The organism is Streptomyces sp. NBC_01006, from assembly GCF_045162725.1.
Taxonomy (GTDB): domain Bacteria; phylum Actinomycetota; class Actinomycetes; order Streptomycetales; family Streptomycetaceae; genus Streptomyces.
The window spans coordinates 4,982,207-5,208,695 of the sequence record NZ_CP108700.1; the positions used below are offsets into that span (position 1 = coordinate 4,982,207).

Here is a 226,489-nt window from a genome sequence, read left to right on the forward strand (position 1 = left end):
TGACCCATTTCCGGGGCCGGGAGGACTGGAAGGGCTCCATGCCTGACATGATCCGTCATGTCATGAAGACCGTCACGGACAAGGGATACGCCGTGGCCCGCCTGGAGGACTACTTGTGAGGAACGCGCGCCGGTCGGTAGTCGGAACGCTGGCCGCCGGCGCGCTCGCGCTGTCCCTGACGGGGTGTGGGGGCAGCGCGGACCCGGTCGAGAGACTGGGCAGCAAGGCTCCCGAGACGACGCAGCCGCCGACGGCGGCTGCGTCGCCGTCACAGTCGCCCGGCGACGAGGCGTACAAGAAGTGGGGTTTGAAGTCCCCCCTCCAATTCGCCCCGAAGCCGGCCCAGAAGCCCACCCTCGCCCCGGCCGCCCCGGGCAAGGCCCAGGTGGTGGACCGAATACCCGTCCCGTCCAGCGACAAGGTCGTCTTCCTGACCTTCGACGACGGCGCGGAGAAGGACCCCGAGTTCCTGAAGATGGCGGCCGACCTCAAGCTGCCGATCAGCATGTTCCTGACGGACAACATCGCCTCGTCGGACTACGGGCACTTCGAGAAGCTCCGCGACAACGGCTCCGGCAGCACGATCAACAACCACACCCTGACGCACCCGAACCTCCGGACCCTGCCCTTCGCGGCGCAGAAGAAGGAGATATGCGGTCAGCAGGAACACCTGGAGAAACGTTTCGGAACCAAGCCGGTCCGCTTCCGGCCGCCGTACGGCAACTACAACGACGACACCCTCAAGGCCGCCTCCGAATGCGGCATATCGCAGGTGATCCTGTGGCGCGTGTCGATGCAGATCAACAATTTCCAGTACGCCGAGGGCTCCGCCCTCAAACCGGGCGACATCGTCCTGGCCCACTTCCGCGGCCCCTCCGAACTCAAGGGCTCGACGGAAATCCAGATGACCACCCGCATGCTCCAGCGCATCCAGGACCAGGGCTACCGCATAGGCCACCTGGAGGACTACCTCTGACCTCCGCCTGCTTCCGGGGGCGATGGCTCAAAGGACCGGAGGCCGGCCCAGCCGGGTCATGCGCCACACCGTGCGCCACTTCATCGGCTTGCGCAGTCCGCACGGCGAGCGCACACCCTCGGCGAAACCGCTCCACCACGCTTTCAGCCCCGTCGAAGACCGCATCCGCACCATGGCGAGAACGATCCACACGCCGAGATAGACCGGAACCAGAGCAGCCGGGAGCCGGCGGCGGGCCAGCCAGACACGGTTCCGGGCGGTGAACCGGTAATGGACCGCATGCCGAGCGGGAGACGTCTTCGGATGCTGGAGGACGATCTCGGGTTCGTAGAGGATCTTCCATCCCGCATCGAGCGCACGCCACGCCAAATCGGACTCTTCGTGCCCGAAGAAGAACTCCGCCGGCCACAGATCGATCTGCCGGAGCATGGGCATCGAGAACGCGTGGCCGCCGCCGAGGAAGGCGGTCACCAGGCCACGGCGCATCGGATCGTCAGCACGCAGCCGCGGAACCCAGCGCCGCTCCGTGTGCCCGTGCTCGTCGGCGACCCTGAAACCGATGACCCCCAGCGCCGGGTCCTCCGCGAACAGCTGCCGGACCCTCCCGAACACGCCTGCGTCGATGAGCAGCCCGTCGTCATCCAGCTCGATGACGACGTCCACCTCGCCCGACTTGCGCAGCTTCTCCAGGCCGACGTTGCGGCCTCCCGGGCAGCCCAGGTTCTGAGCAAGCGGGACTTTGACGACGTTGGCCGCCACGTCCACATCGGTGAGGGGCGTCGCATTGCCGACCAGCACCACCCTCGTCGCCGGCACGTCCTGCCCCTCCACGGAGGCGAGCAGAGCCGCCAACTCGCGCGGACGAGTGCCCATCGTCACGACGACGACTCCAAGGCGAGGCAACGGCATGGCGGCGAACTCCAGTTGTCGGCGAACAGGCCCCGATGCTAATGGCCAGGAGCCCGTCCAACCCCGGACGGCCGTCGGCCGCCGGGCCGATCGAAGCGCGTAGCGATCTGACGCGTCGAGCCCCCGCAGGGGCACCTGGTCGCTGTCCGGTACGGGTTGGGTGAGGGCGCCCGGGAAGGCCCCCGGCCCCGAGGGACCGGAACCCCGGCCTCAGTCCCGAGCGGCCGGGGGCGCGGTAGCCGGGACCAGCGGGGTGATCGTCGTTTCCGCCGGGCCCTGGGCGTCGGCTTCGCGTTGGCGTTCCGCGCTGTCGCTGATGCGCAGCAGCAGGGCGATCATGATCCAGTTGGCCAGGAGGGACGAGCCGCCCTTCGCCAGGAACGGCAGCGCCTTGCCGGTGAGCGGGATCAGGCCCGTCACACCGCCCGCCACCACGAAGACCTGGAGCGCCAGTGCCGCCGACAGGCCCACCGCCAGCAGCTTCCCGAACGGGTCACGAGCGCCCAGCGCCATCCGCAGCCCCCGCTGGACCAGCAGCGCGTACAGGATCAGCACCGCCATGACACCGGCCAGCCCGAGCTCCTCGCCCACCGTGGTCAGGATGAAGTCGCTGCGCCCCGCGAAGCCGATCAGCTCCGGGTGCCCCATCCCCAGCCCCGTCCCCGACATGCCGCCCGTACCGAAGCTGAACAGCGCCTGCGCGGACTGGTCCGAGATGACCCCCGGCGGCCGTTCCTTCCAGTAGTACGACAGCGGCTCCAGCCACGCCGCCACACGCCCCTTGACGTGCGGTTCCGTCGAGCCCACCACGAAGGCGCCCACTGCCGCCATGAGCAGGCCGGTCACGATCCAGCTGGTGCGCTCGGTGGCGACGTACAGCATCACCACGAACACGCCGAAGAAGATCAGCGACGTACCCAGGTCCCGCTCGAAGACCAGCACCAGCAGCGACACGATCCACACCGTGATGATCGGCCCGAGCTGGCGCATCGGGGGCAGCCGCATGCCCAGGAACTTCCGGCCCGTCAGGGCCAGCGAATCGCGGTGGATGACCAGATAGCCCGCGAAGAAGATCGAGATCATGATCTTCACGAACTCGCCCGGCTGGAGCGAGAACCCGAACAGGATGATCCAGCGCTTCGCGCCGTACGTGTCCGCGCCGAAGAACGCCGGCGCGATCAGCAGCACCAGCGCGACCGCCATCGTGATGTAGATGAACCGCTGCAGCAGCCGGTGGTCCCGCAGCAGCGCCACCACGGCCAGGCACGCGGCCACGCCGATGACCGTCCACTGCAGCTGCCCCGGCGCGTTCGCCTCGCCGCCGTACCGCGCGATGTACGACTGGTCCAGCCGGTGCAGCAGCACCAGCCCCAGCCCCGACAGCAGCATGGCGAGCGGGAAGATCAACGGATCCGCGTACGCCGCGAACCGGCGCACGCCCAGGTGCCCCACCAGCGCCAGCAGCGTCATGCTGATCGTGAAGCCGGTGAGGTTGGCGGGCAGCTCGCCGTTCATCGCCAGGCCGGCGCTCGCGTGCCCGAAGACGGTGAGGGCGACGACGAAGACGAGGAGCAGCGCCTCGGTACGGCGGCGCGCGCCGGCCGTCGTGAGCGGCCTCAGTCCACGCACGGTATGCCGCCACCGTCGATGGCGGGGCTGCCGCTCGCGGTCGGGGCCGGGGCCGCGGGACCCGCTCCCGGAGGCGCCTCCGGGGCGCCGCTCGGGCTCGGAGCGGCCGCAGATGCGGAAGACCCCGGTCCGATCTGCTCGGCAATGAGGCGCTTTATCTTCATATCGTCTACGACGTTTACGTCCTCCCCATGGTTCCTTCCGAACCGCTCGATGGGCAGTGTCGTGAACGCCACCTTGCCGCCGGACAGGTTCTTCGCCTGCTTCACGAACGACAGCAGGTCCCAGCCCTCGTCCGTCACCACGTCCTGTTTCGCGGCGTCGATCAGCTTCATCAGCTTGACCGGATCGGTGAAGGTTCCGGCCGAGTTCAGCTTCTGCGTGGCACCCGCCAGGAAGGCCTGCTGCCGCTTCGTCCGGTCCAGGTCGCCCATGTCCAGGCCGTGCCGCTGGCGTACGAAGGCCAGGGACTGCTGACCGTTCAGGGTCTGGCGGCCCGCCGGGAAGTCGGCGCCCGAGTACTTGTCCTGCACCGGCTTCTTCAGGCACACCGGTACGCCGCCCAGCGCGTCCGCCAGGTGGTAGAAACCGGCCAGGTTGAGTTCGGCGAAGTGATCGACCGGGACGCCCAGGAAGTTCCGTACCGTCTCGATCTGTGCCTTGCGGCCGGCCTCCCGCCCCTCGCGCTCCAGCCGCCGCAGGTCCTTGGCCCCCTGGGCCGAGAGCCGCTCCTCCTCCTTGGCCTTCGCCAGCCCGTACGCCTTCTTGATCTTGTCCTTGCCCTGCCCCTGCCCCGGTCCCGGTCCCGCTATGTCGACGAAGTCGTCGCGCGGGACCGAGAAGGCCTTCGCCTGGCTGCCGTCGCCGGGGACATGGAGCAGGATCAGCGTGTTCGCGTTGTAGCCGCCGATGTCTGAGCTGCCGGCGTGCAGTTTGTCGAGGACCTCTTCCGGCAGTTTCTCGCCGTTCTGGTCGCGGCGACTGTCCAGGCCCATCAGCAGGATGTTGGTGTCGCCGTACTTCGACTTCTCGGCGCCCTCCAGGGCCTTGGAGCTGCCGATGCTGCCGGCGAGGTCCCGGTACACGTACCAGGCGCCGGCGGCGGCCATGACGGCCAGCGCGCAGACGGCGACGAGCAGGGTGCGGGCGATGCGGAACCGGCGGGGCCGGGGGTGGCGGGGCCGGCGGGCGGGGTGGCTGGTCTTCCTCCGGTGCGCGCTCATGCCAGTCGATGCTGGGGGAGGGGTGCTGAAGGAGTCCTGAGGATCCTGAAGGGCGTTCAGCACTCCCAGGGCCGGCTCGGAGCCGGAACCGGAGCCGTAACCGGATCCGGAGCCGGAACTTTGCCCGCCCCGCCAGCCGGCACGCGCAGCACGAGCCGGATGCCGCCGCCCGCCCTCGACGGCAGCGCGCGGGCCTCGCCGCCGTGCGCGCGGGCGATCTCGCGGACGATGGCCAGGCCGAGGCCCGTACCGCCGCCCGCGCGGCCGCGGTCCGGGTCCAGCCGGACGAACCGCTCGAAGACCCGGTCGCGGTCCTCCGCCGGGATGCCGGGGCCGTCGTCCTCGACCTCCAGCACCGCCCAGCCCCTCCCGCCCGGCTCCGCCGACTCGGTGGCCGCCCGTACGACGACCCCCGTACGGGCGTGCCGCAGCGCGTTGTCCACCAGGTTGGCCAGCGCCCGCTCCAGCCGCGCCGGATCCCCGGCCGCCGGTACGGGCGCCTGCGCGTCCAGCCGGAGCGGAACCCGGGGGGCCGGCCGCCGGGCCAGGTCCTCCGCGGCCAGCAGCGCCAGGTCCACCGGCTCGGTCCGCGGTACGGGGCCGCCGTCGAGGCGGGCGAGCAGCAGCAGGTCCGCCGCGATGCGCTGGAGCCGCTCGGTATCGGCCAGTGCGGCCGCGACCGACTCCCGGTCGGGGCGGCCCTGGGCCAGCGCCACCTCCAGCCGGGAGCGGACCGCGGCCAGCGGATTGCGCAGCTCGTGCGAGGCGTCCGCGGTGAACTGCCGCTGCCGGGCGTCGGACCGCTCCAGCCGGTCGAGCGTGTCGTTGACGGTCCGGGCCAGCTGGGCGATCTCGTCCGCCCCGCCGGGATCCGGAACGCGGCGGTCCAGCTCGCTGGCGGTGACCGCCGCGAGCTCGGTGCGGATCGCGGTGACGGGGCGCAGGGCATGCCCCGTCACCCACCAGGCGAGGGCCGCCGCGAAGCCGATCAGCGGGGGTGCGCCGGCCAGCAGGCCGAGGGCGATGGCGCGGGTCGCGTCGTCCACGTCGCCGAGCACGGTGACGGCGTACACCTCGTGCCCGCCCGGCGCATCGACCGCGACCACCGCGCGCCGTTCCGCGCCGGGGCGCGCGGGCGGGAGCACGGCGGAGCGGGAGTCCTCGCCGGACGCACGGGATGCACCGGACGCGCCCGATGCACCGGACGCGCCCGATGCACCGGGCGCGGGCGGGCGCAGGCCGCCGAGGTCGGGGGCGTCCCCGAGGTCCCCGGTGGAGGCGACGGTCCGCCCCTGCGCGTCCCGTACGAGGACCAGGTCCACCCCGCTCTCCGGCGCGGGCAGCCGCCCGCCGGGGAAGTCGTGGCCGTCGAGCTGGGCGGCGACCTTGCGGGCGGCGAGCTCGGTGCGGTTGGTGGTGTTGTCGAGGAGGTTGGCCCGCAGCAGGCTGTAGAGCCACAGCCCGCCGGCGCCCAGTACGGCGGCCATGGCGAGCGCGGCGGCCAGCGCCGCCCGCCGCCGGAGCGGCCCCGGACGCCCCCTCGGGGGCGTCCCCCTAGCCACCGTCGGGAGCCATGCGGTAGCCGGTGCCGTGCACGGTGAGGATCGAGCGGCGGCCGAAGGGGGCGTCGATCTTCTTGCGCAGCGAGGACACGTACACCTCGACGATGTTCGGGTCGATGGCGTGCGGGGTGTCCCAGACCTGGTCCAGGATGTCCTGCTTGGCGACGGCCCGGCCGGGCTGCTCCATCAGGCAGGCGAGTACGCCGAGCTCGCGGGCGGTGAGCTCGATGTCGTGCGTACCGCGGCGGCAGCGGCGGCCGGCGGGTTCGAGTACGAGGTCGCCGGCCTGGAGGGTGTGGTGGGGGTCGGCGGCGCCGGCGGTGGCGCCGGCCGCCCGCCGGGCGAGGGCGCGGAGCCGGGCGGCCAGGACCACGAACGAGAACGGCTTGGTGAGGTAGTCGTCGGCGCCGGAGTCGAGGCCTTCGGCCTCGTCGTACTCGCCGTCCTTGGCGGTCAGCATGAGGACGGGCGTGGGGTCGCCGTCCGCCCGCAGACGGGCGCAGATCTCGTAGCCGCTGAGGCCGGGCAGCATCAGGTCGAGCAGGACGGCGTCGTACGAGCCGGTGCGGGCGAGGTCCAGCCCGCGGTGGCCGTCGTGGGCGAGGTCGACCCAGTGCCCGTCGGCGGAGAGGCCGCGCCGCAGGGACTCGGCGAGGCCTTCTTCGTCTTCGACCACGAGAATGCGCACGCCCCAAGCGTCACATACCGCCCACCTCGGCAGCCCGGCCCGGGCCCCGGGGGCACCCCCGATCCGGATCTCCCGGCGGAGCGTGTTGGCACTCCGCTTGACCGAGTGCTAATCGCCGGAATAGTCTCGCACCTGGCACTCGCCACCGGTGAGTGCCAACACAGCGACGGGCAGGTCCGGCACCCGCGACGACGGATCCACCTGGTCGCCACCCCAGACAGTTAGCCCCGTGAGATCTCCGAAGGGGGAGGTCGGATCGTGACGACCACCAGCTCCAAGGTTGCCATCAAGCCGCTCGAGGACCGCATCGTGGTCCAGCCGCTCGACGCCGAGCAGACCACGGCTTCCGGCCTGGTCATCCCGGACACCGCGAAGGAGAAGCCCCAGGAGGGCGTCGTCCTCGCGGTCGGTCCGGGCCGCTTCGAGGACGGCCAGCGTCTCCCGCTGGACGTCAGCGTCGGCGACATCGTGCTGTACAGCAAGTACGGCGGCACCGAAGTGAAGTACAGCGGCGAGGAGTACCTCGTCCTCTCGGCTCGCGACGTCCTCGCGATCATCGAGAAGTAATCCACTTCATCTGTATTGCTTGAGCTGCGCCCCTGGTCACCCCGCTGATTGCCGGGCGGCAAGGGGCGCAGTTCGTTAAACCCGAGTTTTCGAGAGGGCTGAACCGCTCCCATGGCGAAGATCCTGAAGTTCGACGAGGACGCCCGTCGCGCCCTCGAGCGCGGCGTCAACAAGCTGGCCGACACGGTGAAGGTGACGATCGGCCCCAAGGGCCGCAACGTCGTCATCGACAAGAAGTTCGGCGCCCCCACCATCACCAACGACGGTGTCACCATCGCCCGCGAGGTCGAGCTGGACGACCCGTACGAGAACCTGGGCGCGCAGCTCGTGAAGGAGGTGGCTACCAAGACCAACGACATCGCGGGTGACGGCACCACCACCGCCACCGTGCTGGCCCAGGCGCTGGTCCGCGAGGGCCTGCGCAACGTCGCCGCCGGCGCCTCCCCGGCCGCCCTGAAGAAGGGCATCGACGCCGCGGTCAAGGCCGTGTCCGAGGAGCTCCTCGCGACCGCCCGCCCGATCGAGGACAAGTCCGACATCGCCGCCGTGGCCGCGCTCTCCGCGCAGGACCAGCAGGTCGGCGAGCTCATCGCCGAGGCGATGGACAAGGTCGGCAAGGACGGTGTCATCACCGTCGAGGAGTCCAACGCCTTCGGCCTGGAGCTGGAGTTCACCGAGGGCATGGCCTTCGACAAGGGCTACCTCTCGCCGTACATGGTCACCGACCAGGAGCGTATGGAGGCCGTCCTCGACGACCCGTACATCCTGATCAACCAGGGCAAGATCTCCTCCATCCAGGACCTCCTGCCGCTGCTCGAGAAGGTCATCCAGGCCGGCGCCTCGAAGCCGCTGCTGATCATCGCCGAGGACGTCGAGGGCGAGGCGCTCTCCACCCTCGTCGTCAACAAGATCCGCGGCACCTTCAACGCGGTCGCCGTCAAGGCCCCCGGCTTCGGTGACCGTCGCAAGGCGATGCTCCAGGACATGGCCACCCTCACCGGTGCCACCGTCATCGCCGAGGAGGTCGGCCTCAAGCTCGACCAGGCCGGTCTGGACGTCCTCGGTTCCGCGCGCCGCGTGACCATCTCCAAGGACGACACGACCATCGTCGACGGTGGCGGCAGCCACGACGAGGTCGTCGGCCGCGTCAACCAGATCAAGGCCGAGATCGAGTCCACCGACTCGGACTGGGACCGCGAGAAGCTGCAGGAGCGCCTGGCGAAGCTCGCCGGCGGCGTCTGCGTCATCAAGGTCGGCGCCGCCACCGAGGTGGAGCTCAAGGAGAAGAAGCACCGCCTCGAGGACGCCATCTCGGCGACCCGCGCCGCGGTCGAGGAGGGCATCGTCTCCGGCGGTGGCTCCGCGCTCGTCCACGCCGTGAAGGTGCTGGAGGGCAACCTGGGTCTGTCCGGCGACGAGGCCACGGGTGTCGCGGTCGTCCGCCGCGCCGCCGTCGAGCCGCTGCGCTGGATCGCCGAGAACGCCGGCCTCGAGGGTTACGTCATCACCTCGAAGGTCGCCGAGCTCGAAAAGGGCCAGGGCTTCAACGCCGCCACCGGCGAGTACGGCGACCTGGTCAAGGCCGGCGTCATCGACCCGGTCAAGGTCACCCGCTCCGCGCTGGAGAACGCCGCTTCCATCGCCTCCCTGCTGCTCACGACCGAGACCCTGGTCGTCGAGAAGCCGGCCGAGGAAGAGGCCGACGCCGGTCACGGCCACGGTCACGGCCACAGCCACTGATCGCGCCCCACACCGGGAAGGCCCCGTTCCGCATCAGCGGAACGGGGCCTTCCCGTAGGCGGGGTGCCGTCACATCGCGCCCAGTTCCCTCATCAGGCGCATGGCGTCGTAGTGCCACCAGCCTTCCTTGATCATTCCGTCCTCGCACCGGAAGACCGTCGTGCCGGTCATCGTGCAGGTCTTGCCGGTCGGGGCGATCCCCATGAACGCACCCTTGTGCTTGCCGCTGAAGGTCCACATCGTGGTGACGTAGTCCTCCTGTGCCATCTGGGCGTCCAGGGTGAAGGTGAAGTCGAAGGCGGCGCGCCACATCTGCACGTCCTCGCGGATGCCGTCGCGGCCGGTCTTGACGTTCGGGCGGCTGATGTCGTGGTCCCGGTAGTCCGCCGCGAAGATCTCGTCCACGACGGACATGTCGCCCTTCATCGCGACCTCTTCGTACATGCGGGTGGCGAGCAGCGTGTTGAGGTGCTCGTCGCGGATGACGTCCAGGTTGGTGAACCGGGGCATCCCGTCGCAGAGGGCCATCATCTCCTGGAACATCTTGTCCGTCTCCGGGAGGTGAGAGTTCTTCATGGCCGCTTCGTACGACGGGAATTCGACGACGTCGAGGAAGTGTGTCTCCGATTCGCGGTCCTTGCCCACCATGGTGTGGGACACGGTGCGCTTGCCCTTCGTCTTCGCCAGGTACCGGTCGATGACCTCGTTGACGGCCTCGGGCCTGCTGGTCTCGTAATCGACTATTTGTACGAATGTCATGGCGTACTCCCGCGCTGGATGGGACACGTCCAGTCTAGGGAGATTTCACCCGGTCGGCCGGTTTGGAGACCGGCCTACCCGTAGGTCACTTGGGCTACTGCGGACCGTACTTGCGGCCCGTACGCGAGGACACCCCGCCCAGTAGCCCGCGCGGCGTCAGCTTCACCAGGCCCATCAGCGCCTTGTACCGCGGATCCGGGATCGAGACCGTCTTGCCGCGCGCCAGGTCGTCCAGGGCCGCCGCCACCAGCTTGTCCGCGTCCAGCCACATCCAGTTGGGGATGTTGTCCGTGCCCATGCCGGCGCGCTGGTGGAACTCGGTGCGGACGAAGCCGGGGCACAGGGCCATCAGCCGTACACCCGATCCGGACAGGTCCCGCGCCGCGCCCTGCGTGAACTGCACGACCCAGGCCTTGCTCGCCCCGTACGTGCCGCGCGGCACGAACGCCGCCACCGAGGCCACGTTGACGACGCCGCCGCGGCCGCGCGAGCGCATCGACTCGGTGGCTGCCGAGGTCAGCCGCAGGACGGCCTCGATGTGCACCTTCAGCATGGTCAGCTCGTCGGCCATGGAGACTTCGAGGTAGCGGCCCTTGTTGCCGAAGCCCGCGTTGTTGACCAGGAGGTCCACCGGGTGCGTACGGTCGCCGAGGCGGCGCTCGACGGCCGCGATGCCCTCGTCGGTGGACAGGTCGGCGGCCAGCACCTCGGCCTCGATGCCGTGCCGGTCGTGAAGCTCGGTGGCCTGCTCGCCGAGCCGCTTCGTGTCGCGGGCCACCAGCACGAGGTTGTGCCCCTGGGCGGCGAGCCGCCGGGCGAATGCGGCGCCGATGCCCGCCGTGGATCCCGTAATCAACGCAGTCGTCATAGGCGCAACCTAGCCGCCCTCGGCGACAGCTCAAGGGGAGCCCGCCGGGCGGTACCCCTTCGTGACGCACGGCGCCGCGCGTCGTCGCTTCCCGCTGCGGAACCGCTACTTCCGGCTACGAAAACCCGCTTTGAGCTCCTCTTTCGGCTCCCTGAGCCTGCGTCACCCCCAAGGCCCTGTCTTGTGCCGTACTACTGCCCGTACTTCTCGATGTGGGCGAGGGCCGCCTCGTGCCACTGCGGTGCCATCGCCGCGCCCGCCGCCCGCGTGCGCGCGAGCAGCGAACGGTCGGTGGTGAAGGCCCGGAACCACAGCTCCACCGTCACGTCGTGGTCCGGGCGGTGGAGGATCTCGACGGAGTCGCCGGGGGAGACCGGACCCTCCTGGATCACGCGCAGGTACGCACCCGGCCGCGCGGCCTGCGTGTACCGCTTGACCCAGCCCCGCTCGCCGAGGGCGCCCTGGAAGGTGCGGCACGGAATGCGGGCCGAGGCCACTTCGAGGACGAGGCCGCCCGCGCCGACCCGCCAGCGCTCGCCGAGCAGCGCGCCCGTCAGGTCCATGCCGGAGGTGGTGAGGTTCTCGCCGAAGAGCCCGGAGGGCAGTTCGCGGTCCAGCTCGCCCTCCCACCAGTCGAGGTCCTCGCGCGCGTAGGCGTAGACGGCCTGGTGGTCCCCGCCGTGGTGGCGCAGGTCGCAGACGGCGTCGCCCTTGAGGCCGCCGGCGCCGATGCCCTTGGGCCCGGGAGGGAACACGTGGACCGGGCCGGGGACGGGGCGCTTGCCGATGCCGGTCACCCCGCCCTGAGCGTCGGTGTAGTCGACGGCCGTCGCGCGGCCGAGGTTCACGGAGACGACGCGCGGAGGGGCCGCGGGGGCGCCGGGAGCGGTGAAGGCCATGAGAACCACGGTAGTCCAGCCTCCTCAAAGGGGCACGAGAATATTCGCATCGAGCCCAAAGCTGGGCTTATGCTCGAAGAATGATCGAGGCACGTCATCTCCGGGTGCTGCGCGCCGTCGCCGGCACCGGGTCCTTCTCCGCCGCCGCCCGCGAGCTCGGCTGCACCCAGCCCGCCGTCTCCCAGCAGATGAAGGCGCTGGAGCAGTCGGCCGGCACCCCGCTGCTCGTCCGGACCGGCCGCGAGATGCGGCTGACCCAGGCCGGTACGGCCCTGGTCCGGCACGCCGCCGGGATCCTCGCCGGGCTGACCGCCGCGGAGGAGGAGGTCGCGGCCATCGCCGGGCTGCGCGCGGGCCGGGTGCGGCTGGTCTCCTTCCCCAGCGGGAGCTCCACGCTGGTGCCGACGGCGCTGGCCGCGATGCGAGCCGAGCACCCCGGCACCCGGATCTCGCTGGTCGAGGCGGAGCCGCCGCGGTCGGTGGAGATGCTGCGCGAGGGCGACTGCGATCTGGCGCTGGCCTTCCGCTACGGCTCGGCCTCCCCCTCCGCCGGCGGCTCGGCCGCCGAGGGGGAGTGGGAGGACCTCGTGGTGCGGCCGCTGCTCACGGACCGGCTCGTCGGGCTGGTTCCGGAGGGGCACCGGCTGGCGGGGGCCGAGCGGGTGAGCATGGCGGAACTGGCCGACGAGCCCTGGATCGCGGGCTGCCCGCGCTGCCGCCGCCATCTGGTGGAGGTGTGCGAGGAGGTGGGCTTCACCCCCCGCATCGACTTCGCGACCGACGACTACCCGGCCGTGGTCGGCCTGGTCGGCGCCGGTCTGGGCGTCGCCGTACTGCCGGAGCTGGCGGTGGAGTCCGTACGGGCCAAGGGCGTGAGCACGGTGGCCGTGGAGCCGGCGGTGGAGCGGGAGGTCGTGGCGCTGACCCTGCCCGACCTGGCGCGCGTACCGGCCGTGGCGGCGACCCTGGCCGAACTGGAGCGGGCCGCCACGCGCTGACCGTACGGCGCCGGCGGGCGGCGTCGGCGTCGTACGGCCAATCGCGTGACGTTCCGGTCCGGGCGAAGGCTCGCGAAGGTCCGCGAAGGTTGCAGAAACGTTCCTTCGTGCGTTTCGGCGAACCGCGGATCAGTGCGGCGGAAGGGGTCCGATCGTGGTCGACGCGGGGATCAGGCGATGGCGCGCGCGTCCCATCAGCTCTTCGCGCTCATCCTCGGTGAGGCCGCCCCACACCCCGTAGGGCTCGCGGACGGCCAGTGCGTGCGCGGCGCATTCCGAGCGCACCGGGCATCTCATGCAGACCTCTTTAGCCGAGGCCTCGCGCGCACTCCTGGCCGCGCCCCGCTCGCCTTCCGGGTGGAAGAAGAGGGAGCTGTCGACCCCCCGGCAGGCGGCCAGCAGCTGCCAGTCCCAGAGGTCGGCGTTCGGTCCGGGGAGGCGGGAGAAATCTGCCATGGGTAGTCCTCTTGGTGCCGGTACTGAGACGGATACGGTCCAAGTCTCCACACCTACTGTCGTAGTAGATGTAAATATGACTCATTGGGAATCTAGCCTCAGACACGTGCCAAACGGAAGAAAAGCCGCCAAATAGGGCATAGCTCCAGATGGAGGACACGCCGAGAGTGGCACCCACGTCGTGTTCGCTTCCTCACGTAGAGTGCCGAAGGTGTCCGTCCGACCCGTAACTCTTTCGAGTGACCATCGTTGAGAGTGCGAAGGCGGTTGAACCAAGAAGTTCCCGGACAGGTGTCCGAGGGCATCGACCGCACAGGTGACGATACGTACCAGCCTGGAGGCTCAAGGTGACGCGCATCAGCAGCTGCGGAGGGCGGTCATGACTTCCGTCCTCGTCTGCGACGACTCCCCGCTTGCCCGAGAGGCGCTCCGTCGCGCGGTTGCCACCGTGCCCGGCGTCGAGCGTGTGACGACGGCTGCCAACGGCGAGGAAGTCCTCCGCCGCTGGGGTGCCGACCGCTCCGACCTGATTCTGATGGATGTACGGATGCCGGGGCTGGGCGGTGTGGAGACGGTGCGCCGACTGCTCTCGGCCGATCCGGGCGCCCGCATCATCATGCTGACGGTCGCCGAGGACCTGGACGGGGTGGCCCTCGCGGTCGCCGCCGGCGCCCGGGGCTATCTGCACAAGGACGCCTCGCGCGCCGAACTGCGGGCCACGGTCACCCAGGCCCTGGCCGACCCGACCTGGCGACTGGCCCCGCGCCGGCTCCGCTCGGCCGAGATGGGCGCCGCGCCCACGCTCACCGCGCGCGAGATCCAGGTGCTGGAGGGCATGAGCCACGGCCGGTCCAACGCGGAGATCGGGCGCGAGCTCTTCCTCTCCGAGGACACGGTCAAGACGCACGCCCGCCGGCTGTTCAAGAAGCTGGGCGCCTCGGACCGGGCGCACGCCGTGGCGCTCGGGTTCCGCTGGGGTCTGGTCCGCTGACCGCGGGACCGCAGGCCGGACGCTGAGAGCGGTCCCGTCCGCCACCGGCGGGCGGGGCGGCACGCCGAGCGCCCGGGCTGTGTGTCCGCCGGTGTGTCCGCCCGTGCGCCCGGCTGCCTTCGGCCGTCCGAGGCCGTCCGCGGCCGCCCCGGCCGTCCCTGCGCGTGCCCGTCGAGTGATCGTCGAGTGCCGGTCCGTTCCCGTCCCGCCGTACCCGGTGCGCACCCGGGGATGGGCGGGGCACAATCGGGGGACGTGTCGCTTCGCGCGCGATGCCGCATGCTTGAGGTGTGGCGCATTTTCTGGGATGGGGCCTCGGGGAGTATTCGGTCGAGCGGGAGGGGAGGGCGCAGTGACGAGTTCAGGCGCACCCGCTCATAACGCTTCGACGCACAACACGGGCCGTGGCGGCGCGAATGCTCCGGCGCCAAGGCACCATGGATTGATGCGCGACGACGAGGCCCCGGGGTCACCCACGGCCACAGGCTCCACCGGCGCCGCCAAAGGCGGCAGCGCCGGGGCCGTCAGCGCGCTCGTACGCCGAGCGGTCGAGGGTGACGAGCAGGCGACGCACGATCTGCTCGCCTTCGTGCACCCGCTGGCCATCCGCTACTGCAGAACCAGGCTCTCGCGGCTCCCGGGCGACGCCCGCCACTTCGTGGAGGACCTCGCGCAGGAGGTCTGCGTAGCCGTCCTGATGGCGCTGCCGCGGTACCGGGACACCGGCCGGCCCTTCGAGGCCTTCGTCTTCGCCATCGCCGCGCACAAGGTCGCCGACCTGCAGCGGGCTGCCATGCGGCACCCGGGCAGCACGGCCGTGCCCTCCGACGAGATGCCGGAGCGGCCCGACGACTCGCTGGGTCCGGAGGAGCGGGCGCTGCTGAGCAGCGACGCCGCCTGGGCCAAGAAGCTGCTGGCCAACCTTCCCGAGAACCAGCGCGAGCTCCTCGTACTGCGGGTGGCGGTCGGCCTGACGGCCGAGGAGACCGGACAGATGCTCGGGATGTCCCCCGGTGCGGTGCGGGTGGCCCAGCACCGTGCGCTCAGCCGGCTGCGCGCGCTCGCGGAGCAGTAGGCGGGGCGCGGGCCGGACCGGATCCCGGACCCCTGGATCCCCGGCTCCCTGCTTCCTCGTAGGAACAGACGAAACTTCTGCTTGACCTTGGTCGTGGAATGAGACGCGTCGGGATCCCGTTAGCATGGACATCCGCGCTGAGCAAGACCATTTGGGAAGGTGTCATGACCGCCGACGGAGTGCCCGACAAATTCGCCACGCTCGGACTGACCTACGACGACGTGCTGCTGCTGCCGGGCGCGTCGGACATGTCGCCTGATGCGATCGACACCTCTTCCCTGATCTCGCGCAACGTCCGCGTGAACGTGCCGCTGCTGTCCGCCGCCATGGACAAGGTCACCGAGGCCCGCATGGCCATCGCGATGGCCCGCCAGGGCGGCGTCGGCGTACTGCACCGCAACCTGTCGATCGCCGACCAGGCCAACCAGGTCGACCTGGTCAAGCGCTCCGAGTCCGGCATGGTCACCGACCCGATCACGGTGCACCCGGACGCGACGCTGCGCGAGGCCGACGAGCTGTGCGCGAAGTTCCGCATCTCCGGCGTGCCGGTGACCGACCCGGCGGGCAAGCTGCTCGGCATCGTCACCAACCGCGACATGGCCTTCGAGTCGGACCGCAGCCGCCAGGTGCGCGAGGTCATGACCCCGATGCCGCTGGTCACGGGCAAGGTCGGCATCTCCGGCGTGGACGCCATGGAGCTGCTGCGCCGCCACAAGATCGAGAAGCTTCCGCTGGTCGACGAGGCGGGCATCCTCAAGGGCCTCATCACGGTCAAGGACTTCGTCAAGGCCGAGAAGTACCCGAACGCCGCCAAGGACAAGGACGGCCGCCTCCTGGTCGGCGCCGCGGTCGGCGTCGCCGGCGACGCGTACGACCGCGCCCAGGCGCTGATCGAGGCGGGCGCCGACTTCATCGTCGTCGACACCGCCCACGGCCACTCCCGGCTCGTCGGCGACATGGTCGCCAAGATCAAGTCGAACTCCTCCGTCGACGTCATCGGCGGCAACATCGCCACCCGTGACGGCGCCCAGGCGCTGATCGACGCCGGCTGCGACGGCATCAAGGTCGGCGTCGGCCCCGGCTCCATCTGCACCACCCGCGTCGTCGCCGGCATCGGCGTCCCGCAGGTCACCGCGATCTACGAGGCCTCGCTCGCCGCGAAGGCGGCCGGCGTCCCGGTCATCGGCGACGGCGGCCTGCAGTACTCCGGCGACATCGCCAAGGCGCTCGTCGCGGGCGCCGACACGGTGATGCTCGGCTCGCTGCTCGCGGGCTGCGAGGAGTCCCCGGGCGAGCTGCTCTTCATCAACGGCAAGCAGTTCAAGTCGTACCGCGGCATGGGCTCGCTCGGCGCGATGCAGTCCCGCGGCGACCAGCGTTCCTTCTCCAAGGACCGCTACTTCCAGGAGGGCGTGGGCGGCGACGACAAGCTCATCCCCGAGGGCATCGAGGGCCAGGTCCCGTACCGCGGCCCGCTTTCCGCGGTCGTGCACCAGCTCGTCGGCGGCCTGCGCCAGTCGATGTTCTACGTCGGCGGCCGCACGGTGCCGGAGCTCCAGGACCGCGGCCGCTTCGTCCGCATCACGTCGGCGGGCCTCAAGGAGAGCCACCCGCACGACATCCAGATGACGGTCGAGGCACCGAACTACTCCCGTAAGGGGTAACCGGGCAGGCGGTGCCGAGCGCATGAGGGCGGGTCCGGAGCAGCCGGGCCCGCCCTTCGGCCGTCCGGCGCCCGGGGGACCGGCGCTGCGCGCCGTGCTGGGGCTCCGCCCCAGACCCCGCGCCTCAAACGCCGGCGGGGCTGAATACAGCGTCCGTACGGCGGCCACCGGAACGCGGGGCGCCGGGGTTCGGGGATACTGGACGGGCAGACCCAGAGGAAAGGCCACCACACGTGACTGAGATCGAGATCGGGCGCGGCAAGCGCGGCCGCAGGGCGTACGCGTTCGACGACATCGCCATCGTCCCGAGCCGGCGTACGCGGGACCCGAAGGAGGTCTCGATCGCCTGGCAGATCGACGCCTACCGCTTCGAGCTCCCGTTCCTGGCCGCCCCCATGGACTCGGTCGTCTCCCCGCAGACCGCCATCCGCATCGGCGAGCTCGGCGGCCTCGGCGTGCTGAACCTCGAAGGCCTGTGGACCCGGTACGAGGACCCGCAGCCGCTGCTCGACGAGATCACGGAGCTCGACGAGGACGCCGCCACCCGCCGTCTCCAGGAGATCTACTCCGCCCCGATCCAGGCGGACCTGATCCGGCAGCGCATCAAGGAGGTCCGCGACTCCGGTGTCGTCACCGCCGCCGCGCTCTCCCCGCAGCGCACCGCCGAGTTCTCCAAGGCCGTCGTGGACGCGGGCGTGGACATCTTCGTGATCCGCGGCACCACCGTGTCGGCGGAGCACGTCTCGGGCGCCGCCGAACCGCTGAACCTGAAGCAGTTCATCTACGAGCTCGACGTCCCGGTCATCGTCGGCGGCTGCGCCACGTACACCGCGGCCCTGCACCTGATGCGCACCGGCGCCGCGGGCGTCCTGGTCGGCTTCGGCGGCGGCGCCGCGCACACCACGCGCAACGTGCTCGGCATCCAGGTCCCGATGGCCACCGCCGTCGCGGACGTGGCCGCGGCCCGCCGCGACTACATGGACGAGTCCGGCGGCCGCTACGTGCACGTCATCGCCGACGGCGGCGTGGGCTGGTCCGGCGACATTCCGAAGGCCGTCGCCTGCGGCGCCGACGCCGTGATGATGGGCTCCCCGCTGGCCCGCGCCACCGACGCGCCCGGCAAGGGCCACCACTGGGGCATGGAGGCCGTCCACGAGGACGTGCCGCGCGGCAAGAAGGTCGACCTGGGTACGGTCGGCACCACCGAGGAGATCCTCACCGGACCGTCGCACACCCCGGACGGCTCGATGAACATCTTCGGCGCCCTGCGCCGCTCGATGGCCACCACGGGCTACAGCGAGCTCAAGGAGTTCCAGCGCGTGGAGGTCACGGTCGCGGACTCCCAGCACCGCCGCTGACCCGCTCCACCGCACGTACGAAGGGCCGGCTCCCCGGATCGGGAGCCGGCCCTTCGGCGTCACGGTGCACCAGGCGTGCCTGACCGGGCCGGCGGGCGCGCCGGCGGCGCCGGGCGGGCGGGTGGGCGGTCCGGCGTCGTGCTTCAGGCGCAGCCTCAGTCGCTGGCCTTCTTGGCCGCGCCGAAGGCCACGAAGCCGCCGATGACGAGGAAGACGTAGTCCATCGCGTCCACGGTCTCCTGCCGGATGTCGTTCAGGCCGCCGACGCCCGCCTTGTCGAGGACCTCGCCGAGGCTGACGTTGCCGTAGTCGGCCAAGGTCAGTGCGATGAAGAACAGCTGGCCGAGGTAGACGGCACCGAGGGAGAGGACCGCGCCGACCACGGGCAGCACCGGGTTCTTGCCGCCGAGCTTTCCGGCGGCGAAGCCGATCAGCAGGCCGACGCCGACCGCCGCGTAGCCGACCTGGCGGTCGATCGCGTTCATGATCCCGCCGTACGCGGCGGCCGCGACCAGGGCGGCGACCACGGCCGCGGCGATGCCCAGGCCGATGTTGCCGGTGCGGGCGGGCTCGGCGGGGTACGGGACGGCGGCGGCGTCGGACTCGGGTGCGGGCGGCTGGATGTGCTGGCTCATGGTGGAAATCCCCCCCAGGGATTCGGGCATACGGGTGTCCGCGGAGGTCGGCCGAGGACGTATGGATGAGATAAGTCGCCGCAGGCTAGCAGGCGGCTCCTATATCCGCTGACGCGTTTTCCGGGCTCTGACCGGGCTGGGTCCGGGGCTGTCCGGCCCGGTCAGAGTCGGTGCGCCGCCCCCGCCGGGCTGGCCCCGCGGGTGTCCAGCAGCAACTGCGCCTTCACCGCGAGGCCTTGGAGGTCGTACGTGCGGTGGTGCTGGAGCAGGATCGTCAGATCGGCGTTCGCGGCGGCCTCGTACAACGATTCGGCACGGGGGACGGGCCGGTCCCTGACGCGCCATCCGGCGACGTACGGGTCGTGGTAGCTGACCAGCGCCCCGAGGTCGAGCAGCCGGCTGGCGATCTCGCGGGCCGGTGCGCCCTCCTGGTCGCCGAGGTCGGGCTTGTACGTGACGCCGAGCAGCAGGACGCGCGCCCCGCGGGCCGATTTCCCGTGCTCGTTCAGCAGGGTGGCGGAGCGTTGGATGACGTACTGGGGCATCCGGCCGTTGATCTCCTGCGCCAGCCCGACCATGCGCAGGGGGTGGCCCGGGGTGCGGGTGGTGTGGGGGAGGTAGTTGGGGTCGAGGGGGACGCTGCGGCCGCCGACCCCCGGGCCGGGCCGGAAGGCCTGGAACCCGTACGGCTTGGTCTCGGCGCAGCGGATGACGTCCCAGAGGTCGACGCCGAGGTCGTGGCAGAGCACCGCCATCTCGTTCATGAGGGCGATGTTGACGTGCCGGTAGTTGGTCTCCAGGAGCTGTACGGTCTCGGCCTCGCGCAGGCCGCGCGCCCGGACGACCTTCTCGGTGAGGCGGGCGTAGAAGGCGTGCGCGGACTCGGTGCAGGCGGGGGTGAGGCCGCCGATCACCTTGGGCGTGTTGGCGATGCCGTGCGTCCGGTTGCCGGGGTCGAGGCGGCTGGGGGAGTACGCGAGGTGGAAGTCCCGGCCGGCGCGCAGTCCGGAGCCCTCTTCCAGGATGGGGCGCAGGTAGTCCTCGGTGACGCCCGGGTGGGCGGCGGATTCGAGGATGACGGTGGTGTGCGGGCGCAGCCGGGCGGCGAGCGTGCGGCCCGCCTCGCCGACGGCGGAGAGGTCGAGCGCGCGGTCGGCGCCGAGTTGGGTGGGGGCGCAGATGACGGCGGTGCGGACCCGGCCGAGTTCGGCGGGGTTGGTGGTGATCCGGAAGCCGGCGGCCGACATGCGGCGGATCTCGGCGGCGGTGAGGGTGGAGTCCGTGGCGGTGGCGGTGACCGCGGGCGTGGCCGTGGCCGGGTCCGCGGCCGTTGCCGGACCGCTGTCGTAGCCGACCGTCTCGATTCCGGCGGCGACGGCCGCCTGCGCCAGCGGGAGGCCGAGGTGGCCGAGTCCGATGACGGCGAGATCTGCGGGCATGGGGTGCCGTCCCTTCCCTGGCATGCATGAGGGGGCTGGGTGCGCAAGCCCTGTGGACCGTGCAGGTGGAGTGTGGAGCTGGCGCGATGTCAGACTAGGCGTATATATGACCGATGTGTCGTATTACGGGGCGATGGTCGCCGTTGTGTTGTCCACAGGCGGTGGCTGATGTCGGTACGGCGGGTCAGAATCGTGAGCGGGGGATGTGAGCGGGGTCACCCGCACCGAGCGGGAGAGCGATCCGCACCGACGGGAGGCAGCAGTGAGGACAGCGACACTGGGGCCGGTCCAGCGCGAAGAGGCGCTCGCCCGGATGGCCGAGCGGGAACTGGACGTGCTGGTGGTGGGCGCGGGCGTGGTCGGCGCGGGCACCGCGCTCGACGCCGCGACCAGAGGCCTCTCGACGGGGCTGGTGGAGGCCAGGGACTGGGCGTCCGGCACCTCCAGCCGGTCGAGCAAGCTGATCCACGGCGGCCTGCGGTATCTGGAGATGCTCGACTTCGCCCTCGTCCGGGAGGCCCTGAAGGAGCGCGGCCTGCTGCTGGAGCGGCTCGCTCCGCACCTGGTGAAGCCCGTCCCGTTCCTGTATCCGCTCCAGCACAAGGTCTGGGAGCGGTTCTACGCCGGATCGGGCGTCGCGCTGTACGACGCGATGTCGGTGTCCAGCGGGCACGGGCGGGGGCTGCCGGTGCACCGGCACCTGTCGCGGGGGCGAGCGCTGCGGGTGGCCCCGGCGCTGCGCAAGGACGCGCTGGTGGGCGCCCTGCAGTACTACGACGCCCAGATGGACGACGCGCGGTACGTGGCCACGCTGGTGCGGACGGCGTCGGCGTACGGGGCGCAGTGCGCCAACCGGGCGAGGGTGGTCGGCTTCCTGAGGGAGGGCGAGCGGGTCGTCGGGGCGCGCGTGCGGGACGTGGAGGGCGGCGGGGAGTACGAGATCCGCGCGCGGCAGGTCGTGAACGCGACGGGGGTGTGGACGGACGACACGCAGGCCCTGATCGGGGAGCGGGGGCAGTTCCACGTCCGGGCGTCGAAGGGCATCCACCTGGTCGTACCGAAGGACCGGATCCACTCCTCGACCGGGCTGATCCTGCGTACGGAGAAGTCGGTCCTCTTCGTCATCCCGTGGGGCCGGAGCTGGATCGTGGGCACGACGGACACGGACTGGGACCTGGACAAGGCGCATCCGGCGGCGTCCAGCGCGGACATCGACTACCTGCTGGAGCACGTGAACTCGGTGCTGGCCGTGCCGCTGACGCGGGACGACGTCCAGGGGGTGTACGCGGGCCTGCGGCCGCTGCTGGCCGGGGAGTCGGACGCGACGAGCAAGCTCTCGCGCGAGCACACGGTGGCGCATCCCGTGCCGGGGCTGGTGGTGGTGGCGGGCGGCAAGTACACGACGTACCGGGTCATGGCGAAGGACGCGGTCGACGAGGCGGTGCACGGGCTGGACCAGCGGGTCGCGGAGTGCGTGACGGAGGACGTGCCGCTGGTGGGGGCCGAGGGGTACCGGGCGCTGTGGAACGGGCGGGCCGGGATCGCGGCCCGGACGGGCCTTCATGTGGTGCGGGTGGAGCACCTGTTGAACCGGTACGGCTCGATGACGGACGAACTGCTGGACCTGATCGCGGCGGACCCGGGGCTGGGGCAGCCGCTGGGCGGGGCGGACGACTACCTGCGGGCGGAGGTGGTCTACGCGGCTTCGCACGAGGGGGCGCGGCATCTGGACGACGTGCTGACGCGGCGGACGCGGATCTCCATCGAGACCTTCGACCGGGGGACGCGGTCGGCGCGGGAGTGTGCGGAGCTGATGGCTCCGGTCCTGGGGTGGGACAAGCAGCAGATCGAGAAGGAAGTGGAACACTACGAGAAGCGCGTGCTGGCGGAACGGGAATCGCAGCGCCAGCCGGACGACCAGACGGCGGATGCCGCGCGGCTGGGGGCGCCCGACATCGTTCCGTTGTAACTCCGGGATGCGGAGGGGGGAACCGCGGACCCGGGGCGCCCGTCCGTTGCGGAGTGAGGAACAATGAGGGTTCTGCCGGGGCGGGTTACCGCACGGGTTTTCCCGGAGCGGCCCACCGGGGATCCCCGGGGCAGCAGGCGGCACGATCGCAGAGGGGACGCATGTCGAAGCCGGAGCACACCGAGTCGCCCGCCGAGTCGCCTGCGGCGAAGCAGGAGGCTGCGCGTGCGGCGAAGCCTGCCGCCTCGGCCGCGGCGGAGCGTGACGCCGGACAGGCGGCGAAGCCGGGGGCCGCGAAGCCTGCCGTCTCGCCCGCGGCCGAACCGGAGGGCACCGAGCCTGCCGCCTCGCCCGCGGCCAAGGCCGACCTGAGCAAGTCCACCGGTGCGTCTGCCGTGTCGGCGGAGGCGAAGGACAAGGAGCCGGCCGAGGTCGAGGCCGAGCCGGGCAAGCCCGCCGCAGGCGCCGCCGGGTCGGCGGCAGGCGCGGATGCGGACAGAGCCGGTGGCGGTGGGTCGCAGGACGCCAAGTCCGCGGGCTCGGCCGCGGTGGAGCCGGACCCGGGCAAGTCCGCCGGGGCAGCTACCGGCGCGAACCCCGTGGTCGAGAAGGCCGATGCCGTTGCCGCTGCCGTCAAGGCCGCAGCCGCAAAGGCCGCCGAGGGCGCGGGAGCCGAGGGGCGGTTGCTCGCACGCCGCTACCGGCTGCGCGAAGTGCTCGGCAAGGGCGGCATGGGCACCGTCTGGCGCGCCGAGGACGAGACCCTCGGCCGGACGGTCGCCGTCAAGGAACTCCGCTTCAGCACCGGCGTCGACGAGGACGAGAAGCGCCGCCTCATCACCCGTACGCTGCGCGAAGCCAAGGCCATTGCCCGGATCCGCAGCGGCGGCGCCGTCACCGTCTTCGACGTCGTGGACGAGGACGAGCGCCCGTGGATCGTCATGGAGCTCATCGAGGGCCCCTCGCTGGCCGAGTTCATCCGTGAACAGGGCCCGCTGACCCCCCACCGCGCCGCCGAGGTCGGCCTCGCCGTCCTCGACGTACTGCGCGCCGCGCACGGCCAGGGCATCCTGCACCGCGACGTGAAGCCGTCCAACGTGCTCATCGCCCGCACCGGCCGCGTCGTCCTGACCGACTTCGGCATCGCGCAGGTCGAGGGCGACCCCTCCGTCACCTCCACCGGCATGCTCGTCGGCGCCCCCTCGTACATCTCCCCCGAGCGCGCCCGCGGCCAGAAGCCCGGCCCGCCCGCCGACATGTGGTCCCTCGGCGGACTGCTGTACGCCGCCGTCGAGGGCGTGCCCCCGTACGACAAGGGCTCCGCACTCGCGACCCTCACCGCCGTGATGACCGAGCCGGTGGAGCCGCCCAAGAACGCGGGTCCGCTGACCGAGGTCATCTACGGACTGCTGGCCAAGGACCCGGCCCGCCGCCTCGACGACGAGCGCGCGCGGGCGATGCTCACCGCCGTCGTCAACGCGCCGGAGCCGGTGCCGGCTCCCGTCCTCGCCCCGGCCGTCGAGGAGACCCGGCAGATCTCGCTGGCCGACGCCAAGGAGGCCGCGGCCAAGGCCGCAGCCGAGAAGGCGGCCGAAAGGGCGGCCGAGAAGGCGGAGAAGGCGGAGAAGAAGGAGCGCGATCGGCTTGAGCGCGAGCAGCGCGATCGGGCCCGCGCGGCGCTGAAGGCGACCCGCAAGGCCGCGGCCGCCGCGGCGGCGGCCTCGGCGACCACGGCGGCCTCGGCGGCCGAATCCCCGGCCACCGCACCGGCGTCGGCCAGGCCCTCGCCGGTCGCGGCGCCGCTCACCGACGTCATGTCCCGCCGTACCATCGCCCTCGCGATAGCGGGTGTGGTCGTCGTGCTCGCCGTGATCGGTTCGCTCATCGCGTACGCGGTCAGCGGTGACGACGAGGCCGACAAGAAGAAGGAAGAGGGCAAGGGCGGCCCGGGTACGACGGTCTCCGGCAGCCCGAATCCCAGCTCGTCCGCGAAGACCGGCGAGACCGGCGCCACCTCAGGCAAGGGCGCCACCGCCAACGGCGGTGCCGGCAGCCAGCCGAGCCAGGGTCAGTCCCCGGGCGGGCAGCAGAGCCAGGGCACCAGCCAGGGGCAGAGCCAGGGCCAAGGACAGAGCCAGGGGCAGGGTTCGACTTCGGGCGGTCCGGGGGCCGGGCTCCCCGAGGGCTACGCGAAGGTGACGGACCCGGGGTTCCACTTCTCGATGGCGATGCCGTCGGGCTTCAAGGTGACGGGCATAGCCGGGGAGAACTCCGGCGCGATATACAGCCGTGACGGCGGCTTCCCGCGCATCCAGGTCGACTACACCGCCAGCCCCGGCAACGACGCCCGCGCCGCATGGGCCGAGGCGGTCGCCGGAACGGCGAGCAGCAGCACGAACTACCGCACGATCCGGATCGACCCGACGGAGTACAACGGCTACCCGACCGTCGCGGACTGGGAGTTCGAGCGGGAGCAGAAGGGCATCAAGGTCCGCGTGCTCAACCGCGGCTTCAAGGTGGACGCGAAGCACGGCTACGCCATCATGATCAGCTGCCCGGCGGACCAGTGGGACGCCCCGGAATGCACGACGATGCGCAACACGGCGTTCCAGACGTTCCAGCCCCTGGGCTGAACCGCTCCGCCGCGGCCGCAGAGCCGGCCGTCGCCGAGTGACGGGTACGGGTGCGGGTACGGGTGACGAGCCTTTGCAGGCTCGGGACGCGGGCGGCCTGCGCGACGTATCGTGGCAGTGGGGCCATGGGGGACGTGCGCCCCGGCACTCGGGGGAGGCGAAGTGGAGGACTACGCGGGCCGGATCCTGGCCGACCGCTACCGTCTGCCGCTGCCGCCGTCGGACGAGTACGAACTGGTCGAGACCCGCGCCTTCGACACGCGCAGCGGGCAGGAAGTCCTGGTACGGCAGGTGCCGTTGCCGGAGATCGTGGATGCCGAGCTGCTCGACGGGGAGACGCCGAGGCCTCCGGCGGCGGCCGGGGGAGAGCTCCCGGCCGTGCGCCGGGCGATCGCCGCGGCGCAGGCGGCCGCGTCCGTGCCGGACCATCCGCGGCTGGACCAGGTCTTCGACGTGTTTGCGGAGGGCGGGTCGCTGTGGATAGTGAGCGAGTTGGTGCCGGCGCGCCCGCTGGCCGCGCTGATCGCCGATGAACCGCTGAGCCCGTACAGGGCCGCCGAGGTCGCGGCGGACGTGCTGACGGCGCTGCGGGTGCTGCACGCGCACGGCTGGACGCACCGGAACATCACGGTGCGGACCGTGTTGATATGCGATGACGGCCGGGTCGTCCTGACGGGCCTGGCGGCGGGCGCCGCGGAGGACGCCCTGTGCGGCTACGACCCGGTCCCCCGGGAGTCCGTGCCCGCGCCCCATACCGAGTCCGAGCCATGGGACGACCGGCCGCCGCCTCCGCCTTCTCCGCCTTCTCCTGTCGGGACTGCGGGTTGGGGTCCGGGCTCGAACGGCAGGGCCGCCTTAGCCCGTGACCCTGGCAGGGGTGCGCCGCCCGGTGCGGCGCCCGGTGCGGGGTTGGACGTACTGGCTGTTCAGGGTGAGTCGGCGGGCGAACGGTCGGACGGTGGTCCGGGCGCGGCCGGTTATGCGCCTCTCGTGGCGCCCGGTTACGACACCGGCCCGCGGTACTCCGACCACATCACCCCCGGGGCGACGGGGGAGCGGCCCGACCTCAAGGCCGCCGCCCGGGCCGGGGCCATCGCCGCGTACCGGGCGGGGGCGCAGGCCGCCGCCGCGCGGGTCACCGAGCAGCGCAAGGGCGGGTCCGAGCCCGCGCCGGAGCCGAGGCCGCAGGGGTCGAACCTCCCGCAGGGGTACTCGTACCCGTACGGGGGGCCGGAGACCGGTACGAGTGCGCCCTGGCACGGGGCCACGCCGCGCCGGCAGGCCGCACTCCCGCCGGCCGAGCCGTCGGAGCAGGAGCCGGAGCAGGAGCCGGAGCCGTCGGAGCCGGAACCACAACAGGGGCCGGGGCCGGAGCAGGAGCCCGACTCGCGGCCCGACCCGGCGCCGGTCCGTCCCGCGCTGCCCGCGCAACTGGCCCTGCCCGAGGGCTACCGCCAGGCCGAAGCCCCGGATCCGACCGCCCACCTCCGCCCGGGCCAGCCCGGCCAGCCCCGCTCCCCGCACGGCACCGAGGGCCCGAGCATGGCCTCGTACCTGCCGTCCGGCGAGCCCGACCGGCTCCGGCCGAACGGGCCCGACGAGGCCTCGCCCGCAGCCGCGTACCCCCGCCCCGGCCGGGCCGGACCGCAGGGCGCCGAGCGCCGGGAAGCCGGGGGTTGGGGCGAGGGCGGGCTCCGGGGGCTGGGGGCCGAGCGGGCTCGGCTGACCCGGATGGCCGTGGTCGGCGCCGTCACCGAGCGGTGGGCTCCCGAGCAGGCCGGATCCGTCACCGGGCCCTGGCAGCTGGCCGCGCCCGTCGGGCCCGCCACCGACCTCTGGGGGCTCGGCGCGCTGCTGTACCGCGCCGTCCAGGGGCACGCCCCGTACCCCGAGGACAGCGTCACCGAGCTCGTCGACATGGTCTGCGCCGAGTCCCCGGCCTTCGCCGAGGAGTGCGGCCCGCTGCGCCCCATCGTGGAGTCGCTGCTGCGCCAGGACCCCACCGAGCGCCCCGACTTCGAGGAGCTCCGCGGCTGGCTGCGCTCGCTCGTACGGTCCGCCCCCGAGCCGGACGGCGACTTCGCCGCGCTCCCGATGCCGGAGCCGGATCCGGCGCGGCTGCCCGTCGTACGCCGACGGGGCGACCTGCACGGCCGCCACCGCAATCCCGCCGCCTCCCGCAAGCCCCGCTCCCTCGGGCGGACCCTCCTCCTCGGCGTCCTGGTCCTGCTCGCCGGGGCCGTGGCCTACGCCATCCTCTTCCTGCCGCGAAACGAGGAGCAGCAGCCGGCCGCCGTCGCCAAGCCCCCTGCGCAGTCCCAGTCTCAGTCCAGGTCCCCGTCCGCCTCGGCGCCGGCTTCTGCGTCGCCGAAGTCGACGCCCAGCCAGCCCGCCCCCGCTCCCCCCGGCTACACCACCCAACAGGACCCCGAGCACTTCGAGATCGCCGTCCCCAGCGGCTGGGAGCGGCGCGGGATGAACGAGGCCGGGCAGGTCCGGTACACCGACGGGGAGTACGTCCTGACCGTCGTCCCCGGCCGGGACAAGGTCGACGGAAATCCCGACCCGGCGACGTACCAGAAGGACAAGGAGCCGGAGCTGGCCCCGTACCGGTCCTCGACCTGGGCCAGCGGCGGCGACGTGAAGACGACGAAGGTCGGCAGCCAGCTCCGCGTCACCGGCCGGTACACGTGGATCGACGGCAACGGCCGCAGCGTCGTTGCCCGGAATTTCGTCGTGGCGCTCGGCGGCAGCTACCACGTCGTCATGGTGACCGGTCCGCAGGACGGCGAAGGCAAGGTCACCGAGGTCTTCGAAAAGGCCACGGGGAGTTACAAATCAGGCGGCTGAGGCCGACTGACGGTGACTCAGTACGGCGATTGCGTCACAGTGCTGCCGGAACCGCGCCTTCACGGTTCCGGGAGCCCCGGGCGCTCCGTAATCTGGCCCGAAGTGCACAGAGTGGCGGGGTTTCGTGGAACAGCAGACAGGTGCGGGCGCGGTGCTCGCTGGCCGGTACCGGCTCGTGGAGCCCATCGGCAGCGGCGGCATGGGCAAGGTGTGGCGCGCGCATGACGAGCTGCTGCACAGGACCGTCGCCGTCAAGGAACTGACGGCGGGTCTGTACGTGGCCCAGGCCGACCGGGAGGTGCTGCACGCCCGGACCCAGAAGGAGGCCCGGGCCGCGGCCCGGATCCAGCACCCGGCGGTCGTGGTCGTCCACGACGTACTGGAGCACGACGACCGGCCCTGGATCGTCATGGAGTACATCGACGGTCCCTCCCTCGCGGACGCGGCCAAGGCGGCCGGCCGGATCGAGCCCGCCGAGGCGGCCCGGATCGGTCTGCACGTACTGGGCGCGCTGCGCGCCGCGCACGCGGTCGGTGTCCTGCACCGGGACGTCAAGCCCGGCAACGTGCTGCTCGCCAAGGACGGCCGGGTCCTGCTCACGGACTTCGGCATCGCCGCGATCGAGGGCGACTCCTCCATCACGCGGACCGGCGAGATCGTCGGCTCCATCGACTACCTGGCTCCGGAGCGGGTCACCGGCGGGACCCCCGGCACCGCCTCCGACCTGTGGTCGCTGGGCGCGACCCTGTACACGGCGGTCGAGGCGCGCTCGCCCTTCCGCCGCACCTCGCCCATCTCCAGCCTCCAGGCCGTGGTCAACGACGAGCCGCCGGCGCTGCGCCAGTCGGGGGCCCTGGGCCCGGTCATCACGGCCCTGCTGCGCAAGGACCCCGACGAGCGGCCCTCGGCGCAGGAGACCGAGCGGATGCTGATCGAGGCGATGGAGGGCCGGCCGCCGAAGGCGGCGCAGGCGTACGTACCCACGCGCGCGGTGACTCCGGAGGAACTCGCCGACGCCGCCGAGGAAACGCGGCCGGAAGCGGAGCCCGCTCCCGCACCGGCCCCCGACCCGGCGCGTACCACCGCCCTGCCCGAACAGCCCGGCCCCGCGCCCGCACCGGCGGCCGCCGGCGGCCGGATCAAGCGGGCCGCCGCCGTCGCCCTCGTGGCGGCGCTGGTCGGCGGCGGGGCCGTCTTCGGCGTCCTGAAGTTCACCGGGGACGCGGAGGCGGGGAAGGACGGCGGCTCCGACAAGAACGCGAGCGCCCCCGACCAGCAGGACAGCGACGAAGAGGACGCCCCGCCCGCGGGCTACACCCAGGTCACCGACCCCACCGGCTTCACGCTCTTCGTCCCGGCGGGCTGGAAACGCCAGATGGACGGCGACCAGATCGACTACACCCCGGACAACGGGAAGCACTTCATCCGGATCGCCGCCGACCCGACCCCGGACTACGCGAACCCGTACGAGCACCTGCTCGACCTGGAGAAGCAGGTGGCGAAGCGGACGGACTACAAGAAGCAGCGGCTGAACCAGAACACCTTCCGGGACAGCACCCGGGCCGCGCTCTGGGACTTCAGCTGGACCGAGAAGGGCACGAACGCCGGACCGCGCCGGGCCATCGAGCAGATGTACGTCGCCCCGGACGGCACCGAGTACGCGATCTACATGTCGAGCCCCGTCGCCGACTGGAACACGACCCGCCAGCAGTTCGACGTCGTGCTCAGCGGCTGGGAGCCGCCCGCCGGGAAGCCCTGAGCTTTTCCGGGCCGATTCCGGCATCCTGCCAGCGATCGCTGGCAGAAATGGCAAAATCCGGTTACCGACGGGTACCCAAAGGCCCCCGGGCGGAATACGCTCACCGCCATGACGGACTCGCAGGCCCCGGCCCCCCTCCGCAGCGCACCGCAGCCCACCAACCCGGTCGCCCCCGCCCCGGCCGGTGCCCGTACCGCCGCCGACGTGGTGACCCCCGACCTGGTCACCCGGCTCACGCGCGGAGTGATCGGCTCCGGCCGGACCGCCAACCACACCCCCTTCACCGGGGCCAAGCTGGCGGACCTCCCCGAGGCCACCCCCGAGGACGTCGCCGAGGCCTTCGACCGGGCCCGCGCCGCCCAGGGCGCCTGGGCCGCCGTCCCCGTACGCAAGCGGGCCGCCGTACTGCTCCGCTTCCACGACCTGGTCCTGGCCCGCCAGGCCGAGGTGCTCGACCTCATCCAGCTGGAGACCGGCAAGGCCCGCCTGCACGCCCACGAGGAGGTCCAGGCCGTCGCCGTCGCGGCCCGCCACTACGGCCGCAAGGCCCCCTCGTACCTGCGCCCCAAGGGCCACACGGGCGCCATCCCCACCCTCACCAAGGTCACCGAACTGCGCCAGCCGCGCGGGGTCGTCGGCCAGATCGCCCCCTGGAACTACCCCCTCGAACTCTCCGTCGGCGACGCGCTGCCCGCCTTCGTCTCCGGCAACGCCGTCGTCATGAAGCCCGACACCGAGACCGCGCTCACCGCCCTGTGGGCCCGTGACCTGCTGATCGAGGCCGGACTGCCCGCCGAGGTCTTCCAGATCGTCCTCGGTGACGGACCCGTCGTCGGTCCCGAGGTGGTGCGGCACGCCGATTACGTCTCCTTCACCGGCTCCACCCGCACCGGCCGCGAGGTCGCCCAGGGCGCGGCCGCCCGCCTGGTCGGGGTCACCCTCGAACTCGGCGGCAAGAACGCCATGCTCGTCCTCGCCGACGCCGACATAGAGAAGGCCTCCGCGGGCGCCGTCCGCGCCTGCTTCTCCTCCGCCGGCCAGCTGTGCATCTCCATCGAGCGGCTGTACGTCCACGCCTCCATCGCCGACGCGTTCGTCGAGCGCTTCGCCGCCCGTACGAAGGCCATGCGGCTCGGCGCCTCCCTCGCGTACGGCGCGGACATGGGCTCGCTGGTCGGCGAGCGCCAGCTGGAGACCGTACAGCGGCACGTCGACGAGGCCGTCGCCAAGGGCGCCACCCTGGTCGCGGGCGGCGCCGCCCGCCCCGACATCGGCCCGCTCTTCTACGAGCCCACCATCCTCGACGGGGTCGAGGCGCCGATGGCGGTCTGCGGCGAGGAGACCTTCGGCCCGGTCGTCTCCATCTACCGGTTCACCGACGAGGACGAGGCGATCGCGCAGGCCAACTCCACCGCGTACGGGCTCAACTCCAGCGTCTGGACCAAGGACGCCCGCCGCGGCCACTCCGTCGCCGCCCGCCTGCGCACCGGCACCGTCAACATCAACGAGGGCTACGCCCCTGCCTACGGCAGCGCCCAGGCGCCCATGGGCGGCATGAAGGACTCCGGCCTCGGCCGCCGGCACGGCTCCGAGGGCATCCTCAAGTACACCGAGGCCCAGACCGTCGCCCACCAGCGGCTGCTGCCGATGGCGCCCTCGCTGGGCATGGACGACGAGAAGTACGCGGCGTTCATGACGCGCAGCCTCAAGGTCATGAAGACGCTCCGATTCCGTTAGGCACCACCGCTCGGGGAGGCACCGCAGTGTCGGACAACACCGACGAGAACGACAGCGACAGCGACAGCGAGAACGAGTACGACTACGACGTCATCGTCATCGGATCGGGCTTCGGAGGTTCGGTCTCGGCGCTGCGGCTGACCGAGAAGGGGTACCGGGTCGGCGTCCTGGAGGCGGGGCGCCGGTTCACCCGCGAGAGCCTGCCCCGCAACAGCTGGGACCTGCGGAACTACCTGTGGGCCCCGGCCCTCGGGCTGTACGGGATCCAGCGGATCCACCTGCTCGGCAACGTGATGGTGCTCGCGGGCGCCGGGGTGGGCGGGGGCTCGCTCAACTACGCCAACACCCTGTACGTGCCGCCCACCGCCTTCTTCGAGGACCGGCAGTGGGCGTCCATCACGGACTGGCGCGAGGAACTCGCCCCGTACTACGACCAGGCCAAGCGGATGCTCGGCGTACGCCTGAACCCCACGATGACCCCCTCCGACGTCCACCTGAAGGCCGCCGCCGAGAAGATGGGCGTCGGGGACTCCTTCCACATGGCCCCGGTCGGCGTCTACTTCGGCGACGGCGCGGACGCGGACGGCGTCGACGGCGATGGTGCCCGCACGGCCCGCCCCGGCGAGGAGGTCCCCGACCCGTACTTCGGCGGCGCCGGTCCCGCCCGCAAGGCCTGCACCGAATGCGGCGAGTGCATGACCGGCTGCCGCCACGGCGCGAAGAACACCCTGAACGAGAACTACCTCCACCTCGCCGAGCGCGCCGGAGCCGTCATCCACCCGATGACCACCGTCACCGCGCTCGCCGAGCACCCCGACGGCGGCCACCGCGTCCGCACTGTCCCGACCGACGCCCGCCGCCGGGGCAGCTCCAAGGAGCTGCGCGCCCGTTACGTGGTCGTCGCGGCGGGCACGTACGGCACCCAGACCCTGCTGCACACCATGAAGGACAACGGGCTGCTCCCGCGGATCTCGGACCGGCTCGGCGAGCTGACCCGGACCAACTCCGAGGGCCTGGTCGGCGCGCAGACCGACGACCGCCGATACCGCAGGCGCCACGGCCGAGGCCCCGGCAAGGAGCAGCGCGCCGACTTCACCCGGGGCGTCGCGATCACCTCGTCCGTGCACCCCGACGCCGACACCCACATCGAGCCCGTCCGCTACGGCAAGGGCTCCAACGCCATGGGGTTCATGACCGTCCTCCAGGTGCCGTACAGCAGGCACCGGGTGCGGGCCTGGTTCGCCCGGACCGCGAAGCACCCGGTGCAACTGGCGCGCTCGCTCTCCAACCGGCGCTGGTCGGAGCGGACGATCATCGGGCTCGTCATGCAGTCGCTGGACAACTCGCTGACGACGTACCGCAAGCCCGGCGGCCTCGGGAAGGGGCTGCTCACCGCCCGCCAGGGGCACGGCGCCCCGAACCCGGTGCAGATCAAGGAGGCCACCGAGGCGGCCACCCTGCTGGCCGAGGAGATCAACGGCTTCCCCGGCAGCAACATCGGCGAGCTGATGGGCACCCCGCTGACCGCGCACTTCCTCGGCGGCTGCCCGATCGGCGCCGGTGCCGAGGAGGGCGTGGTGGACCCGTACCACCGCCTGTACGGGCACCCGGGGATCTCGGTGGTGGACGGCTCGGCGGTCTCCGCGAACCTCGGCGTCAATCCGTCGCTGACGATCACGGCGCAGGCGGAGCGGGCGATGTCGTACTGGCCGAACAAGGGCGAGCAGGACCCGCGGCCGGAGCAGGGCGCGGCCTACACCCGCCTGGCGGCGGTGGAACCGGCTCGTCCGGCGGTCCCGAAGGAGGCCTTCGGGGCGCTGCGGCTGCCGCTGCTGCTGCCGGTACCGGAGGTTCCGAAGAAGGCCTGAGCCCGTGACACGTGTCGCGGCGGCGGGTTCTGCGCTCCCCCTCCGAGCGCAGACCCCGCCGCCGCGTACATAAGTGACAGGTGATCAGTCCGGATGGTTGCATGTGATGCCCGTCACGCTCCGAAGGGGGCAACCGAGACCCGTACTCGGCGGTCTCGATCTTCATGGACAAGCGCATCTCCCTTTTGGCCGCTACTGGCTTGGCGGCGCTGAGCCTCGGCGCGGCCGCCCCCGCGCTCGCCGCGGAACCGGTCTTTCCGCTCGGCGGCCCCTCCGCACTGGTGCTCCAGCCGTACCCGGACACGGGCGCCTCGAAGGAGCGCAGCCTGCACTACGAGCTGGCCTACGTGGGCCCCGGGAACAGCTTCCCGGGCGAGTTCACCGTCACCGTCGACCTGACCAAGGCCGCCGCGGTGGCGTCGGTCCGTCTCGACCCGGCCAAGCCCAGGCCGAACTGCACGACGAGCGCCACCGCGATCGTCTGCAAGCAGCAGGGCCTGTCGGCCGGGAACCCGGGCGGCAACACGTTCGACCTGCTCGTCTCGGCCGCGCAGGGCAGCAAGAACGGTGTGAGCGGTGAGATCGCCGTCACCGGCAAGGTGGCGGGCGCGAGCGTCACGCCGGTCACCACCAAGCTGACCGTCGGCGGCCCCGACCTGCACCTGGGCGAGCTGAAGCCCAAGGCCGAGGTGACGGCCGGTGAGCAGCAGGACCTGCCGCTGGCCTTCGCGAACCGGGGCACGCTGCCCGCCGGGTCGGTGGCGCTGGAGCTGGACACCTCGGCCGGCCTGGAGCCGGCGGAGACGTACGACAACTGCCGGCGGCAGGACCACGGCGGCATGGGCGCCACCACGGTGTGCCTCGTCGAGGGCGAGTTCCTGCCCGGCGAGTCCTACCAGCTCGCCCCCGACTCCCCGCTGCACCTCAAGACCACCGAGCGCGCCTACCAGGACCGGCTGCGGTACGGGGTCGTCCCCGACCCGGCGCCGGTCAAGGACGCGCCCGAGGGCAAGCCGGCGACCGGCAAGAAGCTGAAGCTGGTCAAGGCGTCGGCCGCGGTGCCGGTCACCGACTCCAACCTGGCCGCGCGGGACGCCAGGCGAGCCGAGGACACCGACCTGAACCCGCGCGACAACGAGCGCATCTTCGAGTTCACCGCCAAGGGCGCCCGGGCCGACTTCGAGGCGGTCACCGCCTCGCCCTCCGGAAAGGTGGGCGACACGGTCGTGGCCGAGCTCGGCTTCCGCAACAAGGGCCCGGCCGTGATCAGTCACCTGCGCTCGGGCGAGAGCGTGGCCCGTACCGACATCGTGATGCCGGCCGGAGTCCAGGTCACGGACGTGCCCCGGAACTGCCGCGCGGTCAACGCGGACGGCAGCGACCGCACGGAGCAGCAGGGCGCGCCGCGCTACTTCTGCGACGGCGGGACGTTCGCGGACGTCCCGGGTGCGTACACCGGCCGGTTCTCGATGAAGATCGAGAAGGCCGTGGCGGACGCCAAGGGCTCGGTCACCGTCGGCGAGCCGGTCGCGGGCGGCACCAAGCCGCTCGCCTTCGACCCGGTCGGGGGCAACTCCAAGGCCGTGTTCGTGGTCGAGGTCAAGGGCGGTACGAGCCCGAGCCCGTCCGGCTCGGCCTCCGCGTCGCCGTCCCCGTCGGCCTCCGCCTCGCCCTCGGCGTCGGTCTCGCCGAGCGCGTCCGCGTTCGCGTCCGCCGCCGGCGGTACGGGCGGCAACCTGGCCTCGACCGGCAGCTCCGTCGGCCCGATCGCGCTGGGCGCGCTGGGCGCGGTGGCCGTCGGCGGTGCGCTGTACGTGGGAGTCCGCCGCCGCTCGGGCGGGCACGCGTAGGCGCGTAGACGCAGAGAACGGCCGGCCGGGGGCGTCCCCCTGGCCGGCCGTCCTTTTTGGGGTGACCGGGCTGCTGTCCCCTGCCGTCCGGTCACGCGAAGGAGCGAGGTCCCACGACGCACGCCCCGAGGGGCCGTACGTCTCATCGCTCCCGAAGAGCCACGCGTGGTGCTGCGGTCCCGCGCCTGGCTGGCGCGGCCATCCACACCAACGAAGGGCGCCGGGGCCGGTCACGGTCCGGACGAGTGACGAACAGGCGTAAGACCCTGAACGGGCGCAAAGCCCGGTAACGGGCCTCAGACCCGGCCGCGGCACAGCTCCAGCAGCGTCATCGCGAGGGCGGTCCCCGGCTTGCCGAGGGCGTCGCTCCAGTGCGCGAGCACCTCCATCTCGCGCGAGAGGTGCACCCGGCGGCCGCCCGAGGCGATCCGGGCGTCCTGGATGACGGTCGAGACGGCCATCCGCTCCTGGATCAGCCCGATGATCCGGTCGTCGATGGCGTCGATCCGCTCGCGGGACTCGGCGATCAGCTGCGCGGGGGTGGTGGTCACGGTCATGTTCTTACTCCTGTGGGTCGTGCCGTCAGGAGCGGAAACGCCAGAGCGCCCCGGTCCTGTCGGACCGGGGCGCTCTGGGAAGTCAGCGGCTCAAGCGAGCATCACACGGACCCATGGCGACCGGACCGGCCGGTGCCATAGGTAAAGAGGAAGCTCAGCTGCTTGCGCATGAACCGGATTATGTCGGCCCACCCCCCTGCGGGCCAACCCGGCCCGGATCGTGAGACGGCCCGTGACGTGGACCTCGGATGGTGCGACAAAGTGGCGGGCGGCGCCACCGGTAGAATCGACAAAACAGCCACCCTCTTCCGCCGGAAGGCCGCCCCGTGCCAGAAGCACCCTCCGCCGCCCACGACAGCGCCCCGGACACGGTTCTCGTCGTCGACTTCGGCGCCCAGTACGCCCAGCTCATCGCCCGTCGCGTCCGCGAGGCACGGGTCTACAGCGAGATCGTCCCCAGCACGATGCCGGTGGCCGAGATGCTCGCCAAGGACCCGAAGGCGATCATCCTCTCCGGCGGCCCGTCCTCCGTGTACGAGGAGGGTGCTCCGCGCCTGGACGACGGCCGCGCCCTCTTCGAGTCCGGCGTCCCCGTCTTCGGCATGTGCTACGGCTTCCAGCTGATGGCGACCACCCTCGGCGGCACCGTCGACAACACCGGCGCCCGTGAGTACGGCCGGACGCCGCTCGCCGTCTCCAAGGCCGGCTCCACCCTCTTCGAGGGCACCCCCGAGAACCAGTCGGTGTGGATGTCCCACGGCGACGCCTGCTCCGCCGCCCCCGAGGGCTTCACCGTCACCGCGTCGACGAACGTCGTCCCGGTCGCGGCCTTCGAGAACGACGAGAAGAAGCTGTACGGCGTGCAGTACCACCCCGAGGTGATGCACTCCACGCACGGCCAGCAGGTGCTGGAGCACTTCCTCTACCGCGGCGCCGGCCTGGAGCCCACCTGGACCACCGGCAACATCGTCGAGGAGCAGATCGCGGCCATCCGCGAGCAGGTCGGCGACAAGCGCGCCATCTGCGGCCTCTCCGGCGGCGTGGACTCCGCGGTCGCCGCGGCCCTCGTCCAGAAGGCCATCGGCTCCCAGCTGACCTGCGTGTACGTCGACCACGGCCTGATGCGCAAGGGCGAGACCGAGCAGGTCGAGAAGGACTTCGTCGCCGCCACCGGCGTGCAGCTGAAGGTCGTCGACGCGCAGGAGCGCTTCCTGACCGCTCTGGCCGGGGTCTCCGACCCGGAGACCAAGCGGAAGATCATCGGTCGCGAGTTCATCCGCGTCTTCGAGCAGGCCCAGCTGGAGATCCTCCAGGAGGACGGCCCGGCGGTGGCCTTCCTGGTCCAGGGCACCCTGTACCCGGACGTCGTCGAGTCCGGCGGCGGCACCGGCACCGCGAACATCAAGTCCCACCACAACGTCGGCGGCCTGCCCGACGACATCGAGTTCGAGCTCGTCGAGCCGCTGCGCCAGCTGTTCAAGGACGAGGTCCGGATGGTCGGCCAGGAGCTCGGCCTGCCGGACGAGATCGTCCAGCGCCAGCCCTTCCCGGGCCCGGGCCTGGGCATCCGCATCGTCGGCGAGGTCACCAAGGAGCGCCTGGACCTGCTCCGCGAGGCCGACGCCATCGCCCGCCACGAGCTGACCGCGGCCGGCCTGGACCGTGAGATCTGGCAGTGCCCGGTCGTCCTGCTCGCGGACGTCCGCAGCGTCGGCGTCCAGGGCGACGGCCGCACGTACGGCCACCCGATCGTGCTGCGCCCCGTCTCCTCCGAGGACGCGATGACCGCGGACTGGACGCGCATGCCGTACGAGGTGCTCGCGCGGATCTCCACCCGCATCACCAACGAGGTGCCGGACGTGAACCGCGTCGTCCTCGACTGCACGAGCAAGCCCCCGGGCACCATCGAGTGGGAGTAGTCCCCGCCCGATGCCCGTGACGAAGCCGCCGTTCCCCCGGGAGCGGCGGCTTCGCCGCGTGTATGGCCACTTGGTGCGGCCGCCGGTACCTTGCGCGGCGAGCCGAAGGAGGGGGTCATGCCGGATCAGCCCGTACCCGCGCCGGTGCCCGTACCCGCACCCGTACCGGTGGACCGGCTGCGGTTCGCGCTGCCGCCCGTCCACGCAGACCCGGCCGAGGAGCGCGCGTACCGCAAGGAGCGGCTCGCCGGGGCGCTGCGGCTGTTCGGCCGCCTCGGGTACGAGGACGGGGTCGCCGGGCACATCACCGTGCGGGACCCGGAGTTCGCGGACTGCCACTGGGTGAACCCGTTCGGGCAGGCCCTGTCCGCACTCACCGCCGACGACCTGCTGCTCGTCGACGGGGACGGGCGCGTGCGCCGGGGCGGGCACCGGGTCAACGAGCTGGCCTTCGCCGTGCACGCGGCCGTGCACCGGGCCCGCCCCGACGCGGTGGCGGTGGTGCACGCGCACGGCCCGTACGGCAGGGCGCTGGCCGCGCTCGGGGAGCTCCTCGCCCCGATCAGCGAGGAGGCCTGCGCCTTCTACGAGGACCACGCGCTCCTGGACGGGTTCGCCGGGCCGCAGGACGGCGGGCGGATCGCCCGCGCCCTGGGCCCGTACAAGGCGCTCGTCCTGCGCAACCGCGGGCTGCTGACGGTCGGCGACTCCGTGGACGCGGCGGCCTGGTGGTTCATCGCGGCGGAGCGGGCGGCGCAGGTGCAGCTGATCGCGCGGGCCGCCGGGAAGCCGGTACCGATCGACCACCGCGCGGCGCTCGCCGCCCGGGAGCGTTTCGGCACGGATCTCGCCGCCTGGGTCAGCTACCAGCCCCTCTGGCAGACCGTCGCCCCTTGACACGACTGGGCCGGGCGGGTGACGTCAACATCATGAACGGTTAATCACCTGCTCTGACATCGTGCGCAATCCGGAGCACTGCCGCAGTGGTGCACAATTCGCTGGCATTGCACCGTAGTTCAGAGAGGCGGCACGCACGTGGCTGTCCAAGAGATGTCCCGAAGCACCCACGGCGGCGCCTGCACCTGCGACGACTGCCCGCACGGCGCCCAGGAGGGGCACCGGCGCGCCGTCGCCGCGTTCACCGAGAAGCGGGACGAGTTCGCGGCCGGCCAGGGGCTTCCGGCCGCGGTGGCCCGGTCCGCCGGGGCGTCCCGGCAGTGGGTCTCCGACGAGCTGACCCTGTCGGCCCGTACGGTCGCCGACCGGGGCCGGGAGGCCGGCAACTCCTGGCTGTACCTGTTCTCGCGGCGGGCCGTGCTCGCCGTGTGGATCGCCGCCGGGGTGCTGCTGCTGGTGCAGGTCGGCACCGCGCTCGGCACCGGCTGGTCCACGGCCCGCACCGCCGGGCTGCTCGCAGCGGTGGTCCTGGCCGGGCTGCTCACGGTCGCCGCCCGCGCCCAGTCGCTGCGCGGCGGGCTGCTCGCCCCGCTGGTCGGCGAGGACAACCGGCTGTCCACCTCGAAGGCGGTGCCGAGCGCCTGGGTGGTGCTGACGGCGTTCGCCGCGCTGTTGCCCGCGCTGCGGCTGGCGGCCTCGCCGCCCGGCCCGGGGCGCCAGGCCCTGTACGCGGGGCTGGCGCTCGGGCGGGCGCTGCCGCTGCTGGCGGTGGTCGCGCTGACCTCGGGCGTGGCGGTGCTGGTGCGCCGGGTGGTCACCGTACGGATCATGGGCCAGCGGATGCAGAAGCTGCCGGCGGACCGGCCGCGCGGGGTGGACCTGCTGACGGACGACGCGGGCCGGGGGAGCTTCCCGGACGCGCAGTACGTGCTGGTCTCCACGGTGGTTCTGGCCTTCGCGGCGGTGTCGATGGCCCGGTTCCCGGACCGGCTGCCGAGGCTGCCGTGGGCGCTGGCCATGCTGGTGGCCCTGTCGGCGGCGGTGTACCTGGCGGCGAAGTACGCCGAGGTGACGCGACCGCTGATCCTGTCGGTGGTCCGCAGACGGGAGCCCGGCGACCTCGACGCGGCCATCCGGCCGGGCGACGACATCGAGATCCGCGGTGTGGGCTTCGTGCCGCCCGGGGCGCAGACGCCGGAGATGCTGGCCCGGTTGGTCGTACGGGTCGGGGCGGTCCACGTGCACGTGCCGCTGGTGCCGGTCGCGGGCGGGTTCACCAACCCCTCGGACTCGACGCTGACGGTACCGGTCCCGGCGGAAGTGGAACCCGGACGCATCGAGGTGCAGGTGGTGACGGCCGCCGGAGTGGAATCCAACCGCTGCACCATCGACGTGGCCGAGTGAACCGGGGTACACATGGGACGTGACCCGAACTGATGTCCCTTCCACCGGTCCCTCCGGCTCGTCCGGGTCGACCGGCTCGCCGGGCCGTTCCGGACTGCGGGAACAGGCCGCCCGGTACGCCCTGCTGCCGCTGCGGATCTTCCTCGGCGTGACCTTCGTCTACGCGGGCCTGGACAAGCTGACCGACTCCGCGTTCCTGTCCGCCTCCGGCGCCGGCTCCATCGGCGAGCAGATGCACGGTGTGCGCGACACCTCAGCGATCCCGGCCCTGGTGGACTGGACGCTGCTCTCGCCCGTCGGATTCGGTGCGCTGCTGGCAGTCGGGGAGCTCCTGGTGGGCCTGGGCACCCTGGCCGGCCTGCTGACCCGGATCGCGGCCACCGGCGGAGCGCTGATCTCGCTCAGCCTGTGGCTCACGGTGTCCTGGCAGGTGACCCCGTACTACTACGGCAACGACCTGGTCTACCTGATGGCCTGGATCCCGATGATCATGGCGGGTGCGCCCTATCTCTCGCTGGACTCGCTGATCCGGTCGCGCCGGTCCCGGCGCACGGCGTAGGTCACCACCCCCACCAGCGCGGCCAGGCAGAGCCCGCCCATGGTCATCGGGATGACCAGGAACCAGGGCAGATCCGCCTCCCCGGTCGCGTCGAGCAGGTAGAGCACGCCCGCCGCCACCAGGATCAGGCCGGCCAGCAGCCGACCGGGCTGGAACTCATGACGCGGCACGGGCCACCTCCACCTGTCCGACACCTGCGTTCAGGTGCAGCTCGATCGTTCCCCCGGCCTCGGTGCCGGCGGACGGCTTCAGGGTCGCCTGCTGGGTTTCGCCGCCGCTCTTGATGCGTACGTCCTGGCTGGTCTCCCCGGGCATGTGGATGTCGCCCAGCTTCACCGAGACGTCGGCCTGCGCGGTGACCTCGCGGGGCACGATCACCTTCAGCCGGCCGGCCTCCACGGAGGCGCGGACGGACAGCGTGGTGCCCTTCGGTACGTCCAGCCGGCTCAGGTCCAGCGTGGCCAGCCCGGTGCCCGCCGTGTAGACGGGTCCGACGTCGGCCACCGCGGCCGGCCGCCATTCCACGGACTTCCAGTCGGTGCCGATCTCGCGGGGCAGCGCGGAGGCGCCGGCCAGCAGCCCGGCGGTGATCATCGCCAGCAGGACGGTGCCGAAGCCGGTACGGCCCTTGACGGAGCTGACCGCGAGGCCCAGCCCGAAGACGGCGAGCGACGAGGCCAGACCCATCTGCAGCGCGTGCGAGAGGGTGCTGCCCTGCCAGACCGCGGCGGTGGCGGCGCCCCCGGCCAGCAGCGCCAGGACGAACACCCGGCCGCCGATCCCGCCGCGCGGGACCTTCGGCGCGGCGGCCCGCTCGGGGGCCTGCGGGGCGCGGCCGCCCCCGATGTTCCGCGCGGCGTTGGCATCGGCGGAGTCGTCCGGCCCCCACAGGTACCCGGTGGATCCCACGGGGCCGGTCGTGCCGTCCTTGACCAGCGGGTCCCGCCACCAGGACGGGCTGCCGGGCACGGGCGGAGCCTGGGTCTCCGGCGGAGCCGGGCGGTGCGCCGCCTGCGGCTCGGCCTCGGGGGCGGCGGCCTTCCGGCGGCGCTGCGACCAGTACGAGGCCCCGCCGAGGGCCAGGATGACCAGGACGGAGAAGACGGCCAGCCCGCCGTTGTCCAGCATCGACAGGAACAGCGCGCAGCCGACCAGGGCCGCGAACACCGCGGCCAGGGTGGCGCCCTCGACCCGGCCGGTCAGCAGTTTCTTCGCCTCGCTGTCCTCCTCGCCCTCCACCGGGAGCAGCAGCCACGCGAAGCCGTAGAAGATCAGGCCGACCCCGCCGGTGACCGCGAGGACGCCGAGCACGATCCGGAAGATCACCGGGTCCAGGTCGAAGTACCGGCCGAGGCCGCCGCACACGCCCGCGAGGACCTTGTCGCGCTTGCTGCGGCGCAGCGGCAGCCGGTCGGCGGCGCGGTCTGCGGGCCGGTCTGCGGGCCGGTCGCCCGGCGGCGGGGCCGTACCTGTCGGCGGCGGGGAGTCGTGCTTGGTCATGGCTCCATGGTGGCAACCCGCCGCGCCCCGCGGCACCGGGCACGACCCTGGCACGACCCTGATATCCCCCTGACAGAACTGGGGGGCTGCCCTGATGTTCCGTACGCCGCCCGCGTGTGACCATCAATGGCATGCCCGTCTCCACCGCCCCCCGTCCCCCGCATGCGGCAGACGCCGACGAACCGCCTCAGCGCAAGCTCTACCGCAGCGCCGACGGCCGGATGCTCGGCGGTGTCGCGCGCGGTCTCGCCGGGCACCTCGGGCTGCCGGTCGTCTGGGTCCGGCTCGCGTTCCTCGGCCTGTTCATGTGGGGCGACGGGCTCGGCGTACTGCTGTACGCCGCGTTCTGGGTCTTCGTACCGCTGGGGGTCGGCGGCCGCACCGGGCACCGCTCCTTCTTCGAGACCCTCCCCGACGGCAGCCGCCGCCTGCGCAAACCCGACCGGGGGCAGATCACCGCCCTCATAGCCCTGTGCATCGGCGCCGGCATCTTCATCTCCAAGGTCCAGCTCGGCGGCACCTCCGGCCGGTACGTGTGGCCGACGCTGCTGGTCGGCGCCGGTGTGGTCCTCGTATGGCGCCAGGCCGACAATGCCCGCCGCGCCCACTGGGGCGCCGCCGCCGGTCGCAACGCGCGCCTGCTCCAGATGGCCCGCGGGTTCGCCGGGGTCGCCCTGGTCGGCGTCGGCCTGACCGTCTTCATCGTCGTACGCGGCTCGGCCGCACAGCTCGGCAACGTACTGACCGCCGCCCTCGCCGTCCTCGTCGGCACGGCCCTGCTCGCCGGCCCCTGGCTGATACGGATGACCCAGGACCTCTCCGAGGAGCGCCTCATGCGCATCCGGGCCCAGGAGCGCGCCGAGGTCGCCGCCCACGTGCACGACTCGGTGCTGCACACCCTGACCCTGATCCAGCGCAACGCGGAGGACGTCGGCGAGGTGCGCCGCCTCGCCCGCGCGCAGGAGCGGGAGCTGCGGAACTGGCTGTACAAGCCGGAGGGAACCGGCAAGGACGAGGCCGAGGAGCCCACCACCCTCGCGGAAGCGGTCAAGAAGACGGCCGCCGAGGTGGAGGACCACCACGGGGTCCCGATCGAGGTCGTCGTGGTCGGCGACTGCCCGCTCGACGAGAGGCTCGGTGCACAGATCCAGGCCGCGCGCGAAGCGATGGTCAATGCCGCCAAGTACGGTGGCGAGGGCGGGCCGGTGCAGGTGTACGCCGAGGTGGAGGGGCAGACGGTGTTCGTGTCCGTACGGGACCGGGGGCCGGGCTTCGACATCGACGCGGTACCGGACGACCGCATGGGCGTACGAGAATCGATCATCGGCCGGATGCAGCGCAACGGCGGGACCGCACGGCTGCGGTCCGCGCCCGACGGCGGCACGGAAGTCGAGCTGGAGATGGAGAGGGCGGCGAACGCAGCATGACCGAGGAGACGACCGGCAGCACGGTGGCGGACAGGCACGTCCGGGTGGTGCTCGTCGACGACCACCGGATGTTCCGCGCGGGCGTGCAGGCCGAGATCGGCGAGACCGCCCGGACCGGGGTCGAGGTCGTCGGCGAGGCGGCCGATGTGGACCAGGCCGTCACCGTCATCACCGCCACCCGCCCCGAGGTGGTCCTGCTCGACGTGCACCTGCCCGGCGGCGGCGGGGTCGAGGTGCTGCGGCGCTGCGCCCCGCTGATGGCGGCCGCCGAGAACCCGGTGCGGTTCCTGGCCCTGTCGGTGTCGGACGCCGCCGAGGACGTCATCGGGGTCATCCGAGGCGGCGCGCGCGGGTACGTCACCAAGACCATCACCGGGACCGACCTGGTGAACTCGGTCTTCCGGGTGCAGGAGGGGGACGCGGTGTTCTCGCCGCGGCTGGCGGGCTTCGTGCTCGACGCCTTCGCCTCGACGGACGCGCCGCCGGTCGACGAGGACCTGGACCGCCTCACGCAGCGTGAGCGCGAGGTGCTGCGGCTGATCGCCCGCGGGTACGCGTACAAGGAGATCGCCAAGCAGCTCTTCATCTCGGTGAAGACCGTGGAGTCCCACGTCTCGGCTGTGCTCAGGAAGCTCCAGCTCTCCAACCGGCACGAGCTGACCCGCTGGGCGACGGCCCGCCGCCTGGTGTGACGTCCGCGCTGGTCTGACGTCCGCGCGGGTGTGACCGACGCCGCAGGGTGCGGGGGCAACCGCGCGGTGCCGGGGCGCCCTCTTGGGTGGCGTGATGAGCTTGACGGGGTTTCCCCTGTTCGTGACGGCGATCGCCCTCACGGCGATCGCCGTTCTCCTGCCGCTGGCCGTGTGGAGCAAGGTGCGCGGCCCCGCCGTCGTACGCGTGTCGACCCGGGCCCTGATGGTGGTGTTCGCCCAGGTCACCGCCGTCGCGCTGGTGTTCATCTCGGTGAACCGCCAGGAGAACTTCTACGCTTCCTGGGGCGATCTGCTCGGCACCGGCAAGTACGTCACGGCCGCTCCCGACCTCGGCGCGGACGGGCTCGGCGGGAAGAAGGCCGCGGAGGTCAAGGCGGAGCCGAAGGTCCTCCAGAACTTCCAGCCGGTCGACGGCCTCGGCGGCCGGGTCAAGAAGACCGAGCTCGACGGCAAGATCTCCGGGGTCAAGGGCGACGTCATGGTGTGGCTCCCGCCGCAGTACGACGACCCGGCGTTCAAGAACAAGAAGTTCCCGGTGGTCGAGCTGATCCCGGGCATACCGGGGACGGGCAAGTCCTGGTTCCAGGGGCTCAAGGCGGCCGAGGTGCTGGAGCCGCTGATGAAGAACGGCAAGGTGCAGCCGTTCATCCTGGTCTCGCCGCGCGCGATGCTGCTGGGCAACGGCGACACCGGATGCGCCAACATCCCCGGCAAGGTCAACGCGGACAGCTGGTTCAGCGTCGACGTCCGCAAGATGGTCGTCGACAACTTCCGGGCCTCGGACGAGGCCCGCACCTGGGGCGTGGCCGGGTACTCGGCGGGTGCGTACTGCGCCGCCAAGCTGGCGATCCTGCACCCCGACCGCTACAGCGCGGCCGTCTCCCTGTCCGGCTACAACGACCCGGGCCAGGAGCCCACGTCGCTGGTCGCCCAGGACCCGGAGATGCGCCGCACCCACAACCTGAAGGCCCTGCTCAAGGCCGCGCCCACGCCGCCGGCGGTCTCGCTGTGGTTGTCGGGCGCCGAGCAGGACGGCTATCTGTCCGGCACGGACCTCAAGGCCATCGCGCAGACCCCGACCGCGGTGCACGCGGAGAAGGTCACCGGCGGGCACAACCTCGACTCGTGGTCGAAGCAGCTCCCGCAGGCCTTCGGCTGGCTGACCACGCAGGTCAAGGCGCCGTAGGATCCCTCCGCCGTCTCGGGCTCACGCCGGGCGGGAGGCACCCGCCCAGGGCATCGAGTCGATCGGCGCCACGCGGACCGTCGACCCGGGGCGCGGGGCGTGGATCATCTGGCCGTTGCCGATGTACATGCCGACGTGGGTGACCCCGGAGTAGAAGAACACCAGGTCACCGGGGGCCAGCTGGTCACGGGAGACCCGCTGCCCCGCGTTGATCTGGGTGTAGGTGGTGCGGGGCAGGGAGACCCCGGCCGAGCGCCAGGCCGCCTGGGTCAGGCCGGAGCAGTCGAACGAGCCCGGTCCCGTCGCGCCCCAGACGTACGGCTTGCCGATCGCCCCGTACGCGAAGGCCACCGCGCGGGCGGCGCGCGACCCTCCCCCAGCTACCGCTGGGAGGTGCCCCCATGCAGGCGGCGCCGGGGCCGTGGCACGGGGACCGGCCGTGGCCGCGCCGCCCGACTGGGCCTCGTACGCGGCCCGCTCCTCGGCGGTGAGCTTGGCCAGCAGCCGCTTGGCCGTGTCGAGCTTGCCCTCGACGGTGGCCTTGTACCCGGCGAGTTCGCCCTCGCGGGCGCGCAGGTCGGCGAGCCGGCCGGCGGCCTTGTCCTTGAGCTGCCCGACCTCGTCGAGCCCACGTCGTACGGAGGAGACCTCGGCGGCGCTGCGGTCGCCGGTCCGGGTGAGGAACGAGGCCTGGTCCAGGTAGTCCTGGGGGTTCTCGGCCAGCGCCAGCCGCATGGCGGGCCCCAGGCCGCCGGTGCGGTACTGGCCGGCGGCCAGGGAACCGAGCGCCCGGCGGGCGGTGTTGAGCCGGTCGGTCTTGCGGGCGGTCTCGTCGCGCAGTGCGTCGAGCGCGCGCTGGGCCTCGTCGGCCTTCTCCTTCGCCCCGTTGTACCGCTCGGCTGTCTCCTCGGCCTCCTCGTAGAGCTGGTCGACCTCGGCCTTCACCTGGGAGGGCGTCTGCCGGGGGTCGGCCTGAGAGGTGCCTTCGAAGGCGGTGGCGGTGGCAGCGCCCGCGAGGGCGAGCGTCGCGGCGGTCCGCACGGTGCCGCGGGAGAGCGGATGGAGCGGGCGCTGCCTGGGCTTTCGGTGACTGGCCACGAGGGCCTCACGTCCTTCCTCGCTCGGGAGCTCGGTGCTTTGGAGGAGGACGCTAGACCGGAAGGTAACGGTCGGATGACGAGATGATCGCAAGTGCCCCGACGTGATCTGACGTGACCGGATGTGGCCGTTGTGGTTCGGTGCCGGGATCAGTGCCAGAGGACGGCGATGAAGATATTGACCACGGTCAGCCCGCCGACCGCACCGAACAGCGCCTTCTCCACGTGCTCCTCGTCCCGCTTCACGTAGACGAGCGCGAGGATCACGAAGAGGATGGCGAGCTTCACGCCGATCTTGATGTTGTTGACGTGGCCGCCGTCCATCTCGCGGAAGCCGACCAGCAGGACGCCGGTGACGAGCATCGTCAGCGCGCCGTGCAGCATCGCGGGCACGAAGCGGGCGGTGCCCGCGCTCATCGCCTTCATCTGCGTGAGGAAGCCGCCCAGGAGTGAGGCGATGCCGATGATGTGCAGGCCCACGAAGACACTGATGAGTACGTCCATGGCGCCGAGCGTACGGGGGCTCCCGGTCAGCCCAGGAAGCGGGTCAGCTCCTCCACGACCACCTCCGGCCGCTCCTCCGGGAGGTAGTGCCCGCTGCTGTCGACGCGGACCACGCGGGTGTCGGTGCCGAGGGCGGGGACGGCCGTCACGAGGCTCTCGTAGTTGCTGTACTCGCCGCCCAGGGCCAGGATCGGCGCGGTCACCGGGGCGTAGGCCGCCAGGTCGGCGATGTCCTGGGTGAAGGTCCGGTACCAGTCGTTCGCGGCCCGCACCGCCTCCGGTGCCTCGTAGGCACGGGCGTACACCGCGCGGGCGTGCGCGTCGACGGAGCCGGGGTCGGCGGCCGCGTTCTCGAACAGCCAGTCCAGCAGGAGGTGGAAGCGGCCGGCGAGCAGCTGCTCGGGCAGGCCGTGGACCTGGTTGAAGGCGAACCACCACTTGTGGCGCTGACCCTGCCGGGGGAGCAGGGTCTGCCGGGCCCAGCTCTCCTCGGGGTGGGACACGTCCAGGAGGGCGATCCTCCGGGTGGCCTCGGGGTGGTTGGCGGCGAACGCGTAGGCCACCATCGCGCCGATGTCATGGCCAACGACGTGCGCGCTCGCGATGCCGAGCCGGCCGAGCAGCGCGTGGACGTCGCGGGCCAGGGTCTTCTTGTCGTACCCGGCGGCGGGCTTGGCGGAGCCGCCCATGCCGCGCAGGTCCACGGCGATCACGCGGTGGCGGGCGGCCAGGGCGGGCAGCACCTTGCGCCACTGCCACCAGGTCTGCGGCCAGCCGCCGAGCAGGACGAGCGGCTCGCCGGCGCCGCCCTCGACGTAGTGCAGCCGGGTGCCGTTGACGTCGGCGTGGTGGCTGGTGAAGCCGCCGTCGAGGGAGGCGGCGAGTGCGGCGTCGTCGAGCGGGGTCTCGGTGAGCGGGCTGGTGCTGCTGGGCATGGGAGGTCCCTCCTGCCGGTGCGTCGACCGACCGTTCGAAGAGTTCGTACGGTCGCGGTGTGGGCATGACTGTACGAGATCTTCGAATGGTCTGGCAATGTCCGTACGAGATCTGCGTACAGTGAGGGCATGCCTGCCGCCGCCGAGCTGACCCATCCCTCCGCCGAGGACCTCGATCTGGCCGAGGTGCTCGCGGCCCTGGGCCACCCCGTCCGCCTGGAGATCGTCCGCAAGCTCGCCTCCGGCGAGGAGACGTTCTGCGGCGAAGTGGTGCCCGACCTGCCCCGATCGAGCGTCACGCACCACCTCAAGACGCTCCGCGAGGGCGGGGTGATCTGCCAGCGCCCGCAGGGCCGCAAGCTCTACCTCGCGCTGCGCCGCGACGATCTGGAACTGCGCTTCCCCGGTCTCCTGGAACTCGTACTGGCGTGTCGGTCCCGACCCCTAGACTCGGAAAGCGATGAGCAGCCTCTTTGACGACAGTTTCCTGGCGGACCTCACCCCCTCCGACGAGGTCCCCCCGCCGCCCGAGGATCACCCCGCCCCCGACGAGGGCGCGGACGATCTCTTCGGGGGCCGGTTCGACACGCCCATGAGTGGCGACGCGTACTACCGGGACGGCGCCCCCAAGCCCGTCATCGACCCCGCGACGCTCCTGGACGGGCTGAACGAGCAGCAGGCCGCGGCCGTCGTGCACGCCGGCTCCCCGCTGCTCATCGTGGCCGGCGCCGGCTCCGGCAAGACCCGGGTCCTGACCCACCGCATCGGCCACCTGCTGGCCGCGCGCAACGTCCACCCCGGCCAGATCCTGGCGATCACCTTCACCAACAAGGCCGCCGGCGAGATGAAGGAGCGCGTCGAGAGCCTGGTCGGCCCGCGCGCCAACGCCATGTGGGTGTCCACCTTCCACAGCGCGTGCGTCCGGATCCTGCGCCGCGAGTCGAAGCGCCTCGGTTTCACCTCGTCCTTCTCGATCTACGACGCGGCCGACTCGAAGCGCCTGATGGCGCTCGTCTGCCGCGACCTGGACCTGGACCCGAAGAAGTTCCCGCCCAAGGCCTTCAACGCCAAGATCTCGAACCTCAAGAACGAGCTCATCGACGAGGACGCCTTCGCCGGGCAGGCCGCCGACGGCTTCGAGAAGACCCTCGCCCAGGCGTACGCGATGTACCAGGGGCGGCTGCGCGAGGCCAACGCGCTCGACTTCGACGACATCATCATGACGACCGTCCACCTGCTCCAGGCCTTCCCGGACGTCGCCGAGCACTACCGGCGGCGCTTCCGCCACGTCCTGGTGGACGAGTACCAGGACACCAACCACGCCCAGTACACGCTGGTGCGCGAGCTCGTCGGCACCGGCTACCCGGACCTGCCGCCGGCCGAGCTGTGCGTGGTGGGTGACGCCGACCAGTCGATCTACGCCTTCCGCGGCGCGACCATCCGCAACATCCTCCAGTTCGAGGAGGACTACAAGGACGCGACGACGATCCTGCTGGAGCAGAACTACCGCTCCACGCAGACGATCCTCTCCGCCGCCAACGCGGTCATCGAGCGCAACGAGAACCGCCGCGCCAAGAACCTGTGGACCCAGGCCGGCACCGGCGCCGTCATCACGGGCTACGTCGCGGACACCGAGCACGACGAGGCGCAGTTCGTCGCCGACGAGATCGACCGGCTGACGGACGCCGGGGACGCCAAGGCGGGCGACGTCGCGATCTTCTACCGGACGAACGCGCAGTCGCGCGTGTTCGAGGAGATCTTCATCCGCGTCGGACTCCCGTACAAGGTCGTCGGCGGCGTCCGTTTCTACGAGCGCAAGGAGGTCCGCGACGTCCTCGCGTACCTGCGCGTCCTCGCGAACCCGGAGGACAACGTCCCGCTCCGCCGGATCCTGAACGTACCCAAGCGTGGCATCGGCGAACGCGCGGAAGCGATGATCGACGCGCTCGCTATGCGCGAGAAGATCACCTTCCCGCAGGCGCTGCGGCGCGTGGACGAGGCGTTCGGCATGGCCGCGCGCTCGACCAACGCGGTGAAGCGGTTCAACGTTCTGATGGAGGAGCTCCGCACGATCGTCGACTCGGGCGCGGGCCCGGCGGTGGTGCTGGAGGCGGTCCTGGAGCGTACGGGCTACCTCGCCGAGCTCCAGGCCTCGACCGACCCGCAGGACGAGACGCGCATCGAGAACCTCCAGGAACTCGCGGCCGTGGCCCTGGAGTTCGAGCAGGCCCGGGGAGAGGAAAACCCCGGCACGCTCGCGGAGTTCCTGGAGCAGGTCGCGCTCGTCGCCGACTCCGACCAGATCCCGGACGAGGACGAGGACGAGGACGGCTCGGGCGTCATCACGCTGATGACCCTGCACACCGCCAAGGGCCTCGAATTCCCGGTGGTCTTCCTGACCGGCATGGAGGACGGGGTCTTCCCGCACATGCGGGCCCTGGGCCAGACCAAGGAGCTGGAGGAGGAGCGCCGCCTCGCCTACGTCGGCATCACGCGGGCGCGCGAGCGGCTGTACCTGACCCGCTCCAGCATGCGCAGCGCGTGGGGCACGCCCTCGTACAACCCGCCGTCGCGGTTCCTGGAGGAGATCCCGGCCGAGTACCTGCAGTGGAAGCGCACGGGCGCGGCGCAGAAGCCGGCGGGCCCGATGCGGAGTTCGGGCTCGGGGTACGGGTCCTCCGGCTCGGGCGGCGGCAAGGCCACGTTCGGGACCTCGCCGGAGGCGTTCCTGTCCTCGTCGCGCACGAAGTCGGGACCGTCCGGGTTCGCGACGCGCCGGGCCGCCGACAAGCCGGTCATCGCGCTGTCGGTCGGGGACCGGGTCACGCACGACCAGTTCGGGCTGGGCACGGTCATGGAGGTCAAGGGCGCCGGCGCGGACGCGCAGGCCACCGTGGACTTCGGGGACGACAAGCCGAAGCGCCTGCTGCTGCGCTACGCGCCGGTGCAGAAGCTGTAAGGGGGGCGGCGGGCCGGGCCCGGGGGATCGCTTCCCGGGCCCGCGTGCCGTACTTGGCTCAGGTCGGGTCCAGGCCGTGGCTGCGGAGCCAGGGCAGGGGGTCGATCGCCGCGCCGCCGCCGGGCCGGACCTCGAAGTGGAGGTGCGGGCCGGTGGAGTTGCCGGAGTTGCCGGAGTAGGCGATGACGTCGCCCGCCTTGACCTTGCCGGACCGGATCTTGGTGCTGCTGAGGTGGCAGTACCAGGTCTCGGTGCCGTCGGGCGAGGTCACTATGGCCATGTTGCCGTACGCGCTGTTCCACTGCGTGCGCACGGTGCCGTCGGTGGCGGACATGACCGGGGTGCCGTACGAGACCGGGAAGTCGATGCCGGTGTGCACGGACATCCACATGCCGCCGGCCTGGCCGAAGCTGGCGCTGAGGCCGTGCTGTTCGACCGGGATCGCGAACTTGGGGCGGGCCGCTTCCTTGGCCGCCTCCTCCTCCGCCTTCCGCTTCTTCTCGTCTTCCTGGCGCTGGCGCAGGTCGATGCGTTCCTGCGTGCGGCTCGCGCGGTCCGCGAAGTCGCCCGCGTCGGCGCTGAGCGCCGTCAGCTGGGTGTCGAGCTTGCTGTTCGCCGCGACGGGCTTCACCGATGCCGGGTCGGGCGCGGCCATCGTGGTGGTGTCCTCGGCGGGCTTGTCCGCGGCGGTGAGTCCGCCGACGGAGGCGGCCGCCACACCGGCGACGCCCATCACGCAGGCGGAGGGAACGGCCACGGTCAGCAGGGCGGAACGCTTCGCCGGGGTGCGGCGCCGGGAGGTGGCGGCAGCGGCGGGCGCCGACTTCGTCTTGGCACCGGCACGGCGCGAGGCGCGGGGCGCGGGCGCGGCGTCCGGGGTGACGGGCATGGCCTGGGTGGGCAGGTCGTGCACGGGATCGGCCGCGAGGTCGAGGTCGAGGTCCAGGTCGAAGTCGGGACCGAAGTCCGACTCGGGGCTTTCGGCGCTTTCGGGGCTCGCGGCGCCCTCGGTGTCGAGGACTTCGAAGACGGCGGTCTCGCTGTAGACGCCGGGGGCCGGGGCCTCGTAGGTGTAAGCCGCCTCTTGGTGGTGCTGCTGCTGCTCGTGCTGCTGCTGGTACTCGTACTGGTGGTGGTCGTACGAGAAGGTCTGGGTCTGCTGCTCGTGCTGCGGGACCGTGTTCCAGGCGGTGGCGTCGTACGCACCGGTCTCGGTGCCCGTGGTGCCGTAACCCGGCATCGCCCACTGCCCGGTCTGCTCGTAGCCGAGGGTGGTGGCGGCGGCCTGGTAGTCGGTGCCGGCGCTCTGCTGGTTCCAGGCGCTCGCGTCCCACTGCCCGGTCCCGGCGTCCTCGGGGACGCCACCCTGGGTGGGGATCGTCGACAGGTAGCCGCCGTCCTGCGCGTAACCGTCCTGCGCGGACCAGGCGGTGGAGTCGTACGCACCGGTCTCGTACGAGGGGTAGGCGGAGGCGTAGTCATACCCCTGGCCCTGCGTTTCGTAGGAAACGTAGGCCGAGTCACCAGCGAAAGTGGTGTTGGAAAGGCCGTCGTACCCGGAATCGGGGTACAGGCCCGACGAGGGGCGGTCGTTCACCAACTTCTCTTTCGCCTCGGCAGTGGGGGGCCTGGGTGGCCAGGGAACGGGAGGTTCCTTGGGGAGAGCAGTGGCGCGACTGTACCCGGCGGTTACTGGCAACGACAATCTTCCAGGGGTTTCGAGCTTTGCGGAACCGGGCATTCGGCCGTCTTTCGGTCGTGGCAAGGCCGAGCCTTGGCCTTGAGTTCGAAATCCGTTCGAGTTTCGGTGGGTTGGCGTTCACGCGACGGAAGCGGCGTCTCCGAGGCTCGTGAGGGCGGCCTGACCGGGCCCGTCGAGGGCGCGCCGGACCGCTGCCGTGACGGCGGGATGCGCGGGCAGGGCGAGGTGCCCGATGCCCGTGACCTGCACGTTCTCCGCGTGGAGGTCCGGGTGCTCGATACGGGCCGTCTCGGTCGGGTCCATCAGCTCGTCGAACTCGCTCCAGAACGCCACGCATCGGGTCCGGCAGCCGGGCGCTGGCGCCCGCAGCTCGGCGATCACCTCGGAGTCCGGGCGTATCTGCCGGATCAGCGGGTGGGCGTTCATGAAGGGAGCGACCCGCGTACCGGAATGCGGGGTGCCGAGCGTGACGAGCGTGCGGACGCGGGCCTCGCCGCCGAGGCGCTGGACGTAGTACCGCCCGACCAGCCCGCCCAGACTGTGCCCGACCAGGTCCACCCGCTCCTGCCCGGTGCGCTCGCACAGCTCCTCCACGCGCCGGGCGAGGTGGCGGGCGGTGACGCGCAGATCGAGCGTGAAGGGGGAGTAGTTGTACGTCTCCACGTGCCGCCGCCCGCCCGCGGCGAGGGTGCGGCGCAACAGGACGAAGACGGACCGGTTGTCGGTGAACCCGTGCAGCAGGAGCGCGGGCGGCCGCCCGAGCTCATTTCCCTGGGTCCCGGCGGGCTTCTCGGACCGTATCCCGGTCGGGTAGAGCAGCAGGTGGCCGCCGAGGACCACTGCCTCCAGCACGCCCGCCCGCAGTGCGGCCCCGGAAACGGGTACGGGTATGGACACCCCCATCGACGGCCCCCCTCAGCCCTCTGGGACGGCGCCTTCGGAATGGGCCTTTGGGCCGCGGCCGGCCGCGCCACCGTGCCGTGCGGCTGTCGGTACGGTGGCGCGGCGCCCCCGGTGCGGCTCCCCTGGCGGTGAATCAACGCCGTCCCACGTGTGATTTCCCCCTCCTGGTTGACCGTGAAACGGGGGTGTGCGCGATGCTGTACTTAACGTTCGTTCACTCGGGAGGCAGTGCGATGGGTGTGACCGGTCCGATCCGTGTGGTGGTGGCAAAGCCGGGTCTCGACGGCCACGACCGCGGGGCCAAGGTGATCGCGCGTGCGCTGCGGGACGCGGGTATGGAGGTCATCTACACGGGCCTCCACCAGACCCCCGAGCAGATCGTGGACACCGCCATCCAGGAAGACGCCGACGCGATCGGGCTCTCGATCCTCTCGGGCGCCCACAACACGCTGTTCGCGCGCGTCCTGGAACTCCTCAAGGAGCGTGAGGCGGAGGACATCAAGGTCTTCGGCGGCGGCATCATCCCGGAGGACGACATCGCCCCGCTGAAGGCCAAGGGCGTGGCCGAGATCTTCACCCCCGGCGCGACGACGACATCGATCGTCGACTGGGTCCGCACCCACGTCCGCACCGCGTAGCCCCCGACGCCCGGCCCGCCGACCCCGCCCGGGTCGCCGGGCCGTCGGGTCGTGGGCCGTTGTCGGCGGTCAGGCGGGAGCGAGTTCCGAGAGCATCGTGGCGCGCAGGCGCAGGGTGGCGACCAGGCGCTGGAAGGCCTCGGCCCAGTACGCGGCGGCGCCGGAAGAGGCCTCCGCCGGGTCGGCGAAGCCGGAGCCCCGCGCCACCACCGCCTCCAGGCGCTCCGCCTCCGCCGGATCCAGGCAGCGCTCGGCCAGTCCCATCACCCCGCTGAAGCTCCACGGGTAGCTGCCCGCCTCCCGCGCGGCGTCCAGCGCGTCCACCACCGCCCGCCCCAGCGTCCCCGCCCACGGCACCAGGCACACCCCGAGCAGCTGGAAGGCCTCCGAAAGGCCGTGGGCCCGTATGAACTCCGCGACCCACTCCGCCCGTTCTCCGTCCGGCAGGACCGACAGCAGCTTCGCCCGCTCCGCGAGCGACGCCGTGCCCGGGGCCGTCGCGGGCGGCGCCGAAGCCGAGCCGAGCAGCGCCTTCGACCACGCAGGATCACGCTGGCGCACCGCCGCCCGGCACCATGCCGCGTGCAGCTCCTCCCGCCAGCTCTCGCCCTCGGCCGCCGGCAGTGCCACGATCTGCGCCGGGCCGAGCCCCCCGAACCGCTCCCGCCAGCAGGACAGCGGCGCCGCCTCCACCAACTGGCCCAGCCACCAGGCCCGTTCCCCCCGCCCGGCGGGCGGCCGTTCGACCACTCCGTCACGGAGCATCCCCGCATCGCACTCGGCCGGCGGAGTCACCCCCTGCGGCCCCACGCAGGCCAGCGCCCGCTCCGCCATCCGCCCGGCCAGCGCCGACTCGGGCAGCGCGGACAGCAACTCGGCGGCCGTCGCCCGGACGTTGCGGCTCCGGTCGCCCAGGGCCGCCTCCAGGAACGGCTCGTCCTCTCCCGCCAGCCCCACCCGCAGCGAGTCGAGGAACATCAGCCGGTCCTCGGCCCGCTCGGTGGCCCAGGTCGTCGACAGCAGTCGCGTCGCGGCTGACGCCTCGTGTGCGCGTACGGCGCCCAGGAGGGCCACGCGCTCCGCGAACAGCCCCTCCTGCCAAAGCCGTTCCACCCCCGCCCGGTCCGCGGGATCGGGCAGTTCCCCGGCGCCGCCCGCCCCGCCGCGCAGGGCGAACCGCCAGTCCGGATTCAGCCGGGCCAGCCACAGCCCCCGCGCCCCGGTCAGGGCCAATGCCGGGGCGCGCAGGTCCGTACGGGCCCGCGCCGCGTCCAGCAGCGCCGGCACCAGCGCGTGCGGCGCCCGGTAGCCGTGCCGCCCGGCGGCGGCCAGCCACTGCGGCAGCAGCTCCATCAGGTCCGGGGCGGCCCCGCGGCGCCCGCCGCCGCTGCCCGCGCCGGTCCGGCCGGCCAGCAGCTGGGCGAGCCGCCGCCGGGCCGCGGCCGGGGGAGCCGGCCGCGGATCCCGCGGCGCGGGCTCCGGCCGCGGCCCCGCCTCGGCGGGCCGCAGCCCGGCCCGCCGCCGTAGGGTCTGCACCGCCGCCGCGTCGAGCAGCGCCGCCGGACTCCCCTTGCGCCGCGCGGTCCCCAGCACCGCGACCCCGACCAACTCCTCCCACTCCCCGTAACCGTCCCCCGCACCCGCGCCCGGTGTCGTCCCCGTCGTGGTCACCGTGCCCCTCCCTCTCGTCGTGCAGTGCTCCGGTCCCGCCCCCTCCGCGGGACCGGAGCGGATTTCGTGCCCCGTCGGTCGACCCTTCAGCTTGCGTGGTTGTCGTTCACAAAAGCCCCCCGGCTTCGTCGTTCGTGCACGTCAGCGCCCCCGCGCCAACGCTCCCTCCCCTACTGGGCCGTGTCTTTCGGCTCCGGCCCCCCGGCCCCGTCACTCCAGGGCGACCGGTTCCGGGCAGCCCGGATGCCACGCCGTCAACGGAGTGAATCCGCGGTGTCCGCATTCGCCGAACACCGTGACCGGGCCGCCGCCCGAGAGCGCGGCCAGCTGCCACAGCCCGGACCGCGACCCGCCGCCGGCCGGAGTGACCGGCAGTGCGGAGGTGCCCTCCGCATCCGCCAGCTGCCAGCCCAGTTCCCCCGGTATCGGGATCACCGGGCCCAGCACCACCGGCCACGCGTCGAGCCACGGGTCCTCCCGCAGCGCCGCCCCGTACGCCTCCAGTGCCGCCCCCGTACCGACCCCGGCCGGGGCCCGGCCCGGTGCGGCCGCCGCGGACCTCTCCCCGAGATCCGCCCGCAGCCCCGCCGTACCGGGCCGGAAGCGGGCTTCCGCCTCCACCGCCAGCCCCACGGGCAGCGCCAGAGCCGGAGGCCGCCCCGGCGGTCCGAAGTCCAGTACCAGGGCCGGGCGCCCGCTCCCCAGCCCGTGCAGCCACGTCCGGCGGGTGGTGAGCCTGCCGTCCGGTGACACCGAGTCGTACTGGGCCAGCACCAGCCAGCGGTCCCGTACGACCTCCCCCTCCGCGGCGGTACCCGGTAGCCCCACCCTGCTCCGGACCGTCGCGGCGAGCGGCTCCGGCAGGCCCGCCAAACCGAGCCAACCCCGGTTCAGCAGGTGCAGCAGCGCGCCCTCCTCCAGCATCCGGGCGGGCCATCCGGGACCGCAACTGGGTATCGTCCCCAACTCCCGTACCCGCGCCGCCAGTCCCGGTGCCTGGGCGTCGACCATCCGCGCCGCGGTCTCCTCCCAGGGCCCGTACCCGGCCTGCTGCTGGCCGGCCAGGCCGCTGCGCAGTACGTCCTCCAGCCGCTGCTCCAGCTCGGTGACCCCCGCGCCGATCCGGGCCGCCCTCCGTTCGGCCCGGCGCTTCGCCGCCTCCTCGTCCGCCGGTCTGCCCGGCGCCGCCGCCGGGCGCGCGGCCTTCGACGCCCGCCCCGCCTCCCGCCCCGCCGACCACTCGGCCGCCCATTCCGGCACCTCGCCGCTCTCGGCGACCCCCTCCGCCGCCCGGAGCAGCAGCAGCCCGAGCGCGTGCTTGCACGGGAACTTCCGGCTCGGGCAGGAGCACGTGTACGCGGGGCCCTTCAGGTCCACGACCGTCCGGTACGGCGTGCTGCCGCTGCCCTTGCACAGACCCCACACCAAACCGGAAGCGGAACCTCCGGTAAGCGACCACGGACCCGCCCTGCCCAGCTTGGCCCCCGCCTTGCGTGACGCATCGTCAGGAGCCAGAGCCAGTACCTGTTCCGCCGTCCGGCGGACCCCCTGCTCAGTCATGTGTTCCACCGTAGAGACCCCCACTGACAATCGCCCTGACCTGCAACGACGTTATGAGGAAGGGGCGTTGTCAGTGGCGTGGTGCACGGTTGTTCCAGCGGTCGGGAACGGCTGCCGAGCATTGGAGGGGGACCATGACCATGCCCGAGAACGACAAGGGCGCGGACGCGCTGCGACCGCACGCCGAAGACACCTTCGCGGAGGAACTGAAAGCCCTCGCGGCCGCCGACGAAAGGCCCCGCCCGACGCGCTGGAAGCTCTCCCCGTGGGCCGTCGCGACCTACCTCCTGGGCGGCACCCTCGAAGACGGCACCGTCATCACGCCCAAGTACGTCGGGCCGCGCCGCATCGTCGAGGTCGCCGTCACCACCCTCGCCACCGACCGCGCCCTGCTCCTGCTCGGCGTCCCCGGCACCGCCAAGACCTGGGTGTCCGAGCACCTGGCCGCCGCCGTCAGCGGAGACTCCACCCTCCTCGTCCAGGGCACCGCCGGCACCCCCGAGGAGGCCATCCGGTACGGCTGGAACTACGCCCGACTCCTCGCCCACGGGCCCGGCCGCGAGGCCCTCGTACCGAGCCCCGTCATGCGTGCCATGGCCGAGGGCTCGACCGCCCGCGTCGAGGAGCTCACCCGCATCCCGGCCGACGTCCAGGACAGCCTCATCACCGTCCTGTCCGAGAAGACGCTCCCGATACCGGAGCTCGGCCAGGAGGTGCAGGCCGTGCGCGGCTTCAACCTCATCGCCACCGCGAACGACCGCGACCGCGGGGTCAACGAGCTCTCCAGTGCGCTGCGCCGCCGCTTCAACACCGTCGTGCTGCCGCTGCCCGCCACCGCCGACGCCGAGGTCGACATCGTCGCCCGCCGCGTCGACCAGATGGGCCGCGCCCTCGACCTGCCGGCCGTGCCCGAGGGGCTGGAGGAGATCCGCCGCGTCGTCACCGTCTTCCGCGAGCTGCGCGACGGGGTCACCGCCGACGGGCGTACGAAGGTGAAGTCGCCGAGCGGCACGCTGTCCACCGCCGAGGCCATATCGGTCGTCACCGGAGGCCTGGCGCTGGCCGCCCACTTCGGGGACGGCGTCCTGCGCCCGTCCGACGTGGCCGCCGGGATCCTCGGCGCCGTGGTCCGGGATCCGGCCGCCGACCAGGTCGTCTGGCAGGAGTACCTGGAGGCCGTGGTGCGCGAGCGGGACGGCTGGAAGGACTTCTACCGCGCCTGCCGGGAGGTGACGGCATGAGCGGGCCGGCCGCCGGGCGGCGGGAGCCGCTGCTGCTGGGCGTACGGCACCACGGGCCGGGCTCGGCCCGTGCGGTGCGGGCCGCCCTGGACGCGGCCCGTCCGGCGGCCGTGCTGATCGAGGGTCCGCCGGAGGGGGACGCGCTGCTTCCGCTGGCCGCCGATCCCGGGATGCGGCCGCCCGTCGCCCTGCTCGCGCACGCCGCCGATGATCCGGGCAGGGCCGCGTTCTGGCCGCTGGCCGCGTTCTCGCCGGAGTGGGTCGCCATCCGCTGGGCGCAGGAGCAGGAGGTACCGGTTCCGGTCCGGTTCATCGACCTCCCGGCCGCCCACACGCTGGCCGCGCGGACCGGCACCGACCCGGACGGGGCCGACTCCGTACGGCTGGATCCGCTCGCGGCGCTGGCCGAGACCGCCGGGTACGACGACCCCGAGCGCTGGTGGGAGGACGTGGTCGAGCACCGCGGCCCGGGGGCGGCGGATCCGCTCGGCGCGTTCGAGGCGCTCGGGGAGGCCATGGGGGCCCTGCGCGAGGCGTACGGGGACGGCGGCCACGCCCGGGACCGGGTGCGCGAGGCGTACATGCGGCAGCGGATGCGGGCCGCCCGCCGGGAGTTCGGTGACGGGTACGCCGTGGTGTGCGGGGCCTGGCACGTGCCGGCGCTGGGCGCGAGGACCACGGCGGCCGCGGACAAGGCGCTGCTGACCGGGCTCCCCAAGGTCAAGGTGGAGACCGCCTGGGTCCCTTGGACCCACCGGCGGCTCGCCCGGGCCGGCGGGTACGGCGCGGGCATCACCTCGCCCGGCTGGTACGCGCACCTGTTCGCGGCCCGGGACCGGCCGGTGGAGCGGTGGCTGACCAAGGTCGCCGGGCTGCTCCGGGAGGAGGACCGGCAGGTCTCGCCGGCGCACGTCATCGAGGCGGTCCGGCTGGCCGGGACGCTGGCCGCGATGCGGGGAAGACCCCTGCCCGGTCTGACGGAGACGCTGGAGGCGGTCCGGGCGGTGATGTGCGACGGCTCCGACGTACCGCTCGCGCTGATCGAGGACCGCCTGGTCGTCGGGGACGTGCTCGGCGAGGTCCCCGACGGGGCGCCCGTGGTCCCGTTGCAGCGGGACCTGACCCGGCAGCAGCGCTCGCTGCGGCTCAAGGCCGAGGCGCGGGAGCGCGAGCTGGAGCTCGACCTGCGCAAGGACACCGACGCGGCGAAGTCCGTACTGCTGCACCGGCTGCGGCTGCTCGGCATCGACTGGGGCGCGCCGGCGGCCTCGCGGGGGAGCACGGGGACCTTCCGCGAGACGTGGCGGCTGCGGTGGGAGCCGGAGCTGTCGGTGCGGGTCGCCGAGGCCGGGATCTGGGGTACGACCGTCGTGGCGGCCGCCACCGCCAAGGCCGAGGCGGACGCGGCCGGGGCGGCCGAGCTCGGCGAGGTGACGGCGCTGGCCGAGCGGTGCCTGCTGGCCGGGCTGTCCGGGGCACTGCCCGCCGTACTGCGGGCCCTCGCGGACCGGGCCGCCCTGGACACCGACGTGGCGCGTCTCGCCAAGGCCCTGCCGGCGCTGGCCCGTTCGCTGCGGTACGGGGACGTACGGGGGACGGACGCGTCGGCGCTGGCCACCGTCGCGGGCGGACTCGCGGAGCGGATCTGCGTGGCGCTGCCGCCGGCCTGCGCGGCGGGTCTGGACGCGGAGGCGGCCGCGGAACTGCGGGGCCATGTGGACGCCGTGCACGGCGCGATCGGGCTGCTGGACGAGGAGGGCCTGCGGGAGCGCTGGTCGGCGGTGCTGCGACTGCTGGCCGGCCGGGACAGGGTGCCGGGACTGATCCGCGGCCGGGCGGCCCGGCTCCTCCTGGACGACGGACGCCTGCCGGCCGACGAGACGGCCCGCCTGATGGGCCTGGCCCTGTCCCCGGCGGCGCCGCCGCCCGACGCGGCGGGCTGGATAGAGGGCTTCGCGCAGGACGGCACGCTCCTCGTCCACGACGAGAGGCTGCTGGCGCTGATCGACAGCTGGCTGGCCGGGGTCCCGGAGCAGGCCTTCACGGACGTACTCCCGCTGTTGCGGCGGACGTTCGGGGCGTACGAGCCCGGGGTCAGGAGGAGCCTGGGGGAGCTGGTCCGCCGGGGCCGCTCGCCGAAGCCCGCACCGGGCGGTGCCCCCGCGGGCTTCGCCCCCGCCTTGGACCCGTCGCGCGCGGACGCGGTCCTCCCGGTCCTCGCCCTCCTCCTCTCCGGCCCACCGGCATGACCGCCGCCGGGCCGGGGGCGGGCAGTGGACGGGCAACCGGCGGTGGAGACGAACAGCGGAAGCGGAAGGGGACGGGGAGATGACCGGTACAGGGGACTCGGCAGTGGCACACGCCTCCGCAGACGACCGGCTGCGGAGGTGGCGGATGGTGCTCGGCGGGGAGGAGGACGGGACCGGGTGCGTGCTCGGTGGGCGGGATGCCGCGATGGACACCGCGCTCTCGGCGCTCTACGGCAGAGGTGGAGGCGGAAGCGGGCAGCGCAGCGGGGGGCTCGGCGGCTCCGCGCCGCACGTGGCCCGCTGGCTCGGCGACATCCGTACGTACTTCCCGAGCTCCGTCGTCCAGATCATGCAGCGGGACGCCATCGAGCGGCTCGGCCTCGCCTCCCTCCTCCTGGAGCCCGAGATGCTGGAGGCCGTCGAGCCCGACGTACACCTCGTCGGCACCCTCCTCTCCCTCAACAAGGCCATGCCCGAGACCACCCGCGAAACGGCCCGCGCCGTCGTCCGCAAGGTGGTCGAGCAGCTGGAGCAGCGGCTCGCGTCCCGCACCCGGGCCACCCTCACCGGCGCCCTCGACCGCTCCGCCCGCACCAGCCGCCCCCGGCACGCGGACATCGACTGGGCCCGGACCATCCGGGCGAATCTGAGGAACTACCTGCCCGAGCACCGCACCGTCGTTCCCGAGCGGCTCGTCGGATACGGGCGCGCCGCCCGGGCGGTGAAGAAGGAGGTGATCCTCTGCATCGACCAGTCCGGCTCGATGGCGGCCTCCGTCGTCCACGCCTCCGTCTTCGGCGCGGTGCTCGCCTCGATGCGTTCGATCGCGACCCGGCTCGTCGTGTTCGACACCGCCGTCGTGGACTTGACGGATCAGCTGGCGGATCCGGTCGACGTTCTCTTCGGCACGCAGCTCGGCGGCGGCACCGACATCAACCGCGCCCTCGCCTACTGCCAGTCCAAGATCACCCGTCCCGCCGACACCGTCGTCGTCCTGATCAGTGATCTCTACGAGGGCGGCATACGCAACGAGATGCTGGGCCGCGTCGCGGAGATGAAGGCGTCCGGCGTCGAGTTCGTGACCCTGCTCGCACTGTCCGACGAGGGGGCTCCCGCCTACGACCGCGAACACGCCGCAGCCCTTGCGGCACTAGGGGTTCCGGCCTTCGCCTGCACCCCCGACCTGTTCCCGGACGTGATGGCCGCGGCCCTGGAGAAGCGCCCCCTGCCCGTCCCCTGACCCTCCCCCGGCCGGCCTGTCGATCCCCTTCCGCCGGGCCCCGCGCCCCGCCCCGTCACGCGGCCCCGATCTCTCCCGCGGCGGGGTCGCGATCCGTCCCCGCCGTGTGCCACCGCACCTGGCGGATCGCACGAACAACCAGCTCAACCGTGAGGGGATCTGTGACAGGTATCACCGCTCAGGTGTGATCTGCGATTTAGGGACCCACGTCCCACGGGGATAACCTGCGGGACGGACATGCCGCGTCCACGGTCACCGTGTGCGCCTCCCTAGTGACAGCGCCGTCACGTTGCCCTCCGCGGCACGCCCACGCAGACAACCGCGAATCACTGCGAATCTTTGAAGACAAGGGACGGACGCGCGTGGACCTGTTCGAGTACCAGGCGAGGGACCTCTTCGCCAAGCACGGTGTACCGGTGCTGGCCGGTGAAGTCATCGACACGCCTGAGGCGGCTCGCGAGGCCACCGAGCGGCTGGGCGGCAAGTCGGTCGTCAAGGCGCAGGTGAAGGTCGGCGGCCGCGGCAAGGCCGGCGGCGTCAAGCTCGCCGCCACCCCGGACGAGGCCGTCGCCCGCGCGACGGACATCCTGGGCATGGACATCAAGGGCCACACGGTCCACAAGGTGATGATCGCCGAGACCGCTCCCGAGATCCTCGAGGAGTACTACGTCTCGTACCTGCTGGACCGCACCAACCGCACCTTCCTGGCCATGGCCTCGGTCGCGGGCGGCATGGACATCGAGCAGGTCGCCGAGGAGACCCCGGAGAAGCTCGCCAAGGTCCCGGTGAACGCCAACGAGGGCGTGACCATCGAGAAGGCCCGCGAGATCGTCGCCCTGGCGCAGTTCCCGGCCGAGGTCGCGGAGAAGGTCGCCGAGGTCCTCGTGACCCTGTGGGACACCTTCATCGCCGAGGACGCGCTCCTCGTCGAGGTCAACCCGCTCGCGAAGGTCGCCTCCGGCGACGTCATCGCCCTCGACGGCAAGGTCTCGCTCGACGAGAACGCCGAGTTCCGCCAGCCGGGCCACGAGGAGTTCGTGGACCACGCGGCCGCGAACCCCCTTGAGGCCGCCGCCAAGGCGAAGAACCTCAACTACGTGAAGCTCGACGGCGAGGTCGGCATCATCGGCAACGGCGCGGGTCTCGTCATGAGCACCCTCGACGTCGTCGCGTACGCCGGTGAGAACCACGGCGGCGTCAAGCCCGCCAACTTCCTGGACATCGGCGGTGGCGCCTCCGCCGCCGTCATGGCCAACGGTCTCGAGATCATCCTCGGCGACCCGGACGTCAAGTCCGTCTTCGTCAACGTCTTCGGTGGCATCACCGCCTGTGACGAGGTCGCCAACGGCATCGTCCAGGCGCTCCAGCTGCTGAAGGACAAGGGCGAAGAGGTCACCAAGCCCCTCGTCGTCCGTCTCGACGGCAACAACGCCGAGCTGGGTCGCAAGATCCTCTCGGACGCCAACCACCCGCTGGTCCAGCGCGTGGACACCATGGACGGCGCGGCCGACAAGGCCGCCGAGCTCGCGGCTGCGAAGTAAGGGCAGAGGTCACAGACTCACATGGCTATCTTCCTCAACAAGGACAGCAAGGTCATCGTCCAGGGCATGACCGGTGCCACGGGCATGAAGCACACCAAGCTGATGCTCGCCGACGGCACCAACATCGTCGGTGGCGTGAACCCGCGCAAGGCCGGCACGACCGTCGACTTCGACGGCACCGAGGTCCCGGTCTTCGGCTCCGTCGCCGAGGCGATGAAGGAGACGGGCGCCAACGTCTCCGTCCTCTTCGTCCCGCCGGCCTTCGCCAAGGCCGCCGTCGTCGAGGCCATCGACGCCGAGATCCCGCTGGCCGTCGTCATCACCGAGGGCATCGCGGTGCACGACTCCGCCGCCTTCTGGGCGTACGCGACCGCCAAGGGCAACAAGACCCGGATCATCGGCCCGAACTGCCCGGGTCTGATCACCCCCGGCCAGTCCAACGCCGGCATCATCCCGGGCGACATCACCAAGCCGGGCAAGATCGGTCTCGTGTCCAAGTCCGGCACGCTGACCTACCAGATGATGTACGAGCTGCGCGACATCGGCTTCACCTCCGCCGTCGGCATCGGTGGCGACCCGGTCATCGGCACCACGCACATCGACGCCCTGGAGGCCTTCGAGGCCGACCCGGACACCGAGCTCATCGTCATGATCGGCGAGATCGGCGGCGACGCCGAGGAGCGTGCGGCGGACTTCATCTCGAAGAACGTCACCAAGCCGGTCGTCGGCTACGTCGCGGGCTTCACCGCCCCCGAGGGCAAGACCATGGGCCACGCCGGCGCCATCGTCTCCGGCTCCTCCGGCACCGCGCAGGCCAAGAAGGAGGCCCTTGAGGCCGCCGGCGTCAAGGTCGGCAAGACGCCGACCGAGACGGCCAAGCTCGCGCGCGAGATCCTGAACGCCGCGAAGTAACGCTTGCCGCTGCCGTACGCGTGCGTACGGCTGTACGGGCGTGGCCCGCATCCCCGAGTGAGGGTGCGGGCCACGCCCGTTTCCGTCGGCTATTCGAGGCTGGGGGCGAGCCGCTCGGGCCGGTGGGCGGGGTGCGCGCGGAGCCTCTCGCGCAGCTGCCGGGTCTCGTCGGTGAGCCGCTGGGGGCCGGCGAGCGGGGGGACCCCGGAGACGCTCGCGCCGGGCGCGATGGGCGGCTCGTACTGGCGGGGCGCGGTCGCGGTGGTGTACGCGGTCGCGACGGCGATCACGGCGGTCAGGCCGAGGAACGCGCGGGTCAACCGCGTGGCGCGGTACTCGGCGGCGAAGCGTACGGCGGCTGCGGGGCGGGGTTCCAGCGGGACGGCCGGAGTGACCGCGCCGAGCCGCTCGCGCAGCATCGCGGACTGCTTCTCGGCAGGCGCGGCGGCCAGTTCCGGGATGCGGTCGGCGAGGGCGGCGTGCGCGTGCAGGAGCCGGTTGCCGGCGGTGGGGGTGCTGGCCTCGGTCTCGGCGGCGGTGTCGGGCAGGTCGAGGCCGACGCCGTCGTAGAGCAGGACGGTACGGCGGTGGGCCGGCGGGAGCGCCAGCATGGCGTCCATCAGGATCCGGTCGGCGGGGGCGGCGGGGGCCTTGTCGGGGTGCTTGTGGGCGCGGCGGAACCCGTGCCAGGGGGAGAGGGCGTACTCGTACGCGGCCGCGCGCACCCAGCCGACGGGGTCGGGATCGACGGCCACCTCCGGCCACCGCGCCCAGGCCTGCTGGAACGCCTGCTCGACGGCCTCTTGGGCGAGCCGGCGGCGGCCGGTGAGCAGGTACGCCTGCCGCGCGAGCGCGGGCGCGGCGTACTGGTACAGCGCATCGAACACGGCCCCGGGCCCCGGGGGTCCGGGCGCCACGGCCGCCTGCCCGGGCTCCTCGGGTACGGCCTCCCCGGAGGGGGCCTCCTCGGGTACGGCCTCCTCGGGTACGGCCTCCCCGGAGGCGGCCTCCTGCCCGGGCCCCTCCTGCCGGGGCCCCTCCGGGGCGGCCGTCGCGGTCCCGGCCGTGGTGGCTCCGGTGGGGGCCTGTCCGCAGGCCTCGCCGGGCGCGGGCCCGTGGCTCTCCGGGCCGGACGGCGGGGGCTGCTCGCACGCCTCCGCTTCGGCGGGGGTGGGGTACGGCGGCGGGGTGGATGGGCCGGAAGTGGCGGGACCGGGTGTGCCGATGGCCCTGGCGGTGGCTCTGACGGTGAACTTCGCCTCGTGGCGGGGCGTGGCCGTCGGCGGCATCGCGGCCCGCTTTGCCGCGACCGGCGGCCGGGTCCGCGGCCCGTGCCCGCTCATGCCGAAGGGCCGCATGGCCCCGGGCATGCGCACCGCGGCCCCGCCGGCCGAGGTCCCGCCGGGGACCGCCTCCGCGGGGTCCTGTGCTCCCGCCGCCTCCGTGACCGTCGCCTCGGCGGGGGCCGGAGCGAGGGTGTTCAGGAAAGCGGTGTACGCCTCGCGTTTGCGGCCTCGGGGGTGGGTGCGGCCCGATTCCCAGGAGCGGACCGTAGCGGCCCTGACGCCCACCGCCGTCGCGACGGCCTCGTGCGTCAGGCCGGCCGCCTCGCGCAGTCCGCGGCGTTCCTTGGGCGAGGGGAGCCTCGGCTCCTCGACGCTCTCTGTCATGCCACACTCCCCGTGACCTGCCGACAGACCTGGGCGAAAAAGTACATAAAACGTATATTGAGCGACACCACGGGCATTCGCCTGTTACCCGCCGATAGCGCGTGTCGTTGGCACCATGGCGGGGTGACCCAAGTGACCGAACGCGGGACCCCGTTGCCGGCGGCCCTCCGGGCCCCCGCCGGGCGGCGCCGTTCGCCTGCCGCCGCCGCCTGCGTGCTGGGCGGGGCCGTCGCCGCCGGGCTCGGGCTCGGCTTCCTCGCCGTGCTCGTCATCGTGCTCTGGATCAGCTCCCCGTACCCCGACAGCGGCCCCGGCGGCGCCCTGCACCTGGCCGCCGGGCTCTGGCTGCTCGCCCATGGGACCGAGCTCGTCCGGTACGACACCCTCTCCGGCGTGCCGGCCCCCGTCGGCGTGACCCCGCTGCTGCTCGTCGCGCTGCCCGCCCTGCTCATGCGCCGGGCGGCACGGCTCGGCAGCGCCCCCGGCGACGGCGGGGACGGGGAGGAAGTGCTGCCCGCCTCCGCCGTCTTCTCCGCCGTGACCTGCGGATACCTCTGCGTCGGCTCCCTCGCCACCGTGTACGCGGCCGCCGGGCCCATGCCCGCCGACCCCCTCAGCGCCGCCTGGCACGTCCCGCTCGTCGCGGTGCTCGCCGCCGCCGGTGGGGTCTGGGCGGCCAAGGGTCGTCCGGTCGGGCCGCTTCCGCACTGGGTTCCGGGAGCCGTGCGCCGGGCCGCCGCCCGCCCCCGCTACCCCCTGGCGCTGCGCGCCGGAGCTGCCGGGGCCCTCGTCCTGCTGGGCGGCGGCGCGCTGCTCGTCGGGGCTTCGCTCGCCTGGCACGCAGCCGAGGTCCAGGCGTCCTTCCTGGCGCTGACCGGGGTCTGGTCCGGCCGCTTCGCGGTCCTGCTCCTCGCCCTCGCGCTGCTCCCGAACGCCGCGGTCTGGAGCGCGGCCTACGCCCTCGGTCCCGGCTTCGCCCTCGGCGCCGGAGCGACCGCGACCCCGCTCGGCTTCGCCGGTTCGCCCGCTCTGCCCAGGTTCCCGCTGCTGGCGGCGCTGCCACCGGAGGGGCCCGGGACCCTGCTGACCTGCGCGACCGGCGGGGTGCCGCTGCTGGCCGGGCTGGCAGTCGGGTGGTTCGCCGTACGCCGGGCGCGTGAAGTCTCGTACAAGGAAACCGCCCTGACGGCGGCTCTGGGAGCCCTGGTGTGCGGGCTGCTGCTGGCCGGGCTCGCGGCGGCCTCCTCGGGGCCGCTCGGCTCGCGGGGGCTGGCGAGCTTCGGCCCCGTGTGGTGGGCGACCGGCGCGGCGGCCTTCGCCTGGACCCTGCTCCTGGCGGTGCCGGTCGCGGTGGCGGTGCACTCCTGGCGGACCCGGCCCGCCCGGCAGGCGGAGGCCCTCGCGCTGGACGTAGAGGACGAGTGGCACGACAGCGGCGTACGGGAACTGCGCTGGGAGGCCCTGCGCCGGGCGGCGGGTGCCCTGATCCCGGACCTGGCCCAGGAGCCGCCGCGGACCGGGGCCCCGGCGCCGCCGGTCGCCACCGCACCCAGACCGCCGCGCCGGCTCACCGTCGTGACGGGGCTTCACCTGGACCTGACGCCGAGGGACCTGACGCCGAGGGACCTGACGCCGAGGGACCTGACGCCGAGGGACCTGACACCGACGGACCTGACGCCGATTCCGATTCCGGCGAAACCGGCCGGGGCGCCGCCCCGGCCCCTCGTCCCGCCGGTGGCCGGCGCCCGCGTCATGGCCCGCCGCAAGCCCCCGGCCTGAAAGCCGCTCCTACTGCTGGACCTTGAGGATCTTGCCCAGCACGTTGTCCGGCAGCAGGTTGTTGCACTGCAGCTCCGCCGATTTCGTGAGGGCGTCCTCACGGCAGACGTAGAAGTCCTTGTAGGCCAGCTGCAAGCCGTACGAGCTCAGCGCCAGCAGGATCGCCAGCGAGGCCGTGACCAGTCCGCCGATCGCCGCCGTCCGCTGCGGGCGCGCCGCCGGCCCGAGGGCCGCCAGGCCCCCCTGAGGAGCGGGGGCGGGGGCGGAAGCGCGGCCCGTCAGGGCGTCCACGGCGGACGCGGACGTGGACGCGGCCACCGCGGGCTTCCCGCGCAGCCCGCTGATCCCCCAGTACAGGGCGAGCGCGCCGAGCAGCAGTCCCACCGACGGGATTCCGAAGATCCCGAAGAAGAAGCCCCACATGCCCGCCAGCAGCGCGTACCGGGCGCGCCGCTGGATCGGGTCCGTCGGGTCCCAGCGCGCCGGCCCGCCGGGGCCGGATCCGGGGTCCTCGCCCGGGCGGCCGCCGCCGTCGCCGTCGTCGCCACTGCTGCGCGGCTGCCACGGCTGGTCGGGCCGGCCCTCCGGGGGAGCCGCGAAGGGGTTGTCGTCGGTGGAGGAGTCGGGCTGGCGGCGATCCGGCATCGAGTGCGTTACTTCCCCTGTGTCGTGGGCGTCCGAAGACGTCCTGGGCCTCGCGAGCGGCGTGCGTCGAAGGGCTGTTGACGTGCGGCACGGTGCTGCGCACCGCGCCGTATGCGGCTTGTATGCCAGACGCTACCCCTCGCCCGTCCCCCCGTCCCTCGGGGGCCGTGCGGTGTGCCGGTATCGTTGCAGGCGTTCGGCGGCTTCGTAGGGTCACCCGTATTTCGGGGCGCCCTGCTTTCGTCTGATCACACAAGATGTACGGAAGTACGTGAAGTACGTATGGACGCATTCCCGCAGAAAGGGCCTCCCATGGCCGCCTCCCGCCTGGTCGTGCTGGTCTCCGGTTCCGGCACCAACCTCCAGGCCCTGCTCGACGCCATCGACGCCCACCCCGGCGGAGCCGAGGGCTTCGGCGCCGAAGTCGTCGCCGTGGGGGCCGACCGCGAGAACATCGCCGGCCTGGAGCGGGCCGAGAAGGCCGGGATCCCCACCTTCGTGTGCCCGGTGAAGGCGTACGCGACCCGCGAGGAGTGGGACGCCGCCCTCACCGAGGCGACCGCCGCCCACGCGCCGGACCTCGTCGTGTCCGCCGGGTTCATGAAGATCGTGGGCGCCTCGTTCATCGGCCGCTTCGGCGGCCGCTTCGTCAACACGCACCCCGCCCTCCTTCCGGCCTTCCCGGGGGCCCACGGCGTACGGGACGCCCTCGCCTACGGCGCGAAGGTCACGGGCTGCACGGTCCACTTCGTGGACGCCGGCGTGGACACCGGTCCGATCATCGCCCAGGGTGTGGTCGAGGTCCGGGACGGGGACGACGAAGACGCTCTGCACGAGCGCATCAAGGAAGTCGAGCGCCAGCTGCTCGTCGACGTCGTGGGGCGCCTGGCCCGGCACGGCTACCGCATTGAGGGACGAAAGGTAACGATCCAGTGACCGCCGTAGAGAGCAGCACCACCTCGTCGAGCTCGTCGAAGCGGCCGATCCGGCGCGCGCTCGTCAGCGTCTACGACAAGACGGGACTGGAGGAGCTGGCCCGCGGCCTGCACGAGGCGGGCGTCGCGCTCGTCTCCACCGGCTCCACCGCCTCCAAGATCGCCGCGGCCGGCGTGCCCGTCACCAAGGTCGAGGAGCTCACCGGCTTCCCCGAGTGCCTGGACGGCCGGGTCAAGACCCTGCACCCGCGCGTGCACGCCGGCATCCTCGCCGACCTGCGCCTGGAGGACCACCGCAGCCAGCTCGCCGAGCTCGGCATCGAGCCCTTCGACCTGGTGATCGTCAACCTCTACCCGTTCCGGGAGACCGTCGCCTCCGGCGCCACCCCCGACGAGTGCGTCGAGCAGATCGACATCGGCGGCCCGTCGATGGTCCGCGCCGCCGCCAAGAACCACCCCTCGGTCGCCGTCGTCACCAGCCCCGCCCGGTACGCCGACGTCCTCGCCGCGGCCCAGGGCGGCGGCTTCGACCTCACCGCGCGCAAGCGGCTGGCCGCCGAGGCCTTCCAGCACACCGCCGCGTACGACGTCGCCGTGGCCTCCTGGTTCACGAACGCGTACGCCCCGGAGCCGGAGGCCGTGCTCCCCGAGTTCCTGGCCGGCGCCTGGGACCGCAAGTCCACCCTCCGCTACGGCGAGAACCCGCACCAGGCCGCCGCCCTCTACACGGACGGCCGGCCGGGCGGGCTCGCCAACGCCGAGCAGCTGCACGGCAAGGAGATGTCCTTCAACAACTACGTGGACACCGAGGCCGCCCGCCGCGCCGCGTACGACCACGACGAGCCCTGCGTCGCGATCATCAAGCACGCCAACCCGTGCGGCATCGCCGTCGGCGCGGACGTCGCCGCCGCGCACCGCAAGGCGCACGCCTGCGACCCGCTGTCGGCCTTCGGCGGCGTCATCGCCGTCAACCGCCCGGTGACCGTCGAGCTCGCCGAGCAGGTCGCGGAGATCTTCACCGAGGTCATCGCCGCCCCCTCCTACGAGGACGGCGCGGTCGAGGTCCTGGCCAAGAAGAAGAACATCCGCGTCCTCAAGGTCGACGGCACCCCGCACCAGCCGGGCGACCTGAAGCCGATCTCCGGCGGCGCGCTGCTCCAGCAGAGCGATCTCTTCCAGGCCGAGGGCGACGACCCGGCGAACTGGACCCTCGCCACCGGCGACGCCCTCTCCCCGGAGGAGCTCGCCGAGCTCGCCTTCGCGTGGAAGGCCTGCCGGGCCGTCAAGTCCAACGCGATCCTGCTCGCCAAGGACGGCGCCTCGGTCGGCGTCGGCATGGGCCAGGTCAACCGCGTGGACTCGGCGAAGCTGGCCGTCGAGCGGGCGGGCGCCGAGCGCGCGCAGGGCTCGTACGCCGCCTCCGACGCCTTCTTCCCGTTCCCGGACGGGCTGGAGATCCTGACCGCCGCGGGCATCAAGGCCGTGGTCCAGCCGGGCGGTTCGGTCCGTGACGAGCAGGTCGTCGAGGCCGCGAAGGCGGCCGGCGTGACCATGTACTTCACCGGGACCCGGCACTTCTTCCACTGAGCCGGACCCCGAGCACGGCGAAGGCCGCCACCCACTGCGGGTGGCGGCCTTCGCCGTGCTGCCGAGGTCCGTACGAGGTCCGTACGAGGACGGTACGGGGATCAGTAGCGCGGACGGTTGAACCAGGCCACCGAGTCCTTGTTGACCGCGGCGATCAGGATGACCACGCCGATGGCGAGGCCGATCACGCCGCCCGCCATCGAGGGGCCCGCGGCACCGTTGTTGCTCATGGTCGCGAAGTTGGAGACGCTGCTGAGCAGGAAGAGGACGGAGTACACGATCGTCGTGATCCGCGTGGCGTTGCCGCCCTTGCCGAACTTCACGCCGAGGACGATCGCCCACACGGCGAAGGCGATGGCGACCAGGGCGATGGCGGCGATCACGCCGGCGGCCATCTGGCCCGAGCTGCTGCTGCCGTAGCCGCTGGAGTCGGCGCTGGAGATGAAGACCGCCCCGAGCAGGGCGAACGCGCCGACGATCAGCTGAATGGCCGCGATGATGAAGAGGAGCACGCGCGCGGTCTTCAGCAGACCCGGCATCTGCATGGGCATGCCCGGGTAGCCGCCGGGGCCGGCCGGGTAGCCCTGGTTCGGGTAGCCGTAGCCGGGCTGGCCCTGCGGGGCCTGCTGAGGGTAGGCGTAGCCGCCCTGGGGCGGGATGCCCTGCGGGGCCTGGTTCGGGTAGCCGTAACCGCGCTGGCCCTGCGGGGCCGGCGGCTGCTGCTGCCCGTACGGGTTGTTCGGGTCGCCGAAGCTCATCTTGGGGTGTTCCTCCGTGGAAGTGCGGGGACGCACGGCACGCACGGAGGAATCACTGCGATGTGCGGTCCGCCCCCCGGCACTGCCCGCGGCACTCTTTCCGTCATCGTGGGCCGATCGGGGCGGAGTTGTCCAGCCACGGCGCGCCGGACCGGTCACTTGTTGTGCAAGTGCAATGAACGGGTCAAGCCCGGTACGGAGTGCCCGACCGGGCCCCGCGACTGGAAGCGAAGCCGGTCCATCCGGGAGGATGGGGCCATGACCGCCCAGATTCTCGATGGCAAGGCCACCGCCGCCGCGATCAAGTCCGAACTGACCGCCCGCGTGGCGGCGCTCAAGGCCCGGGGCATCACCCCCGGCCTCGGCACCCTGCTGGTCGGCGACGACCCGGGCAGCCGCTGGTACGTCAACGGCAAGCACAAGGACTGTGCCGAGGTCGGCATCGCGTCCATCCAGCGCGAACTGCCCGCGACGGCTTCTCAGGAAGACATCGAGGCGGTCGTACGGGAACTCAACGCGAACCCGGAGTGCACCGGCTACATCGTCCAACTCCCCCTCCCCAAGGGCATCGACACCAACCGGGTCCTGGAGCTGATGGACCCGGCGAAGGACGCCGACGGCCTGCACCCGATGTCGCTGGGCCGGCTGGTGCTGAACGAGCCGGGCCCGCTGCCCTGCACCCCGTACGGGATCGTGCAGCTGCTGCGCCACCACGGCATCGAGATCAACGGGGCGCACGTGGTGCTCCTCGGCCGCGGCATCACCGTCGGGCGCTCCATGGGCCTGCTGCTGACCCGCAAGTCGGAGAACGCCACCGTCACCCTGTGCCACACCGGCACCCGCGACCTGGCGGCCCAGCTGCGCCAGGCGGACATCATCGTGGCGGCCGCGGGCGTCCCGCACCTGGTCAAGCCGGAGGACGTGAAGCCCGGCGCGGCCGTGCTGGACGTGGGCGTCAGCCGCGACGAGAACGGCAAGATCGTCGGCGACGTGCACCCGGGCGTCGCCGAGGTGGCCGGCTGGATCTCCCCGAACCCGGGCGGTGTCGGCCCGATGACGCGGGCGCAGCTGCTCGTGAACGTCGTCGAGGCGGCGGAACGGACGTCGAACAGTGCGGGCTGAGAACGAAGCGGAGGCGGGGACCGGCGCCGAGTCCGAGTCCGGCGCCGGGACCGCGGCCGGAGCCGCTGAAGCCGGGGCCGGAGCCGCTGCGGCCGGAGCCGCCGGAGCCCGGGCCGCCGGGACCGCCGCCGGCGCCGGCGGCGCGGCCGAAGCGGCCGCCCCCGACGCCGCGAAGTCGCGCCGCTTCCCCTCCATCACCAAGGACACCGCCCGCCCCGAGGGCCACGGCCGGGCCGCGCCCGGCGACGCCCTCGCGGCCCGCCAGTGGCCGATGCTCAGCGTGCTCGCCGCCACCGCGGTCGGGCTGCTCCTGACGGCGCTGGGCCACCCCCGCATCGGCTGCCTGGTGATGGGCGTGGCCCTGATCGCGGCCTCCGTGCTGCGGCGCGTACTGCCGCAGGTGGGCATGCTCGCGGTGCGCTCGCGCTTCACGGACATGGTCACGTACGGGCTGCTGGGCGTGGCGATCACCCTGCTCGCGCTGGTGATGGAGCCCAAGCCGGTGCTGCACCTGCCGTTCCTGGAGAGCGCGGTCCGCTTCACCGTCCGCTGAGCCGACCTGACCCGACCCGAGGACCTGACGTACTCGTACCCGCTCGTACACCCGTCCGGCGGTGTCCGACGGTCGAAAAGAGCGGGGAAATCCCCCTCCACACCTTCGAACTCCCGGTCCGTGTGCCCTGCACCACACGGACCGGGGGATTGGGTCGCCGGAAGGTCGGATAGCCTGACGCCGGATGTCTCTTCACGTCAAGATTCGCAGGGGAGCGGCGTCCGCCAGCACATGGGGCAGCGACGCCCCACCGCCAGCTGTCTAACGGAGAAGGCCATGACCCGCACTCCCGTGAATGTCACCGTCACCGGCGCCGCCGGCCAGATCGGCTACGCGCTGCTCTTCCGCATCGCGTCCGGCCACCTGCTCGGCGCGGACGTGCCGGTCAAGCTCCGCCTCCTGGAGATCCCCCAGGGCATGAAGGCCGCCGAAGGCACCGCCATGGAGCTCGACGACTGCGCCTTCCCGCTGCTCAAGGGCATCGACATCTTCGACGACCCGAACGCGGGCTTCGAGGGTGCGAACGTCGCCCTGCTCGTGGGCGCCCGCCCGCGCACCAAGGGCATGGAGCGCGGCGACCTGCTCTCCGCCAACGGCGGCATCTTCAAGCCGCAGGGCAAGGCCATCAACGACCACGCCGCGGACGACATCAAGGTCCTCGTCGTCGGCAACCCGGCCAACACCAACGCGCTCATCGCGCAGGCCGCCGCCCCGGACGTACCGGCCGAGCGCTTCACCGCGATGACCCGCCTCGACCACAACCGCGCGATCTCGCAGCTGGCCGCCAAGACCGGTGCCGCCGTCTCCGACATCAAGCGCCTCACCATCTGGGGCAACCACTCGGCGACCCAGTACCCGGACATCTTCCACGCGGAGATCGCCGGCAAGAACGCCGCCGAGCTCGTCAGCGACGAGCTGTGGCTCGCCGACACCTTCATCCCGACCGTCGCCAAGCGCGGCGCCGCGATCATCGAGGCCCGTGGCGCGTCCTCGGCCGCCTCCGCCGCGAACGCCGCCATCGACCACGTCCACACGTGGGTCAACGGCACCGCCGCGGGCGACTGGACCTCGATGGGCATCCCGTCGGACGGCTCCTACGGCGTCCCGGAGGGCATCATCTCCTCCTTCCCCGTCACCACCAAGGACGGCAAGTACGAGATCGTCCAGGGCCTGGACATCAACGAGTTCTCCCGTGCGCGCATCGACGCGTCCGTGGCGGAGCTCGTCGAGGAGCGCGACGCGGTCCGCGAGCTCGGCCTGATCTGAGCGGCCTGATCCGACCGGCCCGACGGGCCCCGGCCGACGACCCGGCCGCCCCGTCGACCCGGTGGATCCGACCCCGCACCACCTGAAAGGCCCCGGCGTGCGCGCCGGGGCTTTTTGGCGTGAAGTGCCCTGTCCCGCGTACCCCGCGCGCCGTACGGTTGCCCTCCTCCCGAGCGAGGAGAACACGTGAGTGGCACACCCGACGGCAGGGCCCCCGTGGACCCGGTGGCGACAGAGGCGGGACGTCTGCTGTGCGCCGGCGCCTATCTCGACCCCGCCTACCGCGACCGGGTGATCGAGGAGCTGTACGTCCACGAGGAACGGTTCCCGGCGCCCTCCTACGGGTTCGACGCCGCCCGCGTCCTCGCCCACGCCCTGCGCGCCCTGCGCACCGAAGTGGCCTGGTCGGCGGCCATCGTCGCGGTGTGGGGCCTCGGTCTCCTCCTCACCCGCGCGTTCTTCCTCTTCCTGCTCGTCCCCGCGCTGCTGCTGAGCGGGGCCGGCCGGATCAAGAAGCGCCGCGAGCGGACCGGCCGCGGCGCCCGGGGCTTCGAATGGATCCTGCGCGGCTGCGCCGCCTTCCTCCTCGGCCGGATCCTGTGGGGCGTGCTCCGCGGGTTCTTCACGGACGACGCGGGCGGCGGAGGGAGCCCGGACCTGAGCTACCTCGGCGAGTACCTCGGGCACGTCCTCCAGGCCGACCCGCTCGGCATCTTCATGGAGGTGCCCAGGATCGGCCAGTACTACGGGGAGGCCTACGCCTGGACGGTCGTCCTGATCGCGGTGCTGGTCACGGTGCTCGTCTACTTCCAGCGCGGGCACTTCGCGCAGACCATCAACTCCTCCCTCAGCCGCGCGCACTACGCGGACTGGGAGGCCGATCCGGTCGGGGGCCCGCGCTTCCACCGGGCCCAGGACCGGATCCTGCGCATGCAGCACGCGCAGGTGGTCCTGTACGACATCGACAACCCCTTCTGCGGGGCCGGCCAGGCCCGTCTGCCGTGGCAGCTGACGGTGGAACTGCGCCCGCGCGCCGGAGCGGGAGCCCGCCGCCTCGACAACGCGGGGATCATCGAGCGGATCCGGCCCAAGCTGGAGGCCCTGCGGGTCCCCTCGCCGGGCGGCCCCGACGGGGCGGGGGCGAGCGTGCTGGACCGGCTGCGCGAGCTGGTCATCGACGAGTGCGTGTTCCTGCCGGCCGCCGGACTGCCCGACGTGGACGCGGTCGACGTGTCCGAGGAGGCGTTCGCCGAACACCGCGCCGCGGCGGTCGAGGAAGGCGGCGAGCGGCGCCGGCACTTCCTGCGCGTCCGGATCGGCGGCTGGGACGAGAACCTCGTCATCACCGTCTTCATCCGGGTCCACACGCAGGGCGGCATGCTGATGCTGGAGGTCGCCCCGCACGTGCTGCTGCCGGTGCGCCCCGATTTCCAGCGCGCCGACGACATCGCCCGCCGCCACCGCCGCAACACCCCCCTCGCCAAGGTGCTGCTGGCCGTCAGCAACGCCCCCGGCTCGCTGGGCGTGGCCCTCGCCACCCTCGGCGGGGCCTGCCGGGTCCCGTGGCGGCTGGCGACCGCCGGGCACGGCGTCGCGTACGCCGCGGGGCCGGCCGCGTCCGTACGCGAACTCGCCTCGCAGCGGGAGCTGTCGCTGTTCCAGCTGATGGACCTGGACCGGTACGTGAAGACCATCCAGGAGCGCATCGTCGGCGGGGTGACGCAGGCGCTGCACGACGCCGGCTGGCACACCGAGGAGTTCGCGGAGCGCGCGGTCAACGTCGCGGAAGGCGGGGTGTTCATCCAGTCGGTGAGCAACAGCGCCTTCGGCATCAACGGAGTGAGCCACAACAGCACGGTGAACCAGGGCACGGACAAGTCGGACCGGAAGGACGGGCGCGTGCGCACGGGCAAGGAGAGCAGAAGTGGCCAATAGCGGAGGCGGAGGCGAAGGCGCCGGACTGCCCTCGGTGCGGATCGGCGACGTACGGGGCAGTGCCTTCAGCATCGGCGGCACGGACGTCAGCAACAGCACGGTCAACCACGGCGGTACGGGGACCGAAGCCGGTGCGGCCGGGCCGACCGCGCAGGAGCTGCTGGAGGCCGTACGAGACCTCCGCGCGGCCCTCGTACGGCTGCCCCGGAGCGACGGGAGGGCCGCCCTCGACGCCGAACTGGACGAGGCCGCAGAGGAGTTGGAGTCGGCGACGGGCGGCGAGGAGGTCAGGCCGGGCCTGCCCGCCCGGCTGCGCGGGGCGCTGGAACGGTGGGCTCCGCTGGTGGACTCGGTGAGCGCGGCCACCGCGCTGGCCGCCCTGCTGACCTCGTTCGGGGGGTGATCCGTGGCCCCGGGGAGCGGCCCCGCCCGCTGGAACCCGCAGTCGCAGCAGTGGGAGCGCGGGGAGGATCCGGAGCCGGGGCCCGAGGGGCCGAAGCTCCCGCCGAAGCCCGCCTACCCGCCGGGCACGGAGCCACCGGACCCGCAGGACGCGGACGCCCCGGCCGACACCCCGCAGAACGCCCCGGCCGACGCCCCGCCCGCGCGGCGCACGGGGCGCCGGTGGCGGCTCCGGCTGGGGATCGCGATCGGCGTGGCGGTCGCCGCCGGCGGGGCCGCGCTGGCCGCCTCGTACCTGATGGCGGCCCCCGCGGGCCCGCCCGACGGCTACAAGGTGCTGCGCAGCGCCGGGTCGGGTTTCCAGGTCGCGGTCCCGGACGACTGGCAGCTCAGCACGTCGGAGAGCGGGAGCGCGGCCGGCACGGTGTTCCGCCCCGAGCAGGGCAGCGACAGCCTGCTCCAGGTCTTCCGGGTCACCGGAGGCCCCGACAACCCGTGCGAGGTCCTGGTCGAGGGCACCAAGGAGCTGAGCTCCCGGGAGGGGTACCGGCGGATCTCGCTCGAACCGGTGGACACCACCGGCTGCGAGATCGTCTACGAGGTCCCCGACGGGGGCACGAACGGGACCGTGCACGCCATCGGGCGGCTCGCCGTCGCGTCCGGCGGCAGCCGCTGGGTGCTGATGGGCTTCGGCCCGGCCACCGAGCCCAAGGTCGTCCGCACGCGCATGGCGGCGGCCCTGGGCTCGTTCCGGGCGGACTGAGGGCGGTCGTCGGTCCGCCCGTGCGTCCGTCCGCCTGCTACTTGAACATGCCCGGCGTGTAGTGGCCCGGGACCATGCGCGTGGTGACCGCGAAGCGGTTCCAGACGTTGATCGTCGCGATCACGGCGATCAGGTGCGAGAGCTCCTTCTCGTCGAAGTGCTTCGCGGCCTTCTCGTACACCTCGTCGGGAACGAAACCGTCGGTCAGGACGGTCACGGCCTCGGTCAGCTCGATCGCGGCCACTTCCTTCTCGGTGTAGAAGTGGCGCGACTCCTCCAGGGCGGTGAGCTGGATGATCCGCTCGACGCTCTCGCCCGCGGCGATGGCGTCCTTGGTGTGCATGTCCAGGCAGAACGCGCAGTGGTTCAGCTGCGAGGCGCGGATCTTGACCAGTTCGATCAGGGCCGGGTCCAGGCCCTTCCTCGCGGCCATCTCCAGGCTCACGATCGCCTTGTAAACCTCGGGTGCGTGCTTGGCCCAGCCCATGCGGGGGGTGTGCTCGGGTGCGTGTGCGGTGGTGTCTTCGTACGTGGTGGTCATGTGTCCACTTTAAGAAGCAGGCGGCCCGCCCGTATGGTCCATATCCATGACGGATTCATGGGCCACTTTCGATGCCGGGGCGGAGGGCGCGGGCGGCGGTGCCGGTTCCGATTTCGGCGCTGACCTGCATCTGGACCTCTCCGCCGGGCGCGGCCTGCGCGCCGGGCTCGTCGAGGCGCTGCGCGAGGCCGCGCGCAGCGGGCGGCTGGCGCCCGGGACCCGGCTGCCGTCCTCGCGCACCTTCGCCGCCGACCTCGGGATCGCGCGGAACACGGTCGCGGAGGCGTACGCCGAGCTCGTCGCCGAGGGCTGGCTGACGGCCCGCCAGGGCTCGGGCACCCGGGTCGCGGAACGGGCCCGGCCGCTGCGGCCCGCGGGGTCCGCCCGGGTCCGCCACCCCGCGCCCAAGCGGCACTCGTACAGCCTGGTGCCCGGTACCCCGGACCTGGGCGCCTTCCCGCGCGCCGCCTGGCTGACGGCGGCCCGGCGGGCGCTGACGGACGCGCCGAACGAGGCCTTCGGGTACCAGGTCGACGCGCGCGGCCGGGTGGAGCTCCGGGAGGCGCTCGCCGGGTACCTGGCCCGGGCGCGCGGGGTGTACGCGGACCCGGAGCGGATCGTGCTGTGCGCGGGGTTCGCGCACGCGCTGATGCTGCTGGCCGGGGTGTTGCGGGCGCGCCGGGTCCGGGACGTGGCGGTGGAGGGGTACGGCCTCTACATGCACCGGGACACGCTGACGCGGGCGGGGCTGCGGACCCGGCCGCTCGCGGTGGACGACGCGGGCGCCCGGACGCAGGACCTGTCCGGGGCGGTGGGCGCGGGCACCGGGGCGGTGCTGCTGACCCCCGCGCACCAGTTCCCCACCGGGGCGGCGCTGACCCCGGCCCGCCGGGCGGCGGCGGTCGACTGGGCCCGGAGTACGGGCGGGCTGATCGTGGAGGACGACTACGACGGGGAGTTCCGTTACGACGGCCAGTCGGTGGGCGCGCTCCAGGGACTGGATCCGGACCGGGTCGTGTACCTCGGTACGGCGAGCAAGTCGCTCGCGCCGGGGCTGCGGATGGGGTGGATGGTGGTGCCGCCGGGGCTGCTGGACGAGGTCGTCGCGGCGAAGGGCCGGACCGACTGGACGTCGAGCGCGGTGGACCAGCTGACGCTGGCGGAGTTCATCCGGTCCGGGGCGTACGACCGGCACGTACGCGGCATGCGGCTGCGCTACCGGAGGCGCCGGGACGAGCTGGTCGCGGCGGTTTCCGGCCGGGTGGCGGTGTCGGGCATCGCGGCGGGCCTGCACGCGGTGCTGGACCTCCCGGCGGGGACCGAGGCCGCGGCCCTGCGGGCCGCGGCCTGGCAGGACCTGGCGGTGGTACCCCTGTCCTTCTTCGCCCACCCGGACGCGGAACTCCCTCGGCGGGAAGCGCTGGTGGTCGGCTACGGCACCCCGCCGACGAGCGCCTGGTCGGCGACGCTGACGGCCCTGCTCGCCGCTCTGCCGTAGCGGCCACCCCCTAGGCCGGCGCCGGCTCGGCGTTCGGGGGCTCGCCGAAGCGGGCCAGCGCCAGGGCTCCGACCACCGCCACCGCGAAGCCGAGGACCGCGAGCCAGGCCAGGCCCTCGCGGGTGCTGTCGCCGAGCCAGACCACGCCCACCACCGCCGGGCCGATCGTCTCGCCGAGCACCATGCCGGCCGTGGCCACCGTCACCGAGCCGCGCTGGAGGGCCGAGGTGAGCAGCAGGAACGCCGCGCCCCCGCCCAGCAGCAGTGCGTACAGCGCCGGGTTCGCCAGCGACGCGAGCGAGATGTCGTCGATGAGGCGGACCGCCACCTCCACCACCCCGAACCCCGTCCCCGCCGCCAGGCCGAGGACCAGCGCCCGCGACCGGTCCGGGAGCCCCCCGGCCACGAACCCCACCAGCAGCACCAGTCCCGCCACTCCCAGCAGTCCCAGCTTCAGCGCGAACGACCCCGTCCCCGAGCCCTCCTCGCCCGACGCCAGCGCCAGCATCGCCAGCCCCGCGCACACCACCCCCACCGCGCCCCACTCGGCCCCGCTCAGCCGTACGTGCAGCAGCCGCGAGGAGACCACCGCCGTCACCGCGAGGCTCGCCGCCAGCGCCGCCCCCACCGTGTAGATCGGGATGTGCCGCAGCGCCACGATCTGGAGGACGAACCCGGCCGCGTCCAGCCCCAGGCCCGCCACGTACCGCCACTGCCGGGCCGCCCTCAGCAGCAGCGCCGCGTCCACCCCGGATCCGGTCCCCGGCTCCGCCGCCCGCGCGGCCATCGCCTGCAGCACCGACGCCGTACCGAAACAGACCGCCGCACCGAGCGCGCAAACCATCCCAAGGAGCACGAAATGACTCTAGATCATGGAGGTCATGAGGGGGTTTCGACGGCCGGATTCCATCGGTCCGATGCCCCGTTCTAGTCTGTCCGCCATGGACGACAGCAGTACGAGCAGCAGCAACCCCACCGGCACCACCCGACGCCGCATGCGCTCCGGCGGCGTCGCCCTCGGCGGCATGGGCCTGCTCGCCGCCGCCCTCGTGGCCTGCGGCAGCAGCAGCGAGCCCGACAGGCGCTGCGCGGACCGCGTCACCCTGGAGAAGCTGAACACCAAGGAATGCAAGAGCGGCGGCCGCGGCGCGTACTACTACGGCGGCTCCGTCGCGTCCAACAACCGCGTCGGCGGCGGCAGCTTCGACAAGTCCGCCGTCACCCGCGGCGGCATCGGCGGCAGCCACAAGAGCTCCTCGGGCGGCTGATCCAGCGTGCAGCGCCACACCATCGAGCCGCGCCCCGACTGGCAGAAGACCGTCGAGGAGCAGGGGCTGATCTATCCCCTCACCCGCTACCCCGACGACTCCCTGCGCCCCTACTGGGACGAGAGCGCGTACTACTCCTTCTCGCTGCCCGAGGTGGAGGCGCTGGAGAACGTCGTCGAGGAGCTGCATGCCATGTGCCTGGCCGCGGCCGCGCACATCGTCGAGCACGACCGCTTCGCCGACCTCGGCATCACCGATGCGCGCCTCGCGCGGCTCATCGCCGAGTCCTGGCGCCGGCGCGCCGAACAGCCCTCCCTCTACGGCCGGTTCGACCTGCGCTACGACGGCTCCGGCAACCCGGCCAAGATGCTGGAGTACAACGCCGACACCCCGACCTCCCTCGTGGAGGCGGCCAGTCCGCAGTGGTTCTGGATGGAGGAGCGCTTCCCCGGCGCCGACCAGTGGAACTCCCTCCACGAGCGGCTCGTCGAGGCCTGGCGCCGCCAGGCGGAACTGCTGCCGGCCGGCCCGCTGCACTTCGCGCACTCCGAGACCGACGAGCTCGGCGAGGACCTGATGACGGTCGCCTACCTCCAGGAGACCGCCGAGCAGGCGGGCCTGGAGACGGAGGCGCTGTCCGTCGAACAGATCGGCTGGGACAGCCTGTCGGGCCGGTTCGTCGACCAGAAGCTCGGCTTCATCCGCGGCTGCTTCAAGCTCTACCCGTGGGAGTGGCTGGCCACCGACGCCTTCGGCCCGCAGGTCCTGGGCACGTACGACCACGGTGGCGGCTCCGGGACCACCACCTGGATCGAGCCGCTGTGGAAGATGCTGCTGTCCAACAAGGCGCTGCTGGCGATCCTGTGGGAGCTCTTCCCGGAGCACCCGAACCTGCTGCCCGCCTACCTCGACGGCCCGCGCGAGCTCGCGGAGACCACCGGGTACGCCGCGAAGCCGCTGCTGGGCCGCGAGGGCGCCGGGGTCACCCTGCACCCGGCCGGCGGCGAAGAGCCGTTCACGCCGGCCGAGGGGGAGACGTACGTCTTCCAGGGCCTGGCCCCGCTCCCCGACTTCGACGGCAACCGCGTGGTGCTCGGCGCCTGGGTCGTCGAGGAGGAGGCGGCGGGTCTGGGCATCCGCGAATCGGCGGGCCCGGTCACGGACGAGTACGCCCGCTTCCTGCCCCACGTCATCCTGTGACCGCACCGCCGGGGGCGCGGCCGCGCCCCCGGCGGGATGCCGTCAGCCCGCGGCCAGCACCTCCCGCAGCTGGTCCAGGCCCCAGTCCAGGTCCTCCTTGCTGATCACCAGCGGGGGCGCGATGCGGATCGTCGCCCCGTGGGTGTCCTTGACCAGGACGCCCCGCTCCATCAGCCGCTCCGAGATCTCCCGGCCCGTGCCGTGCGCCGGGTCGATGTCGACGCCCGCCCACAGCCCGCGCCCGCGTACGGCGGTCACCGCACCCCCGCCGACCAGCAGGTTCAGCTCCCGGTGCAGGTGGTCGCCGAGCTCGGCGGCGTGCTGCTGGTGCTCGCCGGAGCGCAGCATCGCGATCACCTCCAGGGCGACCGCGCAGGCCAGCGGGTTGCCGCCGAAGGTGGAGCCGTGCTCGCCGGGCCGGAACACCCCGAGCACGTCCCGGTCGGCGACCACGGCCGAGACCGGGACCACGCCGCCGCCCAGCGCCTTGCCGAGGATGTACACGTCCGGTACGACGTCCTCGTGCTCGCACGCGAAGGTCTTGCCGGTCCGGCCCAGCCCCGACTGGATCTCGTCCGCCATGAACAGGACGTTCCGCTCGCGCGTGAGCTCCCGTACGCCCTGGAGGTAGCCGGCGGGCGGCACCAGCACCCCGGCCTCGCCCTGGATCGGCTCCAGCAGCACGGCCACGGTGTTGGCCGTGACGGCCGCCGCCAGCGCGGTGAGGTCCCCGTACGGAACGATCTCGAACCCGGGGGTGTAGGGCCCGTAGTGGTCGCGCGCCTCGTGGTCCGTCGAGAAGCTCACGATGGTCGTCGTACGGCCGTGGAAGTTGTTGGCCGCGACCACGATCTTGGCCTGCCCGTCCGGGACGCCCTTGACCTCGTAACCCCACTTGCGGGCCGTCTTCACCGCCGTCTCCACGGCCTCCGCGCCCGTGTTCATCGGCAGCACCATCTCCTTGCCGCACAGCGCGGCGAGCTCGCTGCAGAAATCGGCGAACCGGTCGTGGTGGAAGGCCCGCGAGGTGAGGGTGACCCGCTCCAGCTGCGCCTTGGCCGCATCGAGCAGACGGCGGTTGCCGTGGCCGAAGTTGAGCGCCGAGTAGCCCGCGAGCATGTCCAGGAACCGGCGGCCCTCCACGTCGGTCATCCACGCGCCTTCCGCGGTCGCCACGACGACGGGCAGCGGGTGGTAGTTGTGCGCGCTGTGCGCCTCGGCGGAGCGCAGGGCTTCAGCAGTTGTCGACACGGGGTCTCCGATCGTCGGGGGCGGGCGTGATGGAGGTGATGCGGGTGATGGAGGTGACGGGGGTGTCGTCACCTGCGTCACGTCACCTTGTATACGGCTATACGTCGCTCGTATACCGGACGGGGAAACCTTTCTTGTGGACCGCCCGCTAAGGTGAGCGGTACGCACGGCGACTGGCGTACGGAGAACCAACTCCGGGGGAGTCGTGCGCGCACGACCGCATACAGGGCCGCTCGCCTGGGCCTCGCGGGGACGAGATCTGACATCGACCCCGGAGGAGCCGCCATGAGCGCGAGCCGCCACCCCGCCCTGACCGCCGTCGACCCCGAGCTGGCGTCCTTCGTCGCCGCCGAGGAGACCCTGCAGGCGGAGACCCTGCGCCTGATCCCGAGCGAGAACTACGTGTCCGCCGCCGTGCTCGAAGCCTCCGGCACGGTGCTGCAGAACAAGTACAGCGAGGGCTATCCGGGCCGTCGCTACTACGAGGGCCAGCAGAACATCGACCGCGTCGAGGCGCTGGCCGTCGAGCGGGCGAAGGGCCTGTTCGGCGTGGACCACGCCAACGTCCAGCCGTACTCCGGCTCTCCGGCGAACCTCGCGGTGTACCTGGCCTTCGCGAAGCCGGGCGACACGGTCATGGGCATGGCCCTGCCGATGGGCGGGCACCTGACGCACGGCTGGGGGGTCTCGGCGACGGGATCCTGGTTCCGGGGCGTCCAGTACGGGGTGTCCGCGGAGACGGGCCTGATCGACTACGACGCCGTGCGCGAGCTCGCGCTGGCGGAGCGCCCGAAGATCATTTTCTGTGGCGGTACTGCGCTCCCGCGCACCATCGACTTCGAGGCGTTCGCCTCGATCGCCCAGGAGGCGGGCTCGGTCCTCGTCGCCGACGTGGCGCACATCGCGGGCCTGATCGCGGGCGGGGCGCACCCGTCGCCGGTCGGGCACGTGGACGTGGTCTCCACGACCACGCACAAGACGCTGCGCGGACCGCGGGGCGCGATGCTGATGTGCCGCGAGGAGCACGCGAAGGCCATCGACAAGGCGGTCTTCCCGGGCCTCCAGGGCGGCCCGCACAACCAGACGACGGCGGGCATCGCGGTGGCCCTGCACGAGGCGGCGCAGCCGTCGTTCGTGTCGTACGCGCACGCGGTGGTCGCCAACGCGAAGGCGCTGGCGGCGGCCCTGCTGGCCCGCGGCTTCGACCTGGTGTCGGGCGGTACGGACAACCATCTGATCCTGATGGACCTGACCTCGCGCGGGGTGCCGGGCAAGGTGGCGGCCAAGGCGCTGGACCGCGCCGGCATCGTGGTGAACTACAACACGGTCCCGTTCGATCCCCGCAAGCCCTTCGACCCGTCGGGCATCCGCATCGGCACCCCTTCGCTGACCTCGCGGGGCCTGGGGACGGACCACATGCCGCTGGTGGCGGAGTGGATCTCCCGGGCCGTGGACGCCGCCGCGAAGCAGGACGAACCGGCCCTGGCCGCCATCCGCACCGAGGTGGCGGACCTGATGTCGGCCCACCCGGCCCCGGGCCTCCCGCTGTCCTGACCCGTCCCCCGACCCGTCAAACCCCCGGGGCTCCGCCCCGGGGGTTTCGGACAGGTGGGGACCACCGTGGCCGCCGTACCTGAGAGAATGAAGCCATGGCTTCTGATCGTCCTCGCGCGCTCTCCGGCATCCAGCCCACCTCCGGCTCGTTCCACCTCGGGAACTACCTCGGAGCCATCCGCCAGTACGTCGCCCTGCAGGAGACGCACGACGCGTTCTACATGGTCGTCGACCTGCACGCGATCACCATGCCGCAGGATCCGAAGGATCTGCGCGCCAATACCCGCCTCTCCGCGGCGCAGCTGCTCGCCGCCGGTCTCGACCCGGACCGCTGCACGCTCTTCATCCAGAGCCACGTGCCCGAGCACGCGCAGCTCGGCTGGGTCATGAACTGCATCACCGGCTTCGGCGAGGCCAGCCGGATGACGCAGTTCAAGGACAAGTCCGCCAAGGGCGGCGTCAACAACGCCACCGTCGGCCTGTTCACGTACCCGATCCTCCAGGTCGCCGACATCCTGCTCTACCAGGCCAACGCCGTGCCCGTCGGCGAGGACCAGCGCCAGCACATCGAGCTGACCCGCGACCTGGCCGAGCGCTTCAACCAGCGCTACGGCCGGACCTTCACGCTCCCCGCCGCGCACATCGTCAAGGAGGTCGCGAAGATCTACGACCTCCAGGACCCCTCGATCAAGATGTCGAAGTCCGCGTCCTCCCCCAAGGGCCTGATCAACCTCCTCGACGAGCCCAAGGTCACCGAGAAGAAGATCAAGAGCGCGGTCACCGACACCGAGGCCGAGGTCCGCTTCGACACCGAGAACAAGCCCGGCGTCAGCAACCTGCTCACGATCTACTCCACCCTCACGGGGGAGTCGATCCCGGCCCTGGAGACCCGCTACGAGGGCAAGGGCTACGGCGCGCTCAAGACGGACCTGGCCGGTGTGATGGTCGATTTCGTCACACCGTTCAAGCAGCGCACCCAGGAGTACCTGGACGACCCGGAGACCCTGGATTCCATCCTGGCCAAGGGCGCGGAGAAGGCCCGCGCGGTCGCCGCCGAGACCCTGGCGCAGGCCTACGACCGCCTCGGTCTGGTGCCCGCCAAGCACTGACCGCCGGAGGCCCTGGCAATCCGGGGGGTGCTGGCCCCACACTGGGTCGGCAGGACCCGTACGCAACCCGTACACACCAGACGACGGACCGGACGACGGAGGAGACATACGTGGGGACCGTAACGCTCGGCGTTTCGATCGCGGTCCCGGAGCCGTACGGCAGCCAGCTCCAGCAGCTGCGCGCCGGCTTCGGGGACGTTGCCGCCCACGGCATCCCCACGCATGTCACTCTCGTCCCGCCCACCGAGGTGGAGGCGGACCGGCTGGCGGAGGTCAGGGCCCACCTGGCCGAGGTCGCCGCCGCCTTCGGCCCCTTCGGGATGCGGCTGGCGGGCACGGGAACCTTCCGCCCGCTCTCGCCGGTCGTCTTCGTCCAGGTCGTCGAGGGCGGTACGGGCTGCACCCGGCTCCAGGGCCTGGTCCGCGACCCGGACGGGCCGCTCAGCCGCGAGCTGGCGTTCCCGTACCACCCGCACGTCACGGTCGCCCACGGGATCTCCGAGGAGGCGATGGACCTGGCGTTCGCCACCCTCGCCGACTACGCGGCGCAGTGGACCTGCACCGGCTTCGCGCTCTACGAGCAGGGCTCGGACGGGGTCTGGCGCAAGCTGCGTGAATACCCTTTCGGCACCGGCCCGATCGCCGGAGTCCCGGCGCAGTTGGGCTCACCGGTCGATGAGGCGGCGCGTGCCGCGGGGCCCGCGGGCGAGACGGCCGTACGGCGCTCCTGACGCAGCGGCCTGAGGGTCTGGCGGGCGTGGAAGCGGAGCGTACGCAGGAGCAGCGTGGGGAAGGGACAGCCCGTCGGAAGCGCTTCGCGAAAAGTCACAATCGACGACCGTAGCGCCCGAAACCGGTAATCCCGGCTATTTCCGTCGCCTCATTTACCGTGACCCCATGGACTGGCTGACGAAACTCCCGGTGATCGGCCCGCTCGTGGTCCGGCTGATGCGGACCCACGCCTGGCGCGCCTACGAGCGCCTCGACCGGGTCCACTGGAGCCGGCTCGCCTCGGCGATCACCTTCATCAGCTTCATCGCGCTCTTCCCGCTGATCACCGTGGCCGCCGTCATCGGCGCCGCACTGCTCAGCCAGGAGCAGCTGGACCGGCTCCAGAAGAACCTCGCCGAGCAGGTCCCCGGCATCTCCGACCAGCTCGACCTCGACGGCCTCGTCGCCAACGCGGGCACGATCGGGCTCGTCGCCGCCGCCCTGCTGCTCGTCACCGGCATCGGGTGGGTCGGCTCGATGCGGGACTGCCTGCGCGCGGTGTGGGAGAAGGACGACGAGGACCAGGGGAACCCCATCGTCCGCAAGGGCAAGGACGGGCTCGTACTCGTCGGCCTCGGGGTCGTGGGCCTGGCCTCTGCGGCGGCCTCGATCCTCGGCTCCAGCGCGGTCGGAAAGTTCGGCGGCTGGCTGGGCGTGCCGCAGCACGGCGCGGGCGGCGCGCTCCTGCGCACCGGCGCCTTCCTCGTCGGAGTCCTCGCCGCCTTCCTGATCCTGCTGTACGTACTGACCCTGCTGCCCGGCGTCGAACCGCCGCGCCACCGCCTGATCCAGGCCGCCCTCCTCGGCGCGGCCGGCTTCGAACTGCTGAAACTGCTGCTCAGCGGCTATATGCGCGGGGTCGCCGCGAAGAGCATGTACGGGGCCTTCGGCGTGCCCGTCGCCCTGCTGATCTGGATCAACCTCATGGCGAAGCTGCTGCTGTTCTGCTCCGCCTGGACGGCCACCCGCGCCGACGCGGACGGCGACGGCGCGGAGGACCCGGAGGACCCGGAGGAGCGGGCGGTGCAGGACGCCCGGGGCAACTAGGACACCCAGGGCGCCTACGACGCCTCGTCGCCGCCGGTGCGGCGACCGCGCGGCCCCCGCGGCCAGCGGCGGTTGACCGCGTACGCCCCGCCCGCGATCACGGCCAGCGCCCCGCCCGCGACCCCGAGCGCGGTGCCGACACCGCCGCCCGCGCCCTCACCGGCCGCCGACGGGGCGTGCTCGTGCGTCTGGGCGGGGGAGCCGATCGAGGAGGTGTCCGCGCTCTTCGGCGGGACCAGCCGGCCCACCGGCTTGACCTTGCCGATCGCCGCGAACCCCCAGTCGAAGAGGTCGGCGGTCTCCTCGTAGACGGAGTTCAGCCCGCCCGAGGCCGGGTTCATCACCGTGACCAGCAGCTTCTTGTTGCCCTGCTGCGCCGCGCCGGTGAAGGTCGAGCCGGCCATGGTCGTGTTGCCGTTCTTCACCCCCGCGATGCCCTTGTACGGGGAGAGCCCGCCGGAGCCCGTCATCAGCCGGTTGGTGTTCTGGATCTCGAAGTACTCCCGCGGCTTCCCGGGCTCCTGGTGCCCCGGGAACTTCGCCTCCGCCGTCCCGCAGTACTCCCGGAAGTCCTGCTTCTGCAGTCCGGAGCGGGCGATGAGGGTGAGGTCGTACGCGCTCGACACCTGCTCCGGGGCGTCGTACCCGTCCGGCGACACCACGTGCGTGTCGAGGGCCTGGAGCTCCTCGGCGTGCGCCTGCATGTCCTTGACGGTCTTGTCGATGCCGCCGTTCATGGCGGCCAGCACGTGCACCGCGTCGTTACCGGAGCGCAGGAACACCCCGAGCCACAGGTCGTGCACCGAGTACTCGTGGTCCTCCTTGACCCCGACCAGGCTGGAGCCCGCGCCGACGCCCTCCATCTCCTGCTCGGTGACCTTGTGGACCTGGTCCTTCGGGAGGCTCGGCAGCACAGTGTCCGCGAAGAGCATCTTCAGGGTGGAGGCCGGGGGCAGCCGCCAGTGCGCGTTGTTGGCGGCCAGCACCTCGCCGGTCTCGGCGTCGGCCACGATCCATGAACGTCCCGACAGGCTCGTCGGCAGCGCGGGGGCCCCGGCGAGGGGGCTCACCTGCACCCCCGGCTTGCCGAGCAGGGCCCCGCCGACGGTGGACATCGACGCCGGCGGCGCGGCCGCGGCCGGGGCCTTGGGCGGCTGCGCCTTCCCGTCCGACGGCGGAGTGGGCGCGGCGTGCGCGGGCACCACGAGCATCGCGGGGACCAGCAGCCCGGCGGAAAGGACCGTCAGCGCGGTCTTCTTGGCAGACACGCAGGTGAAAGTACATCCCGATCGGCTGTCTGCCGTCAGGGACCGGCCAACATGGCCGAACCACCGCCGGTACAGCCCACCCCGACGCGTCCGTCCTGGGGACCAAACCGATACTGGGGGCATGAAACTCAGCCGCGCCGTCTCCTGGTTCCTGCTCGCCTTCGGAGTGTGGAGCTGGTTCATCTGGGCAACTTTCGTCCGGAACCTGTGGAAGGACGCCAGCGGTCTGGCATTCGACGCGGCGGGCGAGCCGACGGCCTACTTCTGGGTACACCTTCTCCTGGCCATCGCCTCCTTTCTCCTGGGGACGGCCGTTGGTGTGATCGGGTTGCGCGGCGTCCTCGCTCTGCGGCGTGAATCACGCCGGGGTCCGGACGCATGAGAATCCTGCTCTTCGCGGTGATCGCGCTGGTGGTCCTGGCCCTGCTGGTCCTGGTCCACCGCTGGCTGTGGGTCCGGCTGGTCCGCGATACGACGCGCCCGCGCGGCACGGCGCGCCGCATCGGCACCACTCTCGCCTTCACGCTGCCGCTCCTCTCACTGGCCGCCCTCACCGCAGGCCGCGCAGGCGCCCCCTTCTGGCTAGAACAGTCGGTGGCCTGGCCGGGTTACATGTGGCTCGCAGTCCTCCTCTACCTGACCCTGGCGATGCTGGTGGCAGAGCCCGTGCGAGCCGCCTTGCTCCGCAACCAGCCCCGCCGGCGTTTGAGGCGCGGGGGTCCGGGGGCGGAGCCCCCGGGTCTTTCCGGGTCCGGGCGGAGCCCGGGGAACGGTGGAAGGGCGGGTAGGGGACAGGCCCCGCAGGGCACCCCCACCCCCACCCCCGCCACCCCGGCCCCGCCGACGCAAGCCCCCGCCGGTACGGCCCCTCCGACCCAGGCCCCGGCCGAAGCGGCCGAGCCGACGGAAGCCCCGGTCGAAGCCCCGGGCGGAGCCACCCGCCGCCAGTTCGTGGCACGAGCCCTCGGCGGCGCAGCCGCCATCGCAGCCACCGGAACCGTAGCCACCGGCACCTACGGAGTCCTCCGCGGCCCCCGCGTCAAGCGCGTCCAGGTCCCCCTCGCCAAACTGCCCCGCGCAGCGCACGGCTTCCGCATCGCCGTGGTCAGCGACATCCACCTCGGCCCGATCCTCGGCCGCGCCCACACCACCCGCATCGTCGAGACGATCAACCGCACCCAGCCCGACCTCATCGCCGTCGTCGGCGACCTCGTGGACGGCAGCGTCCACGACCTCGGCAGCGCCGCCGAGCCGCTGCGCCGGCTCTCCGCCCGCCACGGCTCGTACTTCGTCACCGGCAACCACGAGTACTTCTCCGGCGCCCAGCAGTGGATCGACCACGTCCGCGAGCTCGGCCTCACCCCCCTGGAGAACGCCCGCCGCCCCCTCCCGTACTTCGACCTCGCCGGCGTCAACGACGTCCAGGGCGAGACGGAGGGCCACGGTCCGGACTTCACGGCCGCGCTCGGCGACCGCGACCCGGCCCGCACGGCCGTACTCATGGCCCACCAGCCGGTCGTCATCCACGACGCCGTCCGCCACGGCGTCGACCTCCAGCTCTCCGGCCACACCCACGGCGGCCAGCTCTGGCCCGGCAACTACCTCGCCGAGCTCGCCAACCCCACCGTCGCCGGGCTGGAGCGCTACGGCGACACCCAGCTCTACGTCTCGCGCGGCGCCGGTGCCTGGGGGCCGCCGGTCCGGGTCGGGGCCCCGTCCGACATCACGGTCGTAGAACTCGCCTCATACCAGGCCTGACCGGGCGCAACCGGTAACGACCCGCCGTGAATCAGCCTTCCCGAGGCCGAAATTCCATGATGGGATGACCGTTAATCGGACATGGGGATCCGGTGAGCGAGTCAAACCATGGCATTTTCATGGGTGGGGTGGGGTCAAGGGTGAAGTCTGTCCGCTCGAAGGTCATCGCGGCAGGGCTGGTGATCGGCGTGGCCGGTGTCGGCGCCTGGCAGCTGCTCCCGGAGGAGGGCCGTGGCAGCGGGACCGCCCTGCGGGTCGGGACGAGCGACGTGGTCTCGTCCCTCGACCCGGCAGGGGCGTACGACGCGGGCTCCTGGGCCCTGTTCAGCAACGTCTACCAGTCGCTGCTGACGATGAAGTCGGGCTCCGACACCCCGGTCCCGGACGCGGCCTCCGCCTGCAAGTTCACCGGCGCGCAGCTCACCACGTACCAGTGCGAGCTCCGCCCAGACCTGAAGTTCTCGAACGGGCGCGCCGTCACCGCCGAGGACGTCAAGCACTCCTTCGACCGGATCAAGGCGATCAACTCCGACCAGGGTCCGGCGCCCCTCTTCAACACCCTGCAGTCGGTCAAGGCCGAGGGCGGCACCGTCACCTTCACGCTCTCCGCGCCGGACGCCACCTTCCCCTTCAAGATCGCGACGGGCGCCGCCTCGATCGTCGACAAGGAGAAGTACCCGGCGAAGACCCTCCGCGAGGGCGGCAAGGTCGACGGCTCCGGCCCCTTCACCCTCGGAGCGTACCAGGCCGGCACCAGCGCCGAGCTCAAGCCGAACCCGGCCTACCGGGGCCAGTCCAAGCAGCCCGCCAAGACGGCCGTCACCGTCCGGTACTACAAGGACTCCGCCCAGCTCAACCAGGCCTGGACCGACCACCAGATCGAGGTCGCCCACCGCGACATGCCGCCCGAAGTGCTCGCCGGGCTCAACCCGGGCCTGAAGGACACCAAGTACCAGGCCTCCGGCGGCTCCGAGACCCGCAGCATGGTCTTCAACGTCCGCCCCGGCTCCACGACCGCCCCGCTCGCCGTACGCCAGGCGATCGCCGCCGTCATCGACCGCTCCAAGGTGGCCGGCGAGATCCACCACGGCACGGTGACCCCGCTCTACTCCCTCGTCCCGGCCGGCATCTCCGCGCACAGCACCCCGTTCTTCGACACGTACCCGGCGCCCAACGGCGCCACCGCGAAGAAGCTGCTCAAGGACGCCGGGATCACCGCCCCGGTCTCCCTCACCCTCGGCGTGAACACGCGCGGTCCGAACGTCGCGGAGGCCGACGAGATCGTGAAGCAGCTCACGGCCACCGGGCTCTTCCAGATCAAGATCAAGGCCGTCGACCAGTGGGCCGACTTCCAGAAGGCCTACGCGGCCGGTGAGTTCGACGCCTACACCATCGGCTGGATCGCCGACTTCCCGGACGCGGACAACTTCCTCGCCCCGCTCGTCGGCGCCGACTCCAGCATGAACAACGGCTTCTCCGACAAGGCAGTCGACGGCCTCATCGCCCGGACCCAGTCCTTCTCGGACCGCGGCCAGGCCGCCGCCGAATTCCGCGAACTCCAGAAGCTGGTCTCCCAGCAGGTCCCGATGCTGCCCATCTGGCAGAAGAAGGACTACGTGATGTCCCGCGAGTCCGTCTCCGGCGCCCAATACCTTTCGGACGGCACCGGGGTCTGGCGCCTGTGGGAGCTCAACTGGCTGTAGCCGCTCCGTCGGCGCCGGCCGTGGGGTCGAAGTCGGCATCCGGGTCGGAGGCCCGCTTCTTCTTCGACACCACCGTCTGCGCCATCCCCGGCAGGAAGTCCGCGAACAGCTCGTGGACCTCGCGCACCAGCGGCCGCAGCACCCGGAACCGGGCCAGGACGATGCCCCGCGTCGTCAGCTGCGCGCCGCGCTCCGCGAGCCGCCGCGTCTTCTCGCTGTTCGGGGACCGGTCGAAGACCCAGTACAGGACGAGCCCCATCTGCGAGAGCCACATCAGCTCCGGCAGTACGTCGGCCAGTTCGGCCGGGACCTTAGTCTTCGCGCCGGCCAGCACCTCGCGGTGCATGTCGATCGCCGCCTTGCGGGCGGGTTCCGATTCGGGGGAGAAGGGGCTGAGCGGGCTTTCCGGGTCCGCGGCGTTCTTGAAGAACTGCGAGGCGAACTCGTGGTACGGCGCCGCGATGTCCAGCCAGATCGTCAGCACGCCCGCGAGCCGCTTCTGCAGATCGGTCTCGTTGTCGAGGATGGGCCGGACCGCCGCCTGGTGAGCGGCGCCGATCCGGTCGTAGAACCCCTGGACCAGGTGTTCCTTCGACTCGAAGTAGTAGTAGGCGTTGCCGACCGAGACCCCTGCCTCCTTGGCGATGGCCCGCATGGTCGTCTTGTCGAAGCCGCGCTCCTGGAAGAGACGGAGCGCGGTTTCGAGGATGAGCGTGCGGGTCTGCTCGCTCTTGGGAGCCTTCTGATCAGTCACGGTGTACGAGCCTATCCGGGTACGGAGCAGTGGTCGCCACAGGCCGGTGCCTCCGGCTCCACTTCGCCCTCTGCCCCGGGCTCGGTCCGTACGGCCTGGCGCCATGCGGAGGCCGTGTACATGGCGGCCCGGGCGAAGGGCCGGCCCGCCGCAGTGGCGAGCCAGTTCGCCTTCGGCCGGTGCTCCGTCAGGGCCCACAGGCAGACGATGAAGGCATCGGTCCCGGTCCACACCTGCCCCCCGTCCCCGATGACGGTGATCTCGCGGAGCGTCGACGCGTGGTCGAGCCGCGGGAACTTCTCCTGCGCCGCGAAGGACCCGGCCGGGATCAGCCGGAGCGGCACCAGCCAGCGCTGCCCGATCAGCCAGTGCCGGATGTGCACGCAGAGCGGACAGTTGGCGTCGTACAGCACGGTCAGGTGCCGGGTCGCCTGCGCTGTCGTTGCCGTTGGCGTTGCCGTTGGCGTGGTCACCGCTCAGGCCCCGGCCGGAGCGGTCCACGCCGTCGGGGCGACCGGCGGGGTCTGCTGGCGCTCCATGATCCCGCGGCGGCGCATCTTGTTCAGCACCCAGACGTTGCCGAGGTGCATGACGCCGAGGACCAGCAGGACGACACCGATCTTGACCGACAGGGCCTCGAAGAGCTCGCGGGCCGTTTCGATGCCGACGTCCGAGCGCAGGTAGAGCGTCACGAAGCCGATGTTGACGAGGTAGAACCCCACCACCAGGAGGTGGTTCACGGCGTCCGCGAGCTTCTCGTTCCCGTGCAGGACGTCGGCGATGAAGATGCGGCCGTTGCGGCTGAGCGTACGGGCGACCCAGACGGTCAGCCCGATGCTGATGAGCAGGTAGATGACGTATGCGACGACGGTGAGGTCCATGCCTCAGCCCCCCTTGAACGTGTTCAACTCGTTGGCAGGACTGACTGTAGACCTCTTTTTGAACAGGTTCAAGCATTCTCGGTGCCGGTGACTTTCTCCAGCAGGTCCGGGTCCACGTACGGCGCCCCGCGCGTCGGCACCGACCGCCAGGCGAGGGGCCAGGTGGTCCCGGAGAGGGCGGGTACGCCGACGTAGGCGGAGGCGTTCCGGGTGCGGGAGGTATACCGCTGCGTGTACGCCGGCCAGGTCCGGACGCGGGCGGTGTGGGGCGGGAGCAGGAAGTACATCCACCGGTACCCGGTGAGCTCGTACACGATCGGCCCGGGGCCGTGGCCGGTGAGCCGGCAGAGGCTCTTGGCCACTTCCTCGCCGAGCTGCCCCTGGATCCGGACGGCATCGAAATGCACGCCGGCGAGCCGCAACTGGAATCCGGAGTCGGGCACCCAGTCGGGGGCCCAGGGGGATGGCGGGATTTCCTCGTTCATGCCGCAAGGCTGATGGCTCAGCCGTAGCGTTGAACAGTAGTTGAGCCGTTACGGACGGCGATGCGAGAAGGGCTGTGAAGCTGTGGCCGACCCTGTGAACCCGAGTGAACCCCTGCCCTCAGCGCTCCGACGCGGCTTGGGGGCTCAGATCCGTACCCTGCGTGAGAAGAGCGGGGTGTCCCGAACCGAACTGGGAGGGCGGACCAACTTCTCGGGCTCGGCGATCGGGGCGTTCGAGCGCGGTGACCGGACCATTGATCCGGTGGTGCTGGAAAAGCTTGATGAGCTACTCACCGCCAACGGCGTACTGAAGGCAGTCGTCCCGTACCTGGAAGAGGAGCGGCACTCGCCGCAGTACAGCAACTTCACGTCCATCGAGGCCAAAGCGGTGAGCCTGTGGGTGTACTCCACGCACATGCTGCACGGGCTCTTACAGACGGAGGCCTACGCGCGCAGGCTGTTCGAGGCCTATCGGCCGACGGTGCCCGCCGAGGAGATCGAAAAGCGGTTAGCCGACCGAGTGGGCAGGCAAAAGCTCCTCCACCGGGATCCGGCACCCGAACTGTGCTTCGTGATCGAACAGTCAGTGCTCCTCCGCAAGACCGGCGGCGAATCCGTGTGGCGGGACCAGATCCGCCACCTGCTGGAAGTCGGTCAGCTCCCGCACGTCTGTATCCAGGTGGTGCCCCTGGACTGCGAAGAGCCAGTTGGTTCGGATGGCTCGATGACCCTCGTGGAAGTGCCCCAGTACCGAATGGTTGGCTATGTTGAGGTGCAGGAGCACAGCTGGTTGATCCAGAAGCCCGAGGCAGTGAGCGGGATGGTTCAACGCCATGCGAGCATCCGAGGGTTGGCCCTCACGCCACGGGAGTCGACACACCTAATCGAGCAGCTATTGGGGGAGTGATGAGCACCGAACTGGCGTGGTTCAAGAGCAGTTACAGCGGCGGCTCCGGCGGCGAGTGCGTCGAGGTGGCTCTCGACTGGAGCAAGAGCAGTTACAGCGGCGGCTCCGGCGGTGATTGTGTCGAGGTGGCCCTCCCGTGGAGCAAGAGCAGCTACAGCGGCGGCGATGGAGGCCAGTGCGTCGAAGTTGCAGGCTGCGCCTCGGCCGTCCACGTTCGCGACTCCAAGGACATCGCCCGCCCCTCCTTCACAGTCGCCACAACCGCCTGGGCCGCCTTCACCGGCTCGCTGTAGCCGTTCAGCAGGGTGGGACGGGTCCCTCCCTCCTCGTGTGGGGGCGGTCGGCCGAGAGGATCGCGGACTCGGGGCGGGGTAGCGGGGTGCCGTCCGGGTACAGGAGGGGGCCTCGGTCCAGGACGAGGCCCGTGTCGGCCCCGCGCCGGGTGGTGTTGGCGGCGGTGACGCGGTTCAGCGGGGCCGGGGTGAGGGTCTGGGTCTCGCGGATGTACGCGACGAAGCTCTCGAAGTCGCGCTGGTGGCGGTACGGGGCCTCGAAGCCGGTCAGCGCCCCGTAGCCGTCGTTCGCGAGGAAGGTGTACGAGGGGGCCGCGAGGCGGTAGGTGCCGGTGAGGGCGAGCGCGACGCCGTCGATGAATACCTCGGCCGGGTTCACGCGGTCGCCGACCCTCCCCAGGGTGTTGAAGGTGTAGCGCACGTTCTTGGATACGGCGAGCGGCGCGAAGAGGAGTTCACCGCTGGCCGCCGTCGTCCACTGCTGCTCCAGCGCGTCGTGGATCTGCTGCCCGGTCACCGTCGCGCTGACGACCGGGTCGCCGAAGCCGACGGCCCTCCAGGCGCGGCCGAAGGTCACGGCGCCGCCCGAGGCGGTGTCCCGTACGAGATCGCCCGCGATCACGGCCTGCCCGACCCGCGGGGCGGCGGCCACCAGGGCCAGCTGGGCCGGGACGTTGGGGTGGACGTTGGCGTCGTTCTCGGGGTCGGTCGGGCGGCGGCCCGCCCACAGGGCCCAGTCGGCGACGAGGTCGCCCATCGTGCTCTCGCCGGCGGTGTTGCGCGTACGGACGAACGATCCGGTCTGCTTGCCGATCTTGGAGCCGTCGCGGGCGGCGGCCTGGCCGGCCCAGTAGTCGACGACCTCCTTGAGGGCGGGGTCGGGGGTGACGTCGCGGGTGTTGGGGTGGTTCGTCGACACCGTCAGCTCGCGGACCACCTTGCCGGTGGCGGGGTCGAGGCGGAGGTTGATCTCGTTGATGAGCTGGCCGTAGCAGCCGGCTTCGACGAAGGGGCGGGGGACGCCGTTCGGGTCCGGGAGCATCATGTTGAACCGGGTGTGCCAGTGGCCGGTGACGATGGCGTCGATGTCGGGGGAGACGCGCAGCGCCAGATCGAGGGCGGGGCCGGAGGGGTCGGTGCCGCTGTTGAAGTCGGCGCCGGCCACGGCTCCGTCGTGCATGCTCAGGACGATCGCGTTGACCCCCTGGGCCTTGAGCTGGGCGGCGTACCGGTCGGCGGTGGCGACCTCGTCCAGGGTGGCCAGGCCGGGTTGGTAGGAGCCGGGGAAGAGCTCGGCGCCGAGGGCGGTGAGGTGGATGAAGCCGATCAGCAGCTCCTGCCCCGCGGCCGTCCGTACCGTCTCGATGTTGTACGCGGGCAGGACGGGGCTGTTCTGGTCGGCGGTCCGGACGACGTTGGCGCTGAAGAAGCGGAAGCCTGCGCCGTGGAAGCGGGCGCCGGAGGAGTCGGTGAAGGTGGCGTCGCGGCCCTCGACGGGGAAGGGGACGCCCTGCTCCATGTGCCGTTGCAGGAAGGCCGGGGACTTGTCGAACTCGTGGTTCCCAGCGGTCGCGAAGTCGAGGCCCATGCGGCCCAGGGCCTCGATGGTGGGCTCGTCGGCGAAGGCGGCGGCGTCGAACTCCCAGCCGGAGAAGGCGTCTCCGGGGGTGAAGAAGAACGAGTTGGCGCGGTCGGCGCGCAGCCGGGCGAGGTGGGCGCCCATGTGGGCGACGCCGCCGACGGTGTACGTCTGTCCCCCGTTCCCGGTGATGGTGGCGTTGGTGCCGGGGGCGGCCTGGAGGTATCCGTGCAGGTCGGTGATGTTGAGGAGCTGGACGTCGACGTACTCGACGGCGGAGGCGGCGTCGCGCGCGTGCTCGGTGGCGTGGGCGGGGACCCCTGTGGCGAAGGTGGCTGCGGCGGTCCCCAGGGCGGTGAGGAAACCCCGCCGCCCGAGGTGGTGTGAACTCCGGTCCGGATGCGTGGTCTTGGCGAGCCTCGTCACGTGGGCATGGTCCCGCGGGAGGGGTCCGGTGTCGATGCGCCGTGCCGGGCGCCTGTACGCGGGCCCGCGCCTGGATGGCGGGCCGGCGGGCCGGGTGGCAGCCTGGAGGAGGAGCCGTGGCGCCGGGCCGGGCCGCGCGGCGAAACGTACGGCCGCCCGGCGTCGCCGCAACGGGAAACCACGGGAAACCACAGGAAAGCACTGTCCGCAATTCGCGGGAGGTGGACCCCCTTGAGCAGGCACGCTTCGCTCACCCGAACCGCTCTGGGCCTCGCCTTGGCAGGCGCCCTGTCGACCGCGCTCGTACCGGTTGCCGCAGCGCCGGCGGCGGCCGTCACCTGCGACGCCGCGGCCAGTGCCCGGGCCCCGACCAGCAGCAACGACACCGCCGTACGCAACGCGCTGATCTGCCTCATCAACGCCCAGCGCACCCAGCGGGGCCTGCCCGCCCTCACCGTGAACCAGGCCCTGACGACGGCGGCGCAGCAGCACTCGGCCGCCGCCGTGCAGCTGAAGTGGTGGGGGCCGGGCAAGGACTCGCACACCAACCCGCAGACCGGTTCCACACCGCAGAGCCGCATCAAGGCCGCAGGCTACTGCCCGAACCCCAGGTCGTGGGCCGTCGCCGAGATCACGTACACGGGCTGGGGCGGCTCGGGAACCCCGAATGCCGCGGTCAACTGGTGGGTGAACGTCAGCACGTACGGCCACCGCCAGATCGTCCTGGACCCCTCGCTACGAGAGATCGGAGCCTGGGCCCAGCCGGGCGCGGCGGACCGCGCCGGAGCCGGAGCGAGCCAGGCCGGAACCTACGTCGTGACATTCGGCCGCTGCCAGCAGTAACCGGCTACTCCGGTGCGGGCTTCCTCGGCTGCGGACGGCCGGCGGCCAGCAGTTCCTCGACGTCGAGGGTGACCTTGGCACCGAGGCTGTCGGGCAGGGTGGCCAGCTCGCCGGCCGCGTACACGCGGTGGCTCCGGTACTCGCCCCCGCCGGGCTCGGTGAGTACGTGCACCCGCTGGTGCTTCCGGTTGACGATCACGTAGATCGGGATCATGGCCTGCGCGTACGCGCCGACCTTGAAGCGCAGGTCGGTGCTGAAGTTGCTGGACGTCACTTCGAGGACGAGGCGGAACACGACCGGGTCGTAGCAGTTGTTCTTGACGAGGTGCTCATCGCTGTCGGCATCGACGACGACGAGATCGGGGATGGCGTAGTCCTCCGGCCCCTCCGGCAGCCACAGTCCGATCCCCTGATGCACCTCTGTCTCTCCGTCGTCCAGGCCCGCCGCGACGAATGGCCGGGTGATCTTGTTCAGCACCCTGGAGTGGGGGATGTCCGCAGGCGGCGTCACAGTGAGCTGGCCTCCGATGATCTCGACGCGGTAGCCAGGGTTCTGCTCCATGAGCCTGTTGGCCTCTTCGAGCAAGGTCAGCGGCCGGTCCTCGTCTGCGTACTCGACGGGTGCTGCGGACATCTCGGGCCTCCCGTGGGCTGGGTCGAGAGCATCATCGTAGGACGGCGCGACCGCCTCATGCGGTATCCGGACGGTTCACCGGATCGGGGCCGTCCTCACCCAAGGAAGTCCAGGAGGAGGGCCAAGGTCTCCTCGGGGCGTTCCAGGGAGGGGAGGTGGCCGGCCCAGGGGAGTTCCGTGTGGCGGGCACCCGGGATGTGGTGGGGGAGGGTGGCGGCGATGGTGCGGAAGTCCTCCACGTCGCGGGCGCCGCCCACCGCGAGGGTGGGGGCCGTGATGGCTCCGAGATCGGCCTCGTGCTCCGGGAGTTCGTGGTGGGATTCGACGGTCTGCGCCACCTCGAAGATGCGGCCCTGCATGGTGCGGACCAGCGCCCGGGCCGCCTCGTCCGCCGAGGGGCCGAGCCAGGTGTCCACCATCAGCTCCACCGCCCCCGCGACGTCCCCCGCTTCGAGCAGCGCGTCCTCCGCGTCGACGACCTTCTGCAGGGCCGGGCCGCGCTGCTGGGCCGGGACGGCCGGGCAGAGCAGGGCCAGTGCGGCCACCCGCTCCGGATGCCGCGACGCGATCCCGAGCGCGACGCGGCCGCCGTACGAGGATCCGGCGAAGGCGGCCCGTTCGATGCCCAGGGAGTCCAGCAGGTCCAGTACGTCGTCCTGGTCGCGGTAGGGCGCGACCGCCGCCGGTGAGTCCCCGCAGGTGCGGAAGTCGGCCCGGACGACCCGGAATCCGGCCTCGGCCAGCGGTCGCCACTGCGGCTCCCACATGCGGCGGTCGCAGACCGAGGAGTGGAGCAGGACCAGGGCCGGGCCGTCCGCCGGACCGGCCACGTCGTGGGAGAGGAGGGGGTTCATGGGGTTCATGGGGTTCATGGGGGAGAGCCTGTACGACGTGGGCGGCAACCGCCTCTGGATATCCGGGGGCCGGGGGCGTTGTCAGAGGCGCGTCCTGGGCTTCCTCCGGCTGCGCACCGACCAGGTGCGCTTCTACCCGATCGGCGCCCCGGAGAACCTGGCGCACGCCTGCGGCGGCGAGTACACGATGTGAACGCGTACGGCTTCGGCGAGCTGAGCCAGACCGCAGAGACCCGCCGGCTCCTGCTGGAGCGGCTTGTCCCGAGGCTCGCCATCGCCGACCGGTGCCGGATCGAGGGACGGTTCCTGCACGTACGCGGCGAGCTGCGCGCGTACCGGATCCACCTCGGGTCGGGGAGTCCCGGCGGGGCGCACGGCCTCCGGGACGGAGACCGGGTACCTGCCCTTCGAGGGGGACAGGACGCTCGCGCTGATCCTCAGCAAGGCGATGATGCTGGCGGACGACACCGGCATCACCGACCCGACCATCACCCGTCAGATACTGAGCGAACGGGCGTAGTTGATCTGCTGCATCACCCACGGGTAGGTGCTCGCGTCGACCGCCGGGATCATCGTGGAGTGGTGGCGGCCGCCGCTGGTGACGGTGACCTGGATGTAGCCGGTGGTGGTCTTCTCCTTCATGAGGAGGAAGAGCAGGCCCAGCAGGCAGAACAGGAAGAAGATGACCGCGAGCACGATGGCGTGCGCCGGGATCTTCGTCTCGGTGCGGGAGAGGTCCGAGGCGTTCCACATCGCGCCCTTGAGCGGCATCGGGCCCGAGGGGGTCATGATCTGGTCCCCGGCGATGGTGATGTCGCCGAGGGCCAGCCCGGACCCGCCGCCGTAGCCCGCGGGCTGCACGGGCGGCATCATCGGGGGCTGCCCGGGGGCCGGAATGCCGGCGCCGCCGACGGTCGGCTGGTACCCGGGCGCGGGCGGAGTGGCCGGGTACCCGTACCCGGGAGTCCCCGGAGTCGCCGGATATCCCTGCGGATATCCATAACCCGGGCCCCCTGGAGCCCCGTTGTCACCTGAGTACGGATTCGGCTGCTGCTCGCTCATACGCTCGATCTTTCCACAGCCACCCCCGACCTCGTACCCCGGTCAGGAGAGGTTGTTGTCTTCGCTCTCGGGCTTGCGCCGCGCCGCCGTGAGAACGGCCTCGACGTCCAGGGTCACCTTGGCACCGATCGACTCGGGCAGGGTGACGAGCTCACCGGGGGCGTGGACACGGTGGGTGGCGTACTCGTCCTGGGCCGGATCGGTGAGTACGTGCAGGCGGTTGTGCCGGCGGTCGACGATCACGTAGACCGGGACCTTGGCGTTGCCGTAGGCCCGGACCTTCGTCCGCAGGTCGGCCTGGTAGTTGCTGGAGGTGACCTCCAGGACCAGGCGGAAGACGACGGGCTCGTAGCAGTTGTTCTCGACGTGATGTTCGGTGATGTCGGCGTCGACCACTGAAAGATCCGGAATGGCATAGCCCTCGCGGCCGTCGGGTAGCCAGAGACCGACCCCTTGAACCACTTCTGTGGCGTCGCCGTGCAGGCCCGCTGTGATGAAGGGGAGCATCAGGCTGGTCAGAGCGCTCGCGTGGGCCGAATCCGGGGGTGGCGTCACGAGCATGTGTCCTTCGATGATCTCGACGCGGTAGCCGGGGTTTCGCTCCATGAGCGCATTGGCCGCATCGAGCAGTGGCCATGTGCCGGTGGGGTGCTCGGCGGGTGCTGCGGACATCACGTGCCTCCCGTGGGCTGCTGTCGAGAGCATCATCGTAGGACGGGGAAGGGCCCCGCGGCCGGAAGCCGCGTGATCACCCGAACGGGCGAGGGCCCCGCCCCCCCGGTGCGGAACCGGGGTGCGGGGCCCTCGTACGACTGACTGCCGGGCGGTCAGAAGCGGCGCGTGATCAGCGCGCGCTTGACTTCCTGGATCGCCTTCGTGACCTCGATGCCGCGGGGGCACGCGTCGGTGCAGTTGAAGGTCGTGCGGCAGCGCCACACGCCGTCCTTGTCGTTCAGGATCTCCAGCCGCTGCTCGCCGGCCTCGTCACGCGAGTCGAAGATGAAGCGGTGGGCGTTGACGATCGCCGCCGGGCCGAAGTACTGCCCGTCGTTCCAGAACACCGGGCACGACGAGGTGCACGCCGCGCACAGGATGCACTTCGTGGTGTCGTCGAACCGCTCGCGGTCCTCCGCCGTCTGCAGACGCTCACGCGTCGGCTCGTTCCCGTTGGTGACGAGGAACGGCATGACGTCGCGGTACGCCTGGAAGAAGGGCTCCATGTCGACGACAAGGTCCTTCATCACCGTGAGGCCCTTGATGGCCTCGACCGTGATCGGCTTCTCCGGGTTGATGTCCTTGATCAGCGTCTTGCAGGCGAGCCTGTTCTTGCCGTTGATCCGCATCGCGTCGGAACCGCAGATGCCGTGCGCGCACGACCGGCGGAAGGTCAGCGTGCCGTCGAGCTCCCACTTGATCTTGTGGAGACCGTCGAGCACGCGCTCCTTCGGGTCGATCTCGATCTGGAAGTCCTGCCACTGAGCCTCGTCCGAGATCTCGGGGTTGTAGCGGCGGATCCGGAAAGTGACCGTGATGTACGGGGAGGCCGCGGCCGCCTCTTCCATCTTTTCCAGGGTGGGGGTAGCCATCAGTACTTACGCTCCATCGGCTGGTAGCGGGTCGTGACGACCGGCTTGTAATCGAGCCGGACCGAGTCCGAGCCGTCGGCTCCGACCTCGCGGTACGCCATGGTGTGGCGCATGAAGTTGACGTCGTCGCGGTTCGGGTAGTCCTCGCGGTAGTGACCGCCGCGGGACTCCTTGCGCGCGAGCGCGGACACGGCCATGACCTCGGCCAGGTCGAGCAGGTTGCCCAGCTCGATGGCCTCCAGCAGGTCCGTGTTGAAGCGCTTGCCCTTGTCCTGGACGGACACGTTCTTGTAGCGCGCGCGCAGCTCCGCGATCTTCTCGACCGCGGTCTTGATGGTCTGCTCCGTACGGAACACCATCACGCAGGCGTCCATCGTCTCCTGGAGCTCCAGGCGCAGGTCGGCGACCCGCTCCTTGCCCGTGGAGTTGCGCAGGTGCTCGACCAGGTCGACGACCTGCTGCGCCGGGTTCTCGGGGAGCTCGACGTAGTCGTTCTCCTGCGAGTACTTCGCCGCGGCGATGCCGGAGCGCTTGCCGAACACGTTGATGTCCAGCAGGGAGTTGGTGCCGAGGCGGTTGGCGCCGTGCACGGAGACGCAGGCGACCTCGCCGGCCGCGTACAGGCCCGGGACGACGGTGGTGTTGTCCGACAGGACCTCACCCTCGACGTTCGTCGGGATGCCGCCCATGGCGTAGTGCGCGGTGGGCTGGATCGGGATCGGGTCCGTGTACGGCTCGATGCCCAGGTAGGTGCGCGCGAACTCGGTGATGTCCGGGAGCTTCGCGTCGAGCTGCTCCGGCGGCAGGTGCGTCAGGTCCAGGTACACGTGGTCACCGGCCGGACCGCAGCCGCGGCCCTCGCGGATCTCGGTGTAGATGGAGCGCGAGACGACGTCACGGGACGCGAGGTCCTTCATGACCGGCGCGTACTTCTCCATGAAGCGCTCGCCGTCCTTGTTGCGGAGGATGCCGCCCTCACCGCGGGCGCCCTCCGTCAGCAGGATGCCCATGCGCCAGATGCCCGTCGGGTGGAACTGGAAGAACTCCATGTCCTCCAGCGGCAGGCCGCGGCGGTAGCAGGCCGCCTGGCCGTCACCCGTGAGGGTGTGCGCGTTGGAGGTCACCTTGAAGAACTTGCCGGTGCCGCCGGAGGCGTAGATGACGGCCTTGGCCTGGAACACGTGGATCTCGCCGGTGGCGAGCTCGTACGCGACCACACCGGCCGACTTCTTGACGCCGTCCTCCTCGACGAGGAGCTGGTCCAGGACGTAGAACTCGTTGAAGAACTCCACGCCCTCCTTGACGCAGTTCTGGTACAGCGTCTGGAGGATCATGTGGCCGGTGCGGTCCGCGGCGTAGCAGGACCGGCGGACCGGGGCCTCGCCGTGGTTGCGCGAGTGGCCGCCGAAGCGGCGCTGGTCGATGGTGCCGTCCGGCGTGCGGTTGAACGGCAGGCCCATCTTCTCCAGGTCGAGGACGGCGTCGATGGCCTCCTTCGCCAGGATCTCGGCGGCGTCCTGGTCGACCAGGTAGTCACCGCCCTTGACCGTGTCGAAGGTGTGCCACTCCCAGTTGTCCTCCTCCACGTTCGCCAGCGCGGCGGCCATGCCGCCCTGCGCGGCGCCCGTGTGGGAGCGGGTGGGGTAGAGCTTCGTCAGCACGGCGGTGCGGCTGCGCTTCGTCGACTCGATGGCGGCACGCATGCCCGCGCCACCTGCGCCGACGATGACGGTGTCGTACTTGTGGATCTTCATCTTGTTTCGCCTCAGCCCCGTTGCCTAGCGGATGTTCGGGTCGAAGGTGAAGATCACCAGCGTGCCCAGAAGGATGGTGAACACCGTGGCGGTGTAGAGCAGGCCCTTCAGCCACAGCCGCGTGTTGGCGCGCTCCGCGTAGTCGTTGATGACGGTACGCAGACCGTTGGCGCCGTGCAGCATCGCGAGCCACAGCATCAGCAGGTCCCAGACCTGCCAGAACGGGGACGCCCAGCGGCCGGCCACGAAGGCGAAGCCGATCTTGGAGACGCCGCCGTCCAGCACCAGCTGGATCAGCAGGTGGCCGAGGACGAGCACGACGAGGACGATGCCCGAGAGGCGCATGAACAGCCAGGCGGCCATCTCGAAGTTGCCGCGGGTCGAGCGCGGCGTCTTGCCCGTGCGCTTGCGCGGGGCCTCGATGTACGGCGCCGGGTTGTCGACGTCGTAGAGGCTTACGCCCTCCACGTCGCCGATGGCCTGGGCGGAAGAAGTGTCAGAAGACATGAGTGTCACTTCCCGAACAGTTCGGCAGCTGCGTGGCCCAGGACGGGGTACAGGGCCCCGATCATCAGGATGATCCAGACGATCATGACGCCCCAGAGCATCTGCTTCTGGAGGCGGGGGCCCTTGGACCAGAAGTCCACGGCGATCACACGGAGACCGTTGAGCGCGTGGAACAGGATGGCGGCCACGAGGCCGTACTCCAGCAGCGCGACGATCGGAGTCTTGTAGGTAGCCACGACATCGTCGTACGCCTCGGGGGAGACGCGGACGAGAGCGGTGTCGAGGACGTGTACGAACAGGAAGAAGAAGATGAGGACGCCGGTGACTCGATGAGCCACCCAGGACCACATTCCTTCCCGGCCGCGGTACAACGTTCCAGCCGGCACGGAAAACCCTCCGGAAGCGGGGCGGGGGCCAGCCGGCTTCTTTGTCGGTCGGGCCCGGCCGGGTACGGTCCTCCGGCCCCGGACATCGTAGCGACGCTTTGTCGGTTCCCTCGCGCCGGGTCCATCGGTGTGATCAAACAGGCACGGACGGACTATCCCACAGGGGCGAATAGCCCGGAATTCGCAGCTGATACACCGTCTGGGGAGGTCAGCCAATGTGTCAGGTCGGCGAGCCGCACCTGGGCGAGGCGGCGCAGCTCGTCCGCCGAGATCGACCGCTCCTCGTCCGCCTCCAGCTCCATGCGGCGCCGGATGGCGGCCAGCAGCTGGTCCGCCTGCTCCTCCGGCGGGTGCCCGTCCAGGCAGATCACGAAGGCGTGGCCGAACTTGCGCTCGTACTCCGCGTGCGCCGCGTCGAGCGCCAGGAGCGCGGCGTACGGGGCCCCGTGGTCCAGCTCCACCGGGAACTCCGAGGCCAGCGCCTCGCTCAGGTCCGCCTGGGAGAGGTCGTACGAGGCCTCGTCGGCGGCGGCCAGCAGCACGCCCGGATCCGGGTACGGTCGGTGGGTGGCCACCCGCTGCGCCCAGCGCCGGCTCCCGCAGCAGTGCAGCAACACGGCCTCGGCGGCTTCGGGGGAGAGGGCGTTGAACCGCGCCAGTCCGGAGCCGGGGGAAGGATCGGAGCTGCCGCGGGCCTGCGCCGGAAGGTGGCTGGACAGCGGGGGGCTCCTCGGGGCGTGGCTCGGGTCTACCGCCACGCTAGCGACGCCGGGCCGGGTGTGTCGTACCGATCTGAGCTTTTCACCCGGAAGTGAGCCGAAAGGATGACGGGCGTGGCGTGGAAACAGCCTGGTGGGGGAGAGGGGAAGACGACCGAGGCCGCCACCCCCCACAGGAGAGGCCCCGGTCGCCGTCCGTACGGGCTCGTGCGACAAGCCCGTACCCCTGTCAGCGCCGCGAGTGCGTTTTGTGTCACACCCCGCTTCGCGCACGATTGGTTGCTCCCCGTACAACTCGTGGACGAAGGTACTTGAAAGCCGTAACGTGCTGATTTGCGCCACAGGTACAGGACAGTGAAACGGTTGGGGACTTTGCTGGGGGACGACGCGGAGCTGACCGCCGCGGTGCTCGCGGCACAGGGCGGCGACGAGAGCGCTTTCCGTACTGTGTACCGCGCCGTGCACCCACGCCTGCTCGGTTACATACGCACGCTCGTCGGTGACGGCGACGCGGAGGACGTGACCTCGGAGGCCTGGCTGCAGATCGCCCGCGACCTCGACTCCTTCACCGGCGACGCCGACCGCTTCCGCGGCTGGGCCGCCCGCATCGGCCGCAACCGCGCGCTCGACCACATCCGCATGCGCGGACGACGTCCCGCCATCGGCGGCGACGAGACCGAGCTGACGGGCCGCGCCGCCGACAGCGACACCGCCGGCGAGGCGATGGAGGCCCTGTCGACCGGCCGGACCATGGCACTGATCGCCCAGCTTCCGCAGGACCAGGCCGAGGCCGTGGTGCTCCGGGTCGTCGTCGGCCTCGACGCGAAGAGCGCGGCCGAGACCCTGGGCAAGCGGCCCGGGGCCGTACGCACCGCGGCCCATCGGGGCCTGAAGAAACTGGCCGAGCTGCTCGGCTCGGACGGCGGCTTCGCGCCGGAGCCGGATCCTGACTCGGACCCGGCGGGGCCGGTCGGCCATAATGCCGGTGGCCAGGCGCGGGACGGCGGGGGCGGGAGGGATCTCGACGCCGTACCCGCTCAGCGCGGCCGGGGCGCTGGTCTCGTACAGCAAACCGGTGTGACGCATTCACGTTGGCGGACGCAGAAGGACATGTGATGGCCGACGAGCGCAACAGGTGGCTGGACCAGGCCGCGGCGGAACGAGTGCTGCGCGGCGGCCAGGCCGTACCTGGCGGCGACCGGAGCGCCCGCGAGGCGGAGGCCCGGCTCAGAGCCGCCCTCGACATGCTGGCCGGGCCGCAGCCGTGCGCCGGGGTGGAACTGCCCGGCGAGGCCGCCGCGGTGGCCGCCTTCCGCGCGGCGCGCGCCGGGGCCGGGGCTCAGGCGGCGTCCGGGGCATCGATGGCCTCCGGGGCTCCGGCACTTTCCGCGATGTCCGCGCCGGCCGGCGGCGACACCTCCCCCCTCGTGGAACTCGGCAGGATCCTCCCCCTCGCAGCCCCCGTGTCCACGGCCCGGCGCAGCCGCCCGGTGCGGTTCGGGCTCGTCGCCGCGCTGGCGGGCGTCGCCGTCGGAGGCCTGGCGGTCGCCGCGGGGGCCGGCCTGCTGGACCGGAGCACGCACGACTCGGCGGGTCCCATACCGGCGGTGTCCCTCAGCGCCGACGAGAACCCGACGCCGCCCGGCGACACCGGGGGCCCGACTCCGGGCCCGCAGCTGCGGCCCACCCCCTTCCGGGGCGCCGACGGCGTGCAGCCCACCCCGGGCGGCGGGTCGACGCCCGGCGGCCTGGACTCGGGCGCGCTGCAGGGATTCGGAACCGGGACGGGAACCGGCCCCGACGCGGCGTCCGGCGGCGGCGCCGACAAGGACGGCGAGGGCACGAAGGGCGGCAAGGACGCGCTCGCGGGCGGGACCACCTCGCTGAAGGACGGCCAGACCCGCATCAAGGCGGTGGACCTGTGCGAGGCCTACCGCTCGGGGGAGATGACCTCGGACCGCCGCGAAAGGCTCTCGAAGCTGGCGAAGGGCCTCGCCCGCATCCCGCACTTCTGCGAGGACCTGCTCGACGGGCCGGCCAGGAGCACCACCCCGACCGTTCCGCGCGGTTCGGACACCGGGGGCGACGTACTGGAGGCGCCGACGCTCACCCCGGCCAGCCCGGACGTGTCCGCTCCGGTCCGCCTGCCGTCGCGCTGAAGGTCCGAAGGTCCGAAAGTCTGAAAGCCCGACGGCCTGACGGCTGTTTCCGGCCATCCTTCGGGTGGTCTTCGGGCGGTCCGTACGGGCTCACCGTGCAGGTTCCGGCCGTCGGCATGAACGGGCTGTAACACTTTTCGAACCTGCGGCGCAGTACATATCGAGCCGACTGGTCATCGGCCGCGCATGAGCCGGGGTTCCCCCCGTACCCCTGGGCTCTGCGCACCCGGCGCGGGCGGGGTTCGTTCCCCCGGCCCTGCCCGCGCCATTTACTTCACCGACCGGATCACCGGGATCATCGGAGTCACCGGGATCGCCGGCACCGCCCGGCCATCGGGGATCACCAGTAGACGACGACCTTGTCGCCGACCTGCACCTGCTCGAACAGCGACGCGAGCTTGCCCTTGTCCCGGACGTTCACGCAGCCGTGCGAGGCGCCGGCGTAACCGCGGGCCGCGAAGTCGGCGGAGTAGTGCACCGCCTGGCCCTGGCTGAAGAACATCGAGTACGGCATCGGCGTGTGGTAGATCGTCGACGTCCAGTCCTTGGCCTTCCACTCCACCTTGAACTGGCCCTCTCGGGTCGGGGTGTTCTCGGAGCCGAAGCGGACGTCCATCGTGGAGACGACCTTGCCGTCGATCATCCAGGCGAGCGTGCGGCTCTCCTTGCTGATGCACATGACGCGGCCCGTCATACAGCGCGGGTCCGGCGCGTCGACCTCGTTGACGGTCGGCGGGCGCAGCTCGTCGGCGGTGGGCTTCTTGCTGACGCTCTGGATCTTCTTCCAGGTGGCGTCGTCGACGGCGCCCGAGGCCGTCAGGCCGTTCTTCGACTGGAAGGACTTGACCGCGGCGGTCGTCTTCGAGCCGTAGAAGCCGGTCGGGGCGACCGTCATGTACTTGAGCTGCTTCAGGCGGGCCTGGAGCTCGCGCACCTGCTCGCTCTCGTCGCCGTTCGCCATGATGGCCTTGACGGTCGGCGAGGGGGACGCGGACGGCGAGGCCGACTCCGAGGCGGACGGCGACGGCGACGGCGAGGGGGAGGCGTCGGCGGGCTTGTTGTCCGTCGACGGGGAACTCTCGGGGGTGGAACCCGCCGCGGACGCGGACGGCACCTTGGAAGCGGAGCCGGCCGGCTCCGTCTTCTGCGGCCCGCAGGCGGTCGCGGCGAGCGCGACGGCGGTGGCCACCCCGAGCGTGCGGACTATGACTCTCTGGCGAAGCATTGCGGTCCCCCGTTTTCTACGTCGTGTATGTAGGTGATGCCTGACGGGCGTGGACAGTTGCAGACGATCCAGGGATGTTGCGCCATTGTGACCAGCGGCCGTCAGACGACAGCCGGAGCCGCCGCGGGGAGTTGTATCAGCCCCGAGCCCATTTGCTCCATGGAGGGTTTGGTCACATGGCCAGTACCGAGAGTGGGATTCCGATCGAACCCGTGTACGGGCCGGGAGATCTGACGGGGTGGGATCCGGGGGTCAAACTGGGCGAACCGGGGGCGTATCCGTACACGCGAGGTGTCTACCCGAGCATGTACACCGGCAAGCCGTGGACCATGCGGCAGTACGCCGGGTTCGGGACGGCGGCCGAGTCCAACGCCCGGTACCGGCAGCTCATCGCCGGCGGCGGCACCGGACTGTCGGTCGCCTTCGACCTCCCGACGCAGATGGGGCACGACTCCGACGCGCCCCTCGCGCACGGGGAGGTCGGCAAGGTCGGCGTCGCCGTCGACTCCGTCGACGACATGCGGGTGCTCTTCGACGGGATCCCGCTCGACCGGGTCTCCACGTCCATGACGATCAACGCCCCGGCGGCGCTGCTCCTCCTCATGTACCAGCTCGTCGCCGAGGAGCACGGGATCGCGGGCGCGCAGCTGACCGGAACCGTGCAGAACGACGTGCTCAAGGAGTACATCGCGCGGGGCACCTACATCTTCCCGCCCGAGCCCTCGCTCCGGCTGACCGCCGACACCTTCAGGTACTGCAAGGCCGAGATCCCCCGCTGGAACACCATCTCCATCTCCGGCTACCACATGGCCGAGGCCGGGGCCTCGCCCGCGCAGGAGATCGCCTTCACGCTGGCGGACGGGATCGCCTACGTACGGACCGCGCTGGCCGCCGGGATGGAGGTCGACGAGTTCGCCCCGCGTCTCTCCTTCTTCTTCGTCGCCCGCACCACGCTGCTGGAGGAGGTCGCGAAGTTCCGGGCCGCGCGCCGGATCTGGGCCCGGGTCATGCGCGAGGAGTTCGGGGCCCGCAACCCCAAGTCGCTGATGCTGCGCTTCCACACCCAGACGGCAGGGGTGCAGCTGACGGCGCAGCAGCCCGAGCTGAACCTCGTACGGGTGGCCGTGCAGGCACTGGCGGCGGTGCTGGGTGGCACCCAGTCGCTGCACACCAACTCCTTCGACGAGGCGATCGCCCTGCCGACGGAGAAATCGGCGCGCCTCGCGCTGCGGACCCAGCAGGTGCTCGCGTACGAGACGGACGTGCCGCACACCGTCGACCCCTTCGCGGGCTCGTACGCGGTGGAGCGGATGACGGACGAGGTCGAGGAGGCGGCGCTCGCGCTGATGCGGCGGGTCGAGGACCTGGGCGGGGCGGTGGCCGCGATCGAGGCCGGCTTCCAGAAGGGGGAGATCGAGCGGAACGCGTACCGCATCGCGCGGGAGACGGACGGCGGCGAGCGCGTGGTGGTCGGGGTCAACCGCTTCACGCTGGAGCAGGAGGAGCGGTACGAGCCGCTGCGCGTCGACCCGGAGATCGAGAACCGGCAGCGCCAGGCGCTGGCGGCCCTGCGAGCGGAGCGCGACGGCGAGGCGGTGGCGGCGGCGCTGGGCACCCTGCGCGAGGCGGCGGCGGGCACGGCGAACGTGCTCTATCCCATGAAGGAGGCCCTGCGCGCCCGCGCCACGGTGGGCGAGGTCTGCAACGCGCTGCGGGAGGTGTGGGGGACGTACCAGCCGGCCGATTCCACCTGGTGAAATGCGGGCGACGACAGGTGCGTCCTTGTGGGACACTCCTGCCCATGCTGGGTGTCACCGATCTGCCGACCTATCTCGTCGGGCTCATATTGATCATTTTGCTGCCGGGGCCGAACTCGCTGTACGTGCTCTCCGTCGCGGCGCGCCGCGGGGTGCGGACCGGGTACAAGGCCGCCGCCGGGGTGTTCACCGGCGACGCCGTCCTGATGGTGCTCGCCGCCGCCGGGGCCGGGGCGCTGCTCCAGGCCAGTCCGGTGGCCTTCGGCATCGTCAAGCTGCTCGGCGCCGGGTACCTGACCTGGCTCGCGGTCGGGATGATGCGCGGGGCGTGGGCGCTGTGGCGCTCGCGGGCCGAGCGGGACGAGGTGGCCGAGGCCCCGGCGCCTGGCGAGGCCGCCGAGGGGGAGCGGCCGTACCGTCGGGCGCTGCTGATCAGCCTGTTCAACCCCAAGGCGATCCTGTTCCTCGTCTCCTTCTTCGTGCAGTTCGTGGATCCCTCGTACGCCTACCCGGCGCTCTCGTTCCTGCTGCTGGGCGCGCTGCTCCAGTTCGGCAGCTTCCTGTACCTGACCCTGCTGATCTTCAGCGGGACCCGGCTGTCCGCCGCCTTCCGCCGCCGCAGGCGGCTCTCGGCGGGGGCCACCTCGGCGGCGGGCGTGCTCTTCCTCGGCTTCGCCGCGAAGCTGGCCGTCAGCTAGGGGGTGTGCCGAGGGCCTTGCGAAGGCGCGGGCCCAGCGGGCGTTCCACCCCGCGGTGGACCGCCCAGGCCAGCGCCAGTATGGCCGCCACCGTCAGCGCGAACACCGCCCCGGGCGGCAGCCCCGCCCGGCGGTGCAGGGCGGCGATGACCAGCCAGCCCAGGTGCTCGTGGACCAGGTAGAAGGGGTACGTCAGCGCCCCGGCCAGGGTCAGCCACCGCCACCCGGGCCACCCGGCCCGTCCGCCGAGCCCGCCGCCGAGGCGGCCGAGCCCGCCGCCGAGGCGGCCGAGCCCGCCGCCGAGGCGGCCGAGCGCCACCAGTGCCACCGCCGCGAACCCGGCCGTGACCACCGCGATGATCACCACCGCACTGCGGTACGAGAAGAACCGCGGGTCCGGCGCGTGCCACAGCCCCGCCACCGCGTAGTGCTGCCCGAGCAGCCAGCCGGCCAGGGCCACCGCCCAGGCGAGCCGGTCCCGCCGATCGCGGTGCACCAGGTAGAGGCCGATGCCGCCGATGAAGAACGGCGCGTACTGCGGCATCAGCGCCTGGGCGAGGAACCCCTTCCCGCCCGGGTCGGCCGCGTCCGCGAGGACCGCCGCCAGCATCCAGCCGGCGCAGAACAGCAGGGTCCGGCGGCGGCCCCCGCCCGGCAGGACGACGCAGAGCGCGAAGAGCACGTAGAACCGCAGCTCCGCCCAGAGCGTCCAGCACACCCCGAGGACCCGCTCGGCCCCCAGCGGCTGCTGGAGCATCGTCAGGTTGACCAGGAAGTCCGACACCGGCACGGCCCGGGCTGCCACCGCGACCAGGACCAGCGCCACCCAGTACGCCGGGTACAGCCGGGCCGCGCGCGAGGCGGCGAAGGCGCGTACCGAGCGCCCCTCGGCGCTCAGACAGATCACGAAGCCGCTGATCACGAAGAAGATCTGCACCCCGAGGCAGCCGTACGCCAGCCAGGGCGCGGCGGCGGGGAACAGCTGCCGCGGCGAGGCGCCCCAGGCGTCGGCGATCTGCCCGCCACGGCCGCCGTAGTGGTACCCGGCGACCATCAGGGCGGCGAGCAGCCGTAATCCGTCGAGCGCCCGCAGCCGCCCGGCCGCCCCCGCCCCCGCGGCCCGCTCCCGGACCCGAGGGGCGGGGACCGCGGCCGCGTCGGCGGTCGCCGTCACCGCGGGCGGGCCGCGCGCAGCCGCTTCAGCCGGCGGACCACGCGGCGGACGGCCGGGCTGTGCGGCAGGAAGGACAGCTGGGCCGGGATGCCGCCGGGCAGCCCGAGGGTGGTCAGCCGGCGGCGCTTGAAGTAGCGCCAGGTCCGGTCGTCCAGATGCGCGGCGAGGTAGCGCTCGGCCTCGGTGCGGCGCGAGGCCAGGATCTGCGGCTGCATGGTGAACCCGACGGCGGTGAGCAGCCCGGTCAGCCGCTCCCCGTTCTCCTCGGGGCCGGGTGCGGTCCACCCGGCGACGGCCTCGGCGTCCGCGAGGGCGGGCAGGGTCGCGTCCACGATCGTGAGCGGGATCCGGTTGCTGTTCTGGTACGGGGTGAGGCGGGCCAGTATGGCCTCGGTCCCGGTGCGCGCCACCGGCAGCCCGTACAGGGTGGCGGCGGTCAGCAGCCCGGTGGAGAAGCAGCCGACGACCAGAGCGGGGCGCAGCCGCTGGTAGAGGGTTTCGGCCAGGACCGGGGTGGCCATGACGGTGAGCCGGGCGCCGAGCCGTTCGGCCTCGGCCTCGGCGCAGCGCGAGTACGCGGCGGGGGCGCTGGGGTGCGGTTTGAAGACGAGCTCGCGGTGGCCGAGGGCGTGGGCGCCCCGGACCATCTCCACGTGGAGCTCCTCCTCTTCCTGCGGGGAGAGGAGTTCGAGCGCGGAGAGGTACTGGCCGAGCAGCAGCGCGGGGGCCTCACCGACGCCGTCCAGCTCGGGCCCGTAGGAGGGGAGCTCGGCGAGCACCTTCAGGAACTCGGGGGTCGGGACCAGCTCCGGACGTACGTCGAACTCGGTGAGCAGCAGCGGTTCCAGACCCGGCACCAGGTCCAGGTGCAGGACGCGGCGCACGCGCATGCCGAGCTGCGGGTCGAGGCGGAAGCGGGTGGGTCCGTAGCTCATCAGCCCGTCGGCGTAGACGTCCACGGCGGCGCCGGGGAACAGCGTGCACAGGGTCCGGGCGGGCGGGACCTGGATCGACTCCACGATGATCTCGACGCGGTCCTCGCCCAGTCCCCAGACCGCCCGGAGCTGCCGTTCCCACAGCGGGACGTCCTCGGCGCGCGGGGCCCAGGCGCTCGGGTGCTGCGGGGCGATGGCGGCGTTCCAGTCGAGCACCTCGTCGAAGCGGGTGCGCAGCGCGGCGAAGCCCGGCATGTCGGCGAGACCGGGGGAGACCTCGGCGGTGAGGGCGTGGTTGCTGGTGAGCAGGATGCGGCGGCCGGCCGGCGGGAAGCTGCCCGCGTCGATGCCGGCGGCGAGCGTGGCCGTCCCGTAGAGCGTGGAGGCCAGGAAGATCTGCGTGCAGGGGAGGGTGTCGTGACCGGCCATCAGAGCGCGGCTCCCGCTCGTGCGGGTCGGCGGCGCAGGCGGCGCAGCACTCCGGCGCGGTCGGCGTCCATCGCGTTCAGGGCCTGGTCCAGTACGTCCTGGGGCATGCGTCCGAGTGCGGCCGCGCTCATCGAACGGAGTTTCTTGGCCACGGCCGGTTCATACCTTTCGATGGACCCGATGTGGTGCGCGATAATTGCACAATATGTTCGGACGGCTTTCGGAAGCAGAAGATCACTTTCCCGGTCTTCGGCCGTATCGGCCAGAACCTGGTCGAAAGCCTTGATGAAATCGAGCTGGCGCTCGTCCTTGATCTGCGTGAGCGAGGTCGCGACCCCGCGCCGGTAGAAGATCCCCGGCAGCCCGACCGCCGCGAACGACTCCGCCCCCCGGTGCAGGCGCCAGATCCACGGGCGGTCCTCCGCCGTCCGCAGCCCGTCGGTGAAGTGCAGCAGTCCGCGGTCCAGCAGCCGCCGGTGGTACATGCCGGCCCAGGCGTACGGGTAATCGACCGAGGTGGCCCGCGAGGAGGGCAGGATCCCGGCGCGCGGATCGCCGACGACCAGCTGCGGACCGTACGGGACGCGCTGCACGCTGCGGGTGCGGCCGGTCACCTGGACATGGTCGTTGCGGACGAAATCGCAGCTCAGAGCCTCTATGACGGCCAGGGTGCGGGCCAGGTGGCCGGGCGCCAGCCAGTCGTCGCCGTCCAGGAACGTGACGTACTCGCCGCGGGCCGCGTCCAGGCCGGTGTTCCGGGCGGTGGCCAGGCCGCCGTTCCGTTCGTGTCTGAGGAGCACCGCCCCCGGCAGCTCGCGCGCCGCCCGCTCCAGGAGTTCGGGCGTGCCGTCCGTCGAACAGTCGTCGACGAGCAGGAACTCGAAATCGTCCCGGGCGTTCAGTTCGAGGCTTTTCAGGGCATCCGGTGCGTATGTCTGCACGTTGTAGAACGGCACGACAACAGAGAGCTTGAGCACCCGCGAGACATTAAGGCGTTGGTCGGCATTCACCATGGCCCGTACGCGGATTCCATGTGAACGAAGCGGGGCGGGCGCGTTAACCGGTGCGGTTTCGCATGACGTAGACGGGTTGTTAACCCGCTGTTGTGCATTCGTTGGGCCGATCACCGAAATTGCGGAATAGCTTCTGCCGGGTGCCAGCCAGTAATCGCGCAGCATCCCGTAGTCATCCTCGGACTGCCCTCCGCGTCGCCGTACTCGCCGATTCCGATACGCGATGGAAATGGGGCGCACTCACCGCCCGCCGCCTGGCGGCGCAGCCGCACCTCACCGGATTCCTGCTCCGCGGCCGGGCCACCCCGACCGCCCGCCAGCTCGGCGAAGTGGGCGTCCGGGCGGACCGGCTCTCCGAGGTGACCTGCACTCAGTTCCTCGCGGAGATCGAGCGCGAGAAGTACGACGTCGTCGTCCTCGCCCTCGTCGGCGGGGCCGTCCAGGCCGTCCTGCACGGGGTACGCGCGCTGTGGCCCGAGCCGGCCGACCGCCCCGTGCTCGTCACCGGGTACGTGGGCGTCGTATACGAGAAGCTCGCCGACGGGCTGCTGCTGCGCCACGGGGCGGACCTGGTCCTCGCCAACTCCCGGTACGACGCCGGACGCTTCCGCGCGGTGTACGAGGGCGTCGGCGCGGACGCCGGCGCCGTCACGGAGACGGCGCTGCCGTTCCTGGACGGAGCCGCGTACGAGAAGGCCGGCGCCGGCGCGCACACCGTGGTCTTCGCCGTCCAGCCCTCCGTCCCCGAGAGCCGCGCCGACCGCGCGTACCTGCTGGAGCGGGCCGCCCGGCACGCCCGGCTGCACCCGGAGCGCGAGGTGCTGATCAAGCTGCGCAGCCGGCCCGGGGAGCACACCACGCACCTGGAGGAGCAGCCGTACCAGCGGCTCGCCGAGCGGGTCCCGGGCGGACTGCCCGCCAACTGCCGCCTGGTGTACGGGAACATGGGCGAGGTCCTGGACGGTACGGACCTGCTGGTCACCGTCTCCTCCACGGCCGCCCTGGAGTCCCTGCACCGCGGGATCCCGACGGCGGTCCTCACCGACCTCGGCATCCGCGAGGTGCTCGGCAACCACCACTTCCTCGGCTCGGGCTGCCTGGCCTCCTGGGACCAGCTCGACGCGGGCCTGCTTCCGCAGGGCGACCCACAGTGGCTGGCCGACCAGGGCGTGACGGGTGCGTCCGGCGCCGGCGACCCCTTCGCCGCCGCGCGCGAGCGGCTCGGCGAACTGCTGGACCGTCCGGTGCTCCCCGCCGTCGCCCCCTACTACACACAGGTCACCGCGCCCGGGTACCTGCCCGGCATCCTGGCCCGCCACCACCTCGCCCCCGACGGGACCCCGCTGCCCGGCGCCGTCCGCGAGAGCGGCGGGGAGTCCCGGCTGCGCCGCTGGCTCCGCTCGCACCTGCGCGAGGCCGCCCGCGGTGCGTACCGGCACGGCGTCCAGCGCGTGGCCCCGATGATCCGCCGGATGGGGGAGCTGTGAGCCCCCGCGCGAACCCGGCCGCGAACCCCGCCGCCCGCCCCCGCGTCCTGGCCGTGATCCCGGCCCGCGGCGGCTCCAAGGGGGTCCCGGGGAAGAACCTCGCCGAGGTGGCCGGCGTCCCGCTCGTCGTACGGGCCGTCCAGGCCTGCCGGGGCGCGGACACCGTCACCGACGTCGTGGTCTCCACCGACGCCGCCCCCATCGCCGAAGCCGCCCGCGCCGCCGGGGCCGACGCGATCCGCCGCCCCGCGGCGATCTCCGGGGACACCGCGAGCAGCGAGGCCGCCGTACTGCATGCGCTCGACGCCTTCGAGGAACTGCACTCCCTCACCGTGGACGTCGTCCTCCTCGTCCAGTGCACCAGCCCCTTCCTGACCTCCTCCGACGTCGAGTCGGTCGCCGCCGCCGTCGCCACCGGCGCGGCCGACTCGGCCCTGACCGTCGCCCCGTTCCACGGCTTCCTGTGGCGGGAGGCGGCCGACGGCGCCGGGGCCGGAGTCAACCACGACAAGGCCGTCCGCCCCCGCCGCCAGGACCGCCCCCAGGACCTGCTGGAGACCGGCGCCGCCTACGCCATGGACGCCGCTGGCTTCCGCGGCGCGCGGCACCGCTTCTTCGGGCGCACCCTCCCCGTCGCCACCGACCCCGCACGGGTCCTGGAGATCGACGACCCGCACGACCTCGCGCGCGCCCGCCTCCTCGCCCCCCTGTTCACCTCCCCTCAGCACCCCCACGCACCGAACGAAGGACCTCTTCTGCCATGACCGTCGCCACCCCCAACTCGCGCCTGCGCACCTTCGGCTCCCGCACCGCCGGCCCCGGCCGCCCCGTGTACGTCGTCGGTGAGATCGGCATCAACCACAACGGCGACCTCGGCAACGCGTTCGCCCTCATCGACGCCGCCGCCGAAGCGGGCTGCGACGCGGTGAAGTTCCAGAAGCGCACCCCGGAGATCTGCACCCCGCGCGACCAGTGGGACATCGAGCGCGACACCCCCTGGGGCCGGATGACGTACATCGACTACCGCCACCGCGTGGAGTTCGGCGAGGCCGAGTACCGCTCCATCGACGAGCACTGCGCCAAGCGGGGCATCGACTGGTTCGCCTCCCCGTGGGACACCGAGGCCGTCGCCTTCCTGGAGAAGTTCGACGTCCCCGCCCACAAGGTGGCCTCCGCCTCCCTGACCGACGACGAGCTGCTGCGCGCCCTGCGCGCCACCGGCCGCACCGTCGTCCTCTCCACCGGCATGTCCACCCCGAAGCAGATCCGCCACGCGGTGGAGGTGCTCGGCAGCGACAACATCCTGCTCTGCCACGCCACGTCGACGTACCCGGCCAAGGCGGAGGAGCTCAACCTGCGGGTGATCAACACCCTGCAGGAGGAGTACCCCAACGTCCCGATCGGCTACTCCGGCCACGAGACGGGCCTGCAGACCACCCTCGCGGCCGTCGCCCTCGGCGCCACCTTCGTCGAGCGCCACATCACCCTCGACCGCGCCATGTGGGGCTCCGACCAGGCCGCCTCCGTGGAGCCCGGCGGCCTCGCCCGCCTGGTCCGCGACATCCGCACCATCGAGACCGCCCTCGGCGACGGCATCAAGCGCGTCTACGACTCCGAGCTCGGCCCCATGAAGAAGCTCCGCCGGGTCCAGGGCGAGCTCGCCTCGGTCTGACCCCCCGGTCCTGCCCCGGTCCGGGCCGCGGTCCGACCCCGCGGCCCGACCCCGCGGCCCGTCCGGTCCCCCGTTCGGTACGACGCCCCGCCCCCGCCCCTGACGAGGAGTACGTGGTGACCCCCTCTGCCTCCAGCCTGGCTTTCGTCGAGAGTCCGGTCCAGCTCCTGAACGTGCTGGAGTGGGCGCACGCCGAAGCCGCGTCCGCACCGGGCGGTGCCCCGCTGCTCGACGCCGTCCCGAGCCAGCCCAGCCGCGCCGCCGCCCGCGGCCCGGCGTCCGGGGGCGCTGCGGCGGTCGCCGGCACGGGCCCGGCCGACCGCTCGGCCGGTGCGTCGTCCTGGCTGCGGATCGTCGTACTGCCGCCCACCGACCCCATGTCCCGCGGACAGCTGCGCCGGATGGCGGGACTGGCCCGGGACGAGGGGTACGAGGTCGTCTGGCAGGAGGCCCGCGGCGGCCGGCTCGCCCCGCTCAAGGCGCTCGCCGCGCTCGCCAAGGACGTTCGCGCGGCCCGCCGGGTCGTCGTCGGCGACCCCTTCTCCCGGTACGTGCAGCTCCTGCTCACCCTCGTACGGGCCGAAGAGCTCGTCGTGGTCGACGACGGCACCGCCACCATGGAGTTCGTCGCCCAGACGGCCCGCGGCGAGCGGCTCGTACGCTGGCACCGGGTCGGCGGGGGCGGCCTGCCCGGCCGCGTCCGCGAGCTGGCGTACGCGCCGGTCTCGGCCACCGCCCGGCGCCGCTTCACCCCGGCCGCGGGCACGGGGCGGCGCGTCGAGGTGTTCAGCTCGATGCCCGTCACCGTCCACGGAGAGATGACCCTGCGGGTCAACGAGTTCGCCTGGACCCGCGCCCGGTTCGGTCCGCCGCGCCTGACCAAGGGCACCGACCTCGTCGGCACCTCCCTCGTGGAGACCGGAGTGGTCGACCCGGCCCGCTACCTGGACGCCGTACGCGCCCTGACCCTGGAGCACGGCGCCACCCGCTACTTCGCGCACCGCCGCGAGTCCGCGGAGAAGCTGCGCAAGCTCAGCGAGGCGACCGGGCTGGAGATCGTCCGTCCGGACCTGCCGCTGGAGCTGATCGCCCGGCGCGGACCGGTCGGCCGCACGATCGTCAGCTTTCCGTCCACCGTCGTCCACACCCTGCCGTACGCGCTGACCGGAACCGGTGTGACCGTCGCCGTATGCGATGTCGACCCGGCCTGGCTCACCGGCTCCGCCTCGCCGCGGGCCCGCAGCTTCCTCGCAGGGGTCACCGAGACCGCCCGTGATGTGCACAGACTCCCTGCCCAGACGGCCTCTGCGGCCGGATGAGCGCGCGAGTTTACCCCCGGGTGCATCCGGTCATGCGTCCAGAGGTCTGGTTTTTTTCCCCTAACGGCATGAACTTTTGGTGATCCACAGCCAGTTGGGCCATTCGTGCGCCTACCCTTCAACGGGTGAACCAGTTGATGTCCCGCGAGTCCCAGACCGCCCTGCCCGGCACGCCTGACCGGCCCGAGCTGCCCGGCAAGATTCCGGACCACCTGCCTGCCGAACTGATCGAGTTCCGCCGGGACTTGCACATGCACCCCGAGCTAGGACACCAGGAGTTCCGCACCACGGCGGCGATCAAGGCCCGGCTGGAGAAAGCGGGGCTGCGGCCCCGCGTACTGAAGTCCGGAACCGGCCTGATCTGTGACGTGGGCACCTGGGACGGGGGCCGGCCGATGCTGGCCCTCCGCGCGGACATCGACGCCCTGCCCATTCCGGACGCCAAGACCCACGTGGCGTACCGCTCGACCTTCCCGGACCGCGCCCACGCCTGCGGCCACGACGTGCACACCGCCGTCGTCCTCGGCGCCGGCCTGGTCCTCGCCGAACTCGACCGGCAGGGTCTGCTGCCCCGCCCGGTACGGCTGCTGTTCCAGCCCGCCGAGGAGGTGCTCCCCGGCGGAGCCACCGACGCCATCGCCTCCGGGGTCCTGGACGGCGTCGGCCGGATCATCGCGGTGCACTGCGACCCCCGGGTCGACGCCGGGAAGATCGGACTGCGTACCGGCCCCATCACCTCCGCCTGCGACCGGCTGGAGATCGCGCTGGCCGGCCCCGGCGGGCACACCGCCCGGCCGCACCTGACCACCGATCTGGTGACCGCCGCCGCCCGGGTCGCCGTCGACCTGCCGGCCGTACTGTCGCGCCGGATGGACGCCCGTTCGGGCATGTCGATCACCTGGGGCCGGATCGAGGCCGGGCACGCCTGCAACGTCATCCCGATGCACGCCGAGCTCTCCGGAACGATCCGCTGCCTGGACATCAACGCCTGGCACGAGGCGCCCGATCAGATCCACGCCGCGATCGACGAGATCGCGGGGATGCACCGGGCCAAGTCGGAGATCACGTACGTGCGCGGGGTGCCGCCGGTCGTCAACGACCCGGTGGTGACCGAGCTGCTGCGCGAGGCGATGGCGGCCCGGCTCGGCAAGGAGTCGATCGAGGACACCGAGCAGAGCCTCGGCGGCGAGGACTTCTCCTGGTACCTGGAGCACGTGCCCGGAGCCATGGCCCGGCTCGGCGTGCACACCCCGGGCGCGAGCGCCAAGAGGGACCTGCACCGGGGCGACTTCGACGTGGACGAGTCCGCGATCGGGGTCGGCGTGGAGTTCTTCACGGCCGCCGCACTGCTCGACGGACGGCGTACCAGGCCTGTGGGATAGAGATCGGGCAAAAATTTGTACAACATCTGAGCGCGCCCCGTCACACCTGTCCAGCCCTTGGTACGCAAGGGCTGGACGCATGGGGAGTTACCGATCGGTCACTGTCCGATTCACGACGATCCGATAACGACTCATGAACGGCCCTTTAACTGACATCTACGCGCGTTACGATCGCCGCGAAACCAGCGCCGGTCGTGGCGCTTCGGTCAGGTTTTGAAGGAGCCTCCCCTTGCGCCGGATCACCAGGATCGCCACCGTGGGCATCGCGTCCGCGGCGCTGGCCCTCTCGGCCACCGCCTGTGGCGGAAAGAAGTCCTCGGACACCTCGTCCTCCCCGTCCTCCTCCTCTGCTTCCGCGAAGTCGATCGCCCTCGCGTACGACATCGGCGGCCGTGGCGACCAGTCGTTCAACGACGCCGCCTACGCCGGTCTGCAGAAGGCCGAGAAGGAACTGGGCGTCAAGGGCAGCGAGGCCGAGCCGACCGAGGGCGAGGGCGAGGCCGACAAGGTCCAGCGCCTCACCGAGCTCGCCCGCAAGGGCAACAACCCGGTCATCGGCGTCGGTTTCTCCTACGCCCCGGCGATCAAGAAGGTCGCGCCGAAGTTCCCGAACACCACGTTCGGCATCATCGACGACACCTCGGTCACCGGCCCGAACATCGCCAACCTGGTCTTCAACGAGGAGCAGGGCTCCTACCTGGCCGGCGTCGCCGCCGCCAAGGCCTCCAAGACCGGCACGGTCGGCTTCATCGGCGGTGTCGAGGTTCCGCTGATCAAGAAGTTCGAGGCGGGCTTCACCCAGGGCGTCAAGGACACCAACCCGAACGCCAAGGTGCTGAGCCAGTACCTGACCCAGCCGCCGAACTTCGACGGCTTCTCCAAGCCCGACCTCGGCAAGGCCGCCGCCCAGGGTCAGCTCGACGCCGGCGCCGACGTGATCTACGCCGCTGCCGGTCTCGCGGGCTCGGGTGCCATCGAGGCCACCGCCGGCAAGGGCAAGTGGGCCATCGGCGTCGACTCCGACCAGTACAACCAGGCCGGTCTGTCGAAGTACAAGGACCACATCCTGACCTCGGTCACCAAGGACGTCTCCGACGCGGTCTTCAATGAGATCAAGTCGGTCCAGGACGGCAAGCCGGCCACCGGTGAGATCCGTTACGGCCTGGACAAGGACGGCGTCGGCCTGGCCGACTCCAACCCCGAGTACAAGAAGATGACCGACCTCACCGCCGCTGTGGAGAAGGCGAAGGCCGACATCATCGCGAAGAAGATCACCGTCAAGACCGCGCCGTAAGGCATCGTCTGACGTGCGATAAGTGGTCTCCGGGGTCCGGGAAGCGGTCTCTACCGCTCCCGGGCCCCGCCCCTGTTCCGTGTCGCTTGTGGCCACTTGGCCGCAAGTTTTCACTTTCGACAGTGCTACGCGCGTAGAGGCATCGTGGACGCGATACCGTCCTCCTCCCGCCCACCCGCCCGGCCGATCCTCGCCCTGCCCCCTGCCAACTTGGCTTTCCAGCTCCTTCCGCGCCAAGGAGAGTGCGTCATCAACGCGTCCAGCCCGCCCCCCGCCGTAGAACTTCACGGCATCACCAAGCGCTTCCCCGGCGTCGTCGCCAACAAGGACATCGCGATCACCGTCCGCAAGGGCACGGTCCATGCCCTCATCGGTGAGAACGGTGCCGGAAAGTCGACCCTGATGAAGATCCTCTACGGCATGCAGAAGCCGGACGAGGGCACCATCGCCATCGACGGGGAGCAGGTCACCTTCAACAACCCCGGCGACGCCATCGCCCGGGGCATCGGCATGGTGCACCAGCACTTCATGCTTGCCGACAACCTCACCGTCCTGGAGAACGTGGTTCTCGGCGGCGAGAAGCTCCACGGCATCGGCTCCAAGGCCCGCAAGAAGATCCTGGAGATCTCGGACGCGTACGGCCTCGGCGTGCGCCCCGACGCCCTGGTCGAGGACCTCGGTGTCGCCGACCGCCAGCGCGTGGAGATCCTCAAGGTCCTCTACCGCGGCGCCCGCACCCTCATCCTCGACGAGCCCACCGCGGTGCTCGTGCCGCAGGAAGTGGACGCGCTCTTCGACAACCTGCGCGAGCTCAAGGCCGAGGGTCTGACCGTCATCTTCATCTCGCACAAGCTGGGCGAGGTACTGAAGGTCGCCGACGACATCACCGTCATCCGCCGCGGCACCACCGTCGGCACCGCCGACCCGAAGACCGCGACCACCAAGCAGCTCGCCGAGCTGATGGTCGGTGCGGAGCTGCCCTCGCCGGAGACCCGCGAGTCCACGGTGACCACCACCCCGATGCTCCAGGTCGAGAAGCTGACCGTCGCCGAGCACGGCATGCCCGTCGCCACCGAGGAGACCGTCCGCACGCCGGGCCTGTCGGACGCCAACGTGCCCGAGATCGTCGAGGCCGGCCGCCTCCTCCTCGACGAGATCACCTTCACGATCCACAAGGGCGAGGTCCTCGGCATCGCCGGTGTCGAGGGCAACGGCCAGACCGAGCTGATCGAAGCCCTCATGGGCATGCTCAGCCCGGACTCGGGTGTCATCACCCTGGACGGCAACGACATCACGAAGGCGCCGGTGCGCAAGCGCCGCGAGGGCGGCATCGGGTACATCCCCGAGGACCGCCACCGCCACGGCCTGCTGCTCGAATCCTCGCTGTGGGAGAACCGCATCCTCGGCCACGTCACCGAGAGGCCCAACTCCAAGCGCGGCATCATCGACCCGAAGGCCGCCCGCAGGGACACCGAGCGGATCGTGCGCGAGTACGACGTCCGCACGCCCGGCATCGAGGTCACCGCGTCCTCGCTCTCCGGCGGCAACCAGCAGAAGCTGATCGTCGGCCGCGAGATGAGCCACAACCCGAAGTTCCTCATCGCCGCCCACCCCACCCGTGGTGTGGACGTCGGTGCGCAGTCGCAGATCTGGGACGCGATCCGGGACGCCCGCCGCGAAGGCCTGGCAGTCCTGCTGATCTCCGCGGACCTGGACGAGCTGATCGGCCTGTCCGACACCCTGCGCGTGATCTACCGCGGCCGCCTGGTCGCGGACGCCGACCCCGCGACCGTGACCCCCGAGGAGCTCGGCACCGCCATGACGGGCGCCGCCTCCGGGACCCTGGAAGCCACCGACAACCACTCCGCCGCCGGTACCGACGCTGGTACCGACTCCCCGGAGGACGAGGCCCGATGAAGAAATTCGACAAGGACCGGCTGCTCCTCGGCTTCGCCGGGCCCGCTCTCGCCCTGGTCACCGCGTTCCTGCTGACCATGCTCGTGCTGGCCGCGACGGGTGTGGACCCGATCGAGCCGCTGCGCCTGATGGTGGAGAACGCCAGCTACGAGGACGTCCAGGTCCTCATCGTGAACCAGGCGGGCACGTACTACCTGGCAGCCCTGGCCGTGGCCATCGGCTTCCGGATGAACCTCTTCAACATCGGTGTCGACGGCCAGTACCGCCTCGCGGCGATGCTGTCCGCGGTGGTCGGCGCGGCCGTGACGCTGCCCGGCCCGCTGCAGATCCTGCTGATCGTGGTCGTCGCCATGTGCGTCGGCGCCTTCTGGGCCGGCATCGCCGGTGTCCTCAAGGCCAAGCGCGGCGTCAGCGAGGTCGTGTCCACGATCATGCTGAACGCCATCGCGACCAGCCTGATCGCCTGGCTGATCCTGCCGAAGAACCTCGGCGTCCAGCCGGCCGGCTCCAACGACCTCACCACCGGTGACATCCCGGACTCCGGCTGGTTCCCGGCCGTGGACCTCGGTGACGGCCTGGAGATCTACGGGTTCACCTTCCTCGCGTTCGCGCTGGGCATCGTCTACTGGTTCGTGCTCAACCGGACCCGCTTCGGCTTCGACCTGCGCGCCACCGGCGCCAGCGAGTCCGCCGCCCAGGCCTCCGGTGTGGACGCCAAGAAGATGATCATCACCTCGATGCTCATCTCCGGCGCCGTCGCCGGTCTCGCCGGCATGCCGGTCCTGCTCGGCGAGAGCCACACGTACAGCCTGGCCTTCCCGGTCGGTGTCGGCTTCACCGGCATCACCATCGCGCTGCTCGGGCGCAACAGCCCGATCGGCATCTTCTTCGCCGCCTTCCTGATGGCCTTCATCGACAAGGCCTCGGCCTCGCTCGACACGGCCGGGTACGCGAAGGAGATCGGCACGATCATGAAGGGCCTGATCGTGATCGCCGTTGTCGTCTCGTACGAGCTCGTCCGCCGCTACGGCATCCGCCGCCAGCAGCAGAAGGTCGGCGAGGAGCTGGCTGCAGGCCACGCCATCAAGACCGATAAGGAGGTCGCGGCGTGAGCACCAGCACCGTCTCCGCGACGAGTGCCGCCCCGAAGAAGGCCGGCGGCCGCAAGAAGCTCACCCTGCCGTGGATCATGCTGATCATCGCGGGCGGGCTCGCGCTCGTCTCGCTGGTCCGCGTGATCAGCGGGGCCAACGACCTGACCTCCATCGGTCAGGTCTCCGGAGCCCTCCAGCTCGCGGTGCCGATCGGCCTCGCCGGCCTCGGCGGCCTGTGGGCCGAGCGAGCGGGCGTCGTCAACATCGGCCTTGAGGGCATGATGATCCTCGGCACCTGGTTCGGTGCCTGGGCCGGCTACCAGTGGGGTCCCTGGACCGGCGTCGCGGTCGGCATCCTGGGCGGTGCCCTCGGCGGCCTGCTGCACGCGATCATCACGGTCACGTTCAACGTCAACCACATCGTCTCCGGTGTGGCCGTCAACATCCTCGCGCTGGGCTTCACCCAGTACCTGTCGAACTTCACCTTCGCGAACGCGCCCGGCGGCTCCTCCAAGCAGTCGCCGCGCGTCGACGAGATCTACAAGATCACCGTGCCGGGGCTGTCCGACTGGATGGCCACGCTCCAGGCCAAGCACTGGTTCTTCGTCTCGGACCTCGCCGGCCTCGTCGGCGGCCTGGTCACCGAGCTCTCGCTGCTGACCGTCGTCGCCCTGCTGCTGATCCCGGGCACCTGGTGGGTGCTGTGGCGCACCACCTTCGGCCTGCGCCTGCGCTCCTGCGGTGAGAACCCCATCGCCGCCGAATCGCTCGGCGTCAACGTCTACAAGTACAAGTACATCGCCGTGGTCGTCTCCGGCGCCCTGGCGGGCCTCGGCGGCGTGTTCCTGTCGATCGTCGCCAGCCCCATCTATCAGGAGGGCCAGACCGGCGGCCGCGGCTACATCGGTCTCGCCGCGATGATCTTCGGTAACTGGATGCCGGGCGGCATGGCGCTGGGCGCCGGCCTCTTCGGCTTCACCGACAGCCTCAAGCTGCGCGGTGGCGCCGAGAACGTCCACGCGATGCTGCTGCTCCTCGCGATCCTGCTGGTGCTGGTCTGCGCCTGGCAGCTGTACAAGAAGAAGCACTTCCAGGGCGCCCTCTCGGGCGTCTGCGCCGGTGGGCTCTTCCTCTGGTACGCGCTCACGGACGCGGTCCCGAGCCAGTTCGTGGACGCGGCCCCGTACCTGACGACGCTGCTCGTGCTCGCGCTGTCCGCGCAGCGGCTGCGGATGCCCAAGGCGGACGGCATGCCGTACCGCAAGGGCCAGGGCAAGTGACGACGGCGATCCACCCCGACTGGGAGGCCCTGCGGGAGGCCGCCCGGGACGCCATGTCCCGGGCGTACGCCCCCTACTCGCAGTTCCCGGTCGGGGTCGCCGCCCTCGTCGACGACGGCCGGATCGTCGTCGGCTGCAACGTGGAGAACGCCAGCTACGGGCTCAGCCTGTGCGCCGAGTGCGGGCTGGTCTCCTCCCTGCAGGCCACGGGCGGCGGCCGCCTGACGCACTTCACCTGCGTCGACGGCAAGGGCGACATCCTCGTCCCGTGCGGCCGCTGCCGTCAGCTCCTCTTCGAGTTCGGTGGACCGGAGCTGCTGGTGGAGACCCCGAAGGGGGTCCTTCCGCTGGCCGAGATGCTGCCGCAGGCCTTCGGGCCGGACCACCTGAGATAGCCGCGTCGACGGCCCTTCGCCCCTGCCGGGCGAAGGGCCGTCGCACTTCCCTCTTCTTCTCTTCTCTCTCCACCCTCTCTATGCGCGTAGAAGGAAGCACCACATGGACGTCATCTCCGTCATCCGAACGAAGCGTGACCGGGGCGAGCTGAGCCCCGAGCAGATCGACTGGGTCATCGACGCGTACACGCGCGGTGTCGTCGCCGACGAGCAGATGTCGGCGCTGGCGATGGCCATCCTGCTGAACGGCATGAACCGGGCCGAGATCAAGCGCTGGACCGCAGCGATGATCGCCTCGGGCGAGCGGATGAACTTCGACTTCCTCTCCCGCCCGACCGCGGACAAGCACTCCACCGGCGGCGTCGGCGACAAGATCACCCTGCCGCTGGCCCCGCTCGTCGCCGCCTGCGGCGCGGCCGTGCCGCAGCTGTCGGGCCGCGGCCTCGGCCACACCGGCGGCACCCTGGACAAGCTGGAGTCCATCCCCGGCTGGCGCGCGCTGCTCTCCAACGAGGAGATGCTGCACGTCCTGGACACCACGGGCGCGGTCATCTGCGCGGCGGGCGACGGCCTGGCCCCCGCCGACAAGAAGCTGTACGCGCTGCGCGACGTGACGGGCACCGTCGAGGCCATCCCGCTGATCGCCTCCTCGATCATGTCGAAGAAGATCGCCGAGGGCACGGGCTCGCTCGTCCTCGACGTGAAGGTCGGCACCGGCGCGTTCATGAAGAACATCGAGGACGCGCGCGAGCTCGCCTCGACGATGGTCGCCCTCGGCACGGACAGCGGCGTCAAGACGATCGCCCTGCTCACCGACATGTCCACCCCGCTCGGCCTGACGGCCGGCAACGCGCTGGAGATCCGCGAGTCGGTCGAGGTCCTGGCCGGCGGCGGCCCCTCCGACGTCGTCGAGCTGACCCTGGCGCTGGCCCGCGAGATGCTGGACGCGGCGGGCATCAAGGACGCCGACCCGGCCAAGGCCCTGGCCGACGGCTCCGCCATGGACGTCTGGCGCCGGATGATCTCCGCCCAGGGCGGCGACCCGGACGCGGCCCTCCCGGTGGCCCGCGAGCAGCACGTGGTCACCGCCCCCTCCTCGGGCGTCCTGACCCGCCTGGACGCGTACGGCGTAGGCGTGGGCGCCTGGCGCCTGGGCGCCGGCCGCGCGCGCAAGGAGGACCCGGTGCAGGCGGGCGCGGGCATCGAGCTCCACGCCAAGCCGGGCGACACCGTGGTGGCCGGCCAGCCGCTGATGACCCTGCACACGGACACCCCGGAGAAGTTCGAGTACGCCCTGGCCTCCCTGGAGGGCACGTACGACATCGCCCCGGCCGGCACGGCGTTCTCCGCCACGCCGATCGTCCTGGACCGCATCGCCTGATCCGCGGCCCCCTCAACGCGTCGGCGCGGCTCCCCGTCCGGAGCCGCGCCGGCGTTTTTTCGTACGCGGAAGAGCGGCCGACGGGCCCGCCGATGAGTTCGGGCGGGCGCGGCAGTCATCCCCTCGTGGAGATCATGCGACTCGTGCTGCCCGGAGCCGGAGAGGCCTTGCGGGATGTGGAGGGGCTGTGCGTGCGCCTGGTGCGGCTGTACGAGGACGGGGCCGCCGCCGTGGAGTGCGACGTCGGCGCCGTCACCGCGGCGGACCTGGGCGCCGTCGAAGTGCTGGCCCGGTTGCGGATCGCCGCGCGCGGGCGGCCGCTGCGGGTGACCGGGGTCCGGCCTGAGCTACGGGGGCTACTGGACCTCGTAGGACTCCTCCAGCTGCTCGGGGAGGCCGAAGAGCGGGAACCAGCGGTCGGTGTCCAGGAAGGCGTTGAGTCCGGTGATCCGCCCCTCTGAGATCTCCAGGACCTGGAGCGCCCACGGCACGTGCCCCGGCTTCCCGTCCTCCCGCGGCCGGTACTGGCCGAAGGCCGGCAGGCCGTTCGCCGTCGTCGGGACCAGGCGGGAGCCCTTGCAGCCGATGCCCTGGTTCAGATGCCAGGCCGCGATGTCCGCGGGCCCCTGGAGCCACAGGTCGAACGGCGGCATCGACAGCACCGCGTCCTCGTGCAGCAGGGTGGTCAGCCGCGAGATGTCGTACGCCTCGAAGGCGGAGAGGTACCGCTCCAACAGCTTCACCTGCTCCGCGTCCAGCGGGTCCGCCGCGTCGCTCTCGCGCATCCGGCTCGCCGAGAGCGTCGCACGGGCCCGCTGGAGGGCGCTGTTCACCGACGCCACCGTCGTGTCCAGCAGGGTCGCGACCTCGTCCGCCTTCCACGCCAGCACCTCGCGCAGGATCAGCACCGCCCGCTGCTTCGCCGGCAGGTGCTGCAGCGCCGCCACGAACGCCAGCCGCACGGACTCCTTCGCCAGCGCCATCTCCGCCGGATCGGCGGTCTGCGGCAGCACCCGCCCGTCCGGCACCGGCTCCAGCCACGTCACCTCGGGCCGCTCATTGAGCACCGCCGACGCCTGGTGCTGCGGAGCGCTGAGGTCCATCGGGCGGGCCCGCTTCTTCCCCGCGCTCAGCAGGTCCAGGCAGACGTTCGTGGCGATCCGGTACAGCCACGAGCGCAGCGAGGACCTGCCCTCGAACTTCTCGAAGCTGCGCCAGGCACGGACGTACGTGTCCTGCACCGCGTCCTCGGCGTCGAAGGAGGAGCCGAGCATGCGGTAGCAGTAGCCGGTGAGCTCGACCCGGTAGCGGTCCATCGCCGCGTCCAGGTCGGATTCGATACTCGTGGCGACGTCACTCATGGCTGTCTTCCCCCAGTAGGTCCGATGTCCCGAAGCTACCCGAGGGGTCTGACAACGGCAGCCGGACGCCGCCCGCTACGTACCCGGCTTGCGGCCGTACACGTACACGTCGTCCCCCTTGGCCAGCAGGTTCCAGTACGCCTTGGCGTCCGCGAGCCGCATGTTCACGCAGCCGCCCGACCCCGGCGGGTTCCACATGCTCTTCTCCACCGAGTGGAAGGCGATCCCGCCGTCGAAGAACTGCGCGTACGGCATCGACACGTCGTAGATGGTCGACCAGTGGTCGATGCTGCGGTAGTAGATCCGCTTCAGGCCGGTCCGGGTCTCGGTGCCGTCCTTCCCGGTCCGCACCGGCACCGGGCCGTACTTCAGGGCCGCGCCGTCCTGGACCCAGCTGAGCTGGCGGGTCAGGTCGACGCAGGCGATCCGGCCCAGGTCCACCGGGCACTTCCCGTCCTTGTTCGGGGTCGTGCCCGCCGCCCGTTGCGCCAGCATGGTGCTCATCGTCTGCCAGGTGAGCGGCCCGGCGTACCCCGCGGTCGGGGTGATCCCGTGCTGCGCCTGGAACGCCTTGATCGCCTGGCAGTCGGCCGCGGACTGCGACCCGTCGACCGGCCGCCCCAGGAACTGCTCCACCTGCCGCTGGTACGGCCCCGTGGTCACGTTGCACGAGCCGGCGGCCCGCGCCGCACCGCCCCCGCCGACCACCAGCGGGACCGCGAGCGCCACCGCCCCGCAGACCACCGCCGCCGCACGTCGTCCCGTACGCGTCAGCCCCGTATGCATCCACCCCGTACGCATCCGTCCCGTACCCATCCGCATCAATGTCACGTCGTACTCCCTCCCACCCCCACTCCTTCCCGGCGGGGAGGGGCAACGCGCCGGAGCCCGGGGCGGCTTGCGCCTCCGGGCTCCGTAATTCCGCTCGTACCGATGCCGTACGCACCGGTCCCTCCGCGGCCGTATCAGCGTGCGGCGGCCAGCGAGCCGTGACGCCGCTCGGCGCGCGCCGCGTGCGAGCCGTACAGGGTGATCGACACGACGCCGAGCACGGCCAGCAGCGCGATGCCCACCGTCGCCGCCCAGCCCGCCGAGTGGTACGCGAGGGCGCCGAGCGTGCCGCCCGCGCTGGAGCCCAGGTAGTACGCGGACTGGTACAGCGCCGAGGCCTGCGCGCGGCCCGTCGTCGCGGTCCGGCTCACCGCCGCGGACGCCACCGCGTGGCCCGCGAAGAAGCCGGCGGTGATCAGGACCAGCCCGACGAGGATCGCGGCCAGCGAGTCCGCCAGCGACAGCAGCAGGCCCAGCGCGGTCGTGGTCACCGCCAGGTACAGCGCCCCGCGCCGCCCCGCCCGGGCCACCAGCTGCCCGGCGGCCGCCGAGGAGACCGTACCGACCAGGTAGATCAGGAAGATCGACCCGATCACGCCCTGCCCCAGGGAGAACGGCTCGTCGACCAGCCGGTAGCCGATGACGGTGTAGACGGCCCCGAAGACGGTCATGAACAGCGCGCCGATCCCGTACAGGCGCAGCAGCAGCGGATCCCGCAGGTGCCCGGCGACCGTACGGCCGACCGCGCGCGGGTTCAGCGAGGCCGGGCGGAAGAACCGGGCCCGGGGGAGCAGGACGAGGAACGCCGCCGCGCAGGCCAGTGCCATGATGCCGACGGCCAGCAGCCCGCCGCGCCAGCCCCACGCCTGGGCCGCCCAGCCGGTGACGAGGCGGCCGCTCATGCCGCCGATGGAGTTGCCCGCCACGAACAGGCCGATCGCGCCCACCAGCGCCTTCGGCTTGACCTCCTCCGCCAGGTACGCCATCGCGGAGGCCGGGATGCCGGCGATCGCCGCGCCCTGGACGGCGCGCAGCACCACCAGCCACTCCAGGTTCGGCGCGAACGGTACGAGGAGGCCGACGCCGACGGCGACCAGCATGGAGACCGTCATCATCCGGGTCCGACCGAAGCGCTCGGAGAGCGCGCTGAGCGGCAGGACGAACAGGGCGAGTGCGCCGGTGGCCGCGGACACGGTCCAGCTGGCCTGACCCGCCGTCACCCCGAACCCGTCGGAGATCGCGGGCAGCAGCGCCTGGGTGGAGTAGAGGAGGGCGAAGGTCGCGAGTCCGGCGGCGAAGAGCGCGAAGCTCATCCGGCGGTAGCCGGGGCGGCCGGGGGCGTGGGCTTCCGGTGCGGCAGGAGACGACGGGGTGGAGGCACCCGTGGTGACAGGTGCCCCGGTATGAACGGGAGGCATGCAAAGACCGTAGACCCGCCGCGTTTCATGCGTCCAATGCACAGAATCGCGATAATCAATCCACTGCTGCATGACCGCAGCTCAGAAGGGTGCCTGTCAATGAACCGTTACGAAGAAGACATCGCGGTGACAGGTTTGCTGGCACCTCGCCTCGCGTACTTCGCCGCCGTCGCCCGCCACGAGCACGTCACCCGCGCCGCGCACGAGCTGGGCGTCCCGCAGTCCACCCTCTCCCGGGCCATGGTCCGGCTCGAACAGGACCTCGGTGTCACGCTGTTCGCCCGCAAGGGCCGCACCGTCGCCCTCACCACGGCCGGCCGGACCTTCCTCGCCTCGGCCGAGCGGGCCCTCGCCGAGATCGCCCGCGCCGCCGAGTCGGTGCAGCTCGACGCCGATCCGGCCCTCGGCAAGGTGGCGTTCGGCTTCCTGCACACCCTCGGCCCCGAGACCGTACCCGGCCTGATCCGCGCCTTCCGCGCCGACCACCCGCGCGTGCGCTTCTCCCTGGTGCAGAACTACGGCGAGGCCATGCTGGAGAAACTGCGGGCCGGCGAGCTCGACCTCTGCCTGACCTCACCGCTCCCGGACGCGCCCGACCTGGTCGCCCGCCGCCTCGACGAGCAGCGGCTGCGCCTCGTCGTCCCCGACGACCACCGGCTGGCCGGCCGCAAGCGCATCCGCCTCGCCGAGGCCGCCGAGGAAACCTTCGTCACCCTGGAAGCCGGCTACGGCCTGCGCCGCATCACCGACGACCTGTGCGCGGAGGCCGGGTTCACCCCGCGGGTGGCCTTCGAGGGCGAGGAGGCCGAGACCCTGCGCGGCCTGGTCGCGGCGGGCCTCGGCGTGGCCCTGCTGCCACCCCCGGCCGTGGCCCGCCCCGGCGTGGTCGAGCTGACGGTGACGGCCCCCCGGGCGGTCCGCGAGATCGGCGTGGCCTGGCTGGACGGCCACCCCGATACCCGCCCGGTGGCCGAGTTCAAACGCTTCCTGCTCTCCCGCCGCGGCCGCCTCATCCCGGAACTGCACGGCGGTCCCCTCGGGCACCCCGGTCAGGATCCGGCGCCGCCCTCGGGATCCGGCGCCGGAGCCGCGGAGAGCAAGTAGCCCGCCTGGAAGCGGGACTTGGCGCCCACCGCCCGCATGATCTCCGCGATGTGGCGCTGGCAGGTGCGCTCCGACATGCCCAGCCGGCGCGCGATCACCTTGTCCTCCAGCCCCTCCGCCAGCAGCCGTACGATCAGCTGCCGCAGCTCGTCCGAGAGCGAGCGCGCCGCCTCCGGGCTCACCGTCGTCGGGAAGGGCTCCGCCACCACCCACGAGCGCTCGAACGCCGACGTCATGAAGTGCACCACCGCCGGCTCCCGCACCACCAGCGCCGCCCCGGCGCGGTCCGGCACCGACATCAGCCCCGTGTGCCCGTCGAAGACCAGCATCCGCATCAGCCCGTCGCCCAGCGTCCGTACCCGCGCGCCCAGTGCCGTCACCCGCTCCACGTACGCCGCCGTGGGCCGCGAGTAGCGCGCCGTGTGCTGGTAGATCGTGCGCATCCGCACCCCGCGCGCCAGCAGCGACTCGTCCCGCCCGATCGCCTCTTCCAGCGTCTCCAGCGGCCGGCCCCCGCCCGGCTGCGAGGCCAGCAGCTCCTGCCCGCACTCCGCGACCAGTTCCGCGATCAGAGCGCGCGCCGCCCCCAGGTCGGTGACCAGCTCCAGCTCCGCCCGCCCCGAGCCGTTCCGTTCGAGGTGCGCCGCCCCCGCCTCGTACGCCGGGACCAGCGCCTCCAGCCGCCCGCGCAGCCGGTCCATCTCGTCGTGGGTCTCCCGTACGAGCAGGGCCAGCGGGGCCAGCGCCCGGGCCGCCGCCGTCCGCGGCGCGACCGCGCTCCACCGCTCCGGGCCGCCGCCCGGGGCCCGCTGCAGCAGGTGCGCGGCCGCCAGCTCGGTGATCGCCGCGGCCGCCCGCGCCCCGAGGTCCCCGGTCGCCTCGGCCTCGGCGAACGAGTGCCGCTCCACGGCGTACGCGTACAGCCGCCGGGCGGCGCGGCTCAGGTCGCCTCCGGACGGCGGGTCGGCTTCGTCGGCTGGCATAGGCGTATTCGTCCCGGCTTGGGGATGTTTATAAACCCCTCGTGTTCCCGCAAGGCGGCAAGACGACGCCCGATCGGGCGCCGTGCACATATGCCGAACCGGCACAGTGGTCACACCGGGTGAAGGGGGAAACGCGGTGACGGGGGAGCGGGAGCGGGCGCGCGGGACCGGGCGGGGGCCCATGGCGGTCCTGCCGAGCCCGCGCCCCGCCGTGGTGGTCGCGCCGGGTCCGCCGGTGCCGTCCGACCGTGAGGGGGCGGAGCGGCGGGTACCGGCGGACCGGCGCGACCACAGCCGCCTGGTCGGCGCCGTCGGCCGACCGGGACCCCTCACCCCCGATTCACACGGGATTCACGTACCGCCGCCACCGTGGGGGTATGGCCCTCACGAGGCGTGAAGTTCTGGCGACCGGTGTGTCCGGCGCCGCCGCAGTCACCACCCCGCACCTGTCCGCGCCCTCGCCGGACACCCGGATCCTGACCGGCATGATCCCCCCGGGCGCCCCGGACTTCGTGGAGATACCCCTCGATGTACCGCGTGGAGTAAGCGAGTTGAGAGTGGCGTACACGTACGGCAAGCCGCCCGTACCGCCCGGCACCCCCGGAAACGCCCTCGACATCGGCATCTTCGACCAGCACGGCACCGCCCTCGGCGGCCGCGGCTTCCGCGGCTGGTCCGGCGGCGCCCGCAGCGAGTTCTTCCTGCGCGCCGACGAGGCGACCCCCGGCTACCTGCCCGGCCCGATCGGCGCCGGCCGCTGGCACGTCCTGCTCGGCCCCTACACCGTCGCCCCGCAGGGACTCCCGTACGAGATCACCGCTCGCTTCACCTTCGGCGAGCCGGGCACCGCACCCCGCCCGGTCTACCCGCCCCAGCGCGCCCGGGGCCGCGGCCGGGCCTGGTACCGCGGCGACTGCCACATCCACTCGGTGCACTCCGACGGGCGGCGCACCCCGGCCGAGATAGCCGCCCTGGCCCGCACGGCCGGCCTGGACTTCATCAACTCCTCGGAGCACAACACCCACAGCGCGCACGCCGCCTGGGCCGACGCGCTCTCACCGGACCTGCTGATCCTGACCGGCGAGGAGATCACCACCCGCACCGGCCACGTCCTGGCCGTCGGCACCGACCCGGGCACCTTCGTCGACTGGCGCTACCGGGCCCGCGAGAACCGCTTCGGCCGGTTCGCCCGTACGATCCGGGGCGCGGGCGGCCTGGTCGTACCGGCCCACCCGCACGCCACCTGCATCGGCTGCGCCTGGAAGTTCGGCTTCGGCGAGGCCGACGCCGTGGAGGTGTGGAACGGCCCCTGGACCCCGGACGACGAGGTCTCCCTGGCCTCCTGGGACGCCACCCTGCGCGGCGCTGACGGCGAGCGGTGGCTGCCGGCCGTGGCCAACAGCGACCACCACCGCGACCCGGACCGCATCGGCGGCCCGCAGACCGTGGTCCTGGCCGAGGACCTGACCCGGGAGGCAGTCCTCGCGGGGATGCGGGCCGGGCGGTCCTACGGGGCCGAGTCCGCCCAGGTCTCGGTCGCCTTCGAGGCGGTGGGCCCGTACGGGGAGCACGCCGGCATCGGGGAGACGCTGCGGCTGGCCCCGGACGCGGACGTCCTGATCCGGCTCACGGCCACGGGCGCCCCGGGCTGCGAACTGCGGCTGATCACCGACCAGGGCCTGGCCGTGACCTCGTCGGACGCCGCCCTGGAATGGCGCACCAGCCCCGCCCGCTCGGCCTACGTACGGGCCGAGGTCCGCCACCCCGCCACGCTCCCGCCGCTCCCGGGCGCCCTGGCGGCGTTCACGAACCCGGTGTGGCTGCCCACGGGGTGACCGTCGACGTACCCGGAGGTCAGGAGGCCGGCTTCGCGTACGTGACGAAGCCGGTCCAGTCGACCGCCACGCACTGCTCGTCGCCGAGGACCCAGGCGTCGTGTCCGGGCTCGACCTGCATGAAGTCGCCGGGGCCGTACTCCTCGCTGGCCCCGTCGTCCATGACGACCTTCATCCGGCCGCTCACCACGTAACCCGTGTGCGCGGCCTCGCAGCTGTCCGTGCCCGCCAGCGGCTTGATGTGCTCCGACCAGCGCCAGCCCGGCTCGAAGACCGCACGGCCCACGGCACCGCCGTCGGTCTGGATGACGTCGAGCCGGCCCTTGCCGTCCGCGAACGGACGGGTCTCGTCCGCCTGGTCGAAGCTCTTGCGCACGATCGCGGCCATACCGCATCGCCTCCCGCAGAGAAGAGCCCCGAGTCCACTCCTCACTTTACGCTCGGGCGGCCCGGCGGCCCATCCGCTCGCCGCGGCCCCTCAGCCCCGCAGGGAACGCCCGAAGCCCGCCGCGAGCGGCATCCGCAGCCCCAGCGGCGGCGGCGCCGCCAGCGCGTCCGTCACCGGCCGCGAAAACCGCCCCGAGAACATCGCCCCCAGGATGAAGTCCACGGACAGCGCCACGACTTCCGCCTGGTGCTCGCGCAGCCGGTGGCCGTCCGAGTGCACCTCGAACCGGCACGTCGAGCGGTTCGCCTTCTTCGCCTGCGCCGCCAGCCGAAACGATGCTTCCGGGTCGCTGTGCGAGTCGTTCGTCCCGTGCACGATCAGCACCTGCCGCCCCGACAGCTGTTTCACCGGTTCCGGGGAGTCCGGCGAGACCACCTCTCCCAAGGAAGGGGCAAGCGCCAGCACCGAGTTGACGGCCTCGTGGCCCGCCGCCCGCAGCGCCGCCCGGCCGCCCGCGTCGTACCCGGCGAGGCACACCGGCACGTCCCCGTACCTGTGCACCACCTCGTCCGCCGCCCACCGGGCGTCGTCCTCCCGGCAGGCCCCCCTGCCGTGCAGCACGGTGTGCGCGACCAGCCCGTCCGCCCCGCCCGCCCGGACCAGTGCCCGCGCGAGCGGACGCACAGGACCGGGGGACAATCTGGATTTACCGGGGAGTAAGAGGACGACTCCGTTGACCGTGCTGCCCGTCGAGACCGAGCCGTTCGCGCCGGCCGCCCGCCCCAGGCGGGCCCCGCGCGCCGGCGGCGCATGCTGTGCCATGGCCGAACATTCTCAGACTGACAGGTGTACGTGACCCGTCCGTACGGTCTCTGTTACGTATCGACCCCTGTCGCCAACGCGCTGCTCTACGCGCGTAGGAGTAGAGTGCCCGGATGACGAGCGAGACCCCCAACCTGCCCACCCCGGATCAGATCCGCCGCTCCCCGAAGGTGCTGCTCCACGACCACCTCGACGGTGGCCTGCGCCCCGGGACCATCATCGAGCTGGCGCACAAGGTCGGCTACGAGAACCTTCCCGAGACCGACGCCGACAAGCTGGGCGTCTGGTTCCGCGAAGCCGCCGACTCCGGCTCCCTGCCGCGCTACCTGGAGACGTTCGCGCACACCTGCGCCGTCATGCAGACGAAGGAGGCCCTCTTCCGGGTCGCCTCCGAGTGCGCCCAGGACCTGGCCGAGGACGGCGTCGTGTACGCCGAGATCCGCTACGCCCCTGAGCAGCACCTCGAAGCCGGACTGACCCTCGAAGAGGTCGTCGAGGCCGTGAACGAGGGCTTCCGCGAGGGCGAGCGCCGCGCGCGCACCAACGGCAACCGCATCCGCGTCGGTGCCCTGCTCACCGCGATGCGCCACGCCGCCCGCGCGCTGGAGATCGCCGAGCTCGCGAACCGCTACCGCGACAACGGCGTGGTCGGCTTCGACATCGCCGGCGCCGAGGCCGGGTTCCCTCCCACCCGCCACCTGGACGCGTTCGAGTACCTCAAGCGCGAGAACAACCACTTCACCATCCACGCGGGCGAGGCCTTCGGCCTGCCGTCGATCTGGCAGGCCCTGCAGTGGTGCGGCGCCGACCGCCTGGGCCACGGGGTGAAGATCATCGACGACATCGAGGTCGCCGCCGACGGTTCCGTGAAGCTGGGCCGGCTGGCCTCGTACGTCCGGGACAAGCGCATCCCCCTGGAGATGTGCCCCACCTCGAACCTGCAGACCGCCGCGGCCGCCTCGTACGCCGAGCACCCGATCGGCCTGCTGCGGAAGCTGCACTTCAGGCTGACGGTCAACACCGACAACCGCCTGATGAGCGGCACCAGCATGAGCCGCGAGTTCGAGCACCTGGTCGACACCTTCGGCTACACGCTCGACGACATGCAGTGGTTCACCGTCAATGCGATGAAGTCCGCGTTCATTCCTTTCGATGAACGACTGGCCATGATCAATGAGGTCATCAAGCCCGGTTATGCGGAGCTGAAGTCGGAGTGGCTGTTCCAGCAGACCGCTTCGACCAGCGGTTCTGTCTCGGCCTAGGCCATGGCGTGACAGACGGAAAGCGCCCGGGAGGAGCAATTCCCGGGCGCTTTCTCGTATTTACGTATGTTTGCGGGCGGCGGTTTGAAGTGACTAGTTTGCGGAGCCGCTCAATTCCCCGTCGCAAGGACTAAATCTTCATGAAGAAGTCAGCTGCCAAGACCCTCGGTGCCGCCGCCCTCGGTGCCGCCTTCGTCGCCGCCGCCGCGGGCTCCGCCTCGGCCGCCGTGCCCGCGATCGGCCTCTCCGACGCGCTGGGCACCGTGACCGGCGCCGCGCAGGGGCTGACGAGCCAGCAGCACGTCAGCGCGAAGGACGGCCAGCAGCAGAGCGACCCGGCCGCCCCCCTCAACCAGCTCACCGATGCGATCGGCCCCACCCTCGGTGGCCTGCCCGTCGGCGGCGCGCTCGGCGGCTGATCACCGCCGGAACCCTCCGCGGACTCGTCTGCGGATTTTTCGCACGCGCACGTACGTGGCGCACGCCGGTTCGATCGGGTGTGTGCCACGTCGTGGCGTGTGCCACGATCACCACCAACTGCCCGCCGACGCACTGGGTATGAGGTCATCGGTCATGCGCTTGAAGGCACGAGTCACGGTCGGAGCGGCCACTGCCGCCCTGCTCCCCGCCCTCCTCCTGGGGGCCGTGGGATGCAGCAGCAACAAGGACGCCCCCGCGGCCGGCAAGACGCCCGACCCCAAGGGCTCCGCCCCCGCGGGCTCGGCCGCCGCGTCCCCGGGCTCCGCCCCGAGCGGCTCGGCCGCGCCGAAGGCCGGGGCGAGCAAGCTGGAGCGCTCCGCGCTCGAACAGGGCGATCTGCCCGGCTACCAGGTCTCCGCGCAGGGCAAGAACCCGAACGCCCCCGACGGTCAGCCCCAGGCCGACCGCAAGGCATGCCAGCCCCTGGCCGACATCATGGGCGACCAGCCGGACCCGGCCTCCCGCGACACCGTCAACCGCGGCATCGGCTCCCAGAAGCAGGTCGGACTCGCCGTCTCCGCCTCCGTCAGCTCGTACGCCGAGAGCGACGCCAAGGCACTCATCGCCCGCCTCCGCAGCGCCGTCGGCGCTTGCGGTACGGGCTTCACCGCCACCGTCGACAAGCAGAGCGGCAGCTACCGCGAGGTACGGGCCGCCGAGTACAAGACGGCCGGCGACGAGACCGTCAGCTGGACCACCACCGCGGCCGCCCAGGGCGTCTCGGCCCAGGTCCACGTGGTCGTAGTCCGTCAGGGCGCCACCGTCGTACGGCTGATGGCCCTCAACGTCGCCGGGGCCCAGCAGAAGGCTCTGGTCCCGCAAGAGGTGGTGGACAAGCAGCTGGAGAAGGTCCGCGGCGCGAACTGACGCCCCGGGCTTTCCGCCTCGACCGCTTTGCCGGGCCTTTTACGGTGCGCTTTACCAGGCGTTCGAGGCGGACTTCTCGTTCGGCAGCAGCAGCCACAGCGCCAGGTAGATCAGGAACTGCGGGCCGGGCAGCAGGCACGATACGACGAAAATGACGCGCATCGTGTTCGCGGATATTCCGAAGCGACGCGCCAGTCCGGCGCAGACGCCGCCGATCCAGCGGCCGTCACGGGGGCGGACAATCGCGCTCATGGGTTCTCCTCTGTGGCATTCGGCGGGAGGCTTTCCCGCGATGCCTCAATACTCCCGCGGCACCGCCGACAAGACGTCGGTCCAGGGGCCGAGCCCGACCCTGGGAATTCTCGGGGTGGACCCCTGAGAGGACTGCTCGGAGCGCCGCGAGCGCCGCAGCCGCGCACGCAGCGCCGGTACGACGGCCACGTGCGCGAGTACGACGCCCAGCCCGTTCAGCAGCACCGAGTCCACGTCGACCACCTGCCCGGGGACCGAGCTCTGGAGCATCTCGATGAGGAGCGAGACCAGCACCCCCGCGGCGGCGGTCCGGCCCAGCGAGGACCACGCGGCCAGCGGCGAAGGCGCCAGGTTCCCGTTGACGAGCGGCAGCAGGACCCCGAGCGGGGCCAGCAGCGCCAGCGCCTCGCCGATCCGGCGGGCCGCCTCCAGCGGTCCGTACGAGAGGTCCGCCCGGATCCCCTCCAGCGGGGTCAGATTGGCCGCGGCCGCCCAGGGCACGTCCAGGGGCCGCAGGGTGAGCCAGCCGACGAGGAGGAGGTGGGCGACCAGCAGCCCCCCGCCCAGGAGCCGGAGCCGGAGGTGAATGGCGGTGGCGGCACTGCGGCCGACCTCGTTGCGCTGCACATGTGCGAGGACGCAGGCCCCGGTGGCCGCGGTTCCGGTCGGACCCTGTGAGCGGGCTCGCATCAACCCGTACGGGGGGCCGCACGGGCCCGGCGTCAGCCGATCGTCAGCCGATGACGAGCAGCACGATCAGGAACACCGCGCCGAGGGCGACGGGGGCGAGGACCTCGTACGACCACCGCACGCGCACGTCGCCCTGGGCGCCGGCCCGCGAGGCACCGCGCTCGGCCAGCTCCCGCAGCTCGCTCACGACCTGGTCGGCCTGGGCCCGCTGCGGTTCGGCGGAGGCGGCCGGGCCGGCCTTGCCCGGCGAACCCGCGGCGCCCTTGCCGGTGAGCCCGCCGCGGCGGGAGAGCTCCTGCCGGCTCTGCTGCCGGCTCGCCTTCTTCCGCTCGCGCAGCGAGACCGGGACGGACCACAGCTGGTACTTCGAGCCCCCGGCCAGCACCTCCGCCGAGTACCCGGCGCGCACCGCGTCCACGGCGGCCCAGGGCAGCTCGATGACCCGGAAGGGGTTCCGCACGCGCAGCCGGTCGTCATTGGCGAAGACGGCCGGGCGGATCGTGAACGCCACGACCAGCGGTACGGCCAGCAGGGCGATCGCCGCGGCGAACCACGGGGCGTTCCCCGACCCCCGCACGATGGCGTCCCCGCACAGCCACGCGATGAGCGCGAGCAGCAGCACCCCCGTGACGACGGCCATGGGGGAGCGGTAGACCCGGTCTTCGTACGCCGGCTCTTCGGGGGGCTGCTGGCTGCTCATGAGGCCGATTCTGCCTCAAGCCGTCTCAGCCGACGAGATCGGCGTACACGATGATGTTGTCGGGCCGGTGGCCGTCGGTGATCTCGCCCCCGCAGGTGATCAGCCGCAGCTCGGGGCGCGCGGTGTTCCCGTACACCTTGGCCGTCGGGAAGCTCTTCTTGTCGACCTGTTCCAGCGCGCGCACCCGGAAGACGGCGGAGCTGCCGTCCGCCCGGGAGACGGTGATCTCGTCCCCGGCGTGGATCTTCGCCACGTCGCGCAGTACGGCCGGGCCGCGCACGGTGTCGAAGTGCCCGATGAGCACGGCCGGTCCGGTCTCGCCCGGGGTGACGCCCTTCGTGTACCAGCCGATCCGGTCCCCGTTCGCGACGGAGGGCACCTCGACGCTGCCGTCGGCGGCCAGCCCCAGCTTGAGCAGCGGGCCCGTGTCCACCCCGGCCGCGGGGATCCGTACCCGTACGGGCTCGGAGGCGGGCAGCGGGGCGGCGGGCGCGGCCGACGCCGTCGGGGCGGACGGGGCGGTCGGGGCCGCCGCCGGGGCCGCGGCGATGCGGGGCGCGGGCGGGGGCGCCGGCGCGGCCGGTGCGCCGCCGCAGCCGGTCAGGGCGGCGAGGGCGAGCGGACCGAGCAGGGCGGCGGCGAGCAGGGGACGGACGCGGTGGGCCATGGGGTGCTCCGGGAAACGGGCCCGGCGGGCCACCGTGGAGGTGGCCCGCCGGAGGCAGGAACGGGAGGGAACGGGTCGGAAAGGGAAGGTCAGCCCCGGCTGCGGGCGGCGCGGCGGCCACGGGCCAGCAGGGCCACACCCAGCCCGGCGAAGATCGCGACGAGACCCGCGCCGGCGGCCACGGTGGTGCTGTTGTCGGTGTCCTCGGCGGCGAACTCGGCCCCGGCGGCCACCCCGCCCTTGGGCACGACCACGGTCTGCGCCCCGGTCTGCGCCTTCACGTCGGCGACCGGCTTGACGGAGGTCGTGGCAGGGGTCTTGGCGGTCGGCTGCGCGGAGGGCTTGGCGGACGGCTTGGCGGAGGGCTCGGTCGACGGCTTGGTCGACGGCGTGGTGGCCGGCGTGCCCTTCGGCAGCATGTAGAAGTCCGAAGCCCCCTCGCCCTTCCGGTACACGTTGAGCCCGTAGCCGCCCGCGTCGGTGAGCGTGTACTCGGTGTCCTCGATCACCGCGCGGCGGTTGGAGAGATCCAGCTTCGCCAGCACGCGGCCCGCCCAGCCGTCGGCCGGCTTCCAGTTGTCGCCCACGGCGCGGATCCAGACCTCGGGGCCCTCGGACTCGTTGCGCAGCACCGCGATCCGGTTCTTGCCGACGAGAACCACTTCGCCGTCGTAGCGGCCCTTGTCCGACGAGGACGCGGAGACCGCGGTCACCGCCGAGACCGAGGTGGCGGCCTGCGGGGCGGTCGCGGCGAGCGCGGTCGCGGCCGGCGCGAGCAGGGCGCCGGCGAGGGCGGCGGTGACGATCGAGGTGCGGAGGGCGGTACGCATAACGACTCCTGGAAGCTGTGTCGCGGGAAGGTGGGAGAGTCGCATGCCCCTTTTCTCTACGGGTTCTCTGCCGAAGCTTTCATCCGGTGAGGTCTGGCGGGCTGCTGAAGAGAAATTTACGGATCCTGTTCGACCGGACGATCGGGTTCCTGTCTTCGCCATGTAACAGGAAAAGTGGAGGTCAGCGGTCCGCAGCGCGATCTTGGACCGGATCCCCGCCGCGCCCGGATGTGCCCGACTCCGCACATATGTGCGCCCGCGGGGGGTGACAGGCAGCTACGCGCGTAGATATGCTCATCTGGTGACCATGCCCACCACCCTCACCGCATTCGCTGACGTGACGACGTCCGACAGCGCGCTGCGCCGCTTCCTGCACGGGCTGCCCGGCGTAGACGCCGTCGGCCTGGAGGCCCGCGCGGCCGCGCTCGGTACCCGTTCGATCAAGACCACGGCCAAGGCGTACGCCATTGACCTGGCCATTTCGATGATCGACCTGACCACGCTTGAGGGTGCGGACACCCCGGGCAAGGTCCGAGCGCTCTCCGCCAAGGCCGTCAACCCCGACCCGACCGACCGCACGACGCCCATGACCGCCGCGGTCTGCGTCTACCCCGACATGGTGGCCACCGCGAAGGCCGCCCTGAACGGCGCCGACGTCAAGGTGGCCTCCGTCGCGACCGCCTTCCCGGCCGGCCGCGCCGCGCTGCCCGTCAAGCTCGCGGACACCCATGACGCCGTCGCCGCGGGCGCCGACGAGATCGACATGGTCATCGACCGTGGCGCCTTCCTCGCCGGCCGCTACCTGGAGACGTACGAGCTGATCAAGGCCATCAAGGAGGCGTGCGTACGCCCCGACGGCACCGCCGCCCGCCTCAAGGTCATCTTCGAGACCGGCGAGCTGTCGACGTACGACAACATCCGCCGGGCCTCCTGGATCGGCATGCTCGCGGGCGCCGACTTCATCAAGACCTCCACCGGCAAGGTCGGCGTCAACGCCACCCCCGCCAACACGCTGCTGATGCTCGAAGCCGTCCGCGACTTCAAGGCGCAGACTGGAATCCAGATCGGCGTGAAGCCGGCCGGCGGCATCCGGACCACCAAGGACGCCATCAAGTTCCTGGTCCTGGTCAACGAGACCGTGGGCGAGGACTGGCTCTCCAACCACTGGTTCCGCTTCGGCGCCTCCAGCCTGCTCAACGACCTGTTGATGCAGCGCCAGAAGCTGAGCACCGGCCGTTACTCCGGTCCCGACTACGTGACGGTGGACTGATCACCATGGCATCCCTTTTCGAGTACGCACCGGCCCCCGAGTCGCGTTCCGTCGTCGACATCGCCCCCTCGTACGGGCTTTTCATCGACGGCGAGTTCGTCGACGCCGCCGACGGCAAGGTCTTCAAGACCGTCTCCCCGTCGTCCGAGGAGGTCCTCTCCGAGGTCGCCCAGGCCGGCGCCGCCGACGTCGACCGCGCCGTCAAGGCCGCCCGCAAGGCCTTCGTGACCTGGTCCGCGCTGCCCGGCTCCGAGCGCGCCAAGTACCTCTTCCGCATCGCCCGGATCATCCAGGAGCGCAGCCGCGAGCTGGCCGTCCTGGAGACCCTGGACAACGGCAAGCCGATCAAGGAAACCCGCGACGCGGACCTCCCGCTCGTCGCCGCGCACTTCTTCTACTACGCGGGCTGGGCCGACAAGCTCGACCACGCGGGCTACGGCGCGAACCCGCGCCCGCTCGGCGTGGCCGGCCAGGTCATCCCGTGGAACTTCCCGCTGCTGATGCTGGCGTGGAAGATCGCCCCGGCGCTCGCCACCGGCAACACGGTCGTCCTCAAGCCCGCCGAGACCACCCCGCTCACCGCGCTGTTCTTCGCGGACATCTGCCGCCAGGCGGGCCTGCCCAAGGGCGTCGTCAACATCCTCACGGGCTACGGGGACGCGGGCGCGGCCCTCGTCGAGCACCCGGACGTCAACAAGGTGGCCTTCACCGGCTCGACCGCGGTCGGCAAGGCCATCGCCCGCCAGATCGCCGGTACGGACAAGAAGGTCACCCTGGAGCTGGGCGGCAAGGGCGCCAACATCGTCTTCGACGACGCCCCCATCGACCAGGCCGTCGAGGGCATCGTCAACGGGATCTTCTTCAACCAGGGCCAGGTCTGCTGCGCGGGCTCGCGCCTGCTGGTCCAGGAGTCGATCCACGACGAGCTGCTGGACTCCCTCAAGCGCCGCCTGAGCACCCTGCGCCTGGGCGACCCGCTCGACAAGAACACCGACATCGGCGCGATCAACTCCGCCGAGCAGCTGGCCCGGATCACCGCGCTCGCGGAGACCGGCGAGGCCGAGGGCGCCGAGCGCTGGTCCCCGGCGTGCGAGCTCCCGTCCTCCGGCTACTGGTTCGCCCCGACGCTCTTCACGAACGTCACCCAGGCGCACACCGTCGCCCGCGACGAGATCTTCGGCCCGGTGCTGTCCGTGCTGACGTTCCGTACGCCCGACGAGGCCGTCGCCAAGGCCAACAACAGCCAGTACGGCCTGTCCGCCGGCATCTGGACGGAGAAGGGCTCGCGCATCCTCGCGGTCGCGAACAAGCTCCGCGCGGGCGTCGTCTGGGCCAACACGTTCAACAAGTTCGACCCGACCTCGCCCTTCGGCGGCTACAAGGAGTCGGGCTTCGGCCGCGAGGGCGGCCGCCACGGCCTGGAGGGCTACCTCGATGTCTGACATGTCGGCGGCACCGTCGCGCCTGAACGTCTTCAAGACCTACAAGCTGTACGTCGGGGGCAAGTTCCCCCGCTCCGAGAGCGGCCGGGTGTACGAAGTGACGGACTCCAAGGGCAAGTGGCTGGCCAACGCCCCCCTGTCCTCCCGCAAGGACGCGCGTGACGCGGTCGTAGCGGCCCGCAAGGCCTTCGGCGGCTGGTCGGGCGCGACCGCGTACAACCGCGGCCAGATCCTCTACCGCATCGCCGAGATGCTGGAGGGCCGCCGCGAGCAGTTCGTCCGCGAGGTCGGCGAGGCCGAGGGCCTGTCCAAGTCGAAGGCCGGCGCGGTCGTCGACGCGGCCATCGACCGCTGGGTCTGGTACGCGGGCTGGACCGACAAGATCGGCCAGATCGTGGGCGGGGCCAACCCGGTCGCGGGCCCGTTCTTCAACCTCTCCACCCCGGAGCCGACGGGCGTCGTCACGGTCGTCGCCCCGCAGGACTCCTCGTTCCTGGGCCTGATCTCGGTGATCGCCCCGGTCATCGCGACGGGCAACACGGCCGTCGTGATCACCTCGGAGAAGTCCCCGCTCCCCGCCCTTTCCCTGGGCGAGGTGCTGGCCACCTCCGACCTGCCGGGCGGCGTGGTCAACATCCTCTCCGGCAAGGCCGCCGAGATGGGCCCGCACCTGGCGTCCCACCAGGACGTCAACGCGATCGACCTGGCGGGCGCCGACGCGGCGCTGGCCAAGGAGCTGGAGATCGCGGCGGCCGACAACCTCAAGCGCGTCCTGCGTCCACAGCCTGTGGACGACTGGAGCGCCGACCCGGGTACGTCGCGCATGACGGCGTTCCTGGAGACGAAGACGGTCTGGCACCCGACGGGTTCGCTGGGCTCGGGCGGATCCTCGTACTGAGGGATCCCCCTCCGAAACCGGCCCCGGCAGCGTCCCCCGCGCTGCCGGGGCCTTCCCGTGCCTCGTCCACGACTACTTCGGCAGCAGCGGTCCGAGCAGCGAGGAGGCGGCCGCCTCGGGCAGCTCGCCGACGGACGGGCCCTGCGTCAGGATCCCCGTGACCATGGTCGTGCCGACCGCGGGGAAGTCGGCGACCCGCGTGGCCACGCCGTTGTCGAGCGGGTCCACGCCGGTGTGGGCCAGCGGGTTCACCTTGAGGTTCGCGATGGGGTCGGTGACCCCCGCGAGGGCCGCCGGAACCGAGAGCTCACCGGCCTGGGCGCCACCGGCGGCCATGGCCAGGGCCGCACCGGCCATGGAGAGCGTGATGCCTGCGGAGCGCAGGGTGGAGCTACCGGGGGCTGCGTGACGTGCCATGGGGTTCCCGCCTGAGGTCGTAGTCGCGTGCGCACGCAGCGTAGTTGAGGTGTGATCCTGGATACCAACCGGCCACCGGAGGCATCCCCTGCGCGGGGGAATGGTTCACACTTGTGTTCCGTGAGCTCCTCCTCTCCTTTGCCTACGCGTGTCGTCCTGTTGACCGGGCCTTCGGGTTCCGGCAAGTCCAGGCTGGCTGCCCGTTCCGGGCTGCCGGTGCTGCGCCTGGACGACTTCTACAAGGAGGGCGACGACCCGACCCTCCCGCTGGTCGACGGCAGTTCCGACATCGACTGGGACTCCCCGCTGTCGTGGGACGCCGACGCCGCGGTCGCCGCGATCGAGGAACTCTGCGCGGGCGGCCGTACCGAGGTGCCGGTGTACTCCATCGCCACCTCCTCCCGTACGGGTACGGAGACGCTGGACATCTCCCGCACCCCGCTGTTCATCGCGGAGGGGATCTTCGCGGCCGACATCGTCGCCCGGTGCCAGGAGATGGGGCTGCTGGCCGATGCCATCTGCCTGCGCGGCCGGCCGTCGACGACGTTCCGGCGCAGGCTCGCGCGGGATCTGCGCGAGGGCCGCAAGTCGCTGCCGTTCCTGCTGCGCAGGGGATGGCGGCTGATGCGGGCGGAGCGGGGCATCGTGGCCCGCCACACCGCCCTCGGCGCCCACGCCTGCGCCCGCGACGAGGCCCTCGGCCGGCTGGCCGCCTGCGCCGCGGGCCGCCACCGTACGACCGCCCCGGCGTAGCAATACGAGAAATGGCAATACGAGAAGGCGGGACCACGCGGACCCCCGTCCGCCTGATCCCGCCTTCTCCCCCCGCAGGCCCCCGTCCCACCCCCGTAGGACGGGCCCCCTGGCCCATGGTCTGTGGTGTGCCGCCTTACGCGACGAGCTCCTCGAAGGACTCCGCCTCGTCGCGGCCGAAGCTCAGCACCTCGTCGTCCCGCAGCCGCCGCAGCGACCGCCAGATGCTCGACTTCACCGTGCCGACGCTGATCCCCAGGATCTCCGCGATCTCCGGGTCCGTACGGCCCTCGTAGTACCGCAGCACCAGCATCGTGCGCTGCGGCTCCGGGATGCGGGCCAGCGCCTGCCACAGCACCGCGCGCAGTTCCGTACCCCGCATCGCGTCCGTGTCGGAGGCCGTCTCCGGGAGCTCCTCGGTCGGGTACTCGTTGAGCTTGCGGCGGCGCCACGCGCTGATGTGCAGGTTCGTCATCGTGCGCCGCAGGTACCCGCCGACGGCGGCCTTGTCGCTGATCCGGTCCCAGGCGCGGTACGTGGAGAACAGCGCGCTCTGGAGCAGGTCCTCGGCCTCGTAACGGTCACCGGTCAGGTGGAAGGCCGTCGCGTAGAGGGCGGCCCGCCGCTCCTGGACGTACGCCGTGAACTCGGCCTCCGAGGTGGCGGAGAGCTCGGGCGTGCGCTGCACCGGGACGGCGGCGGACTGGTACGTGTTCGCGTCGATGGCCACCGTGTGCGCCGGCCGCGGACGGGCGACCGTCACCGAACGGACACCTGCCCGGCGGTTCACATCGTGCAGCCGCGTGACAACCGCGCTGGTGGTGGTGCTGTGCAGCGTGTTCATCTCGCGCCCCCCGTCGTGGAGTCTGCTTCGGATCCTGCTCGGTTTCGTTGGTAAAAGACTGCCCGGCCGACTTAACCGGGGTGTCCGCCGACTGTCACAGGCCTGTCACAGCGGCTCCGGTGGGTCCGCCGTGGGTCCGCCGCGGGTCCCCCGTGCGATCCCGTGGGCCCGACGGTCGAACTCCGAACGGTCGATGGGACAGAATGAGCCCGTGCCTTTCCTGTTGCTGATCGAGGACGACGACGCCATCCGCACGGCCCTCGAACTCTCCCTGTCTCGCCAGGGCCACCGTGTGGCCACCGCGGCGACGGGCGAGGACGGCCTGAAACTGCTGCGCGAGCAGCGGCCGGACCTGATCGTGCTGGACGTCATGCTGCCCGGGATCGACGGCTTCGAGGTGTGCCGGCGGATCCGCCGCACCGACCAGCTGCCGATCATCCTGCTGACCGCCCGCAGCGACGACATCGATGTCGTCGTGGGCCTGGAGTCGGGGGCCGACGACTACGTCGTCAAGCCCGTCCAGGGCCGGGTGCTCGACGCCCGGATCCGGGCCGTCCTGCGCCGCGGGGAACGGGAGGCCAGCGACTCCGCCGTGTTCGGCTCCCTGGTCATCGACCGGGCGGCGATGACGGTCACCAAGAACGGCGAGGACCTCCAGCTCACGCCGACCGAGCTGCGGCTGCTGCTGGAGCTCAGCCGCCGGCCCGGGCAGGCGCTCTCCCGCCAGCAGCTGCTGCGCCTGGTCTGGGAGCACGACTACCTCGGCGACTCCCGGCTCGTGGACGCCTGCGTGCAGCGGCTGCGCGCCAAGGTCGAGGAAGTACCGTCCTCGCCCACCCTCATCCGGACCGTGCGTGGTGTCGGCTACCGGCTGGACTCGCCGCAGTGATCAAAGCCCTGTTCGCGGGCCGGCGCTGGACCAGCCTGCGGCTGCGGCTCCTGATGGTGTTCTCCCTGGTCGCGCTGGTGGCCGCCGTGTCCGCGTCCGGGATCGCGTACTGGCTCAACCGCGAGGCCGTGCTCACCCGTACCCAGGACGCGGCCCTCGGCGACTTCCGCCAGGAGATGCAGAACCGGGCCGCGGCGCTGCCCGCCGACCCGACGCCCGAGGAGATGCAGCGCACCGCCGAGCTGATGGCGGGCAGCAGCCCCGGGTACAGCGTGCTGCTGGTCGACGAGCGCAAGGACGGCCGCAAGGTGTTCGGCGCGGCCGGCCCCGACTCCTTCGGGCTGGACGACGTACCGGGCTCGCTGCAGCGCGCGGTGAACGACCGGCAGAAGGCGACGGCCGCGAACGACGCCGAGTACCACGTGTACTGGCAGCGGACGAAGCCGCGCGGCAATCCGTACCTGGTCGGCGGGACGCGGATCGTGGGCGGCGGGCCGACCGGCTACATGTACAAGTCCCTGGCGCAGGAGCGGGACGACCTGAACGCGCTCGGCTGGTCGCTGACCATCGCGACGGGCCTCGCGCTGCTCGGGTCCGCGCTGCTGGCGCAGGCGGCGGCCCGGACCGTGCTCAAGCCCGTACAGCGGCTTGGGGACGCGGCGCGGCGGCTCGGCGAGGGCGAGCTGGACCACCGGCTCGACGTGTCGGGGACCGACGAACTCGCGGACCTCTCGCACACGTTCAACAAGACGGCGGAGGCGCTGGAGAAGAAGGTCGCCGACATGAGCGCGCGGGAGGAGGCCAGCCGGCGCTTCGTCGCGGACATGTCGCACGAACTGCGCACTCCGCTGACGGCGTTGACGGCGGTCGCCGAGGTGCTGGAGGAGGAGGTCGAATTCCTCGATCCGATGATCGCACCGGCGGTGGGGCTGGTGGTCAGCGAGACCCGGCGGCTGAACATCCTGGTGGAGAATCTGATGGAGGTCACCCGCTTCGACGCGGGGACGGCGCGCCTGGTCCTGGACGACGTGGACGTCGCCGACCAGGTGACGGCGTGCATCGACGCGCGGGCGTGGCTCGACGCGGTCGAACTGGACGCGGAGCGGGGCATCGTGGCGCGGCTCGACCCGCGCCGGCTCGACGTCATCCTCGCCAATCTGATCGGCAACGCGCTCAAGCACGGCGGTTCGCCGGTGCGGGTGTCGGTGGTCGTGGAGGGCGAGTGGCTGGTGATCGCGGTCCAGGACAACGGGCCGGGCATTCCGGAGGAGGTGCTGCCGCACGTCTTCGACCGGTTCTACAAGGCGAGCGCCTCGCGGCCGAAGTCGGACGGCAGCGGGCTGGGCCTGTCGATCGCGGTGGAGAACGCGCACATCCACGGCGGTGACATCACCGCGGCCAACGGGCCGAAGGGCGGTGCGCTGTTCACGCTGCGGCTGCCGGTGGACGTGGGGAAGGTGATCGCCGGTGAGGCGGACGCGTAGGGCCGGGGCGGTACTCCTCGTACTGCTGACCTCGGCGTGCGGGATCAGGGCGACGACGGTGCCGGTGGACGTCGGCGCGGCGCCTTCGCGGGTGTCGTGCGATACGCCGCAGCCGCAGACCGGGGTGCAGGGTTTCCGGGCCACGGTGGAGCTGGTCTGCGGATCGCAGCTGGTCGGCGTGGAGCGGGTGGTGCCGGTGCCGGAGAAGAAGCCGGTACGGGACCCCGTGGTGCTGGTCGCCGAGGCGCTGCTGGAGGCGCTGGAGCGGGAGCCGTCGTCGGAGGAGCGGGACGCGGGGTTCACGACCGGGGTTCCGGGCGGGCTGACGGTCGCGCCGGCGCGTACGGGCGACCCGGCGGGCACGATACGCATCAGCCGCAAGCCGGAGGACCTGCCGCCGGTGGCGCTGTCGCAGGTGGTGTGCACGCTGGCGGGCAGCGAGGCCGTCTCGGCGGGCCCGGGCCCGGTGGTCCTGGGCGGCCCGGACGCGGACCCGCCGCGAGCCTGGGAGTGCACGGAAGCCGTCCGCTCCCGCCCCGAGTCGGTCCCCACCCTGGGCGAACTGGTCCGCCCGACCCCCACTCCTTCTTGACGCGCCGAAGGAGCGCCCTTGACGGGCCGGCACGAACCGGAAGGACGATGGGACTGACGGGAAACCCCCGAACCCACTCCGAGACGGGCCAGGAGGATACGGCTCGCCCGCCCGCCGGGCCCGCACCCGGGGCGGGTGGGCAACTACAGACCGGGCCCGGCACCCCGAGGGGGAGATGGCGGGCCCGCGCCGCAAGCGACGTACCCCCCCGCAACGCCGACGGCCCCCTCAGGGGGAGCTGAGGGGGCCGGGCGAGGGGCGGAGCCCCTGGACTGCACCCGACGGACGGAGTCCGGCGCAGCGGCGCGAAGCCGGTGAGGCCCGCTAGGGCCGAACGTGCGAGTGGCGCGTAGAGAAGGCCAGGCCCGCCAGGGCCGAGCCGTGCGAGCGGCGCGTGAGGAATCAGAGGCCCATGGCGGCGGACAGGTCCTTCTTGATTCCGTCCAGGACTTCCTGGCCACGGACGCGGGCCGACGCGAGGTCGGAGGCCTCGGACACCGGGACCACGACCTCCAGGTAGCACTTGAGCTTGGGCTCGGTGCCGGAGGGGCGGCAGATCACCCGGGCCTTGTAGTCGCCCTCCAGGTGGTAGCGCAGGCCGTCCGTGGGCGGGAGCTTGTCCGTGCCCCGGTTCAGGTCCTCCGCCGAGACCACCCGCAGGCCCGCCAGCGACACCGGCGGCTCCGCGCGCAGCGCGGTCATCGCCGAGGCGATGACCGACAGGTCGGAGACGCGGACCGACAGCTGGTCGGTGTGGTGCAGGCCGTGGGCCATCGCCAGGTCGTCCAGCAGGTCGGTCAGCGTGCGGCCCTGCTCCTTGAGCTCCGAGGCCAGCTCCGCCACCAGCAGGGCGGCCGTGATGCCGTCCTTGTCGCGGACGCCCTCGGGGTCCACGCAGTAGCCGAGCGCCTCCTCGTAGCCGTAGCGCAGGCCCTCGACGCGGGCGATCCACTTGAAGCCCGTCAGGGTCTCCTCGTAGCCGACGCCCGCCGCCTCCGCGATCCGGCCCAGGAGGGACGAGGACACGATGGACTCGGCGAAGACGCCGCGGGCGCCCTTGTGGACCAGGTGGGCCGCCAGCAGCGCGCCGACCTCGTCGCCGCGGAGCATCCGCCAGCCGTCCGCGGTGGGGACGGCCACCGCGCAGCGGTCGGCGTCCGGGTCGTTCGCGATCACGATGTCGGGCTGGGCCTCGGCGGCCGTCGCGAACGACAGGTCCATCGCGCCCGGCTCCTCCGGGTTCGGGAAGGCCACCGTCGGGAACGCCGGGTCCGGCTCCGCCTGCTCGGCGACCAGCACCGGCTCCGGGAAGCCGGCCCGGGCGAAGGCCGCCAGGACGACGTCCTTGCCGACGCCGTGCATGGCCGTGTAGACGGTCCGCACGCCCCGGGGGGAGCCGGAGGTCAGGACGGCGTCCGTACGGGCCAGGTAGGCCTCCAGGACCTCGTCGCCGAGGTCCTCCCAGCCGGACTCCGGACGGGGGACCGACGCGAGGGTGTCCACGCGCTCGATCTCCGCCGCGATCTCGACGTCCGCGGGGGAGACGATCTGCGAGCCGTCGCCGAGGTAGACCTTGTAGCCGTTGTCCCGGGGCGGGTTGTGGCTCGCGGTCACCTCGACGCCGGCGACGGCACCCAGGTGCCGTATGGCGTACGCGAGGACGGGCGTCGGCAGCGGGCGGGGCAGGACGGCCGCGCGCAGGCCCGCGCCGGTCATCACGGCGGCGGTGTCGCGGGCGAAGTCCGCGGACTTGTAGCGCGCGTCGTAGCCGACGACGACCAGGCCGCCGGCGTGGCCCTGGGCCTTGAGGTAGGCCGCGAGGCCGGCCGCGGCCCGGATGACCACGGAGCGGTTCATCCGCATCGGGCCCGCGCCGATCTCGCCGCGCAGTCCGGCCGTGCCGAACTGCAGGGTGCCGGAGAACCGGTCCGCGAGCTCCGTGACGTCCCCGGCGTCGATCAGCTTGGCCAGCTCGGCCGCCGTCTCCGGGTCCGGGTCCTCCGCCAGCCAGGCCTGCGCCCGGGCGATCAGGTCGTCCTGTGCCTGTGCCTGTTCCTGCACTGCCACTGCTTCCGCCTTACCTCTCGTACGTCGATCAGATGCGGGCGAGGACCTGCGTCAGCAGCTTGCCCATGCGCGCGGCCGAGTCGCGGCCGGCCTGGAGCACCTCTTCGTGGTTCAGCGGCTCGCCGGAGATGCCCGCCGCCAGGTTGGTGACCAGGGAGATGCCGAGCACCTCGGCGCCGGCCTCGCGGGCGGCGATGGCCTCCAGCACGGTGGACATGCCGACCAGGTCGGCGCCCATGACGCGGATCATGTTGATCTCGGCCGGGGTCTCGTAGTGCGGGCCGGGGAACTGGACGTAGACGCCCTCTTCGAGGGTCTCGTCGATCTCCTTGCACATCGCGCGCAGGCGCGGCGAGTACAGGTCGGTCAGGTCCACGAAGTTCGCGCCGACGATCGGCGAGGTGGCCGTCAGGTTGAGGTGGTCGCTGATCAGCACGGGCTGGCCGGGCTTCATGCCCTCGCGCAGGCCGCCGCAGCCGTTGGTCAGGACGACGGTCTTGCAGCCGGCGGCGACGGCGGTGCGCACGCCGTGGGCGACGGCGGCGACGCCGCGGCCCTCGTAGTAGTGGGTCCGGCCGAGGAAGACCAGCGCGCGCTTGTCGCCGATCTTGTACGAGCGGATCTTGCCGCCGTGGCCCGCGACGGCGGCGGGCGGGAAGCCCGGCAGCTCGGTGACGGGGAATTCGGCCTCGGGCGCGCCCAGCGCCTCTGCGGCGGGGGCCCAGCCGGAGCCCATGACGAGGGCGACATCGTGGGTTTCGGCGCCGGTCAGCTCACGCAGGCGGGCGGCTGCGGCGGTGGCGTCGGCGAAGGGGTCGGTAACAGATGCGTTCACGCAGACGAGCGTAGCCGAGCATTGCCTACGCGCGTAGATGGCGCAGCTCACGGTATTCGGATCGTTGCCTTGTCGTTTCCGCCGAAATGCCCCCGGCGCTTCACCCGCCTACGGGGCGTCCGCCGGATCAGGGCCGGACACCTCCGGCTCGGACACCTCTAGCAGGGGCGCTTGCGGAGCTCCATCACGTAGTCGTGCGGGGCCCCCGCCGACTCCGCCGCGTCGGCGATCTCGCCGAGGTAGCGCGCCGAGGGCAGGCCGCCCTCGTACCCGTTCAGCACGTAGCACCAGGCCGGCTCCTCGCCGTCCAGCGTGTGGACGCGGATCCGCATCCGGCGGTAGATGTCGAGCCCGACGCCCTCCCACCGGTCCATGGAGTCCTCGTCCAGCGGCGCGATGTCGTACAGGGCGACGAACACCTGGTGCCGCGGGGCCTCGACGATCGTGGCCAGGGCGCCCTCCCACCCCATCTGCTCACCGCCGAAGGTCAGCCGCCAGTCGTTGATCCAGCCCGTGCCGCGCAGCGGCGAATGCGGAGCGCGGCGCGTCATCAGCCGCGGGTCGAGGTTGCCGGCGTACGCGGCGTAGAGCGACATGAGGTCGAGGGTACGGGAGGGGCGGGGCGGGCCGCGTGCCCGGCCGTCCTCACGGATGGCCGGACCGGGGGAGAAGCACCTTGAAGCGTGCGGGACAATGGGGCACGGAATGCATCCCCCGGGGAATCCCCCGGAAGCCCCGGCCGGGGCGGCAGCCGGCCGGGTAGACGTGAGGCGGAGTTTTCGTGACCCGGATCGTGATCATCGGCGGCGGACCCGGCGGGTATGAGGCGGCCCTCGTGGGGGCCCAGCTCGGCGCGGAGGTGACCGTCGTCGACTGCGACGGCCTCGGTGGAGCGTCCGTCCTCACCGACTGCGTACCTTCCAAGACCCTCATCGCGACCGCCGAGGTCATGACGACCTTCGACTCGTCGTACGAGGAGCTCGGCATCGTCGTCGCCGACGACACCCCGCACATCGAGCAGGCCGCGCGCGTCGTCGGCGTGGACCTCGGCAAGGTGAACCGGCGCGTCAAGCGCCTCGCGCTCGCCCAGTCGCACGACATCACCGCCTCCGTCACCCGGGCCGGCGCCCGCGTCGTACGGGGCCGCGGCAAGCTGGGCGGCCCGCAGGGCATCGACGGCACGCGCGACGTCATCGTCACCGCCGCCGACGGCACCGAGACGATCCTGACGGCCGACGCCGTACTGATCGCGACCGGCGGCCACCCCCGCGAGATCCCGGACGCCATGCCCGACGGCGAGCGGATCCTGAACTGGACCCAGGTCTACGACCTCGACGAGCTCCCCGAGGAGCTCATCGTGGTCGGCTCGGGCGTCACCGGCGCCGAGTTCGCCGGTGCGTACCAGGCCCTCGGCTCCCGGGTGACGCTGATCTCCTCGCGCGACCGCGTGCTGCCCGGCGAGGACCCGGACGCGGCGGCCGTGCTGGAGGACGTCTTCCGGCGCCGCGGCATGAACGTCGTCGGCCGCTCCCGCGCCGAGTCCGCCAAGCGCGTCGGCGACCGGGTCGAGGTCACGCTCTCCGACGGCCGCGTCATCACCGGCACGCACTGCCTGATGGCGGTCGGCGCGATTCCGAACACCAAGGACATGAACCTGGAGGAGTCCGGGGTCCGGCTCAAGGAGTCCGGGCACATCTGGACCGACAAGGTCTCCCGTACGTCCGCGCCCGGCGTGTACGCGGCCGGCGACGTGACCGGGATCTTCGCGCTGGCCTCCGTCGCCGCCATGCAGGGCCGCATCGCGATGTACCACTTCCTCGGCGACGCGGTGGCCCCGCTGAACCTCAAGACGGTCTCGTCGAACGTGTTCACCGACCCGGAGATCGCCACTGTCGGTTACACCCAGGCCGATGTGGACGCCGGCAAGATCGACGCCCGTGTCGTGAAGTTGCCGCTGCTGCGCAACGCGCGGGCCAAGATGCAGGGCATCCGCGACGGGTTCGTGAAGCTGTTCTGCCGCCCGGGCACCGGAATCGTGGTCGGCGGTGTGGTGGTCTCCCCGCGGGCGAGCGAGCTGATCCACCCCATCTCGATCGCAGTCGACAACAACCTGACCGTCGAGCAGATCGCAAACGCGTTCACGGTGTACCCCTCGCTGTCGGGTTCGATCGCCGAGGTGGCGCGCCAGCTGCACACGCGCAAGACTGCCGGCGAGGCCTGACGGGGGTAACCGCCCCAGGTCGAAGGGGACTTGGGGCGGCCCCTGCGGGGGTGGAGTGACGTTCACTCAACCGCCTCGCCGCGTATACCACTAGTCGCCCTGTTTTATGGACAACTTCGGTATTCCGGTGCAAGGAGCTGAAACAAGACGGTCGTTGGGGTTACTGTCAGTTTCGTGTTCGCTGCAGAACGTCGCCAATTGATTCTCGAAATGGTGCGGGCCAACGGAGCGGTATCGCTCCGGGAGCTCGCCCGCGTCGTCCAGACCTCCGAAGTGACCGTACGGCGGGACGTGCGGGCACTGGAGGCCGAAGGACTCCTCGACCGCCGACACGGCGGTGCGGTTTTGCCGGGCGGTTTCACGCGGGAGTCCGGATTTCCGCAAAAGTCCCATCTCGCGACGGCGGAGAAGACCGCCATCGCCGATGTCGCGGCCTCCCTCGTCGAAGAGGGCGAGGCCGTCGTCGTCGGCGCGGGCACCACGACCCAGGAGCTGGCCCGCCGGCTCGCCCGGGTGCCCGGACTGACCGTCGTCACCAACTCGCTGCTGGTCGCCCAGGCGCTGGCACACGCCAACCGGGTAGAGGTGGTGATGACGGGCGGTACCCTGCGCGGCTCCAACTACGCGCTGGTCGGCAGCGGGGCGGAGCAGTCCCTCCAGGGGCTGCGGGTCTCCCGGGCCTTCCTGTCCGGCAGCGGCCTGACCGCGGAACGCGGTCTGTCCACGTCCAACATGCTGTCGGCGAGCGTGGACCGGGCCCTGGTCCAGGCCGCGGCGGAGGTGGTGGTCCTCGCGGACCACACCAAGCTGGGCACCGACACCATGTTCCAGACGGTGCCCACCGATGTGATGACCCGTCTGGTGACCGACGAGCCCCCGCCGCACGACGACCGCGCGGCGACGGAACTCCAGGCCCTGGCCGACCAGGGCGTCCAGATCACGATCGCCGGGGCCGTGGCCTCCGGCGGTACGGGTGACGGCATGGCGGGCCGCCGCCCGCGCCGGGAGTCCCCGCTGCCGGTCCAACGCCGAGGCGGCCCGACGGCCCAACTCCGCAGCGCCCCCGCGTCGATGCTGGAGCAGCAGTCTGCGGGGGACCGCCCCCGCGTCGCGGACATGCGGCGCCGCTAGCGGACGCCCCAGGGGTGTCCGGCGGGGCGTCCGGCCGGACCGTCCCGAAACGCGTGAGGCCCGGAACCCCCGTAGGGATTCCGGGCCTCAGCGGTTCGAGGACGTCAGTCCTTGATCTCACAGATGGTGGCGCCGGAGGTGAGGCTGGCGCCGACTTCGGCGGTGAGGCCGACGATGGTGCCGGAGCGGTGCGCGTTCAGCGGCTGCTCCATCTTCATGGCCTCCAGGACGACGACCAGGTCGCCCTCGTTGACCTGCTGGCCCTCCTCGACCGCGACCTTGACGATCGTGCCCTGCATCGGGGACGCCAGCGTGTCGCCGGAGGCGGCCGGGCCGGACTTCTTCGCCGCGCGGCGCTTCGGCTTCGCGCCGCCCGCGGCGGCCGTGCGGGCCAGCGTCATGCCCAGCGAGGACGGGAGGGAGACCTCCAGGCGCTTGCCGCCGACCTCGACGACGACCGTCTCGCGGCCCGGCTCGTCCTCCGTGTCCTCCGCCGCCGGGGCGGCGAACGCGGGGATGTCGTTGACGAACTCGGTCTCGATCCAGCGGGTGTGGATCCGGAAGGGGTTCGAGGTGAACGCCGGGTCGGCGACGACCGCACGGTGGAACGGGATGGCCGTGGCCATGCCCTCCACGTCGAACTCCGCCAGCGCGCGCGCCGCCCGCTGCAGGGCCTGCTCGCGCGTGGCACCCGTGACGATGAGCTTGGCGAGGAGGGAGTCCCAGGCCGGGCCGATGACCGAGCCGGACTCCACGCCCGCGTCCAGGCGGACACCGGGGCCGGAGGGGGCGTTGAACTTGGTGACGGTGCCGGGGGCCGGCAGGAAGCCGCGGCCCGGGTCCTCGCCGTTGATGCGGAACTCGAAGGAGTGCCCGCGCAGGACCGGGTCGCCGTAGCCGAGCTCCTCGCCGTCGGCGATGCGGAACATCTCGCGGACCAGGTCGATGCCGGTGACCTCTTCGGTGACCGGGTGCTCGACCTGCAGGCGGGTGTTGACCTCCAGGAAGGAGATCGTCCCGTCCGTGCCGACCAGGAACTCGACCGTGCCGGCGCCGACGTAGCCGGCCTCCTTCAGGATCGCCTTCGACGCCGCGTACAGCTCGGCGTTCTGAGCCTCCGACAGGAACGGCGCGGGGGCTTCCTCGACCAGCTTCTGGTGGCGGCGCTGGAGGGAGCAGTCGCGGGTGGAGACGACGACCACGTTGCCGTGGGAGTCGGCCAGGCACTGCGTCTCGACGTGGCGCGGCTTGTCGAGGTAGCGCTCGACGAAGCACTCGCCGCGACCGAAGGCCGCGACGGCCTCGCGGACGGCCGAGTCGTAGAGCTCGGGGACCTCTTCGAGCGTACGGGCGACCTTCAGGCCGCGGCCGCCGCCGCCGAAGGCGGCCTTGATCGCGATCGGCAGGCCGTGCTGCTCGGCGAACGCGACGACCTCGTCGGCCCCGGAGACCGGGTCCGGGGTGCCCGCGACGAGCGGGGCGCCGGCGCGCTGGGCGATGTGACGGGCGGCGACCTTGTCACCGAGGTCGCGGATGGCCTGCGGGGGCGGGCCGATCCAGGTCAGGCCGGCGTCGAGGACGGCCTGCGCGAATTCGGCGTTCTCGGAGAGGAAGCCGTATCCGGGATGGATGGCGTCCGCGCCGGAATCGGCTGCGGCCTGCAGGACCTTGGAGATGTCCAGGTAGCTGGCGGCCGGGGTGTCACCGCCCAACGCGAAAGCTTCGTCGGCCGCGCGGACATGCAGAGCGTCCCGGTCCGGATCGGCGTAGACGGCTACGCTTGCGATTCCGGCATCCCGGCAGGCCCGAGCAACGCGGACAGCGATTTCGCCACGGTTGGCGATGAGCACCTTGCGCACGATGGCTCCCTCCTTGAAACAAGCTGAGTTTAGGGACAGCCCACACGGCGTTTCGACCCTTCCCTAGAGGTGACCTTGCCCACACGGAGTGTGATTCGAGTCCGCCTCGAGTGAGGAAAGCCCTTGTGGCGCCCCAGGTCAGGGGGATCCCCGACTGCACAGTAACCCCGTCACCCGTCCGAGGTCTCTGTTCGCCCGGTCAGCGGGCCCCCGTGATTCTTTGTCGAGTCCCTACGAACGGCCCACACATTCTTTGCGTGATCACCGGCGTGGGCACCTCGCGTAACGAAGCTGCCCGGACCCCTTGTCCGTACGTTTACCCGTTAGTAGCCTCCAGGGCGTCGAACAGGCTTGTGGTCGCTGTGGGGCGGGAGGGGTGTGTCGTCGTGGGCGTCGTACTGCGCAGACTCGTGGCCGGACTGGCCGCGATCGTGCTCGTCGCCGAGGCGGCGGCGCTGGTCCTCGTCCACATCGTGCTGGGCAGGACCACCCACAATCAGTCGATGTCCATCGCGGGCATGGATCCGGATGTCATGTCCACGGCGACGTACGCAATGGGGGCGGGCATCGGTGCGTTCCTGCTCCTGTGCGCCGTACTCCTCGCCGTGGCGGCCGTACGCGACCGCGCGCCCGGCACCTTCGCCCGCGTCGTGCTCGTCACCGCCGCCGTCACCCACGGGGTGCTCGGCGCCCTCGCCGTGGGGCTGGTCGGCTGGGGCGCCTTCGCCGTGATGATGCTGATCCTGTGCCTGCTGGTCCTGACCCTGATGCTCTACGCGGCCCGGGGCGCTGACGGGACGGCCCCGGGGGGCGCCCCTGACGGCCGCGAGGCCCCGCCTGCGCCGCTCGGGGAGCTCAAGCCCACAAATCCGTGATCGACACGCCCAGTTCGCCCAGCAGGGAGCGCAGCAGGGGCATCGACAGCCCGATGACGTTCCCGTGGTCGCCGTCGATGCCCTCGATGAACGGAGCCGACAGCCCGTCCAGGGTGAAGGCCCCGGCCACGTGCAGCGGCTCGCCGCTCGCCACGTACGCGGCCACCTCGGCGTCCGTCGGCTCGCCGAACCGGACCGTCGTGGAGGCGGTGGCCGACACCTGACGCCCCGTCGCCGTGTCGATCACGCAGTGCCCGGTGCGCAGGACCCCGGCCCGCCCGCGCATCGACTTCCAGCGGGCGGTGGCCTCCTCGGCGTCCGCCGGCTTGCCGAGCGCCTCGCCGTCCAGCTCCAGCACCGAGTCGCAGCCGATCACCAGGGCGCCCGCGGCCTCGTCCAGGGCCGCCACGACGCCCGCCTTGGCCTCGGCCAGCGCCAGCGCCAGCTCGGCCGGGGTCTCCGCGCTGAGCGCGTCCTCGTCGAAGTGGCTGACGATCACGTGCGGGGCCAGCCCGGCCTGGCGCAGCAGGTTGAGCCGGGCGGGCGAGGCGGAGGCGAGGACGAGGGCGTGGGCGTGGGCCGGGGCCTGGGCAGCAGCAGTCATGCCCGCCATCGTAGGCGCGGGCCTCACACCCCCGGCACGCCCTCGCGCCCGCTAGAAGCCCACCCCCAGCACGTACACGACCACCAGCATCGCGAGGACGACCACCACGGTCATCCGCCGGACCATCGCCTGCGCGTCGCGCATGTCCTTGGGCGGCTCGTTCTTCGGGTCTGACCAGAGCATGCCCCGATCCTGGCCCCGCGGACCGGTGTGGCGCCTGAGTACGGGTACTCAGGCGCCACGGTCCGTTCACACCATCTTCACGACCGGACGGGGGTCCGTCCGGACCCCGCCTAACCGGGCCAGTACGTACGGGCCCACGCGCGCGGCCCCGGCTGCGGCAGCGTCCGCCGGGCCACCCGGGCCGGCGCCGACCACTCGTCCGCCACCCGCTCGGCGCCCGACGGTGCCGAGGCCAGCACCGCCGCGCGCGCTTGGACCACCGCCAGTGCGGCGGCCAGCTCCTCGGGCGTCGGGTTCCCCTTGACGACCTTGATCACCACGGGACTGCCTCCTAGTGTCCTAGCGTCCTAGAGGGGGATGTTGCCGTGCTTCTTCGGGGGCAGCGACTCCCGCTTGGTGCGCAGTTGCCGCAGCCCCTTGACCACGTGGGTCCGGGTCTCCGACGGCATGGTCACCGCGTCGATGTAACCGCGCTCGGCGGCCGTGTACGGGTTCAGCAGCGTGTCCTCGTACTCGGCGATGAGCCGGGCCCGCGTCTCCTCGGCGGTGCCCGCCTCCTCCGCCTCGGCGATGGCGCGCCGGTGCAGGATGTTGACCGCGCCCTGCGCGCCCATGACGGCGATCTGCGCGGTCGGCCAGGCCAGGTTCAGGTCCGCGCCGAGGTGCTTGGAGCCCATGACGTCGTACGCGCCGCCGAAGGCCTTGCGGGTGATGACGGTGATCAGGGGGACGGTGGCCTCGGCGTAGGCGTAGATCAGCTTCGCGCCGCGCCGGATGATTCCGTTGTACTCCTGGTCCGTGCCCGGCAGGAAGCCCGGAACGTCCACGAACGTCAGCACCGGGACGTTGAAGGCGTCGCAGGTCCGCACGAAGCGGGCGGCCTTCTCGGAGGCGTTGATGTCCAGGCAGCCGGCGAACTGCATCGGCTGGTTGGCGACGATGCCCACCGGGTGCCCCTCGACCCGGCCGAAGCCGGTGAGGATGTTCGGCGCGAACAGCGACTGCGTCTCCAGGAACTCCCCGTCGTCGAGCACGTGCTCGATCACGGTGTGCATGTCGTACGGCTGGTTCGCGCTGTCCGGGATCAGTACGTCGAGCTCGCGGTCGGTGTCGGTGACCTCGGTTTCCGCCTCCTCGGGGAAGGCGGGCGGCTCGGAGAGGTTGTTCGACGGCAGGTACGCCAGCAGGGACTTGACGTACTCGATGGCGTCCTTCTCGTCCCCGGCCATGTGGTGGGCCACGCCGGAGGTCGAGTTGTGGGTGCGCGCCCCGCCGAGCTCCTCGAAGCCCACGTCCTCGCCGGTGACCGTCTTGATGACGTCCGGGCCGGTGATGAACATGTGCGAGGTCTGGTCGACCATCACGGTGAAGTCGGTGATGGCGGGGGAGTACACGGCGCCGCCGGCGCAGGGCCCGACGATCAGGCTGATCTGCGGGATCACCCCGGACGCGTGCACGTTGCGGCGGAAGATCTCGCCGTACATGCCCAGCGCGCTGACGCCCTCCTGGATGCGGGCGCCGCCGGAGTCGTTGATGCCGACGAGCGGGCAGCCGGTCTTCAGGGCGAAGTCCATGACCTTCATGATCTTCTGGCCGTAGACCTCGCCGAGGGCACCGCCGAAGACCGTGAAGTCCTGGGAGAACACGGCCACCGGGCGGCCGTCCACCGTGCCGTAGCCGGTGACGACGCCGTCGCCGTAGGGGCGGGTCTTCTCCAGCCCGAAGGCGGTCGACCGGTGCCGGGCGAACTCGTCGAGCTCGACGAAGGACCCCTCGTCCAGCAGCAGGGCGACCCGCTCACGCGCCGTCAGCTTCCCCTTGGCGTGCTGCTTCTCCACCGCGCGCGCGGACCCGGCGTGAGTGGCTTCGTCGATGCGGCGCTGCAGGTCCGCGATCTTGCCCGCGGTCGTGTGCATGTCGATCGGCTCTGAGGGTTGTGACATCGGGGTCGCGGCTCCCTGTGTGGTGTCAACTGCCTGGTCAATTGATTGACTACTGCTGGCTACTGGTGCGTAGCGTATCGGCGGGCATGGCGCTCGGCAGTGCGGCGTTTGACACACCTACTGTGGGTTGCATGACGCCATCAGATGCATCAGGTGCGGCTGCCACCGGCCGCTGGTCGAGCCTTGAGCGGCCGCCTTTGAGCGCCGCCGCGCTGGAGCGGGCCCTCGTCGTCGACGGGGGGCTGTGGAGCTCGGTCGAGGTGGTCGCCGCCACCGGGTCCACCAACACCGATCTCGCCGCCCGGGCCGGGGGGCTGCCCGAGGGGGCCGTGCTCGTCGCCGAGGAGCAGACCGCCGGGCGCGGGCGGCTCGACCGCAGCTGGGTCGCGCCCCCGCGGTCCGGGCTGTTCTTCTCGGTCCTGCTCAAGCCGGGCGACTCCGTACCGCAGGAGCGGTGGGGGTGGCTGACCCTGCTGGCCGGTGTGGCCGCCGCGAGCGGGCTGTCCCGGGCCGCCGGCGTGGACACGGCCCTCAAGTGGCCCAACGACCTGCTCGTCACCGTGAACGGCGAGGAGCGCAAGACGGGCGGCATCCTCGCCGAGCGTGTCGGCGACGGAGTCGTGATCGGGATCGGGCTCAACGTCACCCTGACCGAGGACGAGCTGCCCGTGCCCGAAGCCGGGTCGCTGATCCTGGCCAAGGCTGCCGTGACGGACCGGGAGCCCCTGCTGAAGGCCGTACTGCGCTCCCTGGAGCAGCGGTACGGGGACTGGCGGGCGGCGGGCGGGGACCCGGCCGCCAGCGGGCTTCAGGAGGCCTACGCGGCGGACTGCGTGACCCTCGGCCGGCACGTACGGGCGGACCTGCCCGGCGGGCGCACGCTCACCGGGACGGCCGAAGCGGTCGACGCGGACGGGCGGCTCGTGATCCGTACGGCCGAGGACAAGCACGAGGCCGTGGGGGCCGGGGACGTCGTCCACCTGCGGTCGGTGCGGTAGCCGGCCCGCAGTCGCGGCCGCGGCTGCGGGGAGTGGGGAGTGAGCTACGGCACACCTGCCGTATGGTTTAGGCGATCCCGGTCCTCCCGGCGATCACCCGGTTCGGCAGGGCATTGCGCACGGAATGGACAGGAGGCGGCCCTTGACCGTCGACGACTCTACGTCCGGCGCGTCCGCCCCGCGGACGGGTGGTCCGGGGCCGGCCGGCCCGGGGTCCACCGGTCCGGGCACCCCGATCGGGCGTGACCAGCACACTCCCCACCACGAGGTCGACCACACCGCACAGCCGACGGCGGACCCGCTCGCCATCCGGCTGGAGCAGCTGATCCTGGGCGCGGAGCGCCGGTACACCCCGTTCCAGGCGGCCCGCAGCGCCGGTGTCTCGATGGAGCTCGCCTCCCGCTTCTGGCGGGCCATGGGCTTCGCGGACATCGGCCAGGCCAAGGCGCTCACGGAGGCCGACGTACTGGCGCTGCGCCGGCTCGCGGGCCTGGTCGAGGCCGGGCTGCTGAGCGAGCCGATGGCCGTGCAGGTGGCGCGGTCCACGGGGCAGACCACCGCCCGGCTGGCGGAATGGCAGATCGACTCCTTCCTGGAGGGTCTGACGGAGCCGCCGGAGCCGGGAATGACCCGTACGGAGGTCACGTACCCGCTGGTCGAGCTGCTGCTGCCGGAGCTGGAGGAGTTCCTCGTCTACGTGTGGCGCCGCCAGCTGGCGGCGGCCACCGGGCGGGTGGTGCAGGTGGCGGACGACGAGGAGATGGTCGACCGGCGGCTCGCGGTGGGCTTCGCGGACCTGGTCGGCTTCACGCGCCTGACGCGGCGGCTGGAGGAGGAGGAGCTCGGCGAGCTCGTCGAATCCTTCGAGACGACCTCGGCGGACCTGGTGGCCGCGCACGGCGGCCGGCTGATCAAGACGCTGGGCGACGAGGTGCTGTACTGCGCCGACGACGCGGCCACGGCGGCGGAGATCGCGCTGCGGCTGATCGAGACGATGGAAGCGGACGCCCAGATGCCGGAGCTGCGCGTCGGCATGGCGTTCGGGACGGTGACGACCCGGATGGGCGACGTCTTCGGGACCACCGTGAACCTGGCCTCGCGGCTGACGTCGATAGCGCCGAAGGACGCGGTGCTGGTCGACGGGGCGATGGCGGAGGAGCTGGGGCGTACGGGCGCGGCGCCGGTCTCCGAGAAGGAGGCCGAGGCGGAGCAGGGCGGCGGTGCGTACCGCTTCGCGCTCCAGCCGATGTGGCAGCGGCCGGTGCGCGGTCTGGGGGTCGTGGAGCCCTGGTCGCTGACGCGGCGGAAGCGAGGGGGTGCCGGGTAGGGCGGGCCGGATGAGGGAGCGGTGTCCGGTGCCGTGCATCGCAAGGCTGAGGAGGGAGTCGACGCGGAGCGTCGGCGACCGACGAAAACGCGGCGAGGTGCGGTACCGGACACCGCGAGCCCGGCCCGTCCTGCCCGGTACCCCCTAAGATCCCCGGGTAACGTTCGTTAACCGGGAGGGTCGCGGTGGTCGCTGTGTCTGAGTTCGTGGCTGTGCACCGTCATGAGGACGGGGTCGCGGAGCTGGTCCTGGACCGGCCGAAGGCGATGAACGCGGTGTCGACGGAGATGGCGCGGGCCATCGGCGACGCGTGCGCGGAGCTCGCGGCAGACGCGTCGGTACGGGTGGTCGTGCTGTCGTCGGCGGTGGAGCGGGCGTTCTGTGTCGGGGCCGACCTCAAGGAGCGCAACTCGCTCTCGGACGCCGAGCTGGTGCGGCAGCGGCCGACCACGCGGGGCGCGTACGGGGGCGTGCTGGAGCTGCCGATGCCGACGATCGCGGCGGTGCACGGGTTCGCGCTGGGCGGCGGCTTCGAGCTGGCGCTGGCGTGCGACGTGATCGTGGCGGACGAGACGGCGGTGGTCGGGCTGCCGGAGGTCTCCGTGGGCGTGATCCCGGGCGGCGGCGGTACGCAGCTGCTGCCGCGGCGCGTGGGTGCGGCGCGGGCGGCGGAGCTGATCTTCACGGCGCGGCGGGTGGAGGCGGCGGAGGCGCTGTCGCTGGGCCTGGTCGACTCCGTGGTCCCGGCGGGCACGGACCGGGCCGAGGCGCTCGCCCTGGCGGCCCGTATGGCGGCGAACTCCCCGGTGGGCCTGCGGGCGGCGAAGCGCGCCCTGCGCCTGGGTCACGGGATGGACCTGACGGCGGGCCTGGAGATCGAGGACGCGGCCTGGCGGACGGTGGCCTTCTCGGGGGACCGCGCGGAGGGCGTGGCGGCGTTCAACGAGAAGCGCCGCCCCAACTGGCCGGGCCGCTAGCCGCCGCTTCAAGCCGAAAGCCGGAAGCCGGGCCGCCGGCCGTACGTCGCAAGATCGCGGCCATTGTCGGCAAATCTGACAAAACTCCCTAACCTGGGGTGATGGGAGTCGACGGGCGGCTGCGAGCCGTCGTGGGGCTGGCGCAGGCCATGGCCGCCGCATGCGCACCGCGGGACAGCGTCCGGGCCGCGGCCCGCGGGGCCCGGCTCGCGATGGACGGCTCCTTCGCCGCGATCTCCGCCTGGGAGCGCGAACGCGGCCGGCTCCGCGTGCTCGTGAACGAGGGTGGGCTGCGGGGCGGGGAAGAGGAGTTTCCCGAGGACGAGTCCTATCCCGTCCACGACTTTCCCGAGATCACCGAGTTCCTGCACGAGCGGTGGGTCGGGGGCGGCGGGCCGCACGCCTGGGTGGAAGGGGCCGGCGGCGGCCGACCCGGGCGGCGCGGCGAGGCCCTGCGCCGCCGCGGCCGCGGGACCTGCGTGGTCGCGCCCATCGTGCTCAGCGGCCGGGCCTGGGGCGAGCTGTACGTCGCCCGCGACGCCGGCCTGCCCGACTTCGACGCCGACGACGCCGAGTTCGCGACCGTCCTGGCCGCGGTCGTCGCCGCCGGCCTCGCGCAGAACGAGCGGCTGGAGGAGGCCCGCCGCCTCGCCTTCACCGATCCCCTGACCGGCCTCGCCAACCGGCGCGCCGTCGACATGCGGCTCGACGAGGCCCTGGAGGAGCACCGGCGCGCCGCCGCCGTGGTCAGTCTCGTCGTATGCGACCTGAACGGGCTCAAGAAGGTCAACGACACCCTCGGGCACGCCATGGGCGACCGGCTGCTGGAGCGGTTCGGGTCGGTGCTCAGCCTCTGCGGGGCCATGCTGCCCGGCGCGCTCGTCGCCCGGCTCGGCGGCGACGAGTTCTGCCTGGTCAGCGTCGGGCCCCCGGCCGACGAGGTGGTGCGGGTCAGCGAGGAGCTGTGCCTGCGCGCCGCCGAGCTGGAGCTCGGGGAGGGCGTGGCCTGCGGGGTGGCGTCCACCGGGGACCCGATCGGGCCCGTGAAGTCCTCCCGGAGGCTGTTCCGGCTGGCCGACGCCGCCCAGTACAAGGCCAAGGCCGCCCGCTCCCCGAAGCCCGTGGTCGCGGGCCGGGACACCGCCGTCGTCCGCCTGGCCGATGCCGCTGCCGCGCAGGAGGTGCCGGGGGAGCGGCGCCGCTTCCGCGGCCGGCCTTGACCCGCTCCCGCGCCGGGGCGCGTGGCGCGCGGCGCGAGGGGCGCGTGAAGAGGGGTGACATGAAGCGATTCAGTCCGTAGGCTGCTGAATATGGATATGCACACTGTCGTGGTGGGGACGTCCGGGACCACCGCCGAGGACGTCATCGCCGTCGCCCGCGGCAACGCGCGGATCGAGCTGTCCGGCGAGGCGCTCGACGCCCTCGCCCGCGCCCGCGCGATCGTCGACGCCCTCGCCGCCAAGCCCGAACCCGTCTACGGGGTGTCCACCGGCTTCGGCGCCCTCGCCTCCCGGCACATCAGCCCCGAGCTGCGCGCCCAGCTCCAGCGCAACATCGTCCGCTCGCACGCCGCCGGCATGGGCCCGCGCGTCGAGCGGGAGGTCGTGCGCGCCCTGATGTTCCTGCGCCTGAAGACCGTCGCCTCCGGCCACACCGGCGTCCGGCCGTCCGTGGCGCAGACGATGGCCGACGTACTCAACGCCGGCATCACGCCCGTCGTCCACGAGTACGGCTCGCTCGGCTGCTCCGGCGACCTCGCGCCGCTCTCGCACTGCGCCCTCACCCTGATGGGCGAAGGCGACGCCGAGGGTCCGGACGGGGTCGTGCGCCCCGCCGGCGAGCTGCTCGCCGAGGCCGGGATCCAGCCCGTCGAGCTCAAGGAGAAGGAGGGCCTCGCCCTCCTCAACGGCACCGACGGCATGCTCGGCATGCTGGTCATGGCCCTCGCCGACCTCGACAAGCTCTACAAGTCCGCCGACATCACCGCCGCGCTGACCCTCGAAGCGCTGCTCGGCACCGAGAAGGTGCTCGCGCCGGAGCTGCACGCCATCCGCCCGCACCCGGGTCAGGGCGCCTCCGCCGCGAACATGGCCGCCGTCCTGAACGGCTCCGGGCTCACCGGGCACTTCCAGGAGGAGTCCGCCCCGCGCGTGCAGGACGCCTACTCGGTGCGCTGTGCCCCGCAGGTCGCCGGCGCCGGCCGCGACACCATGGCGCACGCCGCCCTCGTCGCCTCGCGTGAGCTGGCCTCCGCCGTCGACAACCCGGTGGTGCTGCCCGACGGGCGCGTGGAGTCCAACGGCAACTTCCACGGCGCGCCGGTCGCGTACGTCCTGGACTTCCTGGCGATCGCGGCGGCCGACCTCGGCTCCATCGCGGAGCGCCGCACCGACCGGCTGCTCGACAAGAACCGCTCGCACGGGCTGCCGCCGTTCCTGGCGGACGACGCCGGTGTCGACTCCGGTCTGATGATCGCCCAGTACACGCAGGCCGCCCTGGTCAGCGAGATGAAGCGGCTGGCCGTGCCGGCCTCCGCCGACTCGATCCCGTCCTCCGCCATGCAGGAGGACCACGTCTCCATGGGCTGGTCGGCCGCGCGCAAGCTCCGTACCGCCGTGGACAACCTGACCCGGATCATCGCGATCGAGCTGTACGCGGCCACCCGGGCCATCGAGCTGCGGCACGGGCTCACCCCGGCCCCGGCGAGCCGGGCGGCCATCGCGGCGGCTCGGGCGGCCGGTGTGGAGGGTCCCGGGCCGGATCGTTTCCTCGCCCCCGACCTGGCCGCGGCCGACGCGTTCGTCCGCAGCGGCGGCCTCGTCGCGGCGGTGGAGCCGGTGACGGGCCCGCTCGCCTAGCCGAACCCCTGGCCGTACACGTACCGCGAAGGGCCGCTCCCGGGAGTCTGCGGGGGCGGCCCTTCGGCGTGTGTTCGTACGGGCGCTACGCGTGCGAGCGGCGTACGGAGTAGGTGACGAACCCGGCCCCGAGGCCCAGGCAGAGCGTGCCGCCCAGCAGGTACGGGGTGGTGTCGATCCCGCCGGTGTCGGCGAGCCCCAGCGGAACCTGACCGGCAGTCTGGGCGGTGTCCCCGGAAGCGTCCGAGGACTTCGCCACCAGCGTGGTCACCGACCCGGTACCCGCCGTGTTGGCGGACTCGGGCGCGGCGGAACCGGAACCAGAACCGGAACCGGAGGACATGGAGGATTCGGACCCCGCGGACCCCGGTGCGGTGGCGTTCGCCGAGGGCACGAACCAGAGGGCGGCGAGGAGGCTGGTCGCCCCGAGAGCGGTGAGCAGCGGTCGACGTGCGGACACGGTGCGATCCCCCTTGCGGACGCAGCGAATTGGCCGTGTGCGGTGATGCTACGGACAAGGGCGGGTCGTGGGAAAGTCGGGGCTGCCGCGGGCTTACGCTCCGTCGTATGAACCCTTCTGACACATCACGATACGTCCGGCTTCGCGTGGATTTGGTGCTGGAAGTGCCCGATGCCGATGCGCTCACCGGCGCCGCGCTCGCGCACATCGAAGCCGACGAGTTCATGCCGGACGAGGAGCGCGGCCACGCCGAATCGGCGGTACGGGAAGACGAATCGGAGGCGCTCGCGTACCTGGTCGACCCCACTGACCTGGTCGCGGACATCCCCGGGGTGGAACTGGCGCAGGCCTCCTGGAGCAGCGAGCCCGTCGAATACGACCCCGAGTCCATGGAGTGGGACCTGGGCGAGGAAGATGGGGAGTACGACGAAGAGACGACCGACAGCGCCTGACCGTGTGGTTGCCCACATTCAAACGGGATGTGGAACCGATCCGGGCCTTCAACGCGTTGACTGGTGCGAGGCAGGGGGCGTGTCTCCCTGCCTTGATCGGGGCACCGCCCGGCGCTGGCCGGGGGAAGCTCGGGGGTTCTGGCAACGATGGAGTGGCGTGTGAGGACGGACAAGAAGCGGCGGAGAAGGTCCCTGGTGGCCATATCCGCCGTACTCGGTGGCGTGCTGGTGCTCTCGGCCTGCGGTGGTGGCGACGAAGGCAAGGCCAAGGGCGGCGACGCGAGCGGCAGCAAGTCCCAGTCGGACGTGGACGCGGCCGCGGCCAAGGACGCCTCCAAGGCCAAGATGACGATCACGCCGAAGGACGGCGCGACCAATGTCGGCCTGAACGACGCGACCAACGTCGCCGTCGCCGACGGCACCCTCACGGCGGTCGAGCTGAAGACCTCCGAGGGCGCGGCCGTGGCCGGCAAGATAGCCGCCGACGGCAAGAGCTGGAAGCCGGACGCCGCGCTGAAGCGCTCCACGAAGTACGTCCTGGCCGCGACCGCCAAGGACGAGGCCGGCAAGGAGGCGCACGAGAACGCGTCCTTCACCACCGTCTCCCCGGAGAACAGCTTCGTCGGCTCGTTCATACCGGACGACGGCCAGACGGTCGGCGTGGGCATGCCGGTCTCGATCACGTTCAACAAGCCGATCAAGGACCAGAAGGCGGTCCAGGCGGCGATCACCGTCAGCTCCAGCAGCGGCCAGGAGGTCGTCGGGCACTGGTTCAGCGCGCAGCGCCTGGACTTCCGCCCCGAGCAGTACTGGCAGGCCAGCTCCACCGTCACGCTGAAGCTGGCGCTGGAAGGGGTGCAGGGCGCCCCCGGCGTCCAGGGCGTGCAGAACCGGACCGCCACCTTCAAGATCGGCCGCAGCCAGGTCTCGACGGTCGACGCGAAGACGAAGAAGATGACCGTCACCCGGGACGGCGCGGTCCTCAAGACCATCCCGATCTCGGCGGGCTCGCCGGAGAACCCGACGTACAACGGTCAGATGGTGATCTCCGAGAAGTTCAAGGAGACCCGGATGGACGGCTCCACCGTCGGCTTCAAGAACAGCGAGGGCAAGGGCGAGTACGACATCAAGGACGTCCCGCACGCGATGCGGCTGTCCCAGTCCGGCACGTTCATCCACGGCAACTACTGGGGATCGGACTCGATCTTCGGCAGCGTGAACACGAGCCACGGCTGTGTCGGTCTGAACGACGCCCAGGGTGCCAACGACCCGAACCAGCCCGCTGCCTGGTTCTACGACAACTCGCTCATCGGTGACGTGGTCACGGTGGTCAACTCGCCGGACAAGACCATCAAGCCGGACAACGGCCTCAACGGCTGGAACATGAGCTGGGCGGACTGGAAGGCCGGCACGGCCGCCTGACCTCCGGTTTCGACCGAACCCCGCGGATGGCGGGGAGCCCCCGGAAACGGCGAGGCTCCCCGCCATCCGTCGTAGTTCAGGCGGTGGCCCCGTCAGGGGACGAAGCCGCCGAAGAAGGAGCGGCGGGAGCCGACCAGGAGGCCAGCATCCGCAGGGCGTCCTGCGAGGGGGAACCCGGCGCCGCGTGGTAGGTGACCAGGGCCTGTGCCGAGTCGCCCGGCAGGGCCAGCGTCTCGAAGGACAGGGACAGTTCGCCGACCAAGGGGTGCCGCAGGTTCTTCACCCCGTGCGTCTTGTTGTCCGCCAGCGTGTGCGCCGCCCACAGCCGGCGGAATACCTCGTTCTTCACCGACAGCTCACCGACCAGCGCCGACAGCTGTTCGTCGTCCGGGTGCTCGCCCGCGCACATGCGCAGACTGCTCACGACCCGGCAGGCCAGGCAGTCCCAGTCCGCGTAGAGCTCGGCAGCCGCCGGGTCCAGGAACACCATCCGCACCAGGTTCCGCTCCTGGGGCGGCAGCAGGCCGAAGTCCCCGAACACCGCCGCGGCCAGCCGGTTCCACCCGATGACGTCCTGCCGCCGCCCCAGGAGGTACGCAGGCACCCCGTCCATCGCGTCCATCAGCGTCCGCAGCTCCGGACGCACGTGCTCCGCCCGGTACTGCCTCGCGCGCTGCCTGCGGGGTCTGGGGCGGGCCAGGTGGGTCAGGTGGGCCGTCTCCGTGCCGTCCAGGCGCAGCGCCCGGGCGATCGCGTCGAGCACCTCGGCGGACACGTTCTGGCCGTGCCCCTGTTCGAGCCGGGTGTAGTACGCCACCGAGACGCCCGCCAGCTGCGCCAGCTCCTCGCGGCGCAGCCCCGGTACGCGGCGGTGGCGCCCGTAGTCCGGCAGGCCGACGTCCGAGGGGCGCAGCCGCGCACGGCGGGAGCGGAGGAACTCGCCCAGTTCGGCACGCTGATCAAGCTGGTCCATGACGTCAGTATCGCCGGGCGGCCGCCGCGGCGGGACCGTGTTCCTGACCCCGTCAGGGGTAGGACCGCCGGTCCTAGGCAGGACAGGGGGCTGGGTGGCGGGCCGGCGGTTCGGCATCTTTGGCTCCACCACAGATCTTTCGCAGCGTTCGAGGAGCCCTCCCATGTCCGTCACCCAGGTCGCCGCCTACGCCGCCCCCGCCGCGAAGGCCCCGCTGGAGCGCACCACCGTGCCGCGGCGCCCCGTCGGCGAGCACGACGTCCTCATCGAGGTCAAGTACGCCGGCATCTGCCACTCCGACATCCACCAGGTCCGCGACGGCTGGGGCGAGGGCATCTACCCGATGGTCCCGGGGCACGAGATCGCCGGTGTCGTCGCCGAAGTCGGCCCGGGCGTCACGAAGTTCGCGGTCGGCGACCACGTCGGCGTCGGCTGCTTCGTGGACTCCTGCCGGGAGTGCGAGTACTGCCTGCGCGGGCAGGAGCAGTTCTGCGTCAAGGGCATGACCGGCACGTACAACGCCCTCGACCAGCAGGGCGAGCCCACGTACGGCGGCTACTCCACGCACCTCGTCGTCGACGAGAACTACACCGTCCGCATCCCCGAGGGCCTGTCCCTCGACGTCGCGGCCCCGCTGCTGTGCGCCGGGATCACCCTGTACTCCCCGCTGAAGCACTGGCAGGCGGGCCCCGGCAAGAAGGTCGCGATCGTCGGCCTCGGCGGGCTCGGCCACATGGGCGTGAAGATCGCGGCGGCCCTCGGCGCGGAGGTCACCGTCCTGTCGCAGTCGCTGCGCAAGCAGGAGGACGGCCTGCGGCTGGGCGCCTCGCACTACTACGCCACGAGCGACGAGGCCACCTTCGAGAAGCTGGCCGGCAGCTTCGACCTGGTCATCTCGACGGTCTCGGCCCCGCTCGCCCTCGACGCGTACCTCGGCCTGCTCAAGGTCGACGGCGCGCTCGTGAACGTCGGCGCCCCGGAGGAGCCGGTCGAGCTGAACCTGTTCTCCGTCATCCAGGGCCGCAAGACCCTGGCCGGCTCGATGATCGGCGGCATTGCCGAGACCCAGGAGATGCTGGACTTCTGCGCCGAGCACGGCCTGGGCTCGGAGATCGAACTGATCCCCGCCGCCGAGATCAACGCCGCGTACGACCGAGTCCTGGCCAGCGATGTCCGCTACCGCTTCGTCATAGACGCCTCGACGATCTGACCGCCGCCCCGAACGCCCCGGCGCGACCGCGCCGGGGCGTTCGGGGGCGGGAGGGTCAGCCGTCGGCCCTGGCCACGCCGATGGGGCAGCTGACGCCCGTGCCGCCGATGCCGCAGTAGCCGTCCGGGTTCTTGTCCAGGTACTGCTGGTGGTAGGGCTCCGCCGGCCAGAAGGGGCGCTCCGCCGCCGGGAGGACCGCCGTGGTGATCTCGCCGTAGCCGGAGGAGGCCAGGACCTGCTGGTACGCGGTGCGGGAGGCCTCGGCCTCGGCCTGCTGGGCCTCGGAGTGGGTGTAGATCGCCGAGCGGTACTGGGTGCCGACGTCGTTGCCCTGGCGGAAGCCCTGGGTGGGGTTGTGCGACTCCCAGAACAGCTTCAGGAGGGTGGCGTACGAGACCTGCGCCGGGTCGAAGACCACGCGCACGACCTCGGTGTGGCCGGTCTGCCCCGAGCACACCTCGTCGTACGTCGGGTTCTCGGTGAACCCGCCCTGGTAGCCGGCCAGCGTGGTCCACACCCCCGGGGTCTGCCAGAACTTGCGCTCCGCGCCCCAGAAGCAGCCCAGGCCGAAGTCGGCCACCTCCAGCCCGGCCGGGTACGGGCCGGCGAGCGGGTTGCCGAGGACGGTGTGCCGGTCCGGGAGCGAGAACTGCGGGGTCGCGCGGCCCTGAAGGGCCTCCTCGCGGGTGGGGAGCTCGGGCGTGCGGCGGTACGAGAACATGATTCCCTCCTAGTGGTGCTCCCTTCAACGGACGGGGGCGGACCTGGATTCCCCCAGGCCCGCCCCCGGCCGCCACGTCATACTTCCGTCATTTCCTGTGGCTCACGCGCCGTCCCCGGCCGTCGCCAGCACCGCCCAGTTCCGGGCGTACAGGTACCGGCCCTTCGGCGTCCCCGAGTAGTACCAGGGCAGCGCGCCGATGTACCCGTCGATGACCCGGAACTGCTCCACCGCCTCCGCGTCCCGGTCCTGCCAGAACAGCAGCCACGCGAGGACGTGCCGCAGCCGGATCGCCTGCCGGTCGGCGGGATCGGACGCCGCCAGGTCCACGAGCGCGGCGTCGACCGCCGCCCGGGCCCCCGGTTCCTTGAAGAAGGTCTCGGCCGCGAGCTCCTTCTCGTGCAGCTCCTGCTCGATGTACGCCACCAGCGGGAGCAGCGACAGCAGCTCGCCGGGTGCGCCCGAGGCCGCGGACTCACGGGCGAAGGCCAGCGCCAGCTCGTGCGAGCCGCGCCACTTCCGGCACCAGTACTGCAGGGCGGTGGTGTGCGCGGTCAGGATCTTCGGGTCGCGCCCGGTGATCTCCGCCCACAGCTTCCCGTACTGGTCGTGCGGGTACCCCAGGCCCTGCGCGATCGGCTGCTCCACCATGTACGGGACCGGGTCGGCCGGGTCGGCCAGCCGCTGGGCCGCGTGCGCGGCGGCCTGCGCCTTGACCAGCAGCTCGTGGAAGAGCCGGAACTGCTCCTGCGTCGTGCGGCTGCCCGCCTGGCTGCCGCGCACGTTCCAGGCGACCATCACGGCGGTGTCGGCGTCCACCAGGGCCGCCGTCGGGTCGGACGGGCGCGCAGCCTGCCACGCCAGCAGCCACGCGTCGTCCTCCGCCGCGACCTCCGCCAGGGAGCGCACGCGCTGCCGGCGCTCCTCCCAGTCCGAGCCGGCCGCCGCCGCGTAGGCGGCGCCCGCCTCCCAGTCGCCGGTACGGACGGCCGCGACCGCCGCCGCCTGCTCCGGCGGTACGGGCTGCCCGTGCTCGGTGTCGAGGTCGTCCTCCGCGACGAACCCCAGCGCGACGACCTCGGCCGCCTCCCGCGCCTTCTTCTCGGCCTTCTCCGCGGCCGTGGGAGTCACGGTCCTCGCGGCATCCGCGCGGGCCTCGGCGGCGGCGATCCGGCCCTGGAGGGTCTTCGTCCGGGCGGTCATGAAACGGTAGGCGGCGCCGCCGAGCAGCAGCACGCCGAAGACGATCAGGCCGAGCATCAGGCGAGCACCAGCTTTCGCAGGGGTTCGGTGCCGGGCCGGTCGGCGACGAGGGCGTCCAGAGCGAGCTCCAGCTGCTCCTCGAAGCCGTCGGTCGCGAACCGCAGGGCGGCCGAGTCGGACCAGGACAGCTGCCAGCGGGCGGCGCCGCGGGCCGTGAGTTCCACGGTGACCAGCTGGTTCACGGCCCGCCTCAGCGCCGGGCGGGCGAACTCGCGGGCCGCACGGCCGGTCGCGGCCGCCGCCTGCTCGGACTTCGGGAAGCGGTCGGCGATCCGCCAGCGCAGCGCCGGGTCGGCGTCGATGGCGTCGAGCAGGGTGGCGAGGTCGGGGCCCGCGCCCTCGGCGGAGAGGGCCTCGCGGATCTCCTCCGCGCCCTGGCCGACGTACAGGGTCATGGACTCGTGGACCAGGTCCTCCCAGTCCAGCCGCTTGAACGCGAGCGCCTGTGGGCTGAGGACGGCCTGCTCCAGCGCGGCCAGCGCCGCGTCCGCGTCGGCCAGCAGCTCCAGGGCGGGGCGGGCGGTCTCACGGCCGCGGCCGTCGTCGGGCAGGGCCTCGATGCGGGCCACGCGCTCGGCGAGAGCGGGGTGGGAGTCGTACGGGGAGGCGGGCTCGGTGGACAGCTCCTGGCGCAGCTTCTCCAGCTCGTCCGAGCGGGCGTCGAGGAGTCGGCGCAGACCGCCGAAGACCTGGCCGGGGCGGGGCAGCAGGCCGGCGTTGACGCCGAGGGTGGCGTACGAGGCCATGTAGAAGTCGTGCGCCGAGTCGAGGGCGTTGATCTCGCGCAGCGCGGACGCGGCGGAGTCACGGCCGGCCACCCGGACCGAGGCCAGGTCGGCGGCGAGCTCCTGGCGGCGGGAGGTGGCGAGGGTGGCACGCAGGTAGAAGTTGCCGTACGCCGTGTAGATCTTGGCCATGCCGCGGTACGTCGCACCCAGGCCCGGGGCGTCGATCATCGTGGCCCTCCTGCCCTTGGCCCTCCGCTTGGCGGCGTGCTTCTCCTGCCTCTCGCGCTCCTTGGCCTGCTTGCTGGCGGCGCGCTCGTGGAAGTGGGCGACGGTGCGGATCAGCTGGGCGCGGCCGCGGGCGATCAGTGGGGTGAGCCGGGTGTCGAAGTTGGCGTAGTGGCCCATCTCGTGGGCGAGTACGGCGCTCAGCTGCATCTCGTCCAGGCCCATCATCAGCGGCAGGCCCAGGTAGAGGCGGCGGGTACCGGGCCGCAGGCCCAGCAGCGAGGAATCCTCGCTGACGGCCGCGTTCACCGCCTCGGTCAGCACGATCTCGTCGGGCGCGCGGGTGCCGACCTGCCGGGCGACGTCGCGCACGGCCTCCCACAGCGCGGGCTCCTGGGCATCGGTGACGGTGACGGTGATGCCGGCCGGCGGCTCGCCCTTGGGGGTGCGCAGCATGAACATGCCGCACACGATCGGGATCGCGAGGACGACGGAGAAGATGACGATGTCGTAAACGACCGGGCCCCGTAGCCAGGTGAAGGCGGCGAAGTCGGCGCCCACGAGGGCGGCCAGCAGGACGACGCCGAGCAGATGGAAGCCGGCGAGCAGGACGAGGGCGCGCAGCGCGCGCAGTGAAGCGCCCATATGGACGGATCCCCCCACGGGATGAAGTGGTGCAAGTGCAGATGCTGCGGGTGTGCTGCGGGTGCGGCGGTCGGCCGGCCCTGGGCGGTCACACCGGGAAATCATGCGGCCCGCAGATCTTTTACGGCAACTTCATTGGCCGGGTTTCCGCAGGTGGAAGCCAGAGGGGGAGAGCCCCCACCCGCGGGCAGCGCCGGGTCAGTGGGGCAGGGTCGCCGGGGAGCCGCCGTTGGCCTCGTAGCCGGCGACCGCCAGGGCGCGGAACACCGCGTACTGGGCCGCCGGGTCCGAGGAGGCCGACCACGGGAGAGCGCCGACGTAGCCGTCGATGTGGCGGATCTGCTCCATCGCCTCCGCCCAGCGCTCCATCGGCACCAGGAACGACAGCAGCATGTGCCGTACGTGCGCCAGCATCGGGTCGTCCTGGCGGGCGGAGTGCACCGCGTACAGCGCGCCCTCCACGGCCCGGGTCACCACCGAGCCCTGCCAGAAGTTCGTCAGGACGACGTCCGGCACGTGCTCGTACACCGCGAACAGCGGCAGCGCCGCCAGCAGCGAGCCCTGCGGGGCGCGGGCGGCCGCCGCGTGCGCGAAGGCGTCCGACTTCTCCCGCGAGCCGTGCCACTTCTCGCACCAGTAGTGCAGCGCCGCCAGGTGCGCGCCCATGTGCGCCGGCGCCACGTCGATGACCTTCGCCCAGAGCGCGTCGAACTCCGCCTCCGAGTACCCCAGTGCCCGCGCCACCGCCAGCTCCGTGATGTGCGGGACCGGGTCGCCCGGTGCCAGCAGCGCCGCCTTGCGGCACGCCTCCCGGGCCTCCTCCAGGATGATCCGGTGGTCCGTGGAGCCCACGCCGCCCGAATGCCGCCACGCCTGCTGCACCAGCAGCTCCGCGTGCACCTGCGCGCCGCCCGTGTCCTTCTCCGCCTCCAGCCGCCACGCCTTCAGCCAGCGCGCGCCGACCCCGGGCTCAGCTACCAGCTCCAGCGCCGCGGCCCCGCCGAAGGCCTGGACCCGCTGCCAGCGCAGCTCGCCCTCCTTCGGGGTCCCGGCCAGCAGCTGGGACGCCGCCTGCCACTGCCCGGTGCGCTGCACGGCCTCCAGGGCGTCCATCAGGTCCTCGTCGGGCCCCGGGACCCGGATGTCAAGGCGCTCCTGGCGGGCGAAACCGTAGTTCTCGGGGTCGGCCGCGTCCGGGCTGCCCGGCGGGACCAGGCGCAGGTTGCCGCCCCGCCTGCGCCGTATGTACGGGCTGAAGGCGGCCACGAGCAGGCCGAGCGCGATCAGGAACCACAGAATCTCCATGACCCCCAGCGAACCAGACGCACCTGCGCGAAGGCCAATGCCCCCACCCGCCGTCCGGCCCGGCACCCCATAAGCTCTGCCCATGAGCGACGACAGCCACGAGCACCAGAGCTTCGAGACCCGCGCGATCCACGCGGGCAACACGGCGGACCCGCAGACCGGCGCGGTCGTGCCCCCGATCTACCAGGTGTCCACGTACAAGCAGGACGGCGTCGGCGGACTCCGCGGCGGCTACGAGTACAGCCGCAGCGGCAACCCGACCCGTACCGCGCTGGAGGAGAACCTCGCGGCGCTGGAGGGCGGGGCCCGCGGTCTGGCCTTCGCCTCCGGCCTCGCCGCCGAGGACTGCCTGCTGCGCACGCTGCTCTCCCCGGGCGACCACGTGGTCATCCCGAACGACGCCTACGGCGGCACCTTCCGCCTCTTCGCGAAGGTCGTCTCCCGCTGGGGCGTGGAGTGGTCGGTGGCCGACACCTCCGACGCGGCGTCCGTACGGGCCGCCCTGACCCCGAAGACCAAGGTCATCTGGGTCGAGACCCCCTCCAACCCGCTGCTCGGCATCACCGACATCGCCGTCGTCGCCGACATCGCGCGGTCGGCCGGCGCCAAGCTGGTCGTGGACAACACCTTCGCCTCGCCCTACCTCCAGCAGCCCCTCGCGCTCGGCGCGGACGTGGTCGTGCACTCGCTGACCAAGTACATGGGCGGCCACTCCGACGTGGTCGGCGGCGCGCTGGTGGCCGCGGACGCGGCGCTGGGCGAGGAACTGGCGTACCACCAGAACGCGATGGGCGCCGTGGCCGGCCCCTTCGACTCCTGGGTCGTGCTGCGCGGCATCAAGACCCTCGCGGTGCGCATGGACCGGCACGCGGAGAACGCCGAGAAGATCGTGGAGGTGCTGGGGCGCCACCCGAAGGTCACCAAGGTCCTCTACCCGGGCCTGGCCGAGCACCCGGGCCACGAGATCGCCGCCAAGCAGATGCGCAACTTCGGCGGAATGATCTCCTTCCAGGTCGCCGGCGGCGAGGAGGAGGCCGTCGCGGTCTGCGGGCGCACCAAGATCTTCACCCTGGCCGAGTCCCTCGGCGGCGTCGAGTCCCTCATCGAGCACCCGGGCCGCATGACCCACGCCTCGGTGGCCGGCTCGGCCCTGGAGGTCCCGGCGGACCTGATCCGCGTCTCGGTGGGCATCGAGAACGCCGACGACCTGATCGCGGACCTGACCCAGGCCCTCGGCTAGTCGTTTCCGTACGACGAGAGCCGCCGGGCGGTGGCTACCAGCCCTCCAGGGGCGGGGAGACACCGCTCGGCGGCACCTCCCACGGGCGGGTCAGCGAGGCCCACACCGCGAAGGCCACCGCCGCCGCGGCGAGCAGCGTCCAGCCGACCCGGCGCAGCGCCCGCCGGCGGCGCAGCAGCCGGCCCCCGCGGGCCGCGGCACTCGCCGCCAGCCCGGCCGGAACCACCGGGCGGGGGCCCTCCAGCAGCCGCCTGACCTGGTCCTCCTTGCGGTCGGGGGCGCTCATGCCGCCTCCTGGGAGCGCACCGCGGCCACGGCCCGGGTGCACAGCGCCCGCACCCGCTCGACCGGCAGCCCCAGCTGGGCGGCCGTGACCTCCTCGGCGACGCCCTCGTACACGCGCAGCACCAGTACGAGCCGCTCCAGCGGGCCGAGCGGCGCGAGGACCCCCGTACCGCCGTGGTGGCGCCAGCCGGTGCGGGCGAAGGCGGCGCACAGCTCCTGGCGGGTGTGGTCGTACGGGTCGTCGCCGCGCACCCGGCGCCACTGCGCGTACGTACGGGCCAGCGCGCCCGCGAGCAGCCGGCGGGCGGCGGCGGGATCGGTCTGCGGCTCGGCGGTCAGCAGGACGGCGACATGCAGGAGCCGCCCCGCCGCACCTGCGACGAAGGCCTCGAACTCCGCGTAGGTGCCCGGCCCGTGGTCGTCCACAGGCCACATAGTGGGGGCAGGGGGACCGCCCGGCCAAGAGGTCGGACGGACTCCGGATCGAGCCGGCGGATCAGGAAGCGGGGCCCGCCTCCGACGCGGCGCCCATCAGCTCCGACAGCGAGCCGTTGAACCGGGTCAGCAGCACGGTGAACGACTCGCGCTCCTCCTCGGACCAGCCGTCCGTCACCCGGGCCATCAGCTCGCGCCGCGAGGAGCGGACCTCTTCGAGCCGCGCGAGGCCGCGCGGGGAGAGCGCGAGGACCACGGCCCGCCCGTCCTCCGGGTGCGAGGTGCGCTTGACCAGGCCGCTGTCGACGAGCGGCGCGACCTGGCGGGTGACGGTGGAGGAGTCGATGCCCATGCCGCCGGCGAGCGCCTTGACGCCCATCGGGCCCTCCAGGTCGAGCCGGTTCAGCAGCAGGTACGCGGCGCGGTCCATCGAGTTGCGGGCCTGGCCGACCCCGCCCAGGCGGGTCTGCTCCGCGCGCCGGGCGAAGACGGCCACCTGGTGCTGGAGCGCGTCGAGGAGCCCGGCTTCGGCGGACGCCTCGGCCGCCGTGGGCAGGTCGGAATTGGCCGGGTTGGAGGGCATGGCCGTGAGCTCTCTTCGCGTGGGGCCGACAAGGTTGGGGGACAGAGTACGCGGCCGTGGGGCGGCCCGTACGCCTCGTACGAGAACTGATACGGGCAGTACGGACCGAGGCCGCGAGCCCGTCCCGGATGGCGTGATTTCGCCCCCTGTGGGCCCCCGGAGCCCTGCCCTCCGGTGCCTGTCGCCCCGGGCACGTGCCCGGTCCGCAAGGCCCGGCTCCGCTGCCCGGCTCCACAGCCCGTATCCACTGCGGGGGTCCGCCGCCCGGAGCCGTGATCCCCGGGGGCTGCGAGACTGGCGGCATGAACTACCGCGTGCCCGTGCCCGTTCCGCAGGTCATCCTCGACGACGTCCGGGGGGCCCAGAAGATGCTCTCCGGCGTCGCCCGGGTCACGCCGATGGAAGGCAGCCGGCACCTGACCGCCCTCACCGGCTCCCCGGTCCACTTCAAGTGCGAGAACCTCCAGCGGACCGGCTCCTTCAAGCTGCGCGGCGCGTACGTGCGCATCGCCGGCCTGCGCCCCGAGCAGCGGGCCGCAGGCGTGGTCGCGGCCAGCGCCGGCAACCACGCCCAGGGCGTGGCCCTGGCCTCCTCCCTCCTCGGCGTCCGATCGACGGTGTTCATGCCGGTCGGGGCGCCGCTGCCGAAGGTGGCGGCGACGCGGGAGTACGGGGCCGAGGTACGGATGCACGGGCAGGTCGTCGACGAGACCCTGGCGGCGGCCGAGGAGTACGCGGACCGCACCGGGGCGGTGTTCATCCACCCGTTCGACCACCGCGACATCATCGCGGGCCAGGGCACGGTCGGCCTGGAGATCCTGGAGCAGTGCCCGGAGGTGCGGACGATCCTCGTCGGCATCGGAGGCGGCGGCCTCGCGGCGGGCATCGCGGTCGCCGTGAAGGCGCTGCGGCCCGATGTGAAGGTGATCGGCGTCCAGGCGGAGGGCGCCGCCGCCTACCCGCCCTCGCTGCGCGTCGGGCACCCGGTCTCGATCGACAACCCGGTCACGATGGCCGACGGCATCAAGGTCGGCCGCCCCGGCGACATCCCCTTCCAGATCATCGGGGACCTCCTCGACGGCGTCCGCACCGTCTCCGAGGACGCCCTTTCCAGCGCCCTGCTGCTCTGCCTGGAGCGCGCCAAGCTCGTCGTCGAACCGGCCGGGTGCAGCCCGGTGGCCGCCCTGCTGAGCCGGCCCGAGCTGTACGGGGGCGGCGGCCCGGTGGTGGCGGTCCTGTCCGGCGGGAACATCGATCCGCTGCTGCTCCAGCGGATCCTGCGGCACGGCATGGCGGCGGCGGGCCGCTACCTCTCGCTGCGGCTGCGCGTGGCGGACCGGCCGGGGGCGCTGGCCGGGCTCCTGGCGGTGCTGTCGACCGTGGACGCGAACGTGCTGGACGTGAGCCACGTACGGACCGACCCGCGGCTGGGGCTCACGGAGGTGGAGGTCGAGCTGCACCTGGAGACCAAGGGCCAGGAGCACTGCGCCGAGGTCGCTCGCTCGCTCCACGCCGCCGGATACATGGTGATGAGCTAGCTCTTGTCCCCTTCGCCGGTGACACAGGGGTGCGGAATCCGGCCGTTTGTGTGAGACTCCCGGCCACGTTCACATGGGGTGGGAGTCTCTCGGTGCACATTCGCGTCAGACCGCAAACGGCGGCCGTCATCGCTCTGGCCGCCTCGGCGGCCCTCGCCCTCGCGGGCTGCTCTTCCTCCGACGGATCCGGTGCGGCGGCGGCGCCGAAGCCCGCGGCCGCCGCGTCCCAGTCGGCCAAACCCTCCGCGAAGGCCACCGGGGCGCCGCTCGGCCGCGACGCCGTGGACGACGAGGTCAAGTCCTCGCTGCGCGCGGCGGGTCTGGACCCCGAGAAGGGGAAGGGCTCGGGCGACACGAACATGACGAAGAACGCGAGCGTGGTCGACTGGACCGCGGTCACGAGCACGCAGCAGGCGGAGTGGGCCCTGCCGCGGCTCGGCGAGCAACTCAAGCACCTCGGCTGGCGGGAGACGGCGCCGCAGAGCTACGAGAAGACGGACTGGGTGCTGCTGATCGGCAGCACGAAGCAGTCGAGCACGGTGAACCTGAAATCGGGCGAGAGCCTGCTCACCGTGAACGTCACCTACCTCGGCGCGGGTTGAGGCACGCGGGCCGACGCACGGGCGGCACTTGACCCGCGCCCATAAGATTTGCCTAGGAAAGTACCGGTTTTCTGGCTCGATACACCCAGGGGGAATCCCTATGCCAGGCGCCATCTACGCCGAAGGCCTGGTCAAGACCTTCGGCGAGGTACGGGCACTGGACGGCGTGGACCTCGATGTCCCCGAAGGCACCGTGCTGGGTCTGCTCGGCCCCAACGGCGCCGGCAAGACCACGGCCGTGCGCGTCCTGACCACCCTCCTCCGGCCCGACAGCGGCAAGGCCGTCGTCGCCGGCATCGACGTCCTCAAACGCCCCAACGAAGTCCGCCGCGCCATCGGCCTCTCCGGCCAGTTCGCCGCCGTCGACGAGTACTTGACCGGCCGCGAGAACCTCCAGATGGTCGGCCGGCTCTACCAGATGACGGGCAAGGCGGCGAAGGCCCGGGCCGGCGAACTGCTGGAGCGGTTCAACCTCGCCGACGCCGCCGACCGCACCGCGAAGACGTACTCCGGCGGCATGCGCCGGCGCCTGGACCTCGCGGCCGCGCTCGTCGTCCGCCCGCCGGTGATGTTCATGGACGAGCCGACCACCGGCCTCGACCCGCGCAACCGACAGCAGCTCTGGGACGTCATCCAGGAGCTCGTGGCCGGCGGCACCACGCTGCTGCTCACCACCCAGTACCTGGAGGAGGCCGACCACCTCGCGCACGACATCTGCGTGGTCGACCACGGCAAGGTCATCGCCCGCGGCACCTCCGACCAGCTCAAGGCCCAGATCGGCGGCGAGCGCGTCGAGGTCGTCGTCCACGAGCGCGACCACATCGCCGAAGCCCGCGGGGTGCTCGCCGGCTTCGGCAAGGGCGAGGCCACCGTCGAGCAGCACACCCGCAAGCTGACCGTCCCGGTCAGCGGCGGCGCCAAGCTGCTCGCCGAGGTCATCCGCGAGCTGGACTCCCGCGGCATCGAGATCGACGACATCGCCCTGCGCCGGCCGACCCTCGACGACGTGTTCATCTCCCTCACCGGCCACGCGGCCGCCCTGAACGACGAGGAGGCGCAGAAGTGACCCGCACCTCCCCGACCCCGGAGCTCGCGGCACCCCGCCCCCGCGGCGGCATCGCCCAGGGCGTCAACGACTCCCTGGTCATCGCCAAGCGGAACCTGATCCGGATGTCCCGGATCCCCGAGATGATCATCTTCGGGGTCATCCAGCCGGTCATGTTCGTCGTGCTCTTCAGCTACGTCTTCGGCGGCTCGATCAGCGTCGGCGGCAGCACCTCGCCGGCCGCCTACCGCGAGTTCCTGATGGCCGGCATCTTCGCCCAGACCGTCACCTTCGCCACGGCCGGAGCGGGCGCGGGTATCGCGGACGACATGCACAAGGGCCTGATCGACCGCTTCCGCTCGCTGCCCATGGCCCGCGGCGCGGTCCTGACCGGCCGCACGCTGGCCGACCTCGTCCAGACCACCCTCACCCTGATCGTCCTGGCCGTCGTCGCCGTACTCGTCGGCTGGCGCACCCACACGAGCGTCGGCGAGGTACTCGGCGGCTTCGCCCTGCTGCTCCTGCTCGGGTACGCCTTCTCCTGGATCGGCGCGCTGATCGGCCTGTCGGTGCGCACCCCGGAGGCGGCCACCTCGGGCGGGCTGATCTGGCTCTTCCCGCTGACGTTCATCTCGATCGCCTTCGTCCCGTCCGACAACATGCCGACGTTCCTGAGGCACATCGCGGAGTGGAACCCGTTCAGCGCCACCGTCCAGGCGGCCCGGCAGCTGTTCGGCAACCTCCCGCCGGGGTACGAGGCCCCCGCGGCCTGGCCGATGCAGCACCCGGTGCTCGCGTCGGCCCTGTGGTCGGTGCTGATCGTCGTGGCCTTCCGGACCCTGTCGGTCCGCAAGTACCGCTCGGCGACCGCGTAGCCCTCGGGCCCGCTCGGGCCCGGTCGGGCGGACGGGAAAGCCCCCGCCGGATCGGTCCGGCGGGGGCTTCCTCGTACGCGTGGGGTGATCAGCCGGTGAAGGGCTTGACGTCGAGGATCTTGACGGCGGCCTTCTTGCCGTTCGGCAGCTCGTACTCGGCGTCCTCGCCGATCTTCTTGCCCATCACACCGGTGCCCAGCGGGGACTGCGGGGAGTAGGTCTCGAAGTCGGAGGACGCGTACTCGCGCGAGGCGAGCAGGAAGGACATGGTGTCGTCCTCGTCGCCGTCGAAGGCGATGGTGACGACCGTGCCGGGCGCGACCTCGCCGTCGGAGGCGGGTGCGGTGCCGACCTTGGCGTTCTCCAGGAGCTGCGTCAGCTGGCGGACGCGGAGCTCCTGCTTGCCCTGCTCCTCCTTGGCCGCGTGGTAACCGCCGTTCTCACGCAGGTCGCCCTCCTCGCGGGCGGCTGCGATCTTGGTGGCGATCTCCGTGCGTGCGGGACCAGAGAGGTAGTCCAGCTCGGCCTTCAGCTGGTCGTACGCCGCCTGGGTCAGCCAGGTGACGCTCTCGCTCGTCTGGGTCACGGGTGCTCCTCGTCGGTACAGGGGACTACTTGGCCGCCAGCGGCGGGCGAAACCACGAGCCTAACAATTCGGGAAGAAAAGGGGGAGGACACCATGTGTATGAAGTGTGTCATCGGGCCCGTGAGCAGGAAAGAGCTCAGCCTGACGTCGGCGTGGTGCCCTGGCCCGCCGCCTGGCAGCCCACGAGTTCGATCATCGTGGCCCGGCCCGTGGTCTTCAGCGAGAGCATCTCGTCCACGCGCGTGTCCTTCTGCCCGAAGGTGAAGTCCGCGCGGCCCACCTCGGCGTGCTCCTCGTTCTGGGAGCTGAGGGTGCACACCCCGGTGACCCCGGCGTCCTTGCGCACCTCCAGGTGCACTTTCACCTCGGAGTCCGAGACCACCTGGAACTTGATCACCTCGGCGCTGACGCTCTGGCCTGCGACGTAGTCCCAGCCGATCCACCCGACCAGGCCCAGCAGCCCGACGCCCAGCACCGACCCGACGATCTTGAGCTTGCGGTCCGCACGCTCGTCCGCGGACCGGCCGTACCGGCCCTCGGGGAGCCCCTCGCGCACCGTACTCATTGATCGTTCCTTTCGGAGGGTCGGAGTCCACAATCCCAGGGGCAGCCCCGGAATTTTTCCACCCCCCGATTCGGTCACTATAGGAGGCGAACGCCCTGACGACTCAAAGAGGATCCTGTCTTGACCGAGCAGCTTCGACTGATGGCCGTCCATGCCCACCCCGACGACGAGTCGAGCAAGGGCGCGGCCACCATGGCCAAGTACGTGTCCGAGGGGGTTCCCGTCCTGGTGGTGACCTGCACGGGGGGCGAGCGCGGCTCGATCCTCAACCCCAAGCTCCAGGGTGACAAGTACATCGAGGAGAACATCCACGAGGTCCGCGCCAAGGAGATGGACGAGGCGCGCCAGATCCTCGGCATCGAGCAGGAGTGGCTGGGCTACGTGGACTCCGGCCTGCCGGAGGGCGACCCGCTGCCCCCGCTCCCCGAGGGCTGCTTCGCCCTGGAGGACGTGGACGAGGCGGCCGGCCGCCTGGTGAAGAAGATCCGCGCCTTCCGGCCGCAGGTCATCACCACGTACGACGAGAACGGCGGCTACCCGCACCCCGACCACATCATGACCCACAAGGTCTCGATGGTGGCCTTCGAGGGCGCAGCGGACACCGAGAAGTACCCGGAGGCCGAGTTCGGCCCGGCGTACCAGCCGCAGAAGCTCTACTACAACCAGGGCTTCAACAAGCCGCGCACCCTGGCCCTGCACGAGGCGCTGCTCTCGCGCGGCATGGAGTCCCCGTACGGGGAGTGGCTGGAGCGCTGGAAGGAGTTCCAACGCGCCGAGCGGACCCTGACCACGCACGTGCCGTGCGCCGAGTTCTTCGAGATCCGTGACAAGGCGCTCATCGCGCACGCCACGCAGATCGATCCGGACGGCGGCTGGTTCCGCGTGCCGATGGAGATCCAGAAGGAGGTCTGGCCCACGGAGGAGTACGAGCTCGCGAAGTCGCTCGTCGACACTTCCCTCCCCGAGTCCGACCTCTTCGAGGGCATCCGGGAGAATGCGTAGCTATGAGCGCTACGCACGCAGCACTGACCGAGCTCCTTCCGCTCGCGGGTGACACCTTCGACAAGAACAAGGTGACCCCCGGAGTCCTGGGCTTCATCGTGTTCGCGGCCCTCGCCCTGGCGGTGTGGGGCCTCATGAAGTCGATGAGCCGGCACATGGGCCGGGTCGACTTCCAGGAGGCCCCGGAGGCCGGAGCGGCCGGAGCGGCGCCCGCCGCCGCCCCGGCGGCGGACCGGGCCCCGTAGGAGCCGGCTCTTCGGCTGTGGGCCGCCGCCCTCCCGGGCCGTTTCCGCGGGAGGGGCGGCGACTGCGCGCGCCCGCGGCCGGGGCGTGCGTTGCCGTGCCGTGCCCGTGCTGTGCCGTGCGTACGGCCTACGCGGTCATGCCGCAGGCGAGGCCGGGGGCATCGGGACGCCCATGATCTCCCGCGAGTGCAGGTTCGGGACCAGCCCGAGCCGCCACGCCTGCCAGCCCTCCGCCGGATCCACCCCGCGCCCCAGCACCACCGCGTAGGTGTCCAGGCCGTCCTCCAGCCGCCCGTCCCGCATCGGGTGCGGCGCCGCGGCCAGCCGGGCCAGCTCCGCCCGGGCCTCCTCCACGCCCGCGCCCGGGAGCGCGTACGGAAGCATCGTGCAGCGCAGGAAGCGGGCCCAGTCCTCCCCGCGCCGGTCCCCGTACGAGATGAACAGCCGGGCCGCCTCCTCGCACAGGCCCAGCGCCTGCGACACCCGCCCGTTGCCCGCGTCCACCACCGCCAGCTCCAGGCAGGTCCACGCCTCCCCGTGCGCCAGTGCGATCCGCCGGAAGTCCGCCCGCGCGTCCATCAGCAGCTGCCGCGCGAACCCGGAGTTGCGCAGGTTCCCCGTCTGCGCCGCCCGCTGGTCGCGCGTGACCCGGCCCGAGTGGTGCCGGGCGTGCGCCAGCCCGTACACGTCCCGCATCCGCGAGAACATCGTGCGGGCCCGCTCCAGCTCCCGTACCGCCTGATCGCGCTCGCCGCCCTCCTCCAGCGCCTGCCCGAGGTAGTACAGCGTCCAGGCCTCGCCGCGCGCGTCCTCCTGCTCCCGGTGCTTGGCCAGCGCCTCGCGCAGCCGCTCCACCGCCGGGCCCGGGTCCCCGTCGACGACCCGGGCGCGGCCCAGCTGGGTCAGCGCCCAGGCCTGGCCGCGCTCGTCGCGCGTGCGCCCGTACAGGTCGAGGGCGAGCTTCAGCTCCGCCTCGGCCCCCGGCACGTCGCCGAGCCGCAGGTACACCTGCCCCAGCTGGAAGTGCGCCCACGCCTCGCCGTGCACGCTCTCGCTCTCCCGGTGCAGGGCCAGGGACTGCTCCAGCAGCTGCATCGCCTCCGCCAGGTGCGCCCGGTCCCGCTCCACCGCCGCCAGGGCGTGCAGGGCCCACGCGCGGTCGCCGGCCAGCTTGTCCGGCTCCTGGAGCACCAGCGCCTCGCGGATCCGGGCCGCGGCCTCCGGGAGCTGGCCCTGGTGGTGCAGGGTGATGCCGAGCGAGATGAGGGCCATGCCCGCGCCGGCGTCCTGGTGGGCCTCCCGGTACTGGTCGACCACGGAGGTCAGCGTGGTCCGGGCCTTGTCCAGCTCGCCGAGCTGGCGGGCGGCGATGCCGGTGCGCCACTGCACGGAGCGGACCAGGCGCCCCTGGCCCGGCTCGCCCCGGCGCGCGGCCTCCACCGCCAGCGTGAGCTCGTTGATCTCGCCGAGCCGGTACAGGTCCCCGCGCAGCAGGCAGAAGTCGCAGAGCGCGCCGAGCAGGTCCAAGATCGCCTGCTGGTCCACGTCCTCCGAGTGCCGCAGCGCGGCCGTGATGAAGCTCGACTCGTCGTCCAGCCAGCGCAGCGCCGCGTCGAGCGAGGCGAAGCCGTGCCCGCCGACCGTGCTTGTTTTCAAAGGCGTGTTCGCGCGGGTCGACATCTTCCCGTCGACCATACGGATCACCGCGTCGGCGAGCTGCGCGTAGTTGCGGATCAGGCGGCCGTGCGCCGCCGAGGACTCGGCCCGGTCCTCGTCCGCCGTGAGCCGCGCCGCCGCGTACGAGCGCACCGCGTCGTGCATCCGGTACCGCTCCCCGCGTACGTGGTCCAGCAGGCCCGCCTGCGCCAGCTCGCGCAGCAGCAGCCCGGCCGGCGCCCGGTCCGCGTCGATGAGCGCCGCCGCGGCCGACGGGCCGAGCGAGGCCCGCCCGGCGAGCGTGAGCCGCCGCAGCAGCCGCCGCCGCTCCTCGGGCAGCCGTACGTAGGCCAGGGCCAGGGCCCCCTCCAGCGCATCGGCGGCGTCACCGGAATCACCGATGTCACCGGCGTCTGCCGCTCCGTCCGCCCCGAGCGGGGCCAGTACGCGCAGGGCCAGCGGGAGCCCGCCGCCGAGTGCGAGCAGACCCCGCAGGGCCTCCTCCTCGTACGGGGCCGTCCCGGCCGTCTCGGCCCCGGCGCGGACCAGCTCCGCGCCCTCCTCCTGCGCCAGCCGCTCCACCGGGAGCTGGTGCACCCAGGCCGACAGGCCGGGCAGCTCCAGCGGCTCCCGGGCGGTCACCAGCACCAGGCTCTCCGACCGCTCCGGCACCAGCATCCGGACCTGCTCCGCGTCCACCGCGTCGTCCAGCAGCACCGTCACCGGCAGCCCCTGGAGGTGCTGGTGGTACAGCTCGCCGAGGCGCCGTACCTGCTGCTCCGCCGAGGACCCCTCGCGGAACAGCAGCTGCTCGCGCGGGGCGCCGAGCCGGTTCAGCAGGTGCAGCAGCGCCTCCCGGATCGGCAGCGGCGCCTCCCCGCTGAGCGAGCCGCCCCGCAGGTCCACCACGCATGCCCCGCGGAACTGGTCGCGCAGCGCGTCCGCCGCCCGCAGCGCCAGGGCCGTGCGGCCCACGCCGGGCTCGCCGTGCAGCACCACGACCACCGGGCGGGTCTCCGTACTGGCCCGGGCCGCCTGCACCCACTGCGCGATCCGGGTCAGCTCCGCCCGTCGGCCCGCGAACGAGGCCGCGGTCTGCGGGAGTTGGCCGAAGGACTGCTCCAGTACGCTGCGCCGCCGGGCCTCCGCGCTGCGGTCGGTCCCGCGCAGCTGGGGGGCGGCGGGCCGGGAGGGCTGCCGGGGCACCCGCGCCGCGGCGGTCACCGCGCGCTGCTGCTCCAGGAACGGGCGTATCCCGCGCACCTCCAGTGCCGTCAGCCACTGCAGTCTCAGCTGCTCCGGCCCACCGGGCCGGCCGCGCACCCCGGCCCGGCGGTTCGCGGCGGGCAGGTGCAGGGCGGTCACCTTGGCGACGGTGGCCGCCGCCCCGGCGATCCCGGTGACGGCGCCGGCCGCCAGCGCCGTACCCGCCGCCACGCCGAGCGACAGGTCGGCCCCGACGGCCGCGGCCGCCGCAACCGCCGTCACGAGCAGTGCCGTTGAGGTGTTGCCGCGCCGGAAGGCCTCGCCGAGGGACTCGTCCCCGGCCGCCGCCTCGTCCAGGGCCCGTACGTACGCCTCGTACTCCTCGGCGGCGCTCGCCGCGAGCGCGTCCAGCGCCTCCAGGCCGCGCGCCATCAGCGCCGCCTTGTCGACCGGCGTGCCGGCCCCGGCGCCCCGCCGGGCCTCCTCGTCCACGGCCCGCTCCAGCAGTCGCTCGGCCTCACCGCGATGGCTGTCCCGCATCCGCAATCCCCCTCAAGAGAGCTCCGGCAACGTGGCCCCAAGTGTCCGCCGGGACTGCCGCGAGCGCGAGGGAATCTGAGCTAGATCAGAGGGAGTTGCCCCAACTCCCCCCGCTCACGCGCATATATGTACGTTCCACCCCGCGGATGCACCCTCCGGTCGACGCAGGGTGCTCACGACCGCCGCCCGGGACCCCCGGTGCACGGCCGACGTGCGGTGGGCACGCCGTAGTCCGGTCCCCGCCGCGTCCCGCCCGGTGCGCGAGGATGGGACCATGTCGAACCGCCTCGCCCATGAGACCTCGCCGTATCTGCTGCAGCATGCGGACAATCCCGTCGACTGGTGGCCCTGGTCGCCGGAGGCGTTCGCGGAGGCGCGGGAGCGGGGGGTGCCCGTCCTGCTCAGCGTCGGGTACAGCAGCTGCCACTGGTGCCATGTCATGGCGCACGAGTCCTTCGAGGACGAGCTGGCCGCCGCCTACATGAACGAGCACTTCGTCAACATCAAGGTGGACCGCGAGGAGCGGCCCGATGTCGACGCCGTCTACATGGAGGCCGTGCAGGCCGCCACCGGGCAGGGCGGCTGGCCCATGACCGTGTTCCTCACCCCCGACGCCGAGCCCTTCTACTTCGGGACCTACTTCCCGCCCGCGCCCCGGCACGGGATGCCCTCCTTCATGGAGGTCCTCGAAGGCGTGCGGACCGCCTGGGTGGGGCGGCCCGAGGAGGTCGCCGAGGTCGCGCAGCGGATCGTACGGGACCTCGCCGGACGGCAGTTGGACTACGGGAAGGCCGGTACGCCCGGTCCCGAGGAGCTGGCCCTGGCGCTGCTCGGGCTGACGCGGGAGTACGACGCCGTCCGCGGCGGCTTCGGCGGGGCGCCGAAGTTCCCGCCGTCCATGGTGCTGGAGTTCCTGCTGCGCCACCACGCGCGCACCGGGTCGGAGGGGGCCCTGCAGATGGCCGCCGACACCTGCGAGGCGATGGCCCGCGGCGGGATCTACGACCAGCTGGGCGGCGGGTTCGCCCGCTACGCCGTCGACCGGGAATGGGTCGTTCCGCATTTCGAGAAGATGCTGTACGACAACGCGCTGCTGTGCCGCGTGTACGCGCATCTGTGGCGGGCCACCGGGTCGGACCTCGCGCGGCGCGTCGCGCTCGAAACCGCCGACTTCATGGTGCGCGAGCTGCGCACCGCCGAGGGCGGTTTCGCCTCCGCGCTCGACGCCGACAGCGAGGACCCGCAGACCGGCGAGCACGTGGAGGGGGCGTACTACGCCTGGACCCCCGCCCAGCTGGCCGAGGTGCTCGGCGCGGACGACGCGGCGCTGGCCTCCGCGTACTTCGGGGTGACGGACGAGGGCACCTTCGAGCACGGCAAGTCCGTACTCCAGCTGCCGCAGGACGGGCCCGTCGTGGACGCCGGTGCGATCGCCGGGATCCGGCAGCGGCTGCTCGCGGCGCGCGCCGAGCGGCCCGCGCCCGGCCGGGACGACAAGATCGTCGCCGCCTGGAACGGCCTGGCCATCGCCGCGCTGGCCGAGTGCGGGGCGTACTTCGACCGGCCGGACCTGGTCGAGCGGGCGACGGAGGCGGCGGACCTCCTGGTGCGGGTCCACTTCGACGTGCCGGCCGGGCGCGCCCGGCTGGCCCGGACCAGCAAGGACGGCCGCGTCGGCGCCAACGCCGGTGTCCTGGAGGACTACGGCGACGTCGCCGAGGGCTTCCTCGCGCTGGCGGCCGTGACCGGCGAGGGCGTCTGGCTGGAGTTCGCCGGGTTCCTCGTCGACCTGGTCCTGGACCGGTTCACCGCCGAGGACGGCTCCCTCTACGACACCGCGCACGACGCCGAGCAGCTCATCCGCCGCCCCCAGGACCCGACCGACAGCGCGGCCCCCTCGGGCTGGACGGCCGCGGCCGGCGCGCTCCTCTCGTACGCCGCGCACACCGGCTCCGAGGCGCACCGCACGGCGGCCGAGCGGGCCCTCGGCGTGGTGCACGCGCTGGGTCCGCGCGTCCCGCGCTTCATCGGGCACGGGCTCGCGGTCGCCGAGGCGCTGCTCGACGGTCCGCGCGAGGTGGCCGTGGTGGGCCATCCGGAGGATCCGGCGCTGGCCGGGCTGCACCGGGCGGCGTTGCTGGGGACGGCTCCCGGGGCCGTGGTGGCGGTCGGGCTGCCGCGGGCGGCGGACGGCAGCGGGGGCGAGTTCCCCCTCCTGGCCGAGCGCACACTCGTACGCGACCTTCCGACGGCGTATGTGTGTCGACATTTCGTCTGCGCGCGGCCTACGACGGACCCGGTCGAGCTGGCCGATCAGTTGGGTGCGGTTCATCCCTGAATCTGTCGGAGTACCGTCAATTCCGGTTGCCTGTCCGACAGTTCGGAAACCCGGTTTTTATCCCCGCGGCTCCTGAGTTTCATATTCGCTGCCTACTCTCGTCTCTGCGGACGTCACTGGGGAGCCGCGGAGCAGGCGCACTGGGGGGTGCGCCCGAGGGGGAGCTGGGGGAAGCAGGGGCAGGCGGGCCGGGGGGCCCGCCTTGATCCCCTGGGGGGTTTGCCGATCGCCGCCGGGTGTCGCGGCATGTCTGTGGGGGACGTTTTATACACCTCTGTCGTCATATCCATGATTTCGCTTGCACTTTTCTGGATGGCCGCCTTCACACTGTGGTGGCAGATGCACGCGTGGCGCACGCCCGAGACGCTCGCCTCCACCCGGTTCGACCGTCCCGACGGCGAGGGCCGGCTGGCGTTCTCGCTGCTCCTGCCGGCCCGGCACGAGCAGGCGGTCCTGCGCCACACGATCGAGCGGCTGCTCGAATCGAGCCACGGCGACTACGAGATCATCGTCATCGTCGGGCACGACGACCCGGAGACCGCCGCCGTCGCCGAGGCCGCCGCCGCGCGGGCGCCCGAGCGGGTCCGGGTCGTCGTCGACCACCACGAGGCCAAGAACAAGCCGAAGGCCCTCAACACCGCCCTCCCGCACTGCCGGGGCGACATCGTCGGGGTCTTCGACGCCGAGGACCAGGTCCACCCCGAGCTGCTCGCGCACGTCGACCACGCCTTCCGCTCCACCGCGGCCGACGTGGTCCAGGGCGGGGTCCAGCTCATCAACTTCCACTCCTCCTGGTACAGCCTGCGCAACTGCCTGGAGTACTTCTTCTGGTTCCGCTCCCGGCTGCACCTGCACGCCGAGAAGGGGTTCATCCCGCTCGGCGGCAACACCGTCTTCGTGCGCACCGAGGTGCTGCGCGAGGCCGGCGGCTGGGACCAGAACTGCCTGGCCGAGGACTGCGACCTGGGCGTACGCCTCTCCTCGGTCGGCAAGAAGGTGGTCGTCGCGTACGACTCCGACATGGTCACCCGCGAGGAGACGCCCGGATCGCTGATGAGCCTGCTCAAGCAGCGCACCCGCTGGAACCAGGGCTTCCTCCAGGTCTACCGGAAGAAGGACTGGCAGCAGCTGCCCGGCCGCGGCCAGCGCTGGCTGGCCCGCTACACACTGATGACCCCGTTCATGCAGGCGGCCTCCGGGGTGATCATCCCGCTCAACTTCGCCGTCGCGGTCCTGCTCGACGTGCCCGTCGGCATCGCGATCATCACCTTCCTCCCCATGATCACGGCGATGGTGACGTTCGTCTTCGAGATCGTCGGCCTGCACGACTTCGGCCGCCAGTACGGGCTGCGCGTCCGCTTCGTGCACTACCTCAAGCTCGTCGTCGGCGGCCCGTTCTACCAGGTGATGCTGGCGGGCGCCGCGATCCGGGCGGTCTGGCGCGAGCAGCGCGGCCGCAACGAGTGGGAGCTGACCAGCCACACCGGCGCCCACCTCGCTCCGATCAGCGCCACCGCCGCGGTCTCCGCCGCCGGCGCGTCCACCGCGATCCGAGAGGACAGCCACCGGTGACCGCCACCCTGCCCACGGCCACTGATCCCCAGCCCGGCACCGCCACGGCCCTCGTCGAACCGCGCGTCCCCGCCCAGCGCGGCCCGAGCGGCCCCGGCAGCCACGGCGGACTCGGGGTCCGGCCGCCCGCCCCGGCCCACCCCCTCGTCCGCTTCCGCTCCTCCCGCCCCGACCTGCTGCTCTGCGGGGCCGTCCTGCTCGCGATCGTCCTCGTCCAGGGCTGGAACATCACACACTTCCCGACCCTGAGCGACGACGAGGGCACGTACCTCGCCCAGGCGTGGGCCGTCCAGCAGGGCGACGGCCTCGCCCACTACACGTACTGGTACGACCATCCGCCGCTCGGCTGGATACAGATAGCCGGCCTGACCTACCTGCCCTCCCTCCTCGTGCCCGACTGGATGACCGTCGCGCCGATGCGCTTCTCGATGCTCGTGGTCTCCGCCGCCGGCTCCGTGCTGATCTACGTCCTCGCCCGCCGGCTCTGGCTGCCGCGCTGGGCGGCCGGACTCGCGATGGCCCTCTTCGGGCTCTCCCCGCTCTCCGTCGTGCTCCAGCGGGAGATCTTCCTCGACAACCTCGCCGTCATGTGGATGCTGCTGGCCTTCTGCCTGGCCGCGTCCCCCAGCCGCCACCTGTGGCACCACTTCGGATCGGGACTCGCGGCCGCCACCGCCGTCCTGACCAAGGAGACGATGCTGGTGGTGCTCCCGGCGCTGCTGGTGACCATGTGGCGCCACAGCCACCGCGACACCCGCAAGTTCGCCGTCACCGGGGCCGTCACCGCCTGCGCGCTCATCGGGCTCTCGTACCCCCTGTACGCGCTGCTCAACAGCGAGCTGCTGCCCGGCGCCGGGCACGTCTCGCTGATCGACGGCATCACGTACCAGATGAGCCGCCCGGGCTCGGGCTTCATCCTCACCCCCGGCTCCGGCTCGAACGGCGTGCTGCGGTCCTGGCTGTACTACGACACCGTCCTGCCGCTCGGCGGGCTGGCCGGCGCGCTCCTGCTGCTCGCCACCCTCAGGTGGTCCGTCACCGCCCGCGCGCTCGCCGGCCCGGCGCTCGCCGCAGTCCTCCTCGCCGCCGTCGCGATGCGGCCCTCCGGCTACCTGCCCGCGATGTACGTGATCCAGGCGCTGCCGTTCCTCGCGCTGGTCCTCGCCGGGGGCGCGGCCAGCGTCACGCACGCCGTGCTGCGCCGCCGCCGCGCGCCGGGGGAGCGGCGGGCCCTCACGTACGGGCGCCGGGTGCTGATCGGCGTACTCGCCGTGGCCGCCGCGGTGTACGTCCTGCCGCGCTGGTACGAGGGCAACCGCACCGCGCTCACCGCCGACGCGAACGGCCCGTACCGGCAGGCCGCCGCCTGGCTCGGCCGGGAGGTCCCCGACCCCGGGCACACCCGGGTCCTGGTCGACGACGCGCTCTGGCTGGACGCCGTCCACCACGGCTTCGAGCCCGGGCCCGGCGCCATCTGGTTCTACAAGGCGGACCTCGACCCCGCCGTCACCCGGACCCTGCCGCGCGGCTGGCGCGACATCGACTACGTGGTCTCCTCGCCCACCGTCCGCCGGGACGCGGTGGACCTGCCCAACGTGAAGGCCGCGCTGGAGCATTCGACGGCGGTGGCCGTCTTCGGATCCGGCGAGGACCGCATCGAGATCCGCAGGACCGACCGAGCCGACGGGAGCTGATCCGCCATGAGCGAGGACCTGTGGACCCCGCATGCCCCGAGTAATCCGGAAGTTTCCATTCCGGAGGAGGGTGAGGTGGCGGCGGGCAGCGTGGGGGCGGGCAGCGTCACCCTCATCATCCCGACCTTCAACGAGGCGGGGAACATCTGCGAGTTGCTGAGCCGGCTCGCCGACTCGCTCCCCGCCCGCCTGCCCTGCGAGGTGCTGTTCGTGGACGACTCCACGGACGACACCCCGGCCGTCATCGAGAAGGCCGCCCTCGACCTGCCGTTCCGGGTCCGCGTCCTGCACCGGGAGCGGGCGGTCGGCGGCCTCGGCGGCGCCGTCGTCGAAGGCCTGAAGCGGGCGGACACCGACTGGATCGTCGTCATGGACGCCGACCTCCAGCACCCGCCCCACCTGGTGCCCGAGCTCGTCGGCGAGGGCGAGCGCACCGGCGCCGACCTCGTCGTCGCCTCCCGCTACATCCCCGGCGGCAGCCGGGCCGGACTCGCCGGGAACTACCGCATCGCCGTCTCGCGCGGCGCGACCTGGCTCACCAAGGGGCTCTTCCCGCGCGCCCTGCGCGGGATCAGCGATCCGATGAGCGGCTTCTTCGCCATGCGCCGCCCGTTGGTCACCGCGGACGCCCTCAAACCCCTCGGCTACAAGATCCTGCTGGAGCTGGCGGTCCGCGGCCGGCCCGCCGAGGTCGCCGAGGTGCCGTTCGTCTTCCAGGACCGCTACTCGGGGGAGTCCAAGTCCGGGGCCCGCGAGGGGCTGCGGTTCCTCGCCCACCTCGCCGCGCTGCGCTCCGCGACCCCGCTGGCCCGGATGATCGGCTTCGGGCTGATCGGGCTCTCCGGCTTCGTCCCGAACCTGTTCGCGCTGTGGCTGCTCACGCACGCCGGGGTGCACTACCTGCCGGCCGAGATCGCCGCCAACCAGGCCGGGGTGCTCTGGAACTTCGTCCTCATCGAGGCCCTGCTCTTCCGCGACCGGCGCCGGCACCGCCGCTGGGCGGACCGGGTCGGCCGCTTCGCCCTGCTGGCCAACGCCGACCTGCTGCTGCGCATCCCGCTGATCGCCCTGTTCGTGGGCAGGTTCGCCATGGAGGTGCTGCCTGCCACGGCCCTGGCCCTGGCCACCACCTTCGTCCTGCGGTTCGCGGCCACCGAGGCCCTCGTCTACCTCCCGCGGGGGACCCGTACCGCACGCACCACCAGGAGTTGAGCCGCACAGAGCCGCCGCACAGAACAGAAGGGAACTCGTCCATGCCAGCGAACATCCGGCGGAAGGCCGGGCGGCGCGCCGCCCTGGCCGCCGTCGGGGCGATGACCGCGGGCCTGCTGCTCACCGCACCGCAGCAGGCCACGGCCGGACCGCCCAATCTGCTCACCAATTCCGGATTCGAGACCGCCGGCGCACCCGGCGAGGACATGCCGTCCTGCTGGGAGAAGTCCGGCTGGGGCGACAACGACTTCACCTACGCCACCGTCGCCGACGCGCACAGCGGCACCAAGGCCATGAAGGTCTCGCTCACCCGCCGCCTCAGCGGCGACCGCAAGGCGCTCGTCACCGAGAACACCACCTGCGCGCCCACCGTCGTACCGGGCAAGCAGTACGACCTGTCCGCCTGGTACAAGTCGAACACCCCGGACGTGTCGGTGACCGTGTTCCGCCACGACACCACCGCGGGCTGGCAGTACTGGACCGACCTGCAGAATCCGCCGGTCAGCGCCGGATGGGCGCGCACGGAGGTCCGTACGCCCGCCGTCCCGCCCGGCACCGACAAGATCACGTGGGGGCTCTCGGTCTACGGGGTGGGCACGCTCACCACCGACGACTACGCGCTGGAGGAGGTGGGCGCGGCCCCGCCGCAGCCCACCTGCACGGGCACGCCCGACGAGTGCGCCAAGGGCAAGTGGGAGGTGATCCCCGCCAAGAACCCGGTGCGTTCGATGCACGCGGTGGTGTTGAAGAACGGCAAGGTGCTGCTGATCGCGGGCTCGGGCAACGACATCGCGCAGTTCAACGCGGGCACGTTCACCTCGGCCGTGTACGACCCGGCGAACGGGTCCTTCAAGACGATCCCGACGCCGGTGGACATGTTCTGCTCGGGCCACGTGCAGCTGTCGGACGGCCGGGTGCTGGTCATGAGCGGCAACAAGGGGTACCCGTCCGCCGACGGCAAGATCGGCTACCAGGGGCTGAAGGACTCCTACGTCTTCGACCCGGCGACCGAGGCGTACACGAAGACCAACGACCTGAACGGCGGGCACTGGTACCCGTCGGCGACGGTCCTCGGCAACGGCGACGTGATCTCCTTCGGCGGTCTGAAGGAGGACTCGACGGGCAACGTCACCGCGGAGAAGTTCTCGGCGGCGCAGGGCAAGTGGCTGCCGATGAACGAGGTCAACCAGACCTGGTCGTACTGGGGCCTGTACCCGTCGATGATCCTGATGCAGGACGGGCGGCTCTTCTACTCGGGCAGCCACACCTTCGGCAACGGCACGCAGGGCAGCGGCGCGTCGATCTACGACTACAACGCGAACACGATCACGGACGTGCCCGGGCTCCGCAAGAAGGACGAGCGCGACGAGTCCGCGAGCGTGCTGCTGCCGCCCGCCCAGGACCAGCGGGTCCTGACGATCGGCGGCGGCAACAACGAGTCGAACCCGGCGGCGAACCGGCTCACCGAGCTGATCGACCTCAAGGCGGCGAGCCCCGCGTACACCGCCGGGCCGGACCTGCCGCAGGGGCTGGTCGACGTGGGCGGGGTCAGGAGGGCGCAGACCGGGGCCGAGGGCAAGATGTACGTGTCGGCCGTACTGCTGCCGGACGGCAAGGTGCTGGAGACGGGCGGCGGGCTGCACGACCGGGCGGACCCGGTGTACGAGGCCTCGTTCTTCGATCCGGTGACCAACACCTACAAGGCCGGACTGCCGGCCGACCCGATCCCGCGGACGTACCACTCGGGCGCCTTCCTGCTGCCCGACGGGCGGGTCATGACGGTCGGCGACAACCCGGGCAACGGCACGTACAACAACAACGTGTCGATCTACACCCCGCCGTACCTCTTCAAGGGCGCGCGCCCGAAGCTCACCTCGGTGATCGACACGCAGTGGGTGTACGGGGACACGCAGCGGATCACCGTCGACCGGCCGATCGCCAAGGCGGAGCTGATCCGCCCGGCGGCGGTCACGCACTCCTCGGACCCGAACCAGCGCTACGTGGACCTGCCGTTGTCGGTGGTGAACAACACGACCGTGGACCTGAACGTCACCAGCAACCCGAACCTGGCACCGCCCGGCTGGTACATGCTCTTCGGGGTCGACGCGAACGGCGTCCCGTCGGTGGCGACCTGGGTGCACCTGGGCGGTGCTTCGGCGCTCGCGGCCACGGAGGAGGCCCCGTCCCCGCACGTCCACGAGTTCGCGGACGCACCGCAGGCGGCCCCGCAGCAGAACCCCGGGAAGCGGGACTCGGTGCCGGTCGCCCCGAGCGTGGCCGGCTGCGACCGGCACTACGGCACGGCGAGCCAGTGCGTGCCGACGAAGTTCCCGGCGGAGGTGAAGGAGACGACGAAGGCCCGCTGCGACTGGCTGGCCTCCCACCAGTACCCGAAGCGCATGAAAGTCAACGGAAGTGACCCGCTGCGCCTGGACCCGGACGGCGACGGCAATGCCTGCGGCTAAGCCGTAAGACACTCCCCAAGCCCCGGGATACGGCCCTCCGCCCGCGCTCACCGCGCGGGCGGGGGCTCTGCCCGGCCTACTTCGGTATGACGCAGTTGAGGGTGACCTCCGCGCGGTTCGACTTCGTGTCGTCGCCGACGATCGTGATCTGGGCCGATCCGGAGAACTTGTCGGTCCCCTGGAGCGCGACGCCGTCCCAACGCATCAGGGGGACGTCCTTGGTTCCCGCCTCGGTGAAGGTCAGGGGCAGGACGCCGGAGACGGATCCGTCGCTGCGGACCCAGCGGTACTTGACCGTTCCGGGGCCGGCCGCGGTGATCGTGCCGCCGAACGCCGGCACGAGGCCCCCGGAGACGATGATGCACGGTACGTCGCCCGTCTTGCCGAGGTAGCGGGCGCTCGCCGAGGTGACGTCGACCGGCTTCGTGGCGTCCGGCTTGGTGGTGTCCTCCTTGGCCACCGACGTGCACTGCACGGACGCGCCGCCGTGCTTCTGCTTGACCTGGTAGGTGGCGAACTTGACGTCATCGTCGACGAACTTGCCGTTGGACGCCACCCTGACCTCCTGCCGGTGCGTGCCATCGGAAATGATCACGCGTGCTCCGCCGCCGAAGCCGGAGAGCTTCAGGTCGAAGGTGGGCTTGTTGTCCGCAGTGGGCGTGCCCTTGACCAGGGCACAGGCTCCTGCCGTCGGGACCGCGGTCGTGGAGCCCGGGGCGCCGAGCGCGCCGGTCGATCCCAGAGCGAGTGCGGAAACGGTGAGGGACGCGAGGCATGCGAAACGAAGGTGCCGGTTCATGGGGTTCCTCTGGTGCCTGACGCAACTGGCCGCGTCGGCCTGGCCGGACCTGCCCGGACACGTCGCCCTTGAGGACAAGTGGCGCCGCTGAGGCAGGTGCCTGCCACGAGGGCGCGGCCCCAGCAGGCCGCCGCGCGGACCCCCCTCTTTTTCGACCATACGCCGTGCCCGGGCAGCTCGCCCGGGGAGCGGCCCGCGCTCTACGCGTGCCCGTACGCGGCGAGCGAGATGCCGACGTAGTGGGCCACGAAGGCGGCCAGGGTCAGGGAGTGGAAGACCTCGTGGAACCCGAAGAAGCGGGGGGAGGGGTTAGGGCGCTTGATCCCGTAGATCACGCCGCCGGCGCTGTAGAGGAGCCCGCCGACGATCACCAGGACCAGGACGGCGATGCCGCCGGTGCGCAGGAAGTCGGGGAGGAAGAAGACCGCTGCCCAGCCCATCGCTATGTAGCAGGGGGTGTACAGCCAGCGCGGGGCGCCGACCCAGAAGACGCGGAACGCGATGCCGGCCGCGGCGGCGATCCACACCGCCCACAGGAGCGTCCGTCCGGTGGAGGGCGGGAGCAGGAGCACCGTCAGCGGGGTATAGGTCCCTGCGATGATCAGAAAAATGTTGGCGTGGTCGAGACGCCGCAGGATGGCCTCGCCCCGCGGACCCCAGGTGCCGCGGTGGTACACGGCGCTGACGCCGAACAGCAGGCAGGCCGTGAGGACGTACACCCCGCACGCCACCCGCGCCCGCGTCGACTCGGTGAAGGCCATCAGCACCAGGCCCGCGACGACCACGGCAGGGAACATCCCGGTGTGCAGCCAGCCACGCATCAGCGGCTTGGCCTCCGGTGCGGCCGGAGCGGCGGCGGCGTCAGAAGTCATGGCCGCCATGCTACCTACGGGTCCGTAGGTTTCCGTTAGTGCGCTTTACGGAAGATTGACGGGAGTGGCGATGCTCACGTGAGAGGCCCCCTGGACATATGCGCACACGCACCGGATGATCAGATGAGTGCGGTCGGCACCGGATGAGCGGAGCGCGAAGCATCCGGGTCGCAGCCCCCACGGGGCAAACACCAAACAAACCCCTCTTCAAGGAGCAATCGTGGCGCGCGAGAACGCGGCTCCCCTTTCTGTCCCGACGACCCACCAGGAGCTGATCTCCTGGGTGGACGAGATCTCAGCGATCACCCAGCCCGACCGGGTCGTCTGGTGCGACGGCTCCGAGGCCGAGTACGAGCGCCTGTGCGCGGAGCTCGTCGCCAAGGGCACGTTCAAGAAGCTGGACGAGGGCAAGCGACCCAACTCGTACTACGCCGCCTCCGACCCCTCCGACGTCGCGCGCGTCGAGGACCGGACCTTCATCTGCTCCGAGAAGGAGGAGGACGCGGGCCCGACCAACCACTGGAAGGCCCCGGGCGAGATGAGGGAGATCTTCGCCGGGCAGGAAGGTATCTTCCGCGGCTCCATGAAGGGCCGGACGATGTACGTCGTCCCCTTCTGCATGGGCCCGCTCGGCTCCGAGCTCTCCGCGATCGGCGTCGAGATCACCGACTCCGCCTACGTCGCCGTCGCCATGCGCACCATGACCCGCATGGGCAAGGCCGTCCTCGACGAGCTCGGCACCGACGGGTTCTTCGTCAAGGCCGTCCACACCCTCGGCGCTCCGCTCGCCGAGGGCCAGGCCGACGTGCCGTGGCCCTGCAACACCACCAAGTACATCTCGCACTTCCCGGAGACCCGCGAGATCTGGTCGTACGGATCCGGCTACGGCGGCAACGCCCTGCTCGGCAAGAAGTGCTACGCCCTGCGCATCGCGTCCGTCATGGCCCGCGACGAGGGCTGGCTCGCCGAGCACATGCTGATCCTCAAGCTCACCCCGCCGCAGGGTGAGGCTGAATCTCCGACGTACCTTGCCGCCGCGTTCCCGAGCGCCTGCGGCAAGACGAACCTGGCCATGCTGGAGCCCACGATCCCCGGCTGGACGGTCGAGACCATCGGCGACGACATCGCCTGGATGCGCTTCGGCGAGGACGGTCGCCTGTACGCGATCAACCCCGAGGCCGGCTTCTTCGGCGTCGCCCCCGGCACCGGCGAGCACACCAACGCCAACGCCATGAAGACGATGTACGCGAACACCGTCTTCACCAACGTCGCGCTCACCCCGGACGGCTCCGACGTCTGGTGGGAGGGCATGACCGAAGAGGCGCCCGCGCACCTCATCGACTGGAAGGGCAACGCCTGGACCCCGGAGTCCGAGACCCCGGCGGCCCACCCCAACGCCCGCTTCGCCGTCCCGGCCTCCCAGTGCCCGACGATCGCCCCCGAGTGGGAGGACCCCAAGGGCGTCCCGATCTCCGCGATCCTCTTCGGCGGCCGCCGCGCCTCCGCCGTCCCGCTGGTCACCGAGTCCTTCGACTGGAACCACGGCGTCTTCATCGGCTCGAACATCGCCTCCGAGAAGACCGCCGCCGCCGAGGGCAAGGTCGGCGAGCTGCGCCGCGACCCGTTCGCCATGCTGCCGTTCTGCGGCTACAACATGGGCGACTACATGGGCCACTGGGTCGACGTGGCCAAGGGCAAGGACCAGTCCAAGCTCCCGAAGATCTACTACGTGAACTGGTTCCGCAAGAACGACGCGGGCAAGTTCGTGTGGCCCGGCTTCGGCGAGAACAGCCGCGTCCTGAAGTGGATCGTCGAGCGCCTCGACGGCAAGGCCGCCGGCATCGAGACCCCCATCGGCATCCTGCCGACCAAGGACTCCCTCGACCTGGACGGCCTGGACCTCCCCGAGGCGGACCTGGACTTCCTGCTCACCGTCGACAAGGAGGTCTGGCGCGACGAGGCCTCCCTGGTCCCCGAGCACCTGAACACCTACGGCGACCACACTCCCAAGGAGCTGTGGGACCAGTACCACGCGCTCGTCGAGCGCCTGGGCTGAAAGACCTGTCCGGAGCAAGCTCCGGGCACCTGAGTGTGGGAGCCCCCGACCAAGCGGTTCCCACCGCAGCACCGGCCGAAATCCCTGTCAGGAGTGTTGTCCGCGCTCCTCCAGGTAGGTCGTGTGCGTCTGCTGACGGCGGGCCTCTGCTTCGCGGAGGTCCGCCGTCAGGCGTTCCGCCTCCTCGTACAGCAGCGAAAGCTGCCGTTCGAGGTGACGCTCGGGCGACTCCCCGCCGGGCGTGAGCCGGGTCCACCAGCGCGTCCGGTTGTACGTGTCCACGCACTCCGGCACGTCCAGCTCGATCGCCCGCGACAGCGCGTGCACCGACTCCGGGTCGGCGGCCAGGACATCGGCCACCCACCCCGGCTCCAGCAGCGCCCCGTACAGCTCCATCAGCTCCGCGAGCCGGCCCTCGGCCGGATCCGGCAGGTCCACCTCGGCCACGTACTCCCGCAGCCGGCCGAACCGCTCCCGTATGTCGTCCAGCTGCTGCGAGGGCCCCCGGGGCTCGGGCGGCGCCGGCCGCTCCGGCGGGGCGATCAGCGCGCCCGCGCCGTACAGCCCGGCCACGACCACCGGCCAGTACGTGCCCGCCACCCCGGTGACGGTCAGGCCCAGCCCGACCATCCCGCAGGCGCTGCCCACCAGGTTCTTCTTCGACTCCAGCCAGCCGAGCACCCTATTGGTAGCCACGGATCTCCTCGAAGGCCCCGTCCAGCGAACCGTTGCCGCCGGTGGCGTCGAAGAGCCGCCCGCCGGTCAGTTCGGTGATGTGGGCGAGCTCCTTGCGGTCCGAGTCACCGAACAGCACCGCGAAGACCGGCGTGTGCTTCTGCGCGTCCGGCAGCCCGGCGTAGAAGGAGTCGAAGTCCTTCGCCTTGTCGCCGCTCTGCCCGTCCGTCATCAGCACGATCGAGGTGAACGCGTCCGCGTTGCCCTGGCCCAGGTGCTCGTACGCGGCCTTCAGACTGCCGTACACCGCCGTGCCCCCCTCCGGCTGGAGCGACGTCACATCGCCCCGGATCGCGTCCAGCGCGGGCCCGGGATTGCCCGGCTCGACGACGTGCGTCAGCACCTTCTTCACCTTGTCGCCGAACGGCAGGAGTGTCACCTCCTCGCGGTCCCGGAACCGCTGCCCGGTCCCCGAGTCACCCGTCCCCGTCAGCTCGGTGAGCGCCGACCGCAGCCGCCCGATACGGTCCTCCTCGGCCATCGAGCCCGAGGTGTCCAGCACGTACACCGTCCGCGAGGGCCGGCGCAGCTCGTTCTCGTACGAGGCCAGCAGCCCGTCCGCGACCGACCGGGTGCCGGGGAACGGCAGCTCGCGCCGCTTGTCCGCGTTCAGCCCGGCCGCCGGCTGCACCCCGGCCGCGACCGGCCGGCGGAAGGTCTTCTCGGTGATCGCCTTCTGCGCCTCGGCGCCGCTGAGGTAGTCGGTCAGCGCCCGCCCCGACTCGCGGGCCCCGGCCGGGGCCGAGGTCAGCAGGGTCAGCGGATAGTGGGCGGTGACCACCCCGTCGCGCGGCCGGATCACCGTCAGGCCCGCCTTCGCGTCCCGGTTCACGGACAGCAGCACCGATTCGTAGTTCACCAGCGCGTCCACGTCCCCGCGCTTGGCGTACGCGGTGGCCAACCAGCCGGAGGAGCCCGAGGTCAGCTTCTGCCCGGCGAAGAACTCCTTCAGCTTGGGCTGCGCCGTCTTCACGTCCGCGTCGGTCAGCGCCGCCTGCGCGCCCGACAGCCCGGAGGCCACCGAGATCAGCGCGGAGAACCCGGAGTTGGAGCGCACCGGATCGGTCATCCCGTACGACAGCTTCCCGGCGGCGACGGCCTCGTGCACCGCCGACCAGGTCACCTCCTCCGGCTTCCAGCCGAGCCGGGCCAGCGCGTCCGCCCGTACTCCAAGCGCGACCGGTGAGGACATCACCGGCGTCTCGCTGCTGAGCTTCCCGGCGGCCTCGGGGCGCAGCCGCAGATAGTCGTTGGAGGACAGCCAGATGGCGTCGTACTTGCCGTCGGCCTTCCCCGAGGCGACCTGCTCGGCCGCGTCCAGGGTGCCGGACCAGGTGAGCTCGACGCTGACCCCGGTGGCCTCCTTCGCCGCCTTCAGCACCGGCTCCATGTCGGCCAGTTCACTGGAGGCCAGCACGCGCAGCTTGCCCTCCTGGTACTTCGACCCGGTCGGCTTCGCCGTGTCCGGAGAGCCGGCGTCGCAGGCGGAGGCCCCGAGGAGGGTCGCGGCGAGCGCGACGGCCGCGGCGAGCCGTCTGCGCACCGATGCGGTACGCACGCTGCGGATGCTCATCGCTCCCCACCCTCCAGCACACCGGAGGTGCGCGTACGGGCCAGGTAGGCCGAGGCGGTCCGGAGCTCCCCGGTCAGGGACTCGACGGTGGCGGCCATGTTCTCGGTCGCCTGCGCCTTGAACGTGTCGATCGCGTCCAGCGTCTTGTAGATCTGCGCGAAGGCCGTACGCAGCGTCTCCGCGCCCACCGCCGGGTCGGCCGCGATCCGCTGGATCTCGCCGCTCTGCGTGGACAGCATGTCCGCGTTGCCCCGGATCAGCTCCTCGGTGGTGCCCTTCAGGGCGTTGACCTGCTCGATCACCTTGCGCTGGTTTTCGAGGGCCGAGGCCAGCATCACGGCGATCCGCAGCGCGGACACGGTGGTGGTGGCGGCCCGGTCGACGCCCTTGATCAGCTCGTCGTTGTTGCGCCGGACCACGTCCATCGCCAGGTAGCCCTGCGCGCACACCGCCAGCTGCGTCAGCAGGTCCTGGTGCTTCTGCCGGACCGGGAAGAGCAGGTCGGCGCGCATCACGTCGGCCGACGCCGGGTCGGTGTGCCCGGTCTCGGCGATCCGCTCCTCCACCGCCGCGTCCAGGGCCTCGGTGAGGACGGCGTACTCCTGGAGCTTGCCCATGGTCTCCCACAGGCGGGCCCGCTCGGTGTGCAGGGCCGCGTTGTCGCGGCGCAGCTCGTCCTGGCCGCTGCGCAGCGCGCCCACGATGGTGTTGAGCGTGGTCTGCGAGGAGGCGTACTTGGCCACGTGGTCGCGGAACCTGTTGCCGCCGGGCAGCTTCGAGAGCAGCTTGCGGGCCCCCTTGGCGGGCGTGTCCCGCGGGTCGAGGTCCTCGACGGTGCGGCGCAGTTCGACGAGGGAGCCCGCGACGCGGGCCTGGGCGTCGCCGCCCCCGTCGGAGCCCAGCGACCGTACGGCCCGCTCCAGCATCCGGTTGGACTGCTGGGCGGCGCTGCGGATCTCGCCGGCGCCGAGCCCGGATACCTCCCCGATGCGGCTCGCGAACTCGGGGGAGCGGGTGTCGATCCCGGCGAGCGAGCCGACGTACTCCCCGGCCCGGCGGGCCATCTCGTCGCGCACCTCGTCCTGGAGCGGGACCAGGCCCGAGGCCTGCTCCCGCCGTACGGGGGCGACGGGCTCGGGGGCGGTGAGGACGAGCGGGCTGTCCTGCGGTGGTGTCAGAGTCATGTACGTGCTCCCCCTAGCCCTTGGCGCGCGCGGCAAGCGCCATGAGGATCTTGACGGTCGGTGCGCTGACCTGGCGGATGCCGGTCAGCTCCGGGTTGAGGTACGCGGCGTGCGCGGCGGTGGCCGCGGTGAACTCGGGCACGCCGTTCTGCGGCCGGAACCCGTGCCGGACGGCCAGCTCGCGCAGCTTCGGGTCGTTGGCGAGGAGGGAGCCGAGCTCCTTGGCGTTCTCGCTGATCGGCACGAAGGTGTGCGGGGAGTTGACGGTGGTGTCCGGGTAGAGCACGACCATGCCGTCGGCGGCCCCCGTTCCGGGCTTCTGCTGGAGCAGCGAGGCCACCTGCGACTCGTACGCGAGGATGAGCGGCTCGCCGCTGCCGGAGATGAAGGCCCGGAACGGGTCGTCGGTGCTCGGTTCCAGGGCGCCCTGGACGCGGATCAGCTTCTGCATCAGGGGCGCCGTCCGGTCGATCCCGGCGTCGTCGGAGACCACGGTCTTGTCGTTGGCGACGTTCGAGGTGGCGGCCAGGAACAGCGCCCCGGAGTTGGACGTCGCCGGGTCGGTGGTCTTGATGTACACCCTGCCGGTCAGCTCGGTGAAGGCGGCGGAGCCGGACAGGTCCTGCCAGTTGCGGTCCTCGGCGGCGGCCTTGAGGTAGGGGCCCATGAGGAGGGTCCCCGAGTTCTTGCCGGTCATCTTGGCGAGGCTGTTGTCGGCGAGCACCTTGGCGGCGTTGGCGCGGGCGATGACCACGAGCGGGGAGAAGAAGGGCTTGGTGGTCTGGGCGCCCTTGACACCGGCCGCGGCCTCGATCTCCGGGGCGGGCTCGCTGCTGCTGGGGAAGGCGAAGTCGAAGTCCTTGAGGGCGAGTTGGTCCATCGCCCAGGAGCCGGACGTTTCGGTCTTCACGGTGTAGCCCTTGTCGGCCAGGGCTTTGACGACGTCGGGGTCGCGGAAGAATTCGGACTTCTCGGATCCGATGACGCCTTTCACGGTCTTCGTTGCCGTGGGTGGGGTCTTCTCTCCTCCGGCGAGCACGACGGCGACCACGCCGCCGAGGAGGAGGACCGCCAGGGCGATACCTAGGATGCGTCTCACGGGTGCAGCGTGCTCGCGGAAACCCACATTCCGCGCGAAATTGAATGAACGTCAGGTGTCCAGGCGGTCCCACTTCGAAATGCTGTGTGGATCGGCCGGTGCTGGCAGGCGGGGCGGCAGGCCGGGAGGATCGTCCCATGGGCGTGAGCGCGTTGAAGTGGCAGGGCTGGGCGGTCGGCCTGACGGTCCTGGCCGGCCTGCTGGTGTTCGCCCCGCTGGGCCTGTACGTGTGGGCCAGCGGCGAGCCGGGCGCGGCGCCGCCGCGACCGGCGGTGGAGGACGTACGGGTCACCGGCTGCCGGATCGACCCCGGCAGCCGCCGCGTGGTGGCGACGGTGGAGGTCTCGGGCCGCCCCGAGGGCACGGGCGCCTACGTGGTGACGGTCGAGTTCCGCGAGAAGGCGCACCCGGACCCGGACCCGGCCGCCCGCCCGCCGCAGGCCCTGGTCAAACTCCCGGGCGTGGCCCCGGGCGCGACGGAACACGCGGAAGCGCTGGGCCCGATCTGGCCCCCGGCGACGACCCCCTGGTGCGGGGTCGCAGCGGCGGAGTTCGAATCGAGCCCGGCCGGCTGATTCCAGCCCCGCGCAGCAGCACACCCGCACTCGGCGGGGCGGCCGAGCCGGAACCCATGGCAAGCCCGGCCAGGGCAATGGCACCCGGTCCGGAGCCTCCGCGGCCCCGGACCGGGGCCGATCAGAGGCTGCCGGCCAGGTCCCGTGAGGCCAGGGCGGCGGCATGCGCGTCCATGCGCTCGGCGGCGAGGATCGCGACGGTGGTGTCGGCGCGGGACGCGGCGACGACCAGCGCGCGGCCGGCGAGGTCATGGGCCCGCTGGTGGAGGGCGAGGAGTTCGGCGGCACCCGCGATGTCGGCGCGCGGCGCCCGCGCCGGGTCGGCGCCGCGCAGCCGCGCCACCTGCGCGGCGATCCGTGCGGCGGCGCCGCCCTGGCCGAGCTCGTCGGTGACGGTGAGCAGGGCCGCCAGGTGCCCGGCGAGCTGGATGTCCAGCGCCTCGGCGCGGCTGCTGTGCGGGTACCCCGCGTGGCTGTCGGAGTGGTGGCCGCCCACACGGTGGACGACCGACTTCGTGCGGATCGGCTCGTACATGAGGAGGCCTCCTGCTTGGTCAGGAGGCCATCCTACATTGGATTGGTTCTAAAGTTGTCCTTGATCCGGTATCGAGTGCCTAGTGCTGGCCGTATCCGTCCAGGAACTTGCCGATCCGGGTCACCGCGTCCGCCAGATCCTTGGCGTTCGGCAGCGTCACGATGCGGAAGTGGTCCGGCTCGGACCAGTTGAAGCCCGTACCGTGGACCACCATGATCTTCTCGGCCCGCAGCAGGTCGAGGACCATCTGCCGGTCGTCCTTGATCTTGTAGACGGCCGGGTCCAGCTTCGGGAACAGGTACAGCGCGCCCTTCGGCTTCACGCAGGTGATGCCGGGGATCTGCGTCAGCAGGTCGTACGCCGTGTCGCGCTGCTCCAGCAGTCGTCCGCCCGGGAGGATCAGGTCGTTGATCGACTGCCGGCCGCCGAGGGCGGTCGCGACGGCATGCTGCGAGGGCATGTTCGCGCACAGCCGCATGTTGGCCAGGATCGTCAGGCCCTCGATGTACGACGAGGCGTGCTTCTTGGGGCCGCAGACCGCCATCCAGCCGGCCCGGTAGCCGGCGACGCGGTAGTTCTTGGACAGCCCGTTGAACGTGAGGGTCAGCAGGTCGGGCGCGATGGCGGCGGTGTTGGTGTGCGTGGTGCCGTCGTAGAGGATGCGGTCGTAGATCTCGTCGGAGCAGACGATCAGGTTGTGGCGGCGCGCGATGTCCGTCAGCCCGCGCAGCATCTCGTCGTCGTAGACGGCGCCGGTCGGGTTGTTCGGGTTGATGATCACGATCGCGCGGGTGCGGTCGGTGACCTTGCGCTCGATGTCGGCGAGGTCCGGCATCCAGTCGGACTGCTCGTCGCAGCGGTAGTGCACGGCGGTGCCGCCGGCCAGGCTGACGGAGGCGGTCCAGAGCGGGTAGTCCGGCGCCGGGACCAGCACCTCGTCGCCGTCGTCGAGCAGTGCCTGCATCGACATCTGGATCAGCTCGGAGACGCCGTTGCCGAGGTAGATGTCCTCGACGTCCAGCTCGATGCCCTTGGTCTGGTAGTGCTGCATGACCGCGCGGCGCGCGGAGAGCAGCCCCTTCGCGTCCCCGTACCCGTGGGCGTTGCCCAGGTTGCGGAGCATGTCCTCAAGGATCTCCGGCGGGCACTCGAAGCCGAAGGCCGCGGGGTTGCCGGTGTTCAGCTTGAGGATGCGATGACCTGCTGCTTCGAGCCGCATGGCCTCTTCGAGCACGGGCCCGCGGATCTCGTAGCAGACGTTGGCGAGTTTCGTTGACTGGATCACCTGCATGACGGGAGCTTACGGGCCGGGCGGCCGGTCCGCCGAGGTATTCGGGGCGGGAACGCAGGAGGGATATGTCCTGTTTCGCATGATGGGACGGTGGGGGCCCGGTCCGCCCTTGGAAACGGCGGCCGCGCCGCCGCCGCGACCTGCGGAATGGGTGGACCCGGGGCGGAGCCGGATCCCTGGTGTTGCACTCGTCACGTCGGGGTGTGCGTACGGAAGGCGCGTACGGGGCCTGAGTACGGGCATGAGTACGCGCACTCATGCGTCACGGCGCCGCCGCGGCGCAGGCTGGCCTTCGACGGGCGGTCGCAGGCGCGGGAAGGCGGGGCGGAGCGGTGGAATTCATGGTCGGGGACATGACGATCAGCACGGTGGGCACGGACGGCGACGACCGGGCGATCGAGTTCCTGGTCGCACCGCGGAGCGGGGACGGCGGCGAGGGCGCCGAGTGCGGCGAGGAGGCGCACTTCGCGATCCACCGCGAGCACGACCAGGGCTGGGAGGCCGCCCGGCTGACCATCGACCCCCTGTCGGGGAGCGTCCCGATCGCGGCGGTGGAATGGGCGATGGAATTCGCCCGCGAGTACCTGTGACCGGCCGCGGGCCGGGGCCCGGACCCCGGTCCGGGCCCCGGCGCCGTTGTCAGTGGGCGCCCGTAGGGTCGTGGGTGGGGGAAAGGGGCGGACCGTGAAGCAACTCCGCATCATGGTTGGGGACGCGACCAGCCCGCAGGCCAAGGGCCCGAAGATCATCGGGCACGTCTGCAACGACATCGGCGGCTGGGGCAAGGGCTTCGTGCTGGCGCTCTCGAAGCGCTGGCCCGAGCCCGAGAAGGAGTTCCGGGCCTGGCACCGGCGCCGCAGCGGCAACGACTTCGGGCTCGGCGCGGTCCAGCTCGTCCAGGTGCGGCCGGACACCTGGGTGGCCAACATGGTCGCCCAGCGCGGCATACGCACGGGCAGCGACGGCCCGCCGATCCGCTACGACGCGCTGGAGCGCTGCCTGGCGGCACTCGGCGGGCACGCGCTCGCGCTGGAGGCCTCGGTCCACATGCCCCGCATCGGCTGCGGCCTGGCCGGCGGGAAGTGGTCCCGCGTCGAACCGCTGATCACCGGTGCCCTGTGCGCCCGGGACGTGGCCGTGACCGTCTACGACCACGCCTGAGCGCGGGCGCGGGCAGGGGCGGGGGCGCCGCCGGGGCTACGGGGTGATGACCACCAGGGGGATCTCGCGGGGGGAGGCGGAGGCCTGGTAGTCGTCGAAGAGGGGCCACAGGGCCGTCATCGCCGGCCAGTAGACCTCGCGCTCCGCCGGGCAGGCCGTGCGGGCCGTGGCCCGGAAGACGGCCGCGCCGACCTGGAGGCGGACCTCCGGGTGCGTGGTCAGGTTCCGGTACCAGGCCGGGTGCTCCGCGGCGCCCCAGTGGGCCGCGAGCACGATGTGGCGGCCCGCGTCCTCGACGTAGATCAGCGGGGTCCGGAAGGTCCGGCCCGTGGCGCGGTCGAGCGTGGTGAGCAGGAGCGTGGGGACCCCGTGCCACAGGTGGCCGTCGAGCCCGCCGGTGGTCACGTAGTCCTGTACGTGGTCGCGTTCGCGGCTCTGGCGGGGGTCGGTGGGGTGTTCCCAGTCGATGGTGATCGTCTGCATGGCGGTGCCTCCGAATCAGGGCCCCCGCGGGACTCAACGATCCTTCTCGGCCCCTGGATGCGGCCGGCCTCCGGCGGACACCCGTCCAGACGATGTGCGGCCCCGGCCCGGGGACACCGCCCCAGGCCGGGGCCACCAGCAGCTCTTTGCCGCGCCACCGCCCCGGCTAGGGGAGGTAGCGCTCGATGACCTGCGGACCCTCCTTCTCGATCAGCTGGCGCGCCTTCTCGAGCCGCTCCGGAGTCGGCTCCATGCCTTGCACCATCACGAGGTCCTCGGGGTCGTACGGCCGTTCCCCGCCGCTGAAGAACTTGGTCGGCCGACTGGGCTGCTGGCCCGATTCACTGTCCATCGGGATACCTCCTCGGAAATGCAATGCCCACCTGGTTCCCTCATCCTCCGGCGACATCTCCATGAACGCACCTCGGACTCGTACCCTCCCCCCATGGACAAGATCGCTTCCCGCCTGGAGACCGCCGCGACGCCGACCGCCCCCGCCCTCCTGCTGCGTCCCTGGCGGCAGGCCGACACCGGCGACCTCGTCGAGGCGTACCGGGACGCCGCCCTGCGCCGCTGGGCGAGCGCCACCGTCCACGACGAGGCGAGCGCGGCGCAGTGGGTCCGCGACCAGCGGCGGGGATGGGAAACGGGCGACCGCTTCGCCTTCGCCGTCGTGGAGCCCCGGGCGGACGGGGACGAGGGGCGGGTACTGGGTCAGGTGGTCCTCAAGGGCGCCGCTCCCGGCGCCGCGTCCGCCGAGGTCGGCTACTGGACGGCCGCCCCTGCCCGCGGCCGGGACGTGGCACCGCGCGCTCTGCGGACGCTGACCGACTGGGCCTTCGCCTCCTTCGGCGGCCAGGGGCTGGAGCGCCTGGAGCTCCTGCATCAAGTGGACAACCCGGCGTCCTGCCGCGTCGCGCAGAAGTGCGGGTACGCACTGACCGGGATCCTGGCCGCGGAGCCGCCCGCCTATCCCCACGACGGGCACGTGCACGTGCGCGAGCGCGGCCTCTGACCTTCCCGGCGCGCGCCGCCTACGCCGAGGCGATCGCCGCCAGCGCCGTCACGGCCACTATCCCCGCGCAGATGCTCAGGTTCACCGTCCTGTGCTCCCAGAACACCGCGACGAACTCGCGGAGGGTGGCGCTCGGCCAGAAGTACGTGGCGGTCGGGGAGCCGAGCACCTGGCCGTTGACACCGGCCGTGCGGGCCGTCATCGCCGCCCGGAACGCGTGGAAGTTGTTGGTGACGACCACGCACCGGTAGCCGGGGTCCGCGTCGGCCATGATCGTGCGGCTGAACGCGAGGTTCTCCTTCGTCGTGCGCGAGCGGTCCTCCAGCCGTATCCGCTCCTCCGGGACGCCCCGCGCGATCAGCCAGTCGGCCATCGCCCGCGCCTCCGAGAGCTTCTCGTCCGAGCCCTGTCCGCCCGAGACCAGCAGCAGCGGCGTGCGCCCGCCGCGGGCCACCTGGGCGGCGTGGATCTGCCGGCCCTTCTCCAGCCGTGAGGCCAGCAGCGGGGACACCCGCTCGCCGCAGATGAGCCCGGAGCCCAGCATCACCACGTAGTCGACGTCGCCGCGGACCGTGATCCGCCCGTACAGGAAGGCGTACGCCAGGAAGCAGAGGAAGATGAAGGAGACGTAGCCGACGAGCATGACCAGGCCCGCCACCATCGTGTCCACGACCCGGGAGCCCCGCCCCGCCACACCGAGGACCAGTGCGATCAGCGCGAAGATCCCCAGGCCCGCCGCCATGGACAGCAGATTGGTCGGCCTGCGCCCCTCCTTGCGGACCATCGTCAGGCCGTTGCGGATCAGGTAGCCGCCCAGGACGAGCGTGCCGAGCGTCGGCACGACCAGCACCAGCAGCACCGCGATCGCGTCCAGGGGTGACGGCAGTTCAGGTATCTGGAACAGCAGGCCGATCGACCCGCACATGAGGGTGAGGCCCAGGAGGACCGCGTTCCGGAAGCGCCGGCGGTCCTCCCGCACACTCACGCAGAAGAGGACGAAAAACAGCGCGGCGGGGACAAAGGCGAGCATGCCGCCCATCGTAGGCGGACGGGCTCAACGGCCCCCGTACGGCGTCCTGCGGACCGACCGCCCCGCCAGGACCTGCGTCCTGCGCCCGTCCCGCATCACGAACCGGCCGTCGATCAGCACGTGCGGGATCCCGGCCGGCAGCACGCGCGGGTTCTCGTACGTCGACCCGGCCGCGACCGTCTCCGGATCGAAGAGCACGAGATCGGCCCGGTACCCGGCACGCACCAACCCCCGGTCCGGCAGCCGCAGTCGGGCCGCCGGACGGCCCGCCAGACGGGCCACGCACTCCTCCAGCGAGAGCACCCCGAGCTCGCGCACGTAGTGGCCGAGGTAGTGCGGGAAGGTCCCGTACGCCCGCGGATGCGGTTTCGCGCCCTGGAGGATGCCGTCGGATCCGCCGGTGTGCACCCGATGGCGCATGATCGCCCGGACGTTCTCCTCGTGCCCGACGTGCTGGAGGATCGTCGGCCCCAGCCGGTCCGCCAGCAGCAGCCGCCGGGCCGCCTCCCAGTCCCGCAGGCGCGTGCCCACGTACGCCCCGTGCGCCGGGTCCGCCGTCCCCGCGACCTCGATCGTCGCCCAGTCCACCGGGACGCCGTGGCAGCCGTCCGCCCCGGTCACCTCCAGCGCGTACCGGATCCGCTCGGCCTCGCCGTCGTCGCGCAGCCGGGCGAGCACGGCCTCGGGCCCGCCCTCGTTCGCCCAGCCGGGCAGCAGCGCCACGAGGGTGGTGCAGCCGGGGGTGTACGGGTACGAGTCGAGGCTGATGTCGGCCCCGGCGGCGAGGGCCTCGTCGAGGAGGGCGAGCAGCTCGCCCGCCCGGCCCTCGTTCTCCGCGAAGTTCATGGTGGCGTGCGCGAGGTGCAGCGCACAGCCGGCCTCCCGGGCCAGGGCGATCATCTCGGCGTACGCGCCGAGCGCACCGCGCCCGTAACTGCGGTGGTGCGGGCAGTAGTAGCCGCCGTACGAGGCCACCACCCGGCACAGTTCCGTCAGTTCGGCGCCCGACGCGTACATGCCGGGGGTGTACGTGAGCCCCGAGGACATGCCGACCGCGCCCTGGGCGAGGCCCTCGGCGACGAGCGTGCGCATCCGGTCGAGCTCGGCGGGGGTCGCGGGGCGGTCGCCCCAGCCGAGGGCGTGCGCGCGGACGGTGCCCTGCGGCACGAGGTACGCGGCGTTGACGGCGATGCCGGTGCGGTCGAGCCGGTCCAGGTACCCGCCCACGTCCCGCCAGTCGAACTCGACGTCCTCGCCCGCGCCGTTCCAGCCGGTGATGGCCGCCCGCACCTCGGCGAGGGTGCGGTCGTCGACGGGCGCGTACGAGAGCCCGTCCTGGCCGAGGACTTCGAGGGTCACGCCCTGCGCGGCCTTGGCGCTGTGGTCCGGATCGCGGAGCAGGGCGAGATCGCTGTGCGCGTGCATGTCGACGAAGCCGGGAGCCAGGGCGAGCCCGTACGCGTCGACGGTGCGGCGGCCGCCGGAGCGGATCCGGCCGATCTCGGCGATCCGGCCCTCGTGAACGCCCACGTCGGCGGTGTACGAGGGCCCGCCCGTGCCGTCGACGACGCGGGCCCCGCGGATGACCAGGTCCACCGGCCCCGGCTCCGCTAGAAGAAGGTGCGGACGTAGTCGGTGACCGTGCCGTCGGCCTCGACGACCGGGATCAGCGGCCACTTCTCGAAGATCGTGCAGGGGTGGGACATGCCGAGCGCCACCCAGTCGCCGACGTTCACGTCGTCGGCGGCGTCGGTCTCCAGCCAGGCGTGCTGGTCGGAGAGCTTGACCACGCGGACCCCGGTGGCCGGGCGCTCCTCGCCGGTCAGGGCGTCGCGGACCAGCTCCGCCTCGGGCAGGCCGAGGTCGTACGCGATGTCGCGCTTGCCTGCGTTGACGAAGGCCTGGGTGGGGGAGGGGCGGGAGACGACCTGGGTCCAGAGCCGGAACGCGGGGCGCAGGCCGCCCTCCTCCGGGACCCGGTTGAAGGGGGTGAGGCGGGTGTACCAGCCGTGGTCGTGGGAGACGTACGCACCGGAGCGCAGCAGCCGCAGTACGGGCCGGGACAGCTCCGGGAGCTCGGCGAACACGTCGGCGACGGCGTCGAACCAGGCGGATCCGCCGGCGCTGACGACGATCTCCTCCAGGTCGGCGGCGAACCGGCCGGCCCGGTCGAACTCGACGGCCAGCGCCGTGAGCCGGCGCAGGTACGCGTGGACGGACTCCGGGTCGGCGCCGGGTACCTCGGCCTCGTACCCGGCGATGCCGACGAGGCGCAGGCCGGCGGCCTCGGCCACGGCGTCGGCGACGGCCCGGCAGTCCTCGTCGGTCCGCGCGCCGGTACGGGCGCCCTCGCCGGCCCCGAGCTCGACGACGACGTCGACGACCTGGGGCTGCCCCTGCAGGGCCCGGTCCATGAGCTGGACCCCGCGCACGGAGTCGACGTAGCAGACGAAGCGGAAGCCGGGGTCGGCGGCGAGCTCGGCGGCCACCCAGCGCAGCGCCGCCGGGTCGACGAGCTCGTTGGCGAGGAAGATCCGCTGGATGCCGAAGGCGCGGTAGACGCGGGCCTGGTGGGGGACGGCGGCGGTGATGCCCCAGGCGCCGTGGTCGAGCTGGCGCCGGAAGAGCTGCGGTGCCATGCAGGTCTTGCCGTGCGGGGCGAAGGCGAGGCCGTGGCGGGCGGCGTACGTGCCGAGCGCGGTGAGGTTGTGCTCCAGCGCCTCGGCGTCGAGCGTGAGGACGGGGGTGGTGAACCCGCCGCCGTAGAGGTCCCGCTTCTCGGCGGCCAGCTGGCTGACGGTGAGGTTCGCCTGCTCGGCGTCGGGCGGCAGCCCCTTGAACCGGTGGTCGACCGGTTCGTCGGCGAGCCGTCGGACTGCGTCGCTGCCCATGCGGATTCCTCCTCGCGTTGCATCTGCTGCAACGTGCGTTGCGTGTTGTGCCGCTTGCTGTCTAGCATCCTGCGTACGAGGGGTCAACGCCCGGCCGTGCGTACGGGTTCCGCCGGCCCCGCGCAGCGGGCGGCGGCGGGGCGAAGGGAGACGGCGTGAGCCAGTCGGTGGAGCGGGCGCTGCGGATCCTGCCGCTGCTGGCCAAGGGTCCGGCAGGGCTCGGCGAGGTCGCCGAGGAGCTCGGCGTCCACAAGAGCACCGCCCTGCGCCTCCTGCGCACCCTGCACGAGCACGGCTTCGTCTACCGCCAGCCCGACGGCCGCTACCGCCTCGGCTCCCGGCTCTTCGCGCTCGCCGCCGAGGCCGTGGAGAACCTCGACGTCCGCACCGTCGCCCACCCGCACCTCGTCGAGCTCAACCGCCTCACCGGGCACACCGTGCACCTCGCGCTCCACCAGGACGACGAGGTCGTCTACATCGACAAGGTCGAGAGCCGCTACCCCGTCCGCATGTACTCCCGCATCGGCCGGCCCGTCCCCCTCACCGTCGCCGCCGTCGCGAAGCTGCTGCTCGCCGACCTCCCCGAGGCCGAGCGGCGCAGCCTCGCCGAGCGCATCGACTATCCCCGCTACACCGCCCGCTCCACCCCCGACGCGCAGGCCTTCCTGCGCGAGCTGGCCCTCGTACGGGAACAGGGCTGGGCCACCGATCTCGGCGGGCACGAGGAGTCCGTCAACTGCCTCGGCGCGCCCGTGCGCGGGCCGGACGGGCGGGCCGTGGCCGCGCTGTCCGTCTCCGCGCCCAGCGTGGTCGTCACCGCCGGGGAACTGCTCGAACTGCTGCCCCTGGTCCGGCGCACCGCCGACACCATCAGCCGGGAGTACTCCGGCTCCCCGCACGCCCCACACGACGACGAGGACACCCCGTGACCGAGAAGACCGCCATCACCCCCGACACCCACACCACCCCGCCTGCCCGCTTCTCGCACGGCGTGCGCAAGGGGAACATCCTCCAGGTCGCCGGCCAGGTCGGCTTCCTCCCGCACGTGGACGGCCAGGCGCCGACCCCCGCCGGCCCGACCCTGCGCGAGCAGACCCTCCAGACCCTGGAGAACGTCCGCTCCGTACTGGAGGCCGGCGGCGCGGGCTGGGACGACGTCATGATGATCCGCGTCTACCTGACCGACACGGACCACTTCGCCGAGATGAACGCCCTCTACAACGCGTACTTCGAGGAGCAGGGCCTGAAGGAGGCCCCGGCCGCCCGCACCACCGTGTACGTGGGCCTCCCCGCCGGCCTGCTCATCGAGATCGACGCCCTCGCCGTCCTCGGGTAGGGCGGCCGCACGGAGCGGCACGACAAGGGCGCCCCCCTGGCGGTAGGGCGCCCCTGCCGGTGCCGTCGGCTCACGTGCAGTACTGCGCCTGCTTCCCGATCGAGCGGTACATGCAGTCCGCGTTCTCCAGCAGTTGCAGCACGGCGTCACGGTTGCGCGCCGTCTCGCGCTCGATCACCTCGTCCGGCGGGTAGAAGCCGCCCCCGCTGCCGGACTCGGACGGGTACATCTCGAAGGTGTACGTGAAGATCTTCTGGTTGCCCCACAGCCAGTCGTCGATCGTCCCGTCCGTGATGTACAGGTCGCTCGACTGCTCCGGCGTGTAGCCGTTGCTGCGGGCCATGCTCGTGCCGATGGTCTTGTAGACGGCGAGGTCGTCCGCCGTCATGCCCGGCGCGGTGTCGTTGTACGTCCACCCGAAGGGCCACAGCACCAGCTGGCTGTACGTGTGGAAGTCGATCGAGGCGGTGATCTGCTGCTTGCCGCCGATCACGCGGCTGCGCACGAAGTCCGCGACCACCTTGACCTCGGGGGCCGACTCGCCGGCCGCCCCGCGGTAGGTCTCGGAGCTCTTGCTGCTGCTGGAGCCGCCGCAGCAGCCCCACTTGTAGTCCCAGTTGCGGTTCAGGTCGGTGCCGACGTACGAGGAGCCCGTGTTCGGCTGCCGGTTCTTGCGCCAGGAGCGGTACGAGCCGGTCGCGATGTCGTACTCGCCGCCGTCCGGGTTGAGGTCCGGCACGATCCAGATCTCGCGGCCGTTGACCATGTTCGTGATCCGCGAGTCGGTGCCGTACTTGGAGCCGAACTCCTTGATCAGGTACAGCGCCATCTCGACGGTCAGGTGCTCGCGGGCGTGCTGGTGGTGCGTGAAGAGCACCTCGGGCTCGTTCTCGTCGGTCGCGACGTTGTCGCTGATCTTGATGGCGACGATGTCCCGGCCCTGGTACGACTTCCCGATCACCTTCTTGCTCATGATCGAGGGGTACTGGGCGATGCGCTGGTCGATCTCCGTGTTGGCCTCGGCGTAGTTGTGGTACATCGAGTCCTTGGACGGGAAGTCCATCGGGTTCGCCGCGACCCCCCGCTCGGAGCGGTCCGGCGGCCCGGGCAGGGCGGTCAGCTTGTAGCCGAGCGCCCGCAGCTCCTTGGCCTGCTGGGGGTCGGCGCTGACGACGACCGAGCGGGCGTCGACCTCGTCGATCGAGACGCCCGTACGGAGCAGGGCCGTTCGCTCGGCCGCCGTGGCCGGGCCCTTGACCTCGTACTGGACGATCGCCTCATCCTGGGTGGCCGTCGAGGGGGTGGGCGGCGGGGCCGCCGTCGCGCTCATGCCGTAGGCGGGCGCGCCGAGCGCGAGAGCGAGCAGGGCCGCCGTGACGGCGGCCCTGCGTCGGGTGTGGAGCCGCATGCGTTCTCCTGGGTGGGAGTGTGGGGGTAGCCGTGCGGACGCGCACAGCGTGCTCTTCTGGCATGTCCCGGTCAAGAACTCCATTCCGGCCAGATCCGCCGGTCGGCCACCCGCCGGGACGGCCACCCCCACACGTACCGCCTAGGGCAGGGCGTGAACCTTCGGACCCACCGAGTTGGACCAAGCGCTACCCGCCTTGGCGTCCCAGTTGGTCGACCAGGTCATCGCGCCGCGCAGCCCCGGGTAGGTCTTCGACGGCTTGAAGGACCCGCAGTTCGTGCCCCTGGCCAGGCAGTCCAGGGCGTTGTTCACGATGGTCGGGGAGACGTACCCGCTGCCCGCGCCGCTCGGCGAGGCCGGCACGCCGATGCCCACCTGCGAGGGGTCGAGCCCGCCCTCCAGCTGGATGCAGGCCAGCGCGGTGAGGAAGTCCACCGAGCCCTGCGAGTAGACCTTGCCGTCGCAGCCGTTCATCGAGCCGCTGTTGTAGTACTGCATGTTGACGACGGTCAGGATGTCCTTGATGTTCAGCGCCGTCTTGAAGTAGCCGCCCGCCGTCGACTGCATGTCGATGGTCTGCGGGGCCATCGTGATGACGAGCGAGGAGCCGGCCTTGGCGGACAGCGAGCGCAGCGCCTGCGTCATGTAGGTCGGGTTGAGGCCGTTCTCCAGGTCGATGTCGATCCCGCTGAAGCCGTACTCCTGCATCAGCGCGTACGCGGAGTTCGCCAGGTTGTTCGCGGAGGTCGGGTCATTGACCGAGATGGTGCCCTTCTCGCCGCCGATGGAGAGGATGACGGACTTGCCGGCCGCCTTCTTCGCGGCGATGTCGGCCTTGAACTGCGAGACGGTGTAGCCGCCGAGGCCCGCCGAGTCGAGGTTGAAGGTGATGGCCCCGGGCGTGGTCGTGGCGTCGGCGAAGGAGACCGCGATGATGTCGTACTGGGCCGAGACGTCGGAGATCTTCTGGACGGTCGCGCCGTTGTCGAAGTTCTGCCAGTAGCCGGTCAGGGCGTGCTTGGGGACCGAGGGGTTCGGGTTCGGGTTGCCGCCGCCGGTCGTCGTGCCGGTCACGGCCGCCGACTTCGGGCCCTCGCCGGCCGCGTTGTACGCGCTCACCTGGAAGGAGTACGAGGTGGCGGCGGCGAGCCCGGTGATCTGGGCGGGGGAGCCGGACACGGTCTTGACGCGGACTCCGTCCTGATAGACGTAATAGCCGCTCGCCCCGCTGACCGCGTTCCACGAAAGGGTGAGCCCGCTCGCGCTCTGGCCGGAAACGGCGGCCCCGCCCGGGGCGCCGGGGACGGACGGGCCGGGGTCGGTGCCGCCGCCCCCGTCCGGGCCGAAGACGCTGAAGTCGTCGACGACGTACGCGGGCTGCCCGTACCAGCCGTGCGTCCACACCGTGACCTGCGTGGTGCTCGCGCCCGTGGTGAAGGTGGTGGAGAGCTGCTGCCAGCCGCCGCCCGAGCCGGGGGTCCAGGTGGACACGTCCTGCGTGCCGGTCCCGGTCACGCCGAGGTATACGTACGAGCCCTGCACCTGCTCGCTGAGCGTGTACGTCGAGTTCGGCTTGACCGTGACGGTCTGACTGCACTGCGCACTGTCCTGGCCCGCCGGGGTGCCCTTGAGGGCGGCGGCCCCGGCGTGGACGGGCGAGGAGACGACGGCCCCGCTCCCGGAGCTGCACGTCCAGTCGGCGAGACCGGACTCGAAGCCTCCGTTGCGGACGACGTTGACGTCGGCGGCCTGCGCGGTGCCGGTGGCGAGGGCGGTCAGGCCGCCCGCGGTCAGGGTGGCGGCGCCCAGCAGGGCGAGCGAGCGTATGCGGTTCACGTGGTCTCCGTGGGGGGAGAAGGGGATGTGAAGGGGGAGGTGGAACTGGTGGACGAACGCACCCGGGGTCGTGGGTGGGGGGAACCCCGTCGGCGCGTCGCCGCGTTGGGCCCAAGTTGGTCCAGACCAATCTCCCTGTCAAGACTCTTTGCAATGTGGCTTGAATTGATCGGGCGTCCGATCCCGGATGTCCGGGTTTCCCGCCACCTGTGACAGGGGCCGCCGGTACGGGAATTACCAAGCCCCTGCCCTGCCAGGGACGACGCGGATATGGTGCTGGGGCAAGGGGGAAGGGCGCCGATCGTTTGCGGTCGCGCAGGGGTGCGCGTACGCGACGGCGGCGCCGACGTATGGGGCGTACGGGGTGAACAGGGGGATTCGCGTGCCGACCGCCATTGCCGTCACCAGCGCCGATCTGGTGCTGCCGGCCCCCGACCGGCACACACCGCCGGCCGTCGTGCTGCACCCGCCCGGACAGCTCGACCTCGCGGGCGCCCTCGCGGAGACGAGCGCCCTGCTGGAGCGCCACGGCCACGTCGTGGCCTTCGTACCGCCCTGGCTGCCGACCGCGACCGTCCAGCGGCTGCACACCGTGCGGGCCATCCTGGAGACCGACCGGATCGCCCTCCTCGACATCGATCTGCCCCCGCTGGCCACGGCCCTGCTGGTCCGTCAGCTGCGCCAGCTCAGCGTCTGCGACTTCAGCCCCGGAGTCATCGCCTCCGCCGCCCGGCTGCTGTCCCACTACATCCACGCCGGGGCCCTGCTGGGCTCCGTCGCCAGACTGGACCGGGTCCCGGTCGGGCTCAAGGCGCACGCCCGCTCGTGGTCGCCGAGCGCCCAGTTCGCCGTACTGGCCCACCCGACCCCGCACCTGGTCAAGCTGACCGGCTCCGGCGGGCGCGGCGCGCACGCCGGGGGCTCCGCCCTGCCGCCCGGCCCCGCGTACGCCACCCACCTCACCTTCGCGCGCGGCCAGCTCGCCTCCGACTGGGTGGCGGCCGAACTCGCCCCCGCCTGGCGGGTCCAGGGCGTGATGGAGAACCCGCTCCCGGCCGACTCGCCCGTCTGGTGGGCCACGGCGAAGCTGGTCGAGTTCGCCGCCGCCATCCCGGACCCGTCCGTGCTCTACCAGCTGGTCGCCTCCGTCCGCCGCGAGGAGTGCCACTGGTGCGGCCTCGAACTCATCGGCGACCGCTGCGCCTTCTGCGCCGCCCCCCTGGCCGCCCCGCCGCCGGCCGAGACCGGGGACAGGACGCCGCCGCCGGCCTTCGCCGGCGCCCCCAGACCAAGACACTGACCGGCTGAACGATCGAAGAACGGCGAGGTAGTACGGCCCATGAACTCACGCCAGCGCCGCGGCGTCATCCTGCTGCTCCTGTCGGTCCTGTGCGCCCTCGCGGCGTTCGGCGGGGTCCTCGTGGTGATCGGCGACGTCAATTCCAAGGTCGGGGCCGAGGTCACCGCCTACCGCGCCAAGGGCGACATCCCGCCGTACAGCCCGCTGTCGGCGGGCCAGTTCGAGGAAGTCTCCATCCCCAAGCGCTGGCTGTCCGACACCGCCGTCACCGACCTCGGCCGGCTCAAGGACAAGATCGCGCTCACCACCCTGCGCAAGGGCTCGCTGCTCCAGTCGGACATGTTCGTCGACAAGCCGCAGCTCCAGCCCGGGGAGCAGGAGATCGCCATCATGATCGACGCGGCGACCGGCGTGGCCGGCAAGATCTACTCCGGGGCCAAGGTCAACATCATCGCCACCTTCAAGGGCGCCAAGGACACCGAGCCCTCCCGCTCTGTGATCATCGTGGCCAACGCCCGCGTCCTGAACGTCGGCAAGCTCACCGCCCTCGACAAGGACAGCGACAAGAAGGGCCCCGCCGAGGCGGTCCCGATCACCTTCGCCCTGAACACCAAGGACACCCAGCGCGTCGCGTACGCCGAGTCCTTCGCGGAGCACGTACGCCTGGCCCTGGTGGCCCCCGGCACCGACTCCGCGCCCGGTCCGGGCGACCGGACGTACACCCTCGACGGGGACAAGTGAGGCCCGGATGACCACCCGAATCCTCCCCGCGGCCGGCGACCCGGACGCCGCCCGCCACATCTCCACCCTCCTCAGCCAGCTCCCGGCCGCCGAGCCGGGCGCCGCGGTCCCCGACTCCACCGCCCTGCTCGACACCCTGGGGCGGCTGGCCGCCGAATCCATCGACGAACTGCCCGAGGTCGTCCTCGTCCACGAGCGGATCGGCCCGGTGCCCGCGCTCGACCTGATCCGCGAGGTCGCGCTCCGCTTCCCGGCGGTGGGCGTGGTGCTGGTCTCCTCGGACGCCGGACCGGCGGTGTTCTCCGCCGCCATGGACTCGGGGGCGCGGGGTGTGATCGGGCTGCCGCTCGCGTACGAGGAACTCGCCGCCCGCGTCCAGGCCGCCGCCCAGTGGTCCGTCGGCGTACGCCGCCACCTGGGCCGGGGGGCCGACGTGTTCACCGGGCCCGGCGGCAAGGTGGTCACGGTCACCGGGGCCAAGGGCGGCGTCGGCACCACCTTCACCGCCGTGCAGTTCGCGCTGGCCGCGGCCGCCTCGGGGCGGCGTACGGCCCTGGTCGACATGGACCTCCAGGCCGGCGACGTCGGCTCGTACCTCGACGTGCAGTTCCGGCGCTCGATCGCCGACCTCGCCGGGATCCACGACATCTCCCCGCGCGTTCTCCAGGACGCGGTGTACGAGGACCGGACGGGGCTGGCGCTGCTGCTGGCCCCGGCGGAGGGCGAGCGGGGCGAGGAGGTCGACGAACGCGCCGCCCGGCACATCGTCGGCGCCCTGCGCAGCCGGTACGAGCTCGTCGTCATCGACTGCGGCACCCAGGTGACCGGCGCGAACGCGGCAGCGGTGGAGATGGCGGACGTGGCGGTCCTGGTCACCACGCCCGACGTGGTCTGCGTACGGGCGGCCAAGCGGCTGGTCCGGATGTGGGAGCGGCTCCAGGTCCGCAAGGCGGAGGACACCGCGATGGTGGTCAACCGCTGGAGCAAGCACACGGAGATCCAGCCCTCGCTGATCGCGAAGATCACGAAGACCCGGGCCACCCGGACCCCGGTGCCGGCCGCCTTCAAGGAGCTCCAGGCGGTGGTGGACGCGGGCCGGGTGCAGGACCTCGACAACCGCTCCAGCGTGAAGCAGGCGCTGTGGACGCTGGCGGGCGAACTCGGCCTGCTTTCGCCGCCGTCCGCGGCGGAGCCCGAAGCCGCCGCCGTGGGGACCCCGGGCGCGGCCCTCGCCATACGGGCCGCCGGCCCGGTGGCGCGGCTGCGCCGCGGCCGGGAGGGCTGACGGATGCCCGCGCGCAGACCCGTCGGGCGCGGCCGGGGCGCCCGGGGCGCTTGGCGCGTCTGGCGCGATCGCGGCCAGGTGGCGGTCGAGTTCGTCGGCATGGTGCCGCTGATCCTGCTGCTCGTGGCGGCGGTGTGGGAGTGCGTACTGATCGGGTAC

At 72.0% G+C, this 226,489-nt stretch carries 207 protein-coding genes, 3 pseudogenes and 1 riboswitch (2 of these 211 cut by a window edge); of the genes and pseudogenes, 116 read left to right on the forward strand and 94 right to left on the reverse strand.

Annotation, left to right across the window (positions count from 1 at the left end; genetic code table 11):
• Positions 1-119, forward strand: the final stretch of a protein-coding gene (locus tag OG509_RS22925; protein ID WP_406184318.1) for a polysaccharide deacetylase family protein. The gene continues 829 nt to the left of window position 1, outside the view; the window shows 119 of its 948 coding nt (coding positions 830-948); its start codon lies off the left edge, out of view; its stop codon occupies positions 117-119.
• Positions 116-976 (forward strand): polysaccharide deacetylase family protein, encoded by an 861-nt coding sequence (locus OG509_RS22930; protein ID WP_406184319.1) that lies wholly within the window; start codon positions 116-118, stop codon positions 974-976. Before OG509_RS22925 ends, OG509_RS22930 begins: the two co-directional genes overlap by 4 nt.
• Positions 977-1,003: 27 nt before the next feature.
• Here OG509_RS22930 and OG509_RS22935 read toward each other — a convergent pair whose 3' ends face one another.
• The 5 genes from OG509_RS22935 to OG509_RS22955 all read right to left on the reverse strand — a co-directional run bounded on the left by OG509_RS22935 (position 1,004) and on the right by OG509_RS22955 (position 6,987).
• Positions 1,004-1,885 (reverse strand): glycosyltransferase family 2 protein, encoded by an 882-nt coding sequence (locus OG509_RS22935; protein ID WP_406184320.1) that lies wholly within the window; start codon positions 1,883-1,885, stop codon positions 1,004-1,006.
• Positions 1,886-2,095: 210 nt separating this feature from the next.
• A complete protein-coding gene (locus tag OG509_RS22940; protein WP_406184322.1) occupies positions 2,096-3,514 on the reverse strand; it encodes an FtsW/RodA/SpoVE family cell cycle protein in 1,419 nt (472 codons plus the stop codon).
• Positions 3,502-4,737, reverse strand: a complete 1,236-nt coding sequence (locus OG509_RS22945; protein ID WP_406184324.1) for an LCP family protein — start codon at positions 4,735-4,737, stop codon at positions 3,502-3,504. The genes OG509_RS22940 and OG509_RS22945 overlap by 13 nt, the downstream gene beginning before the upstream one ends.
• A 56-nt stretch (positions 4,738-4,793) precedes the next feature.
• Complete coding sequence (locus OG509_RS22950; protein ID WP_406184326.1) at positions 4,794-6,299, reverse strand: sensor histidine kinase; 1,506 nt, start codon at positions 6,297-6,299, stop codon at positions 4,794-4,796.
• Positions 6,292-6,987, reverse strand: a complete 696-nt coding sequence (locus OG509_RS22955) for a response regulator transcription factor (protein ID WP_406184327.1) — start codon at positions 6,985-6,987, stop codon at positions 6,292-6,294. The genes OG509_RS22950 and OG509_RS22955 overlap by 8 nt, the downstream gene beginning before the upstream one ends.
• Positions 6,988-7,245: 258 nt before the next feature.
• Between OG509_RS22955 and groES the strand changes: the two genes are divergently transcribed.
• The gene (gene groES / locus OG509_RS22960) at positions 7,246-7,554 is read left to right on the forward strand and encodes a co-chaperone GroES (protein WP_030154760.1); all 309 of its coding nucleotides are present in this window, start codon (positions 7,246-7,248) and stop codon (positions 7,552-7,554) included.
• Positions 7,555-7,665: 111 nt separating this feature from the next.
• A complete protein-coding gene (gene groL / locus OG509_RS22965; protein WP_030154762.1) occupies positions 7,666-9,294 on the forward strand; it encodes a chaperonin GroEL in 1,629 nt (542 codons plus the stop codon).
• 69 nt (positions 9,295-9,363) lie between these two features.
• Here the strand turns inward: groL and OG509_RS22970 are convergent, their stop codons facing one another.
• From OG509_RS22970 to OG509_RS22980, 3 genes are all read right to left on the reverse strand, one after another.
• Positions 9,364-10,053, reverse strand: coding sequence for an ester cyclase (locus OG509_RS22970; protein WP_406184328.1), 690 nt, complete (start codon positions 10,051-10,053; stop codon positions 9,364-9,366).
• A gap of 94 nt (positions 10,054-10,147) precedes the next feature.
• Positions 10,148-10,921: an SDR family NAD(P)-dependent oxidoreductase gene (locus tag OG509_RS22975; RefSeq protein WP_403725658.1), complete on the reverse strand. Its 774-nt coding sequence runs from the start codon at positions 10,919-10,921 to the stop codon at positions 10,148-10,150.
• A gap of 191 nt (positions 10,922-11,112) precedes the next feature.
• Complete coding sequence (locus OG509_RS22980) at positions 11,113-11,820, reverse strand: MOSC domain-containing protein (protein WP_406184330.1); 708 nt, start codon at positions 11,818-11,820, stop codon at positions 11,113-11,115.
• Positions 11,821-11,900: 80 nt separating this feature from the next.
• Between OG509_RS22980 and OG509_RS22985 the strand changes: the two genes are divergently transcribed.
• Complete coding sequence (locus tag OG509_RS22985; RefSeq protein WP_387284783.1) at positions 11,901-12,818, forward strand: LysR family transcriptional regulator; 918 nt, start codon at positions 11,901-11,903, stop codon at positions 12,816-12,818.
• Positions 12,819-12,947: 129 nt separating this feature from the next.
• On the opposite strand, the gene OG509_RS22990 is transcribed toward OG509_RS22985, so the two are convergent.
• Entirely contained in the window at positions 12,948-13,274 is a 327-nt protein-coding gene (locus OG509_RS22990; protein ID WP_030154771.1) for a WhiB family transcriptional regulator, read from the reverse strand.
• A gap of 379 nt (positions 13,275-13,653) precedes the next feature.
• Between OG509_RS22990 and OG509_RS22995 the strand changes: the two genes are divergently transcribed.
• From OG509_RS22995 to OG509_RS23010, 4 genes are all read left to right on the forward strand, one after another.
• The gene (locus OG509_RS22995; RefSeq protein ID WP_003948568.1) at positions 13,654-14,265 is read left to right on the forward strand and encodes a response regulator transcription factor; all 612 of its coding nucleotides are present in this window, start codon (positions 13,654-13,656) and stop codon (positions 14,263-14,265) included.
• Between the two features lie 445 nt (positions 14,266-14,710).
• On the forward strand, positions 14,711-15,340 hold the full coding sequence (locus OG509_RS23000; protein ID WP_030154772.1) for a sigma-70 family RNA polymerase sigma factor: 630 nt from the start codon (positions 14,711-14,713) through the stop codon (positions 15,338-15,340).
• Between the two features lie 164 nt (positions 15,341-15,504).
• Positions 15,505-17,004 carry an IMP dehydrogenase gene (guaB, locus tag OG509_RS23005; RefSeq protein ID WP_406184331.1) on the forward strand — a complete coding sequence of 500 codons (1,500 nt, stop codon included), beginning with the start codon at positions 15,505-15,507 and terminating at the stop codon, positions 17,002-17,004.
• Positions 17,005-17,237: 233 nt separating this feature from the next.
• Complete coding sequence (locus tag OG509_RS23010) at positions 17,238-18,362, forward strand: GuaB3 family IMP dehydrogenase-related protein (RefSeq protein WP_385582448.1); 1,125 nt, start codon at positions 17,238-17,240, stop codon at positions 18,360-18,362.
• A 155-nt stretch (positions 18,363-18,517) separates the two neighbouring features.
• On the opposite strand, the gene OG509_RS23015 is transcribed toward OG509_RS23010, so the two are convergent.
• Both OG509_RS23015 and OG509_RS23020 read right to left on the reverse strand, forming a co-directional pair.
• Entirely contained in the window at positions 18,518-18,997 is a 480-nt protein-coding gene (locus OG509_RS23015) for a hypothetical protein (RefSeq protein ID WP_406184332.1), read from the reverse strand.
• A 161-nt stretch (positions 18,998-19,158) separates the two neighbouring features.
• Positions 19,159-20,436 carry a nucleotide sugar dehydrogenase gene (locus OG509_RS23020; protein WP_406184333.1) on the reverse strand — a complete coding sequence of 426 codons (1,278 nt, stop codon included), beginning with the start codon at positions 20,434-20,436 and terminating at the stop codon, positions 19,159-19,161.
• 262 nt (positions 20,437-20,698) lie between these two features.
• Here OG509_RS23020 and OG509_RS23025 point away from each other — a divergent pair, with 262 nt between their 5' ends.
• The 7 genes from OG509_RS23025 (at position 20,699) to OG509_RS23055 (ending at position 35,102) form a co-directional block, all read left to right on the forward strand.
• Positions 20,699-22,405 carry a glycerol-3-phosphate dehydrogenase/oxidase gene (locus tag OG509_RS23025; protein WP_406184334.1) on the forward strand — a complete coding sequence of 569 codons (1,707 nt, stop codon included), beginning with the start codon at positions 20,699-20,701 and terminating at the stop codon, positions 22,403-22,405.
• Between the two features lie 161 nt (positions 22,406-22,566).
• Positions 22,567-25,038 carry a serine/threonine-protein kinase gene (locus OG509_RS23030; protein WP_406184336.1) on the forward strand — a complete coding sequence of 824 codons (2,472 nt, stop codon included), beginning with the start codon at positions 22,567-22,569 and terminating at the stop codon, positions 25,036-25,038.
• A gap of 162 nt (positions 25,039-25,200) precedes the next feature.
• Positions 25,201-27,888 (forward strand): serine/threonine protein kinase, encoded by a 2,688-nt coding sequence (locus tag OG509_RS23035; RefSeq protein ID WP_406184338.1) that lies wholly within the window; start codon positions 25,201-25,203, stop codon positions 27,886-27,888.
• 124 nt (positions 27,889-28,012) lie between these two features.
• Positions 28,013-29,647: a serine/threonine-protein kinase gene (locus OG509_RS23040; protein ID WP_406184339.1), complete on the forward strand. Its 1,635-nt coding sequence runs from the start codon at positions 28,013-28,015 to the stop codon at positions 29,645-29,647.
• Positions 29,648-29,755: 108 nt separating this feature from the next.
• On the forward strand, positions 29,756-31,384 hold the full coding sequence (locus OG509_RS23045) for a succinic semialdehyde dehydrogenase (RefSeq protein ID WP_406184340.1): 1,629 nt from the start codon (positions 29,756-29,758) through the stop codon (positions 31,382-31,384).
• A gap of 26 nt (positions 31,385-31,410) precedes the next feature.
• A complete protein-coding gene (locus tag OG509_RS23050) occupies positions 31,411-33,252 on the forward strand; it encodes a GMC oxidoreductase (protein ID WP_406184341.1) in 1,842 nt (613 codons plus the stop codon).
• A gap of 200 nt (positions 33,253-33,452) precedes the next feature.
• The gene (locus tag OG509_RS23055) at positions 33,453-35,102 is read left to right on the forward strand and encodes a peptidase (RefSeq protein ID WP_406184343.1); all 1,650 of its coding nucleotides are present in this window, start codon (positions 33,453-33,455) and stop codon (positions 35,100-35,102) included.
• A gap of 296 nt (positions 35,103-35,398) precedes the next feature.
• Here the strand turns inward: OG509_RS23055 and OG509_RS23060 are convergent.
• Positions 35,399-35,695: pseudogene (locus OG509_RS23060) on the reverse strand (chorismate mutase); the annotation flags it as partial.
• Between the two features lie 290 nt (positions 35,696-35,985).
• Between OG509_RS23060 and guaA the strand changes: the two are divergent.
• From guaA to OG509_RS23080, 4 genes are all read left to right on the forward strand, one after another.
• Positions 35,986-37,578 carry a glutamine-hydrolyzing GMP synthase gene (gene guaA / locus OG509_RS23065; protein WP_385582481.1) on the forward strand — a complete coding sequence of 531 codons (1,593 nt, stop codon included), beginning with the start codon at positions 35,986-35,988 and terminating at the stop codon, positions 37,576-37,578.
• Between the two features lie 117 nt (positions 37,579-37,695).
• Entirely contained in the window at positions 37,696-38,475 is a 780-nt protein-coding gene (locus OG509_RS23070; protein WP_406184345.1) for a class II aldolase/adducin family protein, read from the forward strand.
• A gap of 153 nt (positions 38,476-38,628) precedes the next feature.
• Positions 38,629-39,879: a hypothetical protein gene (locus OG509_RS23075; protein ID WP_406184346.1), complete on the forward strand. Its 1,251-nt coding sequence runs from the start codon at positions 38,629-38,631 to the stop codon at positions 39,877-39,879.
• A 19-nt stretch (positions 39,880-39,898) separates the two neighbouring features.
• Positions 39,899-40,438 (forward strand): TQO small subunit DoxD, encoded by a 540-nt coding sequence (locus tag OG509_RS23080; protein WP_406184348.1) that lies wholly within the window; start codon positions 39,899-39,901, stop codon positions 40,436-40,438.
• On the opposite strand, the gene OG509_RS23085 is transcribed toward OG509_RS23080, so the two are convergent.
• Both OG509_RS23085 and OG509_RS23090 read right to left on the reverse strand, forming a co-directional pair.
• Complete coding sequence (locus OG509_RS23085; protein WP_385582490.1) at positions 40,384-40,608, reverse strand: hypothetical protein; 225 nt, start codon at positions 40,606-40,608, stop codon at positions 40,384-40,386. The two genes, OG509_RS23080 and OG509_RS23085, sit on opposite strands and share 55 nt — an antisense overlap.
• A complete protein-coding gene (locus tag OG509_RS23090; protein WP_406184350.1) occupies positions 40,595-41,938 on the reverse strand; it encodes a PspC domain-containing protein in 1,344 nt (447 codons plus the stop codon). Before OG509_RS23090 ends, OG509_RS23085 begins: the two co-directional genes overlap by 14 nt.
• Before the next feature lie 131 nt (positions 41,939-42,069).
• Here OG509_RS23090 and OG509_RS23095 point away from each other — a divergent pair, with 131 nt between their 5' ends.
• The 3 genes from OG509_RS23095 to OG509_RS23105 all read left to right on the forward strand — a co-directional run bounded on the left by OG509_RS23095 (position 42,070) and on the right by OG509_RS23105 (position 45,264).
• Positions 42,070-43,365, forward strand: coding sequence for a PspC domain-containing protein (locus OG509_RS23095; protein ID WP_406184351.1), 1,296 nt, complete (start codon positions 42,070-42,072; stop codon positions 43,363-43,365).
• Positions 43,362-44,057 carry a LuxR C-terminal-related transcriptional regulator gene (locus tag OG509_RS23100; RefSeq protein WP_406184352.1) on the forward strand — a complete coding sequence of 232 codons (696 nt, stop codon included), beginning with the start codon at positions 43,362-43,364 and terminating at the stop codon, positions 44,055-44,057. Before OG509_RS23095 ends, OG509_RS23100 begins: the two co-directional genes overlap by 4 nt.
• Before the next feature lie 94 nt (positions 44,058-44,151).
• On the forward strand, positions 44,152-45,264 hold the full coding sequence (locus OG509_RS23105) for an alpha/beta hydrolase (RefSeq protein WP_406184354.1): 1,113 nt from the start codon (positions 44,152-44,154) through the stop codon (positions 45,262-45,264).
• A 21-nt stretch (positions 45,265-45,285) separates the two neighbouring features.
• On the opposite strand, the gene OG509_RS23110 is transcribed toward OG509_RS23105, so the two are convergent.
• The 3 genes from OG509_RS23110 to OG509_RS23120 all read right to left on the reverse strand — a co-directional run bounded on the left by OG509_RS23110 (position 45,286) and on the right by OG509_RS23120 (position 47,800).
• Positions 45,286-46,362, reverse strand: a complete 1,077-nt coding sequence (locus OG509_RS23110) for an NlpC/P60 family protein (protein ID WP_406184356.1) — start codon at positions 46,360-46,362, stop codon at positions 45,286-45,288.
• A 149-nt stretch (positions 46,363-46,511) separates the two neighbouring features.
• A complete protein-coding gene (locus OG509_RS23115; RefSeq protein WP_406184358.1) occupies positions 46,512-46,865 on the reverse strand; it encodes a hypothetical protein in 354 nt (117 codons plus the stop codon).
• A 26-nt stretch (positions 46,866-46,891) separates the two neighbouring features.
• Positions 46,892-47,800: an alpha/beta fold hydrolase gene (locus tag OG509_RS23120; RefSeq protein WP_406184360.1), complete on the reverse strand. Its 909-nt coding sequence runs from the start codon at positions 47,798-47,800 to the stop codon at positions 46,892-46,894.
• A 129-nt stretch (positions 47,801-47,929) separates the two neighbouring features.
• Here OG509_RS23120 and OG509_RS23125 point away from each other — a divergent pair, with 129 nt between their 5' ends.
• Positions 47,930-48,277 carry a helix-turn-helix transcriptional regulator gene (locus OG509_RS23125; RefSeq protein WP_030154813.1) on the forward strand — a complete coding sequence of 116 codons (348 nt, stop codon included), beginning with the start codon at positions 47,930-47,932 and terminating at the stop codon, positions 48,275-48,277.
• The gene (gene pcrA / locus OG509_RS23130; protein ID WP_406184362.1) at positions 48,261-50,759 is read left to right on the forward strand and encodes a DNA helicase PcrA; all 2,499 of its coding nucleotides are present in this window, start codon (positions 48,261-48,263) and stop codon (positions 50,757-50,759) included. Before OG509_RS23125 ends, pcrA begins: the two co-directional genes overlap by 17 nt.
• Before the next feature lie 58 nt (positions 50,760-50,817).
• On the opposite strand, the gene OG509_RS23135 is transcribed toward pcrA, so the two are convergent.
• Together OG509_RS23135 and OG509_RS23140 are read right to left on the reverse strand one after the other, a co-directional pair.
• Entirely contained in the window at positions 50,818-52,356 is a 1,539-nt protein-coding gene (locus OG509_RS23135; protein WP_406184363.1) for a peptidoglycan DD-metalloendopeptidase family protein, read from the reverse strand.
• Positions 52,357-52,578: 222 nt separating this feature from the next.
• Positions 52,579-53,364, reverse strand: a complete 786-nt coding sequence (locus OG509_RS23140) for an esterase/lipase family protein (protein ID WP_406184364.1) — start codon at positions 53,362-53,364, stop codon at positions 52,579-52,581.
• Between the two features lie 233 nt (positions 53,365-53,597).
• On the opposite strand from OG509_RS23140, the gene OG509_RS23145 reads away from it, so the two are divergent.
• Complete coding sequence (locus OG509_RS23145) at positions 53,598-54,002, forward strand: cobalamin B12-binding domain-containing protein (protein WP_385582523.1); 405 nt, start codon at positions 53,598-53,600, stop codon at positions 54,000-54,002.
• 69 nt (positions 54,003-54,071) lie between these two features.
• Here the strand turns inward: OG509_RS23145 and OG509_RS23150 are convergent, their stop codons facing one another.
• Both OG509_RS23150 and OG509_RS23155 read right to left on the reverse strand, forming a co-directional pair.
• A complete protein-coding gene (locus tag OG509_RS23150; RefSeq protein ID WP_406184366.1) occupies positions 54,072-55,673 on the reverse strand; it encodes a DUF5691 domain-containing protein in 1,602 nt (533 codons plus the stop codon).
• Between the two features lie 210 nt (positions 55,674-55,883).
• Positions 55,884-57,233 carry an SWIM zinc finger family protein gene (locus OG509_RS23155; protein WP_406184367.1) on the reverse strand — a complete coding sequence of 450 codons (1,350 nt, stop codon included), beginning with the start codon at positions 57,231-57,233 and terminating at the stop codon, positions 55,884-55,886.
• Between the two features lie 134 nt (positions 57,234-57,367).
• Between OG509_RS23155 and OG509_RS23160 the strand changes: the two genes are divergently transcribed.
• From OG509_RS23160 to sucD, 5 genes are all read left to right on the forward strand, one after another.
• Positions 57,368-58,474, forward strand: coding sequence for an AAA family ATPase (locus tag OG509_RS23160; RefSeq protein WP_406184368.1), 1,107 nt, complete (start codon positions 57,368-57,370; stop codon positions 58,472-58,474).
• On the forward strand, positions 58,471-60,723 hold the full coding sequence (locus OG509_RS23165; protein WP_406184370.1) for a DUF5682 family protein: 2,253 nt from the start codon (positions 58,471-58,473) through the stop codon (positions 60,721-60,723). The genes OG509_RS23160 and OG509_RS23165 overlap by 4 nt, the downstream gene beginning before the upstream one ends.
• A gap of 79 nt (positions 60,724-60,802) precedes the next feature.
• On the forward strand, positions 60,803-61,963 hold the full coding sequence (locus OG509_RS23170; RefSeq protein WP_406184372.1) for a VWA domain-containing protein: 1,161 nt from the start codon (positions 60,803-60,805) through the stop codon (positions 61,961-61,963).
• Between the two features lie 362 nt (positions 61,964-62,325).
• The gene (gene sucC / locus OG509_RS23175; RefSeq protein ID WP_030154827.1) at positions 62,326-63,504 is read left to right on the forward strand and encodes an ADP-forming succinate--CoA ligase subunit beta; all 1,179 of its coding nucleotides are present in this window, start codon (positions 62,326-62,328) and stop codon (positions 63,502-63,504) included.
• 21 nt (positions 63,505-63,525) lie between these two features.
• Positions 63,526-64,416 carry a succinate--CoA ligase subunit alpha gene (gene sucD / locus OG509_RS23180; protein ID WP_385584676.1) on the forward strand — a complete coding sequence of 297 codons (891 nt, stop codon included), beginning with the start codon at positions 63,526-63,528 and terminating at the stop codon, positions 64,414-64,416.
• Between the two features lie 89 nt (positions 64,417-64,505).
• On the opposite strand, the gene OG509_RS23185 is transcribed toward sucD, so the two are convergent.
• Positions 64,506-66,086 carry a helix-turn-helix domain-containing protein gene (locus OG509_RS23185; RefSeq protein ID WP_406184374.1) on the reverse strand — a complete coding sequence of 527 codons (1,581 nt, stop codon included), beginning with the start codon at positions 66,084-66,086 and terminating at the stop codon, positions 64,506-64,508.
• A 123-nt stretch (positions 66,087-66,209) separates the two neighbouring features.
• Between OG509_RS23185 and OG509_RS23190 the strand changes: the two genes are divergently transcribed.
• On the forward strand, positions 66,210-67,865 hold the full coding sequence (locus OG509_RS23190) for a DUF6350 family protein (RefSeq protein ID WP_406184375.1): 1,656 nt from the start codon (positions 66,210-66,212) through the stop codon (positions 67,863-67,865).
• Between the two features lie 9 nt (positions 67,866-67,874).
• Here the strand turns inward: OG509_RS23190 and OG509_RS23195 are convergent, their stop codons facing one another.
• On the reverse strand, positions 67,875-68,510 hold the full coding sequence (locus tag OG509_RS23195) for a hypothetical protein (protein ID WP_406184376.1): 636 nt from the start codon (positions 68,508-68,510) through the stop codon (positions 67,875-67,877).
• Positions 68,511-68,822: 312 nt separating this feature from the next.
• Between OG509_RS23195 and purN the strand changes: the two genes are divergently transcribed.
• Positions 68,823-69,446 carry a phosphoribosylglycinamide formyltransferase gene (purN, locus tag OG509_RS23200; protein ID WP_385584685.1) on the forward strand — a complete coding sequence of 208 codons (624 nt, stop codon included), beginning with the start codon at positions 68,823-68,825 and terminating at the stop codon, positions 69,444-69,446.
• The gene (gene purH, locus OG509_RS23205; RefSeq protein ID WP_406184378.1) at positions 69,443-71,032 is read left to right on the forward strand and encodes a bifunctional phosphoribosylaminoimidazolecarboxamide formyltransferase/IMP cyclohydrolase; all 1,590 of its coding nucleotides are present in this window, start codon (positions 69,443-69,445) and stop codon (positions 71,030-71,032) included. The genes purN and purH overlap by 4 nt, the downstream gene beginning before the upstream one ends.
• A 101-nt stretch (positions 71,033-71,133) precedes the next feature.
• On the opposite strand, the gene OG509_RS23210 is transcribed toward purH, so the two are convergent.
• Positions 71,134-71,790, reverse strand: coding sequence for a hypothetical protein (locus OG509_RS23210; protein ID WP_406184379.1), 657 nt, complete (start codon positions 71,788-71,790; stop codon positions 71,134-71,136).
• A gap of 258 nt (positions 71,791-72,048) precedes the next feature.
• Here OG509_RS23210 and OG509_RS23215 point away from each other — a divergent pair, with 258 nt between their 5' ends.
• From OG509_RS23215 to OG509_RS23240, 6 genes are all read left to right on the forward strand, one after another.
• Entirely contained in the window at positions 72,049-72,912 is an 864-nt protein-coding gene (locus OG509_RS23215; RefSeq protein WP_030154841.1) for a bifunctional methylenetetrahydrofolate dehydrogenase/methenyltetrahydrofolate cyclohydrolase, read from the forward strand.
• On the forward strand, positions 72,902-73,465 hold the full coding sequence (locus OG509_RS23220; RefSeq protein WP_406184380.1) for a DUF3017 domain-containing protein: 564 nt from the start codon (positions 72,902-72,904) through the stop codon (positions 73,463-73,465). Before OG509_RS23215 ends, OG509_RS23220 begins: the two co-directional genes overlap by 11 nt.
• 276 nt (positions 73,466-73,741) lie before the next feature.
• The gene (locus tag OG509_RS23225) at positions 73,742-74,731 is read left to right on the forward strand and encodes a malate dehydrogenase (RefSeq protein ID WP_385584700.1); all 990 of its coding nucleotides are present in this window, start codon (positions 73,742-73,744) and stop codon (positions 74,729-74,731) included.
• A gap of 186 nt (positions 74,732-74,917) precedes the next feature.
• On the forward strand, positions 74,918-76,666 hold the full coding sequence (locus tag OG509_RS23230) for a hypothetical protein (RefSeq protein WP_406184382.1): 1,749 nt from the start codon (positions 74,918-74,920) through the stop codon (positions 76,664-76,666).
• A complete protein-coding gene (locus OG509_RS23235; protein ID WP_406184383.1) occupies positions 76,656-77,069 on the forward strand; it encodes a hypothetical protein in 414 nt (137 codons plus the stop codon). Before OG509_RS23230 ends, OG509_RS23235 begins: the two co-directional genes overlap by 11 nt.
• Before the next feature lie 3 nt (positions 77,070-77,072).
• The gene (locus OG509_RS23240; protein WP_406184385.1) at positions 77,073-77,831 is read left to right on the forward strand and encodes a hypothetical protein; all 759 of its coding nucleotides are present in this window, start codon (positions 77,073-77,075) and stop codon (positions 77,829-77,831) included.
• A gap of 37 nt (positions 77,832-77,868) precedes the next feature.
• Here the strand turns inward: OG509_RS23240 and OG509_RS23245 are convergent, their stop codons facing one another.
• The gene (locus tag OG509_RS23245) at positions 77,869-78,372 is read right to left on the reverse strand and encodes a carboxymuconolactone decarboxylase family protein (protein ID WP_406184386.1); all 504 of its coding nucleotides are present in this window, start codon (positions 78,370-78,372) and stop codon (positions 77,869-77,871) included.
• A gap of 46 nt (positions 78,373-78,418) precedes the next feature.
• Between OG509_RS23245 and OG509_RS23250 the strand changes: the two genes are divergently transcribed.
• Entirely contained in the window at positions 78,419-79,870 is a 1,452-nt protein-coding gene (locus tag OG509_RS23250; RefSeq protein ID WP_406184388.1) for a PLP-dependent aminotransferase family protein, read from the forward strand.
• A 10-nt stretch (positions 79,871-79,880) separates the two neighbouring features.
• Here OG509_RS23250 and OG509_RS23255 read toward each other — a convergent pair whose 3' ends face one another.
• Entirely contained in the window at positions 79,881-80,714 is an 834-nt protein-coding gene (locus tag OG509_RS23255; protein ID WP_406187651.1) for a hypothetical protein, read from the reverse strand.
• 97 nt (positions 80,715-80,811) lie between these two features.
• On the opposite strand from OG509_RS23255, the gene OG509_RS23260 reads away from it, so the two are divergent.
• Together OG509_RS23260 and OG509_RS23265 are read left to right on the forward strand one after the other, a co-directional pair.
• On the forward strand, positions 80,812-81,138 hold the full coding sequence (locus tag OG509_RS23260) for a hypothetical protein (RefSeq protein WP_406184389.1): 327 nt from the start codon (positions 80,812-80,814) through the stop codon (positions 81,136-81,138).
• 6 nt (positions 81,139-81,144) lie between these two features.
• Positions 81,145-82,338 (forward strand): glutathionylspermidine synthase family protein, encoded by a 1,194-nt coding sequence (locus tag OG509_RS23265; RefSeq protein ID WP_406184390.1) that lies wholly within the window; start codon positions 81,145-81,147, stop codon positions 82,336-82,338.
• Positions 82,339-82,380: 42 nt separating this feature from the next.
• Here the strand turns inward: OG509_RS23265 and rocD are convergent, their stop codons facing one another.
• Positions 82,381-83,589 carry an ornithine--oxo-acid transaminase gene (gene rocD, locus OG509_RS23270; RefSeq protein WP_406184391.1) on the reverse strand — a complete coding sequence of 403 codons (1,209 nt, stop codon included), beginning with the start codon at positions 83,587-83,589 and terminating at the stop codon, positions 82,381-82,383.
• A gap of 159 nt (positions 83,590-83,748) precedes the next feature.
• A riboswitch (ZMP/ZTP riboswitch) is annotated at positions 83,749-83,839 on the forward strand.
• A gap of 35 nt (positions 83,840-83,874) precedes the next feature.
• On the opposite strand from rocD, the gene glyA reads away from it, so the two are divergent.
• The 4 genes from glyA to OG509_RS23290 all read left to right on the forward strand — a co-directional run bounded on the left by glyA (position 83,875) and on the right by OG509_RS23290 (position 88,070).
• Entirely contained in the window at positions 83,875-85,143 is a 1,269-nt protein-coding gene (gene glyA / locus OG509_RS23275) for a serine hydroxymethyltransferase (RefSeq protein WP_406184392.1), read from the forward strand.
• A 95-nt stretch (positions 85,144-85,238) separates the two neighbouring features.
• Entirely contained in the window at positions 85,239-86,252 is a 1,014-nt protein-coding gene (trpS, locus tag OG509_RS23280; RefSeq protein WP_406184393.1) for a tryptophan--tRNA ligase, read from the forward strand.
• Between the two features lie 110 nt (positions 86,253-86,362).
• The gene (locus tag OG509_RS23285) at positions 86,363-86,983 is read left to right on the forward strand and encodes a 2'-5' RNA ligase family protein (protein ID WP_406184395.1); all 621 of its coding nucleotides are present in this window, start codon (positions 86,363-86,365) and stop codon (positions 86,981-86,983) included.
• 166 nt (positions 86,984-87,149) lie between these two features.
• Positions 87,150-88,070 carry a YihY/virulence factor BrkB family protein gene (locus tag OG509_RS23290; RefSeq protein WP_406184396.1) on the forward strand — a complete coding sequence of 307 codons (921 nt, stop codon included), beginning with the start codon at positions 87,150-87,152 and terminating at the stop codon, positions 88,068-88,070.
• 14 nt (positions 88,071-88,084) lie between these two features.
• Here OG509_RS23290 and OG509_RS23295 read toward each other — a convergent pair whose 3' ends face one another.
• A complete protein-coding gene (locus OG509_RS23295) occupies positions 88,085-89,338 on the reverse strand; it encodes a D-alanyl-D-alanine carboxypeptidase family protein (protein WP_406184397.1) in 1,254 nt (417 codons plus the stop codon).
• Positions 89,339-89,459: 121 nt separating this feature from the next.
• On the opposite strand from OG509_RS23295, the gene OG509_RS23300 reads away from it, so the two are divergent.
• The 3 genes from OG509_RS23300 (at position 89,460) to OG509_RS23310 (ending at position 92,799) form a co-directional block, all read left to right on the forward strand.
• Positions 89,460-89,720, forward strand: a complete 261-nt coding sequence (locus OG509_RS23300; protein WP_030154873.1) for an SCO4848 family membrane protein — start codon at positions 89,460-89,462, stop codon at positions 89,718-89,720.
• On the forward strand, positions 89,717-91,096 hold the full coding sequence (locus OG509_RS23305; protein ID WP_406184399.1) for a metallophosphoesterase: 1,380 nt from the start codon (positions 89,717-89,719) through the stop codon (positions 91,094-91,096). The genes OG509_RS23300 and OG509_RS23305 overlap by 4 nt, the downstream gene beginning before the upstream one ends.
• A gap of 140 nt (positions 91,097-91,236) precedes the next feature.
• A complete protein-coding gene (locus tag OG509_RS23310; protein WP_406184400.1) occupies positions 91,237-92,799 on the forward strand; it encodes an ABC transporter substrate-binding protein in 1,563 nt (520 codons plus the stop codon).
• On the opposite strand, the gene OG509_RS23315 is transcribed toward OG509_RS23310, so the two are convergent.
• The 4 genes from OG509_RS23315 to OG509_RS23330 form a co-directional block, all read right to left on the reverse strand.
• On the reverse strand, positions 92,786-93,553 hold the full coding sequence (locus tag OG509_RS23315) for a TetR family transcriptional regulator (protein WP_406184402.1): 768 nt from the start codon (positions 93,551-93,553) through the stop codon (positions 92,786-92,788). The genes OG509_RS23310 and OG509_RS23315 overlap by 14 nt on opposite strands.
• 11 nt (positions 93,554-93,564) lie before the next feature.
• Complete coding sequence (locus OG509_RS23320; protein ID WP_406184403.1) at positions 93,565-93,966, reverse strand: thiol-disulfide oxidoreductase DCC family protein; 402 nt, start codon at positions 93,964-93,966, stop codon at positions 93,565-93,567.
• A 63-nt stretch (positions 93,967-94,029) separates the two neighbouring features.
• A complete protein-coding gene (locus OG509_RS23325; protein ID WP_385584751.1) occupies positions 94,030-94,434 on the reverse strand; it encodes a hypothetical protein in 405 nt (134 codons plus the stop codon).
• Positions 94,435-94,502: 68 nt separating this feature from the next.
• Positions 94,503-94,919, reverse strand: coding sequence for a hypothetical protein (locus OG509_RS23330; protein WP_406184404.1), 417 nt, complete (start codon positions 94,917-94,919; stop codon positions 94,503-94,505).
• A gap of 94 nt (positions 94,920-95,013) precedes the next feature.
• Between OG509_RS23330 and OG509_RS23335 the strand changes: the two genes are divergently transcribed.
• Both OG509_RS23335 and OG509_RS23340 read left to right on the forward strand, forming a co-directional pair.
• Positions 95,014-95,826 (forward strand): Scr1 family TA system antitoxin-like transcriptional regulator, encoded by an 813-nt coding sequence (locus tag OG509_RS23335; RefSeq protein WP_406187652.1) that lies wholly within the window; start codon positions 95,014-95,016, stop codon positions 95,824-95,826.
• Positions 95,826-96,119 carry a DUF397 domain-containing protein gene (locus tag OG509_RS23340; protein ID WP_406184405.1) on the forward strand — a complete coding sequence of 98 codons (294 nt, stop codon included), beginning with the start codon at positions 95,826-95,828 and terminating at the stop codon, positions 96,117-96,119. Before OG509_RS23335 ends, OG509_RS23340 begins: the two co-directional genes overlap by 1 nt.
• Positions 96,120-96,123: 4 nt before the next feature.
• On the opposite strand, the gene OG509_RS23345 is transcribed toward OG509_RS23340, so the two are convergent.
• Complete coding sequence (locus OG509_RS23345; protein ID WP_406184406.1) at positions 96,124-98,124, reverse strand: bifunctional metallophosphatase/5'-nucleotidase; 2,001 nt, start codon at positions 98,122-98,124, stop codon at positions 96,124-96,126.
• Between the two features lie 231 nt (positions 98,125-98,355).
• On the opposite strand from OG509_RS23345, the gene OG509_RS23350 reads away from it, so the two are divergent.
• The gene (locus tag OG509_RS23350; RefSeq protein WP_406184407.1) at positions 98,356-98,967 is read left to right on the forward strand and encodes a CAP domain-containing protein; all 612 of its coding nucleotides are present in this window, start codon (positions 98,356-98,358) and stop codon (positions 98,965-98,967) included.
• A gap of 4 nt (positions 98,968-98,971) precedes the next feature.
• Here OG509_RS23350 and OG509_RS23355 read toward each other — a convergent pair whose 3' ends face one another.
• On the reverse strand, positions 98,972-99,601 hold the full coding sequence (locus OG509_RS23355; protein ID WP_406184408.1) for a Uma2 family endonuclease: 630 nt from the start codon (positions 99,599-99,601) through the stop codon (positions 98,972-98,974).
• A 95-nt stretch (positions 99,602-99,696) separates the two neighbouring features.
• The gene (locus OG509_RS23360; RefSeq protein WP_406184410.1) at positions 99,697-100,473 is read right to left on the reverse strand and encodes an alpha/beta fold hydrolase; all 777 of its coding nucleotides are present in this window, start codon (positions 100,471-100,473) and stop codon (positions 99,697-99,699) included.
• An 82-nt stretch (positions 100,474-100,555) separates the two neighbouring features.
• On the opposite strand from OG509_RS23360, the pseudogene OG509_RS23365 reads away from it, so the two are divergent.
• Positions 100,556-100,975 (forward strand): annotated as a pseudogene (locus tag OG509_RS23365) (hypothetical protein); the annotation flags it as partial.
• Here the strand turns inward: OG509_RS23365 and OG509_RS23370 are convergent.
• The 7 genes from OG509_RS23370 to OG509_RS23400 form a co-directional block, all read right to left on the reverse strand.
• Positions 100,951-101,517, reverse strand: a complete 567-nt coding sequence (locus OG509_RS23370) for a hypothetical protein (protein ID WP_030154896.1) — start codon at positions 101,515-101,517, stop codon at positions 100,951-100,953. The pseudogene OG509_RS23365 and the gene OG509_RS23370 overlap by 25 nt on opposite strands.
• 42 nt (positions 101,518-101,559) lie before the next feature.
• A complete protein-coding gene (locus tag OG509_RS23375) occupies positions 101,560-102,189 on the reverse strand; it encodes a Uma2 family endonuclease (protein ID WP_406184413.1) in 630 nt (209 codons plus the stop codon).
• 155 nt (positions 102,190-102,344) lie between these two features.
• The gene (locus OG509_RS23380; RefSeq protein ID WP_406184414.1) at positions 102,345-103,103 is read right to left on the reverse strand and encodes a succinate dehydrogenase iron-sulfur subunit; all 759 of its coding nucleotides are present in this window, start codon (positions 103,101-103,103) and stop codon (positions 102,345-102,347) included.
• Entirely contained in the window at positions 103,103-104,857 is a 1,755-nt protein-coding gene (gene sdhA, locus OG509_RS23385; protein WP_406184416.1) for a succinate dehydrogenase flavoprotein subunit, read from the reverse strand. The genes OG509_RS23380 and sdhA overlap by 1 nt, the downstream gene beginning before the upstream one ends.
• A gap of 24 nt (positions 104,858-104,881) precedes the next feature.
• Positions 104,882-105,364 carry a succinate dehydrogenase hydrophobic membrane anchor subunit gene (locus tag OG509_RS23390; protein WP_030154905.1) on the reverse strand — a complete coding sequence of 161 codons (483 nt, stop codon included), beginning with the start codon at positions 105,362-105,364 and terminating at the stop codon, positions 104,882-104,884.
• A gap of 5 nt (positions 105,365-105,369) precedes the next feature.
• Positions 105,370-105,750, reverse strand: coding sequence for a succinate dehydrogenase, cytochrome b556 subunit (sdhC, locus tag OG509_RS23395; protein ID WP_078988574.1), 381 nt, complete (start codon positions 105,748-105,750; stop codon positions 105,370-105,372).
• 152 nt (positions 105,751-105,902) lie between these two features.
• Positions 105,903-106,508, reverse strand: coding sequence for a 2-oxo-4-hydroxy-4-carboxy-5-ureidoimidazoline decarboxylase (locus OG509_RS23400; RefSeq protein ID WP_406184417.1), 606 nt, complete (start codon positions 106,506-106,508; stop codon positions 105,903-105,905).
• Positions 106,509-106,841: 333 nt separating this feature from the next.
• Here OG509_RS23400 and OG509_RS23405 point away from each other — a divergent pair, with 333 nt between their 5' ends.
• Both OG509_RS23405 and OG509_RS23410 read left to right on the forward strand, forming a co-directional pair.
• Complete coding sequence (locus OG509_RS23405; protein ID WP_406187653.1) at positions 106,842-107,585, forward strand: RNA polymerase sigma factor; 744 nt, start codon at positions 106,842-106,844, stop codon at positions 107,583-107,585.
• Positions 107,585-108,628 (forward strand): hypothetical protein, encoded by a 1,044-nt coding sequence (locus tag OG509_RS23410; RefSeq protein ID WP_406184418.1) that lies wholly within the window; start codon positions 107,585-107,587, stop codon positions 108,626-108,628. The genes OG509_RS23405 and OG509_RS23410 overlap by 1 nt, the downstream gene beginning before the upstream one ends.
• Before the next feature lie 340 nt (positions 108,629-108,968).
• Here the strand turns inward: OG509_RS23410 and OG509_RS23415 are convergent, their stop codons facing one another.
• Positions 108,969-109,853: a peptidoglycan-binding protein gene (locus tag OG509_RS23415; RefSeq protein ID WP_406184419.1), complete on the reverse strand. Its 885-nt coding sequence runs from the start codon at positions 109,851-109,853 to the stop codon at positions 108,969-108,971.
• Positions 109,854-110,029: 176 nt separating this feature from the next.
• On the opposite strand from OG509_RS23415, the gene OG509_RS23420 reads away from it, so the two are divergent.
• Positions 110,030-111,610 carry a methylmalonyl-CoA mutase gene (locus tag OG509_RS23420; RefSeq protein ID WP_406184420.1) on the forward strand — a complete coding sequence of 527 codons (1,581 nt, stop codon included), beginning with the start codon at positions 110,030-110,032 and terminating at the stop codon, positions 111,608-111,610.
• Between the two features lie 44 nt (positions 111,611-111,654).
• A complete protein-coding gene (gene leuE, locus OG509_RS23425) occupies positions 111,655-112,308 on the forward strand; it encodes a leucine efflux protein LeuE (RefSeq protein ID WP_406184422.1) in 654 nt (217 codons plus the stop codon).
• Here leuE and OG509_RS23430 read toward each other — a convergent pair.
• From OG509_RS23430 to OG509_RS23440, 3 genes are read right to left on the reverse strand one after another with little or no spacing between them, the layout of a single operon-like run.
• A complete protein-coding gene (locus OG509_RS23430; protein ID WP_406184423.1) occupies positions 112,301-113,482 on the reverse strand; it encodes an acyltransferase family protein in 1,182 nt (393 codons plus the stop codon). The genes leuE and OG509_RS23430 overlap by 8 nt on opposite strands.
• A complete protein-coding gene (locus OG509_RS23435; RefSeq protein ID WP_406184424.1) occupies positions 113,479-114,846 on the reverse strand; it encodes a polysialyltransferase family glycosyltransferase in 1,368 nt (455 codons plus the stop codon). The genes OG509_RS23430 and OG509_RS23435 overlap by 4 nt, the downstream gene beginning before the upstream one ends.
• Complete coding sequence (locus tag OG509_RS23440; RefSeq protein ID WP_406184426.1) at positions 114,846-115,823, reverse strand: glycosyltransferase family 2 protein; 978 nt, start codon at positions 115,821-115,823, stop codon at positions 114,846-114,848. Before OG509_RS23440 ends, OG509_RS23435 begins: the two co-directional genes overlap by 1 nt.
• Before the next feature lie 176 nt (positions 115,824-115,999).
• Between OG509_RS23440 and OG509_RS23445 the strand changes: the two genes are divergently transcribed.
• The 12 genes and pseudogenes from OG509_RS23445 (at position 116,000) to OG509_RS23500 (ending at position 129,541) form a co-directional block, all read left to right on the forward strand.
• Positions 116,000-117,346: a DUF6716 putative glycosyltransferase gene (locus OG509_RS23445; RefSeq protein ID WP_406184427.1), complete on the forward strand. Its 1,347-nt coding sequence runs from the start codon at positions 116,000-116,002 to the stop codon at positions 117,344-117,346.
• Positions 117,343-118,071 (forward strand): annotated as a pseudogene (locus OG509_RS23450) (cytidylyltransferase domain-containing protein); the annotation flags it as partial. The gene OG509_RS23445 and the pseudogene OG509_RS23450, both read left to right, overlap by 4 nt.
• A 35-nt stretch (positions 118,072-118,106) precedes the next feature.
• Positions 118,107-119,018: an N-acetylneuraminate synthase family protein gene (locus tag OG509_RS23455; RefSeq protein ID WP_030154928.1), complete on the forward strand. Its 912-nt coding sequence runs from the start codon at positions 118,107-118,109 to the stop codon at positions 119,016-119,018.
• 116 nt (positions 119,019-119,134) lie between these two features.
• Positions 119,135-120,337 (forward strand): hypothetical protein, encoded by a 1,203-nt coding sequence (locus OG509_RS23460; protein ID WP_406184428.1) that lies wholly within the window; start codon positions 119,135-119,137, stop codon positions 120,335-120,337.
• Positions 120,338-120,474: 137 nt separating this feature from the next.
• A complete protein-coding gene (locus OG509_RS23465) occupies positions 120,475-121,719 on the forward strand; it encodes an amidohydrolase (protein WP_406187654.1) in 1,245 nt (414 codons plus the stop codon).
• 229 nt (positions 121,720-121,948) lie between these two features.
• Entirely contained in the window at positions 121,949-123,013 is a 1,065-nt protein-coding gene (locus OG509_RS23470) for a BMP family protein (protein WP_406184429.1), read from the forward strand.
• A 249-nt stretch (positions 123,014-123,262) separates the two neighbouring features.
• Entirely contained in the window at positions 123,263-124,930 is a 1,668-nt protein-coding gene (locus OG509_RS23475; protein WP_406187655.1) for an ABC transporter ATP-binding protein, read from the forward strand.
• The gene (locus OG509_RS23480; protein WP_030154936.1) at positions 124,927-126,042 is read left to right on the forward strand and encodes an ABC transporter permease; all 1,116 of its coding nucleotides are present in this window, start codon (positions 124,927-124,929) and stop codon (positions 126,040-126,042) included. Before OG509_RS23475 ends, OG509_RS23480 begins: the two co-directional genes overlap by 4 nt.
• Positions 126,039-127,304, forward strand: a complete 1,266-nt coding sequence (locus tag OG509_RS23485) for an ABC transporter permease (RefSeq protein WP_406184431.1) — start codon at positions 126,039-126,041, stop codon at positions 127,302-127,304. Before OG509_RS23480 ends, OG509_RS23485 begins: the two co-directional genes overlap by 4 nt.
• A complete protein-coding gene (locus tag OG509_RS23490) occupies positions 127,301-127,699 on the forward strand; it encodes a cytidine deaminase (RefSeq protein ID WP_406184432.1) in 399 nt (132 codons plus the stop codon). The genes OG509_RS23485 and OG509_RS23490 overlap by 4 nt, the downstream gene beginning before the upstream one ends.
• A 103-nt stretch (positions 127,700-127,802) precedes the next feature.
• Positions 127,803-129,080, forward strand: a complete 1,278-nt coding sequence (locus OG509_RS23495; protein WP_406184433.1) for a thymidine phosphorylase — start codon at positions 127,803-127,805, stop codon at positions 129,078-129,080.
• A 134-nt stretch (positions 129,081-129,214) separates the two neighbouring features.
• Positions 129,215-129,541, forward strand: coding sequence for an STAS domain-containing protein (locus OG509_RS23500; RefSeq protein WP_406187656.1), 327 nt, complete (start codon positions 129,215-129,217; stop codon positions 129,539-129,541).
• Here OG509_RS23500 and OG509_RS23505 read toward each other — a convergent pair.
• The 3 genes from OG509_RS23505 to OG509_RS23515 form a co-directional block, all read right to left on the reverse strand.
• Entirely contained in the window at positions 129,437-130,441 is a 1,005-nt protein-coding gene (locus tag OG509_RS23505; RefSeq protein ID WP_406184434.1) for a sigma-70 family RNA polymerase sigma factor, read from the reverse strand. The two genes, OG509_RS23500 and OG509_RS23505, sit on opposite strands and share 105 nt — an antisense overlap.
• A gap of 75 nt (positions 130,442-130,516) precedes the next feature.
• Positions 130,517-131,227 carry a L,D-transpeptidase family protein gene (locus tag OG509_RS23510; protein WP_406187657.1) on the reverse strand — a complete coding sequence of 237 codons (711 nt, stop codon included), beginning with the start codon at positions 131,225-131,227 and terminating at the stop codon, positions 130,517-130,519.
• Between the two features lie 179 nt (positions 131,228-131,406).
• Positions 131,407-132,690 (reverse strand): MFS transporter, encoded by a 1,284-nt coding sequence (locus tag OG509_RS23515; RefSeq protein ID WP_406184436.1) that lies wholly within the window; start codon positions 132,688-132,690, stop codon positions 131,407-131,409.
• 99 nt (positions 132,691-132,789) lie between these two features.
• Here OG509_RS23515 and OG509_RS23520 point away from each other — a divergent pair, with 99 nt between their 5' ends.
• On the forward strand, positions 132,790-133,794 hold the full coding sequence (locus OG509_RS23520) for a LysR family transcriptional regulator (RefSeq protein ID WP_406184438.1): 1,005 nt from the start codon (positions 132,790-132,792) through the stop codon (positions 133,792-133,794).
• Here the strand turns inward: OG509_RS23520 and OG509_RS23525 are convergent.
• Positions 133,740-134,777 carry a LuxR C-terminal-related transcriptional regulator gene (locus OG509_RS23525; RefSeq protein ID WP_406184439.1) on the reverse strand — a complete coding sequence of 346 codons (1,038 nt, stop codon included), beginning with the start codon at positions 134,775-134,777 and terminating at the stop codon, positions 133,740-133,742. The genes OG509_RS23520 and OG509_RS23525 overlap by 55 nt on opposite strands.
• A gap of 377 nt (positions 134,778-135,154) precedes the next feature.
• Between OG509_RS23525 and OG509_RS23530 the strand changes: the two genes are divergently transcribed.
• Complete coding sequence (locus OG509_RS23530) at positions 135,155-136,612, forward strand: CehA/McbA family metallohydrolase (RefSeq protein WP_406184440.1); 1,458 nt, start codon at positions 135,155-135,157, stop codon at positions 136,610-136,612.
• A gap of 19 nt (positions 136,613-136,631) precedes the next feature.
• On the opposite strand, the gene OG509_RS23535 is transcribed toward OG509_RS23530, so the two are convergent.
• Positions 136,632-137,000 (reverse strand): cupin domain-containing protein, encoded by a 369-nt coding sequence (locus OG509_RS23535; protein ID WP_385584850.1) that lies wholly within the window; start codon positions 136,998-137,000, stop codon positions 136,632-136,634.
• A gap of 90 nt (positions 137,001-137,090) precedes the next feature.
• On the reverse strand, positions 137,091-137,822 hold the full coding sequence (locus tag OG509_RS23540; protein WP_406184441.1) for an alpha/beta hydrolase: 732 nt from the start codon (positions 137,820-137,822) through the stop codon (positions 137,091-137,093).
• A 113-nt stretch (positions 137,823-137,935) separates the two neighbouring features.
• Here OG509_RS23540 and OG509_RS23545 point away from each other — a divergent pair, with 113 nt between their 5' ends.
• The 3 genes from OG509_RS23545 (at position 137,936) to OG509_RS23555 (ending at position 140,431) form a co-directional block, all read left to right on the forward strand.
• Positions 137,936-139,084 (forward strand): adenosine deaminase, encoded by a 1,149-nt coding sequence (locus OG509_RS23545; protein WP_053692064.1) that lies wholly within the window; start codon positions 137,936-137,938, stop codon positions 139,082-139,084.
• Between the two features lie 140 nt (positions 139,085-139,224).
• Positions 139,225-139,503 carry a hypothetical protein gene (locus OG509_RS23550; protein WP_406184443.1) on the forward strand — a complete coding sequence of 93 codons (279 nt, stop codon included), beginning with the start codon at positions 139,225-139,227 and terminating at the stop codon, positions 139,501-139,503.
• A 154-nt stretch (positions 139,504-139,657) separates the two neighbouring features.
• Positions 139,658-140,431, forward strand: a complete 774-nt coding sequence (locus OG509_RS23555) for a hypothetical protein (RefSeq protein WP_406184444.1) — start codon at positions 139,658-139,660, stop codon at positions 140,429-140,431.
• A 51-nt stretch (positions 140,432-140,482) separates the two neighbouring features.
• Here the strand turns inward: OG509_RS23555 and OG509_RS23560 are convergent, their stop codons facing one another.
• The 5 genes from OG509_RS23560 to OG509_RS23580 all read right to left on the reverse strand — a co-directional run bounded on the left by OG509_RS23560 (position 140,483) and on the right by OG509_RS23580 (position 143,570).
• Positions 140,483-140,683 (reverse strand): PspC domain-containing protein, encoded by a 201-nt coding sequence (locus OG509_RS23560; RefSeq protein WP_030154957.1) that lies wholly within the window; start codon positions 140,681-140,683, stop codon positions 140,483-140,485.
• A gap of 45 nt (positions 140,684-140,728) precedes the next feature.
• The gene (locus tag OG509_RS23565) at positions 140,729-141,310 is read right to left on the reverse strand and encodes a VanZ family protein (protein ID WP_406184446.1); all 582 of its coding nucleotides are present in this window, start codon (positions 141,308-141,310) and stop codon (positions 140,729-140,731) included.
• A 106-nt stretch (positions 141,311-141,416) separates the two neighbouring features.
• A complete protein-coding gene (locus OG509_RS23570) occupies positions 141,417-142,073 on the reverse strand; it encodes a PH domain-containing protein (protein WP_406184448.1) in 657 nt (218 codons plus the stop codon).
• Positions 142,074-142,098: 25 nt separating this feature from the next.
• Entirely contained in the window at positions 142,099-142,740 is a 642-nt protein-coding gene (locus OG509_RS23575; protein WP_406184450.1) for a class F sortase, read from the reverse strand.
• Positions 142,741-142,829: 89 nt separating this feature from the next.
• On the reverse strand, positions 142,830-143,570 hold the full coding sequence (locus tag OG509_RS23580) for a hypothetical protein (RefSeq protein WP_406184451.1): 741 nt from the start codon (positions 143,568-143,570) through the stop codon (positions 142,830-142,832).
• Between the two features lie 307 nt (positions 143,571-143,877).
• Between OG509_RS23580 and deoC the strand changes: the two genes are divergently transcribed.
• The 3 genes from deoC to OG509_RS23595 are packed head-to-tail and all read left to right on the forward strand — an operon-like array spanning position 143,878 to position 147,180.
• A complete protein-coding gene (gene deoC / locus OG509_RS23585; protein ID WP_385580042.1) occupies positions 143,878-144,840 on the forward strand; it encodes a deoxyribose-phosphate aldolase in 963 nt (320 codons plus the stop codon).
• Between the two features lie 5 nt (positions 144,841-144,845).
• On the forward strand, positions 144,846-146,282 hold the full coding sequence (locus OG509_RS23590) for an aldehyde dehydrogenase family protein (protein WP_384710193.1): 1,437 nt from the start codon (positions 144,846-144,848) through the stop codon (positions 146,280-146,282).
• 1 nt (position 146,283) lies between these two features.
• Positions 146,284-147,180: an aldehyde dehydrogenase family protein gene (locus OG509_RS23595; RefSeq protein WP_406187659.1), complete on the forward strand. Its 897-nt coding sequence runs from the start codon at positions 146,284-146,286 to the stop codon at positions 147,178-147,180.
• Positions 147,181-147,252: 72 nt separating this feature from the next.
• Here the strand turns inward: OG509_RS23595 and OG509_RS23600 are convergent, their stop codons facing one another.
• Positions 147,253-147,597: a hypothetical protein gene (locus OG509_RS23600; protein ID WP_406184452.1), complete on the reverse strand. Its 345-nt coding sequence runs from the start codon at positions 147,595-147,597 to the stop codon at positions 147,253-147,255.
• Positions 147,598-147,651: 54 nt separating this feature from the next.
• On the opposite strand from OG509_RS23600, the gene OG509_RS23605 reads away from it, so the two are divergent.
• Complete coding sequence (locus tag OG509_RS23605; RefSeq protein WP_406187660.1) at positions 147,652-148,350, forward strand: uridine kinase; 699 nt, start codon at positions 147,652-147,654, stop codon at positions 148,348-148,350.
• Between the two features lie 136 nt (positions 148,351-148,486).
• On the opposite strand, the gene OG509_RS23610 is transcribed toward OG509_RS23605, so the two are convergent.
• Positions 148,487-149,194, reverse strand: coding sequence for a SigE family RNA polymerase sigma factor (locus tag OG509_RS23610; RefSeq protein WP_406184453.1), 708 nt, complete (start codon positions 149,192-149,194; stop codon positions 148,487-148,489).
• A 211-nt stretch (positions 149,195-149,405) separates the two neighbouring features.
• Here OG509_RS23610 and afsQ1 point away from each other — a divergent pair, with 211 nt between their 5' ends.
• From afsQ1 to OG509_RS23625, 3 genes are read left to right on the forward strand one after another with little or no spacing between them, the layout of a single operon-like run.
• Positions 149,406-150,083: a two-component system response regulator AfsQ1 gene (gene afsQ1, locus OG509_RS23615; protein WP_180291024.1), complete on the forward strand. Its 678-nt coding sequence runs from the start codon at positions 149,406-149,408 to the stop codon at positions 150,081-150,083.
• A gap of 53 nt (positions 150,084-150,136) precedes the next feature.
• Positions 150,137-151,567 (forward strand): ATP-binding protein, encoded by a 1,431-nt coding sequence (locus tag OG509_RS23620; RefSeq protein WP_406187661.1) that lies wholly within the window; start codon positions 150,137-150,139, stop codon positions 151,565-151,567.
• Positions 151,551-152,159 carry a hypothetical protein gene (locus tag OG509_RS23625; protein WP_406184454.1) on the forward strand — a complete coding sequence of 203 codons (609 nt, stop codon included), beginning with the start codon at positions 151,551-151,553 and terminating at the stop codon, positions 152,157-152,159. Before OG509_RS23620 ends, OG509_RS23625 begins: the two co-directional genes overlap by 17 nt.
• A 402-nt stretch (positions 152,160-152,561) precedes the next feature.
• On the opposite strand, the gene OG509_RS23630 is transcribed toward OG509_RS23625, so the two are convergent.
• From OG509_RS23630 to OG509_RS23640, 3 genes are all read right to left on the reverse strand, one after another.
• Positions 152,562-154,220 (reverse strand): phospho-sugar mutase, encoded by a 1,659-nt coding sequence (locus tag OG509_RS23630; protein ID WP_406187662.1) that lies wholly within the window; start codon positions 154,218-154,220, stop codon positions 152,562-152,564.
• Between the two features lie 34 nt (positions 154,221-154,254).
• Positions 154,255-155,061 carry a purine-nucleoside phosphorylase gene (locus OG509_RS23635; protein ID WP_406184455.1) on the reverse strand — a complete coding sequence of 269 codons (807 nt, stop codon included), beginning with the start codon at positions 155,059-155,061 and terminating at the stop codon, positions 154,255-154,257.
• A gap of 158 nt (positions 155,062-155,219) precedes the next feature.
• Positions 155,220-155,657, reverse strand: coding sequence for a gamma-glutamylcyclotransferase (locus OG509_RS23640; protein ID WP_030865395.1), 438 nt, complete (start codon positions 155,655-155,657; stop codon positions 155,220-155,222).
• A 185-nt stretch (positions 155,658-155,842) separates the two neighbouring features.
• Between OG509_RS23640 and OG509_RS23645 the strand changes: the two genes are divergently transcribed.
• Both OG509_RS23645 and OG509_RS23650 read left to right on the forward strand, forming a co-directional pair.
• Positions 155,843-157,282, forward strand: a complete 1,440-nt coding sequence (locus OG509_RS23645) for an NAD(P)H-quinone dehydrogenase (RefSeq protein WP_030154980.1) — start codon at positions 155,843-155,845, stop codon at positions 157,280-157,282.
• 174 nt (positions 157,283-157,456) lie between these two features.
• On the forward strand, positions 157,457-158,413 hold the full coding sequence (locus OG509_RS23650; protein ID WP_406184456.1) for a DeoR/GlpR family DNA-binding transcription regulator: 957 nt from the start codon (positions 157,457-157,459) through the stop codon (positions 158,411-158,413).
• A gap of 104 nt (positions 158,414-158,517) precedes the next feature.
• Here OG509_RS23650 and OG509_RS23655 read toward each other — a convergent pair whose 3' ends face one another.
• Positions 158,518-160,272: an acetyl/propionyl/methylcrotonyl-CoA carboxylase subunit alpha gene (locus OG509_RS23655; RefSeq protein ID WP_385579792.1), complete on the reverse strand. Its 1,755-nt coding sequence runs from the start codon at positions 160,270-160,272 to the stop codon at positions 158,518-158,520.
• 386 nt (positions 160,273-160,658) lie between these two features.
• Here OG509_RS23655 and OG509_RS23660 point away from each other — a divergent pair, with 386 nt between their 5' ends.
• Positions 160,659-161,147, forward strand: coding sequence for a hypothetical protein (locus OG509_RS23660; protein WP_406184458.1), 489 nt, complete (start codon positions 160,659-160,661; stop codon positions 161,145-161,147).
• Here OG509_RS23660 and OG509_RS23665 read toward each other — a convergent pair.
• The 4 genes from OG509_RS23665 to OG509_RS23680 all read right to left on the reverse strand — a co-directional run bounded on the left by OG509_RS23665 (position 161,128) and on the right by OG509_RS23680 (position 163,877).
• Positions 161,128-161,760: a Maf family protein gene (locus tag OG509_RS23665; RefSeq protein WP_406184460.1), complete on the reverse strand. Its 633-nt coding sequence runs from the start codon at positions 161,758-161,760 to the stop codon at positions 161,128-161,130. The genes OG509_RS23660 and OG509_RS23665 overlap by 20 nt on opposite strands.
• Positions 161,761-161,802: 42 nt before the next feature.
• Positions 161,803-161,934 carry a morphogenic membrane protein MmpB gene (mmpB, locus tag OG509_RS23670; protein ID WP_099889787.1) on the reverse strand — a complete coding sequence of 44 codons (132 nt, stop codon included), beginning with the start codon at positions 161,932-161,934 and terminating at the stop codon, positions 161,803-161,805.
• A gap of 110 nt (positions 161,935-162,044) precedes the next feature.
• Positions 162,045-162,254, reverse strand: a complete 210-nt coding sequence (locus OG509_RS23675; RefSeq protein ID WP_387282026.1) for an acyl-CoA carboxylase epsilon subunit — start codon at positions 162,252-162,254, stop codon at positions 162,045-162,047.
• Positions 162,255-162,281: 27 nt separating this feature from the next.
• Positions 162,282-163,877, reverse strand: coding sequence for an acyl-CoA carboxylase subunit beta (locus OG509_RS23680; RefSeq protein WP_406184461.1), 1,596 nt, complete (start codon positions 163,875-163,877; stop codon positions 162,282-162,284).
• 131 nt (positions 163,878-164,008) lie between these two features.
• On the opposite strand from OG509_RS23680, the gene OG509_RS23685 reads away from it, so the two are divergent.
• From OG509_RS23685 to hutH, 5 genes are all read left to right on the forward strand, one after another.
• Entirely contained in the window at positions 164,009-164,875 is an 867-nt protein-coding gene (locus tag OG509_RS23685) for a biotin--[acetyl-CoA-carboxylase] ligase (RefSeq protein ID WP_406184463.1), read from the forward strand.
• Between the two features lie 142 nt (positions 164,876-165,017).
• The gene (locus OG509_RS23690; RefSeq protein ID WP_406184465.1) at positions 165,018-166,202 is read left to right on the forward strand and encodes an adenylate/guanylate cyclase domain-containing protein; all 1,185 of its coding nucleotides are present in this window, start codon (positions 165,018-165,020) and stop codon (positions 166,200-166,202) included.
• Between the two features lie 185 nt (positions 166,203-166,387).
• Positions 166,388-167,179 (forward strand): enoyl-CoA hydratase/isomerase family protein, encoded by a 792-nt coding sequence (locus OG509_RS23695; protein ID WP_406184466.1) that lies wholly within the window; start codon positions 166,388-166,390, stop codon positions 167,177-167,179.
• 101 nt (positions 167,180-167,280) lie between these two features.
• Positions 167,281-168,399: a diguanylate cyclase domain-containing protein gene (locus tag OG509_RS23700; RefSeq protein ID WP_406184468.1), complete on the forward strand. Its 1,119-nt coding sequence runs from the start codon at positions 167,281-167,283 to the stop codon at positions 168,397-168,399.
• A 96-nt stretch (positions 168,400-168,495) separates the two neighbouring features.
• The gene (hutH, locus tag OG509_RS23705; RefSeq protein WP_406187663.1) at positions 168,496-170,037 is read left to right on the forward strand and encodes a histidine ammonia-lyase; all 1,542 of its coding nucleotides are present in this window, start codon (positions 168,496-168,498) and stop codon (positions 170,035-170,037) included.
• Positions 170,038-170,122: 85 nt separating this feature from the next.
• Here hutH and OG509_RS23710 read toward each other — a convergent pair whose 3' ends face one another.
• The gene (locus OG509_RS23710; RefSeq protein WP_406184469.1) at positions 170,123-170,497 is read right to left on the reverse strand and encodes a hypothetical protein; all 375 of its coding nucleotides are present in this window, start codon (positions 170,495-170,497) and stop codon (positions 170,123-170,125) included.
• Between the two features lie 107 nt (positions 170,498-170,604).
• On the opposite strand from OG509_RS23710, the gene OG509_RS23715 reads away from it, so the two are divergent.
• Both OG509_RS23715 and OG509_RS23720 read left to right on the forward strand, forming a co-directional pair.
• Positions 170,605-170,949: a hypothetical protein gene (locus tag OG509_RS23715; RefSeq protein WP_406184470.1), complete on the forward strand. Its 345-nt coding sequence runs from the start codon at positions 170,605-170,607 to the stop codon at positions 170,947-170,949.
• A 147-nt stretch (positions 170,950-171,096) separates the two neighbouring features.
• Positions 171,097-172,371, forward strand: a complete 1,275-nt coding sequence (locus OG509_RS23720; protein ID WP_406184471.1) for an Ig-like domain-containing protein — start codon at positions 171,097-171,099, stop codon at positions 172,369-172,371.
• A 76-nt stretch (positions 172,372-172,447) separates the two neighbouring features.
• Here the strand turns inward: OG509_RS23720 and OG509_RS23725 are convergent, their stop codons facing one another.
• A complete protein-coding gene (locus OG509_RS23725) occupies positions 172,448-173,344 on the reverse strand; it encodes a helix-turn-helix transcriptional regulator (protein ID WP_406184474.1) in 897 nt (298 codons plus the stop codon).
• A 163-nt stretch (positions 173,345-173,507) separates the two neighbouring features.
• Here OG509_RS23725 and OG509_RS23730 point away from each other — a divergent pair, with 163 nt between their 5' ends.
• Complete coding sequence (locus tag OG509_RS23730; RefSeq protein ID WP_406184475.1) at positions 173,508-174,554, forward strand: NAD(P)-dependent alcohol dehydrogenase; 1,047 nt, start codon at positions 173,508-173,510, stop codon at positions 174,552-174,554.
• Positions 174,555-174,609: 55 nt separating this feature from the next.
• Here the strand turns inward: OG509_RS23730 and msrA are convergent, their stop codons facing one another.
• The 4 genes from msrA to OG509_RS23750 form a co-directional block, all read right to left on the reverse strand.
• The gene (gene msrA / locus OG509_RS23735) at positions 174,610-175,275 is read right to left on the reverse strand and encodes a peptide-methionine (S)-S-oxide reductase MsrA (RefSeq protein WP_053690047.1); all 666 of its coding nucleotides are present in this window, start codon (positions 175,273-175,275) and stop codon (positions 174,610-174,612) included.
• A gap of 102 nt (positions 175,276-175,377) precedes the next feature.
• Positions 175,378-176,535, reverse strand: coding sequence for a hypothetical protein (locus OG509_RS23740; protein ID WP_406184476.1), 1,158 nt, complete (start codon positions 176,533-176,535; stop codon positions 175,378-175,380).
• The gene (locus OG509_RS23745; RefSeq protein WP_406184477.1) at positions 176,535-178,136 is read right to left on the reverse strand and encodes a M48 family metallopeptidase; all 1,602 of its coding nucleotides are present in this window, start codon (positions 178,134-178,136) and stop codon (positions 176,535-176,537) included. The genes OG509_RS23740 and OG509_RS23745 overlap by 1 nt, the downstream gene beginning before the upstream one ends.
• Before the next feature lie 198 nt (positions 178,137-178,334).
• Entirely contained in the window at positions 178,335-179,441 is a 1,107-nt protein-coding gene (locus OG509_RS23750; protein WP_406184478.1) for a hypothetical protein, read from the reverse strand.
• A gap of 82 nt (positions 179,442-179,523) precedes the next feature.
• Here OG509_RS23750 and OG509_RS23755 point away from each other — a divergent pair, with 82 nt between their 5' ends.
• The gene (locus OG509_RS23755) at positions 179,524-180,681 is read left to right on the forward strand and encodes a cystathionine gamma-synthase (protein ID WP_406184479.1); all 1,158 of its coding nucleotides are present in this window, start codon (positions 179,524-179,526) and stop codon (positions 180,679-180,681) included.
• Positions 180,682-180,715: 34 nt separating this feature from the next.
• Here the strand turns inward: OG509_RS23755 and OG509_RS23760 are convergent, their stop codons facing one another.
• The 3 genes from OG509_RS23760 to OG509_RS23770 form a co-directional block, all read right to left on the reverse strand.
• Positions 180,716-180,967 carry a hypothetical protein gene (locus tag OG509_RS23760; RefSeq protein WP_403725332.1) on the reverse strand — a complete coding sequence of 84 codons (252 nt, stop codon included), beginning with the start codon at positions 180,965-180,967 and terminating at the stop codon, positions 180,716-180,718.
• Positions 180,964-181,392 (reverse strand): sigma factor-like helix-turn-helix DNA-binding protein, encoded by a 429-nt coding sequence (locus OG509_RS23765; RefSeq protein ID WP_406184481.1) that lies wholly within the window; start codon positions 181,390-181,392, stop codon positions 180,964-180,966. Before OG509_RS23765 ends, OG509_RS23760 begins: the two co-directional genes overlap by 4 nt.
• A 70-nt stretch (positions 181,393-181,462) precedes the next feature.
• Positions 181,463-181,984 carry a MarR family winged helix-turn-helix transcriptional regulator gene (locus OG509_RS23770; protein WP_406184483.1) on the reverse strand — a complete coding sequence of 174 codons (522 nt, stop codon included), beginning with the start codon at positions 181,982-181,984 and terminating at the stop codon, positions 181,463-181,465.
• A gap of 302 nt (positions 181,985-182,286) precedes the next feature.
• Between OG509_RS23770 and ilvA the strand changes: the two genes are divergently transcribed.
• The 4 genes from ilvA to OG509_RS23790 all read left to right on the forward strand — a co-directional run bounded on the left by ilvA (position 182,287) and on the right by OG509_RS23790 (position 186,044).
• Complete coding sequence (gene ilvA, locus OG509_RS23775; protein ID WP_406184484.1) at positions 182,287-183,522, forward strand: threonine ammonia-lyase; 1,236 nt, start codon at positions 182,287-182,289, stop codon at positions 183,520-183,522.
• Between the two features lie 92 nt (positions 183,523-183,614).
• Positions 183,615-184,124 carry a hypothetical protein gene (locus OG509_RS23780; protein WP_406184486.1) on the forward strand — a complete coding sequence of 170 codons (510 nt, stop codon included), beginning with the start codon at positions 183,615-183,617 and terminating at the stop codon, positions 184,122-184,124.
• Positions 184,125-184,224: 100 nt separating this feature from the next.
• Positions 184,225-185,190 (forward strand): ATP-binding cassette domain-containing protein, encoded by a 966-nt coding sequence (locus OG509_RS23785; RefSeq protein WP_406184487.1) that lies wholly within the window; start codon positions 184,225-184,227, stop codon positions 185,188-185,190.
• Positions 185,187-186,044 carry an ABC transporter permease gene (locus OG509_RS23790; protein WP_406184489.1) on the forward strand — a complete coding sequence of 286 codons (858 nt, stop codon included), beginning with the start codon at positions 185,187-185,189 and terminating at the stop codon, positions 186,042-186,044. The genes OG509_RS23785 and OG509_RS23790 overlap by 4 nt, the downstream gene beginning before the upstream one ends.
• An 88-nt stretch (positions 186,045-186,132) precedes the next feature.
• On the opposite strand, the gene greA is transcribed toward OG509_RS23790, so the two are convergent.
• Together greA and OG509_RS23800 are read right to left on the reverse strand one after the other, a co-directional pair.
• Positions 186,133-186,630, reverse strand: coding sequence for a transcription elongation factor GreA (gene greA / locus OG509_RS23795; protein WP_406184491.1), 498 nt, complete (start codon positions 186,628-186,630; stop codon positions 186,133-186,135).
• A gap of 136 nt (positions 186,631-186,766) precedes the next feature.
• Positions 186,767-187,195: a DUF4307 domain-containing protein gene (locus OG509_RS23800; RefSeq protein ID WP_403725315.1), complete on the reverse strand. Its 429-nt coding sequence runs from the start codon at positions 187,193-187,195 to the stop codon at positions 186,767-186,769.
• A gap of 120 nt (positions 187,196-187,315) precedes the next feature.
• On the opposite strand from OG509_RS23800, the gene mca reads away from it, so the two are divergent.
• Complete coding sequence (gene mca, locus OG509_RS23805; protein WP_406184493.1) at positions 187,316-188,197, forward strand: mycothiol conjugate amidase Mca; 882 nt, start codon at positions 187,316-187,318, stop codon at positions 188,195-188,197.
• Between the two features lie 2 nt (positions 188,198-188,199).
• Positions 188,200-188,442, forward strand: a complete 243-nt coding sequence (locus OG509_RS23810) for a hypothetical protein (RefSeq protein WP_406184494.1) — start codon at positions 188,200-188,202, stop codon at positions 188,440-188,442.
• A gap of 135 nt (positions 188,443-188,577) precedes the next feature.
• Here OG509_RS23810 and OG509_RS23815 read toward each other — a convergent pair whose 3' ends face one another.
• A complete protein-coding gene (locus tag OG509_RS23815; protein WP_406184495.1) occupies positions 188,578-191,844 on the reverse strand; it encodes a tetratricopeptide repeat protein in 3,267 nt (1,088 codons plus the stop codon).
• A 274-nt stretch (positions 191,845-192,118) separates the two neighbouring features.
• On the opposite strand from OG509_RS23815, the gene OG509_RS23820 reads away from it, so the two are divergent.
• The 5 genes from OG509_RS23820 to OG509_RS23840 all read left to right on the forward strand — a co-directional run bounded on the left by OG509_RS23820 (position 192,119) and on the right by OG509_RS23840 (position 201,125).
• Entirely contained in the window at positions 192,119-194,182 is a 2,064-nt protein-coding gene (locus OG509_RS23820) for a thioredoxin domain-containing protein (protein WP_406184496.1), read from the forward strand.
• Between the two features lie 246 nt (positions 194,183-194,428).
• Entirely contained in the window at positions 194,429-195,754 is a 1,326-nt protein-coding gene (locus OG509_RS23825) for a glycosyltransferase (protein WP_406187664.1), read from the forward strand.
• Positions 195,751-197,448, forward strand: a complete 1,698-nt coding sequence (locus OG509_RS23830) for an ArnT family glycosyltransferase (protein ID WP_406184497.1) — start codon at positions 195,751-195,753, stop codon at positions 197,446-197,448. Before OG509_RS23825 ends, OG509_RS23830 begins: the two co-directional genes overlap by 4 nt.
• Before the next feature lie 6 nt (positions 197,449-197,454).
• Complete coding sequence (locus OG509_RS23835) at positions 197,455-198,660, forward strand: glycosyltransferase (protein WP_406184498.1); 1,206 nt, start codon at positions 197,455-197,457, stop codon at positions 198,658-198,660.
• A 41-nt stretch (positions 198,661-198,701) separates the two neighbouring features.
• Positions 198,702-201,125 (forward strand): galactose oxidase-like domain-containing protein, encoded by a 2,424-nt coding sequence (locus tag OG509_RS23840; protein ID WP_406184500.1) that lies wholly within the window; start codon positions 198,702-198,704, stop codon positions 201,123-201,125.
• 76 nt (positions 201,126-201,201) lie between these two features.
• Here the strand turns inward: OG509_RS23840 and OG509_RS23845 are convergent, their stop codons facing one another.
• A complete protein-coding gene (locus tag OG509_RS23845; RefSeq protein ID WP_406184501.1) occupies positions 201,202-201,924 on the reverse strand; it encodes a hypothetical protein in 723 nt (240 codons plus the stop codon).
• 200 nt (positions 201,925-202,124) lie between these two features.
• Positions 202,125-202,805 (reverse strand): hemolysin III family protein, encoded by a 681-nt coding sequence (locus tag OG509_RS23850; RefSeq protein WP_406184502.1) that lies wholly within the window; start codon positions 202,803-202,805, stop codon positions 202,125-202,127.
• Positions 202,806-203,016: 211 nt separating this feature from the next.
• Here OG509_RS23850 and OG509_RS23855 point away from each other — a divergent pair, with 211 nt between their 5' ends.
• The gene (locus tag OG509_RS23855) at positions 203,017-204,852 is read left to right on the forward strand and encodes a phosphoenolpyruvate carboxykinase (GTP) (protein ID WP_406184504.1); all 1,836 of its coding nucleotides are present in this window, start codon (positions 203,017-203,019) and stop codon (positions 204,850-204,852) included.
• 87 nt (positions 204,853-204,939) lie between these two features.
• Here the strand turns inward: OG509_RS23855 and OG509_RS23860 are convergent, their stop codons facing one another.
• From OG509_RS23860 to OG509_RS23875, 4 genes are read right to left on the reverse strand one after another with little or no spacing between them, the layout of a single operon-like run.
• Positions 204,940-205,548: a hypothetical protein gene (locus OG509_RS23860; protein WP_387282062.1), complete on the reverse strand. Its 609-nt coding sequence runs from the start codon at positions 205,546-205,548 to the stop codon at positions 204,940-204,942.
• Positions 205,535-207,160 (reverse strand): substrate-binding and vWA domain-containing protein, encoded by a 1,626-nt coding sequence (locus tag OG509_RS23865; RefSeq protein ID WP_406184505.1) that lies wholly within the window; start codon positions 207,158-207,160, stop codon positions 205,535-205,537. The genes OG509_RS23860 and OG509_RS23865 overlap by 14 nt, the downstream gene beginning before the upstream one ends.
• The gene (locus OG509_RS23870) at positions 207,157-208,344 is read right to left on the reverse strand and encodes a toxic anion resistance protein (RefSeq protein ID WP_406184506.1); all 1,188 of its coding nucleotides are present in this window, start codon (positions 208,342-208,344) and stop codon (positions 207,157-207,159) included. Before OG509_RS23870 ends, OG509_RS23865 begins: the two co-directional genes overlap by 4 nt.
• A 13-nt stretch (positions 208,345-208,357) precedes the next feature.
• The gene (locus OG509_RS23875; protein ID WP_406184507.1) at positions 208,358-209,443 is read right to left on the reverse strand and encodes a hypothetical protein; all 1,086 of its coding nucleotides are present in this window, start codon (positions 209,441-209,443) and stop codon (positions 208,358-208,360) included.
• A 143-nt stretch (positions 209,444-209,586) separates the two neighbouring features.
• On the opposite strand from OG509_RS23875, the gene OG509_RS23880 reads away from it, so the two are divergent.
• Entirely contained in the window at positions 209,587-210,018 is a 432-nt protein-coding gene (locus OG509_RS23880; RefSeq protein ID WP_406184508.1) for a hypothetical protein, read from the forward strand.
• 121 nt (positions 210,019-210,139) lie between these two features.
• Here the strand turns inward: OG509_RS23880 and OG509_RS23885 are convergent, their stop codons facing one another.
• Complete coding sequence (locus tag OG509_RS23885) at positions 210,140-210,553, reverse strand: hypothetical protein (protein WP_406184510.1); 414 nt, start codon at positions 210,551-210,553, stop codon at positions 210,140-210,142.
• A 79-nt stretch (positions 210,554-210,632) separates the two neighbouring features.
• Complete coding sequence (locus OG509_RS23890; RefSeq protein WP_406184512.1) at positions 210,633-211,844, reverse strand: pyridoxal phosphate-dependent aminotransferase; 1,212 nt, start codon at positions 211,842-211,844, stop codon at positions 210,633-210,635.
• A 353-nt stretch (positions 211,845-212,197) separates the two neighbouring features.
• On the opposite strand from OG509_RS23890, the gene OG509_RS23895 reads away from it, so the two are divergent.
• Complete coding sequence (locus OG509_RS23895; RefSeq protein ID WP_406184513.1) at positions 212,198-212,434, forward strand: hypothetical protein; 237 nt, start codon at positions 212,198-212,200, stop codon at positions 212,432-212,434.
• Positions 212,435-212,528: 94 nt separating this feature from the next.
• Positions 212,529-213,005 (forward strand): macro domain-containing protein, encoded by a 477-nt coding sequence (locus OG509_RS23900; RefSeq protein WP_406184515.1) that lies wholly within the window; start codon positions 212,529-212,531, stop codon positions 213,003-213,005.
• Between the two features lie 36 nt (positions 213,006-213,041).
• Here OG509_RS23900 and OG509_RS23905 read toward each other — a convergent pair whose 3' ends face one another.
• Positions 213,042-213,488, reverse strand: a complete 447-nt coding sequence (locus tag OG509_RS23905) for a nitroreductase family deazaflavin-dependent oxidoreductase (protein ID WP_406184516.1) — start codon at positions 213,486-213,488, stop codon at positions 213,042-213,044.
• 166 nt (positions 213,489-213,654) lie between these two features.
• Entirely contained in the window at positions 213,655-213,840 is a 186-nt protein-coding gene (locus tag OG509_RS23910; RefSeq protein WP_406184517.1) for a hypothetical protein, read from the reverse strand.
• 93 nt (positions 213,841-213,933) lie between these two features.
• Between OG509_RS23910 and OG509_RS23915 the strand changes: the two genes are divergently transcribed.
• Entirely contained in the window at positions 213,934-214,503 is a 570-nt protein-coding gene (locus OG509_RS23915; RefSeq protein WP_406184518.1) for a GNAT family N-acetyltransferase, read from the forward strand.
• 19 nt (positions 214,504-214,522) lie between these two features.
• Here the strand turns inward: OG509_RS23915 and OG509_RS23920 are convergent, their stop codons facing one another.
• Genes OG509_RS23920 through OG509_RS23930 form a run of 3 tightly spaced genes read right to left on the reverse strand, consistent with a single transcriptional unit; the run spans position 214,523 to position 218,424 of the window.
• Positions 214,523-215,533 (reverse strand): YdcF family protein, encoded by a 1,011-nt coding sequence (locus tag OG509_RS23920; protein ID WP_406184520.1) that lies wholly within the window; start codon positions 215,531-215,533, stop codon positions 214,523-214,525.
• A 24-nt stretch (positions 215,534-215,557) separates the two neighbouring features.
• Positions 215,558-217,129 (reverse strand): amidohydrolase family protein, encoded by a 1,572-nt coding sequence (locus tag OG509_RS23925; protein ID WP_406184522.1) that lies wholly within the window; start codon positions 217,127-217,129, stop codon positions 215,558-215,560.
• A gap of 14 nt (positions 217,130-217,143) precedes the next feature.
• Positions 217,144-218,424 (reverse strand): amino acid deaminase, encoded by a 1,281-nt coding sequence (locus OG509_RS23930; protein WP_406184523.1) that lies wholly within the window; start codon positions 218,422-218,424, stop codon positions 217,144-217,146.
• Between the two features lie 155 nt (positions 218,425-218,579).
• On the opposite strand from OG509_RS23930, the gene OG509_RS23935 reads away from it, so the two are divergent.
• A complete protein-coding gene (locus OG509_RS23935; RefSeq protein ID WP_406184524.1) occupies positions 218,580-219,353 on the forward strand; it encodes an IclR family transcriptional regulator in 774 nt (257 codons plus the stop codon).
• Positions 219,350-219,760, forward strand: a complete 411-nt coding sequence (locus tag OG509_RS23940) for a RidA family protein (RefSeq protein WP_229336741.1) — start codon at positions 219,350-219,352, stop codon at positions 219,758-219,760. The genes OG509_RS23935 and OG509_RS23940 overlap by 4 nt, the downstream gene beginning before the upstream one ends.
• 70 nt (positions 219,761-219,830) lie before the next feature.
• Here the strand turns inward: OG509_RS23940 and OG509_RS23945 are convergent, their stop codons facing one another.
• The gene (locus tag OG509_RS23945; RefSeq protein WP_406184525.1) at positions 219,831-221,168 is read right to left on the reverse strand and encodes a M14 family metallopeptidase; all 1,338 of its coding nucleotides are present in this window, start codon (positions 221,166-221,168) and stop codon (positions 219,831-219,833) included.
• Between the two features lie 141 nt (positions 221,169-221,309).
• Positions 221,310-223,004, reverse strand: coding sequence for a chitinase (locus tag OG509_RS23950; RefSeq protein ID WP_406184527.1), 1,695 nt, complete (start codon positions 223,002-223,004; stop codon positions 221,310-221,312).
• A 382-nt stretch (positions 223,005-223,386) separates the two neighbouring features.
• On the opposite strand from OG509_RS23950, the gene OG509_RS23955 reads away from it, so the two are divergent.
• The 4 genes in view from OG509_RS23955 to OG509_RS23970 are tightly spaced (at most 39 nt apart) and all read left to right on the forward strand, a layout consistent with a single transcriptional unit that may run on beyond the window.
• Complete coding sequence (locus tag OG509_RS23955) at positions 223,387-224,304, forward strand: hypothetical protein (RefSeq protein ID WP_406184528.1); 918 nt, start codon at positions 223,387-223,389, stop codon at positions 224,302-224,304.
• Positions 224,305-224,343: 39 nt separating this feature from the next.
• On the forward strand, positions 224,344-225,045 hold the full coding sequence (cpaB, locus tag OG509_RS23960; RefSeq protein WP_030159501.1) for a Flp pilus assembly protein CpaB: 702 nt from the start codon (positions 224,344-224,346) through the stop codon (positions 225,043-225,045).
• A gap of 7 nt (positions 225,046-225,052) precedes the next feature.
• Positions 225,053-226,330, forward strand: a complete 1,278-nt coding sequence (locus tag OG509_RS23965; protein WP_406184529.1) for a CpaE family protein — start codon at positions 225,053-225,055, stop codon at positions 226,328-226,330.
• Between the two features lie 3 nt (positions 226,331-226,333).
• A protein-coding gene (locus OG509_RS23970) for a TadE/TadG family type IV pilus assembly protein (RefSeq protein ID WP_406184530.1) crosses the window boundary here: on the forward strand, positions 226,334-226,489 show its 5' portion. It continues 249 nt past the right edge of the window; 156 of the gene's 405 nt are visible here — the first part of the coding sequence; its start codon is at positions 226,334-226,336; its stop codon lies off the right edge, out of view.

Excerpts from the sequence above, each read along its gene's own strand:
- OG509_RS22935 (WP_406184320.1), bottom strand. The coding sequence starts at position 1,885 with ATGCCGTTGCCTCGCCTTGGAGTCGTCGTCGTGACGATGGGCACTCGT.
- OG509_RS22945 (WP_406184324.1), bottom strand. The coding sequence starts at position 4,737 with ATGAGCGCGCACCGGAGGAAGACCAGCCACCCCGCCCGCCGGCCCCGC.
- groL (WP_030154762.1), top strand. The coding sequence starts at position 7,666 with ATGGCGAAGATCCTGAAGTTCGACGAGGACGCCCGTCGCGCCCTCGAG.
- OG509_RS22970 (WP_406184328.1), bottom strand. The coding sequence starts at position 10,053 with ATGACATTCGTACAAATAGTCGATTACGAGACCAGCAGGCCCGAGGCC.
- OG509_RS22975 (WP_403725658.1), bottom strand. The coding sequence starts at position 10,921 with ATGACGACTGCGTTGATTACGGGATCCACGGCGGGCATCGGCGCCGCA.
- OG509_RS22980 (WP_406184330.1), bottom strand. The coding sequence starts at position 11,820 with ATGGCCTTCACCGCTCCCGGCGCCCCCGCGGCCCCTCCGCGCGTCGTC.
- OG509_RS22985 (WP_387284783.1), top strand. The coding sequence starts at position 11,901 with ATGATCGAGGCACGTCATCTCCGGGTGCTGCGCGCCGTCGCCGGCACC.
- OG509_RS22990 (WP_030154771.1), bottom strand. The coding sequence starts at position 13,274 with ATGGCAGATTTCTCCCGCCTCCCCGGACCGAACGCCGACCTCTGGGAC.
- OG509_RS22995 (WP_003948568.1), top strand. The coding sequence starts at position 13,654 with ATGACTTCCGTCCTCGTCTGCGACGACTCCCCGCTTGCCCGAGAGGCG.
- OG509_RS23000 (WP_030154772.1), top strand. The coding sequence starts at position 14,711 with ATGCGCGACGACGAGGCCCCGGGGTCACCCACGGCCACAGGCTCCACC.
- guaB (WP_406184331.1), top strand. The coding sequence starts at position 15,505 with ATGACCGCCGACGGAGTGCCCGACAAATTCGCCACGCTCGGACTGACC.
- OG509_RS23015 (WP_406184332.1), bottom strand. The coding sequence starts at position 18,997 with ATGAGCCAGCACATCCAGCCGCCCGCACCCGAGTCCGACGCCGCCGCC.
- OG509_RS23020 (WP_406184333.1), bottom strand. The coding sequence starts at position 20,436 with ATGCCCGCAGATCTCGCCGTCATCGGACTCGGCCACCTCGGCCTCCCG.
- OG509_RS23030 (WP_406184336.1), top strand. The coding sequence starts at position 22,567 with ATGTCGAAGCCGGAGCACACCGAGTCGCCCGCCGAGTCGCCTGCGGCG.
- OG509_RS23045 (WP_406184340.1), top strand. The coding sequence starts at position 29,756 with ATGACGGACTCGCAGGCCCCGGCCCCCCTCCGCAGCGCACCGCAGCCC.
- OG509_RS23070 (WP_406184345.1), top strand. The coding sequence starts at position 37,696 with ATGCCGGATCAGCCCGTACCCGCGCCGGTGCCCGTACCCGCACCCGTA.
- OG509_RS23075 (WP_406184346.1), top strand. The coding sequence starts at position 38,629 with ATGTCCCGAAGCACCCACGGCGGCGCCTGCACCTGCGACGACTGCCCG.
- OG509_RS23090 (WP_406184350.1), bottom strand. The coding sequence starts at position 41,938 with ATGACCAAGCACGACTCCCCGCCGCCGACAGGTACGGCCCCGCCGCCG.
- OG509_RS23095 (WP_406184351.1), top strand. The coding sequence starts at position 42,070 with ATGCCCGTCTCCACCGCCCCCCGTCCCCCGCATGCGGCAGACGCCGAC.
- OG509_RS23100 (WP_406184352.1), top strand. The coding sequence starts at position 43,362 with ATGACCGAGGAGACGACCGGCAGCACGGTGGCGGACAGGCACGTCCGG.
- OG509_RS23105 (WP_406184354.1), top strand. The coding sequence starts at position 44,152 with ATGAGCTTGACGGGGTTTCCCCTGTTCGTGACGGCGATCGCCCTCACG.
- OG509_RS23115 (WP_406184358.1), bottom strand. The coding sequence starts at position 46,865 with ATGGACGTACTCATCAGTGTCTTCGTGGGCCTGCACATCATCGGCATC.
- OG509_RS23120 (WP_406184360.1), bottom strand. The coding sequence starts at position 47,800 with ATGCCCAGCAGCACCAGCCCGCTCACCGAGACCCCGCTCGACGACGCC.
- OG509_RS23125 (WP_030154813.1), top strand. The coding sequence starts at position 47,930 with ATGCCTGCCGCCGCCGAGCTGACCCATCCCTCCGCCGAGGACCTCGAT.
- pcrA (WP_406184362.1), top strand. The coding sequence starts at position 48,261 with ATGAGCAGCCTCTTTGACGACAGTTTCCTGGCGGACCTCACCCCCTCC.
- OG509_RS23140 (WP_406184364.1), bottom strand. The coding sequence starts at position 53,364 with ATGGGGGTGTCCATACCCGTACCCGTTTCCGGGGCCGCACTGCGGGCG.
- OG509_RS23145 (WP_385582523.1), top strand. The coding sequence starts at position 53,598 with ATGGGTGTGACCGGTCCGATCCGTGTGGTGGTGGCAAAGCCGGGTCTC.
- OG509_RS23155 (WP_406184367.1), bottom strand. The coding sequence starts at position 57,233 with ATGACTGAGCAGGGGGTCCGCCGGACGGCGGAACAGGTACTGGCTCTG.
- OG509_RS23160 (WP_406184368.1), top strand. The coding sequence starts at position 57,368 with ATGACCATGCCCGAGAACGACAAGGGCGCGGACGCGCTGCGACCGCAC.
- OG509_RS23165 (WP_406184370.1), top strand. The coding sequence starts at position 58,471 with ATGAGCGGGCCGGCCGCCGGGCGGCGGGAGCCGCTGCTGCTGGGCGTA.
- OG509_RS23170 (WP_406184372.1), top strand. The coding sequence starts at position 60,803 with ATGACCGGTACAGGGGACTCGGCAGTGGCACACGCCTCCGCAGACGAC.
- sucD (WP_385584676.1), top strand. The coding sequence starts at position 63,526 with ATGGCTATCTTCCTCAACAAGGACAGCAAGGTCATCGTCCAGGGCATG.
- OG509_RS23185 (WP_406184374.1), bottom strand. The coding sequence starts at position 66,086 with ATGACAGAGAGCGTCGAGGAGCCGAGGCTCCCCTCGCCCAAGGAACGC.
- OG509_RS23195 (WP_406184376.1), bottom strand. The coding sequence starts at position 68,510 with ATGCCGGATCGCCGCCAGCCCGACTCCTCCACCGACGACAACCCCTTC.
- purN (WP_385584685.1), top strand. The coding sequence starts at position 68,823 with ATGGCCGCCTCCCGCCTGGTCGTGCTGGTCTCCGGTTCCGGCACCAAC.
- OG509_RS23210 (WP_406184379.1), bottom strand. The coding sequence starts at position 71,790 with ATGAGCTTCGGCGACCCGAACAACCCGTACGGGCAGCAGCAGCCGCCG.
- OG509_RS23215 (WP_030154841.1), top strand. The coding sequence starts at position 72,049 with ATGACCGCCCAGATTCTCGATGGCAAGGCCACCGCCGCCGCGATCAAG.
- OG509_RS23225 (WP_385584700.1), top strand. The coding sequence starts at position 73,742 with ATGACCCGCACTCCCGTGAATGTCACCGTCACCGGCGCCGCCGGCCAG.
- OG509_RS23245 (WP_406184386.1), bottom strand. The coding sequence starts at position 78,372 with ATGACCACCACGTACGAAGACACCACCGCACACGCACCCGAGCACACC.
- OG509_RS23250 (WP_406184388.1), top strand. The coding sequence starts at position 78,419 with ATGACGGATTCATGGGCCACTTTCGATGCCGGGGCGGAGGGCGCGGGC.
- OG509_RS23255 (WP_406187651.1), bottom strand. The coding sequence starts at position 80,714 with ATGGTTTGCGCGCTCGGTGCGGCGGTCTGTTTCGGTACGGCGTCGGTG.
- OG509_RS23260 (WP_406184389.1), top strand. The coding sequence starts at position 80,812 with ATGGACGACAGCAGTACGAGCAGCAGCAACCCCACCGGCACCACCCGA.
- glyA (WP_406184392.1), top strand. The coding sequence starts at position 83,875 with ATGAGCGCGAGCCGCCACCCCGCCCTGACCGCCGTCGACCCCGAGCTG.
- trpS (WP_406184393.1), top strand. The coding sequence starts at position 85,239 with ATGGCTTCTGATCGTCCTCGCGCGCTCTCCGGCATCCAGCCCACCTCC.
- OG509_RS23290 (WP_406184396.1), top strand. The coding sequence starts at position 87,150 with ATGGACTGGCTGACGAAACTCCCGGTGATCGGCCCGCTCGTGGTCCGG.
- OG509_RS23300 (WP_030154873.1), top strand. The coding sequence starts at position 89,460 with ATGAAACTCAGCCGCGCCGTCTCCTGGTTCCTGCTCGCCTTCGGAGTG.
- OG509_RS23305 (WP_406184399.1), top strand. The coding sequence starts at position 89,717 with ATGAGAATCCTGCTCTTCGCGGTGATCGCGCTGGTGGTCCTGGCCCTG.
- OG509_RS23325 (WP_385584751.1), bottom strand. The coding sequence starts at position 94,434 with ATGGACCTCACCGTCGTCGCATACGTCATCTACCTGCTCATCAGCATC.
- OG509_RS23330 (WP_406184404.1), bottom strand. The coding sequence starts at position 94,919 with ATGAACGAGGAAATCCCGCCATCCCCCTGGGCCCCCGACTGGGTGCCC.
- OG509_RS23340 (WP_406184405.1), top strand. The coding sequence starts at position 95,826 with ATGAGCACCGAACTGGCGTGGTTCAAGAGCAGTTACAGCGGCGGCTCC.
- OG509_RS23355 (WP_406184408.1), bottom strand. The coding sequence starts at position 99,601 with ATGTCCGCAGCACCCGTCGAGTACGCAGACGAGGACCGGCCGCTGACC.
- OG509_RS23360 (WP_406184410.1), bottom strand. The coding sequence starts at position 100,473 with ATGAACCCCATGAACCCCATGAACCCCCTCCTCTCCCACGACGTGGCC.
- OG509_RS23370 (WP_030154896.1), bottom strand. The coding sequence starts at position 101,517 with ATGAGCGAGCAGCAGCCGAATCCGTACTCAGGTGACAACGGGGCTCCA.
- OG509_RS23375 (WP_406184413.1), bottom strand. The coding sequence starts at position 102,189 with ATGTCCGCAGCACCCGCCGAGCACCCCACCGGCACATGGCCACTGCTC.
- OG509_RS23380 (WP_406184414.1), bottom strand. The coding sequence starts at position 103,103 with ATGGCTACCCCCACCCTGGAAAAGATGGAAGAGGCGGCCGCGGCCTCC.
- sdhA (WP_406184416.1), bottom strand. The coding sequence starts at position 104,857 with ATGAAGATCCACAAGTACGACACCGTCATCGTCGGCGCAGGTGGCGCG.
- OG509_RS23390 (WP_030154905.1), bottom strand. The coding sequence starts at position 105,364 with ATGTCTTCTGACACTTCTTCCGCCCAGGCCATCGGCGACGTGGAGGGC.
- OG509_RS23410 (WP_406184418.1), top strand. The coding sequence starts at position 107,585 with ATGGCCGACGAGCGCAACAGGTGGCTGGACCAGGCCGCGGCGGAACGA.
- OG509_RS23415 (WP_406184419.1), bottom strand. The coding sequence starts at position 109,853 with ATGCTTCGCCAGAGAGTCATAGTCCGCACGCTCGGGGTGGCCACCGCC.
- OG509_RS23420 (WP_406184420.1), top strand. The coding sequence starts at position 110,030 with ATGGCCAGTACCGAGAGTGGGATTCCGATCGAACCCGTGTACGGGCCG.
- leuE (WP_406184422.1), top strand. The coding sequence starts at position 111,655 with ATGCTGGGTGTCACCGATCTGCCGACCTATCTCGTCGGGCTCATATTG.
- OG509_RS23435 (WP_406184424.1), bottom strand. The coding sequence starts at position 114,846 with ATGGCCGGTCACGACACCCTCCCCTGCACGCAGATCTTCCTGGCCTCC.
- OG509_RS23455 (WP_030154928.1), top strand. The coding sequence starts at position 118,107 with ATGACCGTCGCCACCCCCAACTCGCGCCTGCGCACCTTCGGCTCCCGC.
- OG509_RS23465 (WP_406187654.1), top strand. The coding sequence starts at position 120,475 with ATGTCCCGCGAGTCCCAGACCGCCCTGCCCGGCACGCCTGACCGGCCC.
- OG509_RS23480 (WP_030154936.1), top strand. The coding sequence starts at position 124,927 with ATGAAGAAATTCGACAAGGACCGGCTGCTCCTCGGCTTCGCCGGGCCC.
- OG509_RS23495 (WP_406184433.1), top strand. The coding sequence starts at position 127,803 with ATGGACGTCATCTCCGTCATCCGAACGAAGCGTGACCGGGGCGAGCTG.
- OG509_RS23500 (WP_406187656.1), top strand. The coding sequence starts at position 129,215 with ATGCGACTCGTGCTGCCCGGAGCCGGAGAGGCCTTGCGGGATGTGGAG.
- OG509_RS23505 (WP_406184434.1), bottom strand. The coding sequence starts at position 130,441 with ATGAGTGACGTCGCCACGAGTATCGAATCCGACCTGGACGCGGCGATG.
- OG509_RS23510 (WP_406187657.1), bottom strand. The coding sequence starts at position 131,227 with ATGCATACGGGGCTGACGCGTACGGGACGACGTGCGGCGGCGGTGGTC.
- OG509_RS23515 (WP_406184436.1), bottom strand. The coding sequence starts at position 132,690 with ATGCCTCCCGTTCATACCGGGGCACCTGTCACCACGGGTGCCTCCACC.
- OG509_RS23520 (WP_406184438.1), top strand. The coding sequence starts at position 132,790 with ATGAACCGTTACGAAGAAGACATCGCGGTGACAGGTTTGCTGGCACCT.
- OG509_RS23525 (WP_406184439.1), bottom strand. The coding sequence starts at position 134,777 with ATGCCAGCCGACGAAGCCGACCCGCCGTCCGGAGGCGACCTGAGCCGC.
- OG509_RS23530 (WP_406184440.1), top strand. The coding sequence starts at position 135,155 with ATGGCCCTCACGAGGCGTGAAGTTCTGGCGACCGGTGTGTCCGGCGCC.
- OG509_RS23535 (WP_385584850.1), bottom strand. The coding sequence starts at position 137,000 with ATGGCCGCGATCGTGCGCAAGAGCTTCGACCAGGCGGACGAGACCCGT.
- OG509_RS23540 (WP_406184441.1), bottom strand. The coding sequence starts at position 137,822 with ATGGCACAGCATGCGCCGCCGGCGCGCGGGGCCCGCCTGGGGCGGGCG.
- OG509_RS23545 (WP_053692064.1), top strand. The coding sequence starts at position 137,936 with ATGACGAGCGAGACCCCCAACCTGCCCACCCCGGATCAGATCCGCCGC.
- OG509_RS23550 (WP_406184443.1), top strand. The coding sequence starts at position 139,225 with ATGAAGAAGTCAGCTGCCAAGACCCTCGGTGCCGCCGCCCTCGGTGCC.
- OG509_RS23555 (WP_406184444.1), top strand. The coding sequence starts at position 139,658 with ATGCGCTTGAAGGCACGAGTCACGGTCGGAGCGGCCACTGCCGCCCTG.
- OG509_RS23560 (WP_030154957.1), bottom strand. The coding sequence starts at position 140,683 with ATGAGCGCGATTGTCCGCCCCCGTGACGGCCGCTGGATCGGCGGCGTC.
- OG509_RS23570 (WP_406184448.1), bottom strand. The coding sequence starts at position 142,073 with ATGAGCAGCCAGCAGCCCCCCGAAGAGCCGGCGTACGAAGACCGGGTC.
- OG509_RS23575 (WP_406184450.1), bottom strand. The coding sequence starts at position 142,740 with ATGGCCCACCGCGTCCGTCCCCTGCTCGCCGCCGCCCTGCTCGGTCCG.
- OG509_RS23580 (WP_406184451.1), bottom strand. The coding sequence starts at position 143,570 with ATGCGTACCGCCCTCCGCACCTCGATCGTCACCGCCGCCCTCGCCGGC.
- deoC (WP_385580042.1), top strand. The coding sequence starts at position 143,878 with ATGCCCACCACCCTCACCGCATTCGCTGACGTGACGACGTCCGACAGC.
- OG509_RS23590 (WP_384710193.1), top strand. The coding sequence starts at position 144,846 with ATGGCATCCCTTTTCGAGTACGCACCGGCCCCCGAGTCGCGTTCCGTC.
- OG509_RS23595 (WP_406187659.1), top strand. The coding sequence starts at position 146,284 with ATGTCGGCGGCACCGTCGCGCCTGAACGTCTTCAAGACCTACAAGCTG.
- OG509_RS23600 (WP_406184452.1), bottom strand. The coding sequence starts at position 147,597 with ATGGCACGTCACGCAGCCCCCGGTAGCTCCACCCTGCGCTCCGCAGGC.
- OG509_RS23610 (WP_406184453.1), bottom strand. The coding sequence starts at position 149,194 with ATGAACACGCTGCACAGCACCACCACCAGCGCGGTTGTCACGCGGCTG.
- OG509_RS23620 (WP_406187661.1), top strand. The coding sequence starts at position 150,137 with ATGGTGTTCTCCCTGGTCGCGCTGGTGGCCGCCGTGTCCGCGTCCGGG.
- OG509_RS23640 (WP_030865395.1), bottom strand. The coding sequence starts at position 155,657 with ATGTCGCTCTACGCCGCGTACGCCGGCAACCTCGACCCGCGGCTGATG.
- OG509_RS23665 (WP_406184460.1), bottom strand. The coding sequence starts at position 161,760 with ATGGCGGGCATGACTGCTGCTGCCCAGGCCCCGGCCCACGCCCACGCC.
- mmpB (WP_099889787.1), bottom strand. The coding sequence starts at position 161,934 with ATGCTCTGGTCAGACCCGAAGAACGAGCCGCCCAAGGACATGCGCGAC.
- OG509_RS23680 (WP_406184461.1), bottom strand. The coding sequence starts at position 163,877 with ATGTCACAACCCTCAGAGCCGATCGACATGCACACGACCGCGGGCAAG.
- OG509_RS23685 (WP_406184463.1), top strand. The coding sequence starts at position 164,009 with ATGACGCCATCAGATGCATCAGGTGCGGCTGCCACCGGCCGCTGGTCG.
- OG509_RS23700 (WP_406184468.1), top strand. The coding sequence starts at position 167,281 with ATGGGAGTCGACGGGCGGCTGCGAGCCGTCGTGGGGCTGGCGCAGGCC.
- hutH (WP_406187663.1), top strand. The coding sequence starts at position 168,496 with ATGCACACTGTCGTGGTGGGGACGTCCGGGACCACCGCCGAGGACGTC.
- OG509_RS23715 (WP_406184470.1), top strand. The coding sequence starts at position 170,605 with ATGAACCCTTCTGACACATCACGATACGTCCGGCTTCGCGTGGATTTG.
- OG509_RS23720 (WP_406184471.1), top strand. The coding sequence starts at position 171,097 with ATGGAGTGGCGTGTGAGGACGGACAAGAAGCGGCGGAGAAGGTCCCTG.
- OG509_RS23725 (WP_406184474.1), bottom strand. The coding sequence starts at position 173,344 with ATGGACCAGCTTGATCAGCGTGCCGAACTGGGCGAGTTCCTCCGCTCC.
- OG509_RS23730 (WP_406184475.1), top strand. The coding sequence starts at position 173,508 with ATGTCCGTCACCCAGGTCGCCGCCTACGCCGCCCCCGCCGCGAAGGCC.
- msrA (WP_053690047.1), bottom strand. The coding sequence starts at position 175,275 with ATGTTCTCGTACCGCCGCACGCCCGAGCTCCCCACCCGCGAGGAGGCC.
- OG509_RS23740 (WP_406184476.1), bottom strand. The coding sequence starts at position 176,535 with ATGCTCGGCCTGATCGTCTTCGGCGTGCTGCTGCTCGGCGGCGCCGCC.
- OG509_RS23745 (WP_406184477.1), bottom strand. The coding sequence starts at position 178,136 with ATGGGCGCTTCACTGCGCGCGCTGCGCGCCCTCGTCCTGCTCGCCGGC.
- OG509_RS23750 (WP_406184478.1), bottom strand. The coding sequence starts at position 179,441 with ATGGAGATTCTGTGGTTCCTGATCGCGCTCGGCCTGCTCGTGGCCGCC.
- OG509_RS23755 (WP_406184479.1), top strand. The coding sequence starts at position 179,524 with ATGAGCGACGACAGCCACGAGCACCAGAGCTTCGAGACCCGCGCGATC.
- OG509_RS23760 (WP_403725332.1), bottom strand. The coding sequence starts at position 180,967 with ATGAGCGCCCCCGACCGCAAGGAGGACCAGGTCAGGCGGCTGCTGGAG.
- OG509_RS23770 (WP_406184483.1), bottom strand. The coding sequence starts at position 181,984 with ATGCCCTCCAACCCGGCCAATTCCGACCTGCCCACGGCGGCCGAGGCG.
- ilvA (WP_406184484.1), top strand. The coding sequence starts at position 182,287 with ATGAACTACCGCGTGCCCGTGCCCGTTCCGCAGGTCATCCTCGACGAC.
- OG509_RS23785 (WP_406184487.1), top strand. The coding sequence starts at position 184,225 with ATGCCAGGCGCCATCTACGCCGAAGGCCTGGTCAAGACCTTCGGCGAG.
- OG509_RS23800 (WP_403725315.1), bottom strand. The coding sequence starts at position 187,195 with ATGAGTACGGTGCGCGAGGGGCTCCCCGAGGGCCGGTACGGCCGGTCC.
- OG509_RS23810 (WP_406184494.1), top strand. The coding sequence starts at position 188,200 with ATGAGCGCTACGCACGCAGCACTGACCGAGCTCCTTCCGCTCGCGGGT.
- OG509_RS23815 (WP_406184495.1), bottom strand. The coding sequence starts at position 191,844 with ATGCGGGACAGCCATCGCGGTGAGGCCGAGCGACTGCTGGAGCGGGCC.
- OG509_RS23820 (WP_406184496.1), top strand. The coding sequence starts at position 192,119 with ATGTCGAACCGCCTCGCCCATGAGACCTCGCCGTATCTGCTGCAGCAT.
- OG509_RS23825 (WP_406187664.1), top strand. The coding sequence starts at position 194,429 with ATGTCTGTGGGGGACGTTTTATACACCTCTGTCGTCATATCCATGATT.
- OG509_RS23835 (WP_406184498.1), top strand. The coding sequence starts at position 197,455 with ATGAGCGAGGACCTGTGGACCCCGCATGCCCCGAGTAATCCGGAAGTT.
- OG509_RS23840 (WP_406184500.1), top strand. The coding sequence starts at position 198,702 with ATGCCAGCGAACATCCGGCGGAAGGCCGGGCGGCGCGCCGCCCTGGCC.
- OG509_RS23845 (WP_406184501.1), bottom strand. The coding sequence starts at position 201,924 with ATGAACCGGCACCTTCGTTTCGCATGCCTCGCGTCCCTCACCGTTTCC.
- OG509_RS23850 (WP_406184502.1), bottom strand. The coding sequence starts at position 202,805 with ATGGCGGCCATGACTTCTGACGCCGCCGCCGCTCCGGCCGCACCGGAG.
- OG509_RS23865 (WP_406184505.1), bottom strand. The coding sequence starts at position 207,160 with ATGAGCATCCGCAGCGTGCGTACCGCATCGGTGCGCAGACGGCTCGCC.
- OG509_RS23870 (WP_406184506.1), bottom strand. The coding sequence starts at position 208,344 with ATGACTCTGACACCACCGCAGGACAGCCCGCTCGTCCTCACCGCCCCC.
- OG509_RS23885 (WP_406184510.1), bottom strand. The coding sequence starts at position 210,553 with ATGTACGAGCCGATCCGCACGAAGTCGGTCGTCCACCGTGTGGGCGGC.
- OG509_RS23890 (WP_406184512.1), bottom strand. The coding sequence starts at position 211,844 with ATGCAGGTGATCCAGTCAACGAAACTCGCCAACGTCTGCTACGAGATC.
- OG509_RS23895 (WP_406184513.1), top strand. The coding sequence starts at position 212,198 with ATGACGATCAGCACGGTGGGCACGGACGGCGACGACCGGGCGATCGAG.
- OG509_RS23905 (WP_406184516.1), bottom strand. The coding sequence starts at position 213,488 with ATGCAGACGATCACCATCGACTGGGAACACCCCACCGACCCCCGCCAG.
- OG509_RS23910 (WP_406184517.1), bottom strand. The coding sequence starts at position 213,840 with ATGGACAGTGAATCGGGCCAGCAGCCCAGTCGGCCGACCAAGTTCTTC.
- OG509_RS23915 (WP_406184518.1), top strand. The coding sequence starts at position 213,934 with ATGGACAAGATCGCTTCCCGCCTGGAGACCGCCGCGACGCCGACCGCC.
- OG509_RS23920 (WP_406184520.1), bottom strand. The coding sequence starts at position 215,533 with ATGCTCGCCTTTGTCCCCGCCGCGCTGTTTTTCGTCCTCTTCTGCGTG.
- OG509_RS23930 (WP_406184523.1), bottom strand. The coding sequence starts at position 218,424 with ATGGGCAGCGACGCAGTCCGACGGCTCGCCGACGAACCGGTCGACCAC.
- OG509_RS23945 (WP_406184525.1), bottom strand. The coding sequence starts at position 221,168 with ATGCGGCTCCACACCCGACGCAGGGCCGCCGTCACGGCGGCCCTGCTC.
- cpaB (WP_030159501.1), top strand. The coding sequence starts at position 224,344 with ATGAACTCACGCCAGCGCCGCGGCGTCATCCTGCTGCTCCTGTCGGTC.
- OG509_RS23965 (WP_406184529.1), top strand. The coding sequence starts at position 225,053 with ATGACCACCCGAATCCTCCCCGCGGCCGGCGACCCGGACGCCGCCCGC.